This is a genomic window from Aeromonas sp. 55A (assembly GCF_051919665.1).
GTDB classification, from domain to species: domain Bacteria; phylum Pseudomonadota; class Gammaproteobacteria; order Enterobacterales; family Aeromonadaceae; genus Aeromonas; species Aeromonas veronii.
Genome location: NZ_JBQBEH010000001.1, coordinates 1 through 230,686 on the forward strand (window position 1 = coordinate 1; position 230,686 = coordinate 230,686).

Here is a 230,686-nt window from a genome sequence, read left to right on the forward strand (position 1 = left end):
TCATCCATCGAGAGATGGGCCGGCATGATGGCCGCAATGTGGCGTAAAAAGTAATCGGGAAGGAAGGTGTTGTCGTGCACTGTGCCGTCTTCGTTGACCGAAAAAGAGGGGCGATATCCTACCACAAGGCTAAGAATATTCTGAATCTGAACCCTATCAACAGGCACCGGAATATAAAAAAGCCCGGCACTGGGCCGGGCTTGGATGATATATGAAAAGGGTTGGGATCAGGGGCTGGATACGAGGGCTCCACTCCAGCCACTCTTTCTCGGCCTTGCCGTAGAGCGGATAGCTGTGTCCCGCCTTGACGGTGGGACCCATCTCTTTCTCCGGCGTATTGAAAGCAATGCCGCCGGCCAGCAGGCTCTGCACCGTCTCCACTTCGATAGTGCCGCCGGTCAGCCCGATATCCGCCTTGACCCCGGAGACATTCCAGAAACGGGAGTTGGCTCGCACCAGATGGGCATACTCCTGATCCACGTTGACATCGATCACCACCTCGCTGCCGACGCTCAGGCCATTGACGGAGGGGCTCTTGAGGGTCAGGGCCAGACCCACCGGGCCGACCTGACTCAAGGGGAAGCGATCTTTGCCAGCGCCTTTACCGGGTTGTGCCTCTACAAACGCCCCCTTGATCAGGGTGTCGAGGTGCGCAACCCCGCCTAATCCCAGCTTGGCTTGCACCAGAGTAAAGCGGGCGCCGGACTGCAGGAAACGCTCGGCGTAGTGGCCATCGAGCTCTGCCTTGAAGATCACCTGACCCAGTGACGGCTCCAGCTCGATCTCTTCAATTTTGCCGATATCGACACCGCGATAGCGGATCGGGCTGCCAATCCCGAGCCCCGGATTGCTCTCTGCCACCAGTGACAGCTGGCGCACCTTGGCCTTGGCTTGCTCCCTGGAATCGAACAGTTGATGACAGCTGCGGCCATTGGCCAACCGATCGAACTCGATGGCACCGCGCAGCAAGGTACCGAGGTTGCCCACCTTGACCTGCACCCCATCGACCCGCACCTTGGTGTCGATGGCCGGTTTTTTCCAGAACTGGGGTTGCTGGGCGAGGAGGGGAGCATAGACCCCATCAATCTCGAGTTCGATCTCGACCCCCTCTTTGGCGGCGCGCAGCTGTTTGACCTTGCCCGCTTCCAGCCCCAGATAGAGCACAGGCGAGCCAATGCCAATGCCATCGGCCTGATCTGCCTTGAGCAACCAGCGCTGGGGCTTGGCATCACGGGTGCCGAGCAGAGCCAGCTCCTGACTGGGGTAGAGACGATTAATCCGCTCGCCACTGCTGGCTTGTACCAGCTTGATCCCGCCCCCCAACCAGGCACTGGCCGGACTGGTTTCTACTTTGATGCCGCTCAGATCGGCATCGATCTGCAACGGGGCGGCGCGATAGAAGCGGGCACGGTTGAGCAGATGGCCATAGTTCGGCGCCATCACCAGCTCGACGCTGGCATTGCCGCGCGCATCCAGGGTGAGCTGGCTGATGCGGCCCACCTGCAATCCCTTGTACCAGACAGGGGCATCCTGATTGAGCCCCGCCAGATCGTTAGCCTGCAGCGTCACCTTGGTGCCGCTCTGGGGGGCGCGATCGGTCAGGGTCATCTTCTGTACCGGTTTGCCCGCTACATAGTCGAGGCGAATGGCCGGGCCGGAGAGCAGGCGATCTGCATGCTGCACGCCGGTCGCGGAGAGGGAGACGCTCTCCCACACCAGTTGACTCTTGTCGGTAATGCGGTAAGCCTGCTCCGGATTGATCAGCGCTGTGACCACCCGGCCTTTATCGGTAAGCCGAATGGGGTCGATACGACCGATCTCGATCCCCTCATAGAGGATGGGCATCCCTTCCTTGACCGGAAGATCGCCAGCCGCAATGTCGATACGCTCGCCACGCGCTGCTTCCGCCAGCCCTTTATAGAGGACGAAAGTCTGTCCCTTCTCCGGTTCCGGTGAATCTTTGGGCGAGTCAAAGGCAATGCCCCCGCTCAGGATGGAGGTGAGGCTGCCAGCCTCCACGCTCACCCCGGCCAGACTGAAGGAGCCCTTGATACCGCTGATATTCCAGAAGCGGGTATCAGCTTTGACCAGATGCTCGAAACGCGGCTCGATCACCAGATCCAGAATGACGTTCTGGTTGTCCTGACCCAGGCGGGTATTGATGACGCTGCCCACCTCGATACCGCGGAAATAGAGCTTGGCGCCAATCCCCACCGAACCCAGCGAATCGGCGGTCAGGTGCAGCATCCGCCCCTGAGCCTGATAGCCGGGGGGAGGGCCCTCTAGGGCATCAAAGGTCTCCTCCAGCGGATTGCTTTCACGCCCCGGTTGCAGGTTGATGTAGTTGCCGGAGACCAGGGTATCGAGGCCGGAGATCTCGGTGAGCGACGCCTTGGGGCTCACCAGCCAGAAGTCGGATCCCTTGCGGATCAGCGGTCTGGCACGGCTGTCAATCTTGGCCATCACCGCAATCTTGCGGCCATCTTCAGCCAGCTCCAGCTCTTGCACTACACCGATGGCCACCCCCTGATAACGCACCTGGGTTTTACCCGGCAAGATGCCGTTGCCCTGCGCGAAGTTGATCTGGATAAGCTGGCCACGGCTCAATACCTGCTGATAGAGAAAGCCACCCGCCAGCAGCAGGGCTATCAGGGGTAACAGCCAGACCGGCGATAACCAGCGGCGCTTTTCGATGACGGGTTCAGCCCCGATCATAGTGACTCCTTATTGGCTGGATTAAACAGCACATCAGACAAAAACAGAGAAATCATCAACGGGCCGCCTTGTCCCACAGTAAACGGGTATCGAGCATGCGGGCCGACATCATGGTCAGCACTACCACACCGGCAAAGGCGGTGGCCCCCGGGCCTGCGCGGACACTCAGCAGCACCCCCCGATCGACCAGTGCCACCATCAGCGAAATCACGAACAAGTCCAGCATCGACCAGCGACCAATAAAATCGATCACTCGATACATCACCAGCTGGCGCTTGCGCCGCACCGGTTTGGCCCGCTGCAACTGCCAGCAGATCCAACCCAGCCCCAATATTTTGCCCACAGGCACCAGTATGCTGGCGGTGAGAACTATGGTGGCAATCCCGCTCATTTTGCTGCGATAGAGCATCATGATACCGCTGAAGATGGTATCTGACTGCAGTAACCCCTTGTTATAGAAATGGGTTATGGGCAACAGATTGGCTGGCAATAACATGAAGGTGGCGAGCGCCAGCAAGCCCCACGACCAGGCGAGGGAGCGGGGAATGCGCACCTGCAATTTGCTACTGCAACGGGGGCAGACTGCCCCGGTTTGATAGCGCACCAGCAAACCACAGGTATGGCAGCGGCAGAGCCCCATCTCACGGGCGCTGGTCATGTTCCGGCTCCTTTAACGGGATCCTCGCCCAGTAGGGGGCGGGGTCAAACAGGATCAGCAGGGTCATATTGAGCAGCATCAGAATACCGAGGCTGAGCAAGCCGCCACCGAGGCGCACATCGGCGATGTCGATCAGTTTGAACAGGGCAACCAGCAGGCTGACGATATAGACCTCCAGCATGGCCCAGTGGCGAAACACCTCGACCAGCTTCAAGGTGACGGGAAGAATGTGCCAACGTTTGGCCAGACCCGAAGCCAGCACAAAGATCCCCGCCAATAATCCCACCGGCGCCAACACCGCGCACCAGAGCACCAGGCTGGCCACCCACCATTCGCCCTCGCCAAACAGCACCAGAATACCGCGCAACAGGTCGGCGTCGGTGTTGACCCCAGCCAGCCGCAGATAGATCAGCGGTTCAAAAAAGGCGGAGGGCAGCAGCAAAAAACCGGTGATGGTCAGGGCCATCAACTGAGAGGGACGAAAGGCATAACGACCATAGAGATGCTGATGACAACGCGGGCAGTGGGCATGACGACGCAGCGGCAGTGCTTTGCGCTGGATCAGCAAGTCGCACGCCGGACAGACAATTACGGAACCGGGCTCCATCATACAATTCAACCTGTTGAAGGAATTGGTGAAATTTACCCTAAAACCGGTTTCCTGTCTTGCCTGCGGTCGGAATGTTACGAAAGTATAATTGACGTTAACGTAAACGTGATATTAGATAGCCAGACTAGACAGGTGAAAGGAGTCATGATGTCCAGTTTGTCCCCCTCGGCAGGCTTGCGCTTTCGCACCGCCCTTGCCAATGAACATCCCCTGCAGATCGTCGGCACCATCAACGCCTATATGGCGCTGATGGCCGAGCGCAGCGGTTTTCAAGCCCTCTATCTCTCAGGCGCCGGAGTCGCCAACGCCTCCTACGGATTGCCGGATCTCGGCATGACCTCCCTCAACGACGTGCTGATCGATGCCGAGCGGATCACCGCCGCAACCCGTGTGCCGCTGTTGGTCGATATCGATACCGGCTGGGGGGGGGCGTTTAATATCGCCCGCACCATTCGCGCGTTCGAGCGCGCCGGAGTGGCAGCCGTGCACATGGAAGATCAGGTGGCTCAGAAGCGTTGTGGTCATCGCCCCAACAAGGCGGTGGTCACGCTGGAGGAGATGTGCGATCGCATCAAGGCAGCGGTGGATGCCCGCGAGAATGGCGAGTTCGTCATCATGGCCCGCACCGATGCGCTGGCGGTAGAGGGGATGGAGTCGGCTCTTGAGCGCACCGCCGCCTATGTGGCCGCCGGGGCCGACATGATCTTCGCCGAGGCGGTGACCGAACTGGCCCAGTACGACCTGTTCAAGCAGGTGGCCGGGGTGCCCATCCTTGCCAACATGACCGAGTTCGGCAAAACAGAGTTGTTTGACAAGGAGCAGCTCGCCGCCCACGGGGTCGACATGGTGCTCTATCCATTGAGTGCCAACCGTGCCGCCAATCAGGCCGCCCTCAACGTCTATCACCATATTCGCCAGGATGGTCATCAAAGGGCCGTCGTGGAGACCATGCAGACCCGGGAGTCGCTCTACGACTTCCTCGGATATCACCACTACGAGCAGACACTGGATCGTCTGTTTACAGCCAAGGAATAGGAGGCAGCTTATGGGACAGCAAAAACCGTTGGGTGGGGCAGGTCTGCGCGGCCAAAGCGCAGGTGAGACCAGTATCTGCACAGTAGGCAAGAGCGGCACCGGTCTTACCTATCGCGGCTATGACATCAAGGAGCTGGCCGATAGCGCCCAGTTCGAGGAGGTCGCCTATCTGCTGCTCAAGGGGGAATTGCCCGGTGAGCAGCAGCTTGACGCCTACAAGCGCGAGCTGCGTCGTCTGCGCACCTTGCCCCAGCCGCTGCTGGAGGTACTGGAGCGCATTCCCGCCGATGCCCACCCCATGGATGTGCTGCGCACTGGCTGCTCCATGCTCGGCGATCTGGAGCCGGAAGATGGTTTCGAGCATGAGCATGAAGTGGCGGATCGGCTGCTGGCCGCCTTTCCGGGCATTCTGATCTACTGGTACAAGTTCAGCCATGAAGGTATTCGTATCGTCCTCGATACCGACGAGGAGTGTATCGGTGGCCACTTTCTGGCGCTGCTGCACCAGAAGGCACCGAGCGAGCTGGAGCGGCGGGTGATGCATGTCTCCCTCATCCTCTACGCCGAGCATGAGTTCAACGCCTCCACCTTTGCGGCGCGAGTCTGCGCCTCAACTCTTTCCGACATGTTCTCCTGCATCACCGCCGCCATCGGTACCCTGCGCGGCCCGCTCCATGGCGGGGCCAACGAGGCGGCCATGGCGATGATCGAACATTGGCAAGATGAGACGCAGGCAAGGCGCGAACTGCTGGCCAAGCTGGCGGCCAAGGAGAAGATCATGGGGTTTGGCCACGCCATCTACCGCACTTCTGATCCGCGCAACGTCATCATCAAGGAGTGGTCGGCCAAGCTCGCCGAGGCAGTGGGGGATGATCGCCTCTATCGCGTCTCCTGCGAGGCGGAGAAGGTGATGTGGGAGGAGAAAGAGCTCTTTCCCAACGCCGACTTCTTCCATGCCAGCGCCTATCACTACATGGGGATCCCGACCAAGCTGTTCACGCCTATCTTCGTCTGCTCGCGGGTCACCGGCTGGTGCGCCCACGTGATGGAGCAGCGCGAGCACAACCGGATCATCCGTCCGAGCGCCGATTATGTCGGCCCGGCGCCCCGTCACTTTGTCTCCCTACAACAACGATAAGGAAATCACGATGTCCGCCAACGTCGACGTCAACCACAGACCCGAGCCCGATCAGGTGCTGGTCGATATTGCCGATTATGTCTGCAACCACCCCATTACCAGCAAGGCGGCTCTCGACACCGCCCGTTACTGCCTGATGGATACGCTTGGCTGTGGCCTCTTGGCCCTGCGCTTCCCCGAGTGCACCAAGCACCTTGGCCCTATCGTACCCGGCACCCTAGTCCCCCATGGTGCCCGGGTGCCCGGTACCCAGCTCTGCCTCGATCCGGTTAAAGCAGCATGGGATATCGGCGTCATCATCCGCTGGCTCGATTACAACGACACCTGGCTGGCCGCCGAGTGGGGTCATCCATCCGACAATCTGGGCGGCATTCTCGCCACTGCCGACTGGCTCTCCCGCACCCGCGTCGCCGAGGGCAAGGCGCCGCTCACCATGAGCGATGTGCTGGTGGCCATGGTCAAAGCCCACGAAATTCAGGGAGTACTGGCGCTGGAGAACTCCTTCAATCGAGTCGGTCTCGATCACGTGGTGTTGGTGAAGGTTGCCAGCACCGCCGTGGTGACTCATATGCTGGGGGGCAACCGCGATCAGGTAATCGATGCGGTCTCCCAAGCCTGGGTCGATGGCCAGAGCCTGCGAACTTACCGTCATGCCCCCAATGCGGGGTCGCGCAAGAGCTGGGCGGCGGGGGATGCCACCTCTCGCGCGGTGCGCCTCGCCCTGATCACCATGAGCGGCGAGATGGGCTATCCCGGCGTACTGAGCGCGCCCAAGTGGGGCTTCTACGACGTGCTGTTCAAGGGCAATCAGTTCGCCCTGCATCAGGGGTACGGCAGCTATGTGATGGAGAACGTGCTGTTCAAGATCTCCTATCCCGCCGAGTTCCACGCCCAGACGGCGGTGGAGTGCGCCATGAAGCTGCACGGTCAGGTGAAGGGGCGGCTCGACGAGATCGACCGTATCGAGCTCACCACCCATGAGTCGGCCATTCGCATCATCAGCAAGGTCGGCGCCCTCAATAACCCGGCCGATCGGGATCACTGCCTGCAGTACATGGTGGCGGTGCCTCTGATCTTCGGTCGCCTCATCGCCGAGGATTACGAGGACGATATCGCCGCCGATCCCCGCATCGATGGGCTGCGCAGCAAGATGGTGGTGCAGGAGGACAAGCGCTACAGCCGCGAATATCTGGAGGCAGACAAGCGTTCCATTGCCAACGCCATCCAGATCTTCTTCAAGGACGGTACTCACACCGCCAAGGTGGAGGTGGAGTATCCGGTCGGCCATCGCCGTCGCCGGGAAGAGGGGATCCCGCTGCTGGTGGAGAAATTCCAGCACAATCTGGCCACCCGCTTCCCGGCCAAACGGGTCCGCGATATTCTCGCCCTCTGCCAGGATGGCAAGCAGCTGGCCGCCACCCCGGTGCACGCCTTTATGGATCTGCTGGTGATCTGATCGCTCTTGCATTGGCCAACATATCGGCAAACAGTGATAAACGAAAAGCGGGCTCATCGGCCCGCTTTGTTATTCTGGCGGCTTATCCCTCGATAAGCCTTACCCAAGCGCACTGCTGTCGCCGTTAAAGAGCTCCGTCATGATGGCCGTCTCGCGACTGGCGATGGTCTCGAGAAACTCGTTGGCACGCCCCATCTGATGACACACCTGATAGCCGCGCTCGACAAAGGAGAAGAGCTCGCCCAGCCCCGCCAGATGGGCGGGCCCTGACACCAGCTTGAGGGTTGCCCCCACCAGCGGCTTTCTCGCCAGTCTGTCCAGCGTCATGCCAAGCTCGCTCACCAGCGTAATCTGATGCTCCCGACGCGCCTGTTCACCCACGGCACGATAGGCGATGGTGTAGTGGTCCGGCGTGATGGGATCAATGCCATCAATGCGCCGCAGTGCCACCACCATCAGATAATCCAGCTCTTCGGAGAGGGCATCAAGCTCGATCGCCTGCGCCAGCACCTTGAGGCCGGACTCCGGCAACAGTCGCTCGGCGGTCGGCATCACCCGCATCACGTCCGCATCGCGGCGGGCGCAATCCCCGGGGCCATAGAGATCGGTCAGGAAAAACTCGGCGGCAGGGCCATAGCGGTCACTCTCCAGTAGATCTCGATGGGTTCGCCCCAACCGGTCGGCCTGCCACTGGCGTAGCCGATCCCGATCCTGCTGATCTTCCGGGTGGGCACGCATCTGCTCGCGCAAGGCTGCAACCCGCTTGAGCAGGCGGTAGAGCCGACCCAGGGTGCTATCGTCGTCGTGGGCATGTTCTTGATGCGTCATCTACAGCTCTCTGGCCTTGGGCCCATTGATAGGGATTGGGTGATACGAAGATACAAGTGAATGAAAAACAAGCAGCTTTTGCTGACCGTTCCGTGACAAGTGTAGCGCGCACGGGGGAGGGAATAAATGCCATGCCCCGCTGATGGCCTGCATCCCTCTCGACTCTGTTAAGTGAGTCCCATTTATGTGAACCATCCTTTCATTTGTTGTGAACATGTGTTTAATATCAATAACTAACTTATGACCCAGAGTAACGACCATGTTCTTCAACTCGCTCGCTGGCAGCAGCGCACTCTCTATCATTCAGATCAGCCGTCAGCATCCGCTGGGATTGGCCGCCGCCCGGCTCGCGGCCGAAGCCATCGCTGCGGACATGAGCGAGAGCTATCAACTCGATTGCGAATGGGCAGATGAAGAGGAGACCGAGCTACACTTTCGCGGCTCAGGGGTACATGGCACTCTCACCCTGGACGAAGATACCCTGGAACTGGAAGTGCATCTTGGCTTGATGCTGTTGCCGGTACGCAGCGTACTGGAGCAAGAGATCCTCGATTATGTCGACAATCGCTTACCTTGCCCCAAACGTGTTTGAAACTTTTCGTTGCACTGGCTTTAAATAAACCAGCTGTAAACGATGGCTGTTTGAAATAAGTTGGCAAGCCATATGGTTTGTCAGATTTATTATTCGGCGAGGTCTCGATTCTATTTTGTAAGTAATCTTTCATCTTTATTTCATATTTCGAGTCGGCACTCATTAATGTCATTCTGATTGCATCAAGTCTTCATCCGGATATGAGGGCAGAAGCAATTTGCCGCCTCGATAAATTCATTTTGTAGGGAAACAACCATGCCACTGAGTGAATTTATCTCCTGCGTCGATACCGCCTGGTTACGCATGGACAGACCCAACAACCTGATGCAGATCATCGGTGTCCTGATGTTTGAAGGAGAGCTTGATGAAGCGCGTCTGCGGGCCGGATTGCGCCATACCATTTCGGTGCAACCCCGCTTTCACCAGCGGGCCGTGCTGGAAGGGGGCTCCTACTACTGGCGTCATGATCCCGATTTCGATCTCGATCAGCACCTCAAGCGAGTGATCCTGCCGGGTGAAGCAGGCAAGCTGGAGCTGGAGAAGCTGGTGGCCGATCTCGCCTCGACGCCGCTCAACCACCAGCGCCCCCTGTGGGATATGCACCTGACCGACACGTCGCTGGGTGGGCAAGCGCTGGTGGTGCGCATTCACCACGCCATGGGCGACGGCTTCTCGCTGGTGCGGGCCATGCTGACCATGATGGATAACACCCCGGAAGGGGCGCCGCTACCACCGTCACCGGAGCCACTGGATGACAGCGATGACGAGGATGAGGAGGATTGCCACCAGGGCAGCCGTCTGGTGCGGGCCGGCCTCAAGCTGACCGGTAGCCTCTGGTCCAAATATGTCGAAGTGGTCACCCATCCCACCAAGGCGGTGGATTACCTCAAGACCGGGCGGGATGTGGCGAGCGAGCTGTGCAATATCGCCACCCTCGGTGATGATTCACCCTGCCGCCTGCGTGGCAAGACCACCAGCACCAAGCGGGTGGCCTGGTCGGAGCAAATTGATCTACCGGATATCAAGGCAGTGGGCAAGGTTCTGGGCTGCTCGGTCAACGATCTGCTGATCGCCGCCACCGCAGGGGCGTTTCGCCACTACCTGCAGGAGAAGGGGGATGATGCCAACAAGGTCAAGATCCGCGCCCTGGTGCCGGTCAATATGCGTGCACCGGACGATGAGGGGGCACTTGGCAACCGCTTCGGGCTGGTGGCCCTGGACTTGCCACTGGATGTTGAACACCCGTTGCAGCGGCTCTATACCGTACGTGACCGGATGCAGGCGCTGCGCACCTCGCTGCAACCCGTGGTAGTGCTCAACTTGTTACATGCCCTTGGCATGGCACCCAATGCGGTGCAGCAGCAGGCAGTCGAGCTGCTCACGGCCAAGGCCAGCGCGGTGATCACCAATGTGCCTGGCCCGCAGCAGACCCTCTATCTGGCTGGAGCAAAATTGCGTCAGCCGCTGTTCTGGGTGCCGCAATCGGGGGATATCGGCGTCGGCGTCTCCATCCTCTCTTACGATCACAAGGTGCAGCTTGGCCTTATCACCGACAAGAAGCTGGTTCCGGATCCGGATCGGGTGGTCGAGCGGTTTGCAGTGGAATTCGAGCAACTGCTGTTGCTGGTGCTGATGGAGCCGGAGCTGTTGTTTGACCCCAACGGGCTGGATGCGCTGCTCGGTTAAGCGAGCATTTGAAAGACCGATGGCGGCGTAGCCAACCGATCAGCACCCATCATAAAAGAGGCCAACCCGCGGGTTGGCCTCTTGTTTTGCTACCTCTTAGTGGCAGGAGTGGCGGTTAATCCTCCAGCTCTTCCCGCGCCGCCTCCACATCGAGACGCTCCATGGCATCCATGGGTTCGCACTCGGCCGCTTCGGCATAGAGGGCTTCGGCGGCTTTCAGGCGGCTCTTGCCGTGCAGCATCACCTGTGCGTTGGCGTACTCCATGCGGGCGATAGCCGAGTCGGGGATCAGCGCCAGCGCTTCCTTGAAGTGACGCTCGGACTCCTCCTTCTTGGCGCCATAGGTGAGGCCGCCGATCATGGCCCCCAGCTTGTCGACGATCTCCGCGTGCCAGGCGCCAAAGGCAATATGGGCCTCGGCGTGATCTGGCGCCAGCTCCAGCGCCTTCTCAAGGCTTGCCTTGATCTTGTCGCCAATTCCTTGCGAGAGGGCCTTGGAGATGGAAATGACCTGACTGTAGCGACCGAGGGCCAGCGCGTGGAAATACCAGGCGTTGGCGTTCTTGGGCTGGCGTTTTTGCAGCTTCTCGGCATGGCTGGCTGCCCGCTCGAAGGCGGCGCGCTTGGCATACTTGTCTTCCAGCAGATAGCTGGCGTGGATAACCAGCGCCTTGTTTGCCACATTGAGGCCCGCCTCACCGACCGCTTCGCCAAGGGCGACGGCCCGGGCAAAATCCCCGGCATGATAGGCCCGCCAGGCATCCTGTACCTGCTCATCCTCGGGCCAGGGTTCGGCATCCCCCTGATGGAGACGCTCCCAGTTGTCCGCCAGCTTCTGGCCAGCATACTCATAGGCCGCATCCTCGTAGGGGAAGGGGACAAATTCGAGTTGTGAAGTGGTCATGCTTGTTCTCCCTGTAGCATGTGAATCAAACCTTGTCGGTGTAGTGATGGGCGAGGGCGCCCAGATGAGCGCGGGCATCGGCCCGCAAATAGGGTGCGACCAGCTGCATCACCTGAAAGACGCCGAGGGCGATATCGGCGTCCGCCTTGGGGTGCAGTGCCCGCTGATAAGAGATCCAGAATGTGCCAACAAGCGCCACATTGGCCGCCAGCGTGCGCATCTGTTGCGCCGTGCCCTCCATCAGCCCGACCGTTTGCAGATGGTTGCAAATGGCGATGGCGGTCTGCTCCTTGCGGCGCAGCAGGGCGGAAAAGCGCTGTTCCACCTGATGATAACCACTCATCAGGGTCGCGATATCATAGTAGAGGAAACGGTACTGCCAGATGGCTTCAAACATCAGGTGGAGAAAGAGCCAGATATCTTCTGGCTCATCGGACGGGGTGCTGACCGCCTCCAGCAGGCGATCCATCTGCTGTTCAAATTCGCAGAACAGGGCGTTGACGATCTCCTCCTTGTTGTGGAAGTGGTAGTAGAGATTGCCCTGGCTGATCTCCATCTCGGCCGCAATGGCCGAGGTGGTGACGCTGGGTTCCCCTTGTCGATTGAAGCAGGTGAGGGCAGTGGTCAGGATCCGCTCCCGGGTACGACGTTTGAGTTTGCGATCCATGCTACTCCTTTGGTGATGAACGGCGCACGCCGTGGCGATAGCGTTTGGCAAGCCAGTGCTGCAACTGCTCCAGCGACTTGTCGAGGGCGGCAACCGAGCCAATGCCGGGGGCCAGCAGGGTGCGATCTTCATCGGCCAGCGCGGCCAGATTGAGCTCGAGGCCATGCTTGGCCAGCACCGGCGCCAGCTCGTTACGACGCAGCCAGAGATCGCGGCGGGTATGCTGGTAAGCGTGCTCGCATAGGCGGCGACGATCCCGGTAACTGAACACATTGGTGAAGAACATCTCGCCATCGGCTGAAGAGGGCTCAAACAGCAGGGCGTCGGCGTCGGGATATTGGTGTTTGTAGCGATCCATCCCCACATGCATGCGGGAGTGGATGATGGCGCGAAAAGTCTGGGCCAGCACCACCGGCAGACCGCTGTCCACCAGATTGGTCGGCGCGCCGGCGGCCATGTCCGCATCATAGGGCACCAGCGGATTGATGCAGAACACAAGATCCGCACCCTCTTCCAGCGCTACCGAAGCGTGCAGGGTCTTGATCAGCGCCCCGTCCACATAGTAACGCCCGTTAATCAATGAAGGGGGGAAGAGACCGGGCAGAGCGGCCGACGCCTGTACCGCCGCCGAGATGGGCACGTCATCGAGCCCCGGGCTACCAAAGGCAACCGGATGACCGGTGTCGAGTTCGGTTGCGACCACAAACAGTCGGCTGCGCAGCTGGCGAAAATCGTTGCTGCGACCGGGACGAGAGAAAAACTGGGTCAGGGTGCGATCTACCCCGCGGTTGTCAAACAGTCCGGTCGGAATGGCCTTGGAGAGCCCCTGCAGCGATTCAAACAGGCTGCGCTTCCAGGGCGCCGCCAAATAGTAGGTCAGGCTCTGCCACGCCAGCGGCGGGAGCGAGGTCAGGCGGTCGGCATATTCACGAAAGGCGGGGCGCAGCAAGGTGGCCGGGTCAAACATCTCCCCCGAATCATCGCTGAGCAGGATCCGCACCAGCTTAGCCGGCGAGATACCGTTGGCCAGCGCCGAGGCCACCACGGCCCCCGAACTGACGCCAACATAGATATCAGCATGGTCAAGGCGCAGGCCGTTGATGCTGTCAGAGAGGGCTGCGCAGGCACCGATCTCGTAGATGCCGCCGAGCGGCCCGCCGCCAGCAAGGGCAATTGCGATGGTACTCATAGCGTCGCCTCTCTATCCATGACATTCACCATGACAAGACCGGCCCAGCGCAGGGCATGGGCCGGTATCAATTACCTTCCGTCACCACGAGGGATCAGGGCAGGACGCTCTCTGCTTTGGCCTTCACCTCTTTCACCGCGTCTTCGGCGGCGGAGAGGAGATCGGCGGCCTGCTCAACCACGGCCTCTTTAGCCTTGGCTACCGGTGCCTTCTTTACCGGAGGCTTGCGGGCAGCGGGCTTTTTGGCGGCAGCCGGTTTGGCTTCTGCGGCCGGGGCTTCTTCTTCCTGTGCATCCAGCAGTTGCTGGACCACATCGGTCAGCTCGGCCATGCGCTTGGAGAGCTTGTCGATATCCTTGCGTGTCGGGATGCCGAGGCTGGCCACAGCGCGTGCCACGCGATCTTCAAACACCTGCTCCAGACGGCCCCAGGTATTGGCGGTCTTATCGGTCACAGCGGCAATCTTCTCATCTGCGCTCTGACGGGTTTTTGCTTGCAGCGCTTCACCTTCTTGCACCAGGGCTTCAAAGATCTTGCCACCCTCTTCCTGTGCTTTGGCATAGGCACCCAGACCCGCCAACCAGATCTGCTGGGTGGACTCCTTGATGGTGGAGGTGAGTTGGTTGTCGGTCACTGACCCTGCCAGCGCTTTCAATTTCTTAGCCATGATCTTCTCCTTGAATAACGACAGATAAATGTAATGGCGACAACGAAACTGCAATCGGGTTGTGGCATTACTGATTTTTCAACTTCAGTCTAGGGACAAAAAATAGAGGGTTCTACCTAATAACGGAACAGGCACACCACCGAAATTAGGGTTTGCTCACGAACCGACAATCAAATTGCGGATTCCCATATGAATCGTGATATATCTAACAACCTAGTAACACCCTAATCAGTAGCAGGATTCTCTTTATGAACTATTTCATTACTGGCGGTAGTGGTTTTATCGGGCGTCGATTGATCAAAAAGTTATTCCAACAGCATCCCGACTGTATCGTCTATTTTCTGATGCGCGCCTCTCATCAGGATAAATTGCCGGAGTTATTTGCATTCTGGAATGTGGATGAATCGCGCGCAGTCCCGGTTTTTGGTGACATGACGCAACCGCTGCTGGGGGTGTCGGTCGAGATGCAGGAGCAGTTGATCGGCAAGATCGACCACTTCTTCCATCTGGCTGCTATCTATGATCTGAACGCCAAGGCCGGGATCCAGCAGCAGGTCAACACCGAAGGGACCCGTCAAGCCGTTCAACTTGCCGAGCGGCTGGGGACGGGGCAGTTCCATCACTGCAGCTCCATCGCTGCCGCGGGCCTGTTCGATGGTCTGTTTCGCGAGGATATGTTTGATGAAGCCGAGCACCTCGACATGCCTTACTTCCAGACCAAGCACGAAGCGGAAGGGATTGTGCGAAACGAGTGCACAGTTCCGTGGCGAGTCTATCGACCGGGGATCGTTGTCGGTGACTCCAACACCGGCGAGATGGACAAGATCGACGGTCCTTACTACTTCTTCAAGACCATCCAGAAGCTGCGCCGTCTGCTGCCGCCCTGGATGCCCGCCATCGGGGTTGAGGGCGGGCGCATCAACATAGTGCCTGTCAACTTTGTGGTCGATGCCATGGTGCATATCGCCCATCAGGAGGGCGAGGAGAACAAGACCTTCCACCTGACCGACCCCAACCCGATGCGGGTTGGCGACATGCTGAGCACCTTCTCCCGCGCCGCCCATGCGCCGGAGCCTGCGATCCGCATCAACGCCTCTCTCTTTAACTTCATTCCCCGCCACCTGACCGCCATGCTGATGACCATGGCGCCGGTGCGCCGCATCCGCGATGCCGCCATCGCCGATCTGGGTCTGCCCAAGGATGTGTTCCGCCTTATCAGCTATCCCACCCGTTTCGACAGTCGCGAAACCCAGCGGGTACTGAAAGGGACAGGCATCGAAGTGCCACCGCTGCACAGCTACGCCTGGCGGTTATGGGATTACTGGGAGCGCCACCTCGACCCGGAGCTCTTCATCGATCGCTCCCTGCGTGGGCGGGTCGAGGGCAAGGTGGTACTGGTGACCGGAGCCACCTCTGGTATCGGCCGTGCAACCGCGCGCAAGCTGGCGGGTGCGGGGGCCAACGTCGTTACCATCGCTCGCGACGAGCAGAAGATTGCCGAGACTAAAGCGGAGTTTGCCGAGCTGGGGCTGACCATCGAAATCTATCAGGGGGATCTCTCCAATCTGGCGCAGGCCGAGGAGATCACCGCTCGCATCGTGGCCGATCACGGTGGCGTCGATATTCTGGTCAACAATGCCGGCCGCTCCATCCGCCGCTCCATCGAGGACTCCTTCGATCGCTTCCACGATCTGGAGCGCACCATGCAGCTCAACTACTTTGGCGCGCTCAAGGTGATCATGGGGGTGCTGCCCACCATGATCGAGAAGAAAAAAGGGCACATCATCAACATCTCCTCCATCGGGGTGTTGACCAATGCACCACGCTTCTCCGCCTATGTTGCCTCCAAGTCGGCCCTTGATGCCTGGGTGCGTACCGCCGCCTCCGAGTTTGCCGATAAAGGGGTGAGCTTCTCCATCATCAATATGCCGCTGGTGAAAACGCCGATGGTCGCACCGACCAAGGTCTATGAGCAGGTACCGATGATGACGCCGGAAGAGGCGGCCGATCTGGTGTGCGATACCATCATCAACAAGCATGTTCGTCTGGCCACTCGCCTCGGGGTATTTGGTCAGGTGGTTCACGCTCTGGCTCCGCGTGTCGCTCAGGTCATCATGAACACCAGCTTCCGCACCTTTGCCGATCCCAAGGATGGCGACAAATCCAAGGCCACCGCCGATCAGGTTGCCGTCTCGACCCTGATCAAGGGGATACACTTCTAACCGGGTGATGGGATAAAGAGATCAACAGGGGCCTGAGCAATCAGGCCCCTGTTTTATTTGGAATAGCAGTTGAAGAACGGTTAAGGAGGGTCAGACTCGGGACAGCAGATAAAGCAGCAGATCAGTCGTGCGGCGCGAGTAGAGCAGAGAGAGATGGCCAATGGCAGGCAACTCGATATCTTCCATTCCCGCCAATCGTTGCCGCTCCTGCGGCATCACCACATTGTCGTGACTGGTGCGCACCGAGATACCGGGCACGCAAAGCGGCACCGAGGCAAAACGCTGTAACCAACCGGAACCGGGCTCCATCTCACGGGCATTGGCCCCAAGCCCAAGGGCGGCAAGCTGACTGCCCTGATGAGGGGTGGCCAGCGTGATCAGCCGTGCGACCTTGTCACCACCATGGATAGCCAGATAGTCGCGGCAGACCAGCCCGCCCATACTGTGGCCGACCAGTACCAGCTTGTCAGCCCCGGTTTGCGCCAGCACATCGTCAATTCGCTTGGCCAATAGCGGCACCATGTCATCGATATGACCAAATGGTGGCATCAGGGTAATGGTGGCGACCACATGGCCTGCTGTCTCCAGTCGGGTGCGCTGGGTACGCCAGATCCCGCGACTGCAACCGTAACCATGCACCAGCAATACGGGGCGCTGGCATGGACGCAGCCGATCGGGTGCCATCAGCAAAGGCTCGAACGGCAACAGCAAGGTGAAGGTGTAGAGGTAGGCCAGCATCTCCTGCGCCATCATCTTCACCCTGCGCCAGGGGCCGATAGCCGGGGAGGGGTAGAAACGGGTAAACAGCCAGCTGCCGAGCACCACCAGACAACGCAACCCAAGCAGGGCAAACACAACAAACAGCAGGGTCAGCAACCAGGGGAATCCCACGACCAAGTGGGCGATACTCCCAAGGAGCAGCACCTCTACCATCAGCAGGATAAACAGGTGTCGTACGATCGTCATAAGGCCATGATCCGACCAGTCAGGCGTGGAAGTCAAACGGCACTTTGAGACAGCTTGATCCAGCGCGGCTTTTGTCGCTAACCCCCGGCGAACTCTTTTCCGATGAGGTTATTTGCAATACTGTATATCCATACATATACTCTATCCATCATCACCAAGAGGAGGCCATCATGGCTGTCGAGATCAAATATGTGGTTGTTCGTGGGGGAGTGGAAAAAATGACCTTTGCCAGCAAAAAAGAGGCCGATGCCTATGACAAGCTGCTGGATACGGCCGACGAGTTGATGACCCTGTTGGCTGGTGCCCCGATCGAGTTGGCGCCAGAGCAGCAAGAGAGTCTGGCATTCTACTTGGCAGAGCAGCGCGATGTGCTGCAAACCCTGCTGCGCGGCGGCAAGGTTCAGTCAGGCACGAAATAGGAAGAGGCCCCAGCAGCCAAGCGCAAGGAGAAGCCACTAAAGCAGGTGGCCTGATTGCACAGACCTGCTATTTCTCGGGATAAACAGCTCGCGGCATTCACTTTATTTGCATTTAAAACCACTTTCACGGCTATTTACCCCGAGAATTTTTTAACCATTCTGCATATCCCATGCATAACTGAATAGCGTGCACCACTGAGCGACACCAGCCAGATCTATGAGGAAATAATGAGCAAACAGTGGAGAGAACGTTATCCAGATCGCTCCTGGTGACCTTAATCAGCAACAACAAGAGGCAGTACCAATCCCAATAGAAGCCGCATTCATGTATCACGAGCCCTTTTCTAGCAACTCGGCTCACAGGCTCATACCGACTCATCTCAGCATCAACAAGCAACACCATGACTCAACAACCTTTATCCTTGCCGCCAGCCATGCCGCTGTTTGACAGCCTTATCTATCTGGAGGCCGGTAACCCACAGGTCAATCAGTACCTTGCCAACCTCAGCCTCAACGATGTGCCCGATGCCGGGCTGGTTTACGAACTGGCGGTCGATTGGCTGCTGGAGCAGCGCAACAGCGAAAACAACTACAAAACCTATCGCAGCGAACTGACCACTTTTTTGCACTGGTGCTTTCGCGAGGCGGCCATCAGCCCGAAAGATCTCACTCGCCGCATCATGATCCGCTATCTCGACTACTGTCAGTCGCCCCCTGAAGAGTTGATCGCCTATCGCAACGTGGCGCAGTTTGTCCTCGACAAGGAGTGGGGAGAGCGGTTGCCCAACCCGCAATGGCGACCGTTTCTCGGCAAGCGGGAGCTGGGCCGCACCTTGCCCTATCGCCTAAGCGAGCAGGCGATGAAGACCAAGCTCGCCATCTTGTCCGCCTTCTTCCAGTTCCTGATCCAGGAGGAGTACATGGACAGGAATCCCGCTCTGCTACTGCAGCGGGTCAAACGGCCGCAACAGCTGGAGGCCAATGATCAGGTGCAGGTCTTCAGCGAGTTGCAGTGGTCATACGTTATGCAGGCCGCCGACACCCTTGCCAACGACCATCCGGAGCAACACGAACGCAGCCGTTTTCTCACCATTCTGATGTACGCCTGCTATCTGCGGATCTCTGAGGTTGCAGCCCGGCCGGGCTTTACCCCTGTGATGGGGCAGTTCAGGCGGGATCGTAAAACCGGCGTCTGGGGCTACTTTATTCCGCAAAGCAAAGGGGGCAAACGGCGTACCGTAGCGGTATCCCAAGCGCTGTTGGCGGCACTCGAACGCTACCGCCGTTTCCTCGGTCTTTCTCCCTTGCCAACACCGGATGAACAGACACCGCTGTTCGTTCGCCATAAAGCGGCAGCCCACGGCCGCGAGCAAGGGGAACTCAACGCCAATCTCGGTATTCGCCAGTTACGGGATTTGATCATGGTGATCATCGGTAAAGGCGCAGAATTGGCAGAGCAGGATGGATTTGTCCAGGATGCGGCCGAAATGCGGCAACTCTCTCCCCATGCGATCCGCCACACCGGGATCACCCATGACATCAACCTGCATGGGAGACCGCTTTCCCACGTACAAGCCGATGCAGGACATGACAGCATCGACACCACTTCGAAATACCTGCACACCAGCAACAGCGAACGACATGAGAGCGCGCAACAAAAACCGCTAGACAGATTGAGCCAACAAACGAGAGATAATCGTTCAAAGGGCGGGTGAGCATCGTGACCAAAAAAAGTGATTCATTAAGGTCTCATTCAAGCTGGTGCCGTTATTTTGTACTTCTCTGGATGGCAACCGGTTCAGGGAACAGCAGGGCTGTTAAGAACGAGCAGGTAGCCATCCGCGGGATCAATATTTATTCCGTATCAGAGAGAAAAATAACCAAATCGCTTGCTCAAACATCGAGACAACCCCCTATGCCGATAGACATCATCAAGAAGACCTACAAGATTGTCGGACAAGGCGATCTGATGGCGCAATTTACCCTTATCCCCTCAGGCACGTTGAATATCTGGTTTCCCGAAACAGGATTGCAGATGGAGGCACCCTGTAGCCAACTTCATTTTGCAAATGACACCCTGCTCTATACCAACGGCATGCACTACAGCCAGGCGAGAGCATTCTGGTCGTTAACACTTCACGCTGTCGATATGAATGAACTGAAGAGGCTAATCATGGATATGTGCAGCAATGCCCACATATCCCATCCGCGAACGCCCATGCCCAAACGCAAACATTGGCTAATAGCCTGATCAGCCGGATTGAAAGAACAAGACTCGTCTCGCAAAAGGCGGGTCTTTTTCATTCTCTCTGTAGAGTGCATTGAGGTCTAAAAAGGTGATTTGATGACTTATACGAATGGTCATCATCGTGGGCTACCGAAAACACTCAGGAGCCAAACACAACATAACGAAAATATATAAATGGTTACGTTAAATGCACCATTATAAAAGTCACGAAAACCAAGAGGGGAGGGAGCGCTTATTGCATCAAGGGCATTAATGATCCGGCACTGTTGTAAGTGTGAACTATTCAATACGGGAAATTTGCATTTTTAGCATTTTGAGTAAGGGCAGGGGATCTGTCCACCCATTAAGGCGACTACTTTAACCAGGTCAAGACAGCCTCTAATAGTGGACTCTTGTCTCAAGATGGGACATTTGTGGTTTCAGAATATCGACTAAGGGGAGGGGACATGGTCCCAAGACATGTTCGGGTACAGCTAAATGAGCAGTTGGTGAACTAGCCAATTCTATTGCCAACGCTATGGCACCAAGCACGATGCATTGCCTGCTTTAGGTGAGGTTCTTCTGCATTTGGCTGCAAGATATCAAGATGGTTCTTCATCATGGATCGCATTGACCGGAGTTGTGTCGCCGTAGTGGTTAAATTCACTCAATGTTATCTCTCACAGAGATGCCGATAAATGGGGTTATCGGCATAATTTGTAAAGACTCTGTTATTCTTGACCTTCAACATGTCTCACCCAGAAATGACCGAGATCATCAGCGTCCTGCAAACCGGCAGCGCCTGGCCTGTGGATGTGGTGCGGCGCATCAGCCCAGGGGAAATGTCCGACGAGCTCCATGCTGCACGCCGCGAGGTCGCGCCAATCGATCATGCCTGAGCCATCCAACCCGGTGAGCAATGTTTAGGGCTGGCCTATAGCACTAGCGTTCACCGACAGGCCACGGGCGCGGGCCTCCCGCAGGCAGCGCTGCCAAAAGTACCTGCCACTGGGCGAATCCCATTTAACCTGGTAACGACTGGATAGCCAACAAATCGCCTCCAGCGGCAGATGGGCAAAATCCTGTTGATGGGTGTACCAAAAGGCCCGCCAGTCGTGGATAACCGCCACACGGTTGACCAACTGCCAGCGGCAGATCCACAACGGGGTGTCCTTATGAATCAACACCAACGCACCGGCCAACGGGAACACGTCGAACCACAGCAACTGGTGGTCATCGGGCACACTGATATCTAGCTGCCGAAACCGATGGCGCCGCAGTGGTGTCAACAGATCGACACCGGCGGTTAATGCATCCAGCAAGAGTCGATCCTGTGGGCGACGGCTGTGTTTCATCGGAAATAACTCCAAAACGTAGAAACCCATCACTGCGCATAATGCATATTATGTTAAATCAACTATCTTGTTTCCTGTCACCACTTATTGAACTGTGTATAATGGCAACAATTGATCCTATCTTCGACCGGATGTCTTAAGTGGCTGAATTAACATCAGAACAATTAAAACCCGCTTTTGCGATTGAACAGTTCACCAAGCTCAGCGAGCTTGAACCTATCCCCTTTGCTGCGCTGCAACCCAGAGCCATTTCCGGCATCAAACGTCTTGCCAGTTTTGATGGTGACTGTCCGGTCATGCTGCTCAACGGGTTCCCCGGCGCAGATTACGAAGGCGTTTGCCAAACGTTGATTGCCGACTCAAATGGCAAGGATGGTGACCTGTTTGACCTTTGCTACACCGAGAATCTGAACAACCCATACAAGCCTATCTGGCTGCGCCTGCAACCGGGCACTGGCGTCGAGTTTTGCGAAATGGTTGGCGAACTGCTCAAGCTGTTGAGCCACCATCTCGATGCCGAACGCATCGTGACCCGCATCATGCGCAAGCAGAACAATGATCCGAAAATCGATGATTTCCTCTCCGATCTGGCGGCTCACGTGGCATTGGGTCTGGAGTTTCAGCACCCCATTCTGATCAACCTGTTGATCCATCACGAAGCGCAGGAAGCGCCGGTGATTTATGGCCGTGATCTCAACTGGGATACCCTGTTTGGCTCCATCAACTACCAGACAGAGCAAGGCTCTGTCTATGCTAACCAGCACCTGTTGGAGCCTGGCTTGCTGCGCGAAGCCAACGGCGGCTACCTCATTTTGCAACTGGACGAGCTGCTGGATCAGCCGCACCTCTGGTTCAAACTAAAAAATGCCATGCAAAAAGGCGAGCTGGACTGGAACGCCTATCAGGAAGGGAAAACCCTGACCCCCTTCTTCGCGCCTGAAGCGACCCCCATCAAGCTCAAGCTGATCCTGGTCGGTGACCGACTCGACGTGGCCGAGTTCCAGATGCTGGATCGCGATATGTCCGAACGCATCTTCCTGCGCGCGGATCTGGTGTCAGAGGTGAATATTGAAGAGGATCTGCAGGAATTTCTGCAGTACCTGGCCTGGCTGCGCCAGCGTTGGAGTCTGCTGGACTTCACGCCAGCCGCCCTCGCCGCCCTTTGTCGTCATGCCAGCCGCCTCTGTGACCATCAGGAGTGGCTGTCGCTCTCCGAAGTGCAACTCTCCGCCATCATGCGGATGGCTGACAGTCTGGCCCGGGAGCTGGAATCTGATGTGGTCACCGACGAGCATATTAGCGGCGCACTGGAAGAGCAGGATTACCGCCTCAACTATCTGGTTGAGCAGTCCGATCAGGGGGTTATCGACGGCCAGATCCTGCTGCAAACCGATGGCGAAGAGATTGGCCAGATCAACGGCCTGTCTGTCATTCAGGTCTCCGGTCACCCCTATGACTTCGGTGAACCGGTGCGCCTCACCGCGACCGTACACCTTGGTGATGGCGATGTGGCGGATATCGAGCGCAAAGCGGAGCTGGCCGGTCATATCCACGCCAAGGCGATGATGATTATCCACGGCTATCTCTCCAACAAATTTGGTGCAGAGAACCCCTCCCCCCTGTCGGCCAATCTGGTGTTCGAGCAGTCTTACCACGAAATTGATGGCGACAGCGCCTCCCTGACCGGCTTGTGTGCCCTGCTCTCTGCCCTCGCCCGCCAGCCTATCTATCAGCACTTCGCCGTGACCGGTGCGGTCGATCAGTTTGGCAATGTGCAGGCCGTTGGTGGCGTGAACGAGAAGATTGAAGGCTTCTTCCGGGTGTGCAAAATCCACGGCATCACCGGCAAGCAAGGGATCATTTTGCCGGGCACCAACATCCAGCAGCTGAACCTCTCTGACGAGGTGATTGCAGCGGTTGAAGCAGGCCAGTTCCACATCCACCCGGTGGATCATGTGGAAGAGGCCATCGAGTTGCTGACTGGCTGTGTCGCCGGTGAGCCTGATATGCCCGATACCCTGTTTGGCCGTATTCAGGAGCGGTTGGACGAGTTGAACGGCTCCACTGCCAAAGTCGGACTGCTGCAATCCCTGTTGGGGCGCCTGTTTGGCCGCTGATGAAGTGATCGGAGTTGTTTAGCTAACAACTGTAAGCTAAATTGGCCAGGCTTTGACCCATTTGAAGGAAATACCGCGTGACCGTAGACAATACCACCATGGAAGCCCGCCTTTCCCTGTGCGAACAGGGCAAGAACTCTTTTACCCGTGAAGAGCTGCTGGCTTGCAGCCGTGGCGAACTGTTTGGTGAGGGTAACAGTCAGCTGCCTGCCCCCAACATGTTGATGATGGACCGCATCGTCAAGATCAATGACAACGGCGGCGAACACGGCAAGGGCGAGATCCTGGCTGAGCTCGACATTACTCCGGATCTCTGGTTCTTCGATTGCCACTTCCCGGGTGATCCCGTGATGCCTGGCTGTCTCGGTCTGGATGCCATGTGGCAGTTGGTTGGCTTCTTCCTTGGCTGGAAAGGTGGCCCGGGCAAAGGCCGTGCGCTGGGTGTCGGTGAAGTGAAATTTACCGGCCAGATCCTGCCGACTGCCAAGAAAGTGACCTACAAGATCACCTTCAAGCGCGTCATCAACCGCAAGCTGGTGATGGGGATTGCTGATGGTGTGGTCGAAGTCGACGGCCGTCCTATCTACAGCGCCACCGACCTGAAAGTGGGCCTGTTCAAAGATACCACCGCATTCTGATCTCTCTGATTGGTGGTAAAACAGCATTAACGCAAAGGGGCCACAACGGCCCCTTTCCTTTTGTAATGAGTGATGAAGTACCTGCTACTTCATGAAGAGGCCTGAGCCCCGCCCTTCCATGGCGTCACGCCAACCACCAAGCCAATGCCCTCGGGCATCCAGGCATTGATACGGACACGCTTCTTTCTGTTTGCCGACCACGCCAGCCTGATAACCACGAGCACGAGCTCTTTCCAGACGGTCCCGCTTCTGTCTCTTCATCATCTACGACCCTCTTCGTGGAACAAAAAAAGCGACCAATTCTGCATCGGTCGCTTTCATCTTTACTCCTGCGAGCGCACTCGGTCAAACAAAAACTTCCACCCTAACCGGGCTATGTGACACAAGGCACTGAACTGGATTAAGTTTTAATTACAGGGAACTTACTCCTGATTTTTGAGTCCTTCCAGCTCTTCCCAGCGAGCAAATGCCTGTTCCAGCGCGGCTTCAGCGGCATTGAGCGCATCGAGTTTCGGCTGGGTTTTATCTGCCGGCAGCGAGAAGAACCCTGGCTGGTTGATCTCGCTTTGCAGCGCATCGAGTTCGGCTTCCAGCTGCTCAAGACGCGCCGGCAGACCATCCAGTTCAAGCTGCAGCTTGTAGGAGAGTTTTTTGCCTTTCTTCGGCGCTTCGCTCACTGTGGCTAGCGGCTCGGGAGCCTTCACCGGTGTGCACTTGACCTGTTGCTGGGCATTCTGCTGTTCGCGGGTCGCCATCATGTCGGCATAGCCGCCCACGTAGTCGCTGATGCGGCCATCCCCCTCAAACAGCCAGCAACCGGTCACGGTATTGTCAATGAAACGACGATCGTGACTCACCAGCAGCAGAGTGCCTGGATAGTCCGCCAGCAGCTCTTCCAGCAATTCAAGCGTTTCGACGTCGAGATCGTTGGTCGGTTCATCGAGGATCAGCAGGTTGCTGGGTTTAAGGAACAGCTTGGCCAGCAGCAGACGGTTTTTCTCACCGCCGGAGAGTACCTTGACCGGCGTTCGAGCCCGCTTGGGTTCAAACAGGAAGTCCTGCAAGTAACCAAGGATGTGACGGGAGCGGCCACGCACCATCACCTCCTGCTTGCCCTCCCCGACGTTGTCCACCACCGTTTTCTCGGGATCGAGCTGTTCGCGGTACTGATCGAAGTAGGCCACTTCCAGATTGGTACCCTGACGCACCGAACCACGAGTGGCATCTAGCTGACCCAGCAGCAGCTTGATCAGGGTCGACTTGCCGCAACCGTTGGGGCCGACCAGCGCAATCTTGTCGCCACGCAGCACCTGCAGATCTAGCCCCTCGAACAGGGTGCGATCACCAAAGTCGAGTCCCAACCCTTCAGCTTCAAATACCAGCTTGCCGGAGCGGCTCGCCTCGTCGAGTTGCAGCTTGGCTTTGCCCTGCAGTTCGCGACGCTGGGTACGCTCCATGCGCATCGCCTTGAGGGCGCGCACTCGCCCCTCGTTACGGGTACGGCGCGCCTTGATCCCCTGGCGTACCCACACCTCCTCCTGCGCCAGCTTGCGATCGAACTCGGCATTTTTCAGCTCTTCGACCCGCAGCCACTCCTCTTTGCCCTGCTGGTACTCGTCATAGTTGCCGGGCCAGGAGGTGATCACGCCGCGATCCAGATCGATGATCCGGGTCGCCAGCTTGTGGATGAACTCACGGTCGTGGGAGATGAAAACGATGGCGCCACGGAAATCCTTGAGGAACTCTTCCAGCCAGTTGATGGCCTCGATATCCAGGTGGTTGGTCGGCTCATCGAGCAGCAGCAGATCGGGATCGCATGCCAGTGCACGGGCCAGCGCCACCTTGCGCAGCCAGCCACCGGAGAGACTGTCGAGGGTCACGTCAGGATCAAGACCAAGCAGGGTCAGCACCTGATTGATGCGGGTCTCGTACTGCCAGCCATTCTGATAATCGAGCTGCTCCTGCAGCTGGCTCATCTTGCGAATGTTGGCATCGGACGGGTCACTCGCCAGCGCCATGGAGACGTGGTGATACTGCTTGAGCAGCTCACCGACTCCGGCCAGCCCTTCGGCGGCGTAATCAAACACGGTGAGCTCGCTCGAGGTGGGCGGATCCTGCTCAAGACGAGTCACTTTCAAGTCCTGCTGCAACACCAGACGGCCATCATCGAGGGGCAATTCACCGGCAATGACCTTCATCAGGGTGGACTTGCCCGCCCCGTTGCGGCCCACCAGACAGAGGCGCTCGCCTCGCTCTATGGTCAGCTCGGCCTTGTCGAGCAACGGAAAATCACTGAACGACAGACACGCGCCGTGCAATGTTAAAAGAGCCATGTTCGTTCCTTATCTCATATGAAAAAACGGGCAACAGACTGGGTCTGCTCCCGTTTCATCGTCAAATCACAAATCAACCCTGACGAGCGAGCCAGCCTTTGAGCTCGGCCAGTGTGAAGGGCCAACCGAGCTCGCGGCCTGCTTCGTCACGCAGCACCGGAATGCGCACCCGATAGGCGGCAAGCCACTGCTCATCATCCATGATGTCGCACTGGCGGGTGGCGGCGGCAAGACCTGCCTCCTCCACCAGCGCCCAGGCCAGCTCGCACAGGTGGCAACCGTCGGTATGAAACAGGGTCAGCATCACGCCTCGCCTTGCTCCGGTGCATGGGTGATGATCCAGCAGTTGTGGATGTGCTGGTTGCGCTCGAAATCCTTCGGTCGCGTCTTCTGGGTGATGTTCTGGGCCTTGAGACCAGTGGCCTCGAGACCGGCCAGATCCATCTTGAAGTGACGCTTGTTGTTGGAGAAGACCAGAGTGCCGTCCGCCGCCAGCAGGCGCTTCAGGTGCTGCATCAGCAACAGGTGATCGCGCTGTACGTCGAAGCTCTCGTCCATCCGCTTGGAGTTGGAGAAGGTGGGCGGATCGATGAAGATGAGGTCGTACTGCTCGTCCGCTTCCGACAGCCACTTCAGGCAATCTGCCTGCACAAACTTGTGCTGACGGCCCACCAGCGAGTTGAGACGCATGTTGTCCTGCGCCCAGTTCAGGTAGGTGTGGGACATGTCCACTGTGGTGGTCTCGCTGGCACCGCCAAGACCTGCGTGCACGGTGGCACTGCCGGTGTAGGCAAACAGGTTCAGGAAGCGCTTGCCCTTGGCCATCTGACCCAGCATGCGGCGAGTCTGACGGTGGTCGAGGAACAGGCCGGTATCCAGATAGTCGTAGAGGTTGACCCACAGACGGGCACCGTACTCCTGCACTTCCATCCGGTGCTGCTCTTCGGAGAGCTTCTGATACTGTTGTTTCCCTTCCTGACGCTCACGCACCTTCAGGATCACTTTCTCGCCGTCCATGCCGGTCACCTTGATGGCGGCCTGAACCATGTCGAGCAGACGTTGACGGGTTTTCTGGGCGGGGATGTCTTTGGGCGCGGCATACTCTTGCACCACCAGATAGTCCTGATAACGGTCGATGGCGGCGTTGTATTCCGGCAAATCGGCATCGTAGAGGCGATAGCAATCGATGCCCTCTTTGTTGGCCCACTTCTCGAGGGTTTTCAGATTCTTGCGCAGACGGTTGGCAAAGTCCTGCGCCACCTCTTTTTGGGAGGCCACGGAGTCCAGTGCGATTTGATAATTGCGCAGCTGACACTCGAGGGCGCCGTTGAACAGGCGATATTGCTTGTCGGCGCGCAGGCGCAGACAGCTGAGCAGCTCGGGGGATGCGGAAAGAATAGAGACTTTCCAACCCTGGAAGCTGCGACGCAGAGCATCGCCAAGGGCCTGATGCACTTCCAGCAGCGCCGGGAACTCGCCAAGACGCTCGCCGTAAGGCGGGTTGGAGATCAGCATACCGACTTGGCGAGCCTCCCCTTCCACAGTCGGCATCGGCAGTGGGTTTTCCAGCTTGGTGACATCGGCCTGCTTGAAGGTGATGAGGTGGGCCACACCGGCCGCTTTGGCGTTGTCGCGAGCTTTGAGCAGCACGCGCTGGTCGGCATCACAGCCAAACAGCTTCACTTCACAACGCTGCATACCGCGTTTGGCGCGCACTTGCGCTTCCATCATCAGGCTCTGCCACAGCTCACTATCGTGCTGCAGCCAGCGATCGAAACCGAAGCGCTCGCGGCGCAGCGCCGGCGCCATGTCGGCCGCGATAAAGGCCGCTTCGATCAGCAGCGTACCGGAACCGCACATCGGGTCCATCATGGGCTCACCGGCCCAGCCACTACGGGCAATCATGGCGCAGGCTAGGTTTTCTTTGAGCGGAGCTTCACCGGTGCCCTGACGATAGAAACGCTGATGCAACGCCGGGCCTGACAAGTCCAGCGTGATATTGGCCTTGCCTTTGCCCAGGTGCGCCATGATGCGAATATCCGGCGACTTCTTGTCCACGTCCGGACGCACGTGACCGCGCTTGGTGAAGCGGTCGACGATGGCATCCTTGATTTTCAGCGCGCCATATTGGGTATTGCGAATGGCAGGGTTGGTACCGGTAAAGTCCACCGCGATGGTAGAGGTACCGGAGAAGTGCTCTTCCCAGGGGATTGTGTGGGCGCCCAGATAGAGATCCAGATCATCGTTCATCTGGAATTCGGAGAGCACCAGCACGATACGGGAGGCAAAACGGCTCCACAGGCAGGCCTTGTAGCCAATCGCCAGTTCGCCTTTGAAATGGACGCCAGCCACGGTCTCACGGACCTGCTCTGCGCCAAGATTGGTCAGCTCGTCGGCCAACAGGTTTTCCAGCCCCTTGGGGCAGGTTGCAAAAAATTCTTTCATCACGCTCACGGGGAACCCATAAAAATAGTGCCGCATTATACCTCATCAGGCGGGCTGGAGCATGCAAAAGTCGGCGCAAACAGCAGGATGGAAACAGATTGATAGGTGGTGAAAAGGTAAAAGGCCCCATGACAACCCGATGGCGAGATCATGGGGCCAGACATCATTTAGCGGATCACTTCATGCGAGCCTTGAAACGGGGATTGCTTTTGCAAATCACGAACAATTTGCCGCGGCGGCGCACCAACTGACAATCGGGATGACGCGCCCGTGCGGATTTGAGTGAACAGACGACCAGCATTCAGGACTCCTTCTTGCTTGAAAATGCGCCAAAGCGCTTGTTGAAACGGGCTACACTCCCCTCGCTCGATACCTGCTTCTGCTTGCCGGTATAGAACGAGTGCGACTGGCTGGAAACATCGAGCGATACGTAGGGATACTCCTTCCCATCTTGCCACGTGTAGCGGCGATCGCTCTTGATGGTTGAACCGACCAGGAAAAAGGCATCTGCCGCCGTGTCATGGAACAGCACCAAACGATAATCAGGATGAATATGAGGCTTCATAGCAACTCCATTTTGTTATATTATAACAAAATGTAAGTGAGAATAGCTCTCGTTTCAAGCATAAAATGTCGTATGTAGAAAATCGCAGCAGTGAGTGATGTGTTGATAGCGAGGTGAAGGCACCACGCAAGCAGAACGAAACAAGAGGAAGGTACCATGCTTGCAGCACGAAAGACCAAGACACTGCGTGGGTCAGAACACGAGGTGCAAGTGGATGTAACAAGCCTCAAGAGAGGCAGGATCACAACCATGAAGATCAATGAGAATGGGCAAGATGATCGCGGATCAATGAAGTATCAGAAACGAGGCGCTATTGAGGTGATCACAGTAAAAACAGGCAGCGGTATAATCACAGAGATAAAAAGATTGGTGAAAATATATCAACTGACCTGACGATATTGCTCGGTCACGGTAATACGCGGCTTCATCCGGTTATTCATCACCTTGATCACCCCGAAACGCGGCAAGGTTTTACTGGTGGTCAATACCAGATCGGCAGTGAGGTTCAAACAGACGCTAGCCTGATCCCCTGCCTCAATGACCATAAATTCGCCGTTGCCATGAGGTGTATTCATCAGGACCAGATCACCGTTTTGCGGGATCACTTGCGGATGCTGTTCACTAAAAAACCAGCTTTGCGGCATCAGGGGTTTATAAAAACGACTGACCGCGATGGCATTAAGCACCAACTGAACCTGATGCGGAATACTCCACTCAAGTTCGGCTGCTTTATCCATCAACTGATAATAGAGGGCGGCATCATCAACACAAAAAGGCTGGGTTGCAAATGAGCTGGGCACCAATTGTCGCCCTTTATACTCGGTCGCAAATAACATGTTATCAGACAGGTCCAACATCAGACGGTCACTCTGGGCATCATAGTGCCATTGCCAGCTATCGGTCGGTTGGATAAACATGTTGGAGCCCTTACTTGATAATTACCAGTTGACTTTATTCCATATGCAGGAAATCAGCAACGTCAAATAAAGGGCCCCGCCATCTATTTCTTAAATATTGGTCACAATCTCTTTGACCAACCCCGGCCCTTTATAAATAAAGCCGCTATAAATTTGTACCAGACTGGCACCGGCGGCCAATTTTTCACGGGCGGCCATGGCACTATCAATACCACCCACACCGATAATTGGCAGAGCACCATTGAGCGCCTTGGCCAGATGACGGATCACCTCGGTACTCTTGTGCTGCAGCGGACGACCACTCAGGCCACCCGCTTCACCGGCGTGGGGCATGTCATAAATCATCTCGCGCTCGAGGGTGGTATTGGTGGCGATAACCCCATCAATACCATTCCGTACCAGCGAAGCGGCCACCTGATCTATTTCTTCAAGGCTTAAATCCGGGGCAATTTTAACCGCCAGTGGCACATACTTTTTATATTGGGCGGCCAGCTCTTGCTGGCGCACCTTGAGAGCAGCCAGCAATTCATCCAGCGCCTCGCCATATTGCAGCGAACGCAAACCCGGGGTGTTGGGGGAAGAGATGACGGCAATATAACCGGCATGATCATAAACCTTGTCCATGCAGATCAGGTAATCATCCTTGCCCTGTTCGATGGGAGTATCTTTGTTTTTACCGATATTAATGCCGATGACCCCCTGATATTTGGTCTCTTTTACCTTGGCCACCAGATGCTCCACCCCCTTGTTGTTGAATCCCATCCGGTTGATGATCCCCTCTGCCGGAATAACCCGGAACAGGCGGGGCTTGTCATTGCCGCTTTGGGGTCTGGGGGTGACGGTACCGACCTCGATAAAGCCAAATCCCATGGCGCCCAGCGCGTCAATGCACTCACCATCTTTATCCAGACCGGCCGCCAACCCCACCGGATTGGCAAAAGAAAGCCCCATGACAGTGACGGGGCGTTTCGGCAAATTCTGGCGGAAGAAACAATCGAGTGGCGTACCGAGAAGGCGGGGCAAATATTTCATGGAGAGATCGTGAGCCTGTTCCGGATTGAGTTTGAACAGGAAATGCCTAGCGATGGGGTACAACATCTTTGCTCCTTAAAGAAAGCCCCGGCAACTGGCCGGGGCTTTGGGTGTAATGTCGGTGTCATGCCTTAATCTGGCAATTAAAGTGCCCGACAATTCAACTGGAGCAGGTTCAACTCTCGCAAGGCCACCGAGAACTTGGCGAACTCGTGGGTGCTGGTGGTCTTGAAGTCGGCCAACATGTGGGTCCAACGGGACAAGAGTTGCTCATGCTCCGAAATCCAGTCGGCCAGTATGGTAGCGCATTCTCCCTGATCTTTGCACCCTTCCAGTACCACAGAAGTGAGACTGCGCTGCTGCCAGTCCAGATCTTCGCGGAAGGAGGCTCGCGCCATCGCCTGCCAGTGGTTGCCGACCGGCTGATGGTTGATCTGGTCGAGGAACCAGTGCAGATCCAGTTTGGCTCCGAGGCGATAGTAGACATTGGCGGCGCGCAGGATATCGGTCTTGTGCTCCGCGGCAATCTGCGCCAGATCCAGGCTGGAGAAGAGGCTGCTCATATGGGCGACCTGACGGGCAATGGCCTCAGGCACCTGTTTCTCCATCCACTTGGCAACAGCCTGACGATGCTCGGCCACTTCGCTCTCATCCATCACCTCGTAGAGGTGCTTCCCTAAGGTCTCGAACGCCGGACGGAAGAAGTCGATGTTCTCGCTGATACTCCAGCTACGATTACGGGCGCGCAGGAACCAGCGGGTGGCACGGCGCACGATGCGGCGGCTGTAGAACATCAGCTCGAGCTGAGTCTGGGCATCCACCAGGTTGTCGCACCCTTCGATATCGCGCCACAGCTGGTTCATACCAAACACTTCGCGGGCCATGGCAAAGCAGCAGGCCACTTCGGCGACCGAGGCACCGGTCTCGTCCTTCATCCGACTGGCGAAGTTGAGCCCCATGTCGTTAACCAGCATGTTGGCCACCCGGGTAGCGATGATCTCGCCGCGTAACGGGTGATCGGCCAGCTGGGCACCAAACTGCTGCTGCACCTTGGCCGGGAAGCTGGTGAGCAGCATGTTGGCGAGGAAGGGCTCGTCGGTCACTTCCGGGCAGTTGAGCTGCTCTTTCAGTACCATCTTGCCGTACGCTACCAACACCGCCAGTTCGGGGCGGGTCAGCCCCTGCCCTGCCGCCATCCGCTCGGAGAGCTCCTCATCGGATGGCAGGAACTCCAGTGCACGATCGAGCTTGCCTTCCCGCTCCAGCCCCTGAATAAAGCGCTGCTGCTCTTTGAGTTGTTCAGAACCTCGGAAGCTGGTGACCGAGATGGACTGGGACTGGCGATAGGCGTTGGTGATGACAATCTGCGCCACGTCGTCGGTCATCTCGTAGAGCATCTGGTTGCGCTGCTTGAGGGTCAGGTCACCGGCCGCCACCAATTGGTTCAGCAGGATCTTGATGTTCACCTCGTTATCAGAGCAATCCACCCCACCCACGTTGTCGGTAAAATCGGTATTGATGCGACCGCCCTGACTGGCGTACTCCACCCGACCAAGCTGGGTAAAGCCGAGGTTGCCCCCCTCACCCACGATACGGGCCCGCAGATCGCGACCATTGACTCGCAGTGCGTCGTTGCTGCGATCGCCCACTTCCCCATCGCTCTCGCGAGCGCTCTTCACATAGGTGCCAATGCCGCCATTCCACAGCAGGTCGACATTGAGGCAAAGCAGCGCCTTGATAAGCTCGTTCGGGGCCATGCTGGCCTTGTCGGTGCCGAGCAGGATCTGGATCTCGGGGCTCAGCTTGATGGACTTGGCCGAGCGCAGGAAGATGCCGCCCCCTTGTGATATCAGCTCGCGGTTGTAGTCATCCCAGCTGGAGCCCGGCAGATCGAACAGGCGCTGGCGCTCGACAAAACTCTTGGCCGCATCCGGAGTGGGGTCGACGAAGATGTGCATGTGGTTGAACGCGCCCACCAGCCGGGTGTGTTCGGAGAGCAGCATGCCGTTGCCGAACACGTCGCCGGCCATGTCCCCAATCCCCACGCAAGTGAAGTCGCTGGTCTGGCAGTTGACGCCAATTTCACGAAAATGCCGCTTGACCGACTCCCAGGCACCACGGGCGGTGATACCCATCTTCTTGTGGTCGTAACCGACCGAGCCGCCGGAGGCGAACGCATCGCCGAGCCAGTGGCCGTATTCGAGGCTTATTTCGTTGGCGATGTCGGAGAAGGTCGCCGTGCCCTTGTCGGCGGCGACCACCAGGTAGTAGTCATCCTCGTCGTGACGCACCACGGATGTCGGCGGGATCACCTCGCCGCTAATGATGTTGTCAGTCACATCGAGCAGACCGCGAATAAACAGGCGATAACAGGCCTTTCCCTCCTCCTGAATGACGGCGCGGGTTGCCCCCACCGGCATCTGTTTGCAGTAGAAGCCGCCCTTGGCCCCCACTGGTACGATGACGGTGTTCTTCACCTGTTGGGCTTTCACCAAGCCCAATACCTCGGTGCGGAAGTCCTCTTTGCGATCGGACCAGCGCAGGCCACCACGGGCGACCTTGCCCCAGCGCAGATGCACCCCTTCCACCCGCGGTGAGTAGACGAAGATCTCGAATTTCGGCAGCGGCAGCGGCATGTCGGTAATGCTGGAGGGAGCCAGTTTGAAGGAGATGTAGGGCTTGATGCTGCCCGCCTTGTCCAGCTGGTAGTAGTTGGTGCGCAGGGTAGCGTCGATCATCTCCACATAGCGGCGAATGATGCGATCGTCGTCCAGGTTGGCCACCTGATCCAGCTTGGCGGCAAGCTCCTCGTGCAGCTTGGCCTGTACCTTGACGTCCTGCTTGCTGGCAGGATCCAGGCGCTGTTCGAACAGGGTAAACAGCAATTGGGCGATATCGGGATAACGGGTCAGGGTCTCTTCGATATAGGACTGGCTGAAGGAGACGCCAGTCTGGCGCATGTATTTGGCGTAAGCGCGCAGCACAGAGACCTGACGGCCAGTGAGACCCGCCCCCAATACCAGCCGGTTGAAGCCATCATCTTCCAGCTGCTTGTTCCAGATGGCGGCAAACGCCTGCTGGAAGCGCTGCTGGCTCTGGGCCAGATCAAAGGGCTGCTCGCCATGCAGCAACATGGAGAAGTCGAGGATCCAGAACAGATCGCCAGCCGGAGTGCGTACCTGATACGGGGTCTCGCCGATCACCCTCAGTCCCATGTTCTCCAGCATCGGCAGCACATCGGAGAGGTGAATGGGTTCGGTGCGATGGAACAGTTTGAGCCGTACCCGACGATCGTTCTCCTCCTCCTGCGCGCGGTAGAACAGCATGCCCAGCGGCTCGGCTTCACTCAGGTTATCGAGCGCCATGATGTCGGCCACAGCAGAGCCCGGCAGCACATCTTCCTTGTAAGCACGGGGGAAGGCGGTGCTGAAACGGCGGCGCAGCTCGTTGCCACGGGCCTCGCCATAATGGGAAAGCAGCACGGAGTCGAGTCTGTCGTCCCAGCTGCGGGCCGCTTCAATCAGGTTGTTCTGCACTTCGTTCACATCCACATCCACGTTGTTGTTATTGACCCGCACTATGTAGTGGGTCCGCGCCAGCACGCCTTCGGTGAAGTAGACGTTGAACTCCACCTCTTCGTTGCTGCCAAAATACTTCTGCAATATTTGCTGGGTCTTGATCCGCAGCGCCGTGTTGTAGCGCTCCTTGGTGACATAGACCATGCAGGAGAAGAAACGGCCGTACACATCCCGGCGCACGAACAGCCGCAGCATGTCCCGCTCCTGCATCTCCAGCACCCCAAGACCGGTGGCCAGCAGCTCCTCTTCACGAGCCTGGATCAGTTCGTCACGGGGATAGGTTTCCAGCACGTTGAGCAGCGCCTTGTAGGCGTGGGAGCCCTTCTCATGGCCGGAGGCGGCCATGATGCGCTCGAGACGATGGCTGATGAGCGGGATCTGGGTCGCGCTGGTGTTGTAAATGGAAGAGGCGTAGAGGCCGATGAAGCGATCTTCCCCGATCACCTTGCCGTGCTCGTCGAAGCGCTTGATGCCAATGTAATCCACATAGGCCGGACGGTGCACCCGGGACTTGCTGTTGGATTTGGTGAGGATCAGCAGGTCAGAACTCAGGGCGGCGTGACGGGCGCTGGCCGGCATGTTGCCAAGGCGCTGGCCCACCTCCTTGATGGAGTTTTTCATCAGCCCCAGGCTGGAGCTAGCCTGCGGCAGGATCTCGTGATCCCCCTCCACTGCCTTGACGTCGTAACGGCGATAGCCCATCAGGGTGAAGTTGTGGGCAGCCACCCATTTGAGGAAGGCAACGCAGGAAGCCACTTCCTCCTTGCTGACCGGGTGCTTGCGCTTGGGCAATTCGTCGATGATCTCATTGAGCTTGGCCAGCATGGGCTGCCAGTCGCCGACTGCCAGCGCCACTTCACCGGCCACGGAGTTGAGCTCGGTAGCCAGCGCGGCCATCTGCTCCTCGCTGGTGAGGTGATCGATCTCGATAAGGAATGCTGTTTCAACCGAGGTCTGCCCGTCGGTGTTGTCGAGTTCCAGAATGGCGTCAATCTTGCCATCCGCTCCACGAATCAGGTGCAGCGGTTGGTGCAGCATCATGTGGGCGGTGATATTGAGCCGTTTAAGCGCCATCCGGATGGAGTCCACTAGGAAGGGCGAGTCCTGCAGGATCACCTCGACGATGGTATGTGGCGATTGCCAGCCGTGACGGGTCAGCTCGGGGTTGTAGACCCGGATGTAGGGATCGGTACCGCTGCGCTGATTGAGAGCATTCCACAGGCTCAGGGCCGCGCCATAGAGATCGCTGTCATTGCGATCGTGCAGGTCGGAGCTCGCCATGTTGCCGTAGAACTTGGCAACGAAGCGCTCGACCAGAGAGGCACTGTTTTTGGGCAACTTCTGATGGATCAGGCTGAGAACGTTTTCGAGCAGAACTGAGGTAGGGGCGTCTTTCAATGCCATTTTTATATTCCTTATCGGACGACATTAACCACCGACGCAGAGGCAACCACCCTGGTTACCCGCTGGTGCAGAGTTGTTGCGAAGTGTAATGGCTTGGATAAGGGAAGGCGAGGAAAGGTGCTAACGAGATGTTAAAAACAAGGTGCAGATCACGGCTTAAACTGTGAGAAATTTTGTAAATAACCAAAAATACAGAAATTCCCACTACCTTTGTGCCAGTTTACCGGATAGATAGTGACACAAAGCAGATAAACAGTCGGTAATCTGTTCTATTTTTGTTAATTTATGCGTTCGAGGCTGATAAAGCGGTAATCGTCCTGGGTTTTCAGCCGAAAATAGCCATGCACACCATTGATGGCGACAAAGGGCCGTATTTTTTCTATGCCAAGCTCCAGGGTCAATCCCTGTTCGCTGCGCACCACCAGCCGTCTGGCATGGCCCTGATACATCAGCATCACCTCATCACTGCTCAATGAGAGCCGAAAAGTAAACTGCTTCACACTTGCTCCTGATCACACGGCACATCAATGTGGGGCAAGAGCGTTAACGCCCCTGCCCCGTCGATACTTACTGCTGCAGCGCCTTGCTTACCTTCTCGAACAGATCCCGTGCCAGCCCCTCAAGGTTGGCAAGACGGGTCAGCTCGGCGCGGATCAGGGCCTTGCGCGCCTCATCCAGTCGCTTGAACTGGATAAGCGGAGTGATAAGGCGGGAGGCCACCTGCGGATTGACCTCGTTGAGCTCGATCAGCAAATCGGTCAGGAAGCGGTAACCGCTGCCATCCACCGCATGGAACTGCACCTGATTGCTCATGGCGAAGCTGCCGATCAGCGCCCGCAGCCGGTTCGGATTGCGAATGCTGAAAGTGGGGTGATTCATCGCCTGTTTCACTTCGCTAAGCACATCGGCAGCCGGTTTGCTACCAATCAGCCGCAGCCAGTTGTCCAGCACCAGTCCATCCTTGGCCCACTTGCCTTCAAAATCGGCCAGCAGCGCAGCGCGGCATGGCAACAGATAGCCGTTGGCCACCTGCAGTGCCGCCAGGGTGTCGGTCATGTTGTCGGCAGTTGCATACTGCTCGCGCACCAGCGCATCAGCATGCTCCGCATCCAGCGCAGCCAGATAGCCGAGCACCACCCCTTTGAGGGCCCGTTTGGCCATGTCGGCATGCACCACCTGATAACCATTCAGACGCAGGCTCTGATAGGTCGCCGCCAAGCGTGCGCCAAAGGCCTCGGCAAGACGGGTGTGGATCGCGTTGCGCACCTGATGAATGGCATCGATATCGGCCACCTCGAACAGCTCGGCCAGGGTCGCCTCACTGGGCAGCGCCAGGATCTCCGCCTTGAGGGCCAAATCCAGTTCACTGTCGTCCAGAATGGCGACGAAGGCGGCCAGCAGGGTTTGGGAGAGCTCAACCCCCTGCCCGTGCTGGACCCGCGCCACCCCGTCGATGACCGCTTTGTTGATCAGCATCTGGGCCGCATCCCAGCGGGCAAACTCGTTGCGGGCAAAGCGCATCAGGAAGGCGAGCGCTTCGTCGCTGTAGTCATAGTGCAGCTTGACCGGCGCAGAGAAGTTCCGAAGCAGAGAAGGAACCGGCTTGACCGGCACCCGATCGAATTCGAAAGTCTGCTCCGCTTCCAGCACGTCAAGCACGTTGCCGATGGCCTTGCCCTGATACTGCAGAGCAATGACGGCACCCTGCTCGTCATAAAGCTCGATATCGAGGGGGATATGCAGCGGCAGCTTTTGCGGTTGATCCTGAGTCGGCGGGGTATGCTGGCTCACATGAAGGCGATAGATACCGCTGGCGGCATCATACTCGTCGGTCACGGTCAGCTCGGGGGTGCCGGACTGACTGTACCAGCGGCGGAAACGGCCAAGATCGACACCGGACGCATCCTCCATTGCCTGCACGAAATCATCGCAAGTAGCGGCCGAGCCGTCGTGACGCTCGAAGTAGAGACGCATACCGGCCTGGAAGGCATCTTCCCCCAGCAGGGTGTGCATCATGCGGATCACTTCCGAGCCCTTCTCGTAGACGGTGAGGGTGTAGAAGTTGTTCATCTCGATCACCACATCCGGGCGGATCGGGTGCGCCATGGGGCCGGCATCTTCGGCAAACTGCGGGCCGCGGACGGTACGCACGTTGTTGATGCGGTTGACGCCACGGGAGCCCAGGTCGGAGGAGAACTCCTGATCCCGAAATACCGTCAGCCCCTCTTTCAGGCTGAGCTGGAACCAGTCACGACAGGTGACGCGGTTGCCGGTCCAGTTGTGGAAATATTCGTGGCCGATCACCCGTTCGATACCGTGGTAGTCGCTGTCAGTGGCGGTGTCCGGATTGGCCAGCACGAACTTGGAGTTGAAGATGTTGAGCCCCTTGTTCTCCATGGCGCCCATGTTGAAGAAGTCCACCGCAACGATCATGTAGATGTCAAGATCATACTCAAGGCCGAAACGCTGTTCGTCCCAGCGCATGGAGTTGATGAGGCTCTCCATGGCAAAACCGGCGCGATCGAGGTTGCCCTTGTCGACGAAGATCTCGAGGGCCACCTTGCGGCCGCTCTTGGTGGTGTAGTGGTTGCGCTCCACATCGAAATCGCCGGCCACCAGCGCAAACAGGTAGCTCGGTTTGGGGAAAGGATCCTGCCACTGCACGAAATGGCGGCCGTCGCCCAGATCGCCGCTATCTACCTTGTTGCCGTTGGAGAGCAGGAAGGGGAACTGAGCTTTGTCGGCGGTAATGCGGGTGCTGTAACGCGCCAGAATGTCGGGGCGGTCCAGATAGTAGGTAATGCGGCGAAAGCCCTCCGCTTCACACTGGGTACAGTAGGCATCACCCGATTTGTAGAGCCCTTCCAGCGCGGTGTTGGCGGCCGGATCCAGCAGGGTGACAATGGTGAGCACACATTCGGCCGGCAGGTTGAACAGGGTCAGACTGCTCTCGCCTTGCTCGTAGTGGTCACAGGGAATGCCATCAATGGCAACGCTCTTGAGGGTCAGCTGCTCACCATCGAGGACGAGCGGCGCATTGTGCTCGCCGTTGCGACGAATGCGGGTGATGGCGGTGACCTGGGTCAGCGGCTCCTGCAGTTGGAAATCGAGGTCGATGGTGTCGATCCAGTAGAGCGGCGCCTGATAATCCTGGCGATATTTGGCCGTCATGGCCTGGGAGTGATCGGTCATTATTGTCTGCTTCCACGCTTGTTAAAGGCGAGAAAGAGGCTGTCACAACCAACTGGCGGGGTCAAACAATTTGCATTACGCCAGATACGCCAGACAAAAAGAAAGGGCGACCGCAGTCGCCCTTGTGCATTGGAGGTGCCTTGTCAGCTGCGTTTGCTGACCTTGGCCAGATCTGCCGTGATATTGGCCGCTTCGATGAGATACTCATCGGGCGCTTCAAAATCAGCGGGCAGTTCATCCAGACTCTTCACCGCAGGCTTGCCAAGACGTGCCAGACGCTCGTTGGTACGTTTGAGCGCTTTCTCATCCTGTTTCGCCTGCTCTGCAACACGCTCCGCCTCGTTGAGGGAGACCGACTTCTTGTCTTTCTCCTCCTTGTAGTCGGCGATGTCCTGCATCACATAGGCAAACTCGGGATCCTTGGCGATCCGGGCATCGTGCGCCGCCTGCAACTTGGGCAGTACACTGGCGAAGTTGCCGAGTTTCTCGTAGTTGGCGGAGGCAATCTTGTCCCACGGCAACGCATTGAACTCACGGCTTTCGCCCGTCTCTTCCGGAGCAACCGGTGTCGGGAAGCTGATATCCGGCGCAACGCCCTTGTTCTGGGTGCTGCCACCGTCGATCCGGTAGAACTTGGCGATGGTGTACTGCACGTGACCGAGCGGCTGCTCGTAGAAGTCATAGACCTTGGCGAGACTGCGATGCTGCTGCACCGTCCCCTTGCCGAACGAGTTTTCACCCAGAATCAACGCGCGGCCATAATCCTGCATGGCGGCAGCGAAGATCTCGGAGGCCGAGGCACTGTAGCGGTCTATCATCACCGACATCGGGCCGCCGTAGTAGACGTTGCCATCGTCATCGCCATTGACCGTGATACGGCCCATGTGATCACGAATTTGCACCACGGGACCGCTGGCAAAGAAGAGACCGCTGAGGGCGGAAGCTTCAGTCAGGGCGCCGCCGCCGTTACCGCGCAGATCAATGATCAAGCCATCGATCTTCTTCTTGTTCAGGCTGGAGAGCTCCTTGATCACGTCATCGTGCAGATTGACGTAGAAACTCGGGATCTCGATGACGCCAATCTTCTTGCCTTCGGCGTTAATCACCTTGGACTTGGCAGCCCGGTCTTCAAGGCGCACCTTGTCGCGGGTCAGCTCGATCTGCTCGGTCTTGGCGGTTGCGCCCTTGCCGCGCTGGATCTCCAGCTTGACCTTGCTCCCTTTGGGCCCCTTGATGAGCTCGACCACGTCATCAAGACGCCAGCCGATCACATCGACAATCTTGCCATCTTCCTGCCCTACCCCGGTGATCTTGTCATCGGGTTTGAGGTGGTTGGATTTGGCAGCCGGGCCACCGGGCACCAAAGAACGGATGACGGTAAAGTCATCTTCCGCCTGCAACACGGCACCGATCCCCTCCAGCGAAAGGTTCATCTCGGTGTTGAAACGATCGGCACTGCGCGGTGAGAGGTAACTGGTGTGCGGTTCGATGGCGCGAGCGAAGGAGTTCATGAAGAGCTGGAAGACATCCTCACTCTCGGTCTGGGACATCCGCTTGATGGCATTGTTGTAACGCTTGCCAAGCAGCTCCTTGATCTCGGGCCACTCCTTGCCACTGAGCTTGAGGCTCAGGGCATCGAACTTGACCCGCTGACGCCACAGCTCGTTGAGCTCTGCTTCATCTTTGGGCCAAGCCGCCCCTTCCCGATCAAACACATAGTTGTCGGTCTGGGTAAAATCGAAAGGAGTATCAAGCAGTTTGAGGGCGTATTCGAACCGCTCATAACGCCGCTGCTGACTCAGGTTGAACATCTCGTAGGCGGGAGCCAGACGGCCTCTTTCGAGGTCGGTGTCAAAACCGTTACGGTACTTTTCAAAACGGCTGATATCAGAGGCCAAAAACAGGTTGCGGCTGTAGTCCAGATTCTCCAGATATTTATCAAAAATCACGGAGGAAAAGGCATCGTCCAGCTTGAACTGTTTGTAGTGCGAGCGGGTAAACAGATTGGTAATTCGCTTGCTGGCCGTAGCATGTTGGCTCTCTTGAGCCAACACAGGCAAATCACTCTCCTTGAGCACCGGCTCGATGGCCTGTGCAAGCCCGGCAAGCGCCAGGCTACAGGCAACGAGGGAAAAACGAATTACGCCATGCTTCAACATTTGTCTCCTTAGAGAACCAAGTGCTCTGATTTGACCCGCACCATCATGCCGGTCTGCAGTTGGACCTGTACATCGTCCTTGGTTACTTCCTTGATGGTTGCCGGAACCGGGAATTTACCCATAACGACGCGCACATCCTGGCCCACTTTCAGCGTAGCGGCATCCACTTTAACCAGCGGAGCGTCAGCGACCGGTGCCTTGGCGGCAGCTTTCGGCTTGGCAGCTACATCAGCTTTCTCGGTTTTGCGCACAGCAGGACGACGGGGCTTCTTGGCCTTCTCATCCTTCTCTTTGGTATTGGTACGACGGCTGGCGAATACGCGCTCTTTGCTCTCTTTAAGAGCTTGCTTGGCGTGCTCGATGTGCTCTTCGGTCAGCAGCTCGCCCGGGTTGCCATCCAGATCAACGCGAGCCTGGCCAGCTTTGAGACCGTGCAGGTAGCGCCAGCTGGAGGTGTATTGACGCAGTGCGGAACGCAGCATGGTCTTGGAGACTCTGGCATCGTCAGCAAGACGCTCGGCCAAATCCTGGAAGATGCCAATCTTGAGCGGCTTGGCCTCTCCTTCAGCAACGAAGCAGGCCGGGAATTTCTCGACCAGGTAGGCAACGATCTCTTTACTGTTCTTCAGCTTCTCAGTGTTTTCCATGTATAACCTTGGCTTTCATATAAACGCACGGGCACGTCCCGAGCACAACAAAGGCCCCATTATAGAGAGCTTGGGGCCTTTTGCGAACCATCTAGCAATGACTTAGAGCATGCTTTCCAAAATTTGCACCGTTTCTTCGAGGCCAATCCGGTCTTGCTGGTCGAAACGGTTAAAAATCGGACTGTCGATATCGAGTACCCCGATGATCTCGCCACCACGGCGCACCGGGATCACGATTTCCGAGTTGCTCGCGCCATCGCAAGCGATGTGACCGTCGAACTGGTGGACATCGTCAATGAGCTGGGTTCTCCCCTCTGCCACTGCGGTACCACACACCCCACGGCCGACCGGGATCCGTACGCAAGCCGGTTTGCCCTGAAATGGCCCCAATACCAGGGTCTCACCCTGCAACAGATAAAAACCGACCCAGTTGATCTCCGCCAGCTCCTGATTCAGCAGTGCGGAGAGGTTGGCCAGATTGGCAATCAGATCGGTTTCCCCCTCCAGCAGCGCCTTGGCCTGCTGGTTGAGGATGCGATAAAACGGTTGTTTTTCAATCATGATTAAATGAACTTCACTCCCTGATGGTTTGGGGAAGGTAACGCCTGGCCGGGAAATTTCAAATATTTTTTCCACTCCCCACCTCTTGCGCCGTTATTCCCGGGCAACGGAAAGCGCCAATTGCTGGCGTTGACCATTACTCCACTCGATATTTAACAACCAGATCATGACGGGTGATGTACAGCTCCCCACTTGGGTCACCCCCTGCCACTGTCCGTCTATTTGTTCAAAGCTCACCGGAATGGTGCCCATAAACATATCTTTGCCTTCGAGTGTCGCTTTCACCGGTTTGATGGCCGGATCGCCGCCGGTAATAGCGATGGCAAAGTCATGTTCGGCGCGCAGCGGTAATTCCTTGATGGCGACCGTCAGCGACTTGTCACCAATCAGCGCGCTGCAAGGGGTGTGGGAAAGATCACAAATCTGATCTTTTTTCTGGTCAGCAGAGACGCTGTTATCGGCCGAAAACCAGGTGCGATAAGCCATCAGCGCCAATAACAGCGCCAATACCAGTACGAGGTGCAAAACTTTACGTGCGGTAAGTCTCTCTTTCATCAAAAACAGCCCGATTAAGATGCAATTAAAATAGTTTTTTGTGATCTCGAACAAGGTAAAAAACTGCCATATCGAGACCGGACGGAGCCAAATATATCACTGTTTATACTGTTATTTTACCTGTCACTTCAGTATCATTCCCATGCAGTTTTCATTTAGCCATCTTTTGCTTTTCCTTTCGTTAACAGATGTTAACAACTGGTCGGCGGTGGCTGATGAAGCCAGTCCGGTCCTCCGGATACAAAACCAAACAACAGCAGCATCGGAAGCGGAATATAACGATGAGCCATACAACTAACCATCCTGAGTACAACTACACCGTTGTTCGCCAGTTTACCGTCATGACGATTGTCTGGGGAATTGTCGGCATGTCGGTTGGCGTACTGATCGCAGCCCAGTTGATCTGGCCTGCCCTCAACTTCGAGACCCCGTGGCTGACTTACAGTCGTCTGCGGCCCCTCCATACCAACGCAGTGATCTTCGCCTTCGGCGTCAGTGCACTGATGGCCACCTCGTTTTACGTGGTGCAGCGCACCTGTCAAACCAGACTGTTTGGTGGCCCGCTGGCTACTTTCGTCTTCTGGGGCTGGCAAGCAATCATTCTCTCTGCCGCCATCTCTCTGCCGCTGGGTTACACCTCCGCCAAAGAGTATGCCGAGCTGGAGTGGCCGATTGATATCGCCATCACTGTGGTATGGGTCGCCTATGCCATCGTCTTCTTCGGCACCCTGATGAAGCGCACCACCTCCCACATCTATGTGGCGAACTGGTTCTTCGGCGCCTTCATCATCACCGTTGCGGTGCTGCACATTGTCAACAACATGGAAGTGCCGCTCTCCGGCATGAAGTCCTACTCCATGTACTCCGGCGCCATGGACGCCATGGTGCAGTGGTGGTATGGCCACAACGCGGTAGGCTTCCTGCTGACCGCCGGTTTTCTGGGGATGATGTACTACTTCGTGCCCAAGCAGGCCGGTCGTCCGGTTTACTCCTATCGCCTCTCCATCGTGCACTTCTGGGCGCTGATCTCCCTCTATATCTGGGCCGGTCCGCACCACCTGCACTACACCGCACTGCCTGACTGGGCACAGTCCCTCGGCATGGTGATGTCCCTGATCCTGTTCGTACCTTCCTGGGGCGGCATGATCAACGGCATCATGACCCTCTCCGGTGCCTGGCACAAACTGCGTTATGACCCCATCCTGCGCTTCCTGATCGTCTCCCTCTCTTTCTACGGCATGTCGACCTTCGAAGGCCCGATGATGGCGATCAAAACCGTCAACGCCCTCTCCCACTACACCGACTGGACCGTTGGTCACGTTCACTCCGGTGCGCTGGGTTGGGTTGCCATGGTCTCCATCGGTGCGGTCTATCACCTGATCCCGAACCTGTTCGGCCAGGGCCGGATGTACAGCGTCAAGCTGATCAACGTTCACTTCTGGCTGGCGACCGTGGGCACCGTGCTCTACATCGTTGCCATGTGGATTTCCGGCGTGATGCAGGGCCTGATGTGGCGTGCAGTCAACGAAGACGGCACCCTGACCTACAGCTTCGTTGAAGCGCTGCAGGCATCCTATCCCTTCTATTTCGTGCGCTTCCTGGGTGGCTGCTTCTTCGTCACCGGCATGTTGCTGATGGCTTACAACGCCTATCGCACCATCACTGCGCCCAAAGGTTCTCTGGAACCTGTCGCCCAGCCAGCATGATTGAAGAGGTCAACCCATGAGCAACAATAACCGTCACGAAATATTTGAAAAAAGCGTTCCCATGCTGGTGGTCGGCATCATCTTCGCCATCAGTCTGGGGGGCCTGGTTGAAATCACTCCGCTGTTCTTCCAAAAGCAAACCACCGAGCCGGTGGAGGGCCTCAAGCCCTACACCGCTCTGCAGATGGAAGGACGCGACATCTTCATTCGCGAAGGCTGCACCAACTGCCACAGCCAGATGATCCGTCCGTTCCGTGCCGAAACCGAGCGTTACGGTCACTACTCGGTCGCCGGTGAGAGCGTCTGGGAGCACCCCTTCCTGTGGGGCTCCAAGCGTACTGGTCCGGATCTGGCCCGTGTTGGTGGCCGCTACTCCGACGAGTGGCACAAGGTTCACCTGATCAACCCGCGCGATGTGGTACCGGAATCCAACATGCCCGCCTACCCCTGGCTTGATACCAATGTGCTGACTGGCGAGATGACCGGCAAAAAACTGGCGCTGTTCCGCGATCACTTCGGTGTGCCCTATACCGACGCCGATATTCAGGGTGCTGGCGAAGCCGTCAAGGGCAAGACCGAGCTGGATGCGCTGGTGGCCTATCTGCAATCACTGGGTCATGCCCTGAAATAAGGAGGCGAAAATGGACTACGGCACATTTCGCGGTCTGTATACCCTGCTGTTGATGGCCATCATGATTGGCATCATCGTCTGGGCCTACAGCAAACGCCGCAAGACCTCTTTCGACGAGGCTGCCAATCTGGTTTTTGCCGATGATGAGCAACCCGGTGCTGATAAAAAGAACGCAGGAGCGAAACAATAATGAGCACTCTGTTTAGCATTTTTGTGACTGTCATCAGTCTGGGAACCATCCTCGGCTGCTTCTTGCTGCTGATGTGGTGCCGCAAGGACAAGATGGGTGTTGAAGAAGGCAAATCGATGGGACACTCCTTCGATGGCATCGAGGAGATCAACAACCCGCTGCCGAAGTGGTGGACTTACATGTTCCTCTTCTTCATCGTCACCGGTCTGGTCTATCTGATCGCCTTCCCGGGGCTTGGCAACTTCAAAGGCCTGCTGGGCTGGCAAAGTTCCAACCAAGACGTGCGCTCGCTGGCCGAGTCCAAGGCTGCAACCGAATCGGCCAAGGCCGAAGGTCGCGCGGTGGAGTACGACCGCGAGGTCGCCAAGGCTGACGAGATCTACGGCGCCAAGTTCCGTGAACTCACCTACGAAGCGGATGGCAAAACCTATCGTGCCATCACCGAGATCGCCAAGGATCCGGAAGCCCTGAAAGTGGGTCAGCGTCTGTTCCTGCAGAACTGCTCCCAGTGCCACGGCTCCGATGCCCGTGGTGGCCGCGGCTTCCCGAACCTGACCGACAGCGAATGGCAATGGGGCGGCCAGCCTGATCAAATCAAGACCACCATCATGGGCGGTCGTCAGGGGATCATGGCGGCCTGGGGTGAAATCCTCGGCAAAGATGGCGTTCAGGAAGTGGCCTCCTATGTGCTGAGCCTCTCCGGTCGCAAGGTTGACCTGGTGGAAGCGAAGAAAGGTGAAGCACGCTTTGCCATCTGCGCAGCTTGCCACGGGGCCGATGCCAAGGGCGGTATTGCCGTCGGTGCGCCAGATCTGACCAACAACACCTGGCTCTACGGTGGCTCCCGCGAAGTGGTGGTACAAACCATCACCCACGGTCGTCACGGCGTGATGCCAGCCTGGAAAGATATTCTGGGTGAGGACAAGGTTCACCTGCTGGCCTCCTACGTTTACAGCCTGTCTCATCAACAGTCTGCCAAATAAGGTTCGCCCGTAACGTTGTAACATGTGATAAACACGTGATTACACAGCAAAAAGCCTCGACTCCTCGAGGCTTTTTGTTATCTTGTGTTGCGTAAAAACCATCTTCCACGTTAATCATTCGTTTCATGGCAGTAGCAATCATGACCCAACCTCTATCCAAACCGTGGTATCGCCAATTCTGGCCCTGGTTTATCATCGCCCTCCCCACTGCCGCCGTGGTCGGCAGCATCGCCACCGCCATCATCGCCAGTAAGGATGGGGTCAATCTGGTGGCCGAGGACTATTACAAACAAGGGAAAGAGATCAATCAGGACTTGAGCAAGTTTGACCGCTCCGAAGCGCTCAATATCCGCTTTGGGCTGGAGGTTGACGGCAACGAGCTGACCCTCAAACCCATCAGCGGTGACATTCCTGCCGGGCAAGCTCTCTATCTCTCATTGTTCCACCCGACCTTGGCCGGTCAGGACAGCGAACACATGATCACCGCCGATGCGAGCGGCACCTATCGCCTCCATTTCGACAAGCCGCTGGTCGGCAAGTGGCACATTCGAGTCGATGCCTTTGATCACGAGTGGCGATTGCAAGAGACCGTCCAGCTGCCCACCCTGGCCCCTGTCGAACTCGACCCGAAAGGACGCTAAGCCATGACCGGCTGTTCTCACTGTGGCGAGCCGGTGCTCGCCACCGCCCCTGCTGCTTGTATTCTGCATTCAGGGGGACATAACGCATGACCCCCTGCTTTCACTGCGGCGAGCCGGTACCCGCCAATAGTGGCTATGCCCTCGAGATAAAGGGGATTGTTCGCCCCATGTGCTGCCCCGGTTGTCAGGCGGTGGCAGAAACCATCATGGAGTGCGGCCTCGCCAGTTACTACGATCACCGCACCGCCCCCGGTACCAAGGGGGATCTGGTACCCGAGGAGCTGGCCGCCCTCACCCACTACGATCTGGCAGAAGTGCAACAGGAGTTTGTCACCGACAGCGGTACCCTTCGCGAAATCCAGCTGACAGTAGAAGGGCTCACCTGCGCCGCCTGTGCCTGGCTTATCGAACGCCACCTGATGACCCTTGGCGGCTTGCGCTACATCAACGTCAACACCACCACCCACCGGGCCCGCATCAAGTGGGATCCGGAGCTGCTCTCCCTGAGTGACATCCTCAAGGGATTCGCCCAAATCGGCTATCGTGCCTACCCGTTCCAGACCCATCAACAGGAAGCGCTCTACGCCAAAGAGGTGCGCAGCTATATGTTCCGGCTGGCACTGGCAGGGCTTGGCTCGATGCAGGTGATGATGTGCGCCGTGGCCCTCTATATGGATCTCTTCATCAGCGTTGAAGATGAGTTCATGGTCTACTTCAAGTGGATAAGCCTGCTGCTCTCCACCCCCATCATGATCTACTCGGCCCAGCCCTTTTACGTGGGTGCCTGGCGCAGCCTGAAACAGGGTCACCTGTCGATGGATGTGTCGGTGTCGCTGGCGCTGATCGGGGCTTTTATCGCCTCCATATGGGCCACTGTGTTCAATACCGGTGAGGTCTATTACGACTCCATCACCATGTTCGTCTTCTTCCTGCTGCTGGGGCGCTTTCTCGAGTTGCGGGCCCGGCGCAAGGCGTCGGAGTCGAGCTCCAACCTGGCCAGACTGGTGCCCATCATGGCGACCCGCATCGATGATGAAGGAGAGCATGAGGTAGCGGCCAAGACCTTGCAGGTCGGCGATCGGGTGCGGGTACTGGCCGGCGCCACCTTGCCAGCGGACGGCATCATTGTCGAAGGGCAAGCCAGCCTCAACGAATCCATGCTGACCGGTGAACAGCTGCCCCTGCTTAAACAGCGCGGTGAGCAGGTCTATGCCGGCACCATCAACACGGATGCGCCGCTACAGATCCGGGTGACCCACCGCATCGAAGAGTCGCGGATCGCCCAGATCATGCGGCTGCAGGATCACGCTCTTGATGACAAACCAGCCATCGCACAGATGGCGGATCAGCTGTCGCGCCACTTTATTCTGGTGCTGCTGATCATTGCCGCTGCGGTCTGGACCTTCTGGCACTTCCATCAACCGGATCAGGCGTTCTGGGTCACCCTCGCCGTGCTGGTTGCCACCTGCCCCTGTGCCCTGTCGCTGGCCACTCCGACGGCGCTAACCTCGGCCACCGCCAATCTGACCCGCAACGGCATTCTGCTGCGCCGTGGTCATGTGCTGGACGTGCTGACCAAGGCCAACCGGATCGTGATGGACAAGACTGGCACCCTGACCACAGGTGAGATCAGTCTGACAGGCACCACCACCTTGGCAGAGATGGACGAGGCGCACTGCCTCGCCATCGCCCGGGCCATGGAGGCGCAATCCGAACACCCCATTGCCCGCGCCTTCCGACTGCCCGCCGACAGCATCGCCGTGTTGCCATCCGTTCGCGAGATCACCCCGGTCATCGGTCACGGCATCACGGCGCTGGTTGATGGCGTACGCTACCGCATCGGCAGTGCCCGCTGGCTTGGGCTGGATCCGGCGCAAGAACGCGGCCGCGGTCTGGCTATCTATCTGGCCGACGAGCAGCAGGTCTTGGCCCGCTTCAATCTGGAAGATACCCTGCGCCCCGATGCCAGGGCGCTGATCGCGGCATTCAAGACGGCAGGTCTGCAAACTACCGTGCTGACTGGCGACAGCTCTTTTCAGGCAGACGAGATTGCCCGCGAGCTGGGCGTGGATGAGCTGGTCAAGGGGGTCTCACCCGATGGCAAGCTGACCTACCTCAAGGCCCGGGAAGCCCAGGGGGATATCAGCATCATGGTGGGCGATGGCATCAACGACGCCCCGGTACTGGCCGGAGCTCACGCCTCGTTCGCCATGGCTGGTGGCACCGATCTGGCGAAAAACAGCGCCGATGCCATCCTGCTGGCCGATGACCTGAGCCGACTGCTCGAGGCCAGAGTGCTGGCAATGCGTACCCGCAAGATCATCATCGAGAACTTCGCCTGGTCCATCGGTTACAACCTGCTGGTGCTGCCGTTGGCGGCCTGCGGCTGGCTGCCCCCCTATCTGGCGGCGGCGGGCATGTCGCTCAGCTCACTCATCGTGGTAACCAACTCCATGCGCCTCAACCGATGAGGCTGGGGGCGGAAAATAGCTGAAAATGTGGCCTGCCTCCGATGCAGGCCACATTTCTAATTGATAGCGGCTGGCCCCCTGCCCGAACAGGGTTACCATAGGGGACGCTTGCCAAGGATGAAAGCCAAGGTACCTCTCATGAATATAATTTTTGTCCTGATCCCCATCGCCATCCTGTTTGTGATCATCGCCGGGGTCGTCTTCTTCTGGGCCATTCGCTCCGAACAGTTTGAAGATCTCGACCGGCAGGGCTCCAACATCCTGTTTGACGAAGAGCAACCTGCCCACAAACCCGTAAAGCCTGCTGACCATGACCCACAACCTTGATCTGGCCGGCGCCCTGCTGGTCGGACTGGCAGGCTCCGCCCACTGCATCGGCATGTGTGGGGGTGTCTCCGCCGCGCTCTCCATGGCGATCCCCGCCAACAAGCAGCACTTCTGGGGGCGACTCGCCTATCTGCTCAACTACAACCTCGGCCGGATCCTGAGCTATGTCATTGCAGGTGCACTGGTGGGCGGCCTGCTCGCCACCACCAGCGAGCTGGGCACAGGCAAACACGCTATTGCCGGCTTGCGTCTCGTGGCAGCGCTATTGATGATTGCGCTTGGTCTCTATCTGGCGGGCTGGTGGCAAGGGATCTTGCTGCTGGAGCGGCTCGGCGCCAGACTTTGGCCCCGTATCAAACCGCTGGCGGGCAAGTTTCTCCCCTTCACCTCACCGCTGCAGGCATTGCCCTTTGGCATGGTGTGGGGCTGGCTGCCCTGCGGGCTGGTCTATTCCATGCTCACCTGGAGCGCGGCGGCGGGTTCAGCCAGTGGTGGGGCGCTCATCATGCTCTTTTTTGGCCTCGGCACCCTGCCCACCTTGTTCGCGTTGGGGGGGCTTGCCGATCGCCTGAGATACTGGCTCACCCTGCGCAGTTTGCGCCTTGGCGGTGCCCTGCTGCTCATTTTGTTCGGGGTGCATACCTTCTGGATTGGCATTGCTTCCTTTTGAAACCCTATCCAAAACGGATGAGTTGATGGTAAACTTGTTTGATATAAATCAATTATTCGTATGAGCCTATGATCCCGGAAAAGAAACCTGGCAGACGTATCCAGAGCGGTGGCTGTGCAATTCATTGCCAGGATTGCAGCATCAGTCAGCTCTGTATTCCCTTCACTCTGAACGACAACGAGCTTGATCAGCTGGACAGCATCATCGAGCGCAAGAAGCCGATCCAGAAGGGTGAAGAGCTGTTCAAGGCTGGCGACGAGTTCAAATCGCTCTATGCCATCCGTTCCGGGACCATCAAGTCTTACACCATCACCGAGCAAGGGGATGAGCAGATCACCGCGTTCCACCTCGCGGGAGATCTGGTCGGTTTCGATGCCATCCACAAACAGGCACACCCCTCCTTCGCCCAGGCGCTGGAAACCGCCATGGTATGCGAGATCCCCTTTGAAGTGCTCGACGATCTCTCCGGCAAGATGCCCAAGCTGCGCCAGCAGATCATGCGTCTGATGAGCAACGAAATCATGGGCGATCAGGAGATGATCCTGCTGCTCTCCAAGAAGAATGCCGAAGAGCGCCTCGCCGCCTTCCTGCACAATCTCTCGGTACGCTTCTCCGAGCGCGGTTTCTCCGCCAAGGAGTTCCGTCTCTCCATGACCCGTGGTGACATTGGCAACTATCTGGGTCTGACCGTCGAGACCATCAGTCGTCTGCTCGGCCGCTTCCAGAAGTCCGGTCTCATCAGCGTCAAAGGCAAATACATTACCGTGCTGGATCAGGTCGCGCTGGGCATGATGGCCGGTGCTACTCGCCCGCCCTGCGGCTGATTTTTCCGCTTACTCTCCCGCTATTTTCCTGTGTTCCCTGCCGGATCCTTTCCTCTGGAATGTGATCCGGTACGTTCCCCATACCCTCCTCCTGCGCTAAGCTGTAATGGCTAAGATTCTGCTGTCATTGGACTTTTCCAAGGAGGAGAAGATGGTCAAATATCAGAATATTCTGGTGGTTATCAATCCAGAAGAGGAGCGTCAAATCGCCCTCGAACGGGCAGTCAAAGTCGCCGAGCTGGACGAAAACGCCCATCTGACCCTGCTGCTCACCATCTATGACTTCTCGTATGAAATGACCGCCATGCTCTCGGTGGACGAGCGGCAAGAGATGCGCGACGGCGTCATTTCACAGCGACGTGAGTGGCTGGACGAGATCCTGACCCCCTATCGGGCACAGGGGATCGAATGCGAAGTGAAAGTGGTCTGGCACAATCGTCCCTTCGAGTGCGTGATCCAGGAGGTGCTGGAGCAGCGCCACGATCTGGTGGTCAAAGCCACTCACCATCACAGCTTCCTGCAAACCTTCATCTTTACCCCCACCGACTGGCATCTGCTGCGCAAATGCCCCTGTCCGGTGCTGCTGGTCAAGGAGGGGCACTGGCAACGGGGTGGCAACATCATCGCCGCCATCAACTGCTCAAGTGACGACCCGGATCAGAAACTGCTCAACGAGCGGATCACCCAAGAGGGGAGCGATATCGCCGAACTGCTGGGCTCCAACCTCTATCTGGTCAACACCTACCCGGGCACCCCGGTCAACGTGGCCATCGAGCTGCCGGAGTTTGACCCCAACGCCTATAACGAGGCGATCCGCAAACACCATGAAAGCCTGCTGCTCAGCCATGCCGACAAGTTCGGGATTGGTCATCTCTGGACCCGGGTAGCTGAAGGACTACCGGAAGAGGTGTTGCCGGATATGGCCGAAGAGCTCAAGGCAACCTTGATGATCATGGGCTGCGTCGGCCGTACCGGGCTTTCTGCAGCTTTGCTCGGCAATACCGCCGAACATGTGATTGACCGCCTCTCCTGCGACATCCTGATCCTCAAACCGGCGGACTACAGCTGCCCGGTCGACAGCCGTCGCAATCAATCATAAGGTGCCTGGCACCTTGCCCTCCCCCGGGACATGGCTATAATAACGCGCTTATTTGTGTCCCGGGTTTTACGAGCATGCTAGAAGAGCTGAACGCCAAAGAAAAATACAGTTTTAACAAACTGCAGAAGCGCCTGCGGCGCAACGTGGGTCAGGCCATTGCCGACTTCAACATGATTGAAGAGGGCGACAAGGTCATGGTCTGCCTCTCCGGCGGCAAGGACAGCTTCGGTATGCTCGACATACTGATGAGCCTCAAAGCCAGCGCCCCCATCCATTTCGATCTGGTTGCCGTCAACCTGGATCAGAAGCAGCCCGGTTTCCCCGAGCATGTGCTGCCCGAGTACCTGGATTCCCTCGGCATCGAGTACAAGATTGTCGAAGAGGATACCTACTCCATCGTCAAGGAGAAGGTACCGGAAGGCAAAACCACCTGCTCCCTCTGCTCACGGCTGCGCCGCGGTATTCTCTACCGCACCGCCCAGGAGCTGGGTTGCACCAAGATTGCCCTTGGCCACCACCGCGACGACATCCTCGAGACCCTGTTCCTCAACATGTTCTACGGTGGCAAGCTCAAGTCCATGCCGCCCAAGCTGGTGAGCGACGATGGCAAGAACGTGGTGATCCGCCCGCTGGCCTACTGCAAAGAGAAGGATCTGATCCGCTACGCCGACGTCAAAGCCTTCCCCATCATTCCGTGCAACCTGTGCGGCTCGCAGGAGAACCTGCAGCGTCAGGCCATCAAACAGATGATGCAGGATTGGGATCGCCGCTTCCCCGGTCGTATCGAAACCATGTTCACAGCAATTCAGGACGTGATCCCGAGCCACCTGCTCGATCACAAGCTGTTTGACTTCAAGAGCATCAACCGCGACTCCGGCATCATAGATGGCGGCGACAAGGCGTTTGATCCGCCCGAGATGCCAAAGGCGCCGCTGCTGGACATCGACGAGATGGACATGCTGGATGTGATTGAAGTGCGCTAAGCCGCGCTCACAAGGCAAACGCCACACAATAAAAAAAGGAGCGATCATCGCTCCTTTTTGCTTTCTTGATCTGCCTGTTACCAACGTGACAGCACCATCTATATCAACCCTTGTGCAACCAGGGGGTCAGTCGCAGCACGTCACCCTGCAGGCGCAGTTGCCCGGTCGCGAACGCGGCCAATTGCTCATTGCTCAGCAGCAGGTGGCCTTCCTGCCAGGGCAGCGCCTCCTGACGGGCGCCATCAATCAGATAGGCGGTGCCGCTCTGTTGCACCAGGGTAATGCGTACCCCTTCCATCTTCGGCAGGAAGTGCTTGCCGACCATGCCCGCCATCTTGTCGAGCAGCGACTGCATTTGCTGCTGACGGGCCGCCAACTCCGCCAGCGGCAGCTCGGGGCCATTTGGTACGTCGGCCATCACCTGTACCGTCATATCGCATGTGGCGTGCTCTTCTTTCAGGCCGACGGTCACGATCCCCTTGTCGAGGTTGAGATCCTCATCAAAAGGCAGGCGCAGTTCGCTATCGACCGTTACCTCGCCCGCCACTTCCTTGCTGTCGGTTGCAACCCGGGCAAAGGTTAGGCCACAGCGCTGACCATTTTGCGGATCGGTCAGATAAAACCCCAGTCTGGCGTGACCAAACTCCCCTTTGGCAAAGGTCTTCATCTGGCTGTAGAAGGTGCTGTATTGCAGATCCAGCACCGGCTCAGCCAGCGCCAGCCCAGGCAGCAAGAGCGTGGCTAGCAGACTCTGGCGCACAGCCTTGGTCACTCCATATCGACGGGTCATTCAACGTCCTTTTGCATCATGCATTGAAATGGTTGGGGCCTTCTGTCACCTCGTTAACCTCTACCCCCACCCCGCAGAGATCCCGATAGAGGATCCCCTTGCAGTTGAAATAGAGCGGTGCCACCCAGATAAGCCCCAACCCCATGGGGATCAGAGCCAGGAAGAAGAGCGCGGTCATCACGCCGTGGAACAACACAATGCTGGGCCAGCCGCGCGCAAAGAGCTTGAGAGAGACCAGAATGGCCTGGGGCGGCGTCAGGCCGCGCTCCAGCACCAGCGGCACGGTAAAGAGCAGCCCCATGCCGATCAGGGCCGAGGGAATGAATGAGAGCACGGCGGGCAAGCCCAGCAGATCGAACAGCGGGCCAAACAGGCTGGTGAGCAGACTGCCAAGCAGGCTCAGCATGCCGAGGCGTACAAAGTGGCGGAAGAAGTCGAACACCTGGTTGGCCCGGGCGCGTACCCCGACCGACTGCTGCAACCCCAGCATATCGAGGGAGCTGGTCATGGGAGCCATCACCACCGTCATCAGCAGGCTCAGCACCATGGCCACATTCATCTGGCTGTCATCCCCCAGATAGGGCAACAGCAGCACATTGCTGAGCAGGATCCAGATCGCCGTCACCCCGACAATCGCCAGCAGCAGGCCAAATCCGGTACGGCGGGTCTGTTGCCATCCCTCCTGGATGACCCCTTTCAGATCAAGGCGGTAGCCCTGGTTCAGAGACTGCTCAAGGGAGCCGCCAATACGCATTTTATTACTCAATTGACTATCCAATATCGAAAACGACCAAATCAGGTGGCACATTATAGCGATTTGGTCTGCTATTCGTAGCCGTTTTTCCTGCGCACTTGCGGCTAATTCGGGCCAAAAAGCCTTTAATTTCATGTGTCGGCTGCATAGAATGCGGCCCTCTTTCAACACGATGGCCACTGGCTGGGGTGAGACTGGCGGATGATGAACAATCCACAGGTAATTGTCGCGCTGAACAAGATCAGCAAAAAATACGATGGCAAGGTGATTCTGAGTGACCTTGACCTTGAAATCTACGATGGTGAATTTCTTACCCTGCTAGGCCCCTCCGGCTGTGGCAAGACCACCCTGCTGCGCCTGCTGGCCGGACTCGAATCGGTCGATGGTGGCTCCATCCATCTGGCCGGTGACGAGATCACCCATATCCCCGCCGAACACAGGCATATCAACACCGTGTTCCAGAGCTATGCGCTCTTCCCCCATATGACGGTGTTTGAAAACGTCGCCTTTGGCCTCGAGATGCAGAAAGTACCGGCCAGCGAGATCCGCCAGCGGGTCGAGGAGACACTCGCCATGGTGCAGCTCACCGAGCTGGCCAACCGCCGCCCGGATCAGCTCTCCGGCGGTCAGCAGCAACGGGTCGCCATCGCCCGCGCCGTGGTCAACAAGCCGCGCCTGCTGCTGCTCGATGAATCCCTCTCGGCGCTCGACTACAAGCTGCGCAAGCAGATGCAGAGCGAGCTCAAGGCGCTGCAGCGTCGCCTTGGCATCACCTTTGTCTTCGTTACCCATGATCAGGAAGAGGCGCTCACCATGTCTGATCGCATCCTGGTGATGGAGGGCGGCAAGATCATCCAGCGCGGCACCCCGCGCGATATCTACGAATCGCCAGCCAACCTGTTCGTGGCCCGCTTTATCGGAGAGATCAATGTGATGGATGGCAAGCTGATCAATCAGCGCGATCCCGGTATCTGGCAGGCTGAGGTGGAGGGGCGCGAATGCCTGCTTCATACCACACTGCCGTTCCAACCAGACGACAAGGTGCTGGTGCTGCTGCGCCCGGAAGATCTGCGCATTCTCGATCAGGATGACGATCAGAGCGGCGCGCTGCGGGGCAATATCCGCGAGCGCAACTACAAGGGGGCGACGCTGGATTCGGTGATCGCGTTAGAGAGCGGAAAACAGCTGCTTATCTCCGAGTTCTTCGACGAGGATGACCCCGACTTTGACTACCGTCTGGGTCAGGAGGTGGCGATCCACTGGGTCGACAGCTGGGAGGTGGTGCTGCCCTATGAGCCTCACTAATCTGCGGGTAGCGCACAGCTTTGCCCACAATGGCTTTCGCAACGGGGCCATCGCGCTGATCCTCGGCTGGCTGACGCTGTTTGTCTTCCTGCCCAACCTGATGATCATCGGCGTCAGCTTCCTGACCCGTGACGAGTCCGAGCTTATCGCGCCGCTCTTTACCCTGAGCAACTATGGCCGCCTGCTGGACCCCCTCTATTTCGAGGTGCTGCTCCACTCCCTCTGGCTGGCGTTGCTCGCCACCGCCATCTGCTTGCTGGTGGGCTACCCCTTTGCCTGGCTGCTGGCTCATCTGCCAACGCGTATCCGCCCGCTGCTGCTGTTTCTGGTGGTGGTGCCGTTCTGGACCAACTCCCTGATCCGCACCTATGCGCTGAAAGTGCTGCTCGGCACCCGGGGGCTGATCAATGGCTGGCTGCTGGATCTGGGGCTTATCGAGCGACCTCTGCAGATGATGTATACCGAGGTGGCCGTCATCATCGGGCTGGTCTATGTGCTGCTCCCCTTTATGGTGCTGCCGCTCTACTCCAGCATCGAGAAGCTGGATGGCCGTTTGCTGGAGGCGGCGCGAGATCTTGGCGCCAACGGCTGGCAGCGGCTGGTGCGGATCATCTTGCCCCTCACCCTGCCCGGCATCATCGCCGGTTGTCTGCTGGTGTTCCTGCCCGCCATGGGGATGTTCTACGTCTCCGACTTGCTGGGGGGCGCCAAGCACCTGCTGATCGGCAACCTCATCAAGACCCAGTTCCTCAACAGCCGTGACTGGCCCTTTGGCGCCGCCATCAGCGTGATGCTGACGGTGCTGATGGCGCTGTTGGTCTACTGCTACTGGCGGGCGGGCAAACTACTCAGCAAGAAGGGGGAGCTGGCATGATGCGCGCACTGAAAGCTCTGTTCCTGCTGCTGGTGTTTGGCTATCTCTATGTGCCCATCGGGGTGCTGATCGCCAACTCCTTCAACCTGTCGAAATATGGCATCGACTGGCGCGGCTTTACTCTGGGCTGGTATGAGAAGCTGTTTGCCAGCGCCAGCCTGATGCAGGCGGCCCAGCACTCACTTACTATCGCCGCCCTCACCGCCACCGCAGCCACCCTGATCGGCACCCTCACCGCCGTGGCGCTGTTTCGCTACCGCTTTCGCGGCAAGCAGTACGTGAGCGGCATGCTGTTTGTGGTGATGATGTCCCCCGATATCGTCATGGCCATCTCCCTGCTGACTCTGTTTGTGGTGACCGGCATTGCGCTGGGCTTCTGGTCGCTGCTGATCGCCCACATCACCTTCTGCCTGCCGTTTGTGGTGATCACCGTCTACTCGCGGCTGTGCGGTTTTGATGTGCGGATGCTGGAGGCGGCACGGGATCTGGGGGCTGGCGAGTGGATCATCCTTCGCCGCATCATACTGCCGCTGGCCCTGCCGGCGGTGATGGCGGGCTGGCTGCTCTCCTTTACCCTGTCTCTGGATGACGTGGTGGTGAGCTCCTTTGTGACCGGCCCGGCCTACGAGATCCTGCCGCTCAAGATCTACTCCATGGTCAAGGTGGGGGTCTCCCCCGAGGTCAACGCCCTGGCCACCCTGATGCTGGTCGCCTCCCTCGGGATGGTGCTGCTGGCGCAACTGTTACTGCGTAAACGGCAGGGTTGACCCTGCCCGTTTCGTCCCCGCCATCTTTGGCGAACTCTGTCACGGTGGGCCGCAAGGCCCCATAACCCCAAGGAGTTGTTGATGACAATCCAACACAAGGCCGGCGCCCTGCTGGCAGCCGCCCTCACCCTCACCACCCCGCTGCTGAGCCAGAGCGCTCACGCGGCCGATGACAAGGTGGTCTACTTCTACAACTGGTCGGAATATGTGCCGGACGGCCTGCTGGAGCAGTTCCAGCAAGAAACCGGCATCAAGGTGATCTACTCCACCTACGAATCCAACGAGACCCTCTACGCCAAACTGAAAACCCATGGCGACGGCTATGACGTGGTGGTGCCCAGCACCTACTTCATCTCGAAAATGGCCAAAGAGGGAATGCTGCAGCCGCTGGATCGCGCCCAGCTGCCCAACTTCAAGCACCTCGACCCTACCCTGCTCAACCACGAGTACGACCCGGACAACCGCTACTCCATCCCCTATATCTGGGGCGCAACCGGGATCGGCACCAACACCGACATCATCGAGCAGCCGGTGACCAGCTGGAAGCAGCTCTGGGCACCGGAGTGGAAAGAGAGCCTGCTGCTGATGGACGATGCCCGCGAGGTGTTCCATATCGCGCTGGTGCAGCTGGGCTACAGCCCCAACACCCAGGACAAGGCGCAGATCGCCGAAGCGTTCGAATACCTGAAAAAGTTGATGCCCAACGTCAAGGCGTTCAACTCCGACAACCCGGCCGACCCCTTTATCGCCGGTGAGGTCAATATCGGCATGCTGTGGAACGGCTCGGCCTACGGCGCCCAGCGCGAATACCCCTCCATCCAGATGACCTACCCCGAAGAAGGGGCGGTACTCTGGATGGACAACCTCGCCATCCCGGCCAAGGCCAAGCATGTGAAAGAGGCCCACGCCCTGATCAACTTCCTGATGCGCCCCGATGTGGCCGCCAAGGTGGCCGAGGCAATTGGCTACCCCACCCCAGTCAAGGATGCCATTCCCCTGCTCACCCCAGCGCTTCGCAACAACCCCATGGTCTTCCCGAGCGACGAGATCAAGCGCAAGGGCGAATTCCAGTCCGATGTGGGTGATGCCTCCCGCCTCTACGAGCAGTACTTCCTGCAGCTTAAAGCCATGGTGGCCAAGGCCGGTTAAGTCGGCGGTTAATCGACCCTCTGACGGGCTTAATGGATAAAGGGGGCAATATTTGCCCCCTTCTCTTTTTAACCACCAGCGCAATTTTTAAGCACAACAGTCATAGACACTGAGAGGCACAGGCGCGCATCGATTAACAGCAAAATATATAGATAGTCATCTTTAAGCCAGACAGACCACAATTTTTGTAAGTGCTCCACTGCAGCCGGCTTCAGAGCAAATTTGTAGGGAAATATGAGGGGGGGCGATGTATTTCTCCATTTAGAAGGGAGGAACTCATAGCGACCCCACTGTGGAGATATAGGCAAAACGGATGTGTTTATGGGGAATAACTGTGCAATTTTATCGAAACAGCTAACGTCCGATTACGATTCGCTAATCTAACTAACAGTCTTTATACCCCATTTTCATAGGACAAATTATTATTTAGTGGATCGCCATATGCACTCTCTAAAACAGTATTTTGTTTAGCGCTTGACATTTTGTCCTCCATAACGAATTTAAAATTAACTATCGATGGTAGCGGTTTATTATGAACTTTATATTTACGTCTATATGTATTTACTTCTCTTTGATTCAGTCGCTTACAAACAACACCACCTTTTAATTTGTTAAGACCAACATCTGGTCGGCATGAAATATTTACACTCCCCAGTTTTAACTCACTCCAATTACTGTATGCTGAAGATAAAAAATACCCTTGACGATTATGTTGATCTGAAGGGTTAGCTTTCAAATTAGCCTCCAACTCGGAACCTGCCTTCACTATAAAATAGCCAACAGAATCTAACACCCAATTACATCGGCCAGGCAATAAATAGTCTTTTGACACTTTTACACTGAATCTGTTTGATTGATATTTCTTAATGGGGTTATCTATTTGCCATCCCCTGAGTCTAGTATTTGCAGGTATAACACCGAACGCATAAAAAGTTTTGCTGCAAGTAGAGTCAGTTTTATTAGATGCAATGAAAGTACTATGAACAGCTAATTGATAGCCCTTATCAAAAGGAAACTCACCCTGAATAGTAAACAATTCTGTTGGGGTGGGATTAATCTCTGGCTCAATATAGGGCTCTTTAAGCCACCAGTACCACCCTCCGCCTATCACGGCCAAAGCTACAAAACCCGATATCAGTTTGGTTTTATTTTTGATATTTCTTGAGTTTCCCTTTTCATCATCCATTGATCACCTCTTTATTTTCCTTAACCTACTTCCTACCTTTCCTTAAGACTCTCAATTTCGCTGAGTTTCACTCCCCTTCTCTTAGTAAACAACATGGCTACTGCATATATATTTCCAACTACCTACATGCTGTTTTATAACCGGATTAAAGCATGATAAAACATTACAGCCACCATGAAAGCCGTGGAAAGTTTGTAGAAGAACATGGTATCAAACACAAACGATTGCAGTCATCAAAAAGTTATCTAAAAAGGCCGTTTTCTGTTTGATGATCTAAATGAAGATCAGTCTTGTTAGATAGGATTCATTGTAACGACCCAAAAATTAGAATATCTGATGACGATCATATCGTGCAAGAGCGGGAAAACAACCAAGGACGCTATTGTGCCCCAGTCCTTTCAGTACCAACCGCCCATCCTCAGGTATCAACTATCCCATCAAGTTCAACACCATCTGATTTGCGCCCTTAGCCGAGGAATTTATGAAATGGTCAAACAAACCGATTAATTCTGCACTTTTTCATCACCCCTCAGGGGTGTAGATTGGTTGGGGGGCAAACGTTGCCCCCTCTCTTTTTTCATGACCCCTCGAGGTATCACGGAAAACACGTTTTTCGCCGATATCGCGGGTGGCCTGAGCCAATCAGGAGTATTCATGTCCGATCTGACCCTCTATTTCGCTCCCGGCACCTGTGCCATGGCCGTGCAGATTGCCCTGCTGGAAGCGAATGCCCCGTTCCAACCCCGTCTCGTCAACCTCGCCGCAGGGGAGCAGCGTGACCCTGCGTATCTTGCCATCAACCCCAAAGGGCGGGTGCCTGCCCTTGTCACCGCTCAGGGCACCCTGACCGAGACCCCTGCCCTGCTGCTTTATGTGGCGCAGCGCTTCCCCGATGCCAAGCTGGCGCCGCTGGACAATCCGTTCCAGCTGGCCCGCATACAGGAGGTCAACAGCTTCCTCGCCTCCACCGTGCATGTCTCCCACGCCCACGCTCGCCGTGGCAGCCGTTGGGCCGATGACGAGCAGGCCATTGCCGCCATGCAGCAGAAAGTCGCCAGCAATATGCGCGATGGCTTTGCCCAGATTGAGCAGCACTATCTGGCAGGCCCCTGGGTGCTGGGCGAGCAGTTCAGCGTGGCGGATATCTATCTGTTCGTGGTCGCGGGCTGGCTGAAAAGCGATGGGGTCGAGATCAGTGAATTCCCCAAGGTTGCCGAGCATTATCAGCGCATGCTGAGCCGTCCGGCGGTAGCCAAGGCACTGGCCAACTAACCATAAAATCAATAGCTCGATGAATAACAAGGGTGTCAGGGCTCTGCTGACACCCTTCCTGCCTCCTCCCCTGCACTTCTTCTCCCGCCTTTGAGATCGTTTTCACATTTCCGTGGTTTTGCCGTGGCCCTTCCTTAGTAAAAAGCCTATCTTTGCGCCATGACGCAACCGGTTGCGTAACCGGTTGCCTAGCGGTTCACAGATTGACGGGCCAAAGCCTGATGAGGTGCTGTATGAAACGAGGCGTACTGCTCAATGCTCCCCTGAGTGCTCTGGTGGCACAGATGGGCCACACCGACGAGATCACCGTCTGCGATGCAGGCTTGCCCATTCCGGCAGGTCCGGAGCGGATCGATCTGGCGCTGATGGCGGGGACACCCAGCCTTGAAACCGTGCTGACCGCCCTGCTTACCGATCTGGTGGTGGAGAAGGTGATCATGGCAACCGAGATCAAGCAGATCAGCCCCGCCGCCCATCAGGCGCTGGTCGATCAGCTTGAAGCGCACGCAGCCGCCCAGGGCAAGCCCATCGCCATCGAATACTGCCTGCATGAGGAGTTCAAAACCCGCTCCCGCCAGAGCAAGGCGATCGTGCGCAGCGGCGAGGTGACTCCCTACGCCAACCTGATCCTCTGCGCCGGTGTGGCGTTCTGACATTCTTCAAAGAAGGCCTCTTCAAGGAAGCTGCAAATGAGCACAACCTCCCCCTTCTCACCCATTCTGGAGCTGACCGGGATCGTCAAGACCTTCCCCGGTGTGCGCGCCCTCGACGAAGCGGGTCTGCGGGTCTATCCGGGCCAGGTGATGGCCCTGCTCGGTGAAAATGGCGCCGGCAAATCCACCCTGATGAAGGTGCTGACCGGCATCTATCAGGCCGATGCGGGCAGTGTCAGCTACCGCGGTCAACCGGTTCACTTCAAGGGCCCCCGCGACTCTCAGGATCAGGGGATCAGCATCATCCATCAGGAGCTGAACCTGCTGCCGGAGTTGTCGATTGCCGCCAACATCTTCCTCGGTCGCGAGCCCCGTACCCGTTTTGGCAGCATCGACCAACAACAGCTGCGCGAACGGGCAAGCGGCCTGCTGGCACGACTTGGCGTCAAACACGGGCCGGATACCCGACTCGGGGATCTCTCCATCGGCGAACAGCAGATGGTGGAGATCGCCAAGGCGCTGTCGTTCGATGCCAGCGTCATCATCATGGACGAGCCGACCGATGCGTTGACCGATACCGAAACCGAACAGCTGTTCAAGGTTATCCGCGAGCTGCGTGAGCAAGGTTGCGGCATCGTCTATATCTCCCACCGCCTCAAGGAGATCTTCGAGATCTGCGATCGGGTCACTGTGCTGCGGGACGGCAAGTGGATCGGCGAGAAGGCGGTGAGCGATCTGGATGAAGACAAGATCATCGAGATGATGGTGGGCCGCCGGCTGGAAGAGCAGTACCCGCGCCTTGAGCGCGAGCTCGGCCCCGTCAGCCTGCAGGTGAAAGATCTGGCCGGTCCCGGCGTGCGCGGGGTGAGCTTCTCCCTGCGTCAGGGAGAAATTCTGGGCTTTAGCGGCCTGATGGGCTCCGGCCGCACCGAGCTGATGAAACTGATCTACGGCGCCAGCCCCATCAGCGCCGGTGAAGTGGCAGTGGACGGTCATGCTCTGGTGCCCAAAAGCCCGGCCGATGGGCTGGCCGCAGGCATCGCCTATATCTCCGAAGATCGCAAGGGGGATGGGCTGGTGCTGGAGCTGTCGGTGCGCGAAAACATGAGTCTGTGCGCCCTCGACGAGTTCATCAGCAACTGCAAGATCGACGGCAAGGCCGAGCGGCAGGCGGTGAGCGACTATGTGCGTCTGTTCAACATCAAGACCCCGAGTCAGGATCAGCTGATCAAGCTGCTCTCCGGCGGCAACCAGCAGAAGGTGGCCATCGCCAAGGGGCTGTTGACCCGGCCCAAGGTGCTGATCCTCGACGAGCCGACCCGCGGCGTCGACGTGGGGGCGAAAAAGGAAATTTATCAGCTGATCAACCAGTTCAAGAAGGAGGGGATGAGCATCATTCTGGTCTCCTCCGAGATGCCGGAAGTGCTCGGCATGAGTGATCGCATCATGGTGATGCACGAAGGGCGCATCAGCGCAGAGTTCAACACCCGCGATGCCAATCAGGAGAAGCTGATGGCGGCGGCAGTCGGTAAACAGTGGCAAGCAGAGCAAGAGGCATCCCAATGACAACCCAAACCCTTTCCCGCCGTGGCGTCATGAGCAAGGCGTGGTGGATCGAGAACAAATCCCTGGTCGCGCTGCTGGTCCTGATTGGTGTGGTCTCCTTCCTGAGCCCCAACTTCTTCACCGCCGACAACCTGCTCAACATCCTGCGCCAAACCTCGGTCAACGCCATCATGGCGGTCGGCATGACGCTGGTTATCCTCACCGCCGGTATCGATCTGTCGGTCGGCTCGGTACTGGCCCTGTGCGGTGCGCTGGCGGCGACCATGGTCGCCATGGAGCTGCCTATCTGGCTGGTGGTGCCCCTCACTCTGGGTGCCGGTGCCCTGCTGGGCGGCGTCAGCGGCCTCATCATTGCCAAGGGCAAGGTGCAGGCATTTATCGCCACCCTGGTCACCATGACAGCCCTGCGCGGCATCACCATGGTCTATACCGAGGGTCGTCCCATCTCCACCGGTTTCAGTGACGGCGCCGATCATTTCGCCTGGCTTGGTACCGGTTACCTGTTCGGTCTGCCGGTGCCCATCTGGCTGATGGCTATCGTCTTCCTGCTCGCCTGGTTCATGCTCAACCATACCCGTCTCGGTCGCTACATCTACGCGCTGGGTGGCAACGAATCGGCTACCCGCCTCTCCGGTATCAATGTGGATCGGGTGAAGCTGGCGGTGTATGGTCTGTGCGGCGCGCTCTCGGCACTGGCAGGGCTTATCGTTACCTCTCGCCTCTCCTCTGCCCAGCCGACGGCGGGCATGGGTTACGAGCTGGATGCCATCGCCGCCGTGGTGCTGGGTGGTACCAGCCTGATGGGCGGCAAGGGCCGCATCATGGGTACCCTGATCGGTGCCTTGATCATCGGCTTCCTGAATAACGCCCTCAACCTGCTCGACGTATCCTCCTATTACCAGATGATCGCCAAGGCCAGCGTGATCTTGCTTGCCGTGATGATCGATAACAAAAGCAATCGTTGATAAGACAAGCCACACACAAGGAATGAAATGATGAAAAAGCTCAATACCCTGCTCGCTGCCGCCATCATGTCCGTGCTGGGCACCGCCCAGGCCGCCGATCAAACCCTGGCCATGGTGGTCTCCACCCTCAACAACCCCTTCTTCGTCACCATGAAAGAGGGGGCCGAAGCAAAAGCCAAAGAGCTTGGCTACGAGTTGGTGGTACTGGATTCCCAGAATGACCCGGCCAAAGAGCTCTCCAACATGGAAGATCTCACCGTACGCAAGGTCGGCGCCATCCTGATCAACCCCACCGACTCCGAAGCGGTCGGCAACGCCATTCGTCTGGCCAACCGTGCCAGCATCCCGGTACTGACTCTGGACCGCGGCGCCGCGCAGGGTGAGGTCAAGGCTCACATTGCCTCCGACAACGTGGCGGGCGGCAAGCTGGCCGGTGACTTTATCACCGAGAAACTGGGCACAGGTGCCAAGGTGATCCAGCTGGAAGGGATTGCCGGTACCTCCGCCGCCCGCGACCGTGGCGAAGGTTTTGCCCTGGCCGTGGCGGCCAACAAGCTGCAGGCGCTGGCTTCCCAGCCTGCCGACTTTGACCGCACCAAGGGTCTGAACGTCATGGAAAACCTGCTGGCGGCCCACCCGACCGTTCAAGCAGTCTTTGCCCAGAACGACGAGATGGCGCTGGGTGCCATCCGCGCGGTACAAGCTGCCGGTAAAGAGGTAATGATCGTCGGCTTCGACGGCACTGACGATGGCAAAGCCGCCGTTGCCAAGGGTAAACTGGCCGCCACCGTGGCCCAGCAACCTGCCCTGATTGGTGCCATCGGCGTCGAGACTGCCGACAAGGTGCTCAAAGGCCAGCCGGTCGAGAAATCCATTCCGGTACCGCTGCAAGTGGTCAGCAAGTAAGTTCTCGAGGGGAGGTTCGCCTCCCCTTTCCCTCTCGTTCAGGTGCCTCCCGGCTTGAACTCACTCAGTCATCGTGTTCAAGCCAAGATGCATCAGGAGTAGTCAACATGAATCGTCTCGTCGTTCTGGGCAGTGTCAATGCAGACCACGTGCTGCGCGTTCCCCACTTTCCTCGCCCGGGTGAAACCCTGACCGGTCACAGCTATCAGGTGGTGCCCGGTGGCAAGGGGGCTAATCAGGCAGTTGCCGCCACCCGCCTTGGCGCCGCCGTCTCCTTTATCGCCCGCATCGGTGATGACGCCATCGGCCACCAGATGAAGAGCGGCTTTGCCAAAGACGGTATTGACGTCAGCGCCGTCGAGCTCGATCCCAAGCTCCCGACCGGTATCGCCATCATCTATGTGAGCGATGAGGGGGAGAACAGCATCGGCATCTCCGCCGAAGCGAACGGTGCCATCACCCCTGCTGTGGTGAAAAACCACGAAGCGATGATCGCCGACGCCCACACCCTGCTGTTGCAGCTGGAAGTGCCGCTCGAGAGCGTCCATGAGGCTGCACGGCTGGCTCGTGCCCATGGCACCCGGGTGGTGCTCAACCCCGCCCCTGCCCGCCCGCTCTCAAGCGAACTGCTGGCACTGGTCGACCTTATCACCCCCAACCAGACCGAAGCGGAGCTGTTGACCGGCGTCAAAGTCACCGACGAAACGAGTGCCCGCGAGGCGGCCGCCCGCTTCCACCAGATGGGCATTGCGGATGTGATGATCACCCTGGGCGCACAAGGGGTCTATTGCAGCAACGCCCAGCAGCAACAGCTGATCCCGGGCTTTCGGGTCAAGGCGGTGGATACCACTGCCGCGGGCGATACTTTCAACGGTGCCCTGCTGGCGGCGGAACTGGCGGGTGCCGATTTCCACAGCGCGGTGCGCTTTGCCCACGGGGCGGCGGCGCTCTCCGTCACCCGGTTCGGTGCCCAGAGTTCCATCCCGAGCAAGCAGGAGGTCGACACCTTCCTGCTTGAGCAGACTGCGCAGGGGCACTGATGGCCAATATCAAGGAGGTGGCGGCGCTGGCGGGGGTGTCGACCACCACCGTCTCCCACGTCATCAACGAGACCCGCTTCGTCGCCAAGGAGACCCGCGAGCGGGTCTTTACGGCCATGCGCGATCTCAACTATGCCCCGAGTCTGGTGGCCCGCAGCCTCAAGGTGAAGGAGACCAACAGTATCGGCATGCTGGTCACCACCTCCAGCAACCCCTTCTTTGCCGAGGTGGTGCGCGGGGTGGAGCGTTACTGCTTCGAGCAGGGCTACAACCTGATGCTGGGCAACACCGAGGGGCAAGCCGAGACGGCTCTCTCCTACCTCAAGATGATGCTGCGCAAGCGGGTCGATGGCCTGCTGATCATGTGTAGCGAAGGCCAACAAGAGGTGTTCAACCAGCTCGACTGGCTCAAGAGCCTGCCGGTGGTGGTGATGGATTGGGGGCTGGTCAGCGAAGATGTGGATCTTATCGCCGACAACTCCTTCCACGGCGGTTATCTCGCAACCCGCCATCTGATTGAGCTGGGCCATACCGCCATCGGCTGCATCACAGGCCCCCACAGCCGCGCCCCCGCCAACCAGCGCCAAGCTGGCTTTGAGCAGGCGTTGCAGGAGGCAGGTCTCACGCTCAATCAAGAGTGGATCCAGGAGGGTGATTTTGACTGCGCCAGCGGCCATCAGGCGATGACTCGTCTGCTGGCGCTGCCCGAACGCCCCACAGCCCTCTTTGTCTGTAACGACATGATGGCGATGGGAGCCATCAGTGCCGCCCATCAGGCGGGGCTGGTGATCCCGCGGGATATCTCCATCGTTGGCTATGACAATGTGGCACTGGCAGAATTTATGTCGCCGCCGCTCACCACCGTCAACCAGCCCAAAGAGGAGCTGGGGCGCCTCGCCGTCACCCGCCTGTTGGCGCGGATCAACGGCGAAGTGGTGGAGAACCACCTGATCACCGTCGATCCGGACCTGGTGATCAGGCAATCCTGCGCCCCTCGCCCCTGACGTTCAGGGGCAATAAACGAAACAAGGCGACCCCGAGGTCGCCTTGTTTCGTTTTATCTCTGCCGTACAATACCGCTTTTTGCCCTCAGGCCAGCGACCGGGTCTCCCTGGCTGCAAGCACTTGCAGTGGCACCAGCCCCAATCGTCTGGCCAGAGGTTGCAACAACTCGCCATCTTCATCACCCTGCGGCAACCAGTAGCGGACAGGCCAGCCGGCTGCCAGCTGCGCCGCGGTGGTGCTGCCAATCTCTCTGAGCGCCAGAGTGCAACCCTGCTGCCGCAATCCCGCCAGCAAGACACCATCCGGCTGCAGCGTCGGTATCAGCAACACTAGCGGCGTGCAGGAAGCCCCCGGCAGATAGGCCAGTAAATGGGTCAGTTGGGCCTGGTTGTCGAGCGGGACCAGTAGTGCTCGACCATCGGCATACTGCGTCTCGTGCGTTTGCAGCACCCGGGCCAACACGGGCCCCAGCACACCGCACTCCTGCAGCCAGCGCATATGGCATGGGACTCCCTGCTCACGCCACTCAAGCGCCAATTGCCACAGCTCGTTGCCCTGCCCGTCCGTCAGCGCCTGCAATGCCACTCGCAGCGGGGCTGGCTCGCGCCCCGCCAACCACTCTCGCAGCTGATGAAGCTGCTGCTGACTCAACTGCAACTGCTGCAGCATGGCAGGCTCAAACCAGCTGATCGCCCCCTCCTGGCTACGTTTGGCCTGGTTAAGGGCCAGGATGGCCTGATCCAGCAACCGGGCGGCATCCTGTTGCTGCGCCTTGGCGACCCCGAGCCGACAGGCCAGATCGAAGCTGCACTCCCGGGTCACGAACTCGAAATGGAGCAGATCCACCAGCTCATGAATGGCGGTTTCCAGCGCATCATCTGCCTTGGTCAGCACCACGGCAAATTCGTCACCACCGAGGCGGTAAGCGTGACTGCCATGGGCCTGCTGCAGCTTGTTGGCCACCATCTGCAACAACCGATCACCGACCTGATAACCCAGCAGATCATTGACCTGCTTGAAGCGCTTGAGATCGAGCACCACCAGGGCGCTCACATCATCGGCATGCAGAGCGCGAGAGAGCTGCTCCTGCAGGGCACGGCGGTTGCCAAGCTGGGTCAGGGGATCGAGCAGGGCAAGCCGACGGTTCGCCAGATTGGCGCGAATAAGGGCAGCGACCAGAGCGCCGCCAGTCAGCAACAGGATCAGTTGCCAGATCTGCAGCCAGAACAGGCTGTTGCGGATTTGGCTGACCGAATGCTCTCGCTCCTGGCCGGAGAGGATCTGATCCCCTATCTGTTCGACGAGACGGGTCTGGCTGGCGATCGCCTTCTGCAAGCGGGCAAGCTCAGCCCCCTCGCGCAGCGCACCGGCCTCCATCTGGGGTTCGAGCTGCTTGATCTGCTTGAACAGGGTGGCCAGCACCTTACCGAGCCCGTGCCGCTGGCGCATCTCGGCGGTCTCACTGCTGATAAGGAAGATGTCGAGCCGGTTCCACAGCAGATCGTAATCAAGGCTCAGGGTCTCCATCGACAGTCTGCCAGCCCGGTAGAGCTGCAGGTCGTAGAGGAAACGCTGGGATTCGAGCATTACCTGGCTGATGTTCCAGTGAACATTGCGGTAGAAAGTATCGACCAGCTGCTCCTGCCGATACTGCAGATAGAGGCTGCTGCCGGACGAGAGCAGAAACAGCAGCGACACCGCAACCAACAGCAGATTTTGGCGGGATAGCCCCATCAATCGACGATCTCGATGCGGGTCACCTGCCACACCATGCAGTTGTGAATGGCAGGGACGTCCAGCTTGGGATAGGTGGTGAACGGGATGAGCAGCCAGAGCGGCCCCTTGTTGCGCCGGGTCAGCGGTTTGCCGTCCTCCTGACGCACCAATGTCAGCGGCACGCCGTCGAACAGGGCCAGATCCACCACCTGCTGATAGCCGTTGAGGGCCGAAATGGCGATCTTGCGAGCATCCGGGATCCCTTGCGCCGCCAGCACGGCTGACAAGGTCGGCCCGCGATAGTGGTGGGTGCCCTGAGTCCAGGGGGTAGTCGTAGTGAATTCGGTCTGTGGCAAGGCGGAGAGGGCCGCATCATCGAGGGTCACCTGCTGGCCATCTGGCAGTACCAGAGTCATCAGGGGGATGGAGGCCGATGCGCTGGCACTGGCCAGCATCAGGAGAAAAAAAGCGATCCATTGCTTTACTGCGGTCATGGTAATTTGCGCCAACTGCGTCCCATTTTTTAAATGGTTGCCAGTGTGGCGATTTCACCGAACCATTGCAACTGTCCCGTCGCACAGTAGCTCAGGGACCACGCATCTCCATCCAGTTGTGCCCCTCGACTTGCCTCGGTTGATGAATGCCGCACGCCTCCAGCAACTCATCGACATAGGCGGGCACCAGCAGGGAGGCTGGGCCATAGCGTTTCTCGTCAAACTGGCTGCCCACCTCGCTCGGCTCGAGATTGAGCTCGATGGTGTGCGCCCCGTTCAATCCCGCTTCATGGACAAACCCGGCGGCTGGATAGACGGCGCCAGAGGTGCCGATGGAGATAAAGAGATCGCACTGGGCCAGCGCACTATAGATGCGATCCAGCCCGAGCGGCATTTCGCCAAACCAGACCACATGGGGACGCATCGGCTGAGGGAACTGGCAGCAGGAGCAGAGCTCGTCCTGATGGAGATCGCCGCGCCACTCGATCACCTGACCGGACTCTGGGCAGCGAGCCTTGAGCAGCTCCCCGTGCATATGGATAAGGTTCTTGCTGCCTGCGCTCTCGTGCAGATTGTCGATGTTCTGGGTGACCAGGGTGACCGTACCGGGCAGCAGTCGCTCGAGGCGGGCCAACGCATAGTGGGCCGGATTGGGATGAACCTGGGGCTGTTGCAGCTGTTTGCGGCGGGAGTTGTAAAAGCGCAGCACCAGTTCGGGATCCCGGGCATACCCCTCGGGGGTCGCCACGTCCTCGACCTTGTGCTCTTCCCACAAACCGTCGCAGGCACGAAAAGTCTTGATGCCGGATTCGGCAGAGATCCCCGCGCCGGTCAGGATCACGATATGTTTATATGACTGCGCCATAAGCTGCTCCGTCTATCCCCGCACAATAAATGTGACCTTAGCACAGGGAAAATAGTGTCACTATTCGCCCTTGGTCTTAAGCGGCGCCGCTGGCGGTGCGGGTAACCAGGCATCCAGTACCGACAGATCCAGCCTGACAAAGACCATCTCCCGCCCGGTCACCAGGGTCAGCGGCAAACCAAGGCGCTTGAGCAGGGTCAGCATGGGCCGGTTCTGGGCCAACACTTCCGCCGTCCATTCCCGGATCCCGTCCGCCCTGGCCAGCAGTGCCAGCGCCAGCAGAATGCGCCGCCCCGCCCCCTTGTGCTGAAAGTGATCCGCCACGATGCAAGAAAACTCCGCCCGATCGGGATGAAGGCGGCGGCGGATTGATTGCGCCTGAGCCAGCGGCTCACCGGCCAGATCGGTCAGCAACAGCGAGATCTGTTGTTCGGAATGGTAATTGAGAAATTGGGCCACCTGTTCCGGTGGCGGTGTCCGTTTCGGACGCATAAAACGCAGATAGATGCTCTCTTCACTCAATGCATCGTAAGCAGCCAGCATGCGGGCAGGCGCCACCCCATGCAGCTCGCGCAGCAGGCAAGGCACCCCGGAGACCTGCATCGCCAGTGGCAGCGCGGCCCGGGAAACCGGATGGGGCCAGCCATCCAGCCCTTTGCCAAGGCGCTCCCGGTGCATGGGCCAGCAGAGGTAGCGCGGCATGGCTTACCAGCGCCCCGTCATACCGCGCTCTCGCCACACCTCGACGTCGAGCAGATTGTAAGGATCATCCAGATAGACGGCGATCCCCAGCTCTCGAACCCGGGCCATAAAGCGTCCAAGCAGGGAGTCACCGGTCAAGGACTCCATCTCCGGCAAGATCCCCTGCCCCAGCAGCAAGGCTTGCAGCGGCAAACGCTCCAGCAGATCGAATGGCAGATGCTGGCTGTTATCGAGCAGCAGCGCCAGCTTGCTCCCCGCCAGACTGGCTTGCAGCACCAGTGCGAAGCGATCGGCATTGCCGAGCAGGTGGTCTCGACGGTGGATAAGCAGGGTCAGTTCGGCTGGGGTACGCGACTGCTCCGTCAGCCAATCCTTGAGCGCCTCCCAGCGGCTGGGCAAACCCGTCACCGCCAGCCAGACCGGATGAGGGGTCGCGGGACTGGAGAGCAGCCCAAGCTGACCCTGCACCTCCCCCTGCCACCGGCGGATGGAGCGGCGCTGGCCGCTCAAGCGCTGCTGACGCAGCGGGCCCAGATAGAGTCGACGCAGCAACCTGAGCAGCTCGTCGCAATCAAGCGGCTTGGCCAGTGCAGCCAGAATGTTGAAACCGGCATCGTGCAGCAGGCGGCGGGCACCGTCGATCAGCGTCTGCTCATGGGCCGAGAGCAGCACGATGGGCAGCCCGGCCTCCTGCAACTGGGGCTGGTTCATCAGCAGACTGATGGCATCTTGCTCCACCAGACTGAGATCGCACACCAGCAGGCTGATGTCGCCCGCCGACAATGCCGCAAGACAGGCCGATTCATCCTGTACCCACTGACAGGAGAGCCCCAACCCGGCGATGGTCTGTTGCAGTTGCATCCCCTGAAACGGGTGATCCTCGAGCAGCAGCACCTTGTTAGCGGCCAGCCAGTTGCACCAGTTACGGTAACTGGCGGCAAGCCCCCCCAGCCAATCCTCGCTAATAGCGTAAATTCCCTCATGCTGCTGCAACTGGGGGAAGTAGTCCGCCTGCTGATGAGCGGCGGGGTCGTAAAGGGCAATGGCGCCGGCCGCAAACAACCCTTCCCACTGCCAGCAGGCATCCGGTCGGGTACGGTGCAGCGTGACATAGGAGGGCAATGTCATGGTGCTGGCCAACTCATGGGCGGTGCTGTCGAGGGCATAAAGCACAATGGGGCAAAATCCTGCCGCCTCATGCTCTTCCGAATCGAGCAACGCCAGTAATTCTTCATCAGTGATGATCATCTTGAGCCCTCTTTGAAAACTGCTGGCTGAACTCATCCAGTGCCCGGTTCAATCTGGCTTGCAGCATCGGATGGGGCGCCTGTTGCCACTCTTCAATGACCGCAACCAACGCAGTCGCCCCCACCATTCTGGCGGCCCCCTTCAACTTGTGTAAAGCAGCATTCACGCCAACTTCATCTTCTTCTGTGCTGCAGCGCTCAAGTTCGGCCAAATCATCACGGGTAGCCTTCAGATAAAGGGCGGCCAGTTCATCGGTCAGCAGCGAGGCAACCGGTGTCGGGGCGACAACATTGCTCCCCTCTTTGGCAATATGGCGCAGCAAGGTCGCCAGCTCCTTGAGGGCGACCGGCTTGTCCAGATGGCCATCGCAACCGCAGGATTGCAGTTCCCTTGCCGCCTGATCACTGAGATCTGCGGTGATCACATAGACCGGCAGACGGGCCCAACGGGCGGATTGGCGCAATTGCCTGCACAGCTCGGCTCCGTTCATCACCGGCATCTGCAGATCGGTCAGCACAAAATCCACCTCCTGCTGCGCCAGCATCTCCAGCGCCAGCTGCCCGTTGGCGGCAGTGATAACGCTGGCACCAAGTTGCCCCAGTTGCAGGCTGATCAGCTCGCGATTGACATCGTGATCTTCAACCAGCAGTACCCGCATGCCGAGCCCGGGCTGGGTGCCTGCGACCGGTTGATCCGGGGTCAGCCGTGGCTGCAGCAGGGTGATGATGGTCCCGGGCACCCAGGACTCCCCTTGCCAGGCCCAATAGTAGAGCCCCTTCTCATCCACCTCCGCTTGCAGCGTATCAACGGCGTTGCTGACGGTGGCGATCCCCAAGCGACTGAGCCAGGGCGACAGTGCTTGCGCCTCATCGTGAGGTAAAGAGAGTGCCAGCTGCCGCACATTGGGCTGCCAGTCCGGCGCCTGCTGCACCCGCTTCAGGGGCAACTCGCAATAGAAGCGGCTACCGCCTCCGACGCGTCCCTCGACATCGATAAGCCCCCCCATCTGCTCGATCAACTGCTTGCAGATCGCCAGACCAAGACCGGTGCCCGGCGCCCGCAGTTGCCCTTCAACGGCAAACTGCTCGAACGGCATAAAGAGCGTGGTGCGCATCTTGGCGGTGATCCCCGGCCCCTGATCATCCACACCGAAGCGCAAGGTCGATGCGACCACCTCGGCCCAGAGCACCACTTCCCCACGCAGGCTGAACTTGATGGCATTGGAGAGCAGGTTGTGGAGCACTTGCCGTACCCGGTGAGGGTCGAGGGTCTGCAGGGCTGGCAGAGCTGGATCCAACTTAAGGCGCAGTTGCAATCCCTTGGCCCGCGCCTTGGTCCAGTGCACTGCCGCCACGTGCTCGCACAGCTCGGCAAAATCGGTGGGTTGCGGCGAGAGGGAGAGTTTGCTGTTTTCGTTGCGGCTAAAGTCGAGCACATCGTTGAGCAGGCCGAGCAGCTCATCCCCCGCCTGACGCACCCGCGCCAGCGCAGAGTCTTGCTCTTTCGACAAAGGAGTGCTGGCCAGCCACTCCAGCAAGCCGAGCATGGCGTTCATCGGCGTGCGGATCTCGTGGCTGATGGCGGCCAGAAAGCGCCCCTTGGCCAGAACTGCCTGTTGCGCCTGCTCATGGGAGTGCTGCAGTGCCTGATCCTGCTCGACCCGGGCAGTGGCATCCTGCATCACCGCATAAATTCGCCAACCCTGTGTTTGACTGCGGCCACGGCCATAGAGCTGCAACCAGCGCAGACCCTTGGTCGGATGGTGGTAGCGCATGGTGAATGCGAAGGGTTTGCCAGCCTGCAACATGGCGAACATCTCACGGCTTACCCGGCGGCGATCCTCGCGCTCCAGCATAGTGAGCACCCGTTTGGGCTCACGACGGATCTGCTGACTCGCCAGCCCCAGCAGCTCGTAACAGCCCCGGCTGATAAACTCGATCCCCCCTACCCGTCCCCGCTCGAACATAAACTGCAGCACCACGCCGGGAACGGTATTGGTCAGGGCGCGCAGGCGGCGCTCTGCCTGACGCAGAAAACGGGCCTGCTCACGCAGCACACTGATATCCGACAGGGCGATAAGATCGGTGGCGGGTGCTTGCTTGTCCAGCCGCAGCGGATGCTGGGCATAGGCGAAGACCTGATCCCCCAGCACCAGCTCCCCTTCGCTCTTTTGCGGCTGTACCGGCGGCAGCATCAACTGCTGCGAATAGCGCAGGGCCAGACGTCGCCCCTGTTTATTGGATTTGATCACCTTGCCCTGGCTATTGCGCAGATAGACGGGCACCGGCAACGCCTGAAACATGGTTTCCCGCAGCTCGCTCTCGATGGCCAGCGCCTTCTCGGCGGCGTGACGCTGGGCCACTTCCCGTGCCAGTTGCTGGCGAGAGCGCCAGATCCCGCCGATGACAATGCCGCTGATCAGCAGTGCCATGGCAATGGAGCCAAACCAGGCGGCGTAGCTCACGCCGGGCTGCTGCACGACGAGCAAGCGGCGCCAACGCTGGTTAAGTTCGTCAATCTGGGTGCTGGTCAGCGCCATCAGGTTGCGATCCATCACCCCGGCCAGTTCGGTCTGACTCTTGTTGATGGCAAAGCCAAGACTGAAGCGATCTTCCAGCTCCTCGATATCGAGCCCTTCCAGCAAGTTGGTACGCTGGGGATATTGCAGCTGATATAGCTCGCTCAGCATGGCGTCAGCCTTGCCCTGTTTGATCCCTGCAAGCCCCTGCTCGAGGCCGTCGGTGCGAAGCCACTCCTGATCACCGAGCAGGGCGAGCAAGGAGGGATCGTAGAGGGATTCCGGCACCAGAATACGTTGGCGCTTGAGTTGGGTGATGCGATCGGCAGCCAGCTTGCGCTTGCTGATCAAGGCAAAGCGGTTGGTTGAGATCGTCCGACTGAAAATGAACTGATCCGTCAATGCCGGGGATTCCGGCAAGCCGGCCATCATATCCGCCTCACCACGGCGCAGCTTTTCTACGGCCTCCGCCTTGCTGGCGGCAGGCACCAGCTTGTATTTCAGGCCGGTCTCCTGGGTGACCCAGCGCAGCACATCCGCGCTCCACCCTTTCGCCTCCCCCAGATCATTGACGCCGCTATAGGGCATCAACTCGGGATTGACCACCAGGCGAATGGTGCGACCGCGGCCGGATAACCAGGCCTGCTCGGTATCGCTGAAGTGGGGCTGGTTGACATATAGCGACCCCTGATCGAGATAACGGGCCAGATCGGTATAGATAGTACCGGCCGGCATATGACGGATCAGGGTGTCCACCAGATTGGCCAACTCCGGCTGATCACGCATCATCAGGCGATAGCTGATGATCCGATCCTCACCAAACAGGCGGCGCAGGCGCAAACCATCGGCAGGAAACTCGCGCATCAGATAGCGCAGTTGCAGATAGTCCCCCAGATAGGCATCACCCTTGCCACTCTGCAGCGCGTCGTAGACCTTCTCTCCGCTTTTTAGGGAAATAATGCGTGCCTGAGGATAGAGCTCGTGCAACAGGCGGGCAGAGTCTGCCACCGAGTAGACCAGAAAGCGGGCCTGTTTGAGATTTTCACCCTTGTAGAGGATGGCGGCATCGGTCTCCATCATCGGACGACTTAACCGCATGCCCTCCACGGCCTTCTTGCGGGTTCCGACATAGGGAATGATGTCGCATTCCCCCTCTGCGAGCCCGTTGCGCAATGTCTGCCAATCGGGCAGCTCTTTGAGCACAAGCGGAATCGGGAACAGCTCCTGCAACCGGGCGAGGCGATCCTTGAGCAGTCCCCCCTCGGCCATCAGGTATGGTGGAGGAAGCGTCGCAGGATAGCAGAGCGAAAGCTGACTCAGTGAATTTACATAAGCTTGGGTCGCCGGCGCCAACGGCAGCACTGTGGTCTGCAAAGACTTGGCATGCAATGGCAGTGCCAGCACGGCACCCAGAAGAAAAACGGGGAATTTGGTCATCTGAAAACAAAAGCCAGGCATCTGCCTGGCTTTTTATCACTCGTTGGGTTCAACATTTTCTACCCTGGCCTTGAGCTTCTGGCCAGGCCGGAAGGTCACCACGCGGCGGGCGCTGATAGGAATATCCTCGCCCGTCTTGGGGTTGCGTCCGGGACGCTGATTCTTCTCACGAAGGTCAAAGTTACCGAAGCCTGAAATCTTGACTTGTTCACCACGCTCAAGCGCCTGTCGGATTTCCTCAAAGAAGGCTTCCACCATATCTTTGGCTTCACGCTTGCTCATCCCGAGCTGGGTGAACAGGTGCTCTGCAATGTCGGCTTTGGTAAGCGCCATAGATCAATCCCTCAAGGATGCATTCAACTCTTCACCAAGGGCCCGCACGACATTGTCTACGGTCTCGGCAATCTCTTTCTCCTCCAGGGTGCGCTGGGTATCTTGCAATACAAGACTGATGGCCAGGCTCTTCTTGTCCTCTGCCATACCAGCACCCTGGTATACGTCAAACAAGTTTATTCCAACTACCTGATTTCCGCCAACTTTTTTAATTACCGCAAGCACATCACCTGCCAGAACCTGACGATCGACCACGACGGCGATGTCGCGACGGTTCGCCGGGAACTTGGAAACCTCGGCTGCAACCGGCACCTTGGCCGGGGTCAGCTTGTCCAGCTCCAGCTCAAACATCACCGCACGGCTCTTGAGGCCCAGCTTCTTCTCGAGGCTCGGGTGGATCACGCCGATGTGGCCGATGATCTCGCCATTGCGCAGGATGGCTGCGCTCTGGCCCGGGTGCAGGGCGCTGTGCTCGGTGCGCTCGAAGGTAAAGGTGGCCCCTTCGGCGGTCAAGTCCAGCACCGCTTCCAGATCCCCTTTCAAATCAAAGAAGTCGGCTGCGCGGGTTTTGATGTCCCAGTGCTCGTCGCTCTGGTTGCCAGTGATGATACCGGCCAGCATCGGCTCCTGACGGATGCCGTTTTCGGCGCTTTCATCCTTGATGAAACGCAGACCCTGTTCAAACAGACGCACACGCGGCTGCTGACGGTTCTGGTTGTAAACCACGGCCTGCACCAGACCCGGGAACAGAGACACACGCATGGCGGACATCTCGACCGAGATCGGGTTCGGCAGCACGATGGCATCGCTCTGCGGGAACAGGGTTTGCTGGGTCTTGGGATCGACGAAGCTGTAGGTGATCGCTTCCTGGAAACCGCGGTCAACCAGCAGGTCGCGCACACGCTTCAGGGTCACCTGCCCTTCTGCCTGCTCCACCATCGCCAAGGAGGCAGCGGGTTTCAGGTTCGGGATGTTGTTGTAGCCGTAGATGCGAGCCACTTCCTCGATGAGGTCTTCCTCGATGGCGATATCGAAACGCCAGGATGGTGCCAGCGCAGTCCAACCGTCAGCATCCACAGTAACCTGCACGCCGAGGCGAGTCAGGATCTCGACCACCTGAGCGTCAGCCACGCTGATACCGATCACCTTGTCGAGCTTGCTGCGACGCAGCTTGATGGGTGCCGCTTTCGGCAGATGGGCATCGGATTTGACCTCGATGACCGGACCCGCTTCGCCGCCGCAGATATCCAGCAGCAGGCGAGTTGCACGGTCCATCACCTTGGCTTGCAGCTCCGGATCAACCCCTCGCTCGAAGCGATGGGAAGAGTCGGTGTGCAGACCGTAAGCACGGGCACGGCCGGTGATGGAGAGCGGCGCGAAGAAGGCGCACTCCAGCAGGATATCGGTAGTGGTCTCGGATACACCGGTGCGGTTGCCACCGAAGATACCGGCCATGCAGGCAGGACCTTTGGCATCGGCAATCACCAGGGTGGTCTCTTTGAGCTTCACTTCGTTGCCGTCGAGCAGGGTCATCGGCTCGTCAGCGTGGGCGCGACGCACCACCAGTTCCCCTTCCAGGGTAGCCAGATCGAAGGCGTGCATCGGCTGACCGTATTCCAGCAGCAGATAGTTGGTGATGTCGACGATGGCGTCGATGGAGCGAATGCCGCCACGGCGCAGCTTCTCTTGCATCCAGAGCGGGCTCTGGGCCTGCAAGTTCAGCCCCTTGATGACGCGGCCCAGATAACGGGGGCAATCAGCTGGTGCTTCAACCCGGATCGGGAAAGTTGCATCAATGGTGGCAACAGCTGGTGCCCAAGTCGGCTCGACCACGTCGACGCTGTTGAGCACGCCGATTTCACGGGCCAGACCCGCGATACCGAGGCAATCGGCACGGTTCGGAGTCAGATCCACGTCGATGGAGACGTCGTTCAGATTGAGGTAGTCACGAATATCGGTACCGATGGGGGCATCGGCCGGCAGCTCGATGATGCCATCGGCTTCAACGTCGATACCCAGCTCGCTGAAAGAGCAGAGCATGCCGTGGGACGGCTGGCCACGCAGTTTGGCTTTCTTGATGGTGAAATCACCCGGCAGGGTCGCCCCTACTTTGGCCACGCACACTTTCAAGCCCTGACGGCAGTTCGGCGCGCCACAGACGATGTCCAGCAGCTCGGCTTCACCCACGTTGACCTTGGTCACCCGCAGCTTGTCGGCGTCCGGGTGCTGGGCGCACTCGACCACTTCACCCACCACCACATTGTTGAACTGGCCGGCAACCGCTTCCACGGCGTCCACTTCCAGACCGGCCATGGTGATCTGCTCGGCCAGTGCATTGTCACTCAACTCGGTGTGGACCCACTCCATCACCCAGGATTTACTGAATTTCATGTTCTCTCGCCCTTACTTGAACTGCTTGAGGAAGCGCAGGTCGTTTTCGAAGAAGGCACGCAGGTCGTTGACCCCGTAACGCAGCATGGTCAGGCGCTCAACGCCCATGCCGAAGGCAAAGCCGGAGTATTTTTCCGGATCGATGCCGACCGAACGCAGTACGTTCGGGTGCACCATGCCGCAGCCCAGCACTTCCAGCCACTTGCCATTCTTGCCCATCACGTCGACTTCGGCGCTCGGCTCGGTGAACGGGAAATAGGAAGGACGGAAGCGAATGGTCAGGTCTTCCTCGAAGTAGTTGCGCAGGAAGTCGTGCAGGATGCCCTTCAGCTCGGTAAAGCTGGCATGCTCGTCAACCAGCAGACCTTCAACCTGATGGAACATCGGGGTGTGGGTCATGTCGTAGTCGTTACGATAGACGCGGCCCGGTGCAATGATGCGGATCGGCGGCTGCTGATGTTCCATGGTGCGGATCTGCACGCCCGAGGTGTGGGTACGCAGCATCAGATCAGGATTGAAGTAGAAGGTATCGTGATCGGTACGCGCCGGGTGATGAGCCGGAATATTCAGCGCATCGAAGTTGTGGAAGCCATCTTCAATCTCGGGACCACGGGCAACCTTGAAGCCCATCTCGCCAAACAGGCGCTCAATGCGCTCGATGGTGCGGGTTACAGGATGCAGACCGCCATTCTCGATGCGACGGCCCGGCAGGCTGACGTCGATGGTCTCGGCAGCCAGCTTCTGGTTCAGCACGGCGACTTCGAGCGCTTCACGACGCTCGTTCAGCGCATCCTGAACCTGCTGTTTGGCCTGGTTGATCACGGCGCCCGCGGCGGGACGCTCTTCGGCAGACAAGGCACCCAGGCCCTTCATCTGCTCGGTAAAAAAGCCCTTTTTACCCAGATATTTGACCCGGATTTCGTCGAGGGTAGCGATATCGCTCACGCCCTCAATTTCGGCTCTGGCTTGGCCGACTACTTCTTCAAGCTGTTGCATGTCTTCCTCGTCACCACTCCCGGTACAGGAGCCTTTAGGCTAAATAAGGTCAAGAGGGGAATAATACAAAAAAAGCCCCTTCGCTGACCATAGTTAAGGTGGGCTTTTCTCCCTACAAATCATTTTGTTATATCAAGCGAGTCTCATTGACTCACCGCCACTCCTGAAATATTAGAATAAACATCTAGTTTGTTGGCATATAAACCATTTGTAGAAAAGGTCATCTCGCACATATCGCTTTGTATGTAGAGAAATCTATAACTCGTGCAAAAAGCGAACAAAACGAGGATGAGAGAAAGGAAATAGTGATGCAAAACAGATGGTTATAGATACAAAAAAGGGTGATGCATCCGATCGGTTGAGTTGATATGATGAACTCTTTTGAGACCGACAGCTTCATGGCATCCATCACCGTTCACTGCCCTCGCTGCAACTCTGACCACGTATATCGCCATGGGAAGACCCCTGCCGGCCATGTTCGCTATCGTTGCCCCGTCTGTCCGCACGTGTTTCAGCTCACCTACACCTATGAAGCCCGCAAGCCTGGCGTCAAAGACAAGATTGTTGATATGGCGTTCAACGGCTCAGGTGTTCGTGATACTGCTCGCGTCCTCAAGATTGGCATCAACACAGTCATACGCACCCTAAAAAACTCACCCCAAGGCAAGTAACCTCCGAAAAGGTGGTGCTCGATGACGTGGCACTTATCTGTGAACTTGATGAGCAATGGGCCTATGTTGGCAACAAACAGCATCGACATTGGCTTTGGTATGCTTTTGATACCAAGAGAAAACGAGTCGTGGCATATACCTTTGGCCCACGCAACGATGAGACATGCCGTCGGTTGCTGAGCCTGCTTTCTCCGTTCCAGATAGGCTTTATCACCAGTGATGATTGGGGAAGCTATGCCAGAGAGGTGCCGAGCGAGATGCATCTGACCGGGAAGATATTCACCCAGCGTATCGAGCGTAACAACCTGACGCTCAGAATGCGCATCAAGCGATTGGCTCGCAAGACCATCTGCTTCTCTCGTTCCGTTGAGCTCCACGAGAAAGTGATTGGTGCCTTTATAGAAAGACACCATTTCAACTGATTGGAGTCATTACCCAAAAAAGGAGGCCTGAGCCTCCTTTTAGCGTTTATAACAGAACTGGATTAAACCAGAGCTGCTTTAGCTTTTTCAACCAGGGCGGTGAAAGCCATTTTGTCGTGAACGGCGATATCGGACAGGATCTTGCGATCGATCTCGATAGAAGCCTTCTTCAGACCGTTGATCAGACGGCTGTAGGACAGACCGTTCTGACGGGCTGCAGCGTTGATACGCGCAATCCACAGCTGACGGAACTGACGCTTTTTCTGGCGACGGTCACGGTAGGCATACTGACCAGCTTTGGTTACCGCTTGTACCGCTACGCGGTAAACACGGGAACGGGCGCCGTAGTAACCTTTGGCGGCTTTCATTACTTTCTTGTGACGAGCTCGAGCAGTCACACCACGTTTAACTCTTGGCATTTTTCACATCCCCCCTTATGCGTACGGCAGACAAGCGACAACACGTTTGTGGTCGGCAGCAGAAACCATGAATTTCGGTCCCAGCTGACGCTTACGCTTGCTGCTCTTCTTGGTCAGGATGTGACGCAGGTGGTTGTGCTTGCACTTGAAGCGACCCGAGCCAGTCTTTTTGAAGCGCTTTGCAGCACCCCGGTTGGTTTTCATCTTCGGCATTTCATACTCCGCATTGTGAGTGACAACAAAATCGCAAGGCGAACCGACTCATGGGGCTTGCCCCATGAGTCAATTTCTTGTGGGCCTTAAGATTTCTTCTTAGGTGCGAGGACCATCACAGCTTGACGGCCTTCGACTTTCGGGAACGACTCGACTACGGCCAACTCTTCCAGATCGTTCTTGACGCGCTCCAGAACCTTGATACCAAGATCCTGGTGGGCCATTTCACGACCACGGAAGCGCAGGGTGACCTTAGCCTTGTCCCCGTCTTCCAGAAAGCGAACCAGGTTGCGTAGTTTTACCTGATAGTCGCCTTCGTCAGTGCCAGGACGGAATTTGATTTCCTTGACCTGGACGACTTTCTGCTTTTTCTTCTGTTCTTTGGTTGTTTTGCTCTTTTCGTAGAGGAATTTGCCGTAATCCATGATCCGGCAAACGGGCGGCTCAGCATTTGGACTGATCTCGACCAGATCAACTCCGGCCTCTGCGGCCAAGTTCAGAGCATCCTGAATGGAGGTAATGCCAATGGCTTCACCATCCAGACCAGTCAGACGAACTTCTTTCAGACGGATCTCTTCATTGATCCGGTGAGCGCGGGCTTGCGGTTGCTTGCCCAGTTTTTTTCCGCCTTTTATAGCTTATTCCTCCACTTTCTTTTGTCCGCGGGTCTGAACTTCCTGGGTCAACAGAGCGATGAACTCTTCAACAGGATAAGTGCCCAGGTCAGCCCCTTTACGAGTCCGTACTGCAATCTTACCGGCTTCAACTTCTTTATCGCCGCAGACCAGCATGAAAGGTACTCGCTTCAAAGTATGCTCGCGGATTTTAAAGCCAATCTTCTCATTTCTCAAGTCCGCTTTTGCGCGAAGGCCCGCATCATTCAATGCTTTGGCTACTTTCACCGCATAATCGGCCTGATTGTCCGTGATATTCATGACCACAGCCTGAGTCGGTGCCAACCAGGTCGGGAACAGACCGGCGTACTCTTCAGTCAGAATACCGATGAAGCGCTCGATAGAACCCAGGATGGCCCGGTGGATCATCACAGGTACATGGCGATCGTTGTTTTCGCCCACATAAGTGGCACCCAGACGACCAGGCAGGGCAAAGTCGAGCTGCACGGTACCACATTGCCACGCACGATCAAGGCAATCGTGCAGGGTAAATTCAATTTTGGGACCGTAGAACGCCCCTTCACCCGGCTGCAGATCGTACTTCAGACCGTTGAGTTCCAGCGCTTCGGCCAGGGCTTTCTCGGCACGATCCCACATCTCGTCGGAGCCGATACGCTGCTCGGGACGAGTGGAGAGCTTGACCACGATATTCTCGAAGCCAAAGGTACCGTAGACGTCATAGACCATACGAATACAGCCGGAGACCTCTTCCATGATCTGCTCTTCGGTACAGAAGATGTGAGCGTCATCCTGAGTGAAGCCGCGCACCCGCATCAGCCCGTGCAGGGAACCGGACGGCTCGTTGCGGTGGCAGGAACCAAACTCGGCCATACGCAGCGGCAGATCGCGGTAGGACTTCAGACCCTGGTTGAAGATCTGGACGTGACCCGGGCAGTTCATCGGCTTGATGGCGTACTCGCGGTTTTCGGACTGGGTAGTGAACATGGCCTGGGCGTATTTCTCCCAGTGACCTGAACGCTCCCACAGGACGCGGTCCATCATGAACGGACCTTTCACTTCCTGATAGTCGTACTCTTTGAGCTTGCCGCGGATAAAGGTTTCCAGCTCACGGAAGATGGTCCAGCCATCGTTGTGCCAGAACACCATACCGGGTGCTTCTTCCTGCATGTGATACAGGTCAAGCTGCTTGCCGATCTTGCGGTGATCGCGCTTGGCGGCCTCTTCCAGACGCTGCAGATAGGCCTTGAGCTGCTTCTTGTCAGCCCAGGCGGTACCGTAGATACGCTGCAGCATCTTGTTGTTGGAGTCGCCGCGCCAGTAGGCGCCGGACATCTTCAGCAACTTGAAGTGGTGGCAGTGACGCATGTTGGGCACGTGCGGGCCGCGACACATGTCGATGTACTCTTCGTGATGATAGAGACCTGGCTGGTCATCACGGGCAATGTTCTGATCCAGGATTTCGACTTTGTAAGACTCGCCGCGCGCCTCGAATACATCGCGCGCTTCTTGCCAGGAGACTTTCTTCTTGATGACGTCGTAATCCTTGGCTACCAGCGCCAGCATGCGCTCTTCCAGGGCAGCCAGATCTTCATCGGTCAGGGTACGGTCAAGATCAACGTCATAGTAGAAGCCGTTGTCGATGACAGGACCGATGGCCATCTTGGTCTGGGGCCAGAGTTGCTTGATAGCATGACCCAGCAAGTGGGCGCAGGAGTGGCGCAGGATGTCCAGACCTTCTTCGTCTTTGGCGGTGATGATGGCCAGCGCAGCATCGGCTTCGATCAGCTCGCACGCATCCACCAGTTCACCGTTTACCCGACCGGCAATGCACGCCTTGGCGAGACCGGGACCGATGTCCGCAGCCACATCCATGACGGAAACTGAGTGGGCAAATTGACGTTGGCTGCCGTCAGGCAGAGTAATGATTGGCATTATGTGTTTCCTTATACAGTGGTGACCCCTACCAAAGGTCACATGCGGGATGGAAAAGAGATTCAAAAAGGTGATGTTCTGGTTCTCCACAGCACTTTGCGAAGACGGCCTGACACGTAAACCACATGTCTAACGTGACAAACCAAGCCAAAACGGCCCCATGCTACCAGAAGTCGGGCGTGCTGTATCGGATTTGCAGATATTTTCTACAGTCAAATGAGTCGCCTGCCGACTATTCACCAAGCAGGGATTGCCAGTTGAAGTCAAAGTCACTGCTCCCCTCCTCGGCCAGCGCCAGCTCTTGCAGCACCTGAAGCGCCAGCTTGTTGCCCTTTTGTGCCGCCTGATAGAGCCACTGTTTCGCCTGAGGCAAATCGACCCTGCCGCTGACCCCCATCAGATGAAGGACGCCGACTTTCAGCATGGCCGGGACATCACCATTGCGGGCAGCCTGATCCATCCAGTGAAAGGCTTGGCGCAGATCTCGCTTGACCCCGACACCGCGCAGATAGAGCTCTGCCAGCCGGTATTGGCCGAAAGGATCCCCTGCCAGCGCCGACTGGCGATAGAGGCTGATGGCCTGATGGATATCCTGCTCGCTCCCCTGCCCCACTTCATGGCTCCAGCCCATCAAGGCTTGCGCCCGAGGTTGGCCTTGATCGGCCAGTGGCGACCAGATCCGGGTCGCCTCATCGAAATGACCGGTACGCCAGGCACGGTTGGCAGCAGCCATCTCCTGCTCGGTGGAGAGCGGAAGCAGACGCCAGATAACAAGGGCAAGCAGACCGATAAACAGCCAGCGGGAAGTGGTGGGTCTCATGATGATTTCCGTGATCCAGTTCTCATTTCGTCTATGTAAACGAAATGTAGCGCCGCGATCAAGCTAGAGATCCCTGCGGCAACCCTTTTTGCACCCGGTCGATCAGCAGTTGTTGTCATTTATCCGGGGCACCTGCAAAATAACTGTATGTATAAACAGTGTCGGTGCACACCATGGCAGGACGAGGCAGCCCCTACAATATCGATCACCGTTTTAGCGGCCCCCTTGTCGAAGCGATCGATGACGGCTGGCAATCGTCCGATTGGGATGCCGCTTTCACTCCTTCTGTGCCTGGCACCGAGGTGCGGGAGATCGATGCACGCAGCATCATCAGCTACAACAGCTCGCCGGATGTCCCCTTTGGTCGCTCCATCAACCCCTATCAGGGGTGCGAACACGGTTGCATCTACTGCTATGCCAGACCCAGTCACGCCTATCTGGAGCTCTCCCCTGGCCTCGATTTCGAGAGCAAGCTGTTTGCCAAACGCAATGCAGCCGACCTGCTGCGCCGGGAGTTTGCCAAACCGGCCTATCAGCCACAGACTATCTTCATTGGCGCCAATACCGACCCCTATCAACCCATCGAGCAGCGCTATCGCCTCACCCGGCAGTTGCTGGAAGTGATGCTGGCCCACCGCCACCCGGTCGGGCTCATTACCAAGAGCGCCATGATCTTGCGCGACCTTGATCTGTTGACCGAGCTGGCCAGAGAGGGACTGTGTCAGGTGATGGTATCGGTGACGACCTTGAATGAAGCCTTGCGGCGACAGCTGGAGCCCCGCGCCAGCACGGGCGCCGGCCGCTTGAAAGTGATCGAGAAGCTGGCCAGCGCTGGCGTGCAGGTGGGAGTACTGGCCGCCCCCATGATCCCGCGGCTCAATGAGCCGGAGCTGGAGCAGATCATCAAATCGGCTGCCGAGGCAGGCGCCAGCTGCGCCGATTACATCCTGCTGCGGTTACCCCACGAACTGGCGCCGCTATTTGGGGACTGGCTCGATACCCACTACCCGGGCCAGAAGGAGGCTATTTTAAATCAGTTGCGAGCCAGCCGCGGTGGCGGGCTCAACAGTACCGCCTTCGGTACCCGCATGCGCGGTGAGGGGCACTTTGCCGATCTGCTGGCCCAGCGCTTTCGCCTTATCTGCAAGCGCCTTGATCTGGGCAAACGCCATATTCAGCTCAGGCTTGATGGGTTTATCCGCCCCGGGGAGCAGCTGTCGCTCTTCTAATCCCCCCTTTTACGCCCTGCATACATCAGATGCACAACCCTTGCCTGCCAAGAGGTTGAGAGGAAAGCCTGCCGCAACACATCCTGTGGAAACCCCGCTTTTCAGAATTTTCCAACGAAGTAGCCATGTCGCGACAAGAAAGCGCTACCCGGTAAAGAGAGGGCTAACGCCTTAGCCTGCGCGCTGATCCCGACCCTGCTGCACCATTTCAACCGGTAGTCGCGAGGGTTCATGGGCCACTTCGTGCTCATCCTCTTCATACAGCGGCACCTCTGACTCGCCCCATACCCGGCTCCACCAAATTTCCCATGTGATCCAACTGGTCATATGCAGCTCCTGACGGTGAAGGTGATGGCAACAACGCACCACTCGCCCGGCAGGATAGCGGCTGGGAATGACAGGGAAATGACAAAAAATCACTTGTAAAAAGGCAACTGGCGGTGGCGAGGAAAAGCCGAAACAGTTCACATATTCGGCGAAATCATCCTGAAAGCGGTCACAAATCTGCAGGTTGTGGATTGCAGCACATCCTGTTCCCGCCAAAGCTGGCTTGCCCATTCAGGCATCTATAAAAACAGGGACACAATAATGAAACACACAGCGGGAATATGGGCGATCGCAGGCATGCTGATCGCCCCCTTGGCGCACGCCGACGTCATATTGCACGCCTTCAACTGGAAGTACAGTGAAGTGACCGCCAAAGCCGACCTTATCAAATCAGCTGGTTACAAACAGGTACTCATCTCACCACCTCTCAAGTCATCAGGCAACGAGTGGTGGGCTCGTTACCAGCCGCAGGATCTGCGCCTTGTCGACTCCCCTCTTGGCAACAAACAGGATCTCGAGCAGCTGATCGCCGCCATGAAGGCGCGGGGCATCGCCGTCTATGCCGATGTGGTGCTCAACCACATGGCCAACGAAAGCTGGAAACGCCAGGACCTCAACTATCCCGGCAACGAGCTGCTGCAGAGCTACGCCAGCAACCCGGCCTATTTCGAGCGCCAGAAACTGTTTGGCGATCTGGGGCAAAACTTCCTCTCCGGTCAGGATTTTCATCCCGAAGGGTGCATCAGCGACTGGAGCGATCCGGGTCATATCCAGTATTGGCGTCTCTGTGGCGGTGCCGGTGACAAGGGGTTGCCGGATCTGGATCCCAACAACTGGGTAGTGAGCCAACAACAGGCCTATCTCAAGGCGCTCAAGGGGATGGGGATCAAGGGTTTTCGGGTCGATGCGGTCAAGCACATGAGTGATTACCAGATCAATGCCGTGTTCACCCCCGAGATCAAACAGGGGATGCACGTGTTTGGCGAGGTGATCACCACAGGGGGTGCTGGCAGTACCGATTACGAGCGCTTCCTCAAACCCTACCTCGACAGCAGCGGCCAGGGAGCCTATGACTTTCCGCTGTTTGCCTCCCTGCGTGGCGCGCTGGGGTATGGCGGCAGCATGAACCTGCTGGCGGATCCGGGCGCCTACGGTCAGGCGCTACCGGGCAGTCGCGCCGTCACCTTTGCCGTGACCCACGACATCCCCACCAACGACGGCTTCCGCTATCAGATCTTAAGCCAGACTGACGAGAAGCTGGCCTATGCCTACCTGCTTGGGCGCGATGGTGGCTCGCCGCTGGTCTACTCCGATCACGGCGAGACCCAGGCCAAGGATGGACTGCGCTGGCAGGATTACTACCAGCGCGCCGATCTCAAGGGGATGATCCGCTTCCACAATGCGGTGCAGGGTCAACCCATGCAGTTGATCGGCAGCGGTGACTGCTTCGTGCTATTCAAACGGGGCAAACAGGGGCTGGTCGGCATCAACAAGTGCGACTATGAGCAGGAGTATTGGCTCGATACCGCCAAATTCGAGATGAACTGGTATCGCAACTATCGTGACGTGCTCGACCAAGGCGCCGTGGTCAACGTGCAGAGCCAGTGGGTACGGGTCGCCATTCCCGCCCGCAGCGCCAGAATGTGGCTGCAGGAGTGATCAGGCCAGCCCCCTTCCCGACTTTCAGCTGCCTGTCATAAAAAGCAGACAAATAAAAAGAGCGACCACCAGGGTCGCTCTTTTTGCTCAGAGACGTAGCTCGGGCAACAGGCTATTACTCGTCTCCCGCTTCCCCTGCATCGACTGCATCAGTGCCGGTCGTGATATCGGTACCTTCAGATACCTCACCGTCAACGGCCAGAGCGTCGTTCTCGTCTTCATCGCTCTCGGCGATACGCTGCAGGCCAACCACGGTCTCGTCTTCACCGGTACGGATCAGACGGACACCGCCGGTGTTACGGCCAATGACGCTCACCTCGGCAACACGGGTACGCACCAGAGTACCGCCGTTGGTGATCAGCATGATCTGATCGGTATCTTCGACCTGGATCGCATCGATCACCTTGCCATTGCGCTCATCCACCTTGATGGAGATAACGCCCTGGGTACCACGGCTCTTGGTCGGGTATTCGGCCAACGCAGTCCGTTTACCGTAACCGTTCTCGGTGGCGGTGAGGATGGCACCTTCGCCGCGCGGAACGATGAGGGAAACCACCTTGTCACCGGCGCCCAGCTTGATGCCACGGACACCGGCGGCGGTACGACCCATGGGACGCACGCCCTTGAAGGTACCCTTGCTTTCGGTGCCTTCGCCGTTGTCGCTGCCATCATCGTCATTACCGGCATCGTCGTCGGTTTCAACGTCATCGCTGACATCGGCATCAGCGCGACCGCTGCCTTCCGCGAAGCGAACAACTTTGCCCGCGTCGGAGAAGAGCATGATCTCGTTGCTGCCATCGGTGATATCCACCCCGATCAGCTCATCACCCTCTTTGAGGTTGATGGCGCGGATACCGGAGGAGAGCGGACGGCTGAAGTCAGAGAGGCTGGTCTTCTTCACGGTACCGTTGGCGGTGGCGAAGAACACATACTTCTCGGCGTCATACTCCTTCACCGGCAGGATAGCGGTGATACGCTCACCCTCTTCCAGCGGCAGCAGGTTGATGATCGGACGACCACGGGCGCCACGGGACGCTTCCGGCAGCTGGTAAACCTTGAGCCAGTAGACCTTGCCACGGGTGGAGAAACACAGAATGGTGTCGTGGGTGTTGGCCACCAGCAGACGCTCCACAAAGTCCTCTTCCTTGATCCGGGTGGCCGACTTGCCACGACCACCGCGGCGCTGGGCCTCGTAGTCGGAGAGCGGCTGATACTTCACATAGCCCTGGTGAGACAGGGTAACCACCACATCTTCCGGGGTGATCAGATCCTCGATGTTGATCTCGGCACTGGACATGCTGATCTCGGTGCGACGCTCGTCACCATACTGCTCGCGCACGGCCAGCAGTTCATCGCGGATCACTTCCATCAGACGAGCCGGGCTCGCCAGGATGTGCAGCAGCTCGGCGATCAGATCCAGCAGAGATTGGTACTCTTCCAGGATCTTCTCGTGCTCGAGGCCGGTCAGCTTGTGCAGACGCAGGTCAAGGATGGCCTGGGCTTGCTGTTCGGTCAGGAAGTATTGACCTTCACGGATACCGAACTCGGGCTCCAGCCACTCTGGCCGTGCCGCGTCGTCGCCCGCTTTTTCCAGCATGGCGGCCACGTTGCCGAGTTCCCAGCCCTTGGCAACCAGGCCCGCTTTCGCGTCGGCCGGGGTCGCGCTGTGGCGGATCAGCTCGATGATGGGATCAATGTTGGCCAGCGCAACCGCCAGACCTTCCAAAATGTGCGCCCGATCCCGCGCTTTGCGCAGTTCGAACACGGTCCGGCGAGTCACCACTTCACGGCGGTGCAGCAGGAACGCATCCAGGATCTCTTTAAGGTTCATCACCTTGGGCTGGTTGTTATCGAGCGCCACCATGTTGATGCCGAACGTGGTCTGCATCTGGGTGTGCTTGTAGAGATTGTTCAGCACAATCTCGCCGGACTCGCCGCGCTTGATTTCGATAACGATGCGCATGCCGTCTTTGTCAGACTCATCGCGCAGGGCACTGATGCCCTCGATCTTCTTCTCTTTGACCAGCTCGGCGATCTTCTCGATCAGTCGAGCCTTGTTCACCTGATAGGGGATCTCGTGAACGATGATGGTCTCGCGACTGGTCTTCTCGTCCACTTCCACTTCAGCCTTGGCCCGCACATAGATGGAGCCACGACCGGTACGGTACGCCTGCACGATGCCGGAACGACCGTTGATAATGCCGCCGGTGGGGAAATCCGGGCCGGTGATGTAGGTCATCAGCTCGTCAATGGTGAGGTCGCCGTTTTCGATCAGCGCCAGACAGCCATTGACAATCTCGGTGAGGTTGTGAGGCGGAATGTTGGTCGCCATGCCCACCGCGATACCGGAGGAGCCGTTGACCAGCAGGTTGGGAACCTTGGTAGGCATGACCGCCGGGATCATCTCAGTGCCGTCATAGTTCGGCACCCAGTCCACGGTCTCTTTGTCCAGATCGGCCAGCAGCTCGTGGGAGATGCGGGCCATCCGCACTTCGGTATAACGCATCGCCGCGGCGCTGTCGCCGTCGACTGAACCGAAGTTGCCCTGACCATCGACCAGCATGTAACGCATGGAGAAATCCTGCGCCATCCGGACAATGGTGTCATACACAGCGATATCGCCGTGCGGGTGATATTTACCGATTACGTCACCGACCACACGGGCCGATTTTTTATAGGGCTTGTTCCAGTCGTTCCCCAACTCGTTCATAGCAAACAGAACGCGGCGGTGAACCGGTTTCAAGCCATCACGCACATCCGGCAGAGCTCGTCCTACGATCACGCTCATGGCGTAATCAAGATAGGAACTCTTGAGCTCTTCTTCGATGTTGACCGGCGTGATCTCTCTGGCCAGATCGCTCATAGAAAGCCTTATCCCTAATTAGTTGTTCTTTGGCTTAAACAGCGCGACATGGTAACACACTGAGCCAAATACCTTAAGCCACAAATCGGGTATCAGATCGGGCTGGTGTGACAAAGTCCGTCCGTTATAATGCCCGCCAGGACAATAGATTGCGCCCATGACTCAGAAGCGGGCGCCCTGCCACAGGATCTTCGAAAAATGAACAGTGATGCCAATGTCGATCTGACAGAAATCGCCAAGTTTGAAGCCATCGCCTCCCGCTGGTGGGACATGGAAGGTGAATTCAAACCCCTGCATCAAATCAATCCGGTACGCCTTGACTGGATCACCGACAAAAGTGGCGGTCTGTTTGGCAAGCGCATGCTCGATATCGGCTGTGGTGGCGGCATCCTCTCCGAGAGCATGGCCCGCCGTGGCGCAAGGGTCACCGGCATCGACATGGGCAAGGAGCCCCTCGGCGTCGCCCGCCTGCACGCCCTGGAGCAGGGTGTCGAGCTCGAGTACCGCCAGATCACTGCCGAAGCCCATGCCGCCGAAGTACCGGGCCAGTATGACGTGGTCACCTGCATGGAGATGCTGGAGCATGTGCCGGACCCCGCCTCCGTGCTGCGCGCCATCGCTACCCTGGTGCGCCCGGGCGGCCGGGTGTTCGTCTCCACCATCAACCGCAACCCCAAATCCTATCTGATGATGATCATCGGGGCCGAATACCTGATGAAGATGGTGCCCAAGGGTACCCACGATCACAAAAAATTCATCACCCCGGCCGAACTGTGTCGCATGGGGGAAGCAGCTGGCCTGCTGGTGCGGGATATGAGCGGTGTCCACTACGCCCCGCTCACCAACCAGTTCAAGCTCGGCAAAAATGTCGACGTCAACTATATGGTGGAGTTTGTCCGCCCGGAGCACGGCTGATGAGCGCCTCTCGCCCTCTTCCTCTGCGCGGTGTGCTGTTCGATCTGGATGGCACCCTGCTCGACACAGCCCCGGATCTGGGGGCCGCCGTCAACCATGTGCTGATCAGCGAAGGCTTTGCGCCGCTCTCTGACGACATCATTCGTCAGACCACCTCCCACGGAGCGCTCGGGCTGCTGAATGCGGGCCTCGGCGACGAACTGCTTGAAGAGCTGGGGGCCACGCGCCTGCGCAATGCCCTGCTCGACTACTACGCGGCCAATCTCTGCGTCGGTACCCGTCCCTATGAGGGAATGGTGGATCTTATCGAGTGGCTCGACGAGAAACAGCTCCCATGGGGCATCGTCACCAACAAGCCGGGCTTTCTCACCGAGCCGCTGCTGGCAGCCCTGCCACAGCTTGCCAGCTGCGGCGTCACCGTCAGTGCCGATACCCTGCCGGTGCGCAAGCCCGACCCCGCCCCCATGTTCTTTGCTTGTGAGAAGCTGGGGGTCGAAGCAGCTCACTGCCTCTATGTGGGGGATCATGTGCGGGATATCGAAGCGGGCCGCAACGCCGGCATGCGCACCGCGGTCGCTGGCTGGGGCTATCTCAATGATGAGGAAGATCCCGCCCAATGGGGCGCCGATCTGCAGTTTGATACCGTGCAGGCCCTGCACCACTGGCTGCGCTATGAGTTGACGGCCAAAGCGTAACGCGCAGCCTTACCGGCTGATAAGCGATAACGGGGCGAAGAGACTCTTCGCCCCTTGCATCTCTTCCTTTACGCTCCCGTGACCTGCGCCACCATCACTCATCTATTCATGGACAATAAAGGCAGCTTTCTGCCTGTTGGATACCCATTTGACAAGCTCACAGCCGTCACAAAACGGCCACAAACCACCATCTTCTGATGCAAAGCCCTTGCCATGCTGAGCCCGCGGCTGCGACAACTGGACAGCTTTTGACCCTTGTTGCATAAGGGATAATCAGCCGCCGTTTGCTAGTAAAAAGCCCCCCGTTTCGCAAGCAAAAAAAGTTATTTAAATTTTCCATCTTCGATCGGGAGACTTGCTTTTAGCGGAGCGGACGAATGAAAACCCGCTCACTGTGAGCAGTCACTAACTGATGGGGCAAGACTCACAATTTATCCACAGCTCGTCACTTATCCACACATTGCAATGGCGGGCTGACCTCACTATCTTGTAGCTCGAACTTAAAATAACACTACATCTTGTGATTCATCGCACAATCTCTACCCACCTCCCGCATATTGCCGGGGCCAGGGTAGCGCCATTGTGCGATGGTTTTTCGGGAATCAACTGAAGGTCATCAGCCAATGAACTTGTTTGTGACGAAGCGTAACGGACACAAAGAACCCATCGATCTGGATAAAATTCACCGCGTGCTGGACTGGGCCGCCGAAGGGCTCGACAACGTGTCGGTCTCCCAGGTAGAGCTCAAATCCCACATCCAGTTCTATGACGGTATCCGTACCGCCGACATTCACGAAACCATCATCAAGGCGACGGCTGACCTCATCTCCGAGCAGACCCCGGACTACCAGTACATGGCAGCCCGTCTGGCCATCTTCCACCTGCGCAAGAAGGCCTACGGCCAGTTCGAACCGCCCCACCTCTACCAGCACGTGGCTCGTCTGGTGGACATGGGCAAATACGACAAGCACCTGCTGGAAGACTATAGCCAGGCCGAATTCGAAGAGCTGAACACCCATCTGGATCACTGGCGCGACATGGATTTCTCCTACGCGGCAGTCAAACAGCTGGAAGGCAAATATCTGGTCCAGAACCGCGTTACCGGCGAGATCTACGAGAGCCCGCAGTTCCTCTATATGCTGGTTGCGGCCTGCCTCTTCTCCAAGTATCCGAAAGATACCCGTCTGGACTACATCAAGCGCTTCTATGATGCGGTCTCGACCTTCAAGATCTCCCTGCCGACCCCGATCATGAGCGGCGTGCGCACCCCGACCCGTCAGTTCAGCTCCTGCGTACTGATCGAGTGCGATGACAGCCTGGACTCCATCAACGCCACCGCCAGCTCCATCGTGCGTTACGTTTCCCAGCGCGCCGGTATCGGCATCAACGCTGGGCGCATCCGCGGTCTGGGCAGCCCTATCCGTGGCGGCGAAGCGTTCCACACCGGTTGCATCCCCTTCTACAAATACTTCCAGACTGCCGTGAAGTGCTGCTCCCAGGGCGGCGTGCGCGGCGGTGCGGCCACCCTGTTCTACCCGCTGTGGCACACCGAAGTGGAAAGCCTGCTGGTACTGAAGAACAACCGCGGCGTGGAAGAGAACCGTGTTCGTCACATGGACTACGGCGTGCAGATCAACAAGCTGATGTACCAGCGCCTCATCAAGGGCGGTGACATCACTCTGTTCTCCCCGTCCGATGCGCCGGGTCTGTACGATGCCTTCTTCGCCGATCAGGACAAGTTCGAAGAGCTCTACGTCAAGTACGAGCAGGATCCGGCCATTCGCAAGAAGACCCTGAAAGCGGTAGACCTCTTCTCCCTGATGATGCAGGAGCGTGCCGGTACAGGTCGCATCTACATCCAGAACGTGGATCACTGCAACACCCACAGCCCGTTCGACCCGAGCGTGGCGCCGGTACGCCAGTCCAACCTCTGCCTCGAGATTGCGCTGCCGACCAAGCCGCTCAACAACATCGACGACGAGAGTGGCGAAATCGCCCTGTGCACCCTCTCCGCCTTCAACCTCGGTGCCATCGAGAAGCTGGAAGATCTGGAAGAGATGGCCGATCTGGCCGTGCGTGCCCTCGATGCCCTGCTCGACTATCAGGACTACCCGATTGCCGCCGCTAAGAAGGGCAGCATGGGTCGTCGCACCCTGGGTATCGGCGTCATCAACTACGCCTACTACCTGGCCAAAAACGGTGCCCGCTACTCTGACGGCTCTGGTTTGGCGCTGACTCACCGCACCTTCGAGGCCATTCAGTACTACCTGCTGAAAGCCTCCGTGCAGCTGGCCCGCGAGTTCGGCCCCTGCCCGCTGTTTGGCGAGACCACCTATGCCCAGGGCATCCTGCCGATCGACACCTACAAGAAGGATCTGGATGCGCTGTGCAACGAGCCGCTGCATCTGGATTGGGAAAGTCTGCGTGAAGAGATCAAGTCCGTGGGCTTGCGCAACTCCACCCTGACCGCCCTGATGCCGAGCGAGACCTCCAGCCAGATCTCCAACGCCACCAACGGCATCGAGCCGCCACGCGGTCTGGTGTCGGTCAAGGCCTCCAAAGACGGCATTCTCAAACAGGTGGTGCCCGAGTATGATCGCCTGAAAGATCAATACGAATTGCTCTGGAAGCAACCGAGCGTTGACGGCTACCTGCAGCTGGTCGGTATCATGCAGAAGTTTGTGGATCAGGCGATCTCCGCCAACACCAACTACGACCCTGCCCGTTTCGAAGGCAACAAGGTCCCGATGAAACAGCTGCTGAAGGACTTGCTGACCGCCTACAAATACGGCCTCAAGACCCTGTACTATCACAACACCCGTGATGGTGCAGACGATGCCCAGACCGATCTGCAAGATGACGATTGCGCTGGCGGGGCTTGCAAAATCTAAGTCACGGCAAGAACTGATAACCGGGCGGGAGCATGAAGCTCCCGCTCTCCTGTTTTCTCTATTCACATATTCTGGTAACCATGGCCTATTCAACTTTCTGCCAAACCCAAAACGACCAGCTCAAAGAGCCGATGTTTTTTGGCCAATCGGTCAACGTAGCCCGTTATGATCAACAAAAGCACGAAGTGTTCGAGCGTCTGATCGAGAAGCAGCTCTCCTTCTTCTGGCGCCCGGAAGAGGTGGATGTCTCCCGTGATCGCATCGACTATCAGGCCCTGCCGCCGCACGAGCAGCACATCTTCATCTCCAACCTGAAGTACCAGACCCTGCTGGACTCCATTCAGGGCCGCAGCCCCAACGTGGCGCTGCTGCCGCTGGTCTCCATTCCGGAGCTGGAAACCTGGATTGAGACCTGGGCCTTCTCCGAGACCATCCACTCTCGCTCCTACACCCATATCATCCGCAATATCGTCAACACCCCCGCCCAGGTGTTCGACGACATCGTGACCAACGAGCAGATCTTGAAGCGCGCCGGCTCCATCAGCCACTTCTACGACGATCTAATCGAAGCAACCGCCCTCTACAACCTGCATGGTGAAGGGACCCACACCGTCGCTGGCCGCGAGGTGACCATCACCTTGCGCGAGCTCAAGAAGAAGCTCTATCTGTGCCTGATGAGCGTCAACGCGCTGGAAGCAATCCGCTTCTACGTCAGCTTCGCCTGCTCCTTTGCCTTCGCCGAGCGTGAACTGATGGAAGGCAACGCCAAGATCATCAAGATGATCGCCCGCGACGAAGCGCTGCACCTCACAGGCACCCAGCACATGCTGAACCTGATGCGTACCGGCCAGGATGACCCGGAGATGGCCGAGATCGCTGCCGAGTGCGAACTGGCATGCTTCGAGATCTTCAAAGAAGCGGCCATTCAGGAGAAAGAGTGGGCCGAGTACCTGTTCCAGGACGGCTCCATGATCGGCCTGAACAAGGACATCCTCTGCCAGTATGTGGAGTACATCACCAACCTGCGCATGAGCGCGGTCGGCCTGCAGCCAGCCTTTGCCGGCACCAAGCAAAACCCGATCCCCTGGATCAACACCTGGCTGTCATCCGACAACGTGCAGGTCGCCCCGCAAGAGGTAGAGGTCAGCTCCTATCTGGTTGGTCAGATCGACAGCGAAGTCAATGCCGACGACCTGGGTGATTTCGAGCTGTGAGTGACGCCACCAACACGCGGCCCCCTGCCCCGCACGCACCTGACGAACAGCATGCGGTCGTGGCACCACGGGTACATACCCGGGATGGTGCCGTGCTGCACGCCCATCCCGGCGAAAGCGTGTTGGAGACCCTGGAGCGCCATGGTCATCATGTGGAGTTCCAGTGTCGCAGCGGCTATTGCGGCGCCTGCCGCACTCCGCTGATGGCTGGCAAGGTGCACTATCCTTCGGTGCCGCTGGCATTTGTCGCCCAAGGGGAGTGCCTCCCCTGCTGCTGCAAACCGGTCGGCGCCATCCGGCTGGATATCCAGAAGAGCTGACGCAGCCACAGACTGGCAACTAGCACAAAATAGAAAGCCGCCGGAGCAATCCGGCGGCTTTTTTGTCTCTTCACATTGCTCGGGCGCCTGATGACAGACGCCCAACCCCTCAGAGGATTACAACCAGGGGGCAGCGGTCGGCCCGTGGTGCAGGCCCAACTTCCAGACCCGGCCAAAGTGCTTGTAGTGACCGGCTGCGACACCGGCCTTCTCGCCCATGCCGTGGTAAAGGTCGAGGTGGCCCTTCTTCACCGCCCCGCCCACATCCAGCGCAATCAACAGCCGCAGCTGGTGCTTGCCGGTCCAGTTGCCCTCTTTATCGAGCAAGGGAACTTCGGCGAGGATCGGCGTCCCCATCGGCAACAGGGTCTTGTCGGCGGCAACAGCCGCCAGCGGCAGCAGCGGGATACCGGCCGCGCCGATCACATCATTGGTGGGTCGACGCTCGAAGAAGACATAGGAGGGGTTCTGCTCCACCAGCTCCTTGACGCTCTCCTCCGGCTGTCGGTTGGCCCACTCCTTGATGGCCTTCATCGACATCTGCTCTTTGGGCACTTCACCGCGGTCGATCAGTACCCGGCCGATACTGACGTAACCGTGGCCGTTCTTGCCGCTGTAGCCCAGATATTGCAGCCGATCGTCATCCCCGTAGTGGACAAAGCCCGAGCCCTGCACATCCATCAGGAAGTTGTCGATAAGGGATTTGCTGTAACCCAGCTCCAGCCCGCGGTTGGCCAGTGCTCCCTGATGGATCTCGGCCCGGGTCGGACAGCGACCGCCACATTTGGGCATGGCATAGATGGGATATTTGTACTTGGCATCCGGGCGGTGGCGCACCTCCAGCACCGGCGAGTAGTAACCGGTAAAGAGCACGTTACCCATGCGATCAGCGCCGCCCAGCTGAGCCAGGCTGATACCGTAACGGGTGATGTCGGCAGGATTGCCGCCGTTCGCTACCCAGCGGGAGAGCAGACGATATAGTTCACCATAACGGCTCGCCATCCGCCCTGAACGCTGCATGACAATGCGACTCTGGGGGCCAAATTTGCTGTAATCGGCACTGGCACGACTGTTGACCCGCTCGACCCGCACCAGATCCCCCGGCAAGGTACCGTCCAGATACTGCTTGCCCAGATTTTCCGGCACCTCGCAGTTGAGAAAACATCTGTCATCAGTCTGTTTTTTGGGCACCTCTGCTTTGTCAGAGTTACCCGCACACCCGGCCAACCCCAGCACTATCGCGGTCAGCCAGAATCCGTGTTTGTTCATATGTCCTCATTTAACACCAAGAGTCCTGCTCGGCGGCAAGATGCCAAATTTGCAGGGGGAAAGCAAACGACATCAATCACTTGAAGAGAGATTTTTCCAAAGGGAGGATGCTGGGTTATAACAAGGTGACAGGATATGCGAGGTAATGGATGGAACAGCTCGAAATATTCCCGTTGCAGAGCCCCTGTATCGGGGTCTGCGAGGTGAACAACAAGGGCTATTGCAAAGGATGCCTGCGCAATCGCGAGGAGCGTTTCAACTGGCAGAAAATGAGCCCGGCCCAGCAACAGGATGTAATGCGTCTGTGTCGCGCCCGCAAGGCGCGGGTTGAGGCTGCGCGGCGAAAAGCGCTGGAAGGAGCGCAACCCCAGTTGCCAGAACAACAAGGCTGGGAGTTTTAACCACTCCCTATCTTCCCCTCACAGGTTACCTATCCTCCCGACAAAACAAAAAGCGGCCCACAGGCCGCTCTTGGTTATGACGTCTTGCCGGGTGGCGAGGCTTATGCCGTGGCCAGCTTGGCCTGCTCTTCGCCGCGCTTGAGCATGGCGTAGGAGACCCCGGTCAGCAGCGAGCCTGCTGCAATGGCCACGATATACATCATGACATTGCTGATGGCGTGCGGGATGAACAGCACAAACAGACCGCCGTGGGGTGCCATCAGTTCGCAGCCGAACAGCATGGAAAGTGCACCGGTCAGGGCGCCGCCAACCATACAGGCCGGGATGACGCGCATCGGATCCTTGGCGGCAAACGGAATGGCCCCCTCGGAGATAAAGCACAGACCCAGCACGAAGGAGGCCTTGCCCGCTTCCTGCTCCGCCTTGATGAACTTGGTGCGAGCCAGGAAGGTGGCGATCCCCATGCCCAGTGCCGGCACCATGCCGGCGGCCATTACCGCAGCCATCGGGGCGTAGGTTTTGGAGGCCAGCAGGCCGACACCGAAGGCATAAGCTGCCTTGTTGACCGGACCGCCCATGTCAAAGCACATCATGGCACCGATGATGACACCCAGCAGCACCGCGTTGGCAGAGCCCATGTTGTTGAGGAAGGTGGTCATGGCATTCATGATGCCGGCCACCGGGCCACCCACTACGTAGATCATCACCAGACCGGTAAAGAGGCTGGCAAAGAGCGGAATGATCAGGATGGGCTTGAGCGCTTCCAGGGTCACCGGCAGGCGCACCTTGTCGCTCAGGTATTTGGCGCTGTAACCGGCCAGGAAACCGGCCACGATGCCGCCGAGGAAACCGGCGCCCAGCGAGCTTGCCAGCATACCGCCGATCATGCCGGGAGCGAGACCCGGGCGGTCAGCGATGGAGTAGGCAATGTAACCGGCCAGCACCGGGATCATCAGGGCGAAGGCGGAGCCACCACCGATCTTCATCAGGGCGGCGGCCAGAGTGCCTTCCACCTTGAACGCCTCGATACCGAACACGAACGAGAGCGCGATGATAAGGCCGCCCGCCACCACCATCGGCAGCATGAAGGAGACCCCGGTCAACAGGTGCTTGTAGGGGCCTGCCTTCTCCTCTTTCTTGGGCTGGCTAGCACCGCTGTGGCGATAGGTTTTCGCCTCACTCCAAGCCTTATCCAGCTCGGCGCGGGTTTTCTTGAGCGCAGCGCCGGTGCTGGTGCGATAGACCGGCTTACCGTCAAAACGCGCCATGTCCACTTCGATATCGGTGGCGAGGAACACCAGATCGGCAGCAGCAATCTCCTCGGCGGTCAGGGCATTTTGGGCACCGACCGAGCCTTGAGTCTCGACGCGGATCTGATAACCCAGCTGTTTGGCCATGGTCTCCAGCGCTTCTGCCGACATAAAGGTGTGTGCAACGCCAGTCGGGCAGGCGGTCACCGCCACGATGCGCTTGCCAGCGGCGGCCGATTTGGCGGCAGCAGGCGCGACTTGATGGCGATAGAGGCTGGCGCCGCTGGCGGCTGCTTCCAGCAAGGCAGCCGGATCCTGCAGGGCGAGATCCATGCTGCCCTGATAGACCCGCTTGCCATCATAGGCAGCGAGATCCACCGGGGCACTGGCGACAACCAGCACCAGATCGGCGGCGGCAATCTGCTCTTTTGAGGGGATCTGGCGCGGTTGCACGCTGGAGCCGACGTCGAGGGTGAGTTCCCAGCCAGCCTGTTTGGCCTGCTGTTCTATCCGTTTTGCAACGAGAAAGCTGGTGGCAATGCCCGCCGGGCAAGCCGTAACCAAGATTGCTTTCATTGGGCATCTCCTGAGTTTTCCATTGAGGGGGTATTGCACTGAACCGGTGCCAGCGCATCCAGACGCTCTACGCGCACCTGTTCAAGTAAAGGGTTGAGCACATTGATATCGTCAAAGCCGACCGCCACCTGACTGACCGCCAAAGCCGAGACGGCGGTGGCCAGCCGCAGGGTCTGCTCCGGCGCCCAGCCAAGGCTGAGACCATGTGCAAGACCGGCGACCAGGGAATCGCCGGCACCCACGGTGCTGACCACCTGCATCCGCGGCGGAATGGCTTGCCAGACGGCATCCGGGGCAAACCAGATGAGGCCATCGGCGCCGTTGGAGATCACCACGTTGGGGATCCCGCTTGCCTGCAGCGCGCGGGCACACTCGGCCTGCTCGCTCAGGGTCTTGACGGGGCGGCCCGCCCACTGGCTCAGCTCCTCCAGATTGGGTTTAACCAGGGTCGGCGCCGCCTTGATCCCTTCGCTTAAGGCCGCGCCGCTGCAATCGAAGATCACCTGCTTGCCCTTGGCCTTCAGCAGACGAATCAGATGGGCGCAGTAATCGGGAGCCACCCCTTTGGGCAGGCTGCCCGCCAGCACGAACCACTCAGCATCCGGAGCCAATTGGTCGATGGCCTGCTCCAGCGCGCTCACCTCCCCTTGCTGGATGGTGAGCCCCGGCAGGTTGAGATCGGTGACCCGACCGGATTGCTCGGAGATCTTGACGTTGATGCGGGTGCTGCCCGCGACACGGACAAAGTGATCATCCAGCGCCCGCTCTGCAAACAGGGAGACAAAGCTCTGCTCATTGTCTGCGCCCAGCCAGCCGGTCACGCCCACCTCACGGCCCAAGTCCTTGAGCACCATGGCGACGTTGATCCCCTTGCCCGCCGCGCGCAGGTTGGCCTCACTCACCAGATTCACCTCGCCAAGGCTCATCGCCTCGAGACGGGTGGTGAGATCAAGGGCGGGGTTGAGGGTAATGGTGACAATCTTCATCAATGCGCCCCCTCGCCAAGACCAGCGGCGATGGCCTCACCGATCCCCTTGAGGGCCGCTTCGGCATCTGCCCCTTCGGCGCGAAATGCCAGACGGTGCCCGCATTTGACGCCAAGGCCGATCACCTTCATCAGGCTCTTGGCGGAGACCGCCTCGCCGCTGCCATCCAGATTGGCAACCCGGATATCTGATTCAAACTCTTTGGCCACCTTGACCAGCATGGCACCGGGACGGGCGTGCAGGCCGTGGGGGTTGATGATGGTGAAGGTTTCACTAAGACCGCTCGCGGGGCCCGCTTGCAACATGGCCAGCCCCTCGCTGCCCGCCAGCGTCGCCAGCTGACCGGCGGCCGCCAGTTTGGCCAGATTCTCCAGTTGCGGCAGATGGCCGCTATCTGCGGCACACAGCAGCAGCATGGCACTGACCGGCAGCTCCCCTGCGCGAAGTTCGCTGCTCGGGGTGGCCAGCACCCAGCCAGTCTGGGCCGCTTGCGCGCGGGCCAGCCAGATGCCCTCACCCAGATAGGCCGGTTCGCTTGCCAGCAGGGCGTTTACCATGGCGGCATCCCCCCAGCCCGCCGATTTGGTGCGGGCGGCGGCCCCTAGCAGCAGCTGGTCACGATCATCGGCCGGGAAGTCGGCCAGGGTCAGGTATTGCACCTCTTTGGCGGCAGTGGCGCCGGTCAGGACATTGATGATGGTGTCGGCGTCGGTGGCCTCTTTGAGCTGGGCTGCCGCCTGCTCGTCACCCAGCACATGGGTGAGCTGACGCAAGATGCCCAGATGCTCGTCCGACTTGGCGGCGATACCGATGGCGACATAGGCGATCTGCCCCTCGTCCCACTCGATGCCGCGGGGGAACTGGGCCACCATGACACCGGTGCTCTTCACCAGATGACGGGTGTCGGTAGTGCCGTGGGGAATGGCGATGCCGCTGCCAAGGTAGGTGGCATGCTGCGCTTCACGGGCCAGCATGCCATCGACATAGCCCGCCTCCACCAGACCGGCCTCGGTCAGTTTGCCTGCCAACAGGGCAATCGCCTCGGCCTTGGTCGCCACCGACTGCCCCAGCAAGATCTGCTCTCGCGCCAACTTCAACATAGAGACTCTCCATCAGGTTCCGGCCGCGCCGGTACGTCACAATTGAACATTCGGGTAACTCGCCAGCTGACAATAGACCCGATCGCGGTTCACTGTGATCGGGGCCCGATTTTCAGGCCACTGGGTCTCTTCGTTGCTGACAGGCTGAATCGTTTCACTTACACTCAGACTGAATCGTTTCAGCGAATTGATCAAGTACCCACAAAGAGTGCTTTTCAATGATATGATCCCGCGCACACTTTTCGGTGCCCTCACCCGGCAGTGACCGTGGGCCTTGCAACTCAAACAGAGCCAATATGATGAAACTGGATGAAATCGCCGCCCTCGCCGGTGTCTCGCGCACCACGGCAAGCTATGTGATCAATGGCAAGGCCGATCAATACCGCATCAGTCAGGCCACCCGCGACAAGGTGATGGCCGTTGTCACCGCCCATAACTATCAGCCGGACAGCCGCGCCGCCTCCCTGCGTGGCGGCCAGACCAAGACCCTCGGCTTTATCCTGCCCGACCTTGAGAACGCCAGTTACGCCAAGCTGGCCAAACGGCTGGAACAGGGGGCCCGGGCGCAGGGCTATCAGCTGCTGATCGTCTGCTCGGAAGATGATCCCGCCACCGAAAAAGAGCTGGCCCAGATGCTGGTGAGCCGCCATGTGGATGCCCTGCTGGTGGCCAGCTGCCTGCCGCCGGACGACCCCTTCTACGGTAAATTGCAGGCGCAAGGCAGCCAGATCCTCGCCATCGACCGGGCGATGGCCGCCGACAAGTTCGTCACCGTCGCCAGCGAAAACGAGAAAGCGAGCTTTGATCTCACCAGCTCCCTGCTTACCCCGACCTTACGCCATATCGCCTTGATCAACGCGCTGCCAGCACTCACGATCAGTCAGGAGCGAAAAGCCGGTTTCGAGCAGGCGGTCGCCAGTCATAGCGCGGCTCGCCACCTGTGTGAGGGGAATCACTTCTCCCGTCTTGAGGGGTATCGCCTGATCAAAGATCTGCACCAGCAGCTGGGCCAGTTGCCCGAAGCGCTGATCACTACCTCCTATATCCTGATGGAGGGGGTACTCGACTACCTGTTGGAGCAAGAGATCGACATGAGCCAGCTCGCCATGGCCACATTCGGGGACGATCGCCTGCTCGACTTCCTCCCCTTTGGCATCAACTCCCTGCCCCAGCAGCACGACGCGCTGGCCAACCAGGCGCTGGATCTGGCGCTCAAGGCGGTGAACGGCGAATACCAGACCGGCCTGCACTATGTGAGCCGCACCCTCAAGCGCCGTCGCTAACCTGACCGCAGCAGACCCGATTTGCTGTCAATGGGTGGGTAAAGCGAACAGATGACAATAAGGCTGCCAGCATCGGCAGCCTTATTGTTTTTCCCCACAACCCTACCCGCCCGCTTTGCTTTCTCTACCGTCTGGCCGACTAAACAACCGGCCTCCACACCCTGTTCGCCGCACAACTCAACGCCCCCCTCCTCGCTCCCTTATCCGTACTGTTGCCACTTGGCTGACCTGTATCAATGAGCCCCTGCTAGTCACTTTTTCGGTGCTTTTTTCTGCAATTAGCCATGACTGTCATCATTTATTTCCACTTGTTGCCACAAGCCGGCACAAGATCCGTATAAAAGGGGTTGTTTCCGCTATTTTGATCCGCTAACGTGGCAACCACATTTTACAACTGACAGGTTTTAGGTACAGATGTTCCCGTTCCGATATTGCTAGCCTCCGGCCCTATCACCGGAGGCACCTTCTGATAACGCCAATCGGCCCCCCTTTTGTTGACGTCACTGCTGACATCGTCTGTTTGCACTGACACCGCTACGTTCGGATGGATAACATGAATACCAAAACTCTGGGTTGTACCCTGTTGATTGCCGGCACCACCATAGGTGCCGGCATGCTGGCCCTGCCGCTGGCCTCCTCCTCCCTCGGCGGCCCCGCCACCCTGATGTTGATGGTCGGCCTCTGGGCCCTGATGGCCTTCACCGCCATGCTGCAAGTGGAGGCCAGCCTCAACACCGGCAAGTGGTACCTGCACCAGCTGGCGGATCATCTGCTCGGCCCCTGGGGCAAACGCATCGCCTCCTTCTGTATCCTGATGCTGTTCTACTCGCTGGCCTCCGCCTACATCAGCGGTGGCAGCAGCCTGCTGGCACAGGCGCTGGTCGATGCCGGCATGACCCTCAGCCAGGAGCAGGCCGCCTGGGCCTTTACTCTGCTGTTTGGCGGCATGGTCTGTGTCGGCACCCGCTCGGTGGATTACCTCAACCGGCTGATGTTCACCATCAAACTGGTGATCATGGTAGTGGTGCTGGCGTTGCTGCTGCCCCGCACCGAAGGGCAGCATCTGCTCTCGATGCCGCTGGGTCAGGGCCTGTTGCTGGCGGGCCTGCCGGTCATCTTCACCTCGTTTGGCTTTCACGGCTCCATTCCGAGCGTGATGCTCTACCTCGGTGACTGCCCAAAACAGCTGCGTCGGGTCTTTGTCTGGGGCTCAGCCCTGCCACTGATCCTCTACGTGCTGTGGCAGGTAGCGATCCTCGGTTTGCTCGGCCAACAAGCCCTGCTGCAAACCGGTGGTGCGCTGGACAGCCTGCTGGCCAACGTCGGTAAGCTGGTGAGCTGGCCTGCGTTTAATCAGGCGATGCACCTGTTTGCCGATCTGGCGCTCGCCACCTCCTTCCTCGGGGTGACGCTGGGGCTGTTCGACTTTATGGCCAAGGTGACCCGCCGCAAGGACAACTGGCAGGGCCGCACCCAGACTGGCCTTATCACCTTTGTGCCGCCATTGCTGTTTGCCCTCTACTTCCCGCAGGGCTTTATCATGGCCCTCGGCTACGCTGCCATTGCGCTGGCGATCCTCGCGGTACTGCTGCCGGTGGCGCTGGTATGGCAGAGCCGCAAGCAGGCGCCTGCCCACCACTACCGCGCCCCGGGTGGCGTAGTGGCGCTGGGAGTGGCCGCCGCCATGGGCGTGCTGATTGTTGGCGTCCAGATCAGCGTCAGCATGGGGCTGCTGCCCGCGCTGTAATCCCCGATACTGAAAGCAAAGCCCCGCCAATTAACTTGGCGGGGCTTTGTGCTATCAACGCTGCCATGATTCTGTCCATTCCCTCCTCGCACAAGAGGGATAAAGGACGTTTCAGCTACGCTTTTTCCATATGCAATGGAGTGGGGAGCAAGGTATGAAGTGGGCTGGCTGGTGGCTGCTGTTTTGCCTGAACTCGATTGCCCAGGGCGCGCCCCTGACGCTGGCGGCGCCCGTGGAATATATCCCCCTGCTGCGCCCCTTCTATGAGGAGTGGTTTGGCAAGGCCAGGGTCGATTTTACCTTTATCCCCTGTACCAGCGCCCGCTGCAAAAAGCTGCTTGATTCCGATAGCACCATCGCTGGCGATATCGCCCGGATCAAGGGCTTTGAGCAGACCCATCCGCATATGATCCCGGTCGGCACGGCGATTGGCGAAGTGACCATCTATGCCCAGAGCAAGCAGGACGCCAGCTGGCCACCCGCCAGTCAGGAGCGGGTTGGCTGCCTGCGCGGCATTCAGTGGTGCAGCCGCTATCTCGACAGTCGACGCATCGTCTGGTTCAACGATGAGAAGCAGGGTCTCGCCCTGCTCCAGCGCGGCAGAACCGACTGGGTGATCCGGCTACTGCCCACCAATCAATCCCCCCTTGCCGCACCATGGAAACGGGTCTCCGATATCGAGGTTTATCTCTACCTCAACAAGAGCCGCCAGGCCGATATCGCCGCCCTTGTCCAATCCCAGCAGCAGCTGATAGCGAGCGGCCGCTGGCAGCAGATGCAGGAGCGCTACTTCTCGGCCCTGCTGACCCCCATCCGCTGATCAGGGCACCACCGAACAAACCGCCAAGAACCGTGTTTTATACAATCTTTTTTGCCACCGAAGCCAGAACGGACAGTTCAAAACCCGTTCATGCCCGCTCGCTACACTGCCCCCTCGTTTATCGCTTTCAGGAGCCTGAAAACAATGATGTTGCATCTCACGAAGAGTTCCCTTGCCCTTGCTCTGCTGGCAGCCAGCGGCGCCCTCAGCGCGGCCGAAATCACCAACAACAATATCACCGAGGCCGACATCAAGGCGGCGCAGGATGCCTGGGGCGCGGCGCTCATCAAGATCAGCGATGACTATCGGGCCGGCGGCATTGAGCGCGCCAAAGCCACCGCCGAGGCGGTACTCGACAGCGCTTATGGCTACCAGCAGGGGCCGGTACTGTTCAAACCCACCCTCGCCGGTGGCGAGCAGACCTTTCGCACCACCCGCGAGGGGGCGCTGGCCTATTTTGTCGGCAACAACAGCGCCTATCCGGCAGATAGCGGCTTTGCCCTGAAAAACTGGCAGAGCTACCGCTATGACAATGCCGCCGTCTATATCAACGGCAACATGGCGCTGACCATGGGCAAGGTACATCTGGTGGATCGCGACAACTAGGAGACCACGGTCGACAAGAGCTGGGGTTTCAAGAAGGGGGATGATGGCAAGGTGCGCATCGTGCTGCACCACTCCTCTCTCCCCTACGGCGCCTGACTGGCGAAGTGCAGCTGACAGAGCACGCCACCTAAAACCAGACAACAAGCCCTGCCAGACTGGCGGGGCTTTTTTATCCGGCAAGGGTGCTTTGGGCGCCATGCTGCGGGTCATGCGGGTGCACGCCAACTTTGCCGAGTATGTCCCCCTCGCCCTGCTGCTCATCTATTTCGTCGAAACCGGCAGCCATGCCCCCTGGCTGGTTCATCTGCTAGGGAGTGCCCTGCTGCTTGGTCGCCTCTGTCACGCCTTCGGCATGAGCCGCACACCGGAGCATTTCCGCTATCGGGTGGTGGGAATGGGGCTGACTTTCACCGTCATTTTGCTGAGTGCGGCCTGTCTCCTGATCACCGCCCTGCTCTCCTGACCAGAGCAGGTCAGCCAAACGCGGATCTGCAGAAGCAGAAATAGAAAAGCCCTGCCGATATGGCAGGGCTTTTCGTTTAACCGATCAGGGTGGGAGAGTGGCTCTCCTTGCCCTTACTGGTTATGGCTGGCGCGACGGGGACGACGGGCCTGAGCCGGTTTGCCAGCGCCCTCAGCCGGACGCTGACCACCTTGCGGCTTGGGCTTGCCACCGTTGCCAGTGCGATTGCCACCACCGTTAGCACCGGCGCCATTGCCGGAGCGACCGGCGCCTTGACGCTGGCCTTGACCTTGCTGACGCGGCGCACGGCGCTGCTCACTCGGATCGCGAGGCTCTTTGCGCAGCGGCGCGCCGATACCACGGGCGATGTTGTCGAGGGTCTCGCGGGAGGCTTCAAAACCAGCCACCTGCTCGCAGGGGATGTTCTGCTTGGTCAGACGCTCGATGGCTTTGATCAGTTTGCCTTCATCGGCCGCAACCAGGGAGATGGCGTGACCGGCCGCGCCGGCACGACCGGTACGACCGATACGGTGCACATAATCTTCCGCCACGTTCGGCAGCTCGAAGTTCACTACCTGCGGCAGCTTGTCGATATCGAGGCCACGGGCCGCGATGTCGGTCGCCACCATCACGCGCACACTACCATCCTTGAAACCGGCCAGCGCGCGGGTACGGGCGCCCTGGCTCTTGTTGCCGTGAATGGCGGCAGCACTGATGCCGTCTTTTTCAAGCTTCTCGGCAACGCGGTTGGCGATGTGCTTGGTACGGGTAAAGACCAGCACCTGCTGCCAGTTGTTGCTGGAGATCAGGTGGCTCAGCAGGGCAATCTTGTTGGCCTTGTCGCACGGGTGCACCAGCTGCTCGATACGCTCGGCGGTACTGTTGCGCGGGGCAACTTCAATGACAGCCGGGTTGTCCAGCAGGCCAGTGGCCAGCTCGCGAATTTCATCGGCGAAGGTGGCGGAGAAGAGCAGGTTCTGGCGCTTCTTCGGCAGCAGGGTCAGGATGCGGCGGATGTCGCGGATAAAGCCCATGTCGAGCATGCGATCCGCTTCGTCCAGTACCAGGATCTCCACCTCGTCAAACTTGACGGCATTCTGGTTGTAGAGATCGATCAGACGGCCCGGACAGGCCACCAGCACGTCCAGACCACGGCGAGTCGCCATCATCTGCGGGTTGATGCTCACGCCACCGAATACCACGTGGCTGCGCAGGGGCAGATGCTTGCCATAGTTGCGCACGCTCTCGCCCACCTGGGCGGCCAGCTCGCGCGTCGGGGTCAGTACCAGCGCACGGACGCGGTTCGGAGAGACCTTGCGCTTGCTCTCCATCAGACGTTGCAGCATCGGCAGGGTAAAGCCTGCGGTCTTGCCGGTCCCTGTTTGGGCCGCCGCCATCAGATCGCGGCCAGCCAGAACGGCGGGGATCGCTTGTTGCTGAATGGGAGACGGGGTGTCGTAGCCTTGTTCGGCAACGGCACGCAACAAGGGTTCGGCCAGACCGAGGGAAGTAAAACTCATAGTTACCTGCTAGGGATAGGGGCGCCGACAATCCGGGATGGGGCTCCTCTGCTGAGCCGATGCCATCTCGCCAGACTCGGGCCTGTTGAGAACACAACGATTTCCCCGGGGAGCAGAGCAAAGGGGAAAGAATAGGGGCGCAGTCTAACGGAGTTGTGCCGGATAAACGAGAAAAATGTGATGCTCCTCCCAGCACGCACAGAAAAGCCCTCTGCTCTCCACCGAATAATCCCGTTGACCAGTGAAGCACGCACCACACTATTAACTGACAACTTATTACCTGTCCCGCCATCGTGATGCGCGGGTCGCAGGCGCACGGGATAGCAGAGAACAAAAAGCAGAATAACGAGGTTAAGCTATGAGCACGCAATATCGTCCCCACGGCAACTGGCAGGCCAAGCTCTGCCTGCTGCTGCTTTTGCTGACCCCTTCCCTGCAGGCCAGTCAGACCCTGACCGTGGCCTGGAGCCACTGGCCCCCCTTCAGTCAAATCAACAACCGGGGTGAGCTGGACGGGCTGGATGTCAGCCTGACTCGCCAGATCCTCACCCAGGCGGGCTTTGCCCCCAAATTTCGTGAGATCCCCTGGGCGCGGGCACTCCATCTGGTGGAGCACGATCAGCTGGATGTGGCGATGGCCGCACTACCACTACCGGAGCGGCAGAAGTATGCCCGCTTCTCTGCACCCTATCGCCAGAGCGCCTATGTGCTGTTGAGTAATAACCCGATTCCAGGCCATCAGGATCGCTGGGGAAAGCTCGATACCTTGTCCAAACTGTGCCACAACAAGGATCTCAAAATTGGCAAACTGCGCGGTACTCGCCCCATTCATCAAATGGACGAGTGTCCTGCCCTCAAGGGGGCGACCGAGTACAATGCCGATGATCGACTAATCGAACTGCTGCTGGCCCGCCGTCTCGATGGCATCATTATGGAGTGGCAATATGCACGCTATCGGCTCTCCCAATTGGGCGCCGAGGGGTTTATCAGTTGTCAGCTGTTGCTGCACCACCAGCCGGTCAGCCTGATGTTTGCCAAAAACAGCATGAGCGAAGAGCAGCTCCTCAAGGTCAACGAGGCCATTCACGCTATGCCCAAACACCATGGGAAGTTCTCTCCCCCAACTGCCGTCTCGATGCCGATCCGCAGGACGCTGATCACTCTTGATAACCGACGAGTGATAGAAGTACCGCAGAGCATAAGAACAAAGGCGACCCGAAGGTCGCCTTTGATTTGGTTGACGAACCAGCACCCTGAACAGGGTGCGATCAGTCGATGTGCAGCAAGAGCGATCAACGCAGCTGTGGGGTATGGGTCAACACCCCCTGATTCTGGGCACGATGGCGCAGCAGGTGATCCATCAACACCAGCGCCAGCATGGCTTCGGCGATGGGCACGGCGCGAATGCCGACACAGGGATCGTGACGCCCCTTGGTGATCATCTCGATTGCCTCACCTTCGGTATTGATGGTCTTGCCCGGCACAGTGATGCTGGAAGTCGGTTTGAGCGCCATGCTCACCACAATATCCTGACCCGACGAGATGCCGCCCAGAATGCCACCCGCATGGTTGCTGGCAAAGCCCGCCGGGGTCATCTCGTCGCGATGCTCGGAGCCTTTTTGCTCCACCACCGCAAAGCCATCACCGATCTCCACCCCTTTCACCGCATTGATGCCCATCATGGCATGGGCAATGTCGGCGTCGAGACGATCAAACACCGGCTCACCCAGGCCCACCGGCACATTGCGCGCAATGACCTGCACCTTGGCACCGATACTGTTGCCCTCTTTTTTCAGGTCACGCATGTATTGATCCAGTTCTTCCAGCTTGCCCGCATCGGGGAAGAAGAAGGGATTCTGCTCAATCTGCGCCGCGTCAAACGCCTCAGCCTTGATGGGGCCGAGCTGGGAGAGAAAACCGGTGATCTCGATGCCATGTACCTGTTTCAGGTACTTCTTGGCAATCGCCCCCGCCGCCACTCGCATCGCGGTCTCGCGTGCCGAGGAGCGACCACCGCCACGATAGTCCCGCTGACCATACTTCTGGTGGTAGGTGTAGTCAGCATGACCCGGCCGGAACAGATCCTTGATGTCGGAGTAATCCTTGGAGCGCTGATCGGTATTCTCGATGAGCAGCCCGATGGAAGTGCCGGTGGTCTTGCCTTCAAACACTCCAGAGAGGATCTTCACCTCGTCCGGCTCGCGGCGCGGCGTGGTGTAGCGGGAAGTGCCCGGCTTGCGCCGATCCAGATCCCCCTGCAGATCCGCTTCGCTGATCTCCAGCCCCGGCGGGCAGCCATCGACCACGGCGCCCAGCGCCAGGCCGTGGCTCTCGCCAAAGGTGGTGACCCGAAAGAGTTGACCAAAACTGTTCCCTGCCATGCGCGCTCCTGCTTAGTTCTTGTAGATGGCGAAATGATCCTGATACTGCACCAGCTCGTCACGGGTCATTACAAAGACGCCGTGGCCGCCGTTTTCGAATTCAACCCAGGTAAAGGGGATCTCGGGGAACTGGGCTTCCAGATGGATCATGCTGTTGCCCACTTCGACCACCAGCACGCCGTTATCCTTGAGGAAATCTGCTGCATGGGCCAGCAAACGCTTGGTCAGCTTGAGACCATCGGAGCCGGACGCCAGCGCCAGCTCGGGCTCGTGACGGAACTCGTCCGGCAGATCCGACATATCTTCGGAGTCCACATAGGGCGGATTGGAGACGATGAGATCGTACTTGTCGCCCGCCGGCAGATCGCGGAACAGATCGGAGCGGATCGGAATGACCTGCTGCTCCAGCCCGTGATCGTTGATATTGCGCTCGGCCACGTTCAGCGCATCGATGCTGATGTCGATGGCATCCACTTCCGCTTCCGGGAACTCGTGGGCCATGATGATGGCGATACAGCCGGAGCCGGTGCACAGGTCCATGATCCGGGTCGGTTCATGTTTGAGGAAGGACGCGAAACGGTTGGCCACCATCTCGGCAATGGGGGAACGGGGAATGAGCACCCGCTCGTCCACGTAGAACTCCCAACCGGCATACCAGGCCTTGTTGGTAAGATAGGCGGCCGGTACCCGCTCCTGTACGCGGCGGATAATCAGCTCGGCGATACGGTGACGCTCGCTGCTAGTCAGACGGGAGTGGCGCATGGCCGGGTCTACATCCGGTGGCAGATGTAACGCGGGCAGTACCAGCTGCACAGCTTCATCCCAGGCGTTGTCGGTTCCATGACCGTAAAAAATCCCGGCGTCGTTGAAACGACTCATGGCCCAACGCAACATGTCCTGGATGGTGTGCATCTCGGCAACCACCTCATCGATAAATATCTTGTCCAAATCCACCTCCAAGTCGAGTAATATCCGGCCCGAGCCCCGTTTACGTTGCGGGCAAGACGCATACCTAATACATGAGCATCTGATGAAAAAAACGCCCTCACCGACAGACGAGGAAACCCTGCTGTTCCGCGATGCGATAAAAGGTACCCGGAAAATCAAGCAAGATACCATAAGGGCCGAGTTACGCCCGGTCAAGCAGAAACGCGAATTGCGCGAAACCCGCGAAAAGCTTGGGGTTGACCACTATTTCAGCGATGAGTATCAGCCCCATCTCGACGATGATGGGCCGACCCGTTACGTGCGGGAAGATGTGTCAAAATTTGAGCTGAAAAAGCTCAAACGGGGCATTTATCCGCCGGAGATCTATCTCGATCTGCACGGCATGAACCAGCAGCAGGCAAAACAGGAGCTGGCCGCCCTGCTCACCCTCTGCCAAAAAGAGAACATTCACGTCGCCTCGGTGATGCACGGCATCGGCAAACATATTCTCAAGCAGCGCATTCCCAGCTGGCTGGCCCAGCACCCCAATGTGCGCGCCTTCCATCAGGCCCCCCGCGAATGGGGCGGCGACAGCGCCATTCTGGTGTTGCTGGATATCGAAGAGTAGAAAAAGCAGCGCACAAACTAACTCTGCCCAACCGGTCGCTTGAATCGCAATGGTGATATAAAGGAGTCAATATTGACCACCAGCATGCCGCCGTTGGGCAACTGCCACGCGAAGAAGTCATCAAATCCGGCGGTCGTTAGGGCTCGGATCACCTTGGCGACCACACCGTGCGCCACCAGCAGTATCCGCTCTCCTTTCATGGTCGAAGCAAGTTCCGTGAGTCCCTGCGAGATCCGGGCTATCACCTCATCAATGGTTTCACCACCAGGAGGAGCTTCAGCCCAGCGCCGGGTGATGTTGCGTGCCCGCAGTTCGGGATAGCGTGTTCTCGCCTCTGCCTGCGTCAGCCCCTCGAACAGGCCGACATGCCGTTCACGAAAGGCCGGAGCAAGTTCCACAGGCAAGCCCAACTGACGTGAGAAGATCGCGGCGCTCTCTCTTGTTCGCAGCAGGGGCGACGCCAGCAACCGATCGAACGGGGCCAGTGTGGTCACCATCTCATCGGCCAGTCAGCATATATGCCACGCGCCATCTTGGTTGAGCCCGATATCCAACGCCCCTTGATAACGCCCCTCGGCGTTGGCTTGGGTCTCTCCATGGCGGATCACTATCAGCTCCATGGTGTACTCCTCTTTCTACGTGGAATATCGCAAAACTACTTCCCTTTCGGATAACGGGGATGATCGTCCTGGATCGGCAACCAGGAGAGCTGGCTGACGGTATGGATGTGATAGGTTGGTGCGACCGTTTCGGGGTTATCAAGTGAGACAATAGCCAGCGTCAGGTACTCGGGGTATTGAATGCTGCGATAGCTGAGGGTGGCGCCACAGGTTGCACAAAAGCCGCGTCGAATCGCCTCCGACGAGGCGTACTCAGTCAATACGCCGCATAGCCATTGCACCTGTTTCACCCGAAAATCCATCCAGGCGCCGGTCGTGCGCTGACAATCCCGGCAGTGGCAAAAATCGGTAGCAAAGGGAGCAGCTAGCACCTTGTAGCGGATTGCACCACAATGGCAACCCCCCTCTAATATACCGTCACGAGAAATCACCATCTTGTTTACCATCCAGTCCACGTTTGAAGGCATATATTGCCAGCCTAACATCCCGTTACACTAAGTTGATTAGTGCAGAAAACCAATGAAATTTGCGATTTATCAGCGCCCGTTTCAGATAGTATTGACACAGTTCACCATTGTTCAGACAGAAGATAACCACTCTCACCTCCCATCATAACGGTTATGGGGGCTCTGATTATTCATCCCCCTGACAATATGAGATATTGCCACTCACTACTGGCCTGCGAATATAAGACAAGCTCACCCGAGCCCATATAAATCTGTTCGTCGCAGCCATATTCCACGCTATTTAATTGGGTGATGCATCCGATCGGTTGAGTTGATATGATGAACTCTTTTGAGACCGACAGCTTCATGGCATCCATCACCGTTCACTGCCCTCGCTGCAACTCTGACCACGTATATCGCCATGGGAAGACCCCTGCCGGCCATGTTCGCTATCGTTGCCCCGTCTGTCCGCACGTGTTTCAGCTCACCTACACCTATGAAGCCCGCAAGCCTGGCGTCAAAGACAAGATTGTTGATATGGCGTTCAACGGCTCAGGTGTTCGTGATACTGCTCGCGTCCTCAAGATTGGCATCAACACAGTCATACGCACCCTAAAAAACTCACCCCAAGGCAAGTAACCTCCGAAAAGGTGGTGCTCGATGACGTGGCACTTATCTGTGAACTTGATGAGCAATGGGCCTATGTTGGCAACAAACAGCATCGACATTGGCTTTGGTATGCTTTTGATACCAAGAGAAAACGAGTCGTGGCATATACCTTTGGCCCACGCAACGATGAGACATGCCGTCGGTTGCTGAGCCTGCTTTCTCCGTTCCAGATAGGCTTTATCACCAGTGATGATTGGGGAAGCTATGCCAGAGAGGTGCCGAGCGAGATGCATCTGACCGGGAAGATATTCACCCAGCGTATCGAGCGTAACAACCTGACGCTCAGAATGCGCATCAAGCGATTGGCTCGCAAGACCATCTGCTTCTCTCGTTCCGTTGAGCTCCACGAGAAAGTGATTGGTGCCTTTATAGAAAGACACCATTTCAACTGATTGGAGTCATTACCAAAAAATGGCTGACCCGCTTCACCAGTCAGCCATCAACAATGTTCAAATCACGCTCACAAAGAGCTCGCTGTCAGGCGCGCACGGCACGGATCAGGATATTGCGCGGGGTCATGGGTTTGGCACAGAACTCCCCCACTTCGACCCGATAACCCTGCTCTTGCAAAAAGAGCGCGCGATCCAGCGCCAGCCAGATCTCGAGAGGACGGCGAAACAGATGACGCACCAGCTCCATGCGGGCGACATCACCAAAGCGACGCTCCCCGTGCTCCAACCAGGCGGGATAGTCGAGCCCGGCGGGCAGCACAATCCCTTTGCGTTCAGCAGCCCAAACGCAGAATGCCTCGAAGGTGCCGGTCAGCAGGCTCTTTTGCATATTGGGCACCGGCAGATACTCATCTATGCCACGCACCTGACGCTGCAGGCAGTCAAACCCGAGACGCCACACCACTTCCTGCTCACGCAAGCGGGCTATCCGCGCACCGCCGGTGACCGTCTCCTGTAGCGGCAACTTGAGATCCGCCTTGCTCAACACCAGCTCGCTGGAGTTGGCCGCGGCCGACAGCGGGCGATAGTGGCTGGTACGGATCAGGTGGTAACAACAGGGAGAGATAGTCACGCCGCGGGCACTGCGTTCGGCCACCCGCTCCAGCAGATGGGTGTGCAGCTCGCCGCAGGCATGGAGTGCCATAGCGTGATGTTCGGGGGCGATCAGCGCCGCCGACTCGGGGGCAAAAGCATCGGCGCAGGTAAAGGTCATATTCGCGCCATCCCGCTCGGCCAGCAGCCGACCTTCGTCACAAAGCTGCCCTTGCAACTCCAGACTGAGGATAGGAGCCTGTCGATGAAGTGACACCAGCCGCCCAAGATGCCCCTTGCCAGCACACCACTCCAGATAGGGGCCCTGATGGGCAGGCAGACAGGCGGTGAACGACTCGATCTGGGCCTGCTTGCGCCCCGGCATATGCAGCGCCATCTCCTTGCTGCAAGTGATGGGCTCAGGGGTAAACGGGGCAAGCTGGCTGAGTTGCTGCAGCTCGGCTCCCTCGGCAATCCAGGGGGCAAGCAGACTGCTGAGGGCATCCATATCCGCATCGAACTCCGCCAACTGGGTCAGCGTCAGCCCATTGAGCAACGTCGCCAGTTCGGGCACCTCATCGGCAAAGGCCATGGTCAAATGATGATATGGCTGATATTGCCACCAGCGTCGGTAGCGGGTGAGCAGTCGATCCAGTTGTTGAAAACGTTGAGCCAGCACGAATGCCCCTGCCTTGCAGTCAAAAAGGAGGCTCATTCTAGCGATCCCGCTTCAAATTGCACTCTCAATACCAAACGATCAGCGCCGCGCAACAGCACAGCCAACCTTGTGAGCCAGGACAGACCTGACAAAGTGCGGGGTTTTATGCTATATTCCGCCCCCTCTTTCACGCGCCCCGCCCAACGCGGGTCGCTTTACACTAGCTATGGGACCAACAACATGACCATCAACGCCATTCTGCAAGCGCGCGCGGGCGCCAAGTGTGAACTGTGCAGCGCCGAGCAGGCGCTGACCGCCTTCGTGGTGCCTCACTCCCCCGCCAGCGACGATGATCACAGCGTTGCTATCTGTGACACCTGCCGTGGTCAGCTGGAACAACCGGATACCCTAGTGGTCAACCACTGGCGTTGCCTGAGTGACAGCATGTGGAGCCAGGTGCCTGCGGTGCAGGTGATGGCATGGCGCCAGCTGAAAGCTCTCTCCGGCAAGGGTGAAGTGTGGGCTCAGGATCTGCTGGACATGATGTACATGGAAGACGAAGCCAAGGCTTGGGCTGAAGCTGGTATTGCTGACGAAGATGACGACAGCGTACCGACCGTTGACTCCAACGGCGCCGTGCTGCAAGAGGGCGACTCCGTTACCCTGATCAAGGATCTGGACGTGAAAGGCGCCGGTTTCACCGCCAAGCGCGGCACCCTGGTCAAGGGCATCCGTCTGACCAACAACCCGCTTCATATCGAAGGCAAGGTCAATGGCGTGCAGATCGTACTGGTTGCTGCCTACCTGAAAAAGGCCTAAGCCTAGGGCGATTGCTCTACTGTCTGCTGCCAGAGCACAAGCACAACGAAAAAGGATGGCGTCACGCCATCCTTTTTTATACCCGCTTGCCGCAAACGGCCAACCTGAGTCCATAACAAGCCAGCCAAAGCAAAAAGGCGCATCCGAATGGACGCGCCTTGTTTACATGGCCGATGCCGTTAACCGGCAGCGGAAACGGTCACTCAGGAGGAGAGTTTGCCATCGAGCTCTGCAATTTTCGCAGACCAGTAGGCCGGACCGGTTTCGTGGATATTGTTGCCTTCGGAGTCGACCGCAACGGTCACCGGCATATCTTCCACTTCAAACTCGTAGATCGCTTCCATGCCGAGATCGGCAAAGGCCACCACGCGGGCCTTCTTGATGGCCTTGGCCACCAGATAGGCGGCGCCACCAACGGCCATCAGATAAACAGCCTTGTGCTGCTTGATGCTCTCGACGGTTTTCGGGCCGCGCTCGGATTTGCCGATCATGCCGATAAGGCCAGTCTCACCCAGCATCATGTCGGTGAACTTGTCCATCCGGGTGGAGGTGGTGGGGCCTGCCGGGCCAACTACTTCGTCACGCACCGCATCGACCGGGCCAACGTAATAGATGAAGCGGTTGGTGAAATCGACCCCTTCAGGCAGCCCTTCGCCATTTTTCAGCATGTCGGCGATACGCTTGTGGGCAGCGTCGCGACCGGTGAGGATCTTGCCCGACAGCAGCACGGTATCACCGCTCTTCCAGCTGGCCAGCTCGGCCTTGGTGATGCCATCGACGTTGACGCGGCGCACATTACCACCCGCTTCACGGGTGATCTCCGGCCAGTCACTCAGTTTCGGCGGAGTCAGTTCGGCAGGGCCTGAACCATCCAGCTCGAAGTGAACGTGGCGGGTGGCGGCGCAGTTGGGGATCATCACCACCGGCTTGGAAGCGGCATGCGTCGGCGCAGATTTCACCTTCACATCCAGCACGGTAGTGAGGCCGCCCAGACCCTGGGCACCGATCCCCAGCTTGTTGACCTTGTCGTAGAGCTCGACCCGCAGCTTCTCTTCAGTGGTTTGCGGGCCACGGGCGATCAGCTCCTGAATGTCGATGTGCTCCATCAGGGCCTCTTTGGCCAGCACCGCCGCTTTCTCGGCGGTACCGCCGATGCCGATGCCCAGCATGCCGGGCGGGCACCAGCCTGCGCCCATGGTCGGCACGGTTTTCAGCACCCACTCGACGATATCGTCAGAGGGGTTGAGCATCACCATCTTGGATTTGTTCTCGGAGCCGCCACCTTTGGCCGCGATGCTCACTTCCACCTTGTTGCCGGGGATCATGTCGATATGCACCACGGCAGGGGCGTTGTCTTTGGTGTTTTTGCGACTGCCGGCCGGATCGGCCAGCACGGAGGCGCGCAGCGGGTTGTCAGGATTGGTGTAGGCACGACGGGTCCCTTCGTCCACCATCTCCTGCACCGTCATGTCGCTGTCCCACTGGACTTGCATGCCAATCTTGACGAAACAGGTCACGATGCCGGTGTCCTGGCAGAGCGGGCGATGACCTTCGGCGGACATGCGGGAGTTGATCAGGATCTGGGCCAGCGCATCTTTGGCGGCCGGGTTGGCCTCACGGTCATACGCCGCTTTGGCAGCCTGAACAAAATCCAACGGGTGGTAATAGGAGATGTACTGGAGGGCATCTGCGATAGAATCGATGAAATCCTGTTTTTTTATAATGCTCATATCATCCTCACTGGTCCTTGTCTCTGCCACGGAGCAGGGCAAGGGCTTCCATATGATGGGCCGTGCTGACGTGCTGGCTAAAAACTATCAACCAGCAAAAAACGAACGACACGGCAGTTTTTTCTTAAGTCACCGACACCTATGATACGCTTGCCCACCAGCACCGACTAGGGTTCGGGAACCAAACTGTTGCCTGTGTAACATAAAATGACGCCAACACTTCATATCCATCATCTAGACCATAGTGCTGAACTCCATCAGCTTTTTGCCCGCCTGCAACATCAGCCGTGGGCCATGTTGCTGGAATCGGCGGGGCCACTCGGCGCCGATAACGGCTTTGATATCATCACTGCCGATCCACTGGCGACCCTCGAAACCCGCGGCGAAGTGACCACTCTGCGTGTCGGGGCGAATATCAGCAAACACCACGAAGATCCCCTCGCCCTGCTGGCTCATACCCAGCAACAGCTGCTGGGGGAGCTGGAACTGTGCGCCACTCACCTGCCCTTTATTGGCGGCGCCCTCGGTCTGTTTGGCTATGATCTCGGCCGTCGCTTCGAACGACTGCCAGTGCAGACCGCCGCCGATATCGCGGTGCCAGACATGGCGGTGGGCATCTACGACTGGGCGCTGCTGCGCAATGTGGCGACCGGCGACTGGCAGCTGGTGCACTGGGGGGATAAAGCAGGCCTTGCCAACCGGCTGGCCTGGCTTGAACAGCAGCAGGCCAAACCGGCCCCCGCTTTTGCCTTGCTGGGGGCGTGGCAGAGCAATATGAGCCGCGCCGATTATGGCGAGAAGTTTGCCCGCATTCAGGCATACCTTGCCGCGGGGGATTGCTACCAGATCAACCTGACCCAGCGTTTCAGCGCCCCCTATCAGGGGGATGAGTGGCAGGCCTATTGCCTGCTGGCAACCGCCAACAAGGCCCCCTTCTCTGCCTTTATCCGCCTGCCGGAGAGCGCGCTGCTGAGCCTCTCTCCCGAGCGGTTCCTGCTGCTCGATGGCCGTCATATCGAAACCAAACCCATCAAGGGCACTCGCCCTCGCCACCCCGATCCGGCGACCGATCGACAAGTCGCGCAGGAATTGGCGCAGGCGGACAAGGACAGATCAGAGAATCTGATGATCGTTGATCTGCTGCGCAACGACATCGGTCGGGTCAGCCGGCCGGGCTCGGTCAGCGTGCCTCATCTGTTTGCGGTGGAGTCGTTTCCAGCGGTACATCATCTGGTCTCCACCATCCATGGTGAGTTGGATGCACGCTGGCAAGGGGTCGATCTGCTGCGCGCCTGTTTCCCTGGTGGCTCCATCACAGGCGCCCCCAAGATCCGCGCCATGGAGATCATCGAAGAGCTGGAGCCCCAACGCCGCAATGCCTATTGCGGCAGCATCGGCTACCTCAGCCAGCATGGCCGGATGGATACCAGCATCTGCATTCGCACTTTGATCGCCGAAGCGGGTCGCCTGCACTGCTGGGCCGGTGGTGGCATCATCGCCGACTCCGACGCCGACAGCGAATATCAGGAGACCTATGACAAGGTCGCCCGCATCCTGCCGCCGCTGTCGGCGCTGTAACCCTCCCCACTGTCAGGTCAACGCACAGGAGAGCTCCCCGCCATGGATCGCCACGAACTGCTGACCCGCTTCCAGTTGCAGCGACCCGCCCCGGCCCATCGCCTCGCCATTGGCGGGCTCAGTCCGGCCGCGGTGTTGATCCCGGTGGTGATGCGCGATGAGGGGCTCAGCGTGTTATTGACCCGGCGCAGCCCCCGGCTGCGTCATCATGGAGGGCAGATCAGCTTCCCCGGCGGGCGACAGGATCCCGGCGACGAGAACCTGATTGCCACGGCGCTGCGGGAGACCGAAGAGGAGCTCGGCATTCCGGCACGGCTGATTGAAGTGATCGGCACCCTCAACCCGCTCAATACGGTGTCACGATTCGAGGTACTGCCGGTGCTGGGGCTGCTCGATGGCAACTATCCCCTCATCCTGAGTCCGGATGAGGTGGATCACGCCTTCGAAGTGCCGCTGACCCATCTGCTGGATCGGCGCAACCACATCCCCCTGACCCTTTCCAGAGGGGGGAAAGCGCATACCATCTACTGGATCCCCTGGCAACAGCACTTTATCTGGGGGGCTACCGCCAGCATGATCAACCAGCTAGCCCAGCATCTCGCAAAATAACAATTTACCTACATTTGGCTGAGCGAGATTTAATCATTAACACTAAAATAACGTGCCAATTGATAAACAATAATTGAATTTTTCTTGTTTTGATCACATTTCCATAAGAAAGTGCGGTTTTTCGTGCCATAAAGATGAATTTGATCAACATTTTTGATTAGAAAAACCGTATCCTTGCGCCGACTTAATAAGAACCACACATTCGGGGTGAGATAGATGTCAAACACAGTCACTGGCACGCAGGGAGTTGCGGCGTCAACAGAGCAAGGGATCAGCTCTACTCAAACCACTCGTTGGGAAAAACGCGACTCTACCTGGGTCATCAGTCTGTTCGGGACCGCGGTTGGCGCGGGGATCCTGTTCCTGCCGATCAACGCGGGTATGGGCGGTTTCTGGCCGCTGGTCGTCATGGCGCTGCTGGTAGGTCCCATGACCTATCTTGCCCACCGTGGTCTGGCCCGCTTCGTGCTCTCCTCCAAAAAGCCAAATGCAGACATCACCGAAGTGGTGGAAGAGCACTTTGGCGTGGGTGCCGGTAAATTAATCACCCTGCTCTACTTCTTCGCCATCTACCCCATCGTGCTGATCTACGGCGTGGGTATCACCAACACCGTCGAAAGCTTCATGGTCAACCAGCTGCAGATGAGTGCCCCGCCGCGCTGGATCCTCTCCATCGTGCTGATCATGGGCATGATGTCAGTGATGCTGGCCGGTGAAAAGTTGATGCTGAAAGTGACCGAGCTGCTGGTTTATCCGCTGATCGCCATTCTGGCCGGTATCTCTTTGTACCTCATTCCGGACTGGACCGGTGCCGCGCTGGAGCAAGTGCCCTCTGCCAAGGATTTCGCCACTACCCTGTGGCTGACCATCCCGGTACTGGTCTTCTCCTTCAACCACAGCCCGGCCATCTCCAGCTTCTCCCTGGCTCAGCGCCGCGACCACGGTGATAAGGCTGTCGAGAAAGCCGATGCCATCCTCAAGCGTACCGCCATGGTGCTGCTGGGCTTCGTGATGTTCTTCGTCTTCTCCTGCGTCATGAGCCTGACTCCGGCCCAGCTGGCGGAAGCCAAGGCTCAGAACATCGCCGTGCTCTCCTATCTGGCCAACCAGCATGCCAGCCCCATCATCTCCTACTTCGGTCCGCTGGTTGCGTTCGTAGCCATCGTCTCCTCCTTCTTCGGCCACTATCTGGGTGCCCGTGAAGGTCTGAAAGGGATGATCGTGCAGAACATGCGCAAGTCCGGCAAAGAGCCGAACGCCAAGAAAGTCGAGATGTTCATCATCGCCTTCTTCATCCTGACCCTGTGGGGCACTGCCATTGCAAACCCCTCCATCCTGGGCATGATTGAATCCTTAGGCGGCCCGATCATCGCCACCATCCTGTTCATCATGCCGATGTACGCCATCAAGCGCGTACCGGCCATGGCGAAATATCAGGGCCATATCAGCAACGTATTTGTCGCTGTGATGGGGATGATCGCCATCTCCGCCATCCTCTATCAGCTGGTCGGTTAATCCCCTACCTGCCGCTGATAGCAAAAAGCCAGCCGAATAGTCGGCTGGCTTTTTTATCTCTGCAATCTGTGCCTCCGCGATTCCCCTTCTCTCTCCTTATTACTCCTCTCACTCTGTTGGCTGTCTGCATGCTCACCAGCGCCATGACTGAGCACGTCGGGTATCAACATGACCCCCATGCCCGCAGCTCAATATCGCCAACACGTTTACTCCCCCTCACCAAACCATGATGGCGTGTCTGATAGGACGGGTTCATCTGCCGCAGCCAGCCACCTCCATTCTTCTTTGATGCTGTGATTGTCTTGAAGAGCTAGGGTAAGCCATAGCAACCGGCTGTTAGCAGAGCAGACAGCAGACAAAGGTGTGTGACGCACAACAGAGGGAGTAAGCACAACTCGAAGGGATAAAGATAAGGGAACGCCCTGGGCAAGGGCGACAGAATGTCCGGCACATCAGCCAATGAGATTGATCAAAGAGGAAAAGAGAGCAAAGCCGACAATAAAAAGCGCCCTCCGAAGAGGGCGCAAGTGTGTTGCAAAACTGACCGTTGCGAGATCAGGCTTCGCGGCTCGGTACCGGAGCCACATCCAGCAAGGTTTCATCTTCGGCCATGCAAGCAGCGGCGGTGAACAGCACGTCGGTGGAGCTGTTCAGCGCTGTCTCGGCAGAATCCTGCAGCACGCCGATGATAAAGCCAACGGCTACTACCTGCATGGCGATGTCGTTGCTGATACCAAACAGGCTGCACGCCAGCGGGATCAGCAGCAAAGAGCCACCGGCGACACCGGACGCGCCACAGGCACTGATGGTGGCTACCACAGAGAGCAGCACGGCCGTTGCCATGTCCACTTCCATCCCCAGGGTATGTACCGCCGCCATGGCGAGCACAGTGATGGTGATGGCCGCACCTGCCATGTTGATGGTGGCACCCAGCGGGATGGAGACCGCGTAGGTATCTTTGGGCAGGCGCAGTTTTTCACACAGCGCCATGTTGACCGGAATGTTGGCGGCAGAGCTGCGGGTAAAGAAGGCGGTCACGCCGCTCTCTTTGAGGCAAGTCAGCACCAGCGGATAGGGGTTGCGCTTGATCTTCCAGAAGACGATCAACGGGTTGACCACAAAGGCGATAAACAGCATGCAGCCGATCAGCACCACCAGCAGTTGGGCATAGCCAAACAGGGCGTCAAAGCCGGTCTCTGCCAGCGTGGAGGCAACCAGACCCAGGATCCCGAGCGGGGCACAGCGGATCACCGCTTTCACGATGGCGGAGACACCGTGAGACAGGTCAGTGATCAGCGCCTTGGTGCTCTCGTTGGCATGGCGCATGGCGATACCCAGACCGATAGCCCACGCCAGGATCCCGATATAGTTGGCATCCATCAGCGCCTTGACCGGGTTGGTCACCACGTTGAACAACAGGGTCTGCAGCACCTCGGTGATCCCGCCCGGCGGGGTGATCTCGGCAGTATTGGCCACCAGATGGAGGTTGGAGGGGAACAGGAAGCTGGCAATCACCGCGACCACGGCCGCAGAGAAGGTACCAAACAGGTAGAGCGCCAGCAGCGGGCGAATATTGGTCTTCTGACCCTGCTTGTGACCAATGATGGCCGCCATTACCAGTACGAATACCAGCAGCGGGGCTACCGCTTTCAGTGCACCAACAAACAGATTGCCAAGCAGACCTGCCGTTTTCGCCCACTCGGGGGCAAACAGAGCCAGCAAGATACCGAATACCAGACCAACCAGGATCTGGCTGACCAGACTGGTGCTATTGACCAGCCGAAGGAGGGGGTGTTGTTGTGTCATCAAAAAAGTCCCTAAGCACCGTAGTGCATGAATCATGAGTCCTGTCTGCAACCACTCATCGGGAGACCCCTGTCGCCCGAATGTGGTGTCTGTGGCCAGCCTTCTGTCGGGCCGATCCGCCAGTCACCGGATTGCATGACGGAATATCCCATTCGCCATCTTTTTTTTCCAGAGACTCACCAAAAAATATCCCGTTTCCATCACAAAAAACCGCAACAAAACCTTAACTACAGCGCAACCACCCATTTTTGTACGTTTTATCGACACTCTCTGCCCTCACCCTCACGACCATTCCTGCGTCACCCGTGACCGGCATCGCTGTGCTATCATCCCCCATTTGCCGCGGAGCCTTGCCATGATCCCATCCCTGCTCAACCAATATTTTGGTTTCTCCGCACTCAGGCCAGGTCAGGAAGCGGTGATCAGCCGAGTGCTGGCAGGTCAGAGTGCCGCCGCCATCTTTCCCACCGGCTCCGGCAAGTCCCTCTGTTATCAACTGCCTGCCCTCGCCCTGCCTCACCTGACCCTGGTTATCTCGCCGCTACTAGCGCTGATGCACGATCAACTCGCCTTCCTCAAAAGCAAGAGAATAAGCGCCGCCACCCTCGATTCGAGCCAGAGCCCGGAGGAGAGCCGACGAGTGATGCAGCAGGCGCTGGATGGCCAGCTCAAGATCCTGATGATCTCGGTGGAGCGACTCAAGAACGAGCGCTTTCGCCGCTTTATCCAGCAAGTGCCGCTCTCACTGCTGGTGGTTGACGAAGCTCACTGTATTTCTGAGTGGGGCCACAACTTTCGCCCCGACTACCTCAAGCTGCCGAGCTATCGCCATGACCTGAAGATCCCGCAGGTATTGCTGCTGACCGCTACCGCCACACCGGCGGTTATTCAGGATATGCAGACCAAATTCGGCATCGCGCCGGAGGGGGTCGTGGTCACCGGTTTCTATCGCCCCAATCTTGATCTTGCGGTCATTCCCCTGTCGCCCGACGCGCGGGATAGCTGGCTCGCACAGGAGCTGGCCAACGCTCCGGCGGCCCCCACCATCGTCTACGTCACCTTGCAACACACCGCAGAAGCCTGTGCCGAGCAACTCATTAGAGAAGGGATCAACGCCCGCGCCTATCATGCCGGACTCGACTCGGCGCTGCGCAGTCAAATCCAGCACGACTTCATGGCGGGCAAGGTGGACTGCATCGTCGCCACCATCGCCTTTGGCATGGGGATCGACAAAGCGGATATCCGGCGGGTCATTCACTACGATCTGCCCAAATCCATCGAGAACTACAGCCAGGAGATTGGCCGCGCCGGACGGGATGGCCAACCATCGCGCTGTATCGTGCTGGCCAACCAGAGCCAGCTGCCGGTGCTGGAGAACTTCGTCTACGGCGATACGCCGGATTTGAGTGCCATTCTCCAACTTCTTGCCATCATCAAGCAGAGTGGAAGCGAGTGGGAATTCACCCTGCTGCGCCTCTCCAACGACACCAATATCCGCCAGTTGCCCCTTAAAACCCTGCTGGTCTATCTGGAGATGGCAGGCATCATCACCCCGGCCTACAGCTACTACGCCGATTACCGCTTCAAGTTTGTGCTGGATAAAGGCGAGATAGTGAGCCGCTTCAATCCGGATCGTCGCCAGTTTCTGGAGCAACTGTTCGCCTGCGCCCCGCAAGCGCGCAGTTGGTGCACCATGGACTTTGACGCCCTCTGGCAGGGCTATCAGGGGGAGCGACAGCGGGCGGTTGCGGCGCTCGACTACCTGCAGCAGCAAGGCTGGATCGAGCTTGAAAGCAAACAGATGACCGAGGTCTACCGGATCAACAGTCAGGGGTGGGACAACGAGCAGGAAGCAAAAGCCCTGCACGCCCTGTTCCTGCAAAAAGCAGAGCGAGCTGGCAAGACTGCAAGCCATGCTCGACTTTTTCACCTCAAGTGAGTGCCTGAGCCACCGCCTCGCCCGCTATTTTGCCGATGAGGTGGCGCCGGTTCATTGTGGCCACTGTTCGGTTTGTCGCGGCGAGGTAGCACATCTCCCTCCCCTACCCCAACTGGCCATGCCAAACGAGGCGGGGATCCGCGCCTGGTGCGATCCGCTGATTGCCAAGACAGGTTCGGTGGATGCGCGTGTCCTGGCCCGTTTTTTGTGCGGTATCGCCACACCGCTGACCAGCCGGGTCAAGGCCAAATCGCTGGCGGGCGCAGGCCAGTTGGCCGCGTACCCGTTTGCCCGCGTCCTGGCGGCAGTGCAACAAGCCTACCCTTGCTAGATGAGTGCTGGCGGCGTCAATAGCCACCAGCAGAAACAAGCGTTTACAGACGCAGAAAAAGAAGACCCTCGCGGTTGCGAGGGTCAAGCCAACGGAAACGTGCTTAAACAGAGCTTGGTGAGGCAACAGTCAACTCTCTTGCTAAAGCGTCTTGCTGCTCACACATCGCCAATCTATGGCACTCAAAATGTAGCGTCAATGTAAAAATTAGAGCAAAAAATCCAAACAAGGCAATTTACGTTAACGTTCACGTAATGGTATTTCTATTCATAACCCCGCCAACCCGCAGCCCCATTGACTTTCGTCAAACCCCTTAATCTTTTCGCAATAAGTTCCCTCTTTCCCATAAACATTTATTTTTTATGTCTTTGACATTTACCTCACTATCGTGGCAAAAATAATTTAACAGTCAGTAACATAGCGGTGTTGTTGACTGACCCTCCCCGCACAAGGATCGGGCAGGTTTCTTCAGAATTTAACCTATCAACCGTGATGGATTACTGGAGTCTGTTGACTAGGCTTTAAAAGCGCACAACACAAAAGCAGTCATCCACTTTTTTCAGGGTAAGCGACTATAACGAGGGCAAAGTTATGGGCATATTCGAGCATTACCAACAGCGATATGAAAAAGCGAGAGAAGAGGAATATACCATCCAGGAGTTCCTGGATATGTGTAAGCAGGATAAAGCCTGCTACGCCTCTGCGGCCGAACGTCTGCTGACCGCCATCGGTGAGCCGGAGATGGTAGACACCTCAGCCAACCCCAGACTGAGCCGACTCTTCTCCAACCGCGTCGTGGCACGCTATCCCGCCTTCAAGGATTTCTACGGGATGGAAGAGGCCATCGAACAGATCGTCTCCTACCTCAAACACTCCGCCCAGGGGCTGGAGGAGAAGAAACAGATCCTCTATCTGCTGGGCCCCGTTGGCGGCGGTAAATCCTCGCTGGCAGAGAAACTCAAATCCCTGATGCAGAAGGTGCCCATCTATCGCATCAAGGGCTCACCGGTCAACGATCACCCCTTCTGCCTGTTCGACATCGAAGAGGATGGGGAGATCCTGGAAAAAGAGTACGGCATCCCGCGCCGTTATCTGCGCCCCATCATGTCCCCTTGGGTTGCCAAACGCCTGCACGAGTTTGGCGGCGACATCACCAAGTTCAAGGTGGAGAAGGTCAATCCTTCCATCCTCGATCAGATTGCCATTGCCAAAACCGAGCCGGGCGATGACAACAACCAGGACATCTCCTCACTGGTCGGCAAGGTCGACATCCGCATGCTGGAGCACTTCGCCCAGGATGACGCAGATGCCTACTCCTACTCAGGTGCGCTGTGTAAAGCGAACCAGGGGGTGATGGAGTTTGTGGAGATGTTCAAGGCCCCCATCAAGGTGCTGCACCCGCTGCTGACTGCAACTCAGGAGGGGAACTACAACGGTACCGAAGGGCTCTCAGCCCTCCCCTTTGACGGCATTTTGCTGGCTCACTCCAACGAATCCGAGTGGCAGCAGTTCCGCAACAACAAGAACAACGAGGCCTTCCTCGACCGGGTCTACATCGTCAAGGTGCCTTACTGCCTGCGCGTCTCCGAAGAGGTGAAGATCTACGAGAAACTGCTGATCAACAGCGAATTGACCGAGGCCAAATGCGCTCCGGGCACCCTAGAGCTGCTGGGCCAGTTCTCGGTACTGTCACGGTTGAAAGAGCCGGAAAACTCCAGCATCTACTCCAAGATGCGGGTCTATGATGGCGAGAGCCTGAAAGACACCGATCCCAAGGCGAAGAGCTATCAGGAGTATCGCGACTACGCCGGTGTGGACGAGGGGATGAATGGTCTCTCTACTCGCTTTGCGTTCAAGATCCTCTCCCGCGTCTTCAACTTCGACCACGCGGAAGTGGCAGCCAACCCGGTGCACCTCTTCTATGTGCTGGAGCAGCAGATCGAGCGCGAGCAGTTCCCGCAAGAGCTGCACGATCGCTACCTTGAGTTCATCAAGGGCTATCTGACCCCGCGCTATGTGGAGTTCATCGGCAAGGAGATCCAGACCGCCTATCTCGAGTCCTACTCCGAGTACGGTCAGAACATCTTCGATCGCTACGTCACCTACGCCGACTTCTGGATCCAGGATCAGGAGTACCGTGACCCCGAAACCGGCCAGCTGTTTGATCGGGCTTCGCTCAACAGCGAGCTGGAGAAAATTGAAAAACCCGCCGGGATCAGCAACCCGAAAGATTTCCGTAACGAAATCGTCAACTTCGTGCTGCGTGCCCGGGCCAACAATGCAGGCCGTAACCCCAACTGGACCAGTTACGAGAAGCTGCGCACTGTGATCGAGAAGAAGATGTTCTCCAACACGGAAGAGCTGCTGCCGGTTATCTCCTTCAACAGCAAAACCTCGGCCGAGGAGCAGAAGAAGCACGATAACTTTGTCGAACGGATGATGGAGAAAGGCTACACCCGCAAACAGGTGCGACTGCTCTCCGAATGGTATCTCAGGGTACGCAAGTCATCCTGACCCTGACTGTTCAAGGGGGAGTTATGGCGCATTTTATCGACCGCAGGCTCAACGGCAAAAACAAAAGCGCTGTCAATCGGCAGCGCTTCATCCGCCGCTACAAGAAGCAGATAAAACAAGCGGTCTCGGATGCTGTCTCCAAGCGCAGCATTCAGGACGTAGACAAGGGCGAGAGCATCAGCATCCCGACCAAGGATATCGGCGAGCCCCATTTTCATCAGGGGCACGGTGGTAAACGGGAGATGGTGCATCCCGGCAATGACCAGTTCGTCTCCGGCGACAAGATTGACCGCCCCAAAGGAGGGGGCGGACAGGGTTCCGGTGAGGGACAAGCATCCAATCAGGGAGAAGGGGCCGATGATTTCGTGTTCCAGATCTCCAAGGATGAGTATCTCGATCTGCTGTTTGAAGATCTGGAGCTGCCCAGGCTGCAGAAAACCCAGCTCAACCAGCTGATGGAGGTGAAAACCTATCGGACGGGCTACACCTCCAACGGGGTGCCCGCCAACATCAACGTGGTGCGTTCCCTGCAAAATTCGCTGGCGCGGCGCATGGCGCTGCAAGCGGGCAAGAAACGCCAACTGCACGAACTGGAAGAGCGGCTGGCTCTGCTGGCCACCGATCCCAACGAACACTTTGCCGAGATCGCCCTGCTCGAGAAGGAGATCAGGGAGCTAAAACGACGGATCGATGCGGTGCCATTTATCGACACCTTCGATCTCAAATTCAACAACTTCGTCAAACGGCCCGTCCCCTCCAGCCAGGCGGTGATGTTCTGTCTGATGGACGTCTCGGGCTCCATGGATCAGGCCACCAAGGAGATGGCCAAGCGTTTCTATATCCTGCTCTATCTGTTCCTGAGCCGGACCTACAAGAACGTCGAGGTGGTCTATATCCGCCACCACACCCAGGCCAAGGAGGTGGACGAGCACGAGTTCTTCTACTCCCAGGAGACAGGCGGCACCATCGTCTCCAGCGCCCTCAAGATGATGAACGACATCATCAACGAGCGTTACCCGGCCAACCAGTGGAACATCTATGCGGCGCAAGCATCGGATGGTGACAACTGGGCTGATGACTCACCGCAGTGCCGTGAAATTCTGGCGCGGGACATCATGCCAAGGGTGCGGTACTACTCCTACATCGAGATCACCACCCGTGCCCACCAGACTCTGTGGCACGAATATGAGTCGGTAGCCAGCCAGTTCCCCCACTTTGCGATGGAGCACATTCGCAAGGTCGAGGATATCTATCCGGTGTTCCGCGAGCTGTTCAAGAAACAAGCGGCGTGAGGAGGTCACATGATCGAAACAGAAAAACGTGTAGCGCCACTGGATGACGGACCAGACTGGAACTTCGATCTGCTGGAGACCTATCACCAGGAGATCGCCCGGGTCGCCCGTTTCTACAAGCTGGATACCTACCCCAACCAGATCGAGGTGATCACCGCCGAACAGATGATGGATGCCTACTCCAGCGTCGGCATGCCCATCGGCTATCAGCACTGGTCGTTCGGCAAGCGCTTTATCCATACCGAGCGCAACTACAAGCGCGGCCAGATGGGGCTGGCCTACGAGATCGTCATCAACTCCGATCCCTGCATCGCCTACCTGATGGAGGAGAACACCATGCCGATGCAGGCGCTGGTGATGGCCCACGCCTGCTACGGTCACAACTCCTTCTTCAAGAACAACTACCTGTTCAAGGCCTGGACCGATGCCTCCTCCATCATCGACTACCTGCTGTTTGCCAAGAACTACATCACTCAGTGTGAAGAGAAGCACGGTATCGAGGCGGTGGAGCAGTTGCTCGACTCCTGCCATGCCCTGATGAACTTTGGGGTGGATCGCTACAAGCGTCCCCAGAAGATCTCGATGGCTGAGGAGAAGCGGCGTCAGAAGGCGCGGGAAGATTATCTGCAGACTCAGGTCAACGAGCTGTGGCGAACCCTGCCCAAGCAGCATAAAGCCGCGGGGGTAGAGGACAGGCGCTACCCCGCAGAGCCCCAGGAGAACATTCTCTACTTCATCGAGAAGAATGCCCCCTTGCTGGAGCCCTGGCAGCGGGAAGTGGTGCGCATCGTGCGCAAGATCAGCCAGTATTTCTATCCGCAAAAGCAGACTCAGGTGATGAACGAGGGGTGGGCCACCTTCTGGCACTACACCATCCTCAATCACCTCTATGACGAGGGCAAGCTGAGCGATCGCTTCATGATGGAGGTGCTGCACAGCCACACCAACGTGGTCTATCAACCGGCTTACAACAGCCGCTACTACTCGGGGATCAACCCCTATGCGCTGGGGTTTGCCATGTTTACCGACCTGCGCCGCATCTGCGAGAACCCGACCGAGGAGGACAGATACTGGTTCCCCGACTATGCCGGCAGCAACTGGGTCGACACCCTCCACTTTGCCATGCAGAACTTCAAGGACGAGAGCTTTATCAGCCAGTTCTTAAGCCCGAAAGTGATGCGGGATATGAAGTTGTTCGCCATTGATGACGACGATCTGAAGAACTATCTGAAGGTCTCCGCTATCCACAATGACGAGGGGTACCGTCAGGTGCGCAATACTCTGTCGGCCCAGTACAACCTAAGCAATCTGGAGCCTAATATTCAGGTCTACAACGTCGCCGTGAAGGGGGATCGCTCCCTCACCCTGCGCTATGTGCCCCACAACCGCATCCCCCTTGGCGACTCTCGCCATGAGGTGCTCAAACACCTGCATCAACTGTGGGGATTCGACGTGGTGCTGGAGCAGGATAACGGCGAGCTGCCACCCGATATCATCGGCCGCTGCCCGGAGCGCAAACCTGGGATCTGACCCATGCCCCTATATCTCGACGGCCCACTTCAGTGGGCCGTTTTTTATCAGCATTTGCCTCTGCCTGCATCATCGCAGCACAACCGGAACAAACCACAACATAGAAAGAGGCCCGCATGGGGTGCGGGCCTCTTTGCCTTGCGGTCACTTTGCAGCGATTATCAGTAGAAGGTCTGCTGCTCTGCGGCCATCGCCTTGAGACGGGCACAGGGGGCGAACCGGTCGCCGTGTCGCTTCTGGTAATACTCCAGACGGCCAACCAGATGATCAATTCCCAAAGTGTCCATGTAGCGGAACGGGCCGCCAAGGAATGGCGGGAAGCCGATACCGAAGATGGCACCGATATCGCCATCACGGGCCGACGCCACCACACCGCTATCCAACGCCATCGCCGCTTCGTTGAGCATCAGCAACACGCAGCGCTCGGCGATCTCCTGACGAGCCAGCTTGGCAGACGGCTTGATGCCGAGCACGCCATAGACGCTCTCGTCCACCGTCTTCTTGCCCTCTTTGCCAGTCAGCTTGTTGCGCGGTGCCGCCTTGCCATAGAGGTAGAAGCCCTTGCCGTTCTTGCGTCCCTTGCGATCATTTTGCAGCAGCTTGTCGAACGCCTTGGGCGCCTGGAACTGCTCGCCGCCCAGCTCTTTCTCGAGAATGGGGGAGATCTTGGCGCCCACATCGATCCCCACCTCGTCGAGCAAGGTGATGGGGCCAACCGGGAAGCCAAAGTCCAGCAGCGCGCTATCGAGCACCTCTACCGGCTCCCCTTCCAGCACCAGTCTTGCCGCCTCATTCATGTAGGGCGCCAGGATGCGGTTGACGTAGAAACCGGCTTCGTCCTTCACCACGATAGGCGTTTTGCCCTGGGCGCGGGCAAAAGCCAGGGTGGTGGCGACCGTCTCGGCACTGGTGCCAGCGTGGGGGATGATCTCCGCCAGCGGCATCTTGTCCACCGGGCTGAAGTAGTGCAGCCCCACGACTCGCTCTGGGTGCGCCGCCTCCGCCGCAATCTGGTTGATGGGCAGGGAAGAGGTGTTGGAGGCAAACACTGTGTGCTCACCGCACTCACGCTCCACGTCTTTCACCATCTGGTGTTTGAGCGCGAGATCTTCAAACACCGCCTCCACCACCATGTCGACCCGGTGGAAACCGGAGTAGTCGAGGGCACCGGTCAACAGGCTCATCTGCTTTTCCAGCTCGCTGCGCAAAATGTGACGGCGCTTGAGCTTCTTGGCCAGAATGTCGTAGCTGTAGCGCATGGCATTGCCGATGCCACTACTTGCCACATCCTTGATCCGCACAGGTACGCCCGCCTTGGTAGCGGTGACGAACGCAATGCCGCCCCCCATCAGACCACCGCCCAGCACGGCGGCATGGGCCACCTTGCGCGGCTCGGCCCCCTGATAGGTGACCTCTTTCTTCATCTCGGTGGTGGCAAAGAAGATGGAACGCAGGGCGGCAGACTCAGCAGTCATCACCAACTCGCCAAAGTGACGGGATTCGGCGGCCAGACCTGCCTTCATCCCCTCTTCCACACCGATCCGCACCACCTCGAGGATCCGCTCCGGCGCAGGATAGTTGCCACGGGTCTTGGCTTTCACCCCTTTGCTGGCCTGATCGAACAGCACCTTGCGACCCAGCTTGTTGGTCTCCAGCACCTTGCCCTGCAGATCCCGCTTCAATTGATGACGGGGCTTACCCTTCTTGGCCAGCTTGATGGCTGCATCCAGCAGGATGGAAGGCGGCACCACATCGTCCACCAGCCCCAATTTCTTGGCTTGTTTGGCCCGCACCTGCTTGCCGGTCAGCATCATATCCAGCGCCTTGGCCACCCCGATGAGGCGCGGCAGACGCTGGGTACCGCCAGAGCCCGGCAGCAGACCGAGCTGAACTTCCGGCAATCCCAGCACGGTTTTGCCGTGATCGGTCACCACCCGGCCATGACAGGCAAGAGCCAGCTCCAGCCCGCCACCGAGGCAGGGGCCATGAATGGCGGCGATCACCGGAATGGTCAGCCCCTCGATCTCGGCAAAGATCTCCTGCCCTTCTCGCGACAGGGTCTCGGCATCCTTGGCACTGGTACAGGCGGCCAGCATGGTGATGTCAGCGCCGGCGATGAAGGAGTCCTTTTTGCCGGAGGTGATCACCAGCCCGATCAAATCCTTGTTGCGTTTTACCTCGTCCAGTACGGAGCGGATCTCCTCGACAAAGGCGGCTTTCAGGGTATTCATGCTCTCGCCCGGCACATCCATGGTGAGGATACCGATGCCATCTTTGCGAACATCCAGGGAAAAAGTCTTAGCGCTCATCATTCAACCTCCAACACCATAGCCACGCCCAATCCACCCGCCGCACAGGCGGTGTTAAGCCCCAGTCCCCCGCCGCGACGACGCAGCTCATGCAAGGTCTGGGTGATCATCCGCGCACCGGTCGCGGCAAAGGGGTGGCCATAGGCCAGCGAACCGCCGAGGACGTTGAACTTCTCCATGTCCACCTCGCCGATGGCCTGATCGCGGCCCAGCTTGTCACGGGCAAACTCGTGGCTTGAGAACATCTTGAGGTTGGCCAGCGTCTGGGCGGCAAAGGCTTCGTGCATGTCGATCAGAGTCAAATCGCTGAGCGTGATGCCGGCTCTGTCCAGCGCCAGCGGCGTGGCATAGGAGGGCCCCATCAGCATGTCTTGCCAGACATCGATGGCCGAGAAGGCGAAGCTGCGGATATAGCCAAGCGGTTCGAGGCCCAGCTCTTTCGCCCGCCCTTCGCGCATCAACAGCACGGCAGCGGCGCCGTCAGTGAGCGGGGTGGCATTTGCAGCAGTGACTGTGCCATGGACTCGGTCAAACACCGGCTTGAGCTTGGCGTAGCTCGCGAGATCCGAGCTTTCACGAATATTGTTGTCCCGCTCGAGCGGTGATTTGTAAGGCGGTACATGAGCGGTAAACACCTCACCGCTGAGCTTGCCATCGGCCCAAGCCTGCGCGGCCAGGGTGTGGGAGCGATGAGCCAGCGCATCTTGCGCCTCGCGGCTGATCTGGTGGCTCTTGGCCATCTGCTCAGCGGTCTGCCCCATGGAGAGGCCGGTCGAATATTCCGCCACAGCGGGCGGCACCGGCAGCAGATCCTTGACCCTCAATGTCCTCAGAATATTGAAGCGCTGCTGCAGATTGCGCGCCTTGTTGAGATCCACCAGGGCGCGGGCCAGCTTCTTGCTCACTCCGATAGGCAGTACGGAGGAGGAGTCAGCACCGCCAGCGATGGCGATGTCTACGGTACCGGCCATGATGGATTCGGTGACGTTGGCCACCGCCTGAAAGCTGGTGGCGCAGGCGCGGGAGACGCTATAGGCATCGGTATTGACGCTCATGCCGGTACCGAGCACGATCTCGCGGGCAATATTGGGGGCTTCCGGCATCTGTACCACCTGGCCAAACACCAGCTGGTCGATAAGCTTGGGATCGAGATCGGTACGGGTAAGCATCTCGCTCACCACCAGTTTGCCGAGATCGACTGCAGGCACGCCATGAAAGGCGGTGGCCTGCTTGGCAAAGGGGGTACGCAGCCCCGCCACGACGGCAATCCGTTCGCCCTGGCGAGTCGTCAGTTTCAATGGCTGTTTCATCCTGGCTCCTTGGTTTAAAAGGCAGAGGTCTGACCTCATTGCGCCACATCTTAACAATCCAATCACAAGTTTCATACAGCTGATTGAAACTAAATTAAGCACGGCAAGGCCCCTTTGCTCGCCCTTGGGGAGCAACTGGAGTATAAAAAGATCAACTTCCATAAAAACAACGGGTTTATCGCATGGCAGCGGCCGAGTTCAGAGCACTTAGGGACTATCTTGGCAGTCAGATCCTGGGGCAGGAGGAGCTAATAGAAGGGCTCCTGATTGCCCTGTTATGTGAAGGACATGTGTTAATCGAAGGGGCCCCCGGCCTTGCCAAAACCCGCGCCGTCAAGGCGCTCGCTGGCGCCGTCGAAGGGCGCTTTGCCCGTATCCAGTTTACCCCCGACCTGCTTCCTGCCGATCTCACCGGCAGCGAGGTGTTTCACCCGCAGGATGCCAGTTTTGTTTTCCAGCCCGGCCCCCTCTTCAACCATCTGGTGCTGGCAGACGAGATCAACCGGGCGCCAGCCAAGGTACAATCAGCGCTGCTGGAAGCCATGGCCGAACACCAGATCACCGTGGGCAAAAAGAGCTGGCGGCTGCCACCTCTCTTTATGGTCGCCGCCACCCAGAACCCCATCGAGCAGGAGGGAACCTATCCCTTGCCGGAAGCACAGCTCGACCGTTTCTTGCTCAAGCTGATAGTCGATTATCCGAGCCCGGCCATGGAGCTCGCCATCTTGCAGCTCAATGCCGGTGGTGAACAGCTTGGTGAGGCGCCGGTGACCCTGAGCCAGACCACCTTGCAACGTGCCCGCAGCGAAGTGCTGGCGGTGACCATGCAAAGCAGACTGGAGCACTATCTGGTGGAGCTGGTCTGCGCCACTCGCCCGGGCAGCGGTCTTTGCCCTGCCCTTGAGCCATTGATTGTCGTGGGGGCAAGCCCCCGCGCCACACTTGGGCTGGCTCGCTCCGCCCGCGCCCGAGCCTGGCTTGCCGGACGAGATTATGTGCTGCCGGAAGATATCCAGCTGCAAGCCTATCCGGTGCTGCGCCACCGCCTTATTCCCAGCTATCAGGCACTGGCCGACAATCTGGATAACGATATCCTGATCGCCCAACTGCTGGATCAGGTGCCATGTCCCTAGCGCCGGAGCTCCATCCCGATATCGCCCTGTCGCTGCCACGGCTGCTCAATATCAGGCTATGGGCCAAGGCCAGGAAGCCACCTCACGCAGGCAGAAGCAGCAGCGAACGCGGCAAACCGGGCCGATCTCCCGGGCTCACGTTTCGGGAGCTGCGCGCCTATCAGGCTGGTGACGAGGTACGCCATATCGACTGGCGAGTGACCGCACGCCTCGGTCGTCCCTATACCCGCCTCTACAGCGAGGAGCTCGATCAGGCGCACTGGCTGCTGCTCGATCTCTCTCCTGCCATGTATTTCGGCTCCACGCTGCAGCTCAAGGCGCGTCTGGGGTGCGAGCTGGCAGCAGCCTTGATCTGGCAAGGGGAGCAGCGGCACAACACCCTGATCTGCCACGGGCTTATCCCCCATCACCAGAGCCAGCGCGGCAGCGTGCTGCCCCTGCTCGAATCCCTCTGCCATCACTATCAGCAAGGGCTGGCCCGCCGGGCGCTTTCTCACTCTCTGGCCGACACCTTGTCCGGCGTGAAGCTGCCTCACGGTGCCAAGCTGACGATCATCACCGATCACAGACCCTGCGAGTCGGTGCTCTGTCAGCAATTGCAACTGCTCTCGCGGCGCCATGATATTCACTATTGGCAGATCCGTGACCCCCTCGAGGCTGCCCTTCCCCCTGACGGCCAGCTGCCAGTGGCTATCGATCGGCCAGGGCAGCACTATCAGGGCTGGCTGGATGGGGGCCATGCCGGTTTCTCCCGCCGCTACCGGCAAGCTGCCGAACAGCAACTGGCCCACGGCAAGCAGTTGCTGTTGCCATTGGTGCAACGTCTCTATCTGCTCGATAACAGCCAGACGCTGCAACAGCAGTGGCAGGAGGGGTTATGTCATCAGGGATGATCTCCCCCGCCGAACTCGACAGCGCCAGTCCCGCCTCCGACGCCATCACTCCGCCGCTGGCCGCCCTGATGCGCGACATCCACCCGGGGCCGGATCTGATTGAACAGAGTCTTGACCCCAGAGTGCAGGCGCTACTGTGGCTATTGATCACAGGGTTATTGCTACTGATGATCGTCCTGATTGCCCGCAGGGTGATACGTTACCGCCACTGGTGTCGCCAGCTGGAAGGAGATCCGGCGCTGCTGGCGGCACGCATACAGGAGGCCCTGCGTCATGAAGCACTGCAACGCTGGCCCGAGGCGCGCCAGCTACAGGGAGAGGCGTGGCTCGCCTTCGTTGATCGTCACGGCGGCAGCGATTTCAGCCAGTTCTCGTCTCACTGGAGCAGTTGGCTCTATGGCAGCCAGAACCCGACTCGCGAGCAGTGCGAACAGCTTCGGCAACATTATCGCCGCTGGGGTCAGACCCTATTCTTGCAACGCTCCCCCCACTCGGGGCGTAAAGCCGTACGGAGGCATTCATGATCCTGGCCTGGCCCTGGTTTGCGCTGGCGCTGGTGCTGCCCTTGCTGGTGCGCTTCGGCTTGCCGCCCCTGCGCCGCGGCTATCTGGCTCACCCCGGGTTTGCCCTGCTGCGTCCTCAGGCCGGATTGCCGCTCTGGCGCGCCATGCTGCTCTGGTGCGCCCTTATCCTCGCCCTCTGCCGCCCCCAGTGGTGGGGAGAACCGGTTATTCAATATGAAGGGAGTCGGGATCTGCTGCTGGCGGTGGATCTGTCAGACAGCATGCGCACCCCTGATATGCTCGATAACGGCGAACAACAAGCGCGGCTGACTGCGGTGCGCCAGCAGATCAAGGCGCTGATCGCCAAACGGGCCGGAGACAGGGTGGGCCTCATCGTCTTTGCCGATCACGCCTACCTGCTCTCTCCCCTCACTCAGGAGATCCCGGCACTGTTGACCTTGAGCGACGAGCTCGATTTTGATCTGGTCGGCCGCACCACCGCCCTTGGCGAGGCGATCCAGCTGGCACGTCAGCATGGGGATCCGGGTCGCCCCACCGCCCTGCTGCTGGTCACTGATGGCAGAAATACCGCAGGCAATGCCGACCCGCTGCAGGAGGCCAAACTCGCCGCAGAGCAGGGAATACGGATCTACACGCTGGGGGTCGGGGCCGATCCCGATACCTTTATCCAACCCTACGATGAGGCGGGCAGCGGTCAGGCCGATCCCAGCAGCGAACTGGACGAGCCGCTTCTTCAAGCGCTGTCCCAGACAGGCCAGGGGCGTTACTTTCGGGCACGCACCCAAAGCGATCTCGATGCCATCAACGCGACTCTCAATGCCCTTGAACCTGCCCCTATGCCGATTGCCCACTACCAGCCGGTGATCGAGCTCTACCCCTGGCCGTTGGCACTGCTTTGTGGCCTGCTGCTTCTACCATCAGGGCACGGCAGGCTGGAGTTTTGCATGGTGCGTAGCTGGCTGACACGAGGTGCACGCAGATGGAGCTGATCTTGCTTCGCCCCCTGTGGCTGATCGCACTCATCCCCTGGCTCTGGCAAGGATGGCACCGTCGTCGCCAGCCCCCGCTGCTCGCACCTGCGATGCAGGCTTATCTGCTGCCAGCATCCCGTCCTCAGCGCCCCTGGCTCTGGCTGGCAACCCTGCCCGTCATTTTGGCCCTGAGTGGACCGGCACTGCGCGGTGAGCTGCAACAGCAGCCTGCAGCACCGCTAGATATCTGGCTACTGGACTTGTCACGCTCGATGACCGCCACCGATCTCAAACCGGATCGGGCAACCCGGGTCAGATGGCAATTACAGCAGCTGCTGAGTCGCACCAAGGGCGAGCGCATTGCGCTGATCCTCTACGCAGGCGACGCCTACCTCGCCATGCCGCCAACCCGGGATCATCAGGCCCTTTCGCTGCTACTGCCCGACTTGCGCCCCGATATCATGCCGCTGCAGGGCAGCAATCCGGCACGGGCGGTGGAACTTGCCATGAAGCAGCTGGCCCCTGGAGAACAAGCGCGTCTGCTGCTGATCACCGACGACCTCACCCAGAATCAGATGACCAAAATCGCCGACCTGTGGCCCTGCCAGCAACGCCTTCTTTGCCGCGACACCCAGTCGGCACGCCTCGATATTCTGCTTGCCAGCAGCGGTCAACCGGCCCCGATGCCCGCCATTCCGGCCAATGAGTTGGGGTTTGCCACCCGCATGCCCGCGCAGTTGCCCGCCCCCGATAGTCAGGCCATTGCCGCACTGGCCAATCGCCTCGGCGGTGAGCTGCAGTGGCTTGGTAGCGATGTCCCCCGATTTGCCCCTCTCCCCGCCACGACCTCAGCCCTCACCCCGGCGCCACTGGATCTTGGCCCCTGGCTGCTGATCCCATTGTTACCACTGGCCTTGCTGGCCAGAGTCGGCGCACGGTTGATGGTGGCGCTGATGATGGGATCTCAGCTGCTGGCGCCACAAGACCTGCAAGCAGCAGAGCGGGGAGACCTGCAAGCGATGCAGGCTTATCAAGAGGGGGATTTTCAGCGGGCGGCCCGCACCTTCAACGATCCAGTCTGGCGCGGCAACGCCTGGTATCGGGCTGGCGCCTACCGGCAAGCCATCGCAGCCTATCAGGAAGCGACGAGCGCCACCGCCCACTACAACCGCGGCAATGCCCTGCTGCAACTGGGGGAGTTTGCGGCCGCCAAGGAGGCCTATCTGGCCGCTCTGGCGCTTGAACCCGGCCATGAAGATGCGCTATATAACCTCTCTCTGTTACAGGGCGCAGCGGCGGCCGCTCCCGATACCAGCACCAGCAAGCAACCCGAACCATCGGCAGCTCAGCAGGCGACGGCAATGCCCCTGCCACCCTCCCCCCCAGTGTTGCTGCTGGAGCAGCGACTGCGCAAAGAGGCACTGCGCCGGGATCTTATCAAGGTGGAGGAGCCCTGGTGACACGGGCAGGATGGGGGCTGTTGCTCGCACTCGCGAGTCCACTTTGCTGGGCTTTGCCCCCTCGGGCAGAGCTGCTGCCGGGGGCCGCCCCCAGCGATTGGCTGCTGATCATCGAAGCGGATGGTGAGCGCCAGAGCAGCGAACTGGAGATCACCCCCTTACTGCGCCAGTTTGCAGTGGGCAGAGTGACCATGAGCCGGGTCACCACCCCGGTACAACAACTGACTCGCTGGCAGATCCCGCTGCACCAGAGCGACTCACCTGCAAATACCGAGGTGGTGATTGCCCCGCTCAAGCTGGGAAATGAGTTTACCCCCTCGCTCACCCTGCCATTGAGAGAGGTGAAAACAGCGGCGCTGCCACAACCCGCAGCCCCCTCGCCCCTCGAGATGCAGGCCAGCCTTGATCATCAGGGCCCACTCTATCCCGGCCAGCCGGTGATCTACCGCCTGACTCTTTGGCTGCCTACCAGCATGCAAAACCCGGCCCTGAGCGAACTCAGCTCTGCCCACTTCACCATCCGTCGCCTCGGTAGCGACGAGTGGATCGCCCCCGCTCAGGCAGGTCTGCCTGGCCGGCTCACCCGCAGCTGGCTTATTCAGGCAAAAGCGCCGGGACTCTGGTACCTCGACTCACCCCGCTTGCAGGGGCAGCTCACGCCGCAAGGGGGCAAGCCGCAAAAACTCTCGGCCCGTGCGGCACCACTCGAGGTGGGGGTCGACAAAGCCCCCGCTACACCGGTGGCCACCCGGCTGACCCTGAGCCAGCGGCTTGAACCGGCCAGCACGGGGGAAGTGGGTGAACCGCTGATCCGGATCCTCACCCTGACCATGGAGAATGGTGACAACGGCCAGATACAGCTTGCCCCCCTGATGGCCCATCAACTGCCAAACGGCATACAGGCACATCCCGATGGCGAGCAACAGCAGGAGCGTTACCGAGATGGCAAGCTGCTGTTTGAGCGACAGTGGCGCCAGACTCTGGTTGCGGATCAGAGCGGCGACTATCAGCTCCCCCCCATTGATCTGCCCTGGTTTAATACCCAAAGCGGCCGGATTGAACAGGCCAGCCTGCCCGCCATTACGCTGACGTTTCAGGCAACGACAAATCGGCAACCTGATCAGCAGACATCGCAGGTGGCACTGCGAGAGAGCCTTTGGTGGGTCGTGCTTGCCATAACGCTGCGTACGCTATGGCGCAACGGGCCCCGCTGGCGCGCCTTCTATCAACTGCAACGTGCCCTTGCCCAACACCAGCCGGATGCCAGTCGCAAGGCGCTGATCAAGTGGGCGACCATGCGCTGGCAGGTCTCCTATTATCAATTAGGCCAGTTGCCTGACGCTGGGCATAATCGGCTCGGCAACGCGCTCGCCGCACTCGAGCGAGCCTGTTTTGCACTGCCCTATTCTGGCCCGCCCATCGAGTGGCGCGCTCTGGCGCGTATCCTCAGGGCTGATGAAACGGCCGGTATTGCGTACCTGATTTACCTGCTGGCGCACGGGATTTCCCGCTCCCGCCGCCACGCCCCCTGACAAGGATTGCCCTATGGCACTGCTGTTTTTTAGAAAAAAACGTGCTCAGCAGCATATTGGTGGAAATGATCCGGCCACTTCGCCGGTCTCTGATCCCATGGCTGACAAACAAACCAAATTTGAAGCACTGGTTCATGCGCTGCACGGCGATCTCTACCGGTATGCCTACTGGCTGACCCGGGATCCCAACGCGGCTGAAGATCTGGTGCAAGAGACCTTCCTGCGTGCCTGGAAGGCCATCGACACCCTGCAGGATGACAAGGCGGCCAAAGGGTGGCTGATCACCATCCTCAGACGGGAGAACGCACGCCGCTTTGAACGCAAACAGCTGGAGCTGGTGGATCTCGACGATCACCCTCAGCCCCAGCACGATGCGCTGCACAGCGAACAGGAGATGGAGAACGAGTGGTTGCACCGTCACATCGCCCGATTGCCCGAGGAGTACCAGGAGCCACTGCTGCTGCAAGTCGTGGGAGGATTCAGTGGTGAGGAGATTGCCGAGATGCTCGGCCTCAACAAAAACACCGTCATGACCCGACTGTTTCGCGCCCGCAACCAGATCAAGGAGGCGATGGAGCAGAAGAACCAAGCAAGAGGACACGGACATGGATGAACTCGAATTTCGCCGCAACGCCATGATCCAGCCCAACGATAAACTGCCGGATTTTCTCAAAGCCGCAGAAGCAAGCCAGGCCAATCGGAACTATCTCGACGAGATGAAGCAGTTCGACAGAACTCTCAAGCACGCCATGCAGGTTGAGGTTCCCGCCGGACTGGCCGAGCGGATCCTGCTCAGGCAAGCCATGCTGCAAGACAGTGATGCGCCAGATGATATGCCGCCATCCCGACCCCTTGGCACGGCGCCAGTCAAGCTCCGGACATCGACATCCTGGCGCCAGATCGCCCTGGCTGCATCGGTCGCCTTCCTGCTGGGAATGAGCACCCGCTGGATCACGCTGCCAGAAACGGCTCCTGCGGCCCTCTCCCTCGCACAGGTAGCGATGGCTCATGTCTATGGCGAAGAACCCTTTATTGAAGGTGTCGATGAGCAGGTCAATCTGCATAACATCAATGCCAAGATGGAGAAGTATGGCGCCACCTTGAGCGGAATGGATGGGCTCAAGGTGACCTATGTCAATCACTGCTCGTTTTATCAGGGACCAGCCTTGCACATGGTGATCCAGGGAAAGATGGGGCCAGTCACTCTCTTTTTAGTGCCCAAACATGTGCCATTAACCCTGCAACAGGCCACCTTTGAAGATGGCACCCTCAAAGGGGAGATTGTCCAGCTCAAAGGCGCCAATATGGTACTGATTGGCGAGATGAGAGAGCCACTTGCCCCCGTTGCCAACGCCCTGCAGTCACGTCTGCATTGGGACATTTAACATCGCTGGTTAACAACCTCAGAGCCATCCTCAATAGCAGGCGGCGGTCACCAGCCGCTGCCTGTTCTCCCCCTGATTACTCCTCTTTGTCACTTATTTGCCTCAATATTTCGAAAAATTGACAAAATTATTTTTGTGACGGAGATCGGCAATCCAGGTCAATAATCCACCTTTAGACCCTCAAAATGATGAATTAAACAGCAAGCTAAAACAAATGATTAACACATCGATCACTTTTATGTATTCTGCTGTCACTGGTCTGATTTCTTACCTCCTACCAGATCCATAGAATCACGCCAGAATTGATTGGGAAGAAGCTGAAATAAAAACGGATTTTGTCGAGGTTTGCATTGAACGTGCAGCCAATATCGGCAAAAAAATCTGCCTACAAGAGAGAACACCATGACGACAACTATTTTCAAAAAGAGCCTGATTGCCGCCACCATCGCGCTGGCCACCGGTCAAGTCCATGCTGCGGCATTCCAGTTGAACGAGCACTCGGCCTCCGGTCTGGGTCGCGCCTATGCCGGTGAAGCAGCTATTGCCGACAACGCCTCCGTTCTGGCCCGTAACCCGGCCGCCATGACCACCTTCGACAAGATGGCAGTTTCTGTCTCCGGCACCTACATCAAACCGGATGTGGATGTAGATGGTGCAATAAATCGGGTTGATGCAAACGGTAACAAACTTGCCAAATTAACCGATGCAAGCGAGTCAGGCATTGCTCCGGCAGCCTTCGTTCCTGCTGCTTACTTTATTCAGCCGCTGAATGGCCAGTGGGCTTGGGGTATTGGCCTCTTCTCCAACTACGGCCTATCCACCGAGTACTCAGAAACCTTCCCAGCCGGTGCTGGCGCAGGTAATACCGAGTTGATGACTCTCAATATCAACCCGAACATCGCCTATCGCATCAATGAGCACTTCAGTGTGGGTGCCGGTATCAACGCTGTTTACGGTGCCGCAGAGCTTAACCGTTTTGCGGGTTACACTGGCACAGCTTTGCCCAAAGATACCAATGTCGCTCATCTTAAGGGGGACACTTGGGGCTTTGGCTGGAACGTTGGCACTCTGTACGAAGTCAATGAGAACCATCGCTTTGCTCTGACCTACCGTTCACAGGTCGATATGAGCTTTGATGGTGACTTCCAGGGGCTCACTTCAGGGAACCGCACTGTTGATGGCAATCTGAAACTGGATCTCCCTGCTCAGGCCGAGTTTGCCGGTTATCACCGTTTGAATCAGCAATTCGCCGTTCACTACTCTGTTAACTGGACTGACTGGAGTGCGTTCCAAGAATTAAAGGCGACCAGCTCAGGCTGTAATACCCCAGGCCAACCAGGCGTATGTCTCAATAAACCCGAGAAATTTAAAGACTCCACTCGCTACTCCATCGGCGGTACCTGGTATATCAATCCAGCTTGGGAAGCTCGTCTGGGCTTTGCCTATGACAACACCCCGATTGAAGCTGAATACCGTAGTTTGAGTATTCCGGACTCAGACCGTATTTGGTACAGCGCCGGTGCTACCTACCATATCAATACCGATATGAGCGTTGACTTTGGTATGGCCTATCTGGACGGCAAAGAAGTCGATGTCAATGAAGGCCTGCCAAACCACGACAGTTTGAACCGCTGGCAAGGTACTTCCCACGGCAACGCCTTCCTAGCTTCTGCCCAGTTCAACATGAAGTTCTGATTATTGATAGAATGGAGAGAGCGCCAACAGGCGCTCTTTTTTTATCCGAAAACCCATTTCAGCGCACACATGTAGCACACATGTGTTTATTTTTCCTTTTCAATCAATCTATTAGAGCACATCATTCCAGCATTTAATCTTGTTTTCTCCAGATAGATGCCATTGCCGTTGCCTTACTGGTCATACCATATAAAATCCTGCCCTCATTGATATGACCGATTAAACCTTCGGGTAACAGCAAGGACTTTTCCATGCATTCCATCCTCAAACCGTCCGCGATCGCCCTACTGGTGATCGCGGGTCAGACCCACGCAGCCGGATTCCAGCTAGCTGAACAATCCGCCACAGGCCTTGGACGCGCCTTTGCCGGTGAGGCAGCCATCGCGGATAACGCCAGTGTGCTCTCCCGCAATGCAGCAGCCATGACCCGCTTCGATCAGATGGCGCTGTCTGGCGGTGTCATCTATGTCAGTCCTGACGTCAATATTGAAGGTAACACCCGCTTGCCGACCCAAGCTGGTATCGTCACCTCGGATGCGAGTGCGCACGATATCGCGGCCGCAGCCTGGGTACCCAACGCCTATTTGATCATCCCGCTCAATGAACAGTGGCGCCTCGGCTTCTCGGCCACCTCTTACTACGGCCTTGGCATCAAGATGCCAGACAACTACAGCGCTGGGCACTTTGGTAATGTTTCCGATATCAAGACCATGGATCTGGGTACCTCACTTGCCTATCGCATCAATGAGATGTTGTCGGTGGGAGCCGGTATTTCAGCTATTCAGGGTGAGGGCGAAGTCGGCGGCACCTTCCCCTCGCGCAACCTGATAGCAAAGCATCTGCAAGGAGATGGCTGGGCATGGGGCTGGAATGTCGGCGCGTTGCTGGAACTATCCAAACAGACCCGGATTGGCCTCTCATACCGGCACGATGTCAACTTGACACTCTCGGGTGACGCCATCATTGGCCTGCCCAGCGGCAAAGAACTCAGAGACACAGGTTCTCTGGATCTTCCGCTACCGGCAACGGCAGAGCTTGCAGCATTTCATCAGCTGACTGAAAAACTGGCTATTCATGGCAGCCTGAACTGGACCAACTGGAGCAAATTTGTCCAGCTGGAAGCAGATCTGGATACACTGCCCAACATGCATATCAAGGATGAACACTGGGAAGATAGCTGGCGCTATGCGATCGGGATGACCTATCAACTCACTCCACAGTGGCAACTGCGATCAGGAGTAGCTTACGATGCGAGCCCTGTACCAGCAGATCGCCGTACCATCTCCATTCCGGATGCAGACCGAATTTGGTACAGCCTGGGGATGGGTTATCAATTCACCCCCAACCTGACCATGGATCTGGGGCTGACCCTGATCGATGGCAAGAAGGTTGATGTTACTGAAAAAATGGCTTTGCAACCTGGCAACCCGCAGAGTATTTCCACCTTCCAAGGGACATCCGAGGGAGATGCCTGGCTGGCTGGCGCCCAATTGAGTTATCTCTTCTAAGTTCCTTCCCTGCAGAAAAACGCTATGCCAATTATTGCCTTACCGAACAGGGTCAAAACTGGCATAGTGTTCCGCAACACCATAAAATCAACCCAGTACCTTTACTGGAGCAAGGCATGTATTCCTACGTAGCAAGACAGCCGATCCTCGACAGAGACCTCAATACCCATGCCTATGAGCTGCTCTTTCGCGATAGTCTGAATAATGTCTTCCCGAGTATCTCCTCCCAGCAGGCGACGTCACGCCTGGTGGTTGAACAGTTTCTGCAACAAAATATCGATCAGCTGTTGGGGGGCCGCCCCTGCTTTATCAATTTTCCCCACTCACTGCTGCTGGAGGGATTGGCAGAGTGCCTGCCGCCCGAAAAAGTGGTGATTGAGATCCTGGAAGATTCTCCACCGGATGATGCCCTGCTGGAAAAGGTGAAACAGCTGCACAAGCTGGGTTATCAGCTGGCCCTCGATGACTTCACCATGTCGCCGGATTGGGAGCGCTTCCTCCCCTTTATTCACATCATTAAGTTTGATCTTCGCGCTACCCCCCTGCTGCAGATCAAGGTGTTTATCCAACGTCATCAAACGCTGGGGCTCACCTATCTGGCGGAAAAAGTAGAGGACAAGGCTGAGTTCGAACGGGTCAAACAGCTGGGGATCCAGCTGTTCCAAGGCTTTTTCTTCAGTCGACCCGAGATGGTCAAGCAAGCTACCATGGAGCCGGCTCAGGTCGTAGTGATGCAGTTGCTCAACGTGGTCAACGAGGCAGAGCCTGATATCAACAAGATTGAGCAACTACTCGGTCAGGATATCTCTTTATCACTCAAGCTGCTGCGCTACGTTAACCATCTCAAAGGTCACACCAACCCTATTTCGTCATTTCGCCAGGCTGCCATCTATCTGGGCAACACCCAGCTAAAGCGCTTTGTCTCGCTGGTGGCGGCGACCAGCGCTGGCAAAGGCAAGAGCGCCGAGCTTTACCAGATGTCGATGATCCGTGCCCGCTTCTGTGAGCTGCTGGCTCATGCCCATGCCCCGAGCCAGCAGGCACAACAGGCATTTATTACCGGCCTCTTTTCCCTGCTGGACGTGCTGATGGAGCAGCCGATGGACAAGCTGCTCGGCACTATTCCCCTTATCGACGATATTCGGCTGGCGCTACTGGAACGCAAAGGCAATCTCGGTTTCTACCTCGCGTTTTGTGAAGATTACGAAAATGCCAACTGGTCAAGAGTCACGGCCAGAACCGCAAAGTTAGGGCTCAACGAGGATAAGGTGAGTCACCTCTATCTGGCCGCCACCACCTGGGTCAACGAACAGCTGCTGGCGATGGAAGCCACCAATTAATTCGTCTCGTCATTCACCTCGACAGCGATAGCGGTCGCCTCACCACCACCGATACAGAGGGCGGCCACTCCCCGCCGTAAACCCCGTTGCTGCAGCGCGGCAATGAGCGTCACCAGAATGCGCGCGCCACTCGCCCCCAGGGGATGACCGAGGGCACAAGCCCCCCCATGCACATTGACCTTGTGATGAGGAATACCGACCCCGTTCATGGCCAGCATGGTGACCATGGCAAAAGCCTCGTTGATCTCGAACAGATCGACCTCTTCCACCGACCATGCCAAACGCGCCAGCAGCCGTGAAATGGCGCCAATGGGCGCGGAGGTAAATTCTGCGGGCAATGCCGCGTGGCTCTGATAAGCGACAATCCGTGCCAGCACTGGTACCTGCCAGGCTTTAGCCGTGGCACCATCCATCAATATCAGCGCCGCCGCGCCGTCCGAGATGGAGCTCGAATTAGCCGCCGTGATGGTGCCCTCCTTGCCAAACGCTGGCTTCAGGGTCGGGATCTTCTCCGGTCTGCCCTTGCCCGGTTGTTCGTCCTCGGCCAGCAACAGACGATCACCGCGATAGACACTTGTCAATTCGGACACAAACGCACCTGATTGCTGTGCGTTGCGCGCACGCTGCAGCGATGCCAGGGCGAACTCATCCATAGCACGGCGAGTCAAACCGGCCTGATCGGCACTGCGCTGGGCATGTATCCCCATCAACTGGCCATCATAGGCATCTTGCAAACCATCGAGGAAGAGGTGATCCAGCACCTGTTGATGCCCCATCCGAAAGCCACTGCGCGCATTATCCAGTAGATAGGGAGCACGACTCATGCTCTCCATCCCTCCCGCCACCACCACTCTGTTGTCGCCAAGACGGATGGTATCAGCCGCCATCATCACTGCTTTCATGCCAGAGCCGCACACCTTGTTGATCGTGGTAGCGGGCACTCCATGTGGCAGCCCTGCTTTCAACAATGCCTGCCTGGCGGGCGCCTGCCCCACGCCCGCCGCCAGCACATTGCCCATAAACACTTCATTAACAAGCTCCTTACGAAGCCCACTTTGCTGTAGTGCAGCCTCAATGGCACAGGCTCCCAACTCAGGCGCAGTCACCTCTGCCAATGCCCCCTGAAACGCCCCCATCGGAGTCCGTTTTGCCGCCACAATTGCAATATCCATTTGCCTACCTCTGTTTGTTACATGGCCATAACATAGGGGTTCTGACGCGATGGAACAAGAGTTGCAGTGCAGTTTACGTTTAGGTAAGGTGCAGACAGGATTTAGTTCACCAAGAAGTCTGTATGAACAACAAGGATGAAGGACGGCGCTTCAGCATCAGTGAGCTGGCTCGGGAATTTGATATTACGACGCGCAGCATCCGCTTCTATGAGGATCAGGGATTACTCAATCCAGCCAGGGAAGGGCAGACCCGCATCTACAGCAAGCAGGATCGGGTTCGCCTCAAGCTTACCCTGCGCGGCAAGCGGCTCGGATTCAGCCTCGCCGAGATCCGCGAGCTGTTTGATCTCTATGATGCCGACAAGAGCAGCCGCACCCAGTTACAGACCATGCTGGGACTGGTTGAGGAAAAACGGGAGACACTGCAACAGCAGATGGAAGATATCAGGATGGTACTGCTGGAGCTTGATGCCGCCGAGCAGCGTTGCCAACAGGCCCTTAGCCAGCTGGGGTAACCGGCTTGCTGGGCTGACCAGGTAGCTCTTTCAGCCCGCTCACAAGATGCCAGATAGCAAAAAGCCACTCCTGAGAGTGGCTTTTCTTCGACCTGACGGTTCGCTATTAAACGCGAACGAAGTCCAGGTGGATCAGCTTGTAACGTACCGGGTGACGCTGGATAGCTTTCACTTTTACGTTAACTTCTTCACCGTTGATAACCAGAGTCAGTACAGACTCATAGAATTCCGGCTTTTCTTGAGCCAGGATCATTTTCTTGTGGTCAACAGTGATGGACAGGGCTTCTTTGCCTGCACCGTAAACGATGGCAGGAACTTGGTCAGCTTGACGCAGGCGGCGGCTCGCACCTTTCCCCAGGTCAGAACGGACTTCAGCTTGGAATACGAAAGACATAGTATGTATCTCTTTTGGATGAATTTATGGTGCTAACTGCGACCGGTCAGCACCTCGCAAAACGAGCGCGAATACTACCACGGGCCAAATTCGGATACAAGGTACCGACTCTGCATTTAGCGCCCTTGCTCCAACCGGGCGAATTGCTGCTGACGCTGGGCCGGGCTCAGGGCATCAAACCGCGCCAGGGTCTCGGCGCGCGGGCAGTAGAGGCCCTCCCCCGTTCTGACTCGAATGCTCTTGCCAAGCCGCTGCTGGTTCTCTGCCACCAGCGCCAGCAAATAGCTGTAGGTATCTGCTCCCTGAGCGCTGGATAACTGGTTGGCAATGCGCCACAGGGTCTCCCCTGCGGCGACCTGATGACACACTGTTTGTGGACCGCCGGCCGCAGGAGCCGAGAGGGTAAGCATGGCGTCACTGCCTGCGGATAAGCTAGCCGTGTGGCTGGCGAGCGCCATATCGGCGCTTGCTACTCCCTCATATCCTTGGGCACCACTCATCCCCGCTGTGCGAAAGGTCACCCCCAGCTGAGCGAGCAGAGGTTCGCTCTCGTCGGGGTCGCTGGGTATATCAACACCACCGAACGCGTCTTGGGGTGTACGGAACTCGGCGATAAAGGGCGCGACAGGTTGCGCGTGATAATCAGGGGACCCACTCCCCTGCTGCACGATTGCACCAGCCGCAACAGCCTGCCCGGGGACAACCCCGTAAGCCATCTCGTCGATGCGCCGCAGCCTTGCCAGATAGGTTTTGGAGAGCTGCGCCTCCCCCTCGAACAGATCGAAGGGGGGCACCAACCTGGCTGGAAAGAGGATCTGCCAGCGACCGTGCTTTTGCTTTTGGGCCAGCGGCGGAAACTGATTGCCACGCCAGGCCACAAACATCGCAGGCGGCGTGCGCGCCAGCGGGTAATATTCCGGGTTCAACTGCACCCAGGTTTGTTCCGCGATGGGTTGATAACCGCTGATCACCACCTGCGCCACACTCAACCAGACCCCCAGCATCCTTGCCTCCCTGACTTACGGTTTGAAGGGGCTACCTGACCGGCAATCCCTTCTCATCACCCGCTATCATGCTGTTAAAACAGTTAGATAGCAGCTTAGCACTGAGCGATGGCGTTAAGCACCCGTTTATCGGAGACCGGATAAGGGGTGCCAAGATTCTGAGCGAAGAACGACACCCGCAGCTCCTCGATCATCCAGCGGATATTGGCCACCTCGGTGGGAATAAGCTGGGATTTGGGGATCTTGGACAGCAGCGCCTTGTACTCCGACTCTACGCTATGCACCTTGAGCATGTAGACCCGATCACGGTTGGGATCGATGGCAAGCTTCTCGAGACGACGCTCGATGGCCCTCAGGTAGCGCAGCAAGTCAGGCAGCCGCTGCCAGCCGGTCTCGGTGACAAAGCCTTTGTGGATGAGGTTGCCGAGCTGCTGCTGAATGTCCGACATGGCAAAGGCGGTGTCGAGCTGCATCTTGCCCTTGAGCCGTTTCTTGATCTCATGGGACAGCGTCAGCACGGCTTCCACCTGCTTGGCCACCTCCACCACCGCATCGTTGAGCTCGGCGCGGACATACTCCTTGAGCGCCTCGAAACCGGCCTCGTCCCAAGCCATGCCCCCGTGCTGCTCGATGAGCTTGTCACAACCGCAGGCAATGCAGTCGTCAATCAGCTCAGCCACCTTGCCAAACGGGTTGAAATAGAGCCCCAGCTTGGCCTTGTTGGGCAGCTTCTCCTGCAGATACTTGATGGGAGATGGTACGTTGAGCAGCACCAACCGGCGCTGACCGGCCCACATCAGCTGCTGCTGCACCACCGGGCTCTCCACCAGCTGGATGGCGACCGAATCCTTCTGATCCACTAGGGCCGGATAGGCCTTCACTTCGAAGCCGCCACGCTTTTGGCTGTACTCCTGGGGCAACTCGCCAAAGCTCCACAGAGTGAGGCCGGACTGCTCGATATCATCGTCCGCCACTTGTGACAGGGTCTCCTGTACCTTGCCACGCAGCGACTCTTTCAATGCCTCCAAATCTTTCCCTTCCGCCACCTTCTTGTGCTTGTCATCCACCACCCGGAAGGTGAGTTTCAGGTGATCGGGCACAGCAGTCCAGTCCCAGGATTCACGAGGTACGGTGACGCCGGTCATGCGGCGCAGCTGACGCTCCATCTCGTCCAGTAGCGGCCCCTGTTCGGGGTTGATGCTGGCTAGCAGCGCATCGGCATAGTTGGGGGCCGGTACGAAGTTCTTGCGCATCGGTTTTGGCATCGACTTGATGAGGGCCACCAACAGCTCGTGACGCAGCCCGGGGATCAGCCACTCGAACCCCTTCACCTCCACCTGATTCAGGAGCGGCAGCGGGATATGCAGGGTCACGCCATCGGCGGCCTCCCCCGGCTCGAACTGATAGGTCAGCTTGAGTTTGAGGCGCCCCTGCTGCCAGAAGTTGGGGTAGTCAAGATCGCTGATGTGGGCCGCATCCCCCTTCATCAGCATCTCTTTTTCGAAGTTGAGCAGCTCGGGATCCCGCTTTTGCGCCTCTTTCCACCACTTGTCGAAGTGGCGGGACGAGATCACCTCCTCCGGCAAACGAGCATCGTAGAAGCGGAACAAGTCCTCATCATCCACCAGGATGTCGCGCCGACGGGACTTGTGCTCCAGCGCCTCCACCTCGGCCAGGAGCTTGCGATTGTCGCTGAAGAAACGGTGACGGGTCTCGAAATCCCCCTCCACCAAGGCGCGGCGGATAAACAGCTCGCGGCACAGCGCCGGATCGATACGGCTGAAGTTGATGGTGCGCTCATTGACCAGTGTCAGGCCATACAGCGTCACCTTCTCCTTGGCCATTACGGCGCCGTTTTTCTTCGACCAGTGAGGGTCGCTATGGTGCAGCTTGATGAGATGACCCGCCAGCGGCTCCACCCACTCGGGCTCAATCTTGGCATTGATGCGAGCGTAGAGGCGCGAGGTCTCCACCAATTCTGCGGCCATCACCCACTTGGGCGGCTTCTTGAACAGATCAGAGGCTGGGAAGAGGTGGAAGCGGCCGTTGCGAGCGCCAAGGAACTCGGGCTTTTCCAGATCCTTGTTGCCGATATGGCTCAAGAGACCGGTCAGCAGCGCGCAGTGTACTGTCTTGAAATCCGCCGGTTCATGGTTGGCTTTAAAACCAAGCTCTTTGACCGTCTGGCGCAGCTGGAAGTGAATATCCTGCCATTCGCGCACCCGCAGGTAGGAGAGGAACTCCTTCTGGCACATGCGGCGGAACGGGTTACTGCCAAGGAGATCCTGCTGCTCTTTCAGGTAGTTCCACAGATTGACGAAGGCGAGGAAGTCGGAATCCTTGTCCTCGAAGCGCCTGTGCTGCTCGTCGGCAGCCTGCTTCTTCTCCATGGGCCGCTCGCGGGGATCCTGAATGCTAAGGGCGGCGGTGATCACCATCACCTCGCTCAGGCAGCCGGTCTGCGCCGCGCTGATCACCATCTTCGCCAAACGCGGATCAAGGGGGATGCGCGAGAGCTGGCGACCGGTTTCGGTCAGCTGCAGTTTGGCCTCACGATCGCCGGTGGCGGGAAGCTCGCGCACCGCCTCCAGCTCTTTCAAGAGAGTCAGGCCATCCTTGATATGGCGGGATTCTGGCGGCTCGACGAAGGGGAACGCCTCCATATTGCCAAGGCCGAGCGCCAGCATCTGCAGGATGACGGAGGCCAGATTGGTGCGCAGGATCTCGGGGTCGGTGAAGGCAGGGCGGCCGTTGAAATCCTCCTCCGAGTAGAGGCGGATACAAATGCCGTCCGCCACCCGACCGCAGCGCCCTTTGCGCTGGTTGGCACTGGCCTGGGAGACCGGCTCGATGGGCAGGCGCTGCACCTTGGTACGCCAGGAGTAACGACTGATGCGGGCGGTGCCCGGGTCAATGACGTAACGAATGCCCGGCACCGTCAGCGAGGTCTCCGCCACGTTGGTGGCGAGCACGATGCGTCGCCCAGCATGGGGCTGGAACACCTTGTTCTGCTCGGCGTTGGAAAGACGGGCGTAGAGCGGCAGCACCTCGGTATCGCGCAGGTTGAGTTTGCGCAGGGCATCGGCAGTATCGCGGATCTCCCGCTCGCCGTTCATGAAGATAAGGATGTCTCCTAAACCTTCTCTAGCCAGCTCTTCCACCGCGTCGAAGATCCCCTGCAGTTCGTCGCGCTCTTCCAGCCCTTCGCTCTTGTCACTGCTTTTTTTATCAACAAATAGCGGACGGTAACGTACCTCCACCGGATAAGTGCGGCCGGAGACCTCGATCACCGGCGCCTTGTTGAAATGGCGGGAGAAACGTTGCGGGTCGATAGTGGCCGAGGTGATGATCACCTTGAGATCCGGGCGCTTGGGCAGCAGTTGCTTGAGATAGCCCAGGATGAAGTCGATGTTGAGGCTGCGCTCGTGGGCCTCATCGATGATGATGGTGTCGTACTGGGTGAGCATCCGGTCATTCTGGATCTCCGCCAGCAGGATACCGTCGGTCATCAGCTTGATGTGGGTCTGCTCGCTCACCTGATCGGTAAAGCGCACCTTGTAACCCACGTAGTGGCCAAGCTCGGACTCCATCTCCTCGGCAATACGGGCCGCGACGGTGCGGGCTGCCAAACGGCGTGGCTGGGTGTGGCCGATAAAGCCCTTGACCCCGAGCCCGAGCGCCAGACAGATCTTGGGGATCTGGGTGGTTTTGCCCGAGCCGGTTTCCCCGGCGATGATCACCACTTGATGCTCTTGAATGGCCTTGGCGATCTCCGCCTGCTTCTGGCTCACCGGCAGGTTGTCCGGATAGGTGACCTTGGGCACTCCGGCCAGACGGGTTTGATAGCGCACTTCGGCGGCGGCCAAATCAGCAGCGATGGTCTCCAGCACGGCGGCCTGTTTGCCTTCAGGCAGCTTTTTGACCCCGTGCAGACGGCTGGAAAGGCGGCGGGCGTCGAGGTTCATGCAGGCAGAGAGACGGCGGCGCAGCGCCTCGATAGAGAGAGACAAGGTACGAATTCCTTAAATAGGTGCCCAGAGGGGCCATATCGATTAGCTGCGAGCGATCCTAAAGAGCACAGACAGCAGGTGCAAGCCTTAACATGAGACACTGGAGAGGCAAATTAGCCTCCATACCAGGCTACGGATGGGTGAACGCACCATCTCCCAAAACAATGAAGCAGGCCATTTGCCTGCTTCTGTTGCATGTTGCATCCGGTCAGCCCTTAGCCGTGATTGTGTACAAAACAGGTGGTCAACTGGGCATGGATAGCCTGCATCACATTATGGCGATTGATTACCCCGAGCAGCCTGCCCTCCTCCACCACCGGATAGATCTTGGGTTTCTGTCCCATCATCATCTCCGCCAGGGTGAGGATGCTGGTATCTGGCTCAACCGTCAGTACCTCCTTGCGCATCACATCCTTGACCTGAGCGACCTGCTCACAGTGATAAGCTTCCTTGAGCATCACTGCAATGCAATCCTGCTCGGAGATCCAGCCGATCAAGTGTCCCTGCCCATCCACCACTGGCCCTCCCAACTGATGACTGTTCAAAAATTTCTCGACCGCAGCCTGCACCATCATGTCTGCAGTGAAGGTAATGGGTCTGCTCTGCATATAATCCCTGGCTTTTAGCGATTCCATATCAATTCCCCTATCCATAGTCCAATCAGGCTGGCGTCTTGCGCGTCAGTACCGGCACCACGCACGGCTTGCTCCAAGCATAGCTGGCTCACTGCCGGATGGGTCAGCCTCTCCTCCCCCATCAACCGATTGCATATCTGTTTTCATTGGCCGGCATGGCCGCAGCCATCATCTGTGGCAGATGATCCGCTAACGTCGCCACCACGACAGGATCTACCCGACCCTGAGCCGCCAGTTGTTGCATAAAGGCCAGAGCATCACGAGCAGGCAGCCCACGTCGATAAGGTCTGTCCTGCACCATGGCCTGGAAAATATCGGTTACCCGCAGGATGCGCGCTTCGAGCGCCATCGCCGATGCCGGCAGATGGAACGGATAGCCCTCCCCGTCAGGCTCCTCATGGTGATAGGCAGCCCAGCAGGCAATCTCCTCAAACCCTTCGATATGACGCAGGATCTGGTAGGTTTCGAAACTGTGGGTATTGATGATTGCCCGCTCCTCCGGCGTCAAGCCGGCAGGTTTGTCCAATATTTCATCAGGAACCCTCAACTTGCCGAGATCATGCAACAGCCCTGCAATTTCGAGCATGTCACAATGGACACTACTAACCCCCAGCCGCTCGGCCAGGGCACGCGAAAGACGGCTCACTCCGAGGGAGTGCGTCATAGTGAATGGACTTTTGGCATCAACGATACCCGAGAAGATCCTGGCCAACGCTTTTAGCTCACCATTATCGGTGATGCAGGACTCCCGCTGCCTCAGCATCTCGTGCATGTAATCATTGATGGCTCGCGCCTCCAGTTGCAACCAGAACGCCTCCGAGCGGGAGGCTTGGAGAAAACCATCCAACAGATCGGTGGCAAAGAATTCGTCACGGCAATCCTGCAGGCGAGCACGGATCTCGTGTGTATGCATTAACAATGAGCCATCGCCATAGAATGGGGCAGCCAGCGCATCGCAACGATCCACCAGAAAGATAAGGTTGGCCTGACGAGCAACCTGGGGGTCCACATCGGCCATCTCGCGCAAGAGATGCCAGTGGGTATGATGATAACGGATAGGCAGTGCCAACGGGGCCAGCAAGCGGAAATCCTTGAGCAGCTGATATCCTACCTCGCAGTGACGCTGGGAGGACTCCCAATCGAACTCACTAACCAGATGGTGATGGGTGATGGTCGAGGAGACACCAATATCGTGCAGCACGCCGAGCTCAAACAACAAACAACATTCAGCTGTATCCAGCCCCAATACCCGACCACACTCGGCCGCCATGATCCCGACCCGTTTACCATGGGCCACATCGCCAATTCCTACCAGATCCAGTGACGCAGACAAGGCATAAACGACCTGTCTGAGATCCACCTGAAGCGAGCACGAACCGGCTTCCTGCGCTCTGTTCATGATCCCTGTCCCATGCTGTTTTGTGATGATGCAAGGGTGTCGTTTTACTCCTTGCTACTGATAAATCTAGTCATTAATCCCATGGTTTACCTCATCACGGTTTTGCAAAAAGCAGTGCAAAGAGGCTTATAGAGCCCTTGTATCCCTACTACCGCTCAACCGGGCCTCTTTCACGCGAACAAGACCTGCTGCTCGATGGCATTGCCGGGATACACCCAACCGGCGTAGAAGGATAAAAGCGGTCATCGCACAGCATGTGCGAGCAGTCGCGACACCATAAGGTTCCGCACACTGGTGTTAAACAAAGCTCGTCTTGCAGCTAAATGCAGTCGCGCGGTGCTTCGGATGGCTGAAGAGGTTTCAGATATGAAAAGCAGGCGAGAGGTTATGCTGTCGGTGATGCATCCGATCGGTTGAGTTGATATGATGAACTCTTTTGAGACCGACAGCTTCATGGCATCCATCACCGTTCACTGCCCTCGCTGCAACTCTGACCACGTATATCGCCATGGGAAGATCCCTGCCGGCCATGTTCGCTATCGTTGCCCCGTCTGTCCGCACGTGTTTCAGCTCACCTACACCTATGAAGCCCGCAAGCCTGGCGTCAAAGACAAGATTGTTGATATGGCGTTCAACGGCTCAGGTGTTCGTGATACTGCTCGCGTCCTCAAGATTGGCATCAACACAGTCATACGCACCCTAAAAAACTCACCCCAAGGCAAGTAACCTCCGAAAAGGTGGTGCTCGATGACGTGGCACTTATCTGTGAACTTGATGAGCAATGGGCCTATGTTGGCAACAAACAGCATCGACATTGGCTTTGGTATGCTTTTGATACCAAGAGAAAACGAGTCGTGGCATATACCTTTGGCCCACGCAACGATGAGACATGCCGTCGGTTGCTGAGCCTGCTTTCTCCGTTCCAGATAGGCTTTATCACCAGTGATGATTGGGGAAGCTATGCCAGAGAGGTGCCGAGCGAGATGCATCTGACCGGGAAGATATTCACCCAGCGTATCGAGCGTAACAACCTGACGCTCAGAATGCGCATCAAGCGATTGGCTCGCAAGACCATCTGCTTCTCTCGTTCCGTTGAGCTCCACGAGAAAGTGATTGGTGCCTTTATAGAAAGACACCATTTCAACTGATTGGAGTCATTACCAAATTATCTATTGGGGCAACAAGTTAACAGTGACGCCCCCGGAGCGCTGCCTATCCCTTGATCGGCCAGTGCCTTTTGGCCGACTGGATTGCGATGTCCCGTTAACTTTGTTTCCGGACTCCGGTTCGGGCGTCTTTAGCTCCCCTGCATTGGAAGGGCATAGAAATGGTCAGGATTGGTCTCCGGTCTTCACTATTCAGTCTGTCGAGTACGACGAACATTCCCTACACCTTGTCAGTCATGATCCTGTCGCTCGCCTGTGTCTCTTGACTGAACTCACCATAGATCCTCTTTCTGACATTGTCGCCGTGCGCCATACCCTGAACAATGAAAGCGAGGAGCCCTTCACGGTAAACAGGCTCGCGACAACATTGCCATTACCCATGCGCGCCATTGAGTGTTTGTCATTCTACGGGCGTTGGGTTAATGAGTTCCAACAGCATCGACATATCCTGATGCACGGTGGATTCCAGCAAGAGAACCGCCGTGGTCGTACGTCTCACGAACACTACCCGGCGCTCATCATCGGCACCAAAGGATTTGATGAACAGCACGGAGAAGTATGGGGAGCTCATCTGGCCTGGAGCGGTAATCATCGAATGCGAGTTGATGTAAAGGCTGATGGTCGTCGTTTCTTGCAGGCCGAAGCACTCTACTACCCGGGGGAAATTTGCCTGCAAAAAGATGAACGCATCACGACCCCCTGGCTCTATGCAACCTATTGTGCTGATGGCCTGAATGGCATGAGCCATCAATTTCACCAGTTTGTACGTAAGCACATCCTGACCTTTCCGCAGCGACGCAACTATCAGACATGCCGACCGGTACATCTCAACACATGGGAAGGTATCTACTTTGAGCATGATCCTGATTACATCATGTGTATGGCCACTGAGGCAGCCAAGATGGGTGTGGAGCGCTTCATCATTGATGATGGCTGGTTCAAGGGCCGCTGCAATGATAGAGCGGCACTGGGTGACTGGTACCTGGATAAGCAGAAATATCCTGATGGTTTGCAGCCGGTTATCGAACATGTCAAAGCCATGGGCATGGAATTTGGCATCTGGGTTGAACCAGAAATGATCAGCAAAGATTCTGATCTATATCGCCAACACCCCGACTGGCTGATGGAACTCGATGGCTATGAGCAACCAACAGGTCGCAACCAATATCTGATCGACCTGCAGAATCCTGATGCCTTTGCCTACTTGTTGGAACGTCTTGATGACCTGCTGAGCCGCTATGATATTGCCTATTTCAAGTGGGACATGAACCGTGAAACGGTCCAGCCTGCTCACCACGGACAAGCTTGCCAAACACGCCAGGTACAAAATGTCTATCGACTGATGGACGAGCTTAAAACAAGGCATCCACATATCGAGATTGAATCATGTGCTGCCGGTGGTGGCCGTATCGATTATGAGATCCTAAAGCGAGTGCAACGTTTCTGGCCATCTGATAACAATGACGCACTCAAACGTCAGGAGATCCAGAGCGGGTTTAGCTATTTTTTCCCGCCTGAAGTGATGGGCTCTCATATTGGCGCTCGACATTGCCATGCCACTCGCAGAGTATCCGACATCGACTTCCGCGGGATCACAGCCTTGTTTGGACATATGGGAATAGAGCTCGATCCGGTCAAAGAGTCGGACGAAGAGAAAGCTGGCTTTGCAAAATACATCGCATTGCATAAGCAGTATAGAAACCTGCTTCATAGCGGAATCACCTACCGTATTGAAAGCGACGATCAACAAGCTCAAAAAATCCATGCTGTCATAACTCCTGATGCCAAGCATGCATTAGTGATGGTTGCACAGCTAGATATGCCTACATATGCCCACAGCGGCACTTTACGGATACCGGGATTAATCGCGCAAACACAATATCGCGTCAACGTCATCGCGCATCCGAATAACTTTCATAATGGCCTGGTTAACAAGCAACCCGTCTGGAGCCTTGCTGGTATCGTATCAAGCGGCGAATGGCTGCGCCAAGTAGGTCTGGCAATGCCAATTCTTGATCCAACTACGGCCATCTTGATCGATATATCAGCGTTATAAATTGACAGTTTAATTATCTCGATTCACAAATAATCAGAGCGAAACGGCCATTGAATTATGGCCGTCCTCGATGTCATCGATATGATTAAAAACAGGCCAAGATAACCCTTTGGCTTTTCATTATATTTAGACTAAATCTTCATTATTTCACGTTATTGTATTAATCAAGAAAAATCACACATGACACTCACAATAAGGATGAAACTTTATGAGTATAAGCAATGTCGCCAAACTTTCCTATGGTATAGGAGCCCTTGGTAAAGATTTGGCATGTTCGATAATTTACATTTATTTAATGTATTACTATACCGATGTCGTTGGCCTTGAAGCTGCATTCGTAGGCACTTTATTTTTAGTCGCCAGAATTTGGGATACGTTCAACGACCCCATCATGGGTATGATTGTTGATAATACTCGCAGTCGCTATGGTAAGTTCAGACCATGGATCGTTATTGGTACCCTGATAAATTCAGTCGTGATGGTAGCTGTTTTCTTCACCCATGAGTTTGAAGGAACCGCACTATACATTTATACAGCTATCAGTTATATCCTCTGGGGAATGACATATACAATCATGGATATTCCCTACTGGTCGTTCATTCCCGCGCTAACCAGCAATAAGAAAGAGCGAGAGCAGATTGTGGTGATCCCTCGCCTGTTTGCAAGCTTTGCCTGGTTTGTTATGGGAGCCTTTGGCATGAAAGCTATCGATATTTTGGGTGATGGCGATAGTGGTGCCGGCTTCGCCAAGGTATCGATGATTATTGCGCTAATATTCATTTTGAGTGCTTTGCTGACCGTATGGAAAGTAAAAGAAGATAGCGCTATTGCGACCAAGGTGTCTGAGAAGATCCACTTTAAAGATGTAAAAGCGATTATCTTCCAAAATGATCAACTAAAGGCTTTGATAGGTATTGTGTTGTGCTTTAACTTGGCAATGCAGTTAGCCGGTAGTTTTGCTATCTACTACTTCACTTATGCGATGGGCGATAAAGATATGTTCGCCGTCTTCATGGGATTTGCGGGCTCTGCCGAGATCATCGGACTGGTGTTATTCCCACTGATCGTCAGCAAACTATCTCGCCCCATGATTTGGCGCCTTGCTTGTGTTTTCCCACTGATGAGTTATGTCATCTTGCTGCTTACCGGTCATTTTATGCCAGAGAATACACTACTGATCGGAATGGCAGGAGCCGCAATGAAGTTGGGCTCAGGCTTTGCCTTGGCGATGTCAACTCTTATGCTGGCAGATGTGGTTGATTACGGTGAATACAAGATGGGCATGCGCAGTGAAAGTGTCGTCTTCTCGGTGCAAACCATGCTGGTGAAAGCTGCCAGTGCATTTGCCGGCTTCCTGACTGGTATTGGGCTAACAATAGTTGGCTATGTCCCAAATACTTTGCAAAGCGAAGGTACTGTGCTGGGAATGCAGGTCTTGATGTTAGGCATTCCGAGTCTGCTAATTTGTCTGAGCTATCTGATTTATAAATCAAGTTATAAGCTCAATGGTAAATTTCACGATGAGATACTGGCCGCACTGGGTCGAGTTTGAATATAGAGAAAAACAACTTGCAAGAAATAAGTGAGTTCGTCATTTAGGTTCTCACTGATAGTCGCATCATTTTCACATTAATAGCTCTAGGGAAGGTGCGAATAAGCGGGGAAATTCTTCTCGGCTGACGCAGTCATTTCATTTCTTCATGTTTGAGCCGATTTTTTCTCCCGTAAATGCCTTGAATCAGCCTATTTAGACCGTTTCTTCGCCATTTAAGGCGTTATTCCCAGTTTTTAGTGAGATCTCTCCCACTGACGTATCATTTGGTCCGCCCGAAACAGGTTGGCCAGCGTGAATAACATCGCCAGTTGGTTATCGTTTTTCAGCAACCCCTTGTATCTGGCTTTCACGAAGCCGAACTGTCGCTTGATGATGCGAAATGGGTGCTCCACCTTGGCCCGGATGCTGGCTTTCATGTATTCGATGTTGATGGCCGTTTTGTTCTTGCGTGGATGCTGTTTCAAGGTTCTTACCTTGCCGGGGCGCTCGGCGATCAGCCAGTCCACATCCACCTCGGCCAGCTCCTTGCGCTGTGGCGCCCCTTGGTAGCCGGCATCGGCTGAGACAAATTGCTCCTCTCCATGCAGCAGATTACCCAGCTGATTGAGGTCATGCTCGTTGGCCGCGGTGGTGACTAGGCTGTGGGTCATGCCACTCTTGGCATCGACACCAATGTGGGCCTTCATGCCAAAGTGCCACTGATTGCCTTTCTTGGTCTGATGCATCTCCGGATCGCGTTGCTGCTCTTTGTTCTTGGTCGAGCTGGGTGCCTCAATGATGGTGGCATCGACCAAGGTGCCTTGGGTCATCATGACGCCTGCTTCGGCCAGCCAGCGATTGATGGTCTTGAACAATTGGCGGGCCAGTTGATGCTGCTCCAGCAGGTGGCGGAAATTCATGATGGTGGTGCGGTCCGGCAAGGCGCTATCCAGGGATAACCGGGCAAACAGACGCATGGAGGCGATTTCGTACAGAGCATCTTCCATCGCGCCATCGCTCAGGTTGTACCAATGCTGCATGCAGTGAATGCGTAGCATGGTTTCCAGCGGATAAGGTCGCCGGCCATTACCAGCCTTGGGGTAAAACGGCTCGATGACTTCCACCATGTTTTGCCATGGTAGAATCTGCTCCATGCGGGACAAGAAAATCTCTTTTCTGGTCTGACGGCGCTTACTGCTGAATTCACTGTCGGCGAAGGTGAGCTGATGACTCATGATGAACCCTGTTCCATGGCTCCAGATGACAAACATGATCTCATATCAGGGACTTGTTCGCACCTTCCCTAGGTTACCTGGTGAAATAGGTCGTGCCTTTTATTATCTTAACGATGCAAAGAAAACCCATTTAATATTGACAAGTAAGGAAAATACATGAAACTAAAAAAATCAAACTGCTTCAGTCTGCTTTTATTAGCGATGCAGCCTTTGTCTTCTCAGGCTGCATTTGAAAATTTCACAACAATGGGATATGCCAAGTGGGGCAATATAAACACGAATAACGATGAACGTAATGGGGGTAAAGGAGAACTGGATGCTGTACTACGAGCCCAGGAGGGGTATGGCAACTATCGTCTTGGTAATGAGATGAACTGGTGGGAGTTGGGTTTCAAGGCTGACTTGTGGCGGCAAGAGGAGGCTTACTTCGATTTCACATATTATATTGGCAGTGGCGACAAGTGGAGCGATGTCGGTACATTACAGGTCTGGTCTTCTGCTCATAATATATTGCCAAGTTTGCCTGGCGCGGTAGTCTGGGCCGGGGAGCGATTCTATCAGCGCCATGAAGTTCACATGATCGATGTCAAGTATTGGGATGTCTCTAACAAGGGCTTTGGTATTGAAAATATTGACGTTAGCGGCACCAAGCTTCATCTCGCCTATTTCACCCCGGAGAGCAGTTATAATGCCCTTGGTGAAAATGGGGCCTACCATGACGAGATCCGTTCGTTACACCACTTTGATGTTCGACTATCCGATATAAATATAAGCAGTGGTGCTCATATAACGCTCGGTTTGAACTATGTATTCGCCCAGAATGATCATTTCGAACAGTTTGATAACAAAGGTTATCCAAATCAGGAGATCACGGATAGCGGTGCAATGCTGAGCATGCTATACCAGCAGAAGTGGGCTCTAGGTAGTAATACGCTCGCTATGCAGTATGGTATCGATGGATTGGCTGGCGGTTTGATGAGTGCCGAGGGAGCCTCAGCAGTAAAATATGCGATTGGAGTCGACCATGATGGCAGTAGTTTCCGCGTTATAAACCATGGCGATCTCTTTTTTAATGACAAGTGGAGTGCTCTTTATTCAATAGCTTATCAAAGCCTGGAGCTTGATAATGAGTACGGCAGTGACTGGTTCAGTGCTGGTATGCGTCCGCAATATAGTTGGAATGACTTTACAGCAACGGCTCTTGAAATTGGTTACGAGCGCGTCAAGGCTCAAAATGGTTCAGGTGTGAACAACTTCTCCAAGGTAACGTTGGCACAAATGTTCCAAGCTGGCCGCTCTGTCTGGGCTCGACCAACCCTGCGTTTATTTGCCACCTACGCCGAACTGGATAATGAGTGGAGTCGTCAAGGCGATGTGTATGGCAAACCTGTTAAGTTGACTGGCGATAAAGCCGGTAGTCAAAACGAAGCGACTTTCGGCTTTAATATCGAAGTATGGTGGTAAATATATTGACTGGAAAATGTCGCTATACTAAATATCAGTATTAAGTTATCTATGCACAATGCCAGTCAGTTATATATGACTGGCATTGTTATTAGTTGGTTGTATATGACACGAGGTAATGACTCCAATCAGTTGAAATGGTGTCTTTCTATAAAGGCACCAATCACTTTCTCGTGGAGCTCAACGGAACGAGAGAAGCAGATGGTCTTGCGAGCCAATCGCTTGATGCGCATTCTGAGCGTCAGGTTGTTACGCTCGATACGCTGGGTGAATATCTTCCCGGTCAGATGCATCTCGCTCGGCACCTCTCTGGCATAGCTTCCCCAATCATCACTGGTGATAAAGCCTATCTGGAACGGAGAAAGCAGGCTCAGCAACCGACGGCATGTCTCATCGTTGCGTGGGCCAAAGGTATATGCCACGACTCGTTTTCTCTTGGTATCAAAAGCATACCAAAGCCAATGTCGATGCTGTTTGTTGCCAACATAGGCCCATTGCTCATCAAGTTCACAGATAAGTGCCACGTCATCGAGCACCACCTTTTCGGAGGTTACTTGCCTTGGGGTGAGTTTTTTAGGGTGCGTATGACTGTGTTGATGCCAATCTTGAGGACGCGAGCAGTATCACGAACACCTGAGCCGTTGAACGCCATATCAACAATCTTGTCTTTGACGCCAGGCTTGCGGGCTTCATAGGTGTAGGTGAGCTGAAACACGTGCGGACAGACGGGGCAACGATAGCGAACATGGCCGGCAGGGGTCTTCCCATGGCGATATACGTGGTCAGAGTTGCAGCGAGGGCAGTGAACGGTGATGGATGCCATGAAGCTGTCGGTCTCAAAAGAGTTCATCATATCAACTCAACCGATCGGATGCATCACCCAATATTTTTTGGTAACCTCCGATAAAAATATAGCAAAACCGTTCTGATGAGGTTAAGTAATCAACACTTCCCTAAGGGAAACATCATGGCTCACTTTTTACAAACTTGATTTTTATGAGATAGCTTCTACACCAGAAAATAACGAGTTTGTTATCTCCATCAGATGAGATATCCAGCTTGGTGAACTCGAATCTTCTCCATGAATCTAACCTGGTGTAGAAAGTATGTTTATAACACGCCATAAAATAGAAGCGCCGGATGATACCCGGCGCTTCATCATGATGGTCTGGCAGGCTTCACTTAATAAAGGGTGCAGCCCCAACGGTAACGACTCTCGAGCAGTTGATACTCGGGACGCACGCTCTGGCTCCAGGAGTCATCCCCGCCCACCCCCATGTGGGCGCCATCGAGGCAGACCCACAGCCCCTCTTCGGCCACCAGATCGCTCTGGTGACGGGCGGCGGCCAGCTGTTGCTGACTGAAGCGGCTGGCACTGAAATGGAAGCTGCCGTTCACCGTCGTGCTGCCCAGCTGCAACTGGCGGGTATCGCAGCGCAAGCCGTTGTCGCTCGGGAAGATGTAAGGGGTATGCATCGCCTCCAGCGGCAAACTCCAGCGACCAAGATCAGCGCCCAGCAAACGATCCGGATAGTTCTCGTGAGGGCCACGCCCCAGCCATTCGGCTCGCGCCGGTACCTCGGCCAGATGGAGCAGCAGACCGATCCGCGGCAGCGACGGCAGCACCTGTGCCAGCTCGGTTTCTATCTCTAGGCTCATGGCGCCATCGTCGGTAAAGCGGTGATGCCAGTGACTCACCAGCAGCAGCTCATCGTGATGGAAGTAGCCATGGCTGACCCGGATATCCCCTCCGGCGACCGCAATCCCCAGACAGCGGTGCTGCCACTGACCGAGACCACACGCCTGCCAGCGGGCAATCCAGGAGTTGGGGTCGGCGTGATCCGCTTCGCTGGTGCCAATGTCGTTGTCGAGCGGTGCGCGATAGAAGTGATCCATGATCGGCGCCAGCAACTGCTCCTGCCCCGATTTTTGCCAACTGGTGATACGACCGCTCAGCTTGTCGAGCCACCACTGGCTGTTTGCGGCAGTGACCAACCAGCCATCCGGCTGCTCGCTCAGGGTAGCGGCAGCGACCGGCGCTGGCAGGGCAAGGGGGGTCGGCAGGGTGAACTGCTGACGGGCGACCTTGTGATCCGCCTGCGACCACAGGGTGGCCTGGGGCTGAACGATGGCCAGATCGAGCCAGGCCAGTGAGCCTGCCGCAAAGGGAGGCAGCGTCCCGCTCAGGGTCAACTCGACCACTCCCTGTGGCGCCAGCTCAAGGGAGATCTCCCCCTGCTGCTGCACATGGCCGTTCTCGCACAACTGCCAGCAAAGCCGCTCGTTGTCGGTTTCCCGAAACAGATATTCGCTCTCGATCCGCACCCGCAGCGGGGTGTGCTCAAGCAGAGTGAAGCGGAACGGCTGCTGGGCGCGCTTTGCCTCAAACAGCGCGGGATGGGGGGTGCGATCCGGGAACAGCAGACCGTTGCAACAGAACTGGCGATCGTTTTGCACATCACCAAAATCGCCGCCATAGCCCCAGTAGTGGCGAGCATTGGCGGTGTATTTGTCGAGCCCCTGATCGACCCAATCCCAGACAAACCCGCCTTGCAGACGTGGATGATCGCGAAACGCCTGCCAATAGTGGGCGTAGCCCCCGAGACTGTTGCCCATGGCGTGGGCATATTCGCAGAGGATCAGCGGCCGGTGCTCGTCGGGCAGACCGATCCACTTGGCCAGCGCCCACTTGGGCACCGCCGGGAAGGGCTGATCCTGATGGGTTCTGGCATACATGGGGCAGATGATGTCGGTCGCCGGGGTATCGGCCCCGCCCCCCTCGTACTGCACCGGACGGCTCGGGTCGCTGCGCTTGATCCAGCCATACATGGCATCATGGGCCGGGCCGTAACCCGACTCGTTGCCGAGCGACCAGATGATGATGGAGGGGTGGTTGAAATCCCGTGCCACCATGCGGGTGGCCCGCTCCAGAAAGGCATTGCTCCAGGCGGGATCCCGCGCCAGCCGCCCCATCGGGGTCATGCCGTGGGTCTCCAGATTCGCCTCGTCCACCACATAAAGACCGAGCCGATCGCAGAGGCGATAGAAATCGGGGTGGTTGGGATAGTGGGAGCAACGCACCGCATTGAAGTTGTGCCGCTTCATCAGCAGCAGATCCCGCTCCATGGTGGCGCGATCAACGGCATAACCCTTGGCGGGATGGTGTTCATGACGGTTGGCACCGCGAATAAGCAGCGGCTGCCCGTTGACCCGCAGCAGGCCGCCACAGATCTCCACCACCCTAAAGCCCACATCGCACGCTTCGCTCTCGATGGCCTGGCCCTGCTCGTCGAGCAGGGTCAGGGTCAGACGATAGAGATGGGGCGTCTCGGCGCTCCACTTGCGCGGCGCAGCCACGTCAAGCCAGAACTCGGAGCGATCGTCGTAAGCCCCTTTCTCATCAATGGCTTGGGTGCCTATCAGCTGGCGCAAGGTCACGACCCGCTCGCCACCGTCATAGAGATTGGCCTCCACCGACAGACCGGCCCCATTAGCCACCTGCAGTGCAATCTTGAGACGGCCATCCCGATAGCAGGCATCCAGCTCAGGCGTCACCCGCATATCCATCAGATGGCGGGACGGTTTGTGCAACAGGCTGACGGAGCGGAAGATCCCCGACAGCCACCACATATCCTGATCTTCCAGATAGGAGCCGTCAGACCAGCGCAGTACCAGCACCGCCAACCGGTTGCGACCGCTCTGCAGATATGGGGTCAGATCGAATTCGGCGGGCAGGCGGCTGTCCTGGGAGTAACCTACCCAGCGGCCGTTGCAGAAGAGGTGGAAGGCACTGCTAACCCCGTCGAAGATGATCCGGCTCTGGCCGCTTGCCAGCCAGTCGGCGGGCAATTCGAACTCGCGGGAGTAGCAACCGGTGGGGTTCTCTGCTGGCACCCGGGGCGGATCGCAGGGAAAGGGGTACTTGATATTGGTGTAGATGGGGCCATCGGTGAGCGGCCGCGTAGCCGGATAGGCGGCATCCAGCTGCCAGTTACCCGGCACTGTAATGGGGCAGGCATCCGCCAGATCCTGCGCCAGCCAGCTCCCGGGCACCCGCTCGGGGGCGGCAAAGAAGGAGAAGCGCCACTCGCCATCGAGCAAGAGACGGGAGGAAGAGGCCAGATCACCCCTGGCATCCGCTTCGCTGCGCCAGCTGAACATGGGGGTATGGGTGGGTAAACGATTAACACTGGTCACAGCCTGTGTTTGCCAATCGGCACGACAAATGATTTGGTGTAACGCCATACTGTTATTCATCTTTTATAACCTTTTTCAAATCTCTGATTACAAAATGGTCGGTTAGTAACTAGCGGCTTTTTTTGAAACCATCGTTCTACCCTTTAACAGCCCAAGTGGTCCCATTCCCGAGAGGGTAAAGACAGAAATAAAGGTGAAAGTTGCGGCAATAATGCCCAATACCAAGTAGGTTTCACGAAAGCCCATCACCTCATACATAGATCCAGCCCACACAGACATAAACATGGTTGCTAGCTGCTTGAAGAACTGATAACCAATCAACCAGATAGTCGCCCTAAAGCGAACATCAAATTCACTAGTGATGTACTTGAATGTACCGACCAACAGGAATGGAACTTCCAACATATGTAGAGTTTTCAGCAAAATGACATGGCTAACTGTCTCGGCGAATGAGGAGCCGATGATTCGAATAGACATGATGGTCCCAGCGATTAGCAGGGCATTTTTTCCGCCAATTCGATTCACAATCAGTGGGGCAAAAAACATGATGCTGGCGTTCAGTAACTCCCCCATCGTAGTGACATAACCAAAGTAACGAGTACCTTCTTCTTTTGTATCAAAGAATGCGGTAAAAAAATTCGCGAATTGCTGATCAAATACGTCATAGGTACATGCCACCCCGACGACATAGAGGGTGAAGAACCAGAATTTTGGTTGTTTTAACAATCCCATTGCCAGTTTTACGCTAAACCCTTTCTGATTGGCGCCAATACTATCTAGCACTTCACTGGTGCTACCACGACCAGGGTTGATAAAATAGAATAAAACCGCCATTACAACAGCAAAAGCAGACCCCATCCAGAACACGAACTCATTGTTGATGGTAAACATGATCCCTACAATAGAGGCACAAAGGGCCCAGCCTATTGCGCCAAACATCCTTGCTCGGCCAAACTCGAACTGACTGGAGCGACTCACCTTCTCAACATAAGCCTCTATGGCAGGAGCCCCGCCTGCAAATACAAAACCGATGTACATGCCCCCTACGATAGAACCGAGATAGATGTTCAATTTCAGCAATGGTGCCAATACATAAAGAAAGAAGTGCGCGAAGAATACCAGTAATCCAATGATTATCCAGAGCAAATTCTTTTTCAGCCCTAACTTGTCAGAAATCAGCCCAAATACTGGCTGAAATAGAAGTGCAAATAAAGAAATAGTGCCGAAGACAATTCCAGCTTCAGCCTTGCTGATACCATTGACATCATGCAGCCAAATCGGGAAAAATGGAAAATAAGCTCCCATTACAAAAAAGTAAAGAAAAAATATGGCACCGAACATTACCATATTTCTATTCAATCCAAACAATCTTTCTATACTCATCAAATATCCATCCATTGTCCATAATAAACCATTGACTTGAGAGAATGTCCTCAGACTGCCCTCGCCTCATGACAAGATTACGAACTAATTACGATGCATATTGTGACGTAACACACACCAATGTAAACGATTACACCAGCACCATATGGAAGTATATAAAAAAGAGACCCCACTAGCACAATCAAATAATAAATTTCTGATTATAAAAATAATAAAATATGGAAAATTAAAGCAGCTTCATTAATAGAATCGAAATTATGTAGATGGAGGTTATAGAGATAGCGACCTGATCTCATCAGGTCATTAAGCAGACCATGGTGATAACTGCTCCCCCTACGATGGTGGCCAAGATGATTAGACCACTACAAACTCGTTGGTGATGGGGGGGCAGGGACGCTCCCATGATGCAGACTTGATAGAGGGTAGTGGTGATCAGATCACCGAGTCCTCAGTTAGTTTCATTCAAGCTGCATCAATTTGGGCAACAATGCTCCCTTTCAACATATAACTGGGACAGTGCCTTCAGTTACCCGCGCGCGCCGCCAGTACCCGCTCCACCGTATCGACGATGGCCTGAGTCTGGGGATCGATCTCGATATTGGTCTGCCAGCCAGCCTTGACCCAACCCAGGTTGGTGCGGGCCAGGGTCTCGGGGATCAAGTGAACGCAAAACTCCCGCTCCCGCTCGCGCACCTCACCTATGGTCAGGCTGATGCCGTCGATGCCGATGTATCCCTTGGTCAGCACATATTTCATCAGCTCGGGAGCAAGGCGATACCACACCTGACGGTTGTTGGGTGTGTCGATCACCGAGGTAACCTCTGCCATGCCAATGATGTGGCCAGACATGGCATGACCGCCGATCTCGTCACCAAAGCGGGCGGCCCGCTCCACATTGACCTTGTCCCCCACCTGCAACAAGCCGAGATTGGTGAGACGCAGGGTCTCCTGCATCAGATCAAAGCTGACCAGCTCACCCTCGACCCGGGTGACGGTCAAACAGCAGCCGTTGTGGGCGACCGAAGCGCCGAGGACCAGCCCTTCCCCCCACGCCGGGCTTGGCATGCGGATAACATGGGTACGGAAGTTGGGTTGCTCCTCGATGGCCACCAGTTCGGCGGTCCCCTGCACTATGCCAGTGAACATCTCTCGTCTCCTGCTACGGCAAAAAGGGCAGGTTAACCTCGGGCAGAAGGTGAGACAAGGGTACAGGCTGACAAGCTTGCGCCCGATCGCTATAGTGACGCCGTTCACATCCGGGTAAACAAGGAAAAAAGAAATGCAGGTATATCAATGTTGTGAAGCGATCCGTATCGCCTATAACCAGATTGGCTCCGGCGAGCAGGGCTATGTGCCAAACGCCATCGCCGCCACTATTCGCGCCCTCAACGCGGTCGCCGCCGATGAGCGGGTACCCGCCGAGCTGCGCGAACAGGCAGCCTATGCCGCTGCCAACCTGCTGATCAGCGATCACGAAGACGCCTGATCCTGCCCCCGGGGCGGCAACTATTTCGTCCTGGCTGAATTTCAGGCTAGAATGCCTCCCCCACCCTTTGCACTTTCGTCCGAAAGTGCAAAGGCTCTTCCCGATTTCCGCTCTTTTTTACTCTTATCTGATCCACTCGGAGGTGTCAGTGCAACGTTATTGGTCCGAGGCGAAGCAGCTCGTCCGTCTAGCCAGCCCCATTCTGGTCGCCCAGGTGGCCCAGGTCGCCATGAATTTCGTCGATACCGTGATGGCGGGTCAGGTGAGTGCGGTCGATCTGGCTGCCGTGTCGGTGGCGTCCAGCTTCTGGCTACCGGTGATCCTGCTGGTGCAGGGGATCATCATGGCGCTCACCCCAATCGTCTCACAGCTCAATGGCGCCCGTAAACGGGAGGCAATTCGCCCGGCCGTTCATCAGGGCTTCTGGCTGGCACTGATCGTCACCCCGCTGGCGATGATAGCCCTCTATTACAGCCCGCTGGCGTTGCAGTTCATGGATGTGGAACCGGTGATGGCGGCCAAGACCACTGGTTATCTGCACGCCATCCTGTGGGGCCTGCCTGCCTTCGTGCTGTTCCAGGTGCTGCGCAACTTCAGTGAGGGGCTCTCCCACACTATGCCCACCATGGTGATCGGCTTTGTCGGGCTGGCGGTCAATATTCCCGCCAACTACATCTTCATTCACGGCCACTTCGGCATGCCGAAACTGGGCGGTGTCGGCTGTGGCGTGGCTACTGCCATCGTGCTGTGGGCCATGCTGCTGGCGATGATCGTCTATGTGAAGCTCTCCCGTCACTTCACCGAGATCCGGCTTTTCTCCCAGCTGGCTCGCCCCAACGGCAGCCGGATCTGGCGCTTGTTCCGCTTAGGGTTCCCCATCGCCATGGCGATCTTCTGCGAGGTGACCCTGTTTACCGTGGTGGCCCTGATGCTGGCCCCCTTCGGTGCCGAGACGGTGGCGAGCCACCAGATTGCCCTCAACTTCTCCAGCCTGGTCTTTATGCTGCCCCTCTCCATCGGGGTGGGTGTCACCATCCGGGTCGGCCACAGCATCGGTGAAGGGCAACCCCATCACGCCCAGGTAGCGGCTCGCACCGGCTTGATGCTGGGGATGGCCATCGCTGCTGCCACTGCCGCCATGACGGTGCTGCTGCGCGAGCAGATCGCCTCCATCTATACCGATGATCAGCAGGTGATCGTCCTGGCGGCCATTTTGCTATTCTTCGCCGCCATCTATCAAATCTCCGACTCGGTGCAGGTGGTCGCGGCCGCCGCACTACGCGGTTACAAGGATACCCAGGCGATCTTCTACGTCACCATCGTCGCCTACTGGGGACTGGGGCTGCCCACCGGCATGATCCTGGGTCTGACCGACTGGCTGGTGCCGCGGATGGGGCCGCAGGGCTTCTGGATCGGCTTTATCGTCGGCCTCACCAGTGCGGCCCTGATGCTGGGGGCGAGATTGCGCTACATCTATGGCCGTTTTGCCACTCCGGAGGCCTGCACTACCCTGTCGCGAGCCCAGTAACAGGGCTTGGCAAGCGACAACTCGCCTGCAAAATCAACAGGCTGCGCAAGAACTGGGCAAACAGTCTCCTTTGTGCATATGGCCTGTTGACAGCCTTGGGGGGCATGGGTAGTATGCCGACCACGTCAGCAGCGCTGGCGTAGTGAAGCAAGAGAACGTGGGTTTATAGCTCAGTTGGTTAGAGCACTACCTTGACATGGTAGGGGTCGTTGGTTCGAATCCAATTAAACCCACCACTTTTCTGTGATGCGTCCTTAGCTCAGCTGGTTAGAGCACCACCTTGACATGGTGGGGGTCGGTGGTTCGAATCCACTAGGACGCACCATTACAGAATACTGATTATGCGTCCTTAGCTCAGCTGGTTAGAGCATCACCTTGACATGGTGGGGGTCGGTGGTTCGAATCCACTAGGACGCACCATTCAGCATTGAAAGAAATGCAGATGTGGGTTTATAGCTCAGTTGGTTAGAGCACTACCTTGACATGGTAGGGGTCGTTGGTTCGAATCCAATTAAACCCACCACTTCTGCATAAAGAAATAAAAGTCGCATTGCGCACCCTGCGTCCTTAGCTCAGCTGGTTAGAGCATCACCTTGACATGGTGGGGGTCGGTGGTTCGAATCCACTAGGACGCACCAGATTATAAAAAGCCCGCTCATCGAGCGGGCTTTTTGCATTCTGCAATGCAGCCACTCCCCTGCCCCGCCAATCCGTTCAGCACTGTTCGGCAATGGCGCAAAGCCTTGTTCCCATAAAAAACCCGTGTCATCCGATGAACGACACGGGCCGGATAGATGCCGCCAGCGCCTCAGCTCTGCACGGCAATCTCGTACTTCTTTATCTTGCGATAGAGGGTGGCAATCCCAATCCCCAGCGCCTGTGCGGCCAGTTTCTTGTTGCCGAGCCGCTGCAGGGTCTCTTCAATCATCTGTTTCTCCATGCTCTCAAGGCCGCTCTCACCCGGAGCGGGTTCAGGCAGTTTCTCCGGCATTGCGGCGAGCGGAGCGGTGGCAGGCACATTGAACGCCGCATCCAGATTGGTCACCGGGATCGACTGGGCGGTGACGCGATGGGGCTCCTGATTGCGGATGATGTTGGGGGGCAGCAGGCTGGCGTCAATCACCTCGCCCGCCTGGCTGACGTTGACCAGATATTCGATGAGGTTGCTGAGCTCGCGCACGTTTCCAGGCCAGCGATACCCCTTGAGCAGCGCCATCACCTCGGGCGCCAGACCGGGATAGACAATGCCAATGCGGCTGGTGTGCAGGTTGAGGAAGTAGTGGGTCAGCAGCTCCACGTCCCCTTCCCGCTCCCGCAGTGGCGGCAGGTTGAGGGGGATGACGTTGATGCGGTAGTAGAGATCCTCGCGAAACTTCCCCTCGGCTATGTATTGATCGAGATGCTGGTGGGTGGCGGCGATGATGCGAATATCCACCGGCACCGGTCGGCTGGCCCCGATGGGGGTCACCTCCCGCAGCTCCAGCACCCGCAGCAGCTTGGCCTGCATGGTGAGCGGCATGTCGCCAATCTCGTCAAGGAACAGGGTGCCCTGATGGGCTGCCTGGATCAGGCCCTGCTTGCCACCGCTGGAGGCACCGGTAAAGGAGCCCTTCACATAGCCAAACAGCTCGCTCTCCAGCAGTTGTTCGGGAATGGCGGCACAGTTGATGGCAATAAAAGGCTTGTCCTGCCGCGGACTCAGGCGATGGACAGCGCGGGCCACCACCTCTTTACCGGTGCCGCTCTCGCCACAAATCAGCACGCTGGAAGGACTCTGGGCGATGCGGTGCAGCAGTCGTTTGAGGGTGCGCATCGGCTTGCTCTCGCCGATCAGCTGATCGATCCGCACATCCGGATCCGGCTCCTGAACCTGACCGGAGTGGGACTGGTGAAACGCCATCAGAAAGAGCTGCTGGCCCTGCACATGATGTAGCTGGCCGATGATCAGCTCCTGACGACCTTCAAAGGTGATGATGTGCTGAAGATGACCACTGAGCCCCTGTTGGGAGAAGGTGAGCGGGCGGATCCCCACTTCGCGCCCCTGCAGCTGTTCCTGCTGGCAACCCAGATGATGGAGTGCCACCTCGTTGGCGTAGAGCAGTTGACTCTTGTCATCGAGCAGCAGGCAACCTTGATCCATGTTGGTCATCAGATTGAGGAACACCTTGTTGACCCCGTCCGACAGCCCGCGTGAATCGAGCAACTTGGCTACAAAGATGGTGGAGATGTGGCGCACATAGTCACACACATCCTGCAGATTGTTGTTGAGGCGCGCCTGCTGCTCGTCGCTGAAGGCCACCAGACTGATCACGCCGATGCAGCGCTCGTCCACCATGATGGGCACCCCAAGGAAGGCGCGCTCACGGCAGCTCTCCTTGCAGGTACAGCCGTCACACACGGGATCATCGCTGGTGTGGGTAACGATCTTCTCCCGCTGGTTATCAATCACATAGCGCAGCAGGCGAGAATCCCCCTCCAGCTGACGTCCGAAGAACTTGCCATAGGGCCCGGTGCCAGCCACCCGAACCATATCGGCATCCACAATCTCGACCTCAAGCTGCAGCACACTGGCCAGCATCTTGGCAAAGCGCAAGATGGTCGGCTGGATCTGCATCAACAGACACTGGTTGCTCACGGATCTCATCCATCATTCCTTTTTGTTCTTGTTATCCTCCCCCGAAAGGGAGTCATGCTGGCCAGATACTAAGGGATATCAGGGGGAACTACTTCGGGGGGGATCACGAAAAGGGAAAAAGATCCGCATCCTCCGCGACTTCAGAGGCACAGATAAAATTCAATAAAAACATAAAGATGAAAACACATGCAGCGAGATAAACCACTCGTGTCAGCCAAGCCTGCTGATCCGCAAAGTCTATCGACAGATCATGCTGAATGTGGGGAAAACAACCTCTGAAATGACATTTGGTTCACGCGCCGCGTACCTGTTTCAAGACTTGGCACTCATGGTCGAAATCCGCTTTATCTTGCGGCTGAATGTAACTTTGCCAGCGGGCAAACAGCTCGGCCGTCGGATATCGATGCAGACGAATACCGGTGCGATAGAGTTTGGGAAAGAGCGGGTCTGGCTGGGATCTCACGACCAGACCGCGCAGCTTCTCGCCAGAGGGAATGGCAATCACCAGCTCATCCCCCTCTTTCAACCGTATGGCCCCCAGAATACCGATGCCACCGATGGCTATGTCGCGCACTACCACATAGGGCACCGGGTTGAGCAACTCCAAAAACCAGTTGCGACGGCTGCATTGTGCCTTGTAACCACCGCCACTGAGGATAAAACGGCGGTGTCTGCGCCAGTCATAACCGGTAGGCAATGCCGGGTCATAGCGCGATTTTTCCTGCCCCACAGGCTCAGATTGCTCACTTGTGCTCATCCGGTTTCCCTCACTGGCATTGGTTAAACAGTGTCAGTCAGCTCTTTTTCATACTATAGCTGTCGCCGTCAGGCCCGGGGCTAAGGGGTCGGATAGGGGGAAGACAGATATATCACGGAAGCTAATGATGAATAGAGATGACATAGATGAGATGCGAACTACTGTGACTCGGTTTGATCAAGCAATTGACCAGTGAGTCGCACCGCCGCACCAATGCAATCTGACTTAGCCGGGCAGATGAAGTGCCAGCCAGACCGCCAGCGGGATCACTAGCACAGAGAGGGCATTGCCGCCGAGCACGATACTGGCCACCTTGTCCGGCTGACAGTGATACTGCTCGCAGAGCATGTAATTCAAGACCGCAGGGGGCAAGGAAACCGACAACATCAACAGCGGGATCCACTCCGTCTTGAGGGGCAACAGCCAGATCGCCAGCAGTAGCGACAATCCCCCCGCCAGCAGATAGAGCAGGTTGCACTTGAGCGCGAGGCCAAGATGATCGAGTTCTCCCTCCATCAGGCGAATGCCCAGCGCAAAGAGCATCAGGGGCACCGAGATCTGGCCGAGCAGCGAGGCCGTGGTCACCACATATTCCGGCAACGTGATATGCAGGTTGGCCACCAGCAAACCGGCCAGCGCGGCCCACAGCACAGGGCTTCGCAGCCACAGCCAGCGGGAGGTATTGGCCGAGAGGATAAACATGCCGACCGAGAAGTGCAGCAGATTGGAGAGCACAAAGAGGATCACGATGGCCCCCAGTTGCTGCTCGCCAAACGCCAGCACCATCAAGGGGATACCGAGATTGCCGGTATTTCGGAACATGGCGGGCAAGATCAGCGCTGCCCGCTCAATTCCTTTGAGTTTGAGCAGCGCGAGCAGCAGACCGGGTAACAGAATAACCAGCGCCCCCGCCGCAATCAGCGGCAGATGCTCCGCCAGCGCCAGCGGATACTTGACCAGCGCGGAGAAGACCAGCGCCGGGGTAAACAGCTCGATATTGGCCCGATTGACGTAACCGAGGGCGGCCCCCGGTTGCAATCGCCCGTAGAGAGCGCCGAGCCCGACCACACCGAACACCGGGATGACGATATTGAGCAGGGCGCTGAACATGGGCGGCGTCCGTTACAGTTCGCGGGCCGGTTTGCCCATCAGCACCACCGGATCCAGCGTTACTTCCAGTGCGCCGTTACTGACCCAGAGCTGACCATCGGAAATGGTGCAGGTGAGCTGCATGGTTCGCTCGACCATGGCGGTCAGCGGCAGAGTCTGGCTGTCGGAGAGTTCGATGATGCTGAGGTTGTCATGCTGGCTCAGCTTGCCCTGGTTCTGCTTCCACCAGACGCTGGTGCCACGACCGCCGTAGAGGTAGAGCACCACCTGACGGGCACGGTTACAGGCCTTTTTCAGCCGTTTTTCATCGGGTTGGCCCAGCTCGATCCAGAGCTCTATTTCGTCCGAGTAGTTCTTGCACCAGAGCTCGGGTTCGTCATCGGCGCTCAATCCCTTGGTGAACTCCAGTCGCTCAGCGGCATGCCAGGCAAAAGCCGCCAGCCGGATCATCATCCGCTCATCGGTTTCGGAGGGGTGGCGCGCCAGCGTGAGGGAGAAGTCCTGATACAGATTGCGATCCATATCAGACAAACTGATCTGGGCCTTGAATACGGTTGCCTTGAGAGCCATAGAAAACCTTGAACACCTGATAAGAGAAGGGTGAGTGGGAAATACGGGCGCCAGTGTAATCAAAATCGGCGGCAGGTTCGACCATCCTGACCAAAGATTTCCCCTTCCCTGCCGGGATAAGTGCTTTAAAAAACACAAAAAACAAATGCCAGTCCGAAGACTGGCATTTGGCGGCATGGAGAAGCGACTCACTTCTCGGCGGACTGTACCCCGAACGCATTCAGCAGCATGCAACAGGTCACTGCCACCGCCACGAATCCGCTCAGAAAGATAAAGGGCATGGCCCCGTATCCCAGTACTGTCCAGATGGTGTGTTCAAGAAGACTCATTGTTGTGTCCTTCATCCGGTGAAAGGTGTGTTCCTTCTGGCGGATATTGGTTCCGCTCTTGATGCCTCCATTTGACCTCAATCAGCGGTTGGGTCCTATGCCACCAAAGTGATAAATGCAGGGTTCATTTGCGCTGGATCAAGCTTTTTGGCCAAATATCCATGCAGTTCAAGCAATTACTACCGCCAATCAAGGATAGACACAAACACGGCAGAATAAAAAAACGCGCCGGATGGCGCGTTTCTTGGACAGCACAGGCAAGGGATCAGTTGTCGCACAGATCGCTTGGCATGTCCTGACGCAGGCGAGTCCACAGCTTGCCGGACTCGATACCGTACTGACGCACCGTCATGAACACGGCTTCGTGGTTCTTGGTCTCCGCCAGATTGAGCAGGGTCTTGTAGTAGGCATCTGCGGTCTCGCGGGCCTGCTTGTCGGAGAAGTAGTAGCTGCCAACCCGGCTGTACAACCCTTTGAAACCATTCAGGATCAGGGCGTAGATCGGATTGCCGGAAGCAAACGCCAGCTGGTGGTGCAGGCGATAATCGAACTCGGCATAAGCCTGGGCGTTGTTCTCGACCCCATCGGCGCCACGCAGGATCTCGGCGGCCTGTTCCGGATTGTGACGGATCGCCCCGCGGATAAAGATGGTGCAGATGTGGGTACGGGCGGAGAGCAGCTGAGCTATCAGATCAGGTACCTTGTCCTGATCCAGACGAGCCAACGTCTCCAGAATATTGAGGCCGGAGGTTTCCCAGAAATTGTTCACCTTGGTCGGCTTGCCATGCTGTATGGTCAACCAGCCATCACGGGCCAGTCGCTGCAGCACTTCCCGCAAGGTAGTCCGCGTCACCCCGATCAACTCGGATAATTCACGCTCGGCGGGCAGAATAGATCCGGGAGGAAAGCGATTGTTCCAGATGGACTCGATGATGTATTCCTCGGCAAACCCAGCTGGGCTCTGCGCTTTTATAACCATGAATTGACTCTGTTGTAATGCGTAAAAAGGCTGACGAATGATATCAAAGCGATGATGGCTGGCAAGCATAAGGTCAGTCCTCTGCTCACATATGGCAAATATAGTGTTGGGAATATGTATCTAATCGCCACGAGGGAGCCAGCCAACCCCGACTAGGTGGTTATAAAACAGACACATGGGCAGAGATCCATCGGCTATCATTTATAATCGTCACGCTTTTTGATTAAAATCACGAGGAATCAGACAGATAAAGGCCAACATCGGGAGGCACAGGTCGAATCATCCTTGACTGCATAGAAGCAGATCCTAACAACAAAGTTGAGACCCATTATCATGCCAATAAGCCTAGGGCAGGCATTCGCCAAGAACTTCTTGGGCAATGCACCACAGTGGTATAAAAGCGCCATCTTGCTATTTCTGGTGATCAATCCGATTGCCTTCCACCTTGATCCTTTCATTGCGGGCTGGTTACTGGTCGTTGAGTTTATCTTCACCCTGGCCATGGCCCTCAAGTGCTACCCCCTGCAACCGGGTGGTCTGCTCGCGATCGAAGCCGTGTTGATCGGCATGACCTCCGCCGATCAGGTCAAACACGAGCTGGTCGCCAATATCGAAGTGCTGTTGTTGCTGGTGTTCATGGTGGCCGGCATCTATTTCATGAAGCAGCTGCTGCTCTATGTCTTCACCAAGCTGCTGATCGGCGTACGCTCCAAGATCCTGCTCTCCCTCTCCTTCTGTCTGGTCTCCGCCTTCCTGTCGGCTTTTCTCGATGCCCTGACCGTGATTGCCGTGGTGATCAGCGTCGCCACCGGCTTTTACGCTATCTATCACAAGGTCTCGTCCGGCAAGGAGTTTGGTCACAGCCATGACCATACCGATGATAAGGAAGTCGCCGAGCTCAATCGCCAGGACCTCGATGATTTTCGCGCCTTCCTGCGCAGTCTGATGATGCATGCCGCCATCGGTACCGCGCTGGGTGGTGTCTGCACCCTGGTGGGCGAACCGCAAAACCTCATCATCGGCGAGCAGGCCAGCTGGAACTTCGCCGAATTTGCCATTCGCATGTCTCCCGTCACCGTCCCCGTCTTTATCTGCGGTCTGCTGACCTGCGTGTTGGTGGAACAGTTCCGCTGGTTTGGCTATGGCGCCCGCCTGCCGGACACGGTGCGCGCCATCATGGAGGAGTACAACCGCTACGAAGAGGCAAAACGCAGCCCGCAAGACAAGGCCAAGCTGATCGTTCAGGCATTGATTGCGGTCTGGCTAATCGTCGGTCTGGCCATGCACCTGGCAGCCGTTGGTCTGATTGGCCTCTCGGTCATCGTGCTGGCCACCTCTCTGACCGGGATCACCGAGGAGCACTCGCTGGGTAAAGCCTTCCAGGAGGCACTCCCCTTCACCGCCCTGCTGGCGGTCTTCTTCAGCGTGGTTGCCGTCATCATCGATCAGCAGCTGTTCAAACCGGTGATCCAGCTGGTACTGGCAGCCAAACCGGAGAACCAGCTGGCCCTCTTCTATCTGGCCAACGGGGTGCTCTCCATGGTCAGTGACAACGTCTTTGTCGGCACCGTCTACATCAATGAGGTGAAGACGGCCATGCTCAATGGTGCCATCGACCGCGCCCAGTTCGATCTGCTGGCGGTAGCCATCAATACAGGTACCAATCTGCCGTCAGTCGCCACCCCCAATGGTCAGGCCGCCTTCCTGTTTATGCTCACCTCGGCATTGGCGCCGCTGCTGCGTCTCTCCTATGGCCGCATGGTCTGGATGGCGCTGCCCTACACCCTGGTGCTGGGGCTGATCGGCTTTTTCTCTGTCGAATTGCTGCTTGGTCCTGCCACCGAGTGGTTCTATCAGCATGGATGGCTGGTGATGGAGAGTGCGCTGCCAGCGGTACAGCCGGCACTGCATTAATCCGTTACGACGGTTTCCGAGGGCCCTTTCAGGGCCCTTTTCTTTTCGGTTCCGCTCTGCTCTAATTCAGCCACTGTTTTTTCTGAGAGATCAATTAGATGATCGAGTTTCTCCGCCGTATTGCCGCCCATCGGCTGGCCTGGGGCCTGTTGGCAGCATCAGCCCTGTTCCTCGAGTTGTGCGCCCTCTTCTTCCAGCATGTGCTGGGCCTCTCCCCGTGCGTGATGTGCGTTTACGAACGGTTGGCGACCCTGGGTGTGCTGGCCGCTGGTCTGCTCGGCATGGTGGCGCCGGATAAGTGGTATGTTCGCTGGAGTGCCATGTTGCTGTGGGGCTACAGTGCCTTCCGCGGCTTCCAGCTGGCCCTCAAGCATGTGGACTATCAGGTTAACCCCTCCCCGTTCAACGTCTGCAGCCCGTTTGCCGACTTCCCGAGCTGGGCTCCGCTAGATCAGTGGCTCCCCTGGCTCTTTATGCCGGAAGGGGATTGTGCCCAGATCACCTGGCAGTTCTTCGGTTACTCCATGCCCCAGTGGCTGGTCGTCATCTTCGCCGCTTACCTGTTGGTCTTCACCGTAGTGGCCATCGGCAATCTGGTGAAAGGGCGCTGCTGCAACTGAGTGTCATGCCCGCGTGAAGATAAAAAGGGGGAGCCATGATGGCTCCCCCTTCTCGTTCTGGCTGACCGTATTTCTGGTTACGCCCTGGCAGTGCTCATCTTGGCCTTGACCGCGCCAATTACCATGGGCAACAGGGAGATACCGATGATGCCGAAGATCAGCAGGGTAAAGTTGTGACGCACCACCGGCAGATTGCCAAAGAAGTGGCCGGCATAGACGAAGGAGAGTACCCACAGCAGACCGCCAACCAGGTTGAACGCCAAGAAGCGCGGATAGGTCATGGCCCCCATCCCTGCCACAAACGGCGCAAAGGTACGCACGATGGGCAGGAAGCGGGTGATGATGATGGTCTTGCCGCCATGCTTGGCGTAGAAAACATGGGTCTTCTCCAGATAGTCGCGGCGGAAGATTTTGGAGTCCGGGTTGCGGAACAGCTGCTCGCCGAAGAAGTGACCAATGGTGTAGTTGACCACGTTGCCCAGCACGGCAGCGATGATCAGCACGGCCGCCAGGGTATGGACATCCAGCACGCTGCCCACGGTAAGCGCACCGGCGGCAAACAGCAGGGAGTCACCCGGCAGGAACGGCGTCACTACCAACCCGGTTTCACAGAAGATGATGAGAAACAGGATGGCGTAAACCCAGACACCATAGTTCTCGAACAGCTCTTTCAAATGCACGTCAACGTGCAGGATAAAGTCGATTGCAAAGAGGATCAGATCCATTTTTCCATACCCATAAAGTGAACGGCGTGGAGTCTACGCCAATGCCATCCGGGCGACAATCATCGGGGCAGCCTCTTTTTCCTCACGCAGCGCCCACCTTCAAATGAAACCGTTTTTCCGCTTCCTTCGAGGGTGAAGGCACAAAGAGAGATACCGAGCATGGTCTTGAAAAGGTGAACTAGGAGGCCTGTTCCAGATCGCTGCGCACTGCGGGGGGCAGACAACGCTCCCAGCCCCATAGCAACACCAGCAGCAGGGTCACATCATCGAACCAGCCCAGCATGGGCACCACGTCGGGGATAAGATCCACCGGACTGATGCCATAGAGCAGGATAAGGATAACCAGGGCTCTCGCCCACCAGGGGGTACCGGGATGGCGAAAGCCCTGATAGAGACGACGAAGTCGTTGCCAGACAAGCCAGCGTTTGCGGCTCATGATTCGATCAACTCGCTGCGCAGCCGCTGGATCTGATCCCGCAGTGCCGCCGCCTGCTCGAACTCCAGATCCCGGGCATGTTGGAACATCTGTTCCTCCATCCGCTTGATCTCTTTGGCAATCTCGCTGGCTGAGCGGACATGGTATTCCCCTTGCGGCTCGGCTGCCTTGCGCATCCCCTTGCCTGGTTTGCCTGCCGTTCGGCTGCCCCCCATGTCCATCACATCGCCAATGGATTTGTTGAGCCCTTTGGGGGTGATCCCATGCTTGAGGTTATGGGCATGCTGCACGGCGCGGCGCCGCTCGGTCTCCTCAATGGCCACCTTCATCGAGTTGGTGATGGTATCGCCGTAGAGAATGACCTTGCCGTTGAGGTTACGCGCCGCCCGGCCGATGGTCTGGATCAGCGAGCGAGTGGAGCGCAGGAAGCCCTCTTTATCTGCATCCAGAATCGCCACCAGCGACACCTCCGGCATGTCGAGACCTTCCCGCAGCAGGTTGATCCCCACCAGCACATCGAACTTGCCAAGGCGCAGATCGCGGATGATCTCCACCCGTTCGACCGTATCGATATCGGAGTGCAGGTAGCGCACCTTGACGTCGTGCTCCGCCAGATACTCGGTCAAGTCTTCCGCCATCCGCTTGGTCAGAGTCGTGACCAGCACCCGCTCCTCCACCGCGACCCGCTTGCGGATCTCGGAGAGCAGATCGTCCACCTGAGTGGTCACAGGACGCACCTCGATCTGTGGATCGAGCAGGCCGGTTGGGCGCACCACCTGCTGCACCACATCGCCGCCAGATTTCTCCAGCTCGTAGGGGCCGGGGGTCGCCGAGACAAACACCGTCTGCGGCATCAGCGCTTCAAATTCGTCAAACTTGAGCGGCCGGTTGTCCAGCGCAGAGGGGAGCCGGAAACCGTACTCCACCAGGGTCTCCTTGCGGGAGCGGTCCCCTTTGAACATGGCGCCAATCTGCGGCACCGTGACGTGGGACTCGTCGATGATGAGCAGGCCATCCCCCGGCAGGTAGTCAAACAGGGTGGGCGGCGGCTCCCCCGGCGCCCGGCCGGAAAGGTAGCGGCTGTAGTTCTCGATGCCGGAGCAGTAACCCAGCTCCTGCATCATCTCCATGTCGAACTGGGTGCGCTGGCTGATGCGCTGCTCTTCAACCAGCTTGTTGAGGGACAACAGCTGCTCGCGGCGACTGCGCAGCTCCTCCTTGATATGCTCGATAGCACCCAGAATGGTTTCGCGCGGGGTGGCGTAGTGGGTCTTGGGGTAGATGGTATAGCGCACCACCGTCTGCTCTATGGCACCGGTCAGGGGATCGAACTGGGAGAGCCGCTCCACCTCTTCATCGAAGAGCTCTACCCGCAGCGCCAGCTTGTCCGATTCGGCAGGGTAAATATCGATGACTTCACCGCGCACCCGGAAAGTACCGCGTTGAAACGCCATGTCGTTGCGGGTGTACTGCAGCTCGGCGAGGCGGCGCAGGATATCCCGCTGGTTGATCACATCCCCCACTTTGAGATGCAGCATCATGCTCAGATAAGCTTGGGGATCCCCCAGACCATAGATGGCCGACACCGAGGCGACGATCACCACGTCGCGCCGCTCCAGCAGCGCCTTGGTGGCGGACAATCGCATCTGCTCGATGTGATCGTTGATGGAGGCATCCTTCTCTATAAAGGTGTCGGTGGTCGGCACATAGGCTTCGGGCTGGTAATAGTCGTAGTAGGAGACGAAATACTCCACCGCATTGTCGGGGAAAAACTCCTTCATCTCGCCATAGAGCTGGGCGGCCAGGGTCTTGTTGGGAGCCAGGATCATGGTCGGGCGGTTCAGGGTGGCGATGACGTTGGCCATGGTGAAGGTCTTGCCCGAACCGGTCACCCCGAGCAGGGTCTGGTGGGCCAGCCCCGACTCGATGCCATCCAGCAGTTGGGCAATCGCCGTGGGCTGATCCCCGGCGGGTTGAAACTGGCTGGCTAACTTGAACAATTTGCTCATGAACACTCCCGACACAAAACAGCAGAGGAGCAGTGTAACCGAGGGCTTGGCAGCGGTACACCCGTGCCATCATCCCGCGAATGGCTTGACCACCCCGGACACCTTCTGTATGATGCTCCTCCTTGCCTGATGTTCCCCCGTAGTTCAGTCGGTAGAACGGCGGACTGTTAATCCGTATGTCACTGGTTCAAGTCCAGTCGGGGGAGCCAAATTCCTCACCATCTCGGTGCAAGTTATCCACTTTAGTGCCCTCTCCTGCCAATTTTAATGCACAAGATACTTCTTGCTGCTACGCTCCCTTTTGTGACCCGTTCCGGCTCGACAGAGTTTTCTCCTGCCGCATCTAACCATTTGATTTTTATACAAACATTTTTCTTTCGGTATTTTTTGAACAGCCCTTGCATCCCAGTACTGGCGCGGCTTTCAGGGCGATGAACAAGTTTCATAAACAGGGTTATCCACAGATTCTGTGGGTAAGTGCAGCAAGCCCTGTCAGGACGCGGGATTGCCTGTTATCCCCTGCAACAGGAGACCATTTTACAGGCTAACCTGATTTTATTCTGTTTTGTCCCACCCTCTGTAATTGTTGATTAACAGGCTCTATTGGCACTTTCCGGAGATATCTTTTTGCCAGCCCTTTCCCCATATGGGAATGACGCTAGTATCTCGTCATTTGACTCTTTTACGACCAAGAGAGCCCCAGGTTGAATCTGCTGAAACCGATCTGTGGCGAAGCGCTAGACAGCAGAATCTAAAATCTCACCCATGAGAGTGCAAGCCCGGCTGCAACCAGCATGTTTCACTAATTGACAACGGGAAGGAGAGCAAAAATCACCTGCTTTTTTCCGATGCTCCCCTTATCCCGCCGCCTGCTCATTAAATAGCGTCCGATAACTTCCGATTAATCCCCCCTTATGCTTCTTTATTAGTGATAGATACGGCACAATATCGGCCCCACTTTTTTCCTCGGTTTTTCCGGGCATGACTATAGATTTTGTGACACTGCTGCATCAAAGCGACTCCCTGCTGCTGTTCGTGGTATTGGCCTTCGGCCTGCTGCTTGGCAAAGTGCGGATTGGCAACTTCCAGATTGGCAACACCATAGGTGTGCTGTTTACCGCCCTGCTGTTTGGCCAGATGGGCTTCGAGTTTACTGCCACCACAGAAAACGTCGGCTTTATGCTCTTCATCTTCTGTGTGGGGATTGAGGCTGGCCCCCACTTCTTCAGCGTCTTCCTGCGCGATGGCATCCACTACATCACCCTGACTCTGGTGATCTTGCTGACAGCTCTGCTGCTGACAGTGGGGCTGGCCAAGTTCTTCAATCTGGGGCCGGGCATGGCGGCGGGGATCCTGGCGGGTTCCCTCACATCGACCCCGGCGCTGGTGGGTGCACAGGATGCCCTGCGCAGTGGTCTGCTCAACCTGCCCCATCAAACCGATATGCAGGCGGTACTCGATAACATGGGCATCGGCTACGCCCTGACCTATCTGGTGGGTCTGGTTGGTCTGATGCTGGTGGTGCGCTATCTCCCGTCACTGGCACGACTCGATCTCAATACCGAAGCGCAAAAAATCGCCCGTGAGCGGGGTCTCTCCGACAGCGATAGTCGCAAGACCTATCTACCCATCATCCGCGCCTATCGGGTTGGCCCCGAACTGGCAGCCTGGATCGGCGGCCGTACCCTGCGGGAGACCGGCATCTACCCCCATACCGGCTGCTATGTTGAGCGGATCCGCCGCAACGGCATTCTCGCCAGTCCCGATGGCGATGCCGTCATTCAGGAAGGGGACGAGATCGCCCTGGTGGGCTATCCCGAGAGCCACGAGAAACTGGACGTCAACTACCGCAACGGTAAAGAGGTATTTGATCGCAACCTGCTCGACCTGCAGATCGTCACCGAAGAGATAGTGGTGAAAAACGACGCCGTGGTCGGCCGCCATCTGGTGGAGCTCAACCTCACCGAGAAAGGGTGCTTCCTCAACCGGGTGGTACGCTCCCAAATCGAGATGCCGTTCGATCGCAACATCATGTTGCAAAAAGGCGATGTGCTGCAGATCAGCGGCGAGAAACAGCGGGTCAAACTGCTGGCCAACAAGATCGGCTTTATCAGTATCCACAGCCAGACCACAGATCTAGTGGCTTTCACCACCTTCTTCGTGCTCGGCTTGCTGATCGGCTCCGTCTCGCTGGTGTTCGGCCAGATTGAATTTGGCCTCGGCAACGCCGTCGGTCTGCTGTTGGCTGGTATTCTGATGGGGTATCTGCGGGCCAACCACCCCACCGTGGGTTACGTACCGCCCGGAGCCCTGCGACTGGCCAAGGATCTCGGTCTTGCGGTCTTTATGGTGAGCACCGGCCTCAAGGCGGGTGGCGGCATTCTGGATCACCTGAGCGAAGTGGGTGCCGTAGTGCTCTTCTCCGGCATGTTGGTCACTACCCTGCCGGTGCTTGTCGGTTATCTGTTCGGGGTCTGGGTATTGAAAATGAACCCGGCGCTGCTGCTCGGCGCCATCACTGGTGCCCGTACCTGCGCCCCCGCCATGGATGTGGTCAACGAGGCCGCCAACAGCTCCATTCCGGCGCTTGGCTACGCAGGTACCTATGCGGTGGCCAACGTGATGCTGACGCTGGCAGGCTCCTTTATTATCGGCTTCTGGTTCTAACCAGTAACCATCAAATTACCGCTAACAAAGAAGGGAGCCTCAGGCTCCCTTCTTGCTATCTGCCTTTCTCCCGAGATGCGGATCAGGCTTATTGGTGTGATCTCACCTGACACCAACCATCAGCGCTGAACTCTGCCCCCTATCCTACAATGGTTGACGCTCTGCTCTGCTCTGCTCTGCTCTGCTCTGCTCTGCTCTGCTCTGCTCTGCTCTGCTCTGCTCTGCTCTGCTCTGCTCTGCTCTGCTCTGCTCTGCTCTGCTCTGCTCTGCAATGAGTGATGGCAGATCACGGAAACAAAAAAAGCGCCCTGAGGCGCTTTTTTCATATCAACCGGATAATCATGCTTTGAACTTGCTGAACACCAGGGAGGCGTTGGTACCGCCAAAGCCGAAGCTGTTGGACATGACAGTATTAAGCTCGGCCTCTTCGTACTCGCGCACGATGGGCAGACCTTCGGCCTTCTCGTCCAGAGTCTCGATGTTGATGCTGGGAGCGATAAAGCCGTGCTCCATCATCAGCAGTGAGTAGACAGCCTCGTGCACGCCGGCAGCGCCGAGCGCATGGCCGGTCATCGCCTTGGTGGCAGAGATCTTGGGACCGTTGGCACCAAACAGAGTCTGGATGGCTTCCAGCTCCTTGGTATCGCCAACCGGGGTGGAGGTACCGTGGGTGTTGATGTAATCAACCTTGCCAACCCCCTGCATTGCCATCTTCATGCAACGCACCGCGCCTTCGCCGCTCGGCGCGACCATGTCATAGCCATCGGAGGTAGCACCGTAACCGGTCAGCTCGGCATAGATGTGAGCACCACGTGCCAGCGCATGTTCCAGCTCTTCGATCACTAGGATGCCGCCGCCACCGGAGATAACGAAACCATCGCGATTCGCATCATAGGTACGGGAGGCTTTTTCCGGCATGTCGTTGTACTTGGTGGAGAGGGCGCCCATGGCGTCAAACTGGATGGTAGAGGACCAGTCCAGCTCTTCACCGCCACCGGCGAAGACCACATCCTGTTTGCCAAGCTGGATCAGCTCAAGCGCGTGACCGATGCAGTGAGCAGAGGTGGCGCAAGCTGAACTGATGGAGTAATTGACACCCTTGATCTGGAACGGGGTCGCCAGGCAAGCAGAGGTTGTGGAGGACATAGTGCGCGGCACCATGTAAGGGCCCACACGCTTGACCCCTTTCTCGCGGGCGATGTCCACAGATTCCGAGGTGTTCTTGCCGGAGGCACCACCTGAACCGACAACCAGGCCGGTACGCTCGTTGGAGACCTGATCTTCCGCCAGACCGGCATCTTCAATGGCCTGCTGCATGGAGAGATAGGCGTAGGCCGCAGCGTCGCCCATGAAACGCATGACTTTACGGTCGATCAGTTCAGACGGATCGAGTTTGATGTTACCCCAGACACGGCTGCGCAGATTGTGCTGCTCGAACTGCTCGGAATAGGTGATGCCGGATTTACCTGCTTTCAGGGAGGCCAGCACTTCTTCCTTGTTGTTGCCGATACTGGAGATGACGCCGATACCGGTGATCACTGCTCTTCTCATTAATTCATCTCGTCTGGAAAAACTGGCGCCAAGTCTACCCGCTTTCGGCTGCCAAACTGGTCTGCTTTCACGTAGAATGCCCGCGATTTTGTGACGCGAGCCGAGGAAAACGTGAGTCAAACATCCTTACATCATGCCCGATTGGACTGGAATGAAGCGGGAACTCCTGTCTCCAGTGACTTCGGGGATGTGTACTTTTCCAATGATAACGGTCTAGGTGAAACCCGCTACGTCTTTTTGCAGCAAAACCGGCTGCATGCGCGATTTTCGCACCACGATAGTGACATTTTCGTGATAGGTGAAACAGGTTTCGGCACAGGCCTTAACTTTCTGGCGACAATGCAAGCCTTCCTGGAACAGGCGCCTCAATCCGGCAACGGCTCCCGTCTGCACTTCATCAGTTTCGAGAAATACCCCCTGACCCGGGACGATCTGCGCAAAGCGCTGGCTGCCTGGCCTGAACTTGGCCACTTGAGTCAGGATCTTATCGCCCAATGGCCGCTGCCGCTTTCCGGTTGCCACCGCCTGCATTTTGCGGGCGGCCGCATTCGCCTCGATCTCTGGTTTGGCGACATCAAGGATATGCTGCCGCTGGTACCGCACCGGGCAGAGGGGCTGGTGGATGCCTGGTATCTGGATGGTTTCTCCCCGGCCAAAAACCCGGAAATGTGGACACAGGAGCTGTTTGACGGTCTCGCGCGCCTCGCCCGTCCCGATTGCTCCATCGCCACCTTTACCTGTGCCGGTTTTGTCCGTCGTGGCCTGATTGCCGCCGGTTTTGCTATGAAGAAGGTGAAGGGCCACGGTAGCAAGCGGGAGATGCTGGTGGGGGATCGCACCGACAAGCAGCCGCAGCAAACCATAGTCCCCTGGTATGCCCGTCCTTCCGGACGCGCTGGCGAGGTAGTGATCATCGGCGGCGGCATTGCCTCGGCCATGACGGCGCTCTCTCTGGTGGAGCGGGGCCGCAAGGTGACGTTGTTGTGTGCAGATGGCGAACCGGCCACCGGCGCCTCCGGCAACCGCCAGGGCGCGCTCTATCCGCTGCTCAACGGCGAGCACGATGCCCTGTCACGCTTCTATTCGCTCGCTTTTGGCTATGCCCGCCAACGGCTACTGGCGTTGGCCGCGCAACATCCCATCGCTTTTGCACTGTGCGGGGTAACCCAGCTCGGTTATGACGACAAATCGGCAGCCAAGCTGGCGAAAATGAGCCATGGCCCCTTCCCCCCCGAGCTGATGTATCCCCTCTCTACAGCAGAGGTAGAGCAGGTGGTTGGCCTGCCCTGTGGCCACAGCGGCGTCAGTTACCCGCTGGGAGGCTGGCTCTGTCCGGCCGATCTCACCCACGCAGCTATCAAAGAAGCGCAAGCCAGCGGGCTGCTTGAGGTGGCGTTCAATACCGAGGTGGTCGCTATTACTGAACTGGCCGATGGCTGGCAAATAAAAAGCCAGGATGGCCGCCACTGGCAGGCCCCCAATCTGGTGGTCGCCGCCGGTCACCAGTTGCCATCACTGCTACCCTTTGCCGAGCTGCCGCTCTATCCGGTACGCGGTCAGGTAAGCCATGTGCCGACCTCAACCAGCCTGAGCCGGCTTAATACCGTGCTCTGCTACGATGGCTACCTCACGCCAATGCACAACGATCAACACTGTATTGGTGCCAGCTATGGCCGTAACCAGAGCAGCCTTGAGTTTCGTGCCGAGGAGCAAATCCAGAATCAGGTGCGGTTGCAAGCCTGCCTGCCGGAGCAAACCTGGCCCGCCGAGGTGGATGTGAGCGGCAACGAGGCGCGCGTGGGGGTGCGTTGTGCCAGCCGGGATCACCTGCCGGTGGTGGGGCCAGTGGCCAGATTGCAAGGTCTGGCGGATCATTATATGCAGCTGCAGCATGAACAGCACAACGCCCAGCCGCTCCCCCTTCACCCCGGCCTCTATGTGCTGGGGGCGCTCGGTTCGCGGGGTCTCTGCTCGGCGCCGCTCTGTGGCGAGCTGCTCGCCAGCGAGATCTGCGGCGATCCCTTGCCGCTGGCCGCCGATCTGCTGGAAGCGCTCCACCCAGCCCGTTATTGGGTACGCAAGCTGCTCAAGGGCAAAGCGCTGGTCTAAACCGGACTCTGCAAACAAATAGAATGGCCGCTCATCGGGCGGCCATTCTATTTATCAAATCATTCGATAAAGAGGCGTGTTGGCAGGATATCGGACCCTCTATAGCGCTCACTTGGGCCAATGCACCCCGAGCTGTTCGCCATAACCCGTCTGACGCTGGAAATCGTCTACCCGTGCCTTCACCTTGTTCAATTCGCCACTGCCCGCAGCCCAGGCGGCATAGCGCAACGCCTGGCAATCTGCATGGCCTGGTAGTGCCGCAATCGCCCCGCCCACCTGATTTCCGCCTTGCAGCACCATCTCTTTGAAACGGGATTCATAGTCAAACATGCTGGAGAGCAGCCGACCCCAGCGCTGGCGAGCAGGGTCACTGCCCTCCGAACTCTGACGCCAGCGGGGCAACAATACAGTGGCATGAGTCGTTACCGTTACCCGTTTGAGCTGGCAACGCCCCGGCAACTGGTCGGTTTCCAGCTGCCAGTCCACCTGATAACTCGCCTTGCCGAGCACAGGCTTGCCATTCACCTTGGGGGCACTCTGAGCAATGGCGCGTGCCAGTTGATCTGGCTGGGCAGCACTTACCTCATAAAAACGGACATTGATGCGGGACTCTGGCACCACTTGCGGCCGGCTCGGCTGAGCCTGACTCATCAGGGGCAACAGCAATAGCACGCTCCCCACTACTCCATAAACCTTGCTGACCATGCCAGACTACCTTCCTTGATTGCACGGGCGGAGTACCAACCTTGGTGAAACCCACCGCCACACAGATGACGGGTATAGCCTATGTGTGACCAAGAGGCGGCGCAATACAATGATGCTCCCAGAAATCAGAGCAAGCTCACAGGTTGCGTGAGCAAAGTATGGCACAAGGATGAAACTGTATTTTTATTGAGCAGGACGACTGATGCGCTGCCAGTCGAGGTGATAGTTTTTCACATTGATGTCATGACCATCTATCTGAATGAAATGATCATTTTTAAGACGGTTGGCAAAAAAGTCCTGATCTGCCCCCTCATTGAGCCACAGCTCGCAAAGTCCCCGTTTTCCCTCTTTGGCATAAAATCTCGGGGTGACCAGCAACGCGACCCCATCTACCCGGATGGCATGACGGGCCAGGCAGTTTGCTTCGGTGGTTTTGGATGCCAGCGCGGCAAAACGGGGTCTGTTCCCCTCGGCAACCACCAGTACGCCGTAAGAGTGAGGAGCCATGAGACGCCGCATGGCGACCGCCTGATGAGGACCGGTTTGATGAAAACCGTCATTGGTTACCGCAAACACGCAAGTAGGTGAAAATAGCATCGCGAGCAGGAAAATAGAGCGTTTAATGCCTGAAAAATCACCAATCACCATATAAAAGCCTCAAAAGACAACCAAGGCTGGCAAGGGTAGGTAGCCAAACCCGCTGGGTAAAGTACCTTTACCTTTCTTTAATTCTGTTCATGGGGTTAAACGTTGATTTAGCTCACACAACATCCTGTTTCCAGTCGCCACTCTACCCCTATCGGAATAGACTCCTTCCACTCTCATCCAATCAGAAGGCAACATATGCTGGAACTCATTGTTGGCACCCTGGTCACCCTGGTGGTGGGCCGTGCCATTTTCAAAGGATACTCCGCAACCGGGGTGCTGCTGAGCGGCGGCTTGCTGCTGCTGGTCATCACCGCCATGATGGGCAAGCCGGTATTGCCGAGCAAGGTGGTCAGCACCGGTTATCTCGCAACCGATATCTTCGAATACGTCCGCTTCCTGCTCAATGATCGTGGCGGTGGACTGGGGATGCTGATCATGGTGCTCTGTGGCTTCGCCGGCTACATGAGCCATATCGGCGCCAACACCATTCTGGTCAAGCTGGCCAGCAAACCGCTCGGCATCATCAAATCCCCCTATATCCTGCTGGTGGCTGCCTATCTGGTGGCCTGCGCCATGTCGCTGGCGGTGAGCTCCGCTACCGGCCTCGGCGTGCTGCTGATGGCCACCCTGTTCCCGCTGATGGTCAACATGGGGATCTCCCGTGGCGCGGCTGCGGCCGTGTGCGCCTCGCCAGCCGCCATCATTCTGGCACCGACCTCAGGGGACGTGGTGATGGCTGCTCAGGCCGCCAACATGCCGCTGCTGGATTTTGCCTTCAAGCTGACCCTGCCCATCTCGCTGGTGGCGATCGCCTGCATGGCGGTGACCCACTTCTTCTGGCAGCGCTACCTTGATCAAAAATCCGGTGAGCACAACGAGCCGGTCGCCCCGGGTGATCTGGTGACGACTGCGCCCGCTTTCTACGCCATCCTGCCGTTCACCCCCATCATCGGGGTACTGGTGTTTGACGGTAAATGGGGTCCACAGCTGGACATCGTCACCATCATCGTCATGTGCATGGTGCTGGCCAGCCTGCTGGAACTTGTCCGCATCCGCAATGGCAAGGAGCTGCTGGATGGTCTGCAGGTCTGCTGGCGCAACATGGCTGACGCCTTTGCCGGTGTGGTCATGCTGCTGGTCGGTGCCGGCGTATTTGCCCAGGGTCTGATGACCATCGGCTTTATCGACACCCTGCTGGCTCACGCTCAGGATCTCGGTTCCGGCGGCCTGATCATGATGCTGTCGCTGGTGGTGATCACCACCCTGGCAGCCTTTACCACCGGCTCGGGTAATGCCCCCTTCTACGCTTTCGTGGAGCTGATCCCCAACCTGGCCAGCAGCCTTGGCATCAACCCGGCCTATCTGGTGATCCCGATGCTGCAAGCCTCCAACCTGGGTCGCACCATTTCTCCGGTCTCCGGGGTGGTGGTCGCCTGTGCGGGTATGGGCAAACTCTCGCCGTTCGAGGTGGTCAAGCGCACCAGTATGCCGGTCGCCGTCGGCCTGCTGGTGGTGATCATCGCCACCCAGATCATGGTACCCGCCTGATCGCAGACCAGCCCGGCACCCTGCCGGGCTGGTATCCCCCCCCCTTTGCAGTAGACTCGGTGCTCATTTTCCCCCCTAAGGAGGACCGAGATGAGTATTACGGTTCAACTTGCCCATTTCAGTGATTGCCACTCCCACTTCGATGGCGCGCCCATGAGCTTCTCCCCTGTCGGTGAAAGTCAGTGGCGCACCCAGTGCGGCGGTTATGCCCGGATCCTGACCCGACTGACCCAACTGCGTGCCAAAGCCGCAGCAGCCGGCCAGCGTTTTCTGTTTCTGCACGGTGGCGACTCCTTTCAGGGCTCTCTCTATTTCAACCGCTTCAAAGGGCGCGCCAACGCCGACCTGCTCGCCATGCTGGCCCCCGATGCCATGGTACTTGGCAACCACGAATTCGATCTGGGCAACGGCCCACTGGTGGAGTTCTTGCGCCAGCTCGATTTTCCGGTACTGGCCGCCAATCTGGACAACAGCCAGGAGCCTGCCGACACAACCCTTGGGCTGTGGGATATCCCCCACCTCTACGATGCCCATCAGCCCTGGCATCGCCGGGTGATCGATGGGGTTCCCTTTGCGCTGCTCGGCATCACCCTCGCCCAGATGGCCGCCATCGCCAACCCGGATCCCCACACCCGTTTCCACGCAGTGGCTGACACCCTCAGCAAAGTGCTGCGGGAGATAAAGAGCGAAGGGATCCAGCATATCGTGCTGCTGAGCCACCTCGGGCTGGATCAGGACAAGCTGCTGGCCGAGCGTTTCCCCGAGCTCAGCCTGATCATCGGTGGCCACACCCACAGCCTGCTGGGGGATCTCGCGCCGCTGGGTCTGCCAAGCGAAGGCAGCTATCCGCTGATGAACAACGGGGTGGCCATTTTGCACGCAGGCCACAGCGCCCTCTGCCTCGGCGTCTGCGAGCTCACCTTCGATAAGGCGGGCCGTGTCGTACAAAGTGAGGGGCAGCTGGAGTGGCTCCCCTGGCAACCCTGGCCGTTCGCCTCCACGCCACCCGCCGGGCTCACCTTCTGCGAGCCGGATCCACAGCTTGAACAACATCTGGCCAAACGCTATCGGCCAGAGATCGAGACCATGAGCCAGCGCATCGTCACCCGACTGGCAGCTCCACTGCACCATCAGCGGCTGCCGGATGCCACCTTGCCCCATGGCAGCCAACTCGCCCCGCTGGTGGCCCGCGCCATGCTGACCGCCGCCCGTGAACAAGTGGGTGAGGTAGACTTTGCCCTGCACAATGCTGGCGGCGTGCGCTGCTCGCTGGAGCCTGGCCCCCTGAGCGAAGCGGATATCGCCGGTCGCCTGCTGCCGTTTGCCATTCCCCTCACCCTCTATCGGGTGCACGGTCACGAGTTGGCGGAAGCGCTGGAGAATGCCATCGACAACGCCACCAATAAAGGCGTGGTCGGCAATGGTAACGGCAGCTTCCCCTACACTGCGGGAATACGATTCACCTATCAGGCCGATCGGCCCAAGGGCCAGCGCATCACCCGACTGGAGTGGGAAGCCGCCCCCTGCCAGTGGCAAACGGTCAATGCCGAACAGGTCTATCGGGGGGTGTCAAGCGCCTATACCGCCTCCGGCAAGGAGGGTTACACCGCACTGGCGCGTACCCTGACCCAGCACAACCAGGAGCTCGGCATCACCCTGGCCGATGCTTTTATCCGCTGGGCCCGCCATCTGCCCGCGCTGGAAGCGCAGCCGCCCCTGATTGAGTACATAAGTTGAGTGCACATAAATACATTTGTCGTAAATCAGTCAGGGTTGCCAAGCGCCAGTGGCTCGCAGCGATTCACTCGCCGCTGAAGTCCCACTGACGGCCAAAATTGCCGCAGCCAGCGCCCGGTTCCCTGCAAGAACCGGGCTTTTTCGAGAATATTTGCCCCACACGGGCCCGCCCCATTGCATCGCACTCACTAGCTCGGCAAGATAGGCCCGCTTTCAAGACCAGCTGCAGGAACAGGCGACTTCATGAATCACTCCATCCGTTTCACTCCCCCTCGCGTCAACCCGGGTATCAAGCCAGCCATTGTGCTGCTGACCGCCTTGCTGGCGCTGCTCTTCTGTCTGCGCAACCCGCTCTTCCACGCCATGGCGCCGGGCTTTGATGCCTCGCTGTTCGCGGTGATGGGCAAGATGTGGAGCGAAGGGGGCGTGCTCTATCGCGACATGATTGACATCAAGGGGCCGATGATTTTCGCCCTCGACGCGCTGGGCTATCGAATGGGTGGTTTTGTCGGGATCTGGGCGCTGGAGTGGGTGCTATGCTGGCTTGGACTGCTGGCCAGCTGGCAGGCCTTTGCCCAACTTGGCCTCTCGTTCAAGGCGCGTCTCGGCGCCATGCTGGCGGTGCTGGCTCTCTACGGCACCCGTTACTACTACGGCAACATGACCGAGGACTGGACCTTCCACCTCGCCCTCATCGCCCAGTGGGCCTTCATTACCCTGCTGCTGGACAAGGGATTTCGCTGGTGGCCGGCGCTGGTGGCGGCCCTTACCTTCGCCATCGTCGCCTGGATGCGCACCAACAACGGCGCCTTCTGGGGCGCCTGGTATCTGGTACTGTTCTGCCACTGGTGTCTGCATGAGAAGTGGCGTGACGCCATCTTGCTGCTCATCTCCAGCCTGCTGGGACTGGCGCTGATTGGCGGCCCGCTTTACGCCTACTTCCAGCAGCATGATCTGCTGGCGGCCTTCAAATACTACGCCTTCGACATCTTTTTCGAAGGGAGCTACGGCAATGGCTTCTCTCCCATGGTGGGCGCCGTCGGCCTGCTACGCACCGGCCTTATCATGCTGCTGCCCGCCTTCATCATTCTGATGCTGAGCCGCCGTCAGGAGTGGTATCTGCCCGCCTTGCTGGCGACCCTGTTTGGGGTGCTGTTCACCCTGATCGCCAACTCGGTCTCCGGCCATGTGTTCGATCACTACGACGTGCTCTATCTGCAACTGGCGGTGCTACCGCTGGCGGTATTGCTGGATCGCAGCGAACAGCAGGCAGATGCCATCGGCCTGCTCTGCATCTCGCTGGTGGTGCTCACCGCCAGCTGGCTGCTGGCCCAGCAACTCGCCTTTGGCTGGAGCACCAAGGAGTGGTCCCTCGAACGGGTCAACGAGGTGCTCGGCACCAGCCTGCTGTGGGCGCTGCCGGTGCTGATCCTCATCCCTCTCTGGCGCGCCTGGGATGTGCGCAGTGCCACCCCCTGGCTGGCAACGCTGGCCATGCTGCTGCTGATGATCAACAACGCCTGGGAAGGCACCCTCAAAGGCCGCCCTTTCAATCCGGCAGCTCAGGTACGGGTTGATCGCATCAAGGCCGAGACAGTCCCGAGCGACAAGATCTGGGTCGATGGCATCCAGCCGCAATATTATCTCTGGACCGATCGCCAGCCGGCTTCCGCCTACCTCTTCTTTGCCAACGTCAATCCGCCCTATGACGTGCGCGAGCGGGTGCTGGCCGATATCCAGCGCCAGAGCCCGAAGTTCATCATCGCCAAGCCGGATCGGGTGAGCGAGGAGCTGAAAAAGCCGAGCTCCCCTTCCCATCTCGCCTTCTATCAATACCTGACCAGCCACTATGAAGAGGTGGATCCGGGTCTCTATCGCCGACGCTGATCGTCAATACGCCCCGCAGGGCGGCCATTGTTGCAATGGCCGCCCTTTTTCTTGCGCCAGAGCCCCCTTGCAGCAGCGGCCCGCAGTAGGCAAGCCCGCCCGAGATAACTACAATGACGCTCTTTTTGATGTAACGAGTGACACCATGGCGGAACTGACTTATCTGGGCGGCTATCCCGACCCCCTCAAGGCACAGGTACAACAGCTGATTGCGGCGGGCAAGCTTGGGGAGATGCTGGCCAAACGCTATCCGGAGAGCCACCAGATCCAGAGCGACAAGGCGCTGCTCGCCTACACCATGGAGCTGAAGAACCGCTACCTCAAGAGCTCGGCGCCCCTGTCAAAGGTGGTGTTCGATGGCAAGATCAACGTGATCAAGGATGCCCTCGGTCTGCACACCTACGTCAGCCGAGTGCAGGGCAGCAAGCTCAAGGCCAAGAACGAGATCCGCATCGCCGCCCTGTTCAAGGAGGCACCGCCCCCATTCCTGAAAATGATCGTGGTGCACGAGCTGGCCCATATCAAAGTGAAGGATCACAACAAGAGCTTCTACCAGCTCTGCCAGCACATGGAGCCCGACTATCATCAACTGGAGTTTGATCTCAGGCTCTGGCTCACCTGGCGCGATATCGACAAGGCCAACCGCTAGGTAGACAACCGTTTCAGGGAGGAAACATGTCATTTGCCGCCACCCCCTTTGGTGCCACCCGCCTTATTGCCACTTTGGTAATGGCCAGCTTGGGCCGCGCTGACTATCCCCGCAGCGCGTCACGTGGGCTGCTGGCCCTGCTGCTTCTGCTCGCGGGCCACAGCGCCCGGGCCGATGAGCGCTGGCAGAGCGACAGCTATCTCACCGAGAGCTTTATTGCCATCGCCATGGAGCGGGAATATGGCGAAGCCAGGCAGACCCGTTTTGCCCGCTGGCAGCAGCCGATCCGGCTGCAACTTATCAACGAATCGGGTGACAAGCCGCTGCAGGCCGACGTGGTGAAGGTACAGGCAGCCCATCTGGCCCGCATCACCGGCCACTCCATCAGCATGGTGACCGCAAAGCCCAACCTCACCCTGATCATGACCGACTACAGCAAGATGAAGAGCTGGGCCAACCGCACCATGGGGGGGGATCCATCAGTCAAGATGGCACTCAAGGAAGGGCTCTGCCTTGCCAACTTCGCAACCAATGCGAAACACGAGATCAGCCGTGCCACCATCATCATTCCGGTAGACTACAGCAGAGCCAAGGGGCGTTTTCTCGACTGCGTGGTGGAGGAGTTCACCCAGGTGATGGGGCTGCCCAACGATTCGGACAAGGTGTTTCCCTCCATCTTCAATGACAACAGCATCGACAGCTTTTTGACCGGGCTGGACTATGTGCTGCTCAAGATGGCCTATCACCCGGCCCTCAAAGCCGGAATGAGCAGTGACGAGATCCGCGCCGCACTGCCCATTGCGCTGGCCGACCTGCGCGCCAAAGGGGAGATCCGCGAAGCCAATCGCCGGGTGCAGCAGCAGAGCCTGAAAAGCTGGGCGGGGTTGTAACGGGCCTGGCTCAACCCAGAGCCAGAAAAACCATCGCGAGCCTCTCACCACCCACAAAAAACGCAGCCACCTGGCTGCGTTTTTTGTTGTCCGGGGATCAGCGGATCATTCGCGGGCATGCCCGTTTATCAGCAACCCATTTATCCAACGCCCGAGTTATCCACTGACCGTGCGGGATCAGGAGGCGACGTTCTCTTCCTGCATCCAGCTCTCGGCGTTCTCCCACACCTCCTGCACCATGGCTTCGGCCAGCTCTTTGTCTTCCTTGCTGGCACGGCTGACGGTCAGGGCCATGGCGCTGCCCGGCGCGACCCGCACATGGATGTCGGGGAATTTTTCGCCAAGCTGCTTGAGCAGCTCCTGACGCAGCGCCTCCATGGTCGAGGTCGGGATCTGATGTTTTCTGTCGATGATGATTTCAAGACGCATAGGAAACTTCTCCATGATTTATAACTGTATTTTTATCCAGTATTCATGGGAAGTAAAGTGCCAACTTGCACCAATCAGAAAAGATCCAGCTGCTGACCACAGATCCGATCGAACGATTCGCCGATAAAGGGCAGGATGGCATCGGCAATGGGCCGCAACTGCTTGTCGATATAGTGCTCGTAATCGATGGCGCTGCGCCGGTACTCCAGCGGCTCGGGGCCATTGAGGGTCATCAGATAGGCGATGGAGCCCCGATGCTGATAGCGCTGGGGCAGACCGCGGCGCAGGTTCTCCTCATCGGCCAGCCGCGCTGCCCGCACATGGGGCGGTACATTCTTCTGATACTCCTCGAGCTTCTGGCGTAGCCGTTTGCGGTAGATAAGCAGATCGTCGTGACGACCGGCGCGGGTCTCATCGACCATGGTGCGCACATAGCCGCTGGGATCTTGGTCGTGAAACACCAGCTCATAGAGGCGGGTCTGGAACTGCTTGGCCAGCATGGTCCAGTCGGTACGCACCGATTCGAGCCCCTTGAATACCAGCTGTTCACACCCCTCACTGGCCTTGCCAACCAGACCGGCATAGCGCTTCTTGCTGCCCTTCTCCAGCCCGCGAATGGTGGGCATCAGAAAGCGGCGGTAGTGGGTCTCGTACTGGATCTCGAGATAACTCGGCAGGTCGAACTCGCGCCTGATCAGTGCAGCCCAGTTATCGTTGATCATTTGAGCCAGTCGCTGGCCGATCTCGTCCGCCTCATCGGGGCTGGTCTCGCGCCCCAGATGGACAAAGGTGGAGTCAGTATCGCCATAGATCACCTCGAACCCCTTCGCCTCAATCCACTCGCGGGTCTGCTGCATGATGCTGTGGCCACGCAGGGTAATGGACGAGGCTAGGCGCGGATCATAGAAACGGCAGCCCCCTGAACCCAGCACGCCGTAGAAAGAGTTCATGATGATTTTGATGGCCTGGGAGAGCGCCTTGTTGCTGGCCGCCTTGGCTCTGTCCCGCGCCGCCCACAAGGTAGCGATGAGATCCGGCAAGAAGTGCCGTTCGCGGGAGAACATGGCGCCGCGAAAGCCCGGAATAGCGTGCTCGGGATGCTGCAGCCCTTCGATGAGCCCCATGGGGTCGATGCAGAAGGTTCGGATGATGCTGGGATAGAGGCTCTTGAAATCGAGCACCAGCACATGGCGATAGAGACCGGGTTTGGAGTCCATCACATAACCGCCGGGGCTTGCGAGCCCCCCGTCGGCCGGCAGATTGGGGGCCACGTAACCGCCACGATGGAGCCGCGGCAGATAGAGGTTGGTAAAGGCCGCCACCGAGCCCCCCACCCTGTCCAGCTCCAGGCCGGTGAGGGAAGCACGCTCGATGGCAAAGGGGATAAGGTGGCAGTAGTCGAAGATCTCCCACACCAGCTTGCAATCTTCCAGGTTGTAGCGGGCCAGCGCCTCCTTGTCGGAGTGGAACAGCTCGGTGATCTTCTCCCCCCGATTGGCCACATCCTCGATATCCTTGCCACGGCCGAGCAGTTCGCTCGCCACCGCATCCAGGCTGTAGCTGGCAAACTGCCAGGTGGCGCTTTTGAGGGTATCGATGCCATCGAGCACCATGCGCCCGGGAATGATGACGTTGCCAGTCTGGGGATCGCCCCGTGACGAGCGCCAGAAGCAGAGCTCACGACCCCGCCCGAGCCGCAGCCGCCGCTTGTTAAGCTCGGCGCGACGTAGCAGCAGGCGAAAATCAAAATTAACCACGTTCCAGCCGATGACCAGATCGGGGTCATGCAGGCTGAACCAGCTCTCCAGCGCACTCAGCAGGGAGCTCTCGTCCTCTACCCACTGGACCTGGGTGCCCCAGCTCTCGGCATCCGCTTCCGAGGTACCGATCATGATGACCCGCGCATCCTGTTCGCTGTAAAGACCGACCGAGAAGAGGGCCCCGTCCATGGCGCACTCCACATCCAGCGACACCCAGGAGAGGGTCGGCGTCACCGCCTGCGGCGCGCAGCGCGCCTCGTTCACCTCCCAGTAGCCCTGCTTGCCCCCCTTCTTCACCGCACGGCCATCGAAGCGTACGCCAGCGGTGATGAAACGCTCCATCAGAAAACGTTCCGGCAGCCGGATATCCGCCTCGAAGTGCTCCAGCCCTCGAATAAGCAGCAGCTCGATGGCGCGGTGAAAGGCACTCAGGGTAGCGAAATAGCAGCCCACCACAGGGCGGCCATCGAAAGTGTGCATCGGCAGGCGGCGAAACCGCCCGCTCACCCCGGCCCCCTTGAACAGCTCGGCAGCTTCTGCCATATGGCTCTGCGGCAAAAAGAACACCGGCTCTTGCCCCTGCACCACCACCCGCACCGGCCCCTGCGCGCTCCAGAGCCACATCACGATTTCGGTGGTTGCAGGCAGCCCGTTGCGGCCGCGCACGTCCCGACCGTGGCGGGTCAGGATAAAACCGTCGAGCGGCGGAGTGGCGGGTACGGTGGGCTGGGTTGCAGTCATGAAGCGTAAAGGGGCTGTCCGAGAATGGGACTATTGTACGTTCATACAGTGCCTGCTCGCAATCGTCACGCTGGCTGCGAGGCGGGAGTCAAACTGGTAAGCTCGATCCGGTCGTTATTCCCGCCCATCCCGTTCTTACCACTCTTCGCCGACGAAAGGAGTCTTTGTGGCAATCTATTCCCTGCTGGATCAGCTGGCTATCCCCTACCAGCGCTTTGACCATCCTCCGGTGTTTACCTGTGAGAAAGCGAGCAGGCTGCTGCCCGACCTGCCCGCCGCCAAGACCAAGAACCTCTTTTTGCGCGACCCGAAATGAGAGCGGCTGTTTCTGGTGGTAACACCGGAGGAGAGGCGGGTCGATCTCAAGGCGCTGGCAACCGCCCTTGGCGTCAAGCGGCTGAGTTTTGGTTCCCCCGAGCGGCTCGATGCGGTGCTCGGCCTTACCCCGGGCTCGGTGACCCTGCTCGCCATGGTGCGCGACAGGGAAAATGCGGTAGAGCTGGTGGTGGACGAGGCCATCTGGCAAGCCGAGCAGATGCAGTGCCATCCGCTGGTCAACACCGCTACCCTGATCATCCGCCTCGACGACGTGCGCCGTCTGCTGACCCATCTGGGCCGGGAAGCCACCGTCATGCGCTTGCCTGCTACAACCTGCGATTAACACAACGTCTGGCGGTTGGGTTCACCCTGCCGCCAACACAACCACCGTTCACGCAGCACAATTGACTGAAAAGACAATAAAATACCCCCTTGAGCTCTGATAAATCGAGTCAGCAGTTGCCATCGTGCAAGAAGTCGGAGGTAAGTATATTCAGCCATTTAACCAATTGATAATAGGTTGGATTCATGTTGTGATCGGCCACTGCCAGCGGGCGATACCCCATCGCCTGTTCGTTCACAGGTGACTTCCCAGAGAGCCCCTTGATGCCAAGTCTGTTTTCCTCAGCCCAGTTGTTGAGTCTGGTACTGTTCGTCACGCTGTCACATGTGGGGGTCGCCACCATTTTCGCCGCTATGTGGCACACCCATCGCCAGATCAGGGCATTGATCTACTGGTCAGCGGGGGAACTGGTGATCGCAGGGGCTTTTTGCTGCCTGCTGCTGCGCCCCCTTGAGGGAAATGCATCCCTTGCCAATATTCTCTGCACCAACCTGCTGTTGATGTCGACCGCCCTGCTCTATGAACGGGGGATGCGCCACTTCTTTCGCCGTGAAGCCGACCAACTGGGCTGGCTGCTGCCCACCGTTACCCTCGGCGGTTTCGTCCTGTTTGCCCTGACCGCCCTGCAGCAACCCCTCTTTGATGTGCACAGCCGGATCATCGTGCTCTCCGGCGTGCTCTCGCTGCAGATTGCACTGCTTATCTGGCAGCTCTGGCGCTACCAGCGGCTGGCCCCTGTCTATCGGGTGCTGCGCTTTGCCATTCTGCTGCTTGGCCTGCAACTGCTGTTGCAACTACTGCGGATCGCCAAACACCTCTGGCAGCCGGAGCTGGCGGCCAACTCCTTCACCGACCCGCTGCTCGGGCCTGTGATCCTGCTCAGCCTGCTATTTACCATCGCCCGCAGTTATCTGCTGCTGAGCCTGGTCCACACCCGCCAACAGCAAGCCCTGCTGGCCACCCAGCGCAAGCTGGAGCGGCGTGCCAATCAGGATGAGCTGACCGGCCTGTTCAGCCGCCACTATTTCGAACGCCAGGTGTCCCTGCGTGCCCGCGAGGTGACAAGCTCTAGCCAGCTGCTGCTGATCGATCTGGACAACTTCAAGCAGATCAACGACCGCCACGGCCACCCCGCCGGTGATGCCATGCTGCGGGCCGTGGGTCGGGTGATCACCAATACCCTGCCTTCTGAGGGCATGGCCGGTCGGCTTGGCGGCGATGAGCTGGCCCTGCTGCTGATGGCGGACCCGCAGACCCTGCCCGACTACTGTCACAGCCTGCAACAGCAGATCGCCGAGGCGACCCGGGCGCTGGCCGGTGGCCCCATCAGCCTCAGCATCGGCCTCACCTCGCTGCACCCTGACGAGGGGTTTGAAGCGGCCTACCTGCGCGCGGATCAGGCCCTTTACGCCGCCAAACAGGCTGGGAGGCAACGGGCCTGCGTGCAGGAGCTCCACCACAACGAGCCGCAGCCGCTGCCGCCCTGCGCGCTCCTGTCATGAGCGCAGTGCTCACTCTGCAGTGCCGACCGGCCAGGCTGGCAGATGCCCCGGCTTACCGGCGCTATGTCACCGAATGCGCCGAGGACGGACAGCCGCTCTATCAGGTGGCGCAATTTGACTCGGACGGCTGGCTACAGAGCCTGCTGAATCACGCCAAAGGGCGCAACTTGCCCAGTGGATACCTGCCGACCACCACCTATTTTGCCCTCGATGGCGAGGAAATCATCGCCACCCTGCGTCTGCGTCACGGTGACAATGAGGCAACCCGCCAGTGGCTGGGTCATATCGGTTACGAAACCCGCCCCTCTCGCCGTGGCGAAGGGGCCGCGACCGTGCTGCTGCGCTGGGTGCAACAACAGGTGCTGGCAGCGCCGGTGCTGATCAGCTGCGGCGAAGATAATCTGGCTTCCCGCAAGGTCATTACGGCCGCCGGGGGCGTGTTGCTGGGGAGGCGCTTCCATCCGGGGGATCGCAACTGGCTGGAGATGTATCAGCTAGCCCCCTGCCCCAGCCGACCATAGCCGCAGCAGCAATAAAAAGAGCGCCCCGAAGGCGCTCTTTTTGCGAACGTGGCAAGACCGTTAGTAGCTGTCTTCCTGCTCCGCCTTCATCCGGGCCTGACGGGCATAGGCCTCCTCTTCGGCGCTCTCGATCTCCTGCAGCACCGAATCGAGATCGATGGCGGCGCGGCTCTCTTCAAAGTGACCGGTCAGCTCGCTATCGGGGGTGAGTTTGCCATCTTCAAACAGCGCCCACATCTCCTGGGCATAACGGGTCTTGAGCAGCTCGGGGGCATACATGCCGTAGTAGTTGCGCATATTGTTGACGTCCCGCTCCAGCATCGCCTTGGCCTGGTTGTTGGCGGCGGCATCCACCACCTGGGGCAGGTCGATAATGACGGGGCCCTGTTCATCCACCAGCACATTGAACTCCGAGAGATCACCGTGGATAAGACCGGCGCAGAGCATCCGCACCACGTAACGGATCACCTTGGCATGGTCGATGACCGCCTGCTCGGGGGTAAGCGCCACATCGTTGAGGCGCGGCGCGACATTGCCATCCTCATCGGTGATAAGTTCCATCAAGAGGACGCCATCGAGGCAGACATAAGGCTGCGGCACCCGCACACCGGCCGCCGCCAGCTTGAACAGGGCGTCGACCTCGGTGTTCTGCCACACCTCTTCATGCTGTTTGCGGCCGTACTTGGAGCCCTTCTCCATGGCGCGAGCGCTGCGGCTGTTACGCACCTTGCGCCCCTCCTGATAGACCACGGCCTGCTTGAAGCTGCGCTTGGACGCCTCTTTATAGACTTTGGCGCAGCGGATCTCGTCGCCGCAGCGCACCACATAGACGTCGGCCTCTTTGCCGCTCATCAACCGGCTGACGACCTCATCGACCAGGCCGTCATCAACCAGAGGTTGGATTCGATTTGGAATTTTCATGGCCGCCCTTTTACCCTATTTCCGCTCTCGAAGATAGCTCCGCGCACGCTCACCTGCCTCTCCCTTTCATAAGACACCCTGTTATCCCCTGTTTGCGCTGTTTTTGTCCACCCGTTCGCCTTAAAAACCACCAGCAGCAGACCAAATACGAAAGGCGCCTGTGCCAACAAAAATGGCCCGCAAGCGGGCCAATTTTCAAGGTTCGGGCGGCAAGCCCTGACGAATGCGCTGGATCCCCGCTTCATAGAGGCCGTCATCCCCCTCCTGATGCTCCAGGGTTTCGAAGATCTTGAGAAACCACATGTACTGCTCGGGATGGCGCGCCACCTGCATCTCTACCACCCGGTTCATGGTATTGACGTCTGCCAGCAGATCGGCGGTGGGATAAGGGTCAAACGGCGGCTCGATCTCCAGCAGATAGCGCCCCTCATCCTCGTCATAGCTGGCGAAGATGGGCACCGCTCTGGCACCGGTCAGCTTCACCAGCTTGGGCAACGCAGGCAGGGTTGCCTTGGGGCGGCCAAAGAAGGGAACAAACACGCTCGCCTCGCGGCCGTGATCCTGATCTGGCAGGTAGAAGAAACTGGCGCCGGCGCGGATCGACTTGATCGCCGGCTTGATCCCGGCGCTGCGCTCATAGACCTTGCCCCCTTTGGCCCGCTCGCGGTTGATGTACCAGTCAAACACCTGATCTTTCGGACTCTTCATCATGGTGCACATCTCAATGCCCATCATGGAGAAGTAGCGGCCAATCATATCGACCGCCCAGGTGTGAGGCACCACCAGGATCACCGGACGGCCCGCAGCCAGCTCCGCTTGCACATGCTCCCAGCCGGTGACCTTGATGCGGCGGGTCAGCCGCGCCTTGCTGCGCCAGCTGAGTTCGCCAAAGCCCATAAAGGTCTTGAGCCCGACCCGGATCGATTTGAGCAGCAGCGCCTGCCGTGCAGCGGCATCCAGCTCGGGAAAGCAGATCTTGAGGTTGGTATCGGCGATATAGGCCTGCTTTTTCGAAAAACGCAGCAGGGTCGGCGAAACCAGATCGGCAAAGCGATCCCTCAATCTCGCAGGAGTAAATGCCAGCAGGGAGAGCAGGCCCAGCGCACACCAGCTGCCCCACCATTTGGGATGCAGCAGGCGGCTATGAAATGAGGTATCAAATACCGGATCTAACGCAGACATGGCGGCCATCAAGTCATCAAAAACAAACGGTTATTGTAGTTATCCTGACATTTTTTTCTACCCTGGGGAGGCTGGCCATCAGCCTGCAAGGCACTGATCAGACTAGTTATCATAAAAAATGGCCCACATGGGGCCATTTCAATCAATCCAAATTCTGGGTCAGCCGTGGGGCGACAATCCCTTGCGGATCCGGCGTATCCCCTCTTCGTAGAGGCCATCCAGCCCCTCCTGATCCTGACGGGTATCGAAGATCTTGAGGAACCACATGTATTGACCCGGATGGCGCATCAGCTGCTGTTGCACCATGTCGTTCATGCGACAGGTATCGGCCATCACATCCTCGGTGGGATAGTTGTCGAACGGTGCCTCAATCTCCAGCCGGTAGCAGTGATTCGCTTCGTCATAGCAGGCGAGCAGCGGCACCGCCTTGGCACCGCTGACCTGCACCAGACGGGGCAAGGCAGGCAGGGTCGCCTTGGGATAGCCAAAGAAGGGGGCGAAGATGCTCTTCTCGCGGCCATGATCCTGATCCGGCAGATAGAAGAAGCTGCGACCGCTCTTGATGGTCCTGATCACCGCCTTGATCCCGGCGCTGCGCTCATAGACGCGGCAACCGTTCTTGGCTCGTGCACGGTTGAGGTGCCAATCAAACACCGGATTGCGCGCCCGTTTCATCATGGTGCACATGGGCACCCCGCGCTGGGTGAAGCAGTAACCGGCGGCATCCACCGGCCAGGTATGGGGCACTACCAGGATCACCGGGCGGTCGGCCGCCCGCTCCGCCTCGATATGCTCCCAACCGATCACCTGCATCCTGCTCATCAGATAACGCTGACTGCGCATAGTGAACTCGCCAAATCCCAACAGACTCTTGAGGCCGACCCGGATCGAGGTCAGTGCAATGGCATCCCGTTCTTCCGGGCTCTTGTCCGGGAAGCAGATCTCCAGATTGGTTCTGGCGATATAGATCTGTTTTTTCGAGATACGAAACACCAGCGGTGCCAAGGCTTCGGCCAAACGGTCGCGCAATCGCACCGGCACAAAGGCCAGCAGCATCAGCACACCGAGCGCCAGCCAGCTGAACCAGTAGCGGGGATGCAGAAAACGGGCTTCAAAAGAGGAGTCAAATACGGGATCTTGGGACGACATGTATTGGGGTCGAGCGAAAAAGTGGTGCTGCATTGTAGTCGTCCTGACAGGTAATACCAGTTAAATCCATGGCAAATAGCCCGCCACGGGCGCCACATCAAAAAACCATAAAAAAATGCCCCGCACTGCGGGGCATTTTGCTCGTTACACAACCAGGGTGGAGGCTCTTTGTCCATCCATCGTATGACTGGTCGTTTATCCCGTCGCTCTCGGAGCGCACTGCTTATCCATTTCCCGATGTCACATCTTCTTCAAGATTTAACGGTGAGCACCCTGGCGGGCCATGCCGTTATTCATTTCGGTATTACGCTGCGGCAGAAAAAACATCAGGTAACGCAGTGCCACATACCCGACGATCACGGTAGCCACCCCCAGCTCGAAGTGGGCCAGCAGTCTGATCTGCTCGACGTAGTGACTCCCTTGCGCAAACCCTTCAACCAGATGAGCCACTTTGAACAGGGCGGTGGCACCGATCACCAGCGGGAAGGTGAAGGCGGCATAACCCGGCGAGAAGGGCAGACGCAGCAGTTTGATGAAGGCCAGATAGATGATACCGGTCATCAGGATGGCAATCCCCAACAGCACGGCCACCAGCAGCAGTGACGGCTCTTGGCTGACGGTCAGGTAACCGGCCAGAGAGAGGCTGGCAGGGGCAGCCAGAATGGCGATGGTCGGTTTGGCGGCATCCGGCACTTCATGGCTGAAGATCAGGCGATAGAGCATCAGCGGCAGCATCAGGCCGTAGCAGATGATCCCGAACCAGAGCAGACCGTTGGCCAGCGGGGCAAATTGACCACCCGGGAAGGCGACGTCAGCCACGATGATCCCCACCGGCGGCACGAACCAGCTCGGCACCATGTGGTGGATTTCAAACTCTTTGGCGCGATGCCAGATAAAGGTTGCCAGGAACAGCAGGTGAACCGCCACGGCAAACAGCCAGAGGGCCTCACCCGCTTGCGGCGCAATCATACCCAGCGCTTTGGAGACCACCATGGTGCCCATGGCATAGGTCGGTACCACACTGCCGACTACGGGGTGAGCGAGATCCTGCAACAGCAGGCGGGGGTGAAGCAGAAACTTGAAGGTCAGGATCACCAGCAGCACGGCCGCAATGGCAGCGCCCAGCAGTTGCATCCGGCCATCGAAGTGACCGGCATTTTCCCAACACCAACCAAGGCTGGCGATGCCCAGCGCCAGACCCGCCATGGGGGTTGGGGCGGCAGCCAGTGATTTACGGGTTCTTGCGATCATGATGACACCTTTCTATTGATGACTATGGCGATAGGATAATGCCCCCTTATCGTTTACGATATCTAAATGAATTAAATCAATCATTCAGGAAAACCAAACACGATGAAACTGACCCTGCAGCAGCTGAAAGTGTTCGCCACCATTGCCCGCTATGGAAACCTTGGCCTTGCCGCCAACGAGCTCTGCCTGAGCAAGGGGGCCGTCTCCCAGTCGCTGCAGGAGCTGGAGCGCCAGCTCTCCACCCCGTTGTTTGACCGCATTCACCCCAGATTGCAGCTCAATAACGAAGGGCGCCTGCTGCAACCGGCCGCCGAAGAGCTGCTGACCCGGATGCAGGATATCGAGAACCTGTTCAGTCCCGATGCCGAACCGAGCGGCCAGCTGCGCCTTGGTGCCAGCCAGACCATCGGCAACTACCTGCTCCCTACCCTGCTCGCCAGCAGCAAACAGGAGCTGGGGCTCCCCCCCAAGGTGACCATCAACAACACACACCTGCTCTGCCATGCGCTGGCCAATTTCGAGCTGGATATGGCACTGATCGAGGGGGAGAACCACCACCCCGACCTGCTCGCCGAACCCTGGCTGCAGGACGAGATGCTGGTGGTGGCCACACCCGGTCACCCGCTTGCCAACAAGAAGGAGCTCTCCCTCTCCCGACTTGGGGGCGAGACCTGGGTATTGCGTGAAGCGCAATCGGGCAGCCGCGAGCAGTTTATCCAGCAGATCCAGCCCGAGCTGCCCCGCTGGCAACCAGGGCTTGAACTCAACACCCTGGAGGCGGTGATGCTGGCGGTGGAGAAGGGGCTTGGCATCTCCTTTATCTCCCGGCTGGCAGCCTCGGATCGCCTGGCAGATGGGCGGCTGATCGCCCTGCCCCTCTCCCGTCGCTTCCCGCGCCAGCTCTCCCTTATCTGGCACAAGCAGAAGTACCACTCCACCTCCCTGCGCCACTTTATCCACTTCTGCCGGGCTCAGGTGAAGGATGCCGAGGTGAGCCGCGCAGAGTAACGCACGCTCGGAGCGCCGCTGGCAGGCCCGCCCGCCAATAACGGAAAAAGCAGAGAGGGAGCCGCGGCTCCCTCTCTTTGATTCGCTTGCTCGGTATCACTTCGCCAGACTGCGCAACCAGCTGATCTCCTCGCCCCAGATGGACTCGTCTATGGTCTCGAGGATCAGCGGAATGCGATCGAAGCGATCATCATTCATGATGTGGTGGAATACCGCCTCTCCCAGATTGCCCTCCCGCAAGCTGTGGTGGCGATCGACCCGGCTACCGAAGGTGCACTTGGCGCCGTTGATATGCATCCCCTTGAGATAATGAAAACCCACCGTGCGATCGAACTCGGCAAAGACAGCTGCGCAGCTCTCTGCAGTGCGCAGATCGTAGCCGGCGGCAAAGGCGTGGCAGGTATCGAAACAGATCCCGACCCGGCTCTTGTCCTCCACCCCCTCGATGATGGTGGCGAGGTGCTCGAACGACCAGCCGAGGTTGGTCCCCTGCCCGGCGGTGTTCTCGATCACCGCCGTCACCCCTTCACTGCGCTCCAACGCCCAGTTGATGGACTCGCTCACCAGCTTGAGGCTGGCCGCCTCTGGGATCTGCTTGAGATGGCTACCGGGGTGGAAGTTCAGATAGCAAAGCCCCAGCTGCTCGCAGCGCTTCATCTCGTCGAGAAACGCATCGCGGGATTTGGCCAGACCATCGGGATCCGGGTGACCCAGATTGATGAGATAGCTGTCGTGGGGCAGGATCTGCTCCGGCAGAAAACCGGCCTTGTCACAGGCCGCCTTGAAGGCGCGGATGGTGGCATCCGACAAGGGGGCCGCCTGCCACTGACGTTGATTCTTGGTAAAGAGGGCAAACGCGTTGGCCCCGATGGCCTGGGCGCGGGCGATGGTATTTTCCACCCCGCCGGCCGCACTGACGTGGGCTCCGATATATTTCATACAATCTCCTCAATACGGCAAGCGGCTATTATGCCGCTCCCGCCCGGCCACGCCAAACCGGGATATCCGATAGCGGGTATCGACAAATAGTGCCGCCTATACAAGGCGCTGCGTTTCATGGCGTAATCGGCCTTCGCTGTGGCAACCTCTCCCCAGAAGGGATAGTTAGAGCCCGTCCGCGCCAGCATGGCGCCCATAAAAAACGCAGCGTATCGCCTGAGCAATAACGCTGCGTCTTTGGTTCTCTCGGCCGTCCCCCTTGCCGTGACCCGAATGGCCAGCGACAAGGGAGCAAGAATGCGCGGGGAGAGTCGCCTTAGAAGGGCATTTTAAAACCTGGCGGCAGTTGCATGCCACCGGTCAGTTCGCCCATCTTGGCCTTGTTCTGCTCTTCCACACGACGCACGGCATCGTTGCAAGCGGCGGCGACCAGATCTTCCAGCAGCTCCTTGTCATCTTCCATCAGGGAGGGGTCGATCTCGATGCGACGGACGCTGTGGCTACCGGTCATGGTGACCTTGACCATGCCAGCACCGGCTTCACCGGTCACTTCCATCTGAGCCAGCTGCTCCTGCGCCTTCTGCATACGCTCTTGCATCTGTTGGGCCTGTTTCATCAGGTTCCCCATTCCACCTTTACCAAACATATGTCGTCTCTCGTCTTGAAATCCGGCATCCAGCGCCGGGCTGTGGGCTTGTCTGTCCTAGATGGGGACAGCCAAACTGCTTTTCAACCGGAAGCAAGCTCCCGGCCACGGAATTTAGCGGTTGAGGGGCTCGATGCTCTCGTGATGAAGCACGGCACCAAACCGCTGAACTAAAAACTGCACGTTGGGATCCTGCTCCAGATCCCGGGTCACCTGATCGCGCACCCCGAGATAGAGGCGGTGTTCGATCTCGAGGGGGGTCTCCTGGTCAGGCACCACACCGAGCGTCACCTCGACCTGCACCGGTTGACCCAGCGCTGGCCCGATGATCTCGGCCAGATCGGCGCGCGCCTTGTCGCTCACCAGATGGCGCTGCTCGGGCTTGAGGGTTAGCAGTACCTTGTCCCCTTCTCGCGTCATCACCGAGTTGATGGCGAGCTGACGCAGCCGCCCACCCACCTGAGTGTGGGCGATCAACTCGGCCCAAGCATCGCCGCAACCATTGAGCAGCGAGGAGGGAATAAGGCGGGTCGCCTCCCCCTCTTGCGGCTCGCTGTCGCTTTCGAGCTCATCCCAGTCGATGGTCTCCATCACCGGCTGAGCGGGCTCATCCTGCGTCACAGGGGTAGCGGCCACCGCCGTGGGGGCAACGAGCGGCAGGGTCGCTGGGGCGGGCGTCACCGCAGGCGACGTGGCGCTACGCTCGCCGGGTCGATAGCTCGGCTGCCCGTCGAGATCCCAAGGTGGCAGATCGGTTGGCTGGGCCGGTGCCGTGACGGGAGCGTGGCTCATCACCTGAGTCTGCTCGGCAAATCCCTGATTGAGGTACTCTTCGTAATCGCCGTTATCAACCTGCGGCTCGTAACTGTCGCCATAGAGATCCACTGGCGGCAGATCATCATAGTGACCCATCGTCGCCATCCCCTGCCCGGCCGGTTGGCTGACCGGAGCAGGTTGCTGGGTGACGACTGGAGCAACAGCGGGCGCGACAGGACGATCTGGCGCAATCGGTACTGCGCGCGGCGCGCGCGCTGCTGGGGCTTCCTGACCACGCTGGCGACTGCGCAGCATGTTTCGCTTGCCAAGCAGACTCTGCATGCTCGATACCGCTGATACCGGTTCAGCAGCGGCAACAGGCGTTGCTGTCGCTGCGAGCGCGGGCTCGAAGGGGGCAGTCAGCGGCTCGCTACGGGAATGGTCCGCGTAGGCTGCGGCAGAAGCTTGTTCATCAGCATCTGCGGGCTGTGCAGCTGAGTGCGCAGACACATCGGGCTGCGCAAGGGTCAACGCGGGCTCTGGTTGATACCCCATGCCTGCGGCTTCACGCAGCAGCTCATCCTGCTGGCTGAACAGCTCGGCGGCTTGCGCCTCTTCTTCGCGGTCAACAGCATTAGCAGTGTCATCCACCATCGCAGGCAGGGAGACATCAACCGCGGGCACGGCACTGGTGGCAACAGGGCTGGCTAGCGGTGCAGGCACGGCGCCGCTGATCGGTGCCACTGCGGCCGATTCAGCGGCCGGGCGCTTTCCCGGCAAGGAGGCTACCGGCGTGGCACTGCTCGTCATTGACGGGGGCAGCGCGGTGAGGCTGGCCGGATGCAGGGCATCGCGCCTTGGGGAGAAGGCGAGCATCCGCAGGCAGGTCATCTCCAGCGCAGTGCGGCCATCGGGGGCCCAGGGCAGATCTTTACGGCCACCCAGCACGATCTGGTAGCAGAGCTGCACCTCTTCCGGGCTCATCGCCTTGGCCAGTTGCAGCAGGGCATCGGCATCCGCCCCCTGCTCCTGTACGCTGGCAGGCAGCAGCTGCGCCATGGCAATGCGATGGAGCAAGCCTTCCAGCTCGGCGTGGAGCTGATCAAAATCGGGGCCCAGGGTGGCGATCTCGGTGATTTTGGCCATGGTCGCGGGGGCATCTTGCCGCAAAATGGCTTCCAGCAGCTGGTGCAGATGGCGGTGATCGAGCGTGCCCAGCATCGCCAGCACGCTGTCGAGGCGCACGCTACCATTGCCGTGGGCCAGCGCCTGATCGGTGAGGCTCAGGGCATCGCGCATACTGCCGTCAGCGGCTTTGGCCAGGGCCAGCAGGGCGCGCGGCTCGAAGGGCTGCCCCTCCTGATCCAGCACCCATTCGAGCTGCTTGGCGATCTGGGTCTGATCCAGACTCTTCAGATGAAACTGCAGGCAGCGCGAGAGAATGGTAATGGGCAGCTTCTGCGGATCCGTGGTGGCCAGCAGAAACTTCACATAGGGGGGCGGCTCTTCCAGGGTTTTCAGCAGCGCGTTGAAGCTGTGACGCGACAACATGTGCACTTCATCGATGAGATAGACCTTGAAGCGACCACGGGCCGGGCGGTACTGCACGTTGTCGAGCAGCTCGCGGGTATCTTCCACCTTGGTGCGGGACGCCGCGTCAATCTCCAACAGGTCGACAAAGTTGCCCTGATCGATCTCGCGGCAGGTATCACAGACGCCACACGGATGGCTGCTGATCCCCTGCTCGCAGTTGAGGCTCTTGGCCAGAATACGGGCGATGGTGGTCTTGCCGACCCCACGGGTACCGCTCAGCAGATAGGCGTGATGCAGCCGTCCCTGATCCAGGGCGTTGGTCAAGGCGGTCAGCACATGTTGCTGGCCTACCACTTGTTCAAACGTATGGGGGCGCCATTTACGCGCCAGAACCTGATAGCTCATAAATCCATCATGCAGGGAAGACAGGGCATTGAGGCCGGATGCTAACACAAATGGCGGGCTGGCTGTATCGGCTATCGGTGAGAGCGGGAGGGATCGCTTGATTTAGATGGTGAAACTATAGGGTTGGTGTAACAAAATGCCACAACCTTAGCTGCTGACGCAGCCCAAAAAGATAAGTGGAAATCGCTTGTCTTTTTTTATTTGAGCTAAGATTTGGTTTCACGTTGGATATAAATCGTTGCTTATATATATGCGCCAATTTAGTGCCAAGAGGAACTATCTTCTGCTACACAACGATGGAACGATTCATTACCCGTTCAGCAAGTTTCTCACCGATGAATTCGACAACCCAAACACTCGAGAGCTGGTGAGTCAATCACTGCGCATTCTGCAACGATTTTTTGTGGCTCACAGGATCGAGTTGGCCGTCCGCATGCTGGAGAAACGCTGCCTGACTTACGACGAGATCAAACAACTCGCCGGGCTTTGCTACCGACCTCTGAGCGAAATAGAGCGGCTATCCGATAACCAGGTCGTGTTAATAACCAGCGCCAAAGCAAGCGCATCACCTGAGGACATGCGTGGCGCACTTGAAGCAAACACAGCCGCAAAGCGACTTAATCATATCGCCTGTTACCTTAAGTTTTATCGGGAAGTGTTTTTGGACCCGCACATCCAGTCCAACACCTTACGTGGTGAGTTGATAACTGCCTATGACCAGACGCAGGAAAAGTTGAAGCGTGAGGTTGCTTGTACCAAACAGAACCATTACCTGACAATCCAGAGCCTTCCGTCTCATCGTTTCCTGCAAATTATCCGAGCCGTCGTCTTGGAGCCAGAGACACTGTTTCTGACGGAGGGGGGGAAACCTTCGGCAACCCTTTATCGGGACAGGGCTATGTTTCTGCTTGCCTGCGAAGGCTTACGCCCCGGAGCCATTGGCAACCTCACGCGTGAAGACTTCTGCCCTAACAGTGGTCATCTTGTCCTCAAAGACAACACAAAGAAACGGCCTGGTCGGCCGACAACTGGTACACCTACTCTGAAAGGGGCCAGTAGCAAAAAGGTGACTTACGCCTCCGAGACTATGATCACCCTATGGCCATTTACCGTCACCGCAATCACCGACTACCTTCTTAAAGAACGCGAATCAGTCCTTGGCAAGCATCTCAAAAATCGGAGCATCACATTTCTCTTTTTGAATGAAAAGGGCGAACCAATCAAACACCGCTCCACGCTAACCGCTATGTTCAATCGGGTCGGAAAGCGGATCGCTAGGCTAGGAATGCTGAATGTTGGCAACGACCCCTATTTTAAGAACGAGAAGCATTACTGCTTTTACGCTTACATCTTACGTCATTCAGCTGCCAGTCTCTTCATTGAACTGAAAGGCACTGACTCTGGGTCGCTGGACAAGATGAAAAGTCGATTCGGCTGGACATTGCATAGCTCGCAACCTCAGCGATATGCCGCACGCGCCTTGAGCGAGCAAGCCGACATGGACCTGAAAGCGCTTTACGGTCAATTGATCGCTGATGCACAAACAAAAGGAAGGGACTAATACATGGCCATAATGCACCAAGTGATCGGCAACACGGTTGCAGAATGGGATGATGCAGTTCCACTGGCATGGACAATGAGCGAGACCAGCGGTCCGAAAAACGATCAGCGAACGCAGACTGTATCGTTCGACCTGAGCGAACTACGCGCGGGCTACGAGGACGACTTCCTCCTGATATTAAAGAACACACTGATGGCACGCCGAAAGCGCATCACGCTTGTGTCGGTAAAATCTGAAATTATAAACATCAAATGCCTATTGCATAAAGTTCAGTTACGACAGATGGGCACTCCCCGAGTCACTCATATCGACAGTACCTTTTTGCATACCCTGCGAACGATGCTACAGGATGTCCCCATTAATTATCTCTCAACGATCCGGCAACTGTTCACCGAAAACCGCGAATCACCACTGTTTGCCCATGACCTCGTCCCCGAGGATTTCCCGGTGAAAAAACATATCAAAGGCCTACACGGTAAAAAAATAGCAACCATTCTAGCTAAGGCGCTTTCGCGCGCAGCACAAGTCGAAATTCTACGACGAAGCGAAGAGGCCTACGAGAACGGCACCATCGACATCGGGTGTTTCGCCTTCCTCCATCTGGCCTTTTATGCGTATTGCAGACCGGCCAGCTATCGGCGTCTTAAGCTGGCCGATCTACAAATCGACGTTGATCCCGAAACACAGATAAAGACATACTTTCTGTGGGTCATCCCCATGAAAACCCGCGTCAGCACTAAGACACTAACAAAGATCAGCTACTCGCTCGATAGCATCGTAGGGGAACTGCTCGAAGCACAACGCATCCAAGTCATCAAGACTTGGGGGCACCTTGCCCACGATGACATCGGCAAGCTGGCCCTCTTTCCGGCACGCCAAGTTGACTCATGTGGTCGCAGGTTAGCAAGACACGCCCAAGCGCACTTCGGCGAAACAGAATACAGCAGTTTCATTAGCGGCTATTTAGACCCGATCAGAAAATTACAGGGCTCGACCAGCTTCAACCTCAATGGCCTGCGACATACGGTCGGTACACAGCTCGCCGTAGCCGGCTGCTCGGCCACGACCATTGCGGCGGTCCTCAAGCACTCCAACAGCTCCACTAGCCAGATTTACGTCGATATTGCCTTTCAGGGTCTGGCTGACGCATTGAGTGGCGCGATGGAACCAGCCTTTGACATTCACTTCCCGGCATTTCGCTCGAAGGGCGACCCGATGGTTCCGGAAAAAGCCATCAACAGTATTGAACTGGCAACTGGACGCCGTGAACTCACAGGCGAATGTGGCAAGACAAACGCCTGCCAGTACGCTCCACTTGCCTGTTACTCCTGCCCCCGCTTCATCCCCTGCTTCGATGCAGACCACAGCATCAATCTCCGTTTTATAGAGTCAGAGATACGCAAATATGAAGGCGGCGGCCTGCCCTTTCGGGAGCTTGCCAATCAGTCCAAGCAGGCCCGCCGCTACATAATGCTTGTCGTAGCGGCAGCCAACCAGTATCAAAATACACTCCCTCAGCAGGAGCCCAGCAATGAACCACCCCGTTGACCTTGACCGTTCCAAGTGCGAGCTGGCACTCAAGAAATGGCAAGCCGATTGCCGTCAGCATATGGCACAGCGGTATCCCACGCTCCTGTTTGATGCCGACCACTGGCCACTGAGAGGCATAACTGTCAACGATGCGTCCGACTTTACCTTCACTGCGTCTCTGGTCGATTTTTCCGACAAGCACCCAGACTTTGTTGTGGCTTTGCGTTGCTATCTTGCTGAAACTGTACTTGGGGAGAAGGTTAGGCACCTCCAAGCACATGCTATTAGTTGTCGCCTGCTTCGGTTGGCCCCTCAGAACAGTTTGTTTGACCTCGATTACGCCGCTCTTCGATCCATCGAAGAAACCGAACTCCAGCGCGCCCGCAGCAATCCGACTGCGGCCCAAAGTATACTGATATCGCTTTGTTATCTTAGTCGAATATTAGACTCGTTCGCAGATAAAGGTATTTGTCCGCACCTACGATACAGGATGAAATCGGAAACCCGCTCCGAGTTATTGGCACTGCAATATTCCAACCAAAAGCGATCAAGACAGGCCAAGGCTATAGCGCTCGACCGGATGATCGAGGCGCTCAATGAGGCGTTCAACGCTCTTTTCGCCAACGACGAGCGCCTGTCTGCCGGTGATAAGGTCGCTCTCGCAATGATGGGATTGACAATGTGCGCCCCCTCCCGCATCAATGAAATTTTGTGCCTGAGCATTGACGATTATGTGAGCATAGACGACTACGCTCGGCGTGCGCCGAACAAGGACGTAGATATGGTACACGCAGTGCACCAGATGCTGCTCATTTCCATGAAGGGCAGTAAGGGGGCGCAGTGGAGCGCCAAGCCCGTGCTCAACTTCATGATCGATTTCTTCCACTATTGCCAGAAGGTAATCCTGGCGCATAGCGAGCGTTCCCGAATGCTCGTTCAGTGGTACCAGCAGCACCCCGGCCGACTCTACTTGCCTCCCGAGCTGGAGCATCTGCGCGGCAGTAACCTCACGGTTCGCACACTCTCAAACATCATGACCCTCTCGGATCAGTATGAAAAATTGGGCTCGGCTGAGCAATTGATGAGAGTAATAAGCAGCAGGCGCTTCAAAATACCAAATCCGAATCCCATCACTAGAAACAGCATATCGACCCCATACGCAGAAGTCGACGCAGTCCGCTGGGACGACATAGAGCCACTTCTACTGGCCAAGGTTCGCTGGAAGTTGGAGAGTTGCCGCTCCGTAACGACTTCAAATCACTACAAAGGAGATCTGGCGAAGATGCTGTTCCTTTTCGATAATGATGCATCTCCCTACCTTCCCGGTGCGGCCAAATACAAACTCCTCAAACTCCGATTGAAGCAAACAACAGGAGACAAACAGGGAAAGAATCTGACGCCCACCCTATTCGAGAAACTCAAGATCACGATGCCCGTCAATGGAGTCACGCAGATCGCGGAAATCCACACCCATGACCCACGCCGCTGGCTGACGACAATGGCCCTGAAATACGGTGAAAAGCTCTCCAACGTGCTAGTTAACAAGTGGGCCAACCGGCTCAGCATTTCTCAGCTCTGGCACTACGACTTTCGTTCAGCGGAAACCAAGGCTGCGGCGAGCACCATGCCCGAACCCGCAGAGCTGACCGAACTCTCGAGCGGGTTGACGTCCTGCCGTAAGCTGGAAGACGAACATAAGCCCAAGATCGATATTGTGACCGTCCACGACGCCGGGATTAGCGGGACGACCATGGATGCCATATCGGCGTCAACCGAAGACCGCCCCATCGCTAGAACGGGCGAACAGATCATCATTATTTACCCTACGTGGTACGGCTTCTGCACGCATCAACACCACGAAAAACCCTGTCGGGCCTATACCTCTTGTCTGCCTTGCAACAATAATCATCTGGTCAAGGGTCACATACCAACCAATGACCGGACAAGGGCACGTGCAGACGAGTTGCATGCTGCCATTCTGAACATCGTGGAACAGACCGCGATCATTTATAACCGCGAGATTGCTGACGACCAGGAAACCCTGGCCTGGCACGTCTGTCACTTGGTCGAACGCGGACTTACCCCTACGCAAATGACGGACGAGCTGATCACGCGTTTCCACGAGATCAAGCACGAGATCAAGGACGCAGCTCTCAGGAACATGCTCCATGAAGCTTTTGTGGCAACGGGCTTTGTAGAGAAGCTGGACAATTCGACATACACCAATGGTGCCTTGATGAAGTACCACAACCCGACACATCATGCCGCTCCCGGTGTGGAGCGGGCGCTGGATGCCTATGGGGGCCATGAGCAGATCGAGCAGGAACGACTTGCCATGATCGAGAAGTACCCGCAGTTTGCCCCAACAACACAGGGTCTGAAAGATGAACGCTCCCTGAGCGTGCCCGATGACGATAACGACGAATGTGATGATAGCAAGGACGCTACAGATGAGTGAACCTGCCTGCAAGCTGGGGCGCAAGGAGATCCTGACCGAGGAGCTGGCGCGAAAGATCGCCAGGATGGTCTCACTGTTCCCGGATTCCCAGATACCGGTCAACTGGGAAAACATCATGACTCACTCGAAGAAAAAATTTGGTCATGCATTCAACCGGCAGATGCTCAGCCAGAAGGAATGGAACGGACGCAAGCTCATTGCCGAAGCGTTTAGTGAAGCCAAGAACATTCAACGCCGGATGCACAACGACACCGCACCGAAATACAAAACGGCGGCGCGTTCTGTCCTTCAGAAGAAGATCGGTGAATTGGAAGCAAAAAATCTGGCGCTTCGGGAAGAACTGGAAATGGTCAGAGCACAGCAGGTCGATAAATTGGATGTCTTCCTGAATTCCACAAGCAGGGAAATCGACCTGCGTAAGCTGCTTGATGCATTTTATGAGACGCAGAAATGAGCAAGCGGGCGTCAAATGTCGCATGTTATATATGGGATGGCCCACGGCAGTTTTATGCCGTGGAAGAAAAACCGTTTATACCGCGACTGACCGTAGTGACCCAATACCCTAGGGAAGGTGCGAATAAGCGGGGAAATTCTTCTCGGCTGACGCAGTCATTTCATTTCTTCATGTTTGAGCCGATTTTTTCTCCCGTAAATGCCTTGAATCAGCCTATTTAGACCGTTTCTTCGCCATTTAAGGCGTTATTCCCAGTTTTTAGTGAGATCTCTCCCACTGACGTATCATTTGGTCCGCCCGAAACAGGTTGGCCAGCGTGAATAACATCGCCAGTTGGTTATCGTTTTTCAGCAACCCCTTGTATCTGGCTTTCACGAAGCCGAACTGTCGCTTGATGATGCGAAATGGGTGCTCCACCTTGGCCCGGATGCTGGCTTTCATGTATTCGATGTTGATGGCCGTTTTGTTCTTGCGTGGATGCTGTTTCAAGGTTCTTACCTTGCCGGGGCGCTCGGCGATCAGCCAGTCCACATCCACCTCGGCCAGCTCCTTGCGCTGTGGCGCCCCTTGGTAGCCGGCATCGGCTGAGACAAATTGCTCCTCTCCATGCAGCAGATTACCCAGCTGATTGAGGTCATGCTCGTTGGCCGCGGTGGTGACTAGGCTGTGGGTCATGCCACTCTTGGCATCGACACCAATGTGGGCCTTCATGCCAAAGTGCCACTGATTGCCTTTCTTGGTCTGATGCATCTCCGGATCGCGTTGCTGCTCTTTGTTCTTGGTCGAGCTGGGTGCCTCAATGATGGTGGCATCGACCAAGGTGCCTTGGGTCATCATGACGCCTGCTTCGGCCAGCCAGCGATTGATGGTCTTGAACAATTGGCGGGCCAGTTGATGCTGCTCCAGCAGGTGGCGGAAATTCATGATGGTGGTGCGGTCCGGCAAGGCGCTATCCAGGGATAACCGGGCAAACAGACGCATGGAGGCGATTTCGTACAGAGCATCTTCCATCGCGCCATCGCTCAGGTTGTACCAATGCTGCATGCAGTGAATGCGTAGCATGGTTTCCAGCGGATAAGGTCGCCGGCCATTACCAGCCTTGGGGTAAAACGGCTCGATGACTTCCACCATGTTTTGCCATGGTAGAATCTGCTCCATGCGGGACAAGAAAATCTCTTTTCTGGTCTGACGGCGCTTACTGCTGAATTCACTGTCGGCGAAGGTGAGCTGATGACTCATGATGAACCCTGTTCCATGGCTCCAGATGACAAACATGATCTCATATCAGGGACTTGTTCGCACCTTCCCTAGGGAAGGTGCGAACAAGTCTCTGGTGCGGACTGCTGACCCCATTTGGCACTGCGTAACCCTCAACTGTAAATTGGGTGTTGAGAGTTCCTATTGTAGGGGGGCTCATGATTATTCACTATTTGTTCAACACTCTAATTCCTGACAGAATCACCAGCTCCAAATAGTAGCCATTCATAGCGAGCACCGGAGAAACAAGGAATAACTCCCATGTTAAATCTTGCACTGGTTCAGATTAGAGAAGCATTGGCCCAAGTGCCCTACATCGCCCACATCAATAATCCGGACGATTATGAGAGAGCTCTTGAGCTGATGGGCGAGCTGGTAGATGACTATGACACTAATAAGCAATTGATCGATTTGCTTGCAACCAGTATCGAGCGCTGGGAAGTCGGGGCTGACGAGTTCGCCGACTTCAACAAAGCTTTAGCATATGTGGAGCCGGGTATTGCTGTCTTAAAGACTTTGATGAGCCAACACCGACTGGGTGTAGCTGACCTGCCTGAGCTGGGATCCAAGTCCAATGTCCGCAAACTACTCAATGCAACCGAGGGTAAAAAACTGACACGCAAACATATTGAGACGCTAAGCAAGCGCTTTGCAGTGTCACCGGCACTGTTCTTTTGATTTGCGGTGATGCCTCCGATCGGTTGAGCTGGTATGGTGATCTCCTTTGAGGCTCATGGCTTCATGGCATCCATCACCGTTCACAGCCCTCACAGTCAATCAAATCGTGCATACCGCCATGCCCCCCCCCCTACCGGCCATACTCGCTATCGTTGTCCCACGTGTGGGATGAAAATAAAGCGTCATCTTATAGATAGGAAAACGCCGCCATAATCGGCGGCATTTAGTTCCCATTCAGGGGTAAAGCATCATCCTTGTATTGGTGTGAGGGTATCTATCGACACCTCAAGATGAAAATATAGTTTCATCCTGCTAGCCGTTTTTTTCCTCTAACTCGGAGTCACCAGACAACCACCCACTTTCTTGCCTTCGTTTGACCCTCTGTGGTTGTGGTATGCCCTTCTGTAATCAATGCCATTGCTTGGACTGAAAACCATATACTGATCATCAATTCCAGCTCGTTTGAAAACCTTAAATATTTCTGATTCTACGTCACTGCGGCTGCCATAAACCTCGACAGTTCTATGATGATTCCCAGATTGCCGGTAAAAATTCAGAGTGTACTTGCCACTGGCAGGCATCTTTGCCCAAGCTTCATCGGCATCAACAGATTTTGAAGTAGACTTGGTAGATGATAACGCCCACCCAATAAATGTAATCAAAACGCTTCCGCCGAGAATCAACAACATTTCAGCGCCACTAGATTGAGCCATCGTCCGTCTTTCCCTCAATATTACATGCCAAATTTACAGGTCTAAGCTAGCAAGCAATATTGGTTTTATCAGATCAGCCACAGATGATTTTGCTGACTCAGATACAACACTAGAAAACCAATTCAATACCTTTTTAATAGAAGAAGAATCTCCACGTTCAGCAGCAGCAACCGCCTCACTCACGTTCGCATGGACCTCATCATTTATCACGATCCCTTGCGACTCCAAAGCACGAATGATTGCCTCAATAGCTGGGCTAGACTCTGCCTGATTAACGGTCATGTTCTGTTCAGAATAAGTACCGGAAGCAATTTGCACCCCATGTAAAGGCGCATTGAAAATATTTGTCTGATGAGTTGATTTAGGCACCAATCTTTCCTTTGAACGTTGTGTTTTAGCTTGGTAGCCATAAGCCGTCAGATAATAATATTCTTTCTTTGAATACATTCCAATAATAATAACCGATGAACCAGGCTCATTATCAAAGGCGCATAAAGGACCTGATTTTATAAATCCATCTCTATCTAAGCTATCCAAGGCGAGATCAAATTCTACATTACCTAAAGAGGAGCCTGAACAAAGATCAGTTATTGGAACACCATCGTACCCATTTTTAAGGTCTATTGAGCTCCTGCCTTTAGAGACAAAATCATTTTTTAACACGTTGATTATTCGTATTTCATCTTCGGTTAATGTATTCCTTTGTGTTTTGCGTGCCATAGACTTTCCCCTATCTAGTTAAACAATTCGCCTGATCAGATCACCCAGTCGCACCGGATCGGTATCACAAAGCATCTTGATTGCCTTGATGCTGGTCATCCCCAAAATCTCTCCGATATGCCGCTCATCAATGCCTTGGCGCTTCAACTTCACAGCCAGGGTGCGGCGGCCAGATTGAGAGGTTGCCCCCTCAATACCAGCCTGAGCAAACAGGCGGCTTATCAGTGCCGTCAATTGGTCAGCCCGATAGCTTACCCGCCCACCTCGCTCTACCCTCGTCAGCTTCAACGGCTGGCCGTTACGGCCCGAAACAAACAAAGCACTGCGGGGGTCTAGCCCACGGTATGCTGTCACCTTGCCGGTGATGCCATGACCACGCCTGACCCGGTCTGCCAAATGCTCATCCACCGCTTTGATCAACTTCTTATTCACCCAGCACAACGGACGGGGGCGGCCATTGAAAGCAATCTCGGCCCTCACCACTGTCTCAGCCAGCGGCTCACCGCCAGGGGAGAGGTAATCGCTGACCAACAGTTGCGACAGCTCGGTCGGTTTCATGCCAGTACCAAAGAAGCAAAGGAGCAGGGCAGCATCGCGGGATCCGTTCTCCTTGCTCGATGCCCGAGCGACCGCCACTGTGTGGGCAAGCTGGGCATCTTCAACAACAATTGCCTTTGGCATCTATGTTTTATTCCGATTTAAACAGCTAGACATGGAGAGTAAGGCAAAAAAAGGGAGCCATCAAGGCCCCTATCTCAATTATGTCCAGCAGTTCACAGAAAGTTAGGGTGAGACTTTATTTTCATCCCATATCAGTTCTTCTATTTTTCTTCGGATAATGTCTAGTAATACAAATGGCTAGAGGTCGTCATCACTCAACTATAACTAAGTGACTAAATTCAGCGTATCACGACACTTTAAATCAATGAATAAGTTGAATTACTGGAGAGCTATCATTATCATCTTTGCCATTCTTTATAATATTTTCAGTGAATTAGAAAGGGAGTTTTCGAATGAGAAGCATTATTAGTGGCGATAAAATAAAAGACTTTCGAGACTTAGTTAACTCAAACTCTAGATTTGTATATCAAATCTACAAAGATAAAGGTGGCAAGAATCTTTTTAACCTCATTTGCTCTGCTATGGATTGGATCTCTGTATGTGTTCGGCACTTAGAAAATGCACCTGAGTTTGACAAGAACATAGATAGTAAATGTATGCAGGTCTACTCTCTGATCTCTTCAATAGACCTCATTTTTGAGTCAATCAAACAACTCCATCGAGTGTTTATGACTGATAAGAAAGATCCGTTTTATGGTGAAAGGAAATGTTTTAAAGATCGCCTGTTCGCTGATGAAGATGATAATAATTATTTTAAAACTATCAGGGCGTGTTTCGGTGCTCACCCCGTAAATTTGAATCAAGAAAATTCAAAGCGTTTCGCAAGTTGGCCATTTCAAAGTATTTTCAATACTGGCGATTTGAGTGTTCATTTGTACAGTCGAGATGTGGGTAAAGAAGACTTAACGTTAAACCTCAATATCAATGAACTGTTGGAGTTTCTCAAAATTCGATATGAGTATCTTGATGTTATTTCTGATAGGATTGAAACGCTGTTTGTTGAGTATAAACACAAACGTTCAATAGAAAAAATTGAGACTAAATCAGATCCTTTAGAGCAACTTTTTGTTCTTCGCACTGAGTCAGAGAAACGATTGGATAACGATTACTATAACGGGGAGATTAACGACCTGATTATGATTTTTGAAGCGAAAGTAACCGATGCAGACCTTGTACCATTGGCTGATAAGTATAAAGAATCCCTCCTACCACTGATTGAAGAAATTAAGAAAAATCTTCAAGAAATGAACATCGTTGATCTAGAAAACGATAGTGAACTGAGAATAAGATCTGACTTTGATAAAGAGTTACGTTATGAACTTGCCAAGTTCTATACTTGGGTTCACGGTGGTAGATACGATCCACTACTCGAGTATTATTTTAATAGATTTAACGCTTTGACTGACGGTAAGTTCAAATTTTCCAAAACTGATGACATCAAACTTACTTTTCTTAAAGCGAAAATAATGTTAACTGAATAGTGTGAAAAAATATGTCCTGCTCTTGTCTTTTGCTATTCATTACTTTTTGTATATCAAAGTTACTTGAGCACAATTGTTTGAACTTTTGGTCGTAACTCATAAAGGGGCATTTTCGATTTAGAAATGGCGGAGTCCTGATTCTTCGCTGTCATTTTATAGTCTATCCCAATATGCACTTGATATTATCCTTTATTCCTCTACTACATATCGAGCGTAACAACCTGACGCTCAGCACGCGCATCAAGCGATTGGCTCGCAAAACCATCTGCTTCTCTCGCTCTATTTAACTCCACGAGAAAGTGATTGGTGCCTTTATCGAAAGGCACCATTTCAACTGATTGGAGGCATCACCTGAAAAAATTACTTATCCGTGTACAGTTACACAATTGGATTTACAAGCTATTTAAAATCGCAGCCATAAAACACTAAAACTCCCCACTACATATATGTTGGTCATTAGCGATGGCATTATAGACAACCCTTAATGTTGAATTGTTTTTTTGCTGTTTAGCCAAGTCCATATAATGTTTTTTTACTGTCAAATGGTTACCACTCAACAACAACCTTCTAATATCCGAAGTTATTGTGGTAATAAATTGCGCGGCATTGATAACATATTTTCTTCGTAATTCAAATGTTTTAAAATGATTATTGACTCGTTCACGTTCAACTTTCAGCCATTGTTGAGGCGGGTTTGAATAGAAATCGAAAGTTAGAATGCCATGTTTTGCTGTTATGGTAGCTGAAATCCAATCGGTTTGATAAAATTTTTGGTCTTCATTATAAGGATAAAGTGTCTGGTCTGATGCAACTTCACATATACTATCAGACTTAACTCCATTACAGTGCGTACAAGCTGGTATAAGATTTTTTGGATTAACAGATAAAAGTGGATAGCGAGCTTTAGGTAGATAATGGTCTAACGTATCCACACCATATATTCCGCATAATGGGCAAATGCCCTTTGAACATGCTCTTAACTTATCGTAAACCTTCCTCGACTCACTACCTGGCTTCAGCATGTGAATAGAATAAAGATCCTTTAGATCTTTTTTTGTAACATGATGTTCAATCACTTGCCCAGGTCTTCTGGCAGCACAAGGTATAAATAAATGAAAACTTTTAGGTGCACAGCGAGTGTCAAAATGTAGCCATTCTCGATTGACAGTTTCCGCAATATTCTGCAATCTATTTCTATAATCTTGATTATTATCACTTACTGATAGCAAACATGTACCAAAAACATCAGCACACTTAATATTTGGATATGTAACTTTATTCATGTTCGTATCCATCGAGGTCTTTAATGTCGACGTTTTTATCCCTGAGCATAATCATGCTCATCAATATTGCCTGTCCTTCAAAACCTATCTGTTTATTGAATTTCCTCATAACCTCCTTAAATGACACCCCTTCGTCAACCTGTTCTTTAAGGAGTTTGTGAAAGCCAGATTGCTCCATCTCTAACTTAAATACCTCTTTAGTTAAAGTCCCAACGTTTTCAGCAAATGTTTCTATCGAAGGCCTAGCATATATCATTTCGTCGCCGAACCGAGTCAAGACCCAACAGCAGCTCTTGGGAATCTCCTGTACCACAACAGGCGAATGGGTTGCAATGATTGCAATACCATTTCTTCTAGATAGCAGATTACTTAATGCGCGTATAAATGCAGCCAGAAGCGGCGGGTGTAAATGACTTTCCGGCTCATCAAATAAAACTAATGTTTTATCTTGAACTTTTTCGACCAAGCTACTAATGATCATGAAAACAATAGCATGACCAGAACTCATTTTCTCCATCCGATTTATACATTCATTTACTAGCTTGTCACCGGATAAGTTAACTATTTCCGTTAAGTTTAAATCTCGGAAATTTGTATCAGACTCTAAGTTGTTTATAGCTTTTAACCAGGCATCTCTTTTAGAATCATCAGCACAGCTGTTATAAACTGAAATCGCACATTTTTCTCGGAGGTTGCGAATATTTTCTAGCTCATAACTGTCTTCTTTACAATCATTTTTTTTAAGTCCAATGTAATAATAACAGGTTCCGAGGAATGGATCACTTTGCTCACTGATAGGTGTAAAGGGATCAAAGGCACTGAAAGAGACAGAGATAACAGTACTAAAATAGCCATCTGTTATCCTTCCAGAAAATGCCTCTTCGAAATATGCATTTTCTGGTTTTTCCTTACCTACAATTGAATTAACCATCTCATTTAGAAGGGTTGTTTTACCAAGACCATTTCTGCCAATAATTGCATGTATGTTACTTGGCGGCAATGAATATGGGTCAACATTAAACTCTATATTTAAATCAGAGAAAGAATGATTGGCCCTAACAAATTGGAAGTCAAACTCAGTAAGCGGACTGTCTCCATTTATAATCCTTAAAAACTGACCATGAATAGTATTGATATTCACGTCTCTCAATAGAGATTTCTTGAATACGTCCTCATTTTTTGCAATATCCATAGATTTTTTACTTAGGACGACACAATTCAACCTTTCCAATATTACTTTGCACAACCTTTCATCAATGGAATAAAGATTTTCGTAAAACTCAGGGCTCTCTGCCAAACTAAAAAACTCTTGGTTCAGTTGCTTGAATTCTTTTTGAATTTTATCTAATGTAGCAACATCTACATTTTGTTTTTGAAAGCCTATTTTAATCTGTCCAACTGAATGCAACTTACCATCAAGGTCCATATAATGCATGTTAAAAAGAGTTCGGTAAGAATAATCATTCCAAATGGAAAATGTTAAATAAACAGTGTTTTTACTGTTCATTGAATTGAGTGATTTTTTATCTAGAACAATGAAATTTAGCAAACACTATCTCCTCTACCATCAGTTATAAAAACCCCACTTAAAAATTTAAAATTAAGTGTATCTATCTAATTATGGATCCTACTATATAGCAGTTAAATTAGCCACATCT

At 57.2% G+C, this 230,686-nt stretch carries 191 protein-coding genes, 6 tRNA genes and 6 pseudogenes; 106 read left to right on the forward strand and 97 right to left on the reverse strand.

The genetic code is table 11. The annotated features are described in order from the left end of the window. Positions 1-231: 231 nt before the first annotated feature. From ACTG2G_RS00005 to ACTG2G_RS00015, 3 genes and pseudogenes are all read right to left on the reverse strand, one after another. Positions 232-2,715 (reverse strand): annotated as a pseudogene (locus ACTG2G_RS00005) (MlaD family protein); the annotation flags it as partial. A 55-nt stretch (positions 2,716-2,770) separates the two neighbouring features. Then, positions 2,771-3,373 (reverse strand): paraquat-inducible protein A, encoded by a 603-nt coding sequence (locus tag ACTG2G_RS00010; protein WP_058057039.1) that lies wholly within the window; start codon positions 3,371-3,373, stop codon positions 2,771-2,773. Continuing rightward, positions 3,357-3,983: a paraquat-inducible protein A gene (locus ACTG2G_RS00015; protein ID WP_005345516.1), complete on the reverse strand. Its 627-nt coding sequence runs from the start codon at positions 3,981-3,983 to the stop codon at positions 3,357-3,359. The genes ACTG2G_RS00010 and ACTG2G_RS00015 overlap by 17 nt, the downstream gene beginning before the upstream one ends. A gap of 147 nt (positions 3,984-4,130) precedes the next feature. On the opposite strand from ACTG2G_RS00015, the gene prpB reads away from it, so the two are divergent. Genes prpB through ACTG2G_RS00030 form a run of 3 tightly spaced genes read left to right on the forward strand, consistent with a single transcriptional unit; the run spans position 4,131 to position 7,612 of the window. Next, positions 4,131-5,018 (forward strand): methylisocitrate lyase, encoded by an 888-nt coding sequence (gene prpB, locus ACTG2G_RS00020; protein WP_421386489.1) that lies wholly within the window; start codon positions 4,131-4,133, stop codon positions 5,016-5,018. A gap of 10 nt (positions 5,019-5,028) precedes the next feature. After that, entirely contained in the window at positions 5,029-6,156 is a 1,128-nt protein-coding gene (prpC, locus tag ACTG2G_RS00025; RefSeq protein WP_421386443.1) for a bifunctional 2-methylcitrate synthase/citrate synthase, read from the forward strand. A gap of 10 nt (positions 6,157-6,166) precedes the next feature. Beyond that, positions 6,167-7,612 carry a bifunctional 2-methylcitrate dehydratase/aconitate hydratase gene (locus ACTG2G_RS00030; RefSeq protein WP_421386444.1) on the forward strand — a complete coding sequence of 482 codons (1,446 nt, stop codon included), beginning with the start codon at positions 6,167-6,169 and terminating at the stop codon, positions 7,610-7,612. Between the two features lie 99 nt (positions 7,613-7,711). On the opposite strand, the gene ACTG2G_RS00035 is transcribed toward ACTG2G_RS00030, so the two are convergent. Then, complete coding sequence (locus ACTG2G_RS00035) at positions 7,712-8,440, reverse strand: FFLEELY motif protein (RefSeq protein WP_421386446.1); 729 nt, start codon at positions 8,438-8,440, stop codon at positions 7,712-7,714. Positions 8,441-8,699: 259 nt separating this feature from the next. Between ACTG2G_RS00035 and ACTG2G_RS00040 the strand changes: the two genes are divergently transcribed. Further along, the gene (locus tag ACTG2G_RS00040) at positions 8,700-9,032 is read left to right on the forward strand and encodes a polyhydroxyalkanoic acid system family protein (RefSeq protein ID WP_139494332.1); all 333 of its coding nucleotides are present in this window, start codon (positions 8,700-8,702) and stop codon (positions 9,030-9,032) included. Between the two features lie 255 nt (positions 9,033-9,287). Continuing rightward, positions 9,288-10,718: a wax ester/triacylglycerol synthase family O-acyltransferase gene (locus ACTG2G_RS00045; protein ID WP_421386448.1), complete on the forward strand. Its 1,431-nt coding sequence runs from the start codon at positions 9,288-9,290 to the stop codon at positions 10,716-10,718. Between the two features lie 115 nt (positions 10,719-10,833). On the opposite strand, the gene ACTG2G_RS00050 is transcribed toward ACTG2G_RS00045, so the two are convergent. The 4 genes from ACTG2G_RS00050 to ACTG2G_RS00065 all read right to left on the reverse strand — a co-directional run bounded on the left by ACTG2G_RS00050 (position 10,834) and on the right by ACTG2G_RS00065 (position 14,145). After that, entirely contained in the window at positions 10,834-11,622 is a 789-nt protein-coding gene (locus ACTG2G_RS00050; RefSeq protein WP_429205375.1) for a hypothetical protein, read from the reverse strand. Positions 11,623-11,647: 25 nt separating this feature from the next. Beyond that, positions 11,648-12,289 (reverse strand): TetR/AcrR family transcriptional regulator, encoded by a 642-nt coding sequence (locus ACTG2G_RS00055; RefSeq protein ID WP_421386450.1) that lies wholly within the window; start codon positions 12,287-12,289, stop codon positions 11,648-11,650. Between the two features lies 1 nt (position 12,290). After that, positions 12,291-13,478: a patatin-like phospholipase family protein gene (locus tag ACTG2G_RS00060; protein WP_439984985.1), complete on the reverse strand. Its 1,188-nt coding sequence runs from the start codon at positions 13,476-13,478 to the stop codon at positions 12,291-12,293. A gap of 94 nt (positions 13,479-13,572) precedes the next feature. Then, positions 13,573-14,145: a phasin family protein gene (locus tag ACTG2G_RS00065; protein ID WP_005333118.1), complete on the reverse strand. Its 573-nt coding sequence runs from the start codon at positions 14,143-14,145 to the stop codon at positions 13,573-13,575. A gap of 248 nt (positions 14,146-14,393) precedes the next feature. Here ACTG2G_RS00065 and ACTG2G_RS00070 point away from each other — a divergent pair, with 248 nt between their 5' ends. Beyond that, positions 14,394-16,367 (forward strand): SDR family oxidoreductase, encoded by a 1,974-nt coding sequence (locus ACTG2G_RS00070; RefSeq protein WP_124929443.1) that lies wholly within the window; start codon positions 14,394-14,396, stop codon positions 16,365-16,367. Between the two features lie 90 nt (positions 16,368-16,457). On the opposite strand, the gene ACTG2G_RS00075 is transcribed toward ACTG2G_RS00070, so the two are convergent. Next, positions 16,458-17,333 (reverse strand): esterase/lipase family protein, encoded by an 876-nt coding sequence (locus ACTG2G_RS00075; protein WP_439984987.1) that lies wholly within the window; start codon positions 17,331-17,333, stop codon positions 16,458-16,460. Between the two features lie 170 nt (positions 17,334-17,503). Between ACTG2G_RS00075 and ACTG2G_RS00080 the strand changes: the two genes are divergently transcribed. From ACTG2G_RS00080 to ACTG2G_RS00095, 4 genes are all read left to right on the forward strand, one after another. Next, complete coding sequence (locus tag ACTG2G_RS00080; RefSeq protein WP_439984988.1) at positions 17,504-17,752, forward strand: YebG family protein; 249 nt, start codon at positions 17,504-17,506, stop codon at positions 17,750-17,752. Between the two features lie 434 nt (positions 17,753-18,186). After that, entirely contained in the window at positions 18,187-19,467 is a 1,281-nt protein-coding gene (locus tag ACTG2G_RS00085; RefSeq protein WP_421386490.1) for a tyrosine-type recombinase/integrase, read from the forward strand. Between the two features lie 5 nt (positions 19,468-19,472). Continuing rightward, a complete protein-coding gene (locus ACTG2G_RS00090) occupies positions 19,473-20,003 on the forward strand; it encodes a hypothetical protein (RefSeq protein WP_266134645.1) in 531 nt (176 codons plus the stop codon). Between the two features lie 725 nt (positions 20,004-20,728). Beyond that, positions 20,729-20,878, forward strand: coding sequence for a hypothetical protein (locus tag ACTG2G_RS00095; RefSeq protein WP_216953579.1), 150 nt, complete (start codon positions 20,729-20,731; stop codon positions 20,876-20,878). A gap of 24 nt (positions 20,879-20,902) precedes the next feature. Here ACTG2G_RS00095 and ACTG2G_RS00100 read toward each other — a convergent pair whose 3' ends face one another. After that, positions 20,903-21,334, reverse strand: a complete 432-nt coding sequence (locus ACTG2G_RS00100) for a hypothetical protein (protein WP_216953578.1) — start codon at positions 21,332-21,334, stop codon at positions 20,903-20,905. A 140-nt stretch (positions 21,335-21,474) separates the two neighbouring features. Between ACTG2G_RS00100 and ACTG2G_RS00105 the strand changes: the two genes are divergently transcribed. Both ACTG2G_RS00105 and fabA read left to right on the forward strand, forming a co-directional pair. Beyond that, positions 21,475-23,451, forward strand: a complete 1,977-nt coding sequence (locus ACTG2G_RS00105) for a Lon protease family protein (RefSeq protein ID WP_421386462.1) — start codon at positions 21,475-21,477, stop codon at positions 23,449-23,451. A gap of 77 nt (positions 23,452-23,528) precedes the next feature. After that, positions 23,529-24,089 carry a 3-hydroxyacyl-[acyl-carrier-protein] dehydratase FabA gene (fabA, locus tag ACTG2G_RS00110; protein ID WP_005336586.1) on the forward strand — a complete coding sequence of 187 codons (561 nt, stop codon included), beginning with the start codon at positions 23,529-23,531 and terminating at the stop codon, positions 24,087-24,089. Positions 24,090-24,173: 84 nt separating this feature from the next. Here fabA and rmf read toward each other — a convergent pair whose 3' ends face one another. The 6 genes from rmf to ACTG2G_RS00140 form a co-directional block, all read right to left on the reverse strand. After that, positions 24,174-24,353, reverse strand: a complete 180-nt coding sequence (rmf, locus tag ACTG2G_RS00115) for a ribosome modulation factor (protein WP_005315693.1) — start codon at positions 24,351-24,353, stop codon at positions 24,174-24,176. A 158-nt stretch (positions 24,354-24,511) separates the two neighbouring features. Next, positions 24,512-26,422, reverse strand: a complete 1,911-nt coding sequence (gene uup, locus ACTG2G_RS00120) for an ATP-binding cassette ATPase Uup (RefSeq protein ID WP_439984989.1) — start codon at positions 26,420-26,422, stop codon at positions 24,512-24,514. A gap of 73 nt (positions 26,423-26,495) precedes the next feature. After that, a complete protein-coding gene (locus ACTG2G_RS00125) occupies positions 26,496-26,726 on the reverse strand; it encodes a glutaredoxin family protein (protein ID WP_421386466.1) in 231 nt (76 codons plus the stop codon). Further along, positions 26,726-28,903: a bifunctional 23S rRNA (guanine(2069)-N(7))-methyltransferase RlmK/23S rRNA (guanine(2445)-N(2))-methyltransferase RlmL gene (rlmKL, locus tag ACTG2G_RS00130; protein WP_219263899.1), complete on the reverse strand. Its 2,178-nt coding sequence runs from the start codon at positions 28,901-28,903 to the stop codon at positions 26,726-26,728. The genes ACTG2G_RS00125 and rlmKL overlap by 1 nt, the downstream gene beginning before the upstream one ends. Before the next feature lie 139 nt (positions 28,904-29,042). Beyond that, positions 29,043-29,168 carry a type B 50S ribosomal protein L36 gene (ykgO, locus tag ACTG2G_RS00135; protein ID WP_439984991.1) on the reverse strand — a complete coding sequence of 42 codons (126 nt, stop codon included), beginning with the start codon at positions 29,166-29,168 and terminating at the stop codon, positions 29,043-29,045. Next, entirely contained in the window at positions 29,169-29,432 is a 264-nt protein-coding gene (locus tag ACTG2G_RS00140; protein ID WP_005336598.1) for a type B 50S ribosomal protein L31, read from the reverse strand. It lies immediately after the preceding gene. A gap of 249 nt (positions 29,433-29,681) precedes the next feature. On the opposite strand from ACTG2G_RS00140, the gene ACTG2G_RS00145 reads away from it, so the two are divergent. Then, positions 29,682-29,825, forward strand: coding sequence for a hypothetical protein (locus ACTG2G_RS00145; RefSeq protein WP_439984992.1), 144 nt, complete (start codon positions 29,682-29,684; stop codon positions 29,823-29,825). Here the strand turns inward: ACTG2G_RS00145 and ACTG2G_RS00150 are convergent. From ACTG2G_RS00150 to ACTG2G_RS00190, 9 genes are all read right to left on the reverse strand, one after another. Then, a complete protein-coding gene (locus ACTG2G_RS00150; RefSeq protein ID WP_005345444.1) occupies positions 29,813-30,349 on the reverse strand; it encodes a cell division protein ZapC in 537 nt (178 codons plus the stop codon). The two genes, ACTG2G_RS00145 and ACTG2G_RS00150, sit on opposite strands and share 13 nt — an antisense overlap. A 90-nt stretch (positions 30,350-30,439) precedes the next feature. Continuing rightward, complete coding sequence (gene pyrD, locus ACTG2G_RS00155) at positions 30,440-31,447, reverse strand: quinone-dependent dihydroorotate dehydrogenase (RefSeq protein WP_439984994.1); 1,008 nt, start codon at positions 31,445-31,447, stop codon at positions 30,440-30,442. Between the two features lie 77 nt (positions 31,448-31,524). Continuing rightward, entirely contained in the window at positions 31,525-36,363 is a 4,839-nt protein-coding gene (locus ACTG2G_RS00160; RefSeq protein WP_439984996.1) for an NAD-glutamate dehydrogenase, read from the reverse strand. Between the two features lie 278 nt (positions 36,364-36,641). Further along, positions 36,642-36,863: a DUF2835 domain-containing protein gene (locus ACTG2G_RS00165; RefSeq protein WP_033136823.1), complete on the reverse strand. Its 222-nt coding sequence runs from the start codon at positions 36,861-36,863 to the stop codon at positions 36,642-36,644. 67 nt (positions 36,864-36,930) lie between these two features. Continuing rightward, positions 36,931-39,555, reverse strand: a complete 2,625-nt coding sequence (gene pepN / locus ACTG2G_RS00170; RefSeq protein ID WP_439984997.1) for an aminopeptidase N — start codon at positions 39,553-39,555, stop codon at positions 36,931-36,933. A 143-nt stretch (positions 39,556-39,698) separates the two neighbouring features. Beyond that, positions 39,699-41,714, reverse strand: coding sequence for a carboxy terminal-processing peptidase (prc, locus tag ACTG2G_RS00175; RefSeq protein WP_005351922.1), 2,016 nt, complete (start codon positions 41,712-41,714; stop codon positions 39,699-39,701). Positions 41,715-41,722: 8 nt separating this feature from the next. Continuing rightward, positions 41,723-42,361, reverse strand: coding sequence for an RNA chaperone ProQ (proQ, locus tag ACTG2G_RS00180; protein ID WP_005351923.1), 639 nt, complete (start codon positions 42,359-42,361; stop codon positions 41,723-41,725). 102 nt (positions 42,362-42,463) lie between these two features. Beyond that, the gene (locus tag ACTG2G_RS00185; RefSeq protein ID WP_439984999.1) at positions 42,464-42,922 is read right to left on the reverse strand and encodes a GAF domain-containing protein; all 459 of its coding nucleotides are present in this window, start codon (positions 42,920-42,922) and stop codon (positions 42,464-42,466) included. A gap of 93 nt (positions 42,923-43,015) precedes the next feature. Continuing rightward, positions 43,016-43,477, reverse strand: coding sequence for a hypothetical protein (locus ACTG2G_RS00190; RefSeq protein ID WP_139432897.1), 462 nt, complete (start codon positions 43,475-43,477; stop codon positions 43,016-43,018). Positions 43,478-43,758: 281 nt separating this feature from the next. Here ACTG2G_RS00190 and ccoN point away from each other — a divergent pair, with 281 nt between their 5' ends. The 11 genes from ccoN (at position 43,759) to ttcA (ending at position 54,002) form a co-directional block, all read left to right on the forward strand. Beyond that, positions 43,759-45,183 carry a cytochrome-c oxidase, cbb3-type subunit I gene (gene ccoN / locus ACTG2G_RS00195; protein WP_005336616.1) on the forward strand — a complete coding sequence of 475 codons (1,425 nt, stop codon included), beginning with the start codon at positions 43,759-43,761 and terminating at the stop codon, positions 45,181-45,183. Positions 45,184-45,199: 16 nt separating this feature from the next. Further along, positions 45,200-45,814: a cytochrome-c oxidase, cbb3-type subunit II gene (gene ccoO / locus ACTG2G_RS00200; RefSeq protein ID WP_021230095.1), complete on the forward strand. Its 615-nt coding sequence runs from the start codon at positions 45,200-45,202 to the stop codon at positions 45,812-45,814. A 10-nt stretch (positions 45,815-45,824) separates the two neighbouring features. Further along, the gene (locus ACTG2G_RS00205; RefSeq protein WP_005336620.1) at positions 45,825-46,004 is read left to right on the forward strand and encodes a CcoQ/FixQ family Cbb3-type cytochrome c oxidase assembly chaperone; all 180 of its coding nucleotides are present in this window, start codon (positions 45,825-45,827) and stop codon (positions 46,002-46,004) included. Then, complete coding sequence (ccoP, locus tag ACTG2G_RS00210) at positions 46,004-46,987, forward strand: cytochrome-c oxidase, cbb3-type subunit III (RefSeq protein ID WP_005351929.1); 984 nt, start codon at positions 46,004-46,006, stop codon at positions 46,985-46,987. The genes ACTG2G_RS00205 and ccoP overlap by 1 nt, the downstream gene beginning before the upstream one ends. 140 nt (positions 46,988-47,127) lie before the next feature. Next, positions 47,128-47,628, forward strand: coding sequence for a FixH family protein (locus ACTG2G_RS00215; protein WP_043820362.1), 501 nt, complete (start codon positions 47,128-47,130; stop codon positions 47,626-47,628). 86 nt (positions 47,629-47,714) lie between these two features. Beyond that, positions 47,715-50,099, forward strand: coding sequence for a heavy metal translocating P-type ATPase (locus ACTG2G_RS00220; protein WP_421386477.1), 2,385 nt, complete (start codon positions 47,715-47,717; stop codon positions 50,097-50,099). 138 nt (positions 50,100-50,237) lie between these two features. Further along, positions 50,238-50,426 carry a cbb3-type cytochrome oxidase assembly protein CcoS gene (gene ccoS / locus ACTG2G_RS00225; RefSeq protein WP_005336630.1) on the forward strand — a complete coding sequence of 63 codons (189 nt, stop codon included), beginning with the start codon at positions 50,238-50,240 and terminating at the stop codon, positions 50,424-50,426. Next, a complete protein-coding gene (locus tag ACTG2G_RS00230) occupies positions 50,410-51,096 on the forward strand; it encodes a sulfite exporter TauE/SafE family protein (protein ID WP_193860260.1) in 687 nt (228 codons plus the stop codon). Before ccoS ends, ACTG2G_RS00230 begins: the two co-directional genes overlap by 17 nt. A gap of 68 nt (positions 51,097-51,164) precedes the next feature. Next, a complete protein-coding gene (locus ACTG2G_RS00235) occupies positions 51,165-51,920 on the forward strand; it encodes an FNR family transcription factor (protein ID WP_005336632.1) in 756 nt (251 codons plus the stop codon). 151 nt (positions 51,921-52,071) lie between these two features. Further along, on the forward strand, positions 52,072-53,019 hold the full coding sequence (uspE, locus tag ACTG2G_RS00240) for a universal stress protein UspE (protein ID WP_005345417.1): 948 nt from the start codon (positions 52,072-52,074) through the stop codon (positions 53,017-53,019). Positions 53,020-53,093: 74 nt separating this feature from the next. Further along, positions 53,094-54,002: a tRNA 2-thiocytidine(32) synthetase TtcA gene (gene ttcA / locus ACTG2G_RS00245; RefSeq protein WP_005336634.1), complete on the forward strand. Its 909-nt coding sequence runs from the start codon at positions 53,094-53,096 to the stop codon at positions 54,000-54,002. Between the two features lie 103 nt (positions 54,003-54,105). On the opposite strand, the gene ACTG2G_RS00250 is transcribed toward ttcA, so the two are convergent. Beyond that, positions 54,106-54,792, reverse strand: a complete 687-nt coding sequence (locus ACTG2G_RS00250) for a DUF2987 domain-containing protein (RefSeq protein ID WP_058057690.1) — start codon at positions 54,790-54,792, stop codon at positions 54,106-54,108. 16 nt (positions 54,793-54,808) lie between these two features. Further along, positions 54,809-55,546, reverse strand: coding sequence for a hypothetical protein (locus ACTG2G_RS00255; RefSeq protein WP_005351939.1), 738 nt, complete (start codon positions 55,544-55,546; stop codon positions 54,809-54,811). Between the two features lie 201 nt (positions 55,547-55,747). Here ACTG2G_RS00255 and potA point away from each other — a divergent pair, with 201 nt between their 5' ends. The 4 genes from potA to ACTG2G_RS00275 all read left to right on the forward strand — a co-directional run bounded on the left by potA (position 55,748) and on the right by ACTG2G_RS00275 (position 59,641). Continuing rightward, positions 55,748-56,851 (forward strand): spermidine/putrescine ABC transporter ATP-binding protein PotA, encoded by a 1,104-nt coding sequence (potA, locus tag ACTG2G_RS00260; RefSeq protein WP_439985000.1) that lies wholly within the window; start codon positions 55,748-55,750, stop codon positions 56,849-56,851. Then, positions 56,838-57,725 (forward strand): spermidine/putrescine ABC transporter permease PotB, encoded by an 888-nt coding sequence (gene potB, locus ACTG2G_RS00265; RefSeq protein WP_071910068.1) that lies wholly within the window; start codon positions 56,838-56,840, stop codon positions 57,723-57,725. The genes potA and potB overlap by 14 nt, the downstream gene beginning before the upstream one ends. Further along, entirely contained in the window at positions 57,722-58,492 is a 771-nt protein-coding gene (gene potC / locus ACTG2G_RS00270) for a spermidine/putrescine ABC transporter permease PotC (RefSeq protein WP_005336644.1), read from the forward strand. The genes potB and potC overlap by 4 nt, the downstream gene beginning before the upstream one ends. Positions 58,493-58,573: 81 nt before the next feature. Beyond that, on the forward strand, positions 58,574-59,641 hold the full coding sequence (locus ACTG2G_RS00275) for an extracellular solute-binding protein (RefSeq protein ID WP_421230990.1): 1,068 nt from the start codon (positions 58,574-58,576) through the stop codon (positions 59,639-59,641). Positions 59,642-60,035: 394 nt separating this feature from the next. On the opposite strand, the gene ACTG2G_RS00280 is transcribed toward ACTG2G_RS00275, so the two are convergent. Continuing rightward, complete coding sequence (locus ACTG2G_RS00280) at positions 60,036-60,827, reverse strand: hypothetical protein (protein ID WP_216962774.1); 792 nt, start codon at positions 60,825-60,827, stop codon at positions 60,036-60,038. A 654-nt stretch (positions 60,828-61,481) separates the two neighbouring features. Between ACTG2G_RS00280 and ACTG2G_RS00285 the strand changes: the two genes are divergently transcribed. The 7 genes from ACTG2G_RS00285 (at position 61,482) to ACTG2G_RS00315 (ending at position 68,233) form a co-directional block, all read left to right on the forward strand. After that, positions 61,482-62,099, forward strand: a complete 618-nt coding sequence (locus ACTG2G_RS00285) for a glutathione S-transferase family protein (RefSeq protein ID WP_429112465.1) — start codon at positions 61,482-61,484, stop codon at positions 62,097-62,099. A gap of 233 nt (positions 62,100-62,332) precedes the next feature. Further along, on the forward strand, positions 62,333-62,752 hold the full coding sequence (gene rbsD, locus ACTG2G_RS00290) for a D-ribose pyranase (protein ID WP_144713133.1): 420 nt from the start codon (positions 62,333-62,335) through the stop codon (positions 62,750-62,752). Between the two features lie 36 nt (positions 62,753-62,788). Continuing rightward, the gene (gene rbsA, locus ACTG2G_RS00295) at positions 62,789-64,318 is read left to right on the forward strand and encodes a ribose ABC transporter ATP-binding protein RbsA (protein WP_439985001.1); all 1,530 of its coding nucleotides are present in this window, start codon (positions 62,789-62,791) and stop codon (positions 64,316-64,318) included. Further along, positions 64,315-65,283 (forward strand): ribose ABC transporter permease, encoded by a 969-nt coding sequence (gene rbsC / locus ACTG2G_RS00300; protein ID WP_005336670.1) that lies wholly within the window; start codon positions 64,315-64,317, stop codon positions 65,281-65,283. The genes rbsA and rbsC overlap by 4 nt, the downstream gene beginning before the upstream one ends. Positions 65,284-65,313: 30 nt before the next feature. Then, positions 65,314-66,189, forward strand: a complete 876-nt coding sequence (gene rbsB, locus ACTG2G_RS00305; protein WP_439985131.1) for a ribose ABC transporter substrate-binding protein RbsB — start codon at positions 65,314-65,316, stop codon at positions 66,187-66,189. Between the two features lie 107 nt (positions 66,190-66,296). Beyond that, positions 66,297-67,229: a ribokinase gene (rbsK, locus tag ACTG2G_RS00310; RefSeq protein WP_439985002.1), complete on the forward strand. Its 933-nt coding sequence runs from the start codon at positions 66,297-66,299 to the stop codon at positions 67,227-67,229. Beyond that, positions 67,229-68,233 (forward strand): substrate-binding domain-containing protein, encoded by a 1,005-nt coding sequence (locus ACTG2G_RS00315; protein ID WP_439985003.1) that lies wholly within the window; start codon positions 67,229-67,231, stop codon positions 68,231-68,233. The genes rbsK and ACTG2G_RS00315 overlap by 1 nt, the downstream gene beginning before the upstream one ends. A gap of 85 nt (positions 68,234-68,318) precedes the next feature. On the opposite strand, the gene ACTG2G_RS00320 is transcribed toward ACTG2G_RS00315, so the two are convergent. The 9 genes from ACTG2G_RS00320 to pheS form a co-directional block, all read right to left on the reverse strand. After that, complete coding sequence (locus tag ACTG2G_RS00320; protein ID WP_439985004.1) at positions 68,319-69,968, reverse strand: diguanylate cyclase domain-containing protein; 1,650 nt, start codon at positions 69,966-69,968, stop codon at positions 68,319-68,321. Beyond that, positions 69,968-70,444: a hypothetical protein gene (locus tag ACTG2G_RS00325; protein WP_439985005.1), complete on the reverse strand. Its 477-nt coding sequence runs from the start codon at positions 70,442-70,444 to the stop codon at positions 69,968-69,970. Before ACTG2G_RS00325 ends, ACTG2G_RS00320 begins: the two co-directional genes overlap by 1 nt. Before the next feature lie 91 nt (positions 70,445-70,535). After that, the gene (cobB, locus tag ACTG2G_RS00330) at positions 70,536-71,309 is read right to left on the reverse strand and encodes a Sir2 family NAD+-dependent deacetylase (RefSeq protein WP_005351956.1); all 774 of its coding nucleotides are present in this window, start codon (positions 71,307-71,309) and stop codon (positions 70,536-70,538) included. Positions 71,310-71,369: 60 nt separating this feature from the next. Further along, positions 71,370-72,011, reverse strand: coding sequence for a GNAT family N-acetyltransferase (locus ACTG2G_RS00335; protein WP_421388179.1), 642 nt, complete (start codon positions 72,009-72,011; stop codon positions 71,370-71,372). 3 nt (positions 72,012-72,014) lie between these two features. Beyond that, positions 72,015-73,259: a response regulator gene (locus ACTG2G_RS00340; RefSeq protein ID WP_115521451.1), complete on the reverse strand. Its 1,245-nt coding sequence runs from the start codon at positions 73,257-73,259 to the stop codon at positions 72,015-72,017. Then, positions 73,246-77,235: a response regulator gene (locus tag ACTG2G_RS00345; protein ID WP_429206143.1), complete on the reverse strand. Its 3,990-nt coding sequence runs from the start codon at positions 77,233-77,235 to the stop codon at positions 73,246-73,248. Before ACTG2G_RS00345 ends, ACTG2G_RS00340 begins: the two co-directional genes overlap by 14 nt. Before the next feature lie 15 nt (positions 77,236-77,250). Continuing rightward, positions 77,251-77,547, reverse strand: a complete 297-nt coding sequence (ihfA, locus tag ACTG2G_RS00350; RefSeq protein ID WP_005300715.1) for an integration host factor subunit alpha — start codon at positions 77,545-77,547, stop codon at positions 77,251-77,253. A 3-nt stretch (positions 77,548-77,550) separates the two neighbouring features. Then, positions 77,551-79,938, reverse strand: a complete 2,388-nt coding sequence (gene pheT, locus ACTG2G_RS00355) for a phenylalanine--tRNA ligase subunit beta (RefSeq protein ID WP_421388174.1) — start codon at positions 79,936-79,938, stop codon at positions 77,551-77,553. Positions 79,939-79,950: 12 nt separating this feature from the next. Continuing rightward, positions 79,951-80,934, reverse strand: coding sequence for a phenylalanine--tRNA ligase subunit alpha (pheS, locus tag ACTG2G_RS00360; protein ID WP_005336686.1), 984 nt, complete (start codon positions 80,932-80,934; stop codon positions 79,951-79,953). Between the two features lie 398 nt (positions 80,935-81,332). Here pheS and ACTG2G_RS00365 point away from each other — a divergent pair. Then, positions 81,333-82,027, forward strand: a protein-coding gene (locus tag ACTG2G_RS00365; RefSeq protein ID WP_270657729.1) for an IS1 family transposase whose coding sequence is annotated in 2 segments (ribosomal slippage) — positions 81,333-81,579 and positions 81,579-82,027 — 696 coding nt in all. Because the reading frame shifts where the segments join, the coding sequence is not laid out codon by codon here. Positions 82,028-82,089: 62 nt separating this feature from the next. Here ACTG2G_RS00365 and rplT read toward each other — a convergent pair. The 5 genes from rplT to ACTG2G_RS00390 all read right to left on the reverse strand — a co-directional run bounded on the left by rplT (position 82,090) and on the right by ACTG2G_RS00390 (position 86,046). Continuing rightward, on the reverse strand, positions 82,090-82,446 hold the full coding sequence (rplT, locus tag ACTG2G_RS00370) for a 50S ribosomal protein L20 (protein WP_005336687.1): 357 nt from the start codon (positions 82,444-82,446) through the stop codon (positions 82,090-82,092). Between the two features lie 15 nt (positions 82,447-82,461). Continuing rightward, positions 82,462-82,659: a 50S ribosomal protein L35 gene (gene rpmI, locus ACTG2G_RS00375; RefSeq protein ID WP_005336688.1), complete on the reverse strand. Its 198-nt coding sequence runs from the start codon at positions 82,657-82,659 to the stop codon at positions 82,462-82,464. Between the two features lie 86 nt (positions 82,660-82,745). Next, on the reverse strand, positions 82,746-83,294 hold the full coding sequence (gene infC / locus ACTG2G_RS00380; RefSeq protein WP_026034907.1) for a translation initiation factor IF-3: 549 nt from the start codon (positions 83,292-83,294) through the stop codon (positions 82,746-82,748). 3 nt (positions 83,295-83,297) lie between these two features. Then, a complete protein-coding gene (gene thrS / locus ACTG2G_RS00385) occupies positions 83,298-85,226 on the reverse strand; it encodes a threonine--tRNA ligase (protein ID WP_005336690.1) in 1,929 nt (642 codons plus the stop codon). A gap of 232 nt (positions 85,227-85,458) precedes the next feature. Beyond that, positions 85,459-86,046 (reverse strand): tetratricopeptide repeat protein, encoded by a 588-nt coding sequence (locus ACTG2G_RS00390; protein WP_258720506.1) that lies wholly within the window; start codon positions 86,044-86,046, stop codon positions 85,459-85,461. A 173-nt stretch (positions 86,047-86,219) separates the two neighbouring features. Here ACTG2G_RS00390 and ACTG2G_RS00395 point away from each other — a divergent pair, with 173 nt between their 5' ends. Further along, on the forward strand, positions 86,220-87,275 hold the full coding sequence (locus tag ACTG2G_RS00395) for a PA0069 family radical SAM protein (protein WP_335817031.1): 1,056 nt from the start codon (positions 86,220-86,222) through the stop codon (positions 87,273-87,275). Positions 87,276-87,446: 171 nt separating this feature from the next. On the opposite strand, the gene ACTG2G_RS00400 is transcribed toward ACTG2G_RS00395, so the two are convergent. Beyond that, positions 87,447-87,833: a hypothetical protein gene (locus tag ACTG2G_RS00400; protein WP_421388083.1), complete on the reverse strand. Its 387-nt coding sequence runs from the start codon at positions 87,831-87,833 to the stop codon at positions 87,447-87,449. Between the two features lie 30 nt (positions 87,834-87,863). Here ACTG2G_RS00400 and ACTG2G_RS00405 point away from each other — a divergent pair, with 30 nt between their 5' ends. Next, complete coding sequence (locus tag ACTG2G_RS00405; RefSeq protein ID WP_421388078.1) at positions 87,864-89,261, forward strand: alpha-amylase family protein; 1,398 nt, start codon at positions 87,864-87,866, stop codon at positions 89,259-89,261. Positions 89,262-89,376: 115 nt separating this feature from the next. Here ACTG2G_RS00405 and gyrA read toward each other — a convergent pair whose 3' ends face one another. Beyond that, the gene (gene gyrA / locus ACTG2G_RS00410) at positions 89,377-92,124 is read right to left on the reverse strand and encodes a DNA topoisomerase (ATP-hydrolyzing) subunit A (RefSeq protein WP_439985007.1); all 2,748 of its coding nucleotides are present in this window, start codon (positions 92,122-92,124) and stop codon (positions 89,377-89,379) included. Between the two features lie 198 nt (positions 92,125-92,322). Between gyrA and ubiG the strand changes: the two genes are divergently transcribed. The 5 genes from ubiG to yfaE all read left to right on the forward strand — a co-directional run bounded on the left by ubiG (position 92,323) and on the right by yfaE (position 98,159). Beyond that, entirely contained in the window at positions 92,323-93,039 is a 717-nt protein-coding gene (ubiG, locus tag ACTG2G_RS00415) for a bifunctional 2-polyprenyl-6-hydroxyphenol methylase/3-demethylubiquinol 3-O-methyltransferase UbiG (protein ID WP_108571790.1), read from the forward strand. Then, positions 93,039-93,734: an HAD family hydrolase gene (locus tag ACTG2G_RS00420; RefSeq protein ID WP_429049016.1), complete on the forward strand. Its 696-nt coding sequence runs from the start codon at positions 93,039-93,041 to the stop codon at positions 93,732-93,734. The genes ubiG and ACTG2G_RS00420 overlap by 1 nt, the downstream gene beginning before the upstream one ends. A gap of 623 nt (positions 93,735-94,357) precedes the next feature. After that, positions 94,358-96,625: a class 1a ribonucleoside-diphosphate reductase subunit alpha gene (gene nrdA, locus ACTG2G_RS00425; RefSeq protein WP_439985009.1), complete on the forward strand. Its 2,268-nt coding sequence runs from the start codon at positions 94,358-94,360 to the stop codon at positions 96,623-96,625. Between the two features lie 80 nt (positions 96,626-96,705). Further along, the gene (nrdB, locus tag ACTG2G_RS00430) at positions 96,706-97,839 is read left to right on the forward strand and encodes a class Ia ribonucleoside-diphosphate reductase subunit beta (protein WP_421388068.1); all 1,134 of its coding nucleotides are present in this window, start codon (positions 96,706-96,708) and stop codon (positions 97,837-97,839) included. Beyond that, a complete protein-coding gene (yfaE, locus tag ACTG2G_RS00435) occupies positions 97,836-98,159 on the forward strand; it encodes a class I ribonucleotide reductase maintenance protein YfaE (protein WP_421388065.1) in 324 nt (107 codons plus the stop codon). The genes nrdB and yfaE overlap by 4 nt, the downstream gene beginning before the upstream one ends. Positions 98,160-98,276: 117 nt before the next feature. Here the strand turns inward: yfaE and mltA are convergent, their stop codons facing one another. Next, a complete protein-coding gene (gene mltA / locus ACTG2G_RS00440) occupies positions 98,277-99,428 on the reverse strand; it encodes a murein transglycosylase A (RefSeq protein WP_421388062.1) in 1,152 nt (383 codons plus the stop codon). A 149-nt stretch (positions 99,429-99,577) separates the two neighbouring features. On the opposite strand from mltA, the gene ACTG2G_RS00445 reads away from it, so the two are divergent. Next, positions 99,578-99,829: a DUF1289 domain-containing protein gene (locus tag ACTG2G_RS00445; protein WP_216953548.1), complete on the forward strand. Its 252-nt coding sequence runs from the start codon at positions 99,578-99,580 to the stop codon at positions 99,827-99,829. Positions 99,830-99,930: 101 nt separating this feature from the next. On the opposite strand, the gene fruA is transcribed toward ACTG2G_RS00445, so the two are convergent. The 3 genes from fruA to fruB are packed head-to-tail and all read right to left on the reverse strand — an operon-like array spanning position 99,931 to position 103,741. Beyond that, positions 99,931-101,655, reverse strand: a complete 1,725-nt coding sequence (gene fruA, locus ACTG2G_RS00450; RefSeq protein ID WP_181224126.1) for a PTS fructose transporter subunit IIBC — start codon at positions 101,653-101,655, stop codon at positions 99,931-99,933. After that, complete coding sequence (gene pfkB, locus ACTG2G_RS00455; RefSeq protein ID WP_421388058.1) at positions 101,652-102,641, reverse strand: 1-phosphofructokinase; 990 nt, start codon at positions 102,639-102,641, stop codon at positions 101,652-101,654. Before pfkB ends, fruA begins: the two co-directional genes overlap by 4 nt. Then, the gene (fruB, locus tag ACTG2G_RS00460) at positions 102,641-103,741 is read right to left on the reverse strand and encodes a fused PTS fructose transporter subunit IIA/HPr protein (protein ID WP_421388056.1); all 1,101 of its coding nucleotides are present in this window, start codon (positions 103,739-103,741) and stop codon (positions 102,641-102,643) included. Before fruB ends, pfkB begins: the two co-directional genes overlap by 1 nt. Positions 103,742-104,037: 296 nt before the next feature. On the opposite strand from fruB, the gene cra reads away from it, so the two are divergent. The 5 genes and pseudogenes from cra (at position 104,038) to ACTG2G_RS00485 (ending at position 108,660) form a co-directional block, all read left to right on the forward strand. Next, positions 104,038-105,024 (forward strand): catabolite repressor/activator, encoded by a 987-nt coding sequence (cra, locus tag ACTG2G_RS00465; protein WP_439985011.1) that lies wholly within the window; start codon positions 104,038-104,040, stop codon positions 105,022-105,024. A 553-nt stretch (positions 105,025-105,577) separates the two neighbouring features. Beyond that, positions 105,578-106,771, forward strand: a complete 1,194-nt coding sequence (locus ACTG2G_RS00470; RefSeq protein WP_421388051.1) for an aromatic amino acid transport family protein — start codon at positions 105,578-105,580, stop codon at positions 106,769-106,771. Between the two features lie 154 nt (positions 106,772-106,925). Beyond that, the gene (locus ACTG2G_RS00475; RefSeq protein ID WP_216953544.1) at positions 106,926-107,591 is read left to right on the forward strand and encodes a hypothetical protein; all 666 of its coding nucleotides are present in this window, start codon (positions 106,926-106,928) and stop codon (positions 107,589-107,591) included. A gap of 144 nt (positions 107,592-107,735) precedes the next feature. After that, positions 107,736-108,293 (forward strand): annotated as a pseudogene (locus tag ACTG2G_RS00480) (hypothetical protein). A gap of 100 nt (positions 108,294-108,393) precedes the next feature. After that, a complete protein-coding gene (locus tag ACTG2G_RS00485; protein ID WP_439985012.1) occupies positions 108,394-108,660 on the forward strand; it encodes an MAPEG family protein in 267 nt (88 codons plus the stop codon). Positions 108,661-108,773: 113 nt separating this feature from the next. On the opposite strand, the gene ACTG2G_RS00490 is transcribed toward ACTG2G_RS00485, so the two are convergent. Beyond that, a complete protein-coding gene (locus tag ACTG2G_RS00490; RefSeq protein WP_421249830.1) occupies positions 108,774-110,180 on the reverse strand; it encodes a DEAD/DEAH box helicase in 1,407 nt (468 codons plus the stop codon). A gap of 358 nt (positions 110,181-110,538) precedes the next feature. Between ACTG2G_RS00490 and ACTG2G_RS00495 the strand changes: the two are divergent. Then, a pseudogene (locus ACTG2G_RS00495) lies at positions 110,539-111,347 on the forward strand (substrate-binding periplasmic protein). Between the two features lie 125 nt (positions 111,348-111,472). Here ACTG2G_RS00495 and aroC read toward each other — a convergent pair. After that, on the reverse strand, positions 111,473-112,561 hold the full coding sequence (gene aroC, locus ACTG2G_RS00500; protein ID WP_021230156.1) for a chorismate synthase: 1,089 nt from the start codon (positions 112,559-112,561) through the stop codon (positions 111,473-111,475). 12 nt (positions 112,562-112,573) lie between these two features. Continuing rightward, entirely contained in the window at positions 112,574-113,509 is a 936-nt protein-coding gene (gene prmB, locus ACTG2G_RS00505; RefSeq protein WP_439985013.1) for a 50S ribosomal protein L3 N(5)-glutamine methyltransferase, read from the reverse strand. 82 nt (positions 113,510-113,591) lie between these two features. Here prmB and smrB point away from each other — a divergent pair, with 82 nt between their 5' ends. Next, positions 113,592-114,116, forward strand: a complete 525-nt coding sequence (gene smrB / locus ACTG2G_RS00510; RefSeq protein WP_005333198.1) for an endonuclease SmrB — start codon at positions 113,592-113,594, stop codon at positions 114,114-114,116. Positions 114,117-114,133: 17 nt separating this feature from the next. Here the strand turns inward: smrB and ACTG2G_RS00515 are convergent. Continuing rightward, positions 114,134-114,736 (reverse strand): annotated as a pseudogene (locus ACTG2G_RS00515) (histidine phosphatase family protein). A gap of 35 nt (positions 114,737-114,771) precedes the next feature. Beyond that, the gene (locus tag ACTG2G_RS00520) at positions 114,772-115,170 is read right to left on the reverse strand and encodes a GFA family protein (RefSeq protein WP_429205996.1); all 399 of its coding nucleotides are present in this window, start codon (positions 115,168-115,170) and stop codon (positions 114,772-114,774) included. Positions 115,171-115,548: 378 nt separating this feature from the next. Here ACTG2G_RS00520 and ACTG2G_RS00525 point away from each other — a divergent pair. Further along, positions 115,549-116,243, forward strand: a protein-coding gene (locus ACTG2G_RS00525; RefSeq protein WP_270657729.1) for an IS1 family transposase whose coding sequence is annotated in 2 segments (ribosomal slippage) — positions 115,549-115,795 and positions 115,795-116,243 — 696 coding nt in all. Because the reading frame shifts where the segments join, the coding sequence is not laid out codon by codon here. 85 nt (positions 116,244-116,328) lie between these two features. Here ACTG2G_RS00525 and ACTG2G_RS00530 read toward each other — a convergent pair. Next, positions 116,329-117,549 (reverse strand): methyltransferase, encoded by a 1,221-nt coding sequence (locus ACTG2G_RS00530; RefSeq protein WP_236271487.1) that lies wholly within the window; start codon positions 117,547-117,549, stop codon positions 116,329-116,331. Positions 117,550-117,732: 183 nt separating this feature from the next. On the opposite strand from ACTG2G_RS00530, the gene ACTG2G_RS00535 reads away from it, so the two are divergent. Beyond that, on the forward strand, positions 117,733-118,311 hold the full coding sequence (locus tag ACTG2G_RS00535; protein WP_005333203.1) for a PhnA domain-containing protein: 579 nt from the start codon (positions 117,733-117,735) through the stop codon (positions 118,309-118,311). Between the two features lie 203 nt (positions 118,312-118,514). Here ACTG2G_RS00535 and ACTG2G_RS00540 read toward each other — a convergent pair whose 3' ends face one another. Beyond that, positions 118,515-120,041 carry a fumarate hydratase gene (locus ACTG2G_RS00540; RefSeq protein WP_005351759.1) on the reverse strand — a complete coding sequence of 509 codons (1,527 nt, stop codon included), beginning with the start codon at positions 120,039-120,041 and terminating at the stop codon, positions 118,515-118,517. 294 nt (positions 120,042-120,335) lie between these two features. Between ACTG2G_RS00540 and pabB the strand changes: the two genes are divergently transcribed. The 3 genes from pabB to ACTG2G_RS00555 all read left to right on the forward strand — a co-directional run bounded on the left by pabB (position 120,336) and on the right by ACTG2G_RS00555 (position 123,743). Then, positions 120,336-121,619, forward strand: a complete 1,284-nt coding sequence (pabB, locus tag ACTG2G_RS00545) for an aminodeoxychorismate synthase component I (RefSeq protein ID WP_439985014.1) — start codon at positions 120,336-120,338, stop codon at positions 121,617-121,619. 42 nt (positions 121,620-121,661) lie between these two features. Then, entirely contained in the window at positions 121,662-122,228 is a 567-nt protein-coding gene (locus ACTG2G_RS00550; protein ID WP_005351753.1) for a CoA pyrophosphatase, read from the forward strand. A gap of 216 nt (positions 122,229-122,444) precedes the next feature. Further along, on the forward strand, positions 122,445-123,743 hold the full coding sequence (locus ACTG2G_RS00555; RefSeq protein WP_236271489.1) for a serine/threonine transporter: 1,299 nt from the start codon (positions 122,445-122,447) through the stop codon (positions 123,741-123,743). 555 nt (positions 123,744-124,298) lie between these two features. Here the strand turns inward: ACTG2G_RS00555 and sstT are convergent. Further along, positions 124,299-125,549, reverse strand: coding sequence for a serine/threonine transporter SstT (gene sstT, locus ACTG2G_RS00560; protein WP_069526865.1), 1,251 nt, complete (start codon positions 125,547-125,549; stop codon positions 124,299-124,301). 355 nt (positions 125,550-125,904) lie between these two features. Between sstT and ACTG2G_RS00565 the strand changes: the two are divergent. The 4 genes and pseudogenes from ACTG2G_RS00565 (at position 125,905) to ACTG2G_RS00580 (ending at position 133,155) form a co-directional block, all read left to right on the forward strand. Continuing rightward, positions 125,905-127,819 (forward strand): annotated as a pseudogene (locus ACTG2G_RS00565) (RecQ family ATP-dependent DNA helicase). Positions 127,820-128,410: 591 nt separating this feature from the next. Continuing rightward, on the forward strand, positions 128,411-130,333 hold the full coding sequence (locus ACTG2G_RS00570; protein ID WP_005333223.1) for a PrkA family serine protein kinase: 1,923 nt from the start codon (positions 128,411-128,413) through the stop codon (positions 130,331-130,333). A 23-nt stretch (positions 130,334-130,356) separates the two neighbouring features. Then, positions 130,357-131,625, forward strand: a complete 1,269-nt coding sequence (locus tag ACTG2G_RS00575; protein WP_439985015.1) for a YeaH/YhbH family protein — start codon at positions 130,357-130,359, stop codon at positions 131,623-131,625. A 9-nt stretch (positions 131,626-131,634) separates the two neighbouring features. After that, positions 131,635-133,155, forward strand: coding sequence for a SpoVR family protein (locus tag ACTG2G_RS00580; protein WP_040065652.1), 1,521 nt, complete (start codon positions 131,635-131,637; stop codon positions 133,153-133,155). A gap of 161 nt (positions 133,156-133,316) precedes the next feature. Here ACTG2G_RS00580 and fadJ read toward each other — a convergent pair whose 3' ends face one another. Together fadJ and fadI are read right to left on the reverse strand one after the other, a co-directional pair. Next, positions 133,317-135,464: a fatty acid oxidation complex subunit alpha FadJ gene (gene fadJ, locus ACTG2G_RS00585; RefSeq protein ID WP_421387594.1), complete on the reverse strand. Its 2,148-nt coding sequence runs from the start codon at positions 135,462-135,464 to the stop codon at positions 133,317-133,319. Continuing rightward, entirely contained in the window at positions 135,464-136,774 is a 1,311-nt protein-coding gene (gene fadI, locus ACTG2G_RS00590; protein WP_439985016.1) for an acetyl-CoA C-acyltransferase FadI, read from the reverse strand. The genes fadJ and fadI overlap by 1 nt, the downstream gene beginning before the upstream one ends. 182 nt (positions 136,775-136,956) lie before the next feature. Between fadI and ACTG2G_RS00595 the strand changes: the two genes are divergently transcribed. From ACTG2G_RS00595 to ACTG2G_RS00645, 11 genes are all read left to right on the forward strand, one after another. Beyond that, the gene (locus tag ACTG2G_RS00595) at positions 136,957-137,907 is read left to right on the forward strand and encodes an AAA family ATPase (RefSeq protein WP_421387560.1); all 951 of its coding nucleotides are present in this window, start codon (positions 136,957-136,959) and stop codon (positions 137,905-137,907) included. Continuing rightward, positions 137,898-138,800 carry a DUF58 domain-containing protein gene (locus ACTG2G_RS00600; RefSeq protein ID WP_421387562.1) on the forward strand — a complete coding sequence of 301 codons (903 nt, stop codon included), beginning with the start codon at positions 137,898-137,900 and terminating at the stop codon, positions 138,798-138,800. The genes ACTG2G_RS00595 and ACTG2G_RS00600 overlap by 10 nt, the downstream gene beginning before the upstream one ends. Next, positions 138,785-139,324: a DUF4381 domain-containing protein gene (locus ACTG2G_RS00605; protein WP_421387563.1), complete on the forward strand. Its 540-nt coding sequence runs from the start codon at positions 138,785-138,787 to the stop codon at positions 139,322-139,324. The genes ACTG2G_RS00600 and ACTG2G_RS00605 overlap by 16 nt, the downstream gene beginning before the upstream one ends. Beyond that, positions 139,321-140,313, forward strand: coding sequence for a VWA domain-containing protein (locus ACTG2G_RS00610; RefSeq protein ID WP_421387564.1), 993 nt, complete (start codon positions 139,321-139,323; stop codon positions 140,311-140,313). Before ACTG2G_RS00605 ends, ACTG2G_RS00610 begins: the two co-directional genes overlap by 4 nt. Beyond that, a complete protein-coding gene (locus ACTG2G_RS00615; RefSeq protein ID WP_421387565.1) occupies positions 140,304-141,755 on the forward strand; it encodes a VWA domain-containing protein in 1,452 nt (483 codons plus the stop codon). Before ACTG2G_RS00610 ends, ACTG2G_RS00615 begins: the two co-directional genes overlap by 10 nt. Positions 141,756-141,775: 20 nt before the next feature. After that, a complete protein-coding gene (locus ACTG2G_RS00620; RefSeq protein WP_439985132.1) occupies positions 141,776-143,287 on the forward strand; it encodes a hypothetical protein in 1,512 nt (503 codons plus the stop codon). Between the two features lie 13 nt (positions 143,288-143,300). Continuing rightward, positions 143,301-143,900 carry a sigma-70 family RNA polymerase sigma factor gene (locus tag ACTG2G_RS00625; protein ID WP_421387567.1) on the forward strand — a complete coding sequence of 200 codons (600 nt, stop codon included), beginning with the start codon at positions 143,301-143,303 and terminating at the stop codon, positions 143,898-143,900. Then, complete coding sequence (locus ACTG2G_RS00630) at positions 143,893-144,672, forward strand: DUF3379 domain-containing protein (RefSeq protein WP_421387568.1); 780 nt, start codon at positions 143,893-143,895, stop codon at positions 144,670-144,672. The genes ACTG2G_RS00625 and ACTG2G_RS00630 overlap by 8 nt, the downstream gene beginning before the upstream one ends. Positions 144,673-145,074: 402 nt before the next feature. After that, complete coding sequence (locus ACTG2G_RS00635) at positions 145,075-146,367, forward strand: outer membrane protein transport protein (RefSeq protein WP_421387569.1); 1,293 nt, start codon at positions 145,075-145,077, stop codon at positions 146,365-146,367. Between the two features lie 251 nt (positions 146,368-146,618). Beyond that, on the forward strand, positions 146,619-147,875 hold the full coding sequence (locus tag ACTG2G_RS00640; protein WP_216978734.1) for an OmpP1/FadL family transporter: 1,257 nt from the start codon (positions 146,619-146,621) through the stop codon (positions 147,873-147,875). A 116-nt stretch (positions 147,876-147,991) separates the two neighbouring features. Next, positions 147,992-149,215: an EAL and HDOD domain-containing protein gene (locus ACTG2G_RS00645; RefSeq protein ID WP_005345291.1), complete on the forward strand. Its 1,224-nt coding sequence runs from the start codon at positions 147,992-147,994 to the stop codon at positions 149,213-149,215. Here ACTG2G_RS00645 and ACTG2G_RS00650 read toward each other — a convergent pair. Then, positions 149,212-150,387 (reverse strand): thiolase family protein, encoded by a 1,176-nt coding sequence (locus tag ACTG2G_RS00650; protein WP_421250178.1) that lies wholly within the window; start codon positions 150,385-150,387, stop codon positions 149,212-149,214. The two genes, ACTG2G_RS00645 and ACTG2G_RS00650, sit on opposite strands and share 4 nt — an antisense overlap. 122 nt (positions 150,388-150,509) lie before the next feature. Here ACTG2G_RS00650 and ACTG2G_RS00655 point away from each other — a divergent pair, with 122 nt between their 5' ends. Next, positions 150,510-150,902: a MerR family transcriptional regulator gene (locus ACTG2G_RS00655; protein WP_005360322.1), complete on the forward strand. Its 393-nt coding sequence runs from the start codon at positions 150,510-150,512 to the stop codon at positions 150,900-150,902. 106 nt (positions 150,903-151,008) lie between these two features. On the opposite strand, the gene rplY is transcribed toward ACTG2G_RS00655, so the two are convergent. From rplY to ACTG2G_RS00680, 5 genes are all read right to left on the reverse strand, one after another. Further along, complete coding sequence (rplY, locus tag ACTG2G_RS00660; protein ID WP_005333252.1) at positions 151,009-151,296, reverse strand: 50S ribosomal protein L25; 288 nt, start codon at positions 151,294-151,296, stop codon at positions 151,009-151,011. A 116-nt stretch (positions 151,297-151,412) separates the two neighbouring features. Further along, positions 151,413-152,300 (reverse strand): hypothetical protein, encoded by an 888-nt coding sequence (locus ACTG2G_RS00665; protein ID WP_421387573.1) that lies wholly within the window; start codon positions 152,298-152,300, stop codon positions 151,413-151,415. Between the two features lie 95 nt (positions 152,301-152,395). Beyond that, a complete protein-coding gene (gene hrpA / locus ACTG2G_RS00670; RefSeq protein WP_439985020.1) occupies positions 152,396-156,310 on the reverse strand; it encodes an ATP-dependent RNA helicase HrpA in 3,915 nt (1,304 codons plus the stop codon). 215 nt (positions 156,311-156,525) lie between these two features. Continuing rightward, positions 156,526-156,945 (reverse strand): CBS domain-containing protein, encoded by a 420-nt coding sequence (locus tag ACTG2G_RS00675; protein WP_227342797.1) that lies wholly within the window; start codon positions 156,943-156,945, stop codon positions 156,526-156,528. Between the two features lie 121 nt (positions 156,946-157,066). Then, complete coding sequence (locus ACTG2G_RS00680; RefSeq protein WP_439985021.1) at positions 157,067-158,344, reverse strand: HD domain-containing phosphohydrolase; 1,278 nt, start codon at positions 158,342-158,344, stop codon at positions 157,067-157,069. A gap of 453 nt (positions 158,345-158,797) precedes the next feature. On the opposite strand from ACTG2G_RS00680, the gene ACTG2G_RS00685 reads away from it, so the two are divergent. The 3 genes from ACTG2G_RS00685 (at position 158,798) to melB (ending at position 163,118) form a co-directional block, all read left to right on the forward strand. Continuing rightward, a protein-coding gene (locus ACTG2G_RS00685) for an IS1 family transposase (protein ID WP_439985133.1) occupies positions 158,798-159,492 on the forward strand; the annotation gives its coding sequence in 2 pieces (ribosomal slippage) (positions 158,798-159,044 and positions 159,044-159,492; 696 coding nt in all). 19 nt (positions 159,493-159,511) lie between these two features. After that, on the forward strand, positions 159,512-161,566 hold the full coding sequence (locus tag ACTG2G_RS00690) for an alpha-galactosidase (RefSeq protein WP_439985134.1): 2,055 nt from the start codon (positions 159,512-159,514) through the stop codon (positions 161,564-161,566). 208 nt (positions 161,567-161,774) lie between these two features. Continuing rightward, positions 161,775-163,118: a melibiose:sodium transporter MelB gene (melB, locus tag ACTG2G_RS00695; protein ID WP_429206221.1), complete on the forward strand. Its 1,344-nt coding sequence runs from the start codon at positions 161,775-161,777 to the stop codon at positions 163,116-163,118. A 236-nt stretch (positions 163,119-163,354) separates the two neighbouring features. On the opposite strand, the gene ACTG2G_RS00700 is transcribed toward melB, so the two are convergent. Next, positions 163,355-164,335, reverse strand: coding sequence for an IS5-like element IS5 family transposase (locus ACTG2G_RS00700; RefSeq protein WP_232093577.1), 981 nt, complete (start codon positions 164,333-164,335; stop codon positions 163,355-163,357). A 156-nt stretch (positions 164,336-164,491) separates the two neighbouring features. On the opposite strand from ACTG2G_RS00700, the gene ACTG2G_RS00705 reads away from it, so the two are divergent. After that, positions 164,492-165,799 carry a carbohydrate porin gene (locus ACTG2G_RS00705; protein ID WP_429206219.1) on the forward strand — a complete coding sequence of 436 codons (1,308 nt, stop codon included), beginning with the start codon at positions 164,492-164,494 and terminating at the stop codon, positions 165,797-165,799. Between the two features lie 128 nt (positions 165,800-165,927). Here ACTG2G_RS00705 and ACTG2G_RS00710 read toward each other — a convergent pair. From ACTG2G_RS00710 to ACTG2G_RS00725, 4 genes are all read right to left on the reverse strand, one after another. After that, positions 165,928-166,622, reverse strand: a protein-coding gene (locus tag ACTG2G_RS00710; RefSeq protein ID WP_270657729.1) for an IS1 family transposase whose coding sequence is annotated in 2 segments (ribosomal slippage) — positions 165,928-166,376 and positions 166,376-166,622 — 696 coding nt in all. Because the reading frame shifts where the segments join, the coding sequence is not laid out codon by codon here. 359 nt (positions 166,623-166,981) lie between these two features. Next, positions 166,982-170,044 (reverse strand): beta-galactosidase, encoded by a 3,063-nt coding sequence (locus ACTG2G_RS00715; RefSeq protein ID WP_439985022.1) that lies wholly within the window; start codon positions 170,042-170,044, stop codon positions 166,982-166,984. Between the two features lie 54 nt (positions 170,045-170,098). Further along, positions 170,099-171,379 (reverse strand): MFS transporter, encoded by a 1,281-nt coding sequence (locus tag ACTG2G_RS00720; RefSeq protein ID WP_439985023.1) that lies wholly within the window; start codon positions 171,377-171,379, stop codon positions 170,099-170,101. 522 nt (positions 171,380-171,901) lie between these two features. After that, complete coding sequence (locus tag ACTG2G_RS00725) at positions 171,902-172,525, reverse strand: riboflavin synthase subunit alpha (protein WP_216953512.1); 624 nt, start codon at positions 172,523-172,525, stop codon at positions 171,902-171,904. A 133-nt stretch (positions 172,526-172,658) separates the two neighbouring features. On the opposite strand from ACTG2G_RS00725, the gene ACTG2G_RS00730 reads away from it, so the two are divergent. From ACTG2G_RS00730 to ACTG2G_RS00760, 7 genes are all read left to right on the forward strand, one after another. Then, positions 172,659-172,865: a YaeP family protein gene (locus ACTG2G_RS00730; RefSeq protein WP_005345813.1), complete on the forward strand. Its 207-nt coding sequence runs from the start codon at positions 172,659-172,661 to the stop codon at positions 172,863-172,865. 148 nt (positions 172,866-173,013) lie between these two features. Next, positions 173,014-174,393 carry an MATE family efflux transporter gene (locus ACTG2G_RS00735; RefSeq protein ID WP_439985024.1) on the forward strand — a complete coding sequence of 460 codons (1,380 nt, stop codon included), beginning with the start codon at positions 173,014-173,016 and terminating at the stop codon, positions 174,391-174,393. A gap of 159 nt (positions 174,394-174,552) precedes the next feature. Further along, positions 174,553-174,629: transfer RNA gene (locus ACTG2G_RS00740), tRNA-Val, on the forward strand. 12 nt (positions 174,630-174,641) lie between these two features. Further along, a tRNA-Val gene (locus ACTG2G_RS00745) sits at positions 174,642-174,718 on the forward strand. Between the two features lie 18 nt (positions 174,719-174,736). Next, a tRNA-Val gene (locus ACTG2G_RS00750) sits at positions 174,737-174,813 on the forward strand. A 26-nt stretch (positions 174,814-174,839) separates the two neighbouring features. Continuing rightward, positions 174,840-174,916 (forward strand) — tRNA-Val (locus ACTG2G_RS00755). Between the two features lie 38 nt (positions 174,917-174,954). Further along, positions 174,955-175,031 (forward strand) — tRNA-Val (locus ACTG2G_RS00760). A 170-nt stretch (positions 175,032-175,201) separates the two neighbouring features. Here the strand turns inward: ACTG2G_RS00760 and ACTG2G_RS00765 are convergent. The 6 genes from ACTG2G_RS00765 to fadR form a co-directional block, all read right to left on the reverse strand. After that, positions 175,202-177,037, reverse strand: coding sequence for a sigma 54-interacting transcriptional regulator (locus tag ACTG2G_RS00765; RefSeq protein WP_421387590.1), 1,836 nt, complete (start codon positions 177,035-177,037; stop codon positions 175,202-175,204). A 283-nt stretch (positions 177,038-177,320) separates the two neighbouring features. Continuing rightward, positions 177,321-177,785 carry a hypothetical protein gene (locus ACTG2G_RS00770; RefSeq protein WP_111900169.1) on the reverse strand — a complete coding sequence of 155 codons (465 nt, stop codon included), beginning with the start codon at positions 177,783-177,785 and terminating at the stop codon, positions 177,321-177,323. A gap of 225 nt (positions 177,786-178,010) precedes the next feature. Further along, positions 178,011-178,895 (reverse strand): AEC family transporter, encoded by an 885-nt coding sequence (locus tag ACTG2G_RS00775; protein ID WP_421252343.1) that lies wholly within the window; start codon positions 178,893-178,895, stop codon positions 178,011-178,013. Positions 178,896-178,907: 12 nt separating this feature from the next. After that, positions 178,908-179,465: a YaeQ family protein gene (locus tag ACTG2G_RS00780; protein WP_005336887.1), complete on the reverse strand. Its 558-nt coding sequence runs from the start codon at positions 179,463-179,465 to the stop codon at positions 178,908-178,910. A 188-nt stretch (positions 179,466-179,653) separates the two neighbouring features. After that, a complete protein-coding gene (locus ACTG2G_RS00785) occupies positions 179,654-179,794 on the reverse strand; it encodes a TIGR02808 family protein (protein ID WP_005345965.1) in 141 nt (46 codons plus the stop codon). Between the two features lie 265 nt (positions 179,795-180,059). Further along, positions 180,060-180,773, reverse strand: a complete 714-nt coding sequence (fadR, locus tag ACTG2G_RS00790) for a fatty acid metabolism transcriptional regulator FadR (RefSeq protein ID WP_026034983.1) — start codon at positions 180,771-180,773, stop codon at positions 180,060-180,062. Between the two features lie 333 nt (positions 180,774-181,106). Here fadR and nhaB point away from each other — a divergent pair, with 333 nt between their 5' ends. Next, positions 181,107-182,687 carry a Na(+)/H(+) antiporter NhaB gene (gene nhaB / locus ACTG2G_RS00795; protein ID WP_064338053.1) on the forward strand — a complete coding sequence of 527 codons (1,581 nt, stop codon included), beginning with the start codon at positions 181,107-181,109 and terminating at the stop codon, positions 182,685-182,687. A gap of 98 nt (positions 182,688-182,785) precedes the next feature. Next, the gene (gene dsbB, locus ACTG2G_RS00800; RefSeq protein ID WP_005336895.1) at positions 182,786-183,307 is read left to right on the forward strand and encodes a disulfide bond formation protein DsbB; all 522 of its coding nucleotides are present in this window, start codon (positions 182,786-182,788) and stop codon (positions 183,305-183,307) included. Between the two features lie 77 nt (positions 183,308-183,384). Here the strand turns inward: dsbB and ACTG2G_RS00805 are convergent, their stop codons facing one another. The 3 genes from ACTG2G_RS00805 to uvrB form a co-directional block, all read right to left on the reverse strand. Beyond that, on the reverse strand, positions 183,385-184,032 hold the full coding sequence (locus ACTG2G_RS00805) for a DedA family protein (RefSeq protein WP_439985025.1): 648 nt from the start codon (positions 184,030-184,032) through the stop codon (positions 183,385-183,387). A 178-nt stretch (positions 184,033-184,210) separates the two neighbouring features. Beyond that, on the reverse strand, positions 184,211-184,468 hold the full coding sequence (locus tag ACTG2G_RS00810) for a YkvA family protein (protein WP_108613663.1): 258 nt from the start codon (positions 184,466-184,468) through the stop codon (positions 184,211-184,213). Continuing rightward, positions 184,465-186,477 carry an excinuclease ABC subunit UvrB gene (uvrB, locus tag ACTG2G_RS00815; RefSeq protein WP_439985027.1) on the reverse strand — a complete coding sequence of 671 codons (2,013 nt, stop codon included), beginning with the start codon at positions 186,475-186,477 and terminating at the stop codon, positions 184,465-184,467. Before uvrB ends, ACTG2G_RS00810 begins: the two co-directional genes overlap by 4 nt. Positions 186,478-186,610: 133 nt before the next feature. On the opposite strand from uvrB, the gene ACTG2G_RS00820 reads away from it, so the two are divergent. Then, positions 186,611-186,686: transfer RNA gene (locus ACTG2G_RS00820), tRNA-Asn, on the forward strand. A gap of 33 nt (positions 186,687-186,719) precedes the next feature. On the opposite strand, the gene ACTG2G_RS00825 is transcribed toward ACTG2G_RS00820, so the two are convergent. Then, positions 186,720-186,923 carry a hypothetical protein gene (locus ACTG2G_RS00825; RefSeq protein WP_439985028.1) on the reverse strand — a complete coding sequence of 68 codons (204 nt, stop codon included), beginning with the start codon at positions 186,921-186,923 and terminating at the stop codon, positions 186,720-186,722. A 535-nt stretch (positions 186,924-187,458) separates the two neighbouring features. On the opposite strand from ACTG2G_RS00825, the gene ACTG2G_RS00830 reads away from it, so the two are divergent. Both ACTG2G_RS00830 and ACTG2G_RS00835 read left to right on the forward strand, forming a co-directional pair. Then, complete coding sequence (locus ACTG2G_RS00830) at positions 187,459-189,144, forward strand: aspartate:alanine antiporter (protein WP_005345980.1); 1,686 nt, start codon at positions 187,459-187,461, stop codon at positions 189,142-189,144. A 149-nt stretch (positions 189,145-189,293) separates the two neighbouring features. Continuing rightward, positions 189,294-189,419 (forward strand): hypothetical protein, encoded by a 126-nt coding sequence (locus ACTG2G_RS00835; protein WP_439985029.1) that lies wholly within the window; start codon positions 189,294-189,296, stop codon positions 189,417-189,419. A 64-nt stretch (positions 189,420-189,483) separates the two neighbouring features. Here the strand turns inward: ACTG2G_RS00835 and fabB are convergent, their stop codons facing one another. Beyond that, positions 189,484-190,695, reverse strand: a complete 1,212-nt coding sequence (fabB, locus tag ACTG2G_RS00840; protein ID WP_216978860.1) for a beta-ketoacyl-ACP synthase I — start codon at positions 190,693-190,695, stop codon at positions 189,484-189,486. Positions 190,696-190,785: 90 nt separating this feature from the next. Between fabB and mnmC the strand changes: the two genes are divergently transcribed. Next, positions 190,786-192,804 (forward strand): bifunctional tRNA (5-methylaminomethyl-2-thiouridine)(34)-methyltransferase MnmD/FAD-dependent 5-carboxymethylaminomethyl-2-thiouridine(34) oxidoreductase MnmC, encoded by a 2,019-nt coding sequence (gene mnmC / locus ACTG2G_RS00845; protein WP_429206037.1) that lies wholly within the window; start codon positions 190,786-190,788, stop codon positions 192,802-192,804. A gap of 108 nt (positions 192,805-192,912) precedes the next feature. Here mnmC and ACTG2G_RS00850 read toward each other — a convergent pair whose 3' ends face one another. Both ACTG2G_RS00850 and ACTG2G_RS00855 read right to left on the reverse strand, forming a co-directional pair. After that, positions 192,913-193,509 carry a DUF922 domain-containing protein gene (locus ACTG2G_RS00850; RefSeq protein ID WP_216953506.1) on the reverse strand — a complete coding sequence of 199 codons (597 nt, stop codon included), beginning with the start codon at positions 193,507-193,509 and terminating at the stop codon, positions 192,913-192,915. A gap of 183 nt (positions 193,510-193,692) precedes the next feature. After that, the gene (locus tag ACTG2G_RS00855; protein ID WP_429206040.1) at positions 193,693-194,157 is read right to left on the reverse strand and encodes a hypothetical protein; all 465 of its coding nucleotides are present in this window, start codon (positions 194,155-194,157) and stop codon (positions 193,693-193,695) included. 195 nt (positions 194,158-194,352) lie between these two features. Here ACTG2G_RS00855 and dcuC point away from each other — a divergent pair, with 195 nt between their 5' ends. The 5 genes from dcuC (at position 194,353) to ACTG2G_RS00880 (ending at position 200,868) form a co-directional block, all read left to right on the forward strand. Further along, positions 194,353-195,705, forward strand: a complete 1,353-nt coding sequence (gene dcuC / locus ACTG2G_RS00860; protein WP_421258681.1) for an anaerobic C4-dicarboxylate transporter DcuC — start codon at positions 194,353-194,355, stop codon at positions 195,703-195,705. Between the two features lie 90 nt (positions 195,706-195,795). Then, positions 195,796-197,442: a bifunctional metallophosphatase/5'-nucleotidase gene (locus ACTG2G_RS00865; RefSeq protein WP_439985030.1), complete on the forward strand. Its 1,647-nt coding sequence runs from the start codon at positions 195,796-195,798 to the stop codon at positions 197,440-197,442. A 243-nt stretch (positions 197,443-197,685) separates the two neighbouring features. Next, a complete protein-coding gene (locus ACTG2G_RS00870; RefSeq protein ID WP_139443577.1) occupies positions 197,686-199,329 on the forward strand; it encodes a hypothetical protein in 1,644 nt (547 codons plus the stop codon). A gap of 145 nt (positions 199,330-199,474) precedes the next feature. Then, complete coding sequence (locus tag ACTG2G_RS00875) at positions 199,475-199,978, forward strand: M48 family metallopeptidase (RefSeq protein WP_227342756.1); 504 nt, start codon at positions 199,475-199,477, stop codon at positions 199,976-199,978. A 26-nt stretch (positions 199,979-200,004) separates the two neighbouring features. Next, positions 200,005-200,868, forward strand: a complete 864-nt coding sequence (locus tag ACTG2G_RS00880) for a DUF2927 domain-containing protein (protein WP_421352372.1) — start codon at positions 200,005-200,007, stop codon at positions 200,866-200,868. 177 nt (positions 200,869-201,045) lie between these two features. Here ACTG2G_RS00880 and ACTG2G_RS00885 read toward each other — a convergent pair whose 3' ends face one another. Next, positions 201,046-201,297, reverse strand: a complete 252-nt coding sequence (locus ACTG2G_RS00885; RefSeq protein ID WP_227342753.1) for a DinI family protein — start codon at positions 201,295-201,297, stop codon at positions 201,046-201,048. A gap of 74 nt (positions 201,298-201,371) precedes the next feature. Further along, positions 201,372-203,798, reverse strand: coding sequence for a DNA polymerase II (locus tag ACTG2G_RS00890; RefSeq protein WP_429206047.1), 2,427 nt, complete (start codon positions 203,796-203,798; stop codon positions 201,372-201,374). Positions 203,799-203,964: 166 nt separating this feature from the next. Between ACTG2G_RS00890 and ACTG2G_RS00895 the strand changes: the two are divergent. From ACTG2G_RS00895 to ACTG2G_RS00905, 3 genes and pseudogenes are all read left to right on the forward strand, one after another. Further along, a pseudogene (locus tag ACTG2G_RS00895) lies at positions 203,965-204,459 on the forward strand (prolyl-tRNA synthetase associated domain-containing protein). Positions 204,460-204,722: 263 nt separating this feature from the next. Continuing rightward, positions 204,723-205,961, forward strand: coding sequence for a GGDEF domain-containing protein (locus tag ACTG2G_RS00900; RefSeq protein ID WP_421388099.1), 1,239 nt, complete (start codon positions 204,723-204,725; stop codon positions 205,959-205,961). Next, a complete protein-coding gene (locus ACTG2G_RS00905; RefSeq protein WP_421388101.1) occupies positions 205,958-206,482 on the forward strand; it encodes a GNAT family N-acetyltransferase in 525 nt (174 codons plus the stop codon). The genes ACTG2G_RS00900 and ACTG2G_RS00905 overlap by 4 nt, the downstream gene beginning before the upstream one ends. 60 nt (positions 206,483-206,542) lie before the next feature. On the opposite strand, the gene ACTG2G_RS00910 is transcribed toward ACTG2G_RS00905, so the two are convergent. From ACTG2G_RS00910 to ACTG2G_RS00925, 4 genes are all read right to left on the reverse strand, one after another. Next, complete coding sequence (locus tag ACTG2G_RS00910) at positions 206,543-207,403, reverse strand: PA4780 family RIO1-like protein kinase (RefSeq protein ID WP_021231339.1); 861 nt, start codon at positions 207,401-207,403, stop codon at positions 206,543-206,545. A 195-nt stretch (positions 207,404-207,598) separates the two neighbouring features. Then, positions 207,599-208,594, reverse strand: coding sequence for an LpxL/LpxP family acyltransferase (locus tag ACTG2G_RS00915; protein ID WP_429206052.1), 996 nt, complete (start codon positions 208,592-208,594; stop codon positions 207,599-207,601). Between the two features lie 150 nt (positions 208,595-208,744). After that, positions 208,745-209,734 carry a lauroyl-Kdo(2)-lipid IV(A) myristoyltransferase gene (gene lpxM / locus ACTG2G_RS00920; protein WP_416245229.1) on the reverse strand — a complete coding sequence of 330 codons (990 nt, stop codon included), beginning with the start codon at positions 209,732-209,734 and terminating at the stop codon, positions 208,745-208,747. A 258-nt stretch (positions 209,735-209,992) separates the two neighbouring features. After that, positions 209,993-210,985 (reverse strand): TDT family transporter, encoded by a 993-nt coding sequence (locus tag ACTG2G_RS00925; protein ID WP_005352390.1) that lies wholly within the window; start codon positions 210,983-210,985, stop codon positions 209,993-209,995. A 102-nt stretch (positions 210,986-211,087) separates the two neighbouring features. Here ACTG2G_RS00925 and ACTG2G_RS00930 point away from each other — a divergent pair, with 102 nt between their 5' ends. Then, complete coding sequence (locus ACTG2G_RS00930; protein WP_429206054.1) at positions 211,088-211,993, forward strand: LysR substrate-binding domain-containing protein; 906 nt, start codon at positions 211,088-211,090, stop codon at positions 211,991-211,993. Positions 211,994-212,089: 96 nt separating this feature from the next. Here the strand turns inward: ACTG2G_RS00930 and nfo are convergent, their stop codons facing one another. The 3 genes from nfo to dnaX form a co-directional block, all read right to left on the reverse strand. Then, positions 212,090-212,932, reverse strand: a complete 843-nt coding sequence (gene nfo / locus ACTG2G_RS00935) for a deoxyribonuclease IV (RefSeq protein WP_005333444.1) — start codon at positions 212,930-212,932, stop codon at positions 212,090-212,092. Between the two features lie 316 nt (positions 212,933-213,248). After that, positions 213,249-213,578: a YbaB/EbfC family nucleoid-associated protein gene (locus ACTG2G_RS00940; RefSeq protein WP_005333445.1), complete on the reverse strand. Its 330-nt coding sequence runs from the start codon at positions 213,576-213,578 to the stop codon at positions 213,249-213,251. A gap of 114 nt (positions 213,579-213,692) precedes the next feature. Further along, on the reverse strand, positions 213,693-216,272 hold the full coding sequence (dnaX, locus tag ACTG2G_RS00945) for a DNA polymerase III subunit gamma/tau (RefSeq protein WP_429206056.1): 2,580 nt from the start codon (positions 216,270-216,272) through the stop codon (positions 213,693-213,695). A gap of 250 nt (positions 216,273-216,522) precedes the next feature. Here dnaX and ACTG2G_RS00950 point away from each other — a divergent pair, with 250 nt between their 5' ends. From ACTG2G_RS00950 to ACTG2G_RS00965, 4 genes are read left to right on the forward strand one after another with little or no spacing between them, the layout of a single operon-like run. Next, positions 216,523-217,833 (forward strand): hypothetical protein, encoded by a 1,311-nt coding sequence (locus tag ACTG2G_RS00950; RefSeq protein WP_439985033.1) that lies wholly within the window; start codon positions 216,523-216,525, stop codon positions 217,831-217,833. 3 nt (positions 217,834-217,836) lie between these two features. Then, positions 217,837-219,381 (forward strand): tyrosine-type recombinase/integrase, encoded by a 1,545-nt coding sequence (locus ACTG2G_RS00955; RefSeq protein ID WP_439985034.1) that lies wholly within the window; start codon positions 217,837-217,839, stop codon positions 219,379-219,381. After that, positions 219,365-221,821, forward strand: coding sequence for a hypothetical protein (locus ACTG2G_RS00960; RefSeq protein ID WP_439985036.1), 2,457 nt, complete (start codon positions 219,365-219,367; stop codon positions 221,819-221,821). Before ACTG2G_RS00955 ends, ACTG2G_RS00960 begins: the two co-directional genes overlap by 17 nt. Beyond that, a complete protein-coding gene (locus ACTG2G_RS00965) occupies positions 221,814-222,275 on the forward strand; it encodes a hypothetical protein (protein WP_439985038.1) in 462 nt (153 codons plus the stop codon). Before ACTG2G_RS00960 ends, ACTG2G_RS00965 begins: the two co-directional genes overlap by 8 nt. 258 nt (positions 222,276-222,533) lie before the next feature. On the opposite strand, the gene ACTG2G_RS00970 is transcribed toward ACTG2G_RS00965, so the two are convergent. Then, positions 222,534-223,514 carry an IS5-like element IS5 family transposase gene (locus tag ACTG2G_RS00970; protein ID WP_232093577.1) on the reverse strand — a complete coding sequence of 327 codons (981 nt, stop codon included), beginning with the start codon at positions 223,512-223,514 and terminating at the stop codon, positions 222,534-222,536. 279 nt (positions 223,515-223,793) lie between these two features. Here ACTG2G_RS00970 and ACTG2G_RS00975 point away from each other — a divergent pair, with 279 nt between their 5' ends. Both ACTG2G_RS00975 and ACTG2G_RS00980 read left to right on the forward strand, forming a co-directional pair. Continuing rightward, the gene (locus tag ACTG2G_RS00975) at positions 223,794-224,210 is read left to right on the forward strand and encodes a helix-turn-helix domain-containing protein (protein WP_231720875.1); all 417 of its coding nucleotides are present in this window, start codon (positions 223,794-223,796) and stop codon (positions 224,208-224,210) included. A 63-nt stretch (positions 224,211-224,273) separates the two neighbouring features. Further along, a complete protein-coding gene (locus ACTG2G_RS00980; protein ID WP_439985135.1) occupies positions 224,274-224,423 on the forward strand; it encodes an IS1 family transposase in 150 nt (49 codons plus the stop codon). Between the two features lie 116 nt (positions 224,424-224,539). Here the strand turns inward: ACTG2G_RS00980 and ACTG2G_RS00985 are convergent, their stop codons facing one another. The 3 genes from ACTG2G_RS00985 to ACTG2G_RS00995 are packed head-to-tail and all read right to left on the reverse strand — an operon-like array spanning position 224,540 to position 226,324. Then, the gene (locus ACTG2G_RS00985) at positions 224,540-224,923 is read right to left on the reverse strand and encodes a hypothetical protein (RefSeq protein ID WP_439985039.1); all 384 of its coding nucleotides are present in this window, start codon (positions 224,921-224,923) and stop codon (positions 224,540-224,542) included. 33 nt (positions 224,924-224,956) lie between these two features. Continuing rightward, positions 224,957-225,643, reverse strand: a complete 687-nt coding sequence (locus tag ACTG2G_RS00990; protein ID WP_335855350.1) for a hypothetical protein — start codon at positions 225,641-225,643, stop codon at positions 224,957-224,959. Positions 225,644-225,661: 18 nt separating this feature from the next. After that, the gene (locus tag ACTG2G_RS00995; RefSeq protein WP_439985040.1) at positions 225,662-226,324 is read right to left on the reverse strand and encodes a tyrosine-type recombinase/integrase; all 663 of its coding nucleotides are present in this window, start codon (positions 226,322-226,324) and stop codon (positions 225,662-225,664) included. A gap of 332 nt (positions 226,325-226,656) precedes the next feature. Here ACTG2G_RS00995 and ACTG2G_RS01000 point away from each other — a divergent pair, with 332 nt between their 5' ends. Further along, entirely contained in the window at positions 226,657-227,745 is a 1,089-nt protein-coding gene (locus ACTG2G_RS01000; RefSeq protein WP_439985041.1) for a hypothetical protein, read from the forward strand. A gap of 170 nt (positions 227,746-227,915) precedes the next feature. Further along, entirely contained in the window at positions 227,916-228,032 is a 117-nt protein-coding gene (locus ACTG2G_RS01005) for an IS1 family transposase (protein WP_335855352.1), read from the forward strand. Between the two features lie 138 nt (positions 228,033-228,170). On the opposite strand, the gene ACTG2G_RS01010 is transcribed toward ACTG2G_RS01005, so the two are convergent. Next, positions 228,171-229,028, reverse strand: coding sequence for an HNH endonuclease (locus ACTG2G_RS01010; protein ID WP_439985042.1), 858 nt, complete (start codon positions 229,026-229,028; stop codon positions 228,171-228,173). Continuing rightward, the gene (locus tag ACTG2G_RS01015; protein WP_439985043.1) at positions 229,021-230,577 is read right to left on the reverse strand and encodes an AAA family ATPase; all 1,557 of its coding nucleotides are present in this window, start codon (positions 230,575-230,577) and stop codon (positions 229,021-229,023) included. Before ACTG2G_RS01015 ends, ACTG2G_RS01010 begins: the two co-directional genes overlap by 8 nt. Positions 230,578-230,686 lie beyond the last annotated feature (109 nt).

Bases quoted from the DNA above. Each gene is read 5' to 3' on its own strand.
- fadI (WP_439985016.1), bottom strand. From the start codon at position 136,774: ATGAAACAGCCATTGAAACTGACGACTCGCCAGGGCGAACGGATTGCC.
- ACTG2G_RS00645 (WP_005345291.1), top strand. From the start codon at position 147,992: ATGTATTCCTACGTAGCAAGACAGCCGATCCTCGACAGAGACCTCAAT.
- nfo (WP_005333444.1), bottom strand. From the start codon at position 212,932: ATGAAATATATCGGAGCCCACGTCAGTGCGGCCGGCGGGGTGGAAAAT.
- ttcA (WP_005336634.1), top strand. From the start codon at position 53,094: ATGCTAGAAGAGCTGAACGCCAAAGAAAAATACAGTTTTAACAAACTG.
- ACTG2G_RS01005 (WP_335855352.1), top strand. From the start codon at position 227,916: ATGCACTTGATATTATCCTTTATTCCTCTACTACATATCGAGCGTAAC.
- ACTG2G_RS00580 (WP_040065652.1), top strand. From the start codon at position 131,635: ATGATCGAAACAGAAAAACGTGTAGCGCCACTGGATGACGGACCAGAC.
- ACTG2G_RS00915 (WP_429206052.1), bottom strand. From the start codon at position 208,594: ATGGCCGCCATGTCTGCGTTAGATCCGGTATTTGATACCTCATTTCAT.
- ACTG2G_RS00030 (WP_421386444.1), top strand. From the start codon at position 6,167: ATGTCCGCCAACGTCGACGTCAACCACAGACCCGAGCCCGATCAGGTG.
- ACTG2G_RS00770 (WP_111900169.1), bottom strand. From the start codon at position 177,785: ATGAGCACAAGTGAGCAATCTGAGCCTGTGGGGCAGGAAAAATCGCGC.
- ACTG2G_RS00985 (WP_439985039.1), bottom strand. From the start codon at position 224,923: ATGGCTCAATCTAGTGGCGCTGAAATGTTGTTGATTCTCGGCGGAAGC.
- lpxM (WP_416245229.1), bottom strand. From the start codon at position 209,734: ATGTCGTCCCAAGATCCCGTATTTGACTCCTCTTTTGAAGCCCGTTTT.
- ACTG2G_RS00190 (WP_139432897.1), bottom strand. From the start codon at position 43,477: ATGAAAGAGAGACTTACCGCACGTAAAGTTTTGCACCTCGTACTGGTA.
- sstT (WP_069526865.1), bottom strand. From the start codon at position 125,549: ATGACACAACAACACCCCCTCCTTCGGCTGGTCAATAGCACCAGTCTG.
- ACTG2G_RS00485 (WP_439985012.1), top strand. From the start codon at position 108,394: ATGCTGCGGGTCATGCGGGTGCACGCCAACTTTGCCGAGTATGTCCCC.
- uspE (WP_005345417.1), top strand. From the start codon at position 52,072: ATGGTCAAATATCAGAATATTCTGGTGGTTATCAATCCAGAAGAGGAG.
- ACTG2G_RS00555 (WP_236271489.1), top strand. From the start codon at position 122,445: ATGTCAAACACAGTCACTGGCACGCAGGGAGTTGCGGCGTCAACAGAG.
- ACTG2G_RS00700 (WP_232093577.1), bottom strand. From the start codon at position 164,335: ATGAGTCATCAGCTCACCTTCGCCGACAGTGAATTCAGCAGTAAGCGC.
- ACTG2G_RS00975 (WP_231720875.1), top strand. From the start codon at position 223,794: ATGTTAAATCTTGCACTGGTTCAGATTAGAGAAGCATTGGCCCAAGTG.
- proQ (WP_005351923.1), bottom strand. From the start codon at position 42,361: ATGGAAAACACTGAGAAGCTGAAGAACAGTAAAGAGATCGTTGCCTAC.
- ACTG2G_RS00830 (WP_005345980.1), top strand. From the start codon at position 187,459: ATGACTATAGATTTTGTGACACTGCTGCATCAAAGCGACTCCCTGCTG.
- ACTG2G_RS00965 (WP_439985038.1), top strand. From the start codon at position 221,814: ATGAGTGAACCTGCCTGCAAGCTGGGGCGCAAGGAGATCCTGACCGAG.
- ACTG2G_RS00060 (WP_439984985.1), bottom strand. From the start codon at position 13,478: ATGAGTACCATCGCAATTGCCCTTGCTGGCGGCGGGCCGCTCGGCGGC.
- gyrA (WP_439985007.1), bottom strand. From the start codon at position 92,124: ATGAGCGATCTGGCCAGAGAGATCACGCCGGTCAACATCGAAGAAGAG.
- ACTG2G_RS00390 (WP_258720506.1), bottom strand. From the start codon at position 86,046: ATGAGACCCACCACTTCCCGCTGGCTGTTTATCGGTCTGCTTGCCCTT.
- ACTG2G_RS00785 (WP_005345965.1), bottom strand. From the start codon at position 179,794: ATGAGTCTTCTTGAACACACCATCTGGACAGTACTGGGATACGGGGCC.
- ACTG2G_RS00835 (WP_439985029.1), top strand. From the start codon at position 189,294: ATGGTTGACGCTCTGCTCTGCTCTGCTCTGCTCTGCTCTGCTCTGCTC.
- ACTG2G_RS00675 (WP_227342797.1), bottom strand. From the start codon at position 156,945: ATGGAATCGCTAAAAGCCAGGGATTATATGCAGAGCAGACCCATTACC.
- ACTG2G_RS00990 (WP_335855350.1), bottom strand. From the start codon at position 225,643: ATGGCACGCAAAACACAAAGGAATACATTAACCGAAGATGAAATACGA.
- ACTG2G_RS00420 (WP_429049016.1), top strand. From the start codon at position 93,039: ATGAGCGCCTCTCGCCCTCTTCCTCTGCGCGGTGTGCTGTTCGATCTG.
- ACTG2G_RS00205 (WP_005336620.1), top strand. From the start codon at position 45,825: ATGGACTACGGCACATTTCGCGGTCTGTATACCCTGCTGTTGATGGCC.
- ACTG2G_RS00275 (WP_421230990.1), top strand. From the start codon at position 58,574: ATGACAATCCAACACAAGGCCGGCGCCCTGCTGGCAGCCGCCCTCACC.
- ACTG2G_RS00400 (WP_421388083.1), bottom strand. From the start codon at position 87,833: ATGGGCAAGCCAGCTTTGGCGGGAACAGGATGTGCTGCAATCCACAAC.
- rpmI (WP_005336688.1), bottom strand. From the start codon at position 82,659: ATGCCGAAGATGAAAACCAACCGGGGTGCTGCAAAGCGCTTCAAAAAG.
- ACTG2G_RS00810 (WP_108613663.1), bottom strand. From the start codon at position 184,468: ATGAGCCGCAAACGCTGGCTTGTCTGGCAACGACTTCGTCGTCTCTAT.
- ACTG2G_RS00655 (WP_005360322.1), top strand. From the start codon at position 150,510: ATGAACAACAAGGATGAAGGACGGCGCTTCAGCATCAGTGAGCTGGCT.
- ACTG2G_RS00855 (WP_429206040.1), bottom strand. From the start codon at position 194,157: ATGGTGATTGGTGATTTTTCAGGCATTAAACGCTCTATTTTCCTGCTC.
- rmf (WP_005315693.1), bottom strand. From the start codon at position 24,353: ATGATGAAGAGACAGAAGCGGGACCGTCTGGAAAGAGCTCGTGCTCGT.
- ACTG2G_RS00765 (WP_421387590.1), bottom strand. From the start codon at position 177,037: ATGAGATCCGTGAGCAACCAGTGTCTGTTGATGCAGATCCAGCCGACC.
- rbsB (WP_439985131.1), top strand. From the start codon at position 65,314: ATGAAAAAGCTCAATACCCTGCTCGCTGCCGCCATCATGTCCGTGCTG.
- potA (WP_439985000.1), top strand. From the start codon at position 55,748: ATGATGAACAATCCACAGGTAATTGTCGCGCTGAACAAGATCAGCAAA.
- ACTG2G_RS00345 (WP_429206143.1), bottom strand. From the start codon at position 77,235: ATGCCTGGCTTTTGTTTTCAGATGACCAAATTCCCCGTTTTTCTTCTG.
- melB (WP_429206221.1), top strand. From the start codon at position 161,775: ATGAGTATAAGCAATGTCGCCAAACTTTCCTATGGTATAGGAGCCCTT.
- fadR (WP_026034983.1), bottom strand. From the start codon at position 180,773: ATGGTTATAAAAGCGCAGAGCCCAGCTGGGTTTGCCGAGGAATACATC.
- pabB (WP_439985014.1), top strand. From the start codon at position 120,336: ATGTTGCTGGAATCGGCGGGGCCACTCGGCGCCGATAACGGCTTTGAT.
- ACTG2G_RS00045 (WP_421386448.1), top strand. From the start codon at position 9,288: ATGCCACTGAGTGAATTTATCTCCTGCGTCGATACCGCCTGGTTACGC.
- ACTG2G_RS00865 (WP_439985030.1), top strand. From the start codon at position 195,796: ATGAGTATTACGGTTCAACTTGCCCATTTCAGTGATTGCCACTCCCAC.
- ACTG2G_RS00875 (WP_227342756.1), top strand. From the start codon at position 199,475: ATGGCGGAACTGACTTATCTGGGCGGCTATCCCGACCCCCTCAAGGCA.
- rplT (WP_005336687.1), bottom strand. From the start codon at position 82,446: ATGCCAAGAGTTAAACGTGGTGTGACTGCTCGAGCTCGTCACAAGAAA.
- ACTG2G_RS00150 (WP_005345444.1), bottom strand. From the start codon at position 30,349: ATGTTTATCCAACCGACCGATAGCTGGCAATGGCACTATGATGCCCAG.
- pfkB (WP_421388058.1), bottom strand. From the start codon at position 102,641: ATGAAGATTGTCACCATTACCCTCAACCCCGCCCTTGATCTCACCACC.
- ACTG2G_RS00870 (WP_139443577.1), top strand. From the start codon at position 197,686: ATGAATCACTCCATCCGTTTCACTCCCCCTCGCGTCAACCCGGGTATC.
- ACTG2G_RS00650 (WP_421250178.1), bottom strand. From the start codon at position 150,387: ATGGATATTGCAATTGTGGCGGCAAAACGGACTCCGATGGGGGCGTTT.
- ACTG2G_RS00775 (WP_421252343.1), bottom strand. From the start codon at position 178,895: ATGTTCAGCGCCCTGCTCAATATCGTCATCCCGGTGTTCGGTGTGGTC.
- fabB (WP_216978860.1), bottom strand. From the start codon at position 190,695: ATGAGAAGAGCAGTGATCACCGGTATCGGCGTCATCTCCAGTATCGGC.
- ACTG2G_RS00065 (WP_005333118.1), bottom strand. From the start codon at position 14,145: ATGGCTAAGAAATTGAAAGCGCTGGCAGGGTCAGTGACCGACAACCAA.
- ACTG2G_RS00340 (WP_115521451.1), bottom strand. From the start codon at position 73,259: ATGATCATCACTGATGAAGAATTACTGGCGTTGCTCGATTCGGAAGAG.
- ACTG2G_RS00970 (WP_232093577.1), bottom strand. From the start codon at position 223,514: ATGAGTCATCAGCTCACCTTCGCCGACAGTGAATTCAGCAGTAAGCGC.
- ACTG2G_RS00470 (WP_421388051.1), top strand. From the start codon at position 105,578: ATGAATACCAAAACTCTGGGTTGTACCCTGTTGATTGCCGGCACCACC.
- ACTG2G_RS00780 (WP_005336887.1), bottom strand. From the start codon at position 179,465: ATGGCTCTCAAGGCAACCGTATTCAAGGCCCAGATCAGTTTGTCTGAT.
- ACTG2G_RS00250 (WP_058057690.1), bottom strand. From the start codon at position 54,792: ATGACCCGTCGATATGGAGTGACCAAGGCTGTGCGCCAGAGTCTGCTA.
- ACTG2G_RS00610 (WP_421387564.1), top strand. From the start codon at position 139,321: ATGATCCTGGCCTGGCCCTGGTTTGCGCTGGCGCTGGTGCTGCCCTTG.
- ACTG2G_RS00900 (WP_421388099.1), top strand. From the start codon at position 204,723: ATGCCAAGTCTGTTTTCCTCAGCCCAGTTGTTGAGTCTGGTACTGTTC.
- ACTG2G_RS00315 (WP_439985003.1), top strand. From the start codon at position 67,229: ATGGCCAATATCAAGGAGGTGGCGGCGCTGGCGGGGGTGTCGACCACC.
- ACTG2G_RS00540 (WP_005351759.1), bottom strand. From the start codon at position 120,041: ATGAGCATTATAAAAAAACAGGATTTCATCGATTCTATCGCAGATGCC.
- potC (WP_005336644.1), top strand. From the start codon at position 57,722: ATGATGCGCGCACTGAAAGCTCTGTTCCTGCTGCTGGTGTTTGGCTAT.
- ACTG2G_RS00320 (WP_439985004.1), bottom strand. From the start codon at position 69,968: ATGGGGCTATCCCGCCAAAATCTGCTGTTGGTTGCGGTGTCGCTGCTG.
- ACTG2G_RS00230 (WP_193860260.1), top strand. From the start codon at position 50,410: ATGACCCACAACCTTGATCTGGCCGGCGCCCTGCTGGTCGGACTGGCA.
- ACTG2G_RS00055 (WP_421386450.1), bottom strand. From the start codon at position 12,289: ATGGATCGCAAACTCAAACGTCGTACCCGGGAGCGGATCCTGACCACT.
- ACTG2G_RS00255 (WP_005351939.1), bottom strand. From the start codon at position 55,546: ATGCGTATTGGCGGCTCCCTTGAGCAGTCTCTGAACCAGGGCTACCGC.
- prc (WP_005351922.1), bottom strand. From the start codon at position 41,714: ATGTTGAAGCATGGCGTAATTCGTTTTTCCCTCGTTGCCTGTAGCCTG.
- ACTG2G_RS00185 (WP_439984999.1), bottom strand. From the start codon at position 42,922: ATGATTGAAAAACAACCGTTTTATCGCATCCTCAACCAGCAGGCCAAG.
- ACTG2G_RS00995 (WP_439985040.1), bottom strand. From the start codon at position 226,324: ATGCCAAAGGCAATTGTTGTTGAAGATGCCCAGCTTGCCCACACAGTG.
- rlmKL (WP_219263899.1), bottom strand. From the start codon at position 28,903: ATGCGGCACTATTTTTATGGGTTCCCCGTGAGCGTGATGAAAGAATTT.
- ACTG2G_RS00905 (WP_421388101.1), top strand. From the start codon at position 205,958: ATGAGCGCAGTGCTCACTCTGCAGTGCCGACCGGCCAGGCTGGCAGAT.
- rplY (WP_005333252.1), bottom strand. From the start codon at position 151,296: ATGTCTTTCGTATTCCAAGCTGAAGTCCGTTCTGACCTGGGGAAAGGT.
- ACTG2G_RS00015 (WP_005345516.1), bottom strand. From the start codon at position 3,983: ATGATGGAGCCCGGTTCCGTAATTGTCTGTCCGGCGTGCGACTTGCTG.
- ACTG2G_RS00215 (WP_043820362.1), top strand. From the start codon at position 47,128: ATGACCCAACCTCTATCCAAACCGTGGTATCGCCAATTCTGGCCCTGG.
- ACTG2G_RS00085 (WP_421386490.1), top strand. From the start codon at position 18,187: ATGCCGCTGTTTGACAGCCTTATCTATCTGGAGGCCGGTAACCCACAG.
- ACTG2G_RS00475 (WP_216953544.1), top strand. From the start codon at position 106,926: ATGAAGTGGGCTGGCTGGTGGCTGCTGTTTTGCCTGAACTCGATTGCC.
- ACTG2G_RS00405 (WP_421388078.1), top strand. From the start codon at position 87,864: ATGAAACACACAGCGGGAATATGGGCGATCGCAGGCATGCTGATCGCC.
- ACTG2G_RS00040 (WP_139494332.1), top strand. From the start codon at position 8,700: ATGTTCTTCAACTCGCTCGCTGGCAGCAGCGCACTCTCTATCATTCAG.
- ACTG2G_RS00730 (WP_005345813.1), top strand. From the start codon at position 172,659: ATGCAGGTATATCAATGTTGTGAAGCGATCCGTATCGCCTATAACCAG.
- nhaB (WP_064338053.1), top strand. From the start codon at position 181,107: ATGCCAATAAGCCTAGGGCAGGCATTCGCCAAGAACTTCTTGGGCAAT.
- ACTG2G_RS00550 (WP_005351753.1), top strand. From the start codon at position 121,662: ATGGATCGCCACGAACTGCTGACCCGCTTCCAGTTGCAGCGACCCGCC.
- ACTG2G_RS00050 (WP_429205375.1), bottom strand. From the start codon at position 11,622: ATGACCACTTCACAACTCGAATTTGTCCCCTTCCCCTACGAGGATGCG.
- ACTG2G_RS01010 (WP_439985042.1), bottom strand. From the start codon at position 229,028: ATGAATAAAGTTACATATCCAAATATTAAGTGTGCTGATGTTTTTGGT.
- ACTG2G_RS00595 (WP_421387560.1), top strand. From the start codon at position 136,957: ATGGCAGCGGCCGAGTTCAGAGCACTTAGGGACTATCTTGGCAGTCAG.
- prpB (WP_421386489.1), top strand. From the start codon at position 4,131: ATGTCCAGTTTGTCCCCCTCGGCAGGCTTGCGCTTTCGCACCGCCCTT.
- uvrB (WP_439985027.1), bottom strand. From the start codon at position 186,477: ATGAGCAAATTGTTCAAGTTAGCCAGCCAGTTTCAACCCGCCGGGGAT.
- cra (WP_439985011.1), top strand. From the start codon at position 104,038: ATGATGAAACTGGATGAAATCGCCGCCCTCGCCGGTGTCTCGCGCACC.
- potB (WP_071910068.1), top strand. From the start codon at position 56,838: ATGAGCCTCACTAATCTGCGGGTAGCGCACAGCTTTGCCCACAATGGC.
- ACTG2G_RS00095 (WP_216953579.1), top strand. From the start codon at position 20,729: ATGTCTCACCCAGAAATGACCGAGATCATCAGCGTCCTGCAAACCGGC.
- ACTG2G_RS00145 (WP_439984992.1), top strand. From the start codon at position 29,682: ATGAAGATCAATGAGAATGGGCAAGATGATCGCGGATCAATGAAGTAT.
- pheT (WP_421388174.1), bottom strand. From the start codon at position 79,938: ATGAAATTCAGTAAATCCTGGGTGATGGAGTGGGTCCACACCGAGTTG.
- ACTG2G_RS00625 (WP_421387567.1), top strand. From the start codon at position 143,301: ATGGCACTGCTGTTTTTTAGAAAAAAACGTGCTCAGCAGCATATTGGT.
- dnaX (WP_429206056.1), bottom strand. From the start codon at position 216,272: ATGAGCTATCAGGTTCTGGCGCGTAAATGGCGCCCCCATACGTTTGAA.
- ccoO (WP_021230095.1), top strand. From the start codon at position 45,200: ATGAGCAACAATAACCGTCACGAAATATTTGAAAAAAGCGTTCCCATG.
- ACTG2G_RS00080 (WP_439984988.1), top strand. From the start codon at position 17,504: ATGGCTGTCGAGATCAAATATGTGGTTGTTCGTGGGGGAGTGGAAAAA.
- ACTG2G_RS00635 (WP_421387569.1), top strand. From the start codon at position 145,075: ATGACGACAACTATTTTCAAAAAGAGCCTGATTGCCGCCACCATCGCG.
- ACTG2G_RS00980 (WP_439985135.1), top strand. From the start codon at position 224,274: ATGGCATCCATCACCGTTCACAGCCCTCACAGTCAATCAAATCGTGCA.
- dcuC (WP_421258681.1), top strand. From the start codon at position 194,353: ATGCTGGAACTCATTGTTGGCACCCTGGTCACCCTGGTGGTGGGCCGT.
- ACTG2G_RS00640 (WP_216978734.1), top strand. From the start codon at position 146,619: ATGCATTCCATCCTCAAACCGTCCGCGATCGCCCTACTGGTGATCGCG.
- ACTG2G_RS01000 (WP_439985041.1), top strand. From the start codon at position 226,657: ATGAGAAGCATTATTAGTGGCGATAAAATAAAAGACTTTCGAGACTTA.
- ccoP (WP_005351929.1), top strand. From the start codon at position 46,004: ATGAGCACTCTGTTTAGCATTTTTGTGACTGTCATCAGTCTGGGAACC.
- ACTG2G_RS00680 (WP_439985021.1), bottom strand. From the start codon at position 158,344: ATGAACAGAGCGCAGGAAGCCGGTTCGTGCTCGCTTCAGGTGGATCTC.
- rbsK (WP_439985002.1), top strand. From the start codon at position 66,297: ATGAATCGTCTCGTCGTTCTGGGCAGTGTCAATGCAGACCACGTGCTG.
- nrdA (WP_439985009.1), top strand. From the start codon at position 94,358: ATGAACTTGTTTGTGACGAAGCGTAACGGACACAAAGAACCCATCGAT.
- ACTG2G_RS00805 (WP_439985025.1), bottom strand. From the start codon at position 184,032: ATGGATCTGATCCTCTTTGCAATCGACTTTATCCTGCACGTTGACGTG.
- ACTG2G_RS00600 (WP_421387562.1), top strand. From the start codon at position 137,898: ATGTCCCTAGCGCCGGAGCTCCATCCCGATATCGCCCTGTCGCTGCCA.
- dsbB (WP_005336895.1), top strand. From the start codon at position 182,786: ATGATCGAGTTTCTCCGCCGTATTGCCGCCCATCGGCTGGCCTGGGGC.
- ACTG2G_RS00325 (WP_439985005.1), bottom strand. From the start codon at position 70,444: ATGACCGCAGTAAAGCAATGGATCGCTTTTTTTCTCCTGATGCTGGCC.
- ihfA (WP_005300715.1), bottom strand. From the start codon at position 77,547: ATGGCGCTTACCAAAGCCGACATTGCAGAGCACCTGTTCACCCAGCTC.
- mltA (WP_421388062.1), bottom strand. From the start codon at position 99,428: ATGAACAAACACGGATTCTGGCTGACCGCGATAGTGCTGGGGTTGGCC.
- fruB (WP_421388056.1), bottom strand. From the start codon at position 103,741: ATGTTGAAGTTGGCGCGAGAGCAGATCTTGCTGGGGCAGTCGGTGGCG.
- ACTG2G_RS00075 (WP_439984987.1), bottom strand. From the start codon at position 17,333: ATGACGATCGTACGACACCTGTTTATCCTGCTGATGGTAGAGGTGCTG.
- ACTG2G_RS00140 (WP_005336598.1), bottom strand. From the start codon at position 29,432: ATGAAGCCTCATATTCATCCTGATTATCGTTTGGTGCTGTTCCATGAC.
- ACTG2G_RS00445 (WP_216953548.1), top strand. From the start codon at position 99,578: ATGGAACAGCTCGAAATATTCCCGTTGCAGAGCCCCTGTATCGGGGTC.
- nrdB (WP_421388068.1), top strand. From the start codon at position 96,706: ATGGCCTATTCAACTTTCTGCCAAACCCAAAACGACCAGCTCAAAGAG.
- ACTG2G_RS00725 (WP_216953512.1), bottom strand. From the start codon at position 172,525: ATGTTCACTGGCATAGTGCAGGGGACCGCCGAACTGGTGGCCATCGAG.
- ACTG2G_RS00570 (WP_005333223.1), top strand. From the start codon at position 128,411: ATGGGCATATTCGAGCATTACCAACAGCGATATGAAAAAGCGAGAGAA.
- ACTG2G_RS00950 (WP_439985033.1), top strand. From the start codon at position 216,523: ATGCGCCAATTTAGTGCCAAGAGGAACTATCTTCTGCTACACAACGAT.
- ccoS (WP_005336630.1), top strand. From the start codon at position 50,238: ATGAATATAATTTTTGTCCTGATCCCCATCGCCATCCTGTTTGTGATC.
- ACTG2G_RS00575 (WP_439985015.1), top strand. From the start codon at position 130,357: ATGGCGCATTTTATCGACCGCAGGCTCAACGGCAAAAACAAAAGCGCT.
- smrB (WP_005333198.1), top strand. From the start codon at position 113,592: ATGAAAAAAACGCCCTCACCGACAGACGAGGAAACCCTGCTGTTCCGC.
- rbsA (WP_439985001.1), top strand. From the start codon at position 62,789: ATGAGCACAACCTCCCCCTTCTCACCCATTCTGGAGCTGACCGGGATC.
- ACTG2G_RS00335 (WP_421388179.1), bottom strand. From the start codon at position 72,011: ATGCCGCGCTACCTCTGCTGGCCCATGCACCGGGAGCGCCTTGGCAAA.
- ACTG2G_RS00705 (WP_429206219.1), top strand. From the start codon at position 164,492: ATGAAACTAAAAAAATCAAACTGCTTCAGTCTGCTTTTATTAGCGATG.
- ACTG2G_RS00890 (WP_429206047.1), bottom strand. From the start codon at position 203,798: ATGACTGCAACCCAGCCCACCGTACCCGCCACTCCGCCGCTCGACGGT.
- cobB (WP_005351956.1), bottom strand. From the start codon at position 71,309: ATGGCGCAGTCATATAAACATATCGTGATCCTGACCGGCGCGGGGATC.
- pheS (WP_005336686.1), bottom strand. From the start codon at position 80,934: ATGCAACAGCTTGAAGAAGTAGTCGGCCAAGCCAGAGCCGAAATTGAG.
- ACTG2G_RS00125 (WP_421386466.1), bottom strand. From the start codon at position 26,726: ATGCTGACCCTGTTTCATACCGACGGTTGCCACCTGTGCGAGCTGGCC.
- ACTG2G_RS00285 (WP_429112465.1), top strand. From the start codon at position 61,482: ATGTCCGATCTGACCCTCTATTTCGCTCCCGGCACCTGTGCCATGGCC.
- ACTG2G_RS00880 (WP_421352372.1), top strand. From the start codon at position 200,005: ATGTCATTTGCCGCCACCCCCTTTGGTGCCACCCGCCTTATTGCCACT.
- ACTG2G_RS00850 (WP_216953506.1), bottom strand. From the start codon at position 193,509: ATGGTCAGCAAGGTTTATGGAGTAGTGGGGAGCGTGCTATTGCTGTTG.
- ACTG2G_RS00100 (WP_216953578.1), bottom strand. From the start codon at position 21,334: ATGAAACACAGCCGTCGCCCACAGGATCGACTCTTGCTGGATGCATTA.
- ccoN (WP_005336616.1), top strand. From the start codon at position 43,759: ATGAGCCATACAACTAACCATCCTGAGTACAACTACACCGTTGTTCGC.
- ACTG2G_RS00035 (WP_421386446.1), bottom strand. From the start codon at position 8,440: ATGACGCATCAAGAACATGCCCACGACGACGATAGCACCCTGGGTCGG.
- ACTG2G_RS00220 (WP_421386477.1), top strand. From the start codon at position 47,715: ATGACCCCCTGCTTTCACTGCGGCGAGCCGGTACCCGCCAATAGTGGC.
- ACTG2G_RS00235 (WP_005336632.1), top strand. From the start codon at position 51,165: ATGATCCCGGAAAAGAAACCTGGCAGACGTATCCAGAGCGGTGGCTGT.
- thrS (WP_005336690.1), bottom strand. From the start codon at position 85,226: ATGCCAATCATTACTCTGCCTGACGGCAGCCAACGTCAATTTGCCCAC.
- ACTG2G_RS00630 (WP_421387568.1), top strand. From the start codon at position 143,893: ATGGATGAACTCGAATTTCGCCGCAACGCCATGATCCAGCCCAACGAT.
- prpC (WP_421386443.1), top strand. From the start codon at position 5,029: ATGGGACAGCAAAAACCGTTGGGTGGGGCAGGTCTGCGCGGCCAAAGC.
- ykgO (WP_439984991.1), bottom strand. From the start codon at position 29,168: ATGCTGGTCGTCTGTTCACTCAAATCCGCACGGGCGCGTCATCCCGAT.
- ACTG2G_RS00490 (WP_421249830.1), bottom strand. From the start codon at position 110,180: ATGAGTTTTACTTCCCTCGGTCTGGCCGAACCCTTGTTGCGTGCCGTT.
- ACTG2G_RS00715 (WP_439985022.1), bottom strand. From the start codon at position 170,044: ATGGCGTTACACCAAATCATTTGTCGTGCCGATTGGCAAACACAGGCT.
- ACTG2G_RS00910 (WP_021231339.1), bottom strand. From the start codon at position 207,403: ATGAAAATTCCAAATCGAATCCAACCTCTGGTTGATGACGGCCTGGTC.
- ACTG2G_RS00535 (WP_005333203.1), top strand. From the start codon at position 117,733: ATGACCATCAACGCCATTCTGCAAGCGCGCGCGGGCGCCAAGTGTGAA.
- fruA (WP_181224126.1), bottom strand. From the start codon at position 101,655: ATGAAAGCAATCTTGGTTACGGCTTGCCCGGCGGGCATTGCCACCAGC.
- ACTG2G_RS00010 (WP_058057039.1), bottom strand. From the start codon at position 3,373: ATGACCAGCGCCCGTGAGATGGGGCTCTGCCGCTGCCATACCTGTGGT.
- ACTG2G_RS00940 (WP_005333445.1), bottom strand. From the start codon at position 213,578: ATGTTTGGTAAAGGTGGAATGGGGAACCTGATGAAACAGGCCCAACAG.
- ACTG2G_RS00720 (WP_439985023.1), bottom strand. From the start codon at position 171,379: ATGAGTATAGAAAGATTGTTTGGATTGAATAGAAATATGGTAATGTTC.
- pyrD (WP_439984994.1), bottom strand. From the start codon at position 31,447: ATGTTGTACCCCATCGCTAGGCATTTCCTGTTCAAACTCAATCCGGAA.
- ACTG2G_RS00665 (WP_421387573.1), bottom strand. From the start codon at position 152,300: ATGCTGGGGGTCTGGTTGAGTGTGGCGCAGGTGGTGATCAGCGGTTAT.
- fadJ (WP_421387594.1), bottom strand. From the start codon at position 135,464: ATGAGCGCTAAGACTTTTTCCCTGGATGTTCGCAAAGATGGCATCGGT.
- aroC (WP_021230156.1), bottom strand. From the start codon at position 112,561: ATGGCAGGGAACAGTTTTGGTCAACTCTTTCGGGTCACCACCTTTGGC.
- ACTG2G_RS00955 (WP_439985034.1), top strand. From the start codon at position 217,837: ATGGCCATAATGCACCAAGTGATCGGCAACACGGTTGCAGAATGGGAT.
- ACTG2G_RS00520 (WP_429205996.1), bottom strand. From the start codon at position 115,170: ATGGTGATTTCTCGTGACGGTATATTAGAGGGGGGTTGCCATTGTGGT.
- ACTG2G_RS00615 (WP_421387565.1), top strand. From the start codon at position 140,304: ATGGAGCTGATCTTGCTTCGCCCCCTGTGGCTGATCGCACTCATCCCC.
- ACTG2G_RS00825 (WP_439985028.1), bottom strand. From the start codon at position 186,923: ATGAAACTTGTTCATCGCCCTGAAAGCCGCGCCAGTACTGGGATGCAA.
- ACTG2G_RS00160 (WP_439984996.1), bottom strand. From the start codon at position 36,363: ATGGCATTGAAAGACGCCCCTACCTCAGTTCTGCTCGAAAACGTTCTC.
- ACTG2G_RS00395 (WP_335817031.1), top strand. From the start codon at position 86,220: ATGGCAGGACGAGGCAGCCCCTACAATATCGATCACCGTTTTAGCGGC.
- rbsC (WP_005336670.1), top strand. From the start codon at position 64,315: ATGACAACCCAAACCCTTTCCCGCCGTGGCGTCATGAGCAAGGCGTGG.
- ACTG2G_RS00960 (WP_439985036.1), top strand. From the start codon at position 219,365: ATGAACCACCCCGTTGACCTTGACCGTTCCAAGTGCGAGCTGGCACTC.
- ACTG2G_RS00070 (WP_124929443.1), top strand. From the start codon at position 14,394: ATGAACTATTTCATTACTGGCGGTAGTGGTTTTATCGGGCGTCGATTG.
- rbsD (WP_144713133.1), top strand. From the start codon at position 62,333: ATGAAACGAGGCGTACTGCTCAATGCTCCCCTGAGTGCTCTGGTGGCA.
- ACTG2G_RS00605 (WP_421387563.1), top strand. From the start codon at position 138,785: ATGTCATCAGGGATGATCTCCCCCGCCGAACTCGACAGCGCCAGTCCC.
- uup (WP_439984989.1), bottom strand. From the start codon at position 26,422: ATGGCTCTTTTAACATTGCACGGCGCGTGTCTGTCGTTCAGTGATTTT.
- ACTG2G_RS00930 (WP_429206054.1), top strand. From the start codon at position 211,088: ATGAAACTGACCCTGCAGCAGCTGAAAGTGTTCGCCACCATTGCCCGC.
- pepN (WP_439984997.1), bottom strand. From the start codon at position 39,555: ATGACCGATCACTCCCAGGCCATGACGGCCAAATATCGCCAGGATTAT.
- ACTG2G_RS00885 (WP_227342753.1), bottom strand. From the start codon at position 201,297: ATGCGTCTTGAAATCATCATCGACAGAAAACATCAGATCCCGACCTCG.
- ACTG2G_RS00530 (WP_236271487.1), bottom strand. From the start codon at position 117,549: ATGAGCCTCCTTTTTGACTGCAAGGCAGGGGCATTCGTGCTGGCTCAA.
- ubiG (WP_108571790.1), top strand. From the start codon at position 92,323: ATGAACAGTGATGCCAATGTCGATCTGACAGAAATCGCCAAGTTTGAA.
- ACTG2G_RS00925 (WP_005352390.1), bottom strand. From the start codon at position 210,985: ATGATCGCAAGAACCCGTAAATCACTGGCTGCCGCCCCAACCCCCATG.
- ACTG2G_RS00280 (WP_216962774.1), bottom strand. From the start codon at position 60,827: ATGGATGATGAAAAGGGAAACTCAAGAAATATCAAAAATAAAACCAAA.